Source organism: Streptomyces stelliscabiei (assembly GCF_014873495.1).
Lineage (GTDB): Bacteria > Actinomycetota > Actinomycetes > Streptomycetales > Streptomycetaceae > Streptomyces > Streptomyces bottropensis.
Genome location: NZ_JADBGF010000001.1, coordinates 1,610,004 through 1,840,689 on the forward strand (window position 1 = coordinate 1,610,004; position 230,686 = coordinate 1,840,689).

Consider the following 230,686-nt stretch of genomic DNA (forward strand, 5'->3'; position numbering starts at 1 on the left):
CCGGCCGCCGGGATCCTGCCGGCGGTGTTCCTGTTCACCGAGGACCGGGAGCCGGCCGCTCTGTCGTGGCTGGGCGCGCTGCTGGTCGTGCAGGTGCTGCCGTTGCTCGGGCGGCGGGCGGCACCCTGGCCGGTGCTGGCCGCGTTGCTCGCGGGCAGCTGGCTGTGGCCGTGGGTACCCGCTTCGCACCCGGCGCCGTGGCCCGCCCTGGCCGCGGGGGCCTGCGCCCTGGTCGGCGGGGTGTACGCGGTGGGGGCGTACGGCCGCGATCCGTGGGCGACCTGGGCCTCGGTGCCGCTGGCGGCGCCGGTGCTGGCCGGCGCGGTGTCGGTGACGGCGGCGCGGGACGGCACGATCGCCGGGGAGCCGGCCGGAGCCCTCGCCTTGGGGCTCTCCGTGTTCGCCCTGACGGTGCTGTTGCTGCCCCTGTTCGGCTGCGCCTGGCTGGCGGCCTTTCTCGTCCGGACCCGGCGCGGACGGATCGCCCGCCGTGTGGACGACGAGCTGGGCGCGGTCGTCCACGAGGCGCTCGCCGCGGCACACCGGGAGCGGCTGCGGCTCGCCGCGGGGCTGCGCGCCGCGGTCCTCGACCGGACCGCCGACGTGATCGGCGCCGCCGAGGAGGGCCGCCTCGGCGACGTGGCCCCGGCGGCCCGCGCGTCGCTGGCGGCCATGCGTGAGCTGCTGAACGACCTACGCGAGGACACCCCGGCGAACGCCCCGCCCGCGGCGCTCGCGGACTCCCCGCCCCCGCCCTCTGCCCAGGGCTCGCCCCCGCCCCCCGCCGGCCACCCGACACAGCGCTCCCGCTGAGGTCCCATCCATGGTCCCCGTGGCGCCCCGCGCACGGCCCTCCCGAACACCGCAGGCACGGCCCCGGCCGAAGCCCCACACATAGCCCCCGACGACCACTCGTAGCCCCTGACGACCACTCGCACACGATCCCCGCCGAGGTCTCGATAAGGTGACGCCCCATGACATCGCCCGCCACCCATCCCGCCAGAGTCCTGGTCGTCGACGACCAGGCCGTGGTTCGCGCGGGCTTCGCGGCCATCGTCGACGCGGAGCCGGACTTCGTGGTGGTCGGTGAGGCGGGTGACGGCGCCGAGGCGGTCACGTTGGCCGGGCAACTGGTTCCGGACGTGGTGCTGATGGACATCCGCATGCCCGGCATGGACGGCCTGACGGCGACGAGCCTCCTGACCGGCCCGACGTCGGTGCACGCTCCCCGGGTGCTCGTCCTGACCACGTTCGACCTCGATTCCTACGTGTACGAGGCCCTGCGCGCCGGTGCCTCCGGCTTCCTCCTCAAGGACGCCCGGCCCGACGAACTCCTCACGGCGCTCAGGGTGGTGGTCACCGGGGAGGCCATGCTGGCCCCGGCGATCACCCGCCGTCTCATCGACACGTTCACGGCAGCCGTCCCCGCACCACCGCTCGCCTCCGCGGCGCTTGACGCCCTGACGCCCCGGGAGCGCGAGGTCCTCTCCCTCCTCGCGGCGGGCCTGGCCAACGCCGAGATCGCCGGCCGGCTGGGCGTCGCGACGGGCACCGTGAAGACCCATGTCAACGCCCTGCTGAAGAAGCTGGACCTGCGGGACCGGGTGCAGGCGACGATCTTCGCGTACGACACCGGTCTGGTGCGCCCGAAACCTCCGCTCGGCTGAAGGGCGGCCAACGGGCCGGGAAACGCCGGCCCCCGGCTCACCGCGCCGCCCCTCAGCTGATCCAGGGACGTCGCGGGTCTATCTCAGGGTGCAGAGGCGGTTCCTTCTCCGGAGCGACGCGGCCTTCCCCCTTGAGCGGAGAGGCTGTTCCACAGGATCACGGGGAAGAGGAAGAGCCGTATGGAAGCGATGAAGTCGCCCGACTGGAACGTCGTGGGAATCCTGGGGGCCGCCCGGGGCGCGCAGGGAGGTGCCGGCGGAGCCATCGGCACCGAGCATCTGCTGGCCGGCATCACCACGGCCAGGGGCCCGGCGCGGGAAGCGCTCGTGGAGGAAGGGGCGACCAAGACCGCGCTGCTGTCGGTGTTGCGGGACCGGTCGCACAGGGAGGGCGCGTGGAGCGCCGACGACGCCCCGGAGGCAGGCGTGGCCTCTCGGGACGTCCTGGGGGACGAGGGCGACCGGAGCGCCCGCTGCACCGGCGCCGCGGCAGCGGCGCTGACCGCGGCGATGGGGCACGCGCGGCGCGAGGACGCGGCGAAGTTCGGCGCCGTACATCTGCTGAGGGGCCTCCTGGAGGAGGACAACCGGGCTGTGGAGCTGCTGGACGCGTGCGCCATCGCACCGCAGGCCGTGCGCGCCCGCCTCGACGGTGGCTCCGGGACCCGGGAGGACGGCCTCGGCCCCCTGCTGCACCCCACCCGCGACGTTCTCCTCGGCCGTACCCACTATCGCCGGATGCCCTTCTGGCTGCGCTGGCTGCTCCGACTCGGTGGGGGCAACTGGGCCTCCTCGCCCGCCGGTTGGGTCAGGCTGGAGACCTACGAGCAGGCGCGCCGACTCGGCCACGAGGTGGTCGGCACCGAGCATGTGCTGCTCGCGATCCTGGCCACCCACGAGGTCGCGCTCCGGTATCCGCACCTGTCGAGGGAGAACGCCCCCGACCAGGACACCCGGTACGCGGGCGGCGAGCGACTGGCCCGTCTGGGCGTCGACTACGCCTCGGCTCACGGTGCGCTGACCGCCGGTGGCCGCGTGCGCCTGACGTCCGACGCCCGGCCCGTCGAGCGGTACGTCGGCCCGGCCGGCCTCGCCCCGGCCGGTTCGGCCGATCCTGGCACCGGCCCCCTGGTCGAGGCACTCCTGGGAGAACAGACCCGCGCCCGGCAGCTGGTCGACGCGCTGACCAGCACCTCCGGCCCCGCCGGCACCTCCGGCCCCGCCGGCATCTCCGACACACCCGGCACCTGCGACACTCCCGGCACCTGACGGGGGCGGGAGGGCCGTCAGAACATCCGCCCCGTCAGCACCTCGGCCGCCGCCCGCAGATTCACCCGCCCCCGCCCGTGCGCGGCGACCGCCCCGCCCTCCTCCGGCAACCCCGTCGAGACCACCAGCGCGTCCGCTCGCGCCGCCAGCAGGGCGTCCCTCAGGCGTGCCTGCCAGGGGTGCAGCTCCGCATCGCACACGGCGACGACCAGCGGACGCCCCTCGGCGACCCGCAGCACCTCCCCCACGACGGCCGCGAGATCGTCCGGAGCCCCCGCCACCGCCGTCCCCGTGGCGGTCGGGTCGAGGGTGCGGACCTCGGTCAGGAGGTCCTCGCCACCCCAGTTGAGGGCGGGGTGCGGGGGCGGGAAACAGTCCACGACATGGGCGCCGGGCACCGGCCGCGGCAACGGCCCCCCTCGTCGTACGGCCCGTCGCGCCGCCACGAGCCCGGCGTCCGCGTCCCACGCGGCCACGGCACCCGGCCGGAACGGCAGCGCGTACCGCAGGGCGAGCCGCCGTACCCGCTCCGCCGCCTCGGTGACGCGCTCCTCGGCGAGGTCACCCGTGCACAGGGCGTCGAGCACGGCGTCCCGGCAGGCGAGCGTGACTTCCAGGTCCGGTACGGCGACGATGACCTGGTCCGCTCCCGCGGCGAGTGCGAGGCGGGCCCCGGCGGCCTCGCCGTAGCGGTCGGCGATGGCCCTCATCTCCAGCGCGTCGCTGACGAGGACGCCGTCGAAGCCGAGTTCGCCGCGCAGCAGCTCGGTGAGGATGCGCGGGCTGAGAGTGGCGGGCCGGTCGGGGTCGAGGGCCGGGAAGACGACATGCGCGCTCATCAGCATGGGCACGCCCGCGTCGACGGCCGCCCGGAAGGGTGCGAGGTCGAGCCCGTGGTACGGCCGTGGGTCGACCGCCGACGCGTGGTGGCTGTCGGTGACCGTGCCGCCGTGACCGGGGAAATGCTTGGCGCAGGACGCCACGCCGCGTGCCTCGGTGGCCTCGATCCAGGCGCGCAGATGCCGGGAGACCAGCTCCGGGTCGCCGCCGAAGGCGCGGGTGCGCACGATCGGGTTCTCGGGCCGGCTCTGGACGTCCGCGACGGGGGCGTAGGAGACGGTGATGCCGAGCGAGAGCAGATGCCCGGCCAGTGCGTCGGCGCAGGCGGCGGTCAGCGTCGGGTCGTCGGCGACTCCGAGTGCCCACGAGCCCGGCACCTCGGGGGCGCCCGCGGCCACCAGGTGTCCGATGCCGCCACCCTCGTTGTCGATGGCGATCAGCAGGTCCGGCCGCAAGGTCCGCAGTGTGCCGGTGAGTTCGCGCACCTGGTCGGCGTCGCGGATGTTGCGGGTGAACAGGATGACCCCGCCCAGTCCGCGGTCGATGAGCCGTTTCAGGGTGTCGGGGACGATCGTCGTACCGTCGAAGCCCGCGACGAGGCAGCGGTGGGCTGCCTCGTCGAGGGCCGCGGGGAGAAACGGGCCGAGCGGCCCGGCGGCGGAGTGCGTCACCTCCGGAATCCTCTGGCTGAACCAGCCGAAAGTCAACAGACGAGTGGATGATTGATTCACCATCCCTGGTGTGCCACGGTCGGCGGGCGGGCGGCTGCCGCAGCCTGGGCCGGACCGTTCGCGGCGGGAGCCTGCCGCGAAAGCCGCGCAGACTCGATCGTCGTGCGCAGACTCGGTCGTACTGCGCAGACGCGCGTCCTGCGCAGACTCGATCGCCCCGCGCAGGCTCAATCGTCCCGCGCAGGCTGCCGATGCTCCGCCGCCGCATACCGGGCCGGTGGCGAGGAAGGCCTCCGGCGCCGGGCCCGCACCCAGCCGAGGAGGACCACCGAGCACAGGGCGGCGAACGCGCACCAGGTCGAGATGAACTCCAGTCGCCACAGCGCCCAGCAGACCGAGGCGCCGACGGCGGCCAGGATCCCGAGCGCCGTGAGGCGCCGGTCTCCGGAGAGGAGCAGGGAGCCGACGGTCGCGAGGAGGTAGCCCGTGACGAGGAGCACCGGGTGGGAGAGGGCGACCGTGTAGCCGACGGTGTGGCCGCGGATCTCGGCCGTCACCGGCCCGGTGACGAGGCCTCGGCCCAGCAGCCCGGCGGTCGCGACGCCGACGGCGAGGAGCACGACGAGCCGGGTGCGGACGGACGGCGGGGCCGCGCACAACACACCGGCGGGCACCCAGACGGCCAGCAGCGGCAGTGCGATGACGGCCCAGGCGGCGGTGGCCGCTCCGCTGCCCCCGCCCGAGGACCGGACCACCGCCTCCACGATCTGGTGCGCCCCCAGCAGCAACGGCAGCGCGGCGAGCGGCAGGTCCCGCGCGCTGCGCACCAGCGCCACACAGGCGACCCCGACGGCCGCGACGCCGGCACCCGCCACGAGATCGGCCGTCGCACTCCAGCACATCGCGCCACCATCGGGTCGACTGTCCCTCAGCGCGGCCACGGTACGTCGCCCCCGCCGGAGGTTCGCGGGACGACACGGGCGCCAAGAGGGTCACCGAACCACGGTGCCGAGGGAACGGGCGAAGGGGGAGGCAACATCGATCCGCCCCGCGTCGCCACCTCCACGGACTCCGCAGCGCTTCGCACCCAGGAACCCTGAGGTCTTTTTGAAGGGTTTCCGCAGATTGAATGACGGGTTTCGGCTCCCCAGACTGGCAGGGACACAAGGCTGCGAAAGGAACCTCGATGCGCCCCATCGCCGCGGTGCGACAGGTCTGGCTGACCGAGGCGGACTGCGATCTCGACACGTTCCGCACGCTCGTCGAGCAGAGCACCGATCCCGTCGACCACCCTTCGGCCGAGCGGGTCGAGCACGGTGTGCCGCTCTACGACAGTGACCGGCTCCGCGCCCTGACGGCCACCCCGCAGGGCCTGCGGGACGTGCAGGCCGAGCTGGCCCGGACCCTGATGGACGGCCCCGGAATCGTCGTGTTCAAGGGCGCGTTCACGGACCCGGCCGTCGTGGACCGGGCTTCCGCCGTCTTCCGGGAGCTGATCGAGGAGGAGCGCGCCGCGGGTACCGCCCGGGGCGACCACTTCGCGAAGCCCGGCGCCAACGACCGCGTCTGGAGCGCCCTGGACAAGTTGGCCGTACGCGCGCCGGACGTCTTCGCCGACTACTACGCCAACGACATCCTGGCCCTGGTCGCCGAAGCCTGGCTCGGCCCCGCCTACCAGGTGACCTCGCAGGTCAACGTGGTCAACCCGGGCGGCGCCGCCCAGAGCCCGCACCGCGACTACCACCTGGGGTTCCTCACCCGGCGGCAGGCGGCCGGCTACCCCGCGCACGTCCACCGCCTCTCCCCCGTCCTCACCCTCCAGGGCGCGGTCGCCCACTGCGACATGCCGGTCGAGTCCGGCCCCACGCTCTACCTGCCGCACTCCCAGAAGTACGAGCCGGGCTATCTCGCCTGGCGACTGCCGGAGTTCGTCGAGTACTTCGACATCCACCACATCCAGCTCCCCCTCGACAAGGGCGACGCGGCGTTCTTCAACCCCGCGCTGTTCCACGCCGCCGGGCACAATCGCTCGTCGGACGTCCGGCGCATGGCCAACTTGCTCCAGATCTCGTCCGCCTTCGGCCGCGCCATGGAGACGGTGGACCGGGAGGCGATGGCCGAGGCCCTCTTCCCGGTTCTGGCGCACCGCAGGTCCGAGGGCGCCACCGAGGACTGGCTGCGCCGCGTCGTCGCCGCCACCGCCGAGGGCTACCCCTTCCCCACCGACCTGGACCTCGACCCGCCCGTCGGCGGCCTCGCCCCGGCCTCCCAGGCCGACCTCCTCTGGCAGGCCCTCAGCGAGGACTGGGCTCCGGGCCGACTGCGCCATGAACTGGCGGCGGCCCACCGACGACGCCGAGGTCACTGAAAAAGGGGCGGCAGCGGCAGCGGCAGCGGCAGCGGCAGCGGCAGCGGCAGCGGCAGCTCATGATGGGCATGCGCGGTGCGAATGTGACCGCGAGGGGTTGACGACCGTGCGTGTGACGGCCACCTTCGATAGCGCGTCACTCTGGGAGCGCTCCCACTCCCTCTGCCCCCTACGCACGCCCACGCACCCCCGCCTGTGTCGAAGGGACGACCATGCAGACACCCCGCCCGTTATCCCGGCGGACGTTGATCGCGGCAGGAGCCGCCGGCCTCGTCACCACCGTCGCGCCCGCCGCCCGGGCCGCCGGGACACGGGCGGACGCCCGGTTCCACACGGTCGGCCGGGTCGAACGGACCGCGGACGGGACCGTGGCGTACAGCTGGCCCGGCGTCTCCTTCGAGGGGAGGTTCCACGGGACCGGGGTCGGGGTGGTACTCGACGACGCCGACAACGACTACGACGTCCAGGTCGACGGGGCGACGGCGGCCACCCTCGTCACCCCGGGCCGGACGGTCTCGTGGATCGACGGCCTGGCCGACGGCGGACACCGGGTGCGGGTCGTGAAGCGGACGGAGAGCCCGTGGGCGGTCGGCCGCTTCGGCGGTTTCGTCGCGGCTCCCGGTGGCGCGATTCTCGCGAGACCCCGGGCGCGCGACAGGCAGATCGAATTCATCGGCGACTCCTACACCGCCGGATACGGGAATGTCTCCACCACTCAGGACTGTTCCGGAAACGGCGGGGTCAACCGGAACAGCAACGCGGATCTCGCGTTCGGCGCGTTGACGGCGCGGAAACTGGACGCCGATTTCCAGATCAACGCCTTTTCCGGCCGGGGAATGGTCCGCAACTACAACGGCGGTGAGCCCGGGACCGATTTCCGCACCTACTACGACCGGGCTCTGCTGAACGTCGAGGGTGATGTCTGGCGGAAGCCGGACGGCTGGCGTCCACGGGTCGTCGTGATCGGACTCGGAATCAACGACTTCTCCACGCCCCTCCATGCCGGGGAACGCTGGAGCACGACGGCCGAACTCGTCACCGCCTACGAGAGCGCCTATCACGGCTTTCTCGACAAGCTGCGTGCCCGGTACGGGCGCGGGACTTTCCTCGTGGTGGCCGCCGCCCGCCTCTGGAACACCACCGCGTTCGCGGAGGCCACCCTGCGGATCGTCGAGGAGCGGGTGCGGCGGGGTGACGGCCGGGTCAGCCACTGGTACTACGACGATCCCGGCCTCGATCACCTGGGCTGCGACTGGCATCCCTCGCTGCACGACCACCGGATCATCTCCGGGCTGCTGGACGACCATCTCGCGGGGTTGCCGCTGCGCTGGTGACGAGGCCGCCGACGCTGTCCCGTGCGGGCTCAGGCCGTCAGGGCCCGCCCCGGCCGCAGCGTGTGGAGCAGGCCGGCGTGGTGCAGCGTCGCGACGGGGGCGAGCAGGTCGGGGTGGCGCAGGAGCGCGGCGGCCCGCCGGTCGAGTACGTCGGGGCTGAGGAGGCGTCGGTAGACGGCGGGCGAACCGGCCGAGTGGAGGGGGTCGGCAAGAGCGGCCACGGCGGCACGGGCCAGCTCGGGGTCGGCGAGCAGGCAGGCCGCCCAGCTGGCCACGACCTCGTCCACCCACGTCCGCCAGGCGTACTCCTCGGGTGTCAGGTCCTCGTCGAACCCGGTGATCCAGTCGAGCCGCGCCGTGCCGCCCGGACCGGCCACACCGACGAGCGCGGCGTCCATCGGTGTCGGATAGCGCAGCCGTGCGGCCACGGTGACGGCCTGCCGGGCCTGCGCCTCGCAGAGCGCGCCGTCGAGGGCTCCGCCACTCGCCGGATAGGCGCGCGTCAGCCATTGGGTGGTCGCCGCGATGAGCGGGGAGAGGTCTGCGAGCACTGGGCCATCCGTGGGTACTGGGGAACGCGTGGCACAACGTAGCCGCGCGCCGAACGACCGGAAAGGGCGCGGGCCACGGAGTGGACGTGTCCTGAACCACATCTCCGTGGCGCGCTGACTCACCGGACGTCGATACGACGCATGCGGGGCCGCGAGGAGATCTCGCGGCCGGCACCCACGACGGCGTGCTGTTCACCGATGTCGTGCGTTGTCCGGTCCATGTACGGGCCTCGCCGCCGCGCTGCTGGAACTGGTCACCGTCGAGGAGGGAGGCACGCGGCATCTCGCCGGGCCGGACGCTCTCACCCGCCACGAACTCGGCGTCCTCATCGCCCGCAGGGACGGTCTGGACGCCTCCCGCCTGCCGGCCGGCCGCCGGGGCGGGACCTCCCTGCCCGGACCGCTCGACGTCCGGCTGGACAGCAGGCGGACCCGGCGCCGTCTGCGCACCCGACTGCGCGGCGCCCGGGAGTTCCTCGCACGGCGGCGGGGCTGACGAGCGGCCCTCCCGCCGAGGGCGACCCTCCCTCCGTAGTCGAAGTGGCCTTCCGCGCCCAGCAGAACGGCGGGCCCTTGTCACCCACGGACGAACACCGGCCCCTTGGGACTCATCTCCCGCACACAGAAGGGTGATTGAGGCGGAGCAGCCCTCCTTCGCTGCCATATTCGAAAGCCACTTCGGAGGTGGCTGTGACGCTAGAGGTGACGACATCCCGGGCGAGGCAGTCGGCGCAGCGGGCGGCCGGGCAGGTGCCCGACACGATCGCCGACCGCACGGTCGACCGGACCGCCGACCGCATCGCCGACCTGGAGGGCCGCCGGATCCGGGCGGTCGCACCGGCCGGGCCGAGAAGACGCGGGGAGTACGGCGCCCGGGAACGCATCGATCTGCTGCTGGACACCGACTCGTTCACGGAGACGGGCCAGTTCGTGCGGGCCCGCCCCACCGGGGGCGCGGACAGACGGCCCTACGGCGACGGGGTGGTCACCGGGCACGGCACGATCGACGGCAGGCCCGTCTGCGTCTTCGCCCAGGACGCCACGGTGTTCGGCGGCAGCATGGGCGAGGCCTTCGGCGAGAAGACCATCGCGTTGATGGACCTCGCCCTGAAGACGGGCTGTCCCGTCATCGGACTCAACGACGGCGGCGGCGCCCGTATCCAGGAGGGTGTCACCTCGCTCGCCCTCTACGCCGAGCTGGTGCGCCGCAACGTGCGGGCGTCCGGGGTGATCCCGCAGATCTCGGTCGTCCTCGGCCCCTGCGCCGGCGGGGCCGCGTACTCGCCCGCCATCACCGACTTCACCGTGATGGTGGACGGCGCCTCGCACATGTTCGTCACCGGGCCCGACGTCATCGAGACGGTCACCGGCGAACGCACCAGCGCCGAGGAACTGGGCGGCGCCCGCACCAGCAACGCCGTCAACGGCAACGCCCACTTCCTGGCCGCCGACGAGGTGGACGCCCTCGACACCGTGCGCGACCTGCTGTCGTACCTGCCCGCCAACAACGCCGAGCGGCCCCCGCAGTACACACCGGGGGCCGCGCCCGCCGGTCTCGGACTGGACGCGGTGGTGCCGGACCGGCTCGCGCAGGCCTACGACATGCGGGACGTCCTGCGCGCGGTCGTGGACGACGGCGAACTCCTGGAGATCCAGGAGCTGTTCGCGCCGAACATCATCTGTGCGCTGGCCCTCGTCGAGGGCGCCGCGGTCGGTGTCGTCGCCAACCAGCCCCTCCACGCGGCGGGAGTCCTCGACATCGACGCCTCCGAGAAGGCCGCACGGTTCGTACGGTTCTGTGACGCGTTCGGCATCCCGCTGCTCACCTTCGCCGACGTCCCCGGCTATCTCTCCGGCGTCCGCCAGGAACAGGCCGGCATCATCCGGCGCGGCGCGAAGCTCCTGTACGCGTACGCCGAGGCGACCGTCCCCAAGGTCACGGTGGTGGTGCGCAAGGCGTACGGCGGCGGCTACGCGGTGATGGGCTCCAAGCACCTGGGCGCCGACATCAACCTCGCCTGGCCCACCGCCCGGATCGCCGTCATGGGCGCCGAGGGCGCGGTGGGGGTCCTGCACCGCCGCGAACTCGCCGCCGCGGCCGACCCCGAGGCCCTGCGCGCCCGCCTCGTCACCGCGTACGAGGAGACCTACGGGACGCCCTACCTCGCCGCCGAGCGCGGTTACGTCGACGCGGTCATCGCCCCGCGCGACACCCGCGCCCACGTCTGCCGCGCCCTGCGCGCCCTGCGGGGCAAGCGCGCCCCCATGCCGGAGCGCCGGCACGGCAACATCCCGCTCTAGAGCACCCCTGCTGCGTGCGCGCCGAGCCCTCCGGGCCCTGTCACCGCTGCCCGCGAGGCGCCCCCGCACCCCCCACCCCACCCCGAGCCGTCCCCCGCGAACGACCGCAAGCCGTCCCCGCGACGTCAGGAGCCATGCCCGATGGACAGCCGCCGCCCCCCGCTCGCGCCCGTGTTCCGCAGTCTGCCGGAGTATGTGCGGCACTGGGCCGAGACCACCCCCGACCGCCGGGCGTTCACCTTCGTCGACCATCCGGCGCCGCACTCGCGGGGCGTCCACCGCACCCTGACCTGGCGCAGGCTGGACCTGCGGATGCGCGCCGTGGCCGCCCGGCTCGCGGCGGAGGCCGAACCCGGCGCGCGGGTCGCGGTGCTGTGCCCGCAGGGGACGGAGTACGTCACCGCCTTCCTCGGGGCGCTCGCCGCCGGTCTGGTCGCCGTACCGCTGTATCCGCCCGGTCTGCCCGGGCAGGGCGACCGGCTGTCGGCGGTCCTGACGGACGCCTCCCCGGCGGTCGTCGTCACGACGGGCCACGCCCTCGCCGAGGTGCGCGAGGCGTGCGCGGGCCGGGACGTGAAGGTCGTCGCCGTGGACCACGTGCCCGACGCCGCCGCCGACGACCCGCGTCCGGCCGAGCCCGACGCCGACGCCCTCGCCTACCTCCAGTACACCTCGGGTTCGACCCGCACCCCGGCGGGCGTGGAGATCACCCATGGCAACGTCGTCGCCAACGCCCGCCAGGCGCTGGCCGCCTACGGTGCCGACGCGCATCCGGTGAGCTTCGTGGGCTGGCTGCCGCTCTACCACGACATGGGGCTGGTGCTGAGTGTCGCGGCGCCGGTGGTGCGGGGGCTGCTGTCGGTGCTCATGGATCCCGTGGCCTTCCTGCACGAGCCCGTGCGCTGGCTGCGGCTGCTGGCCGCGCACCCGCGGGCGCTCAGCGCGGCGCCCAACTTCGCCTTCGACTACTGCGCCTCGGCCGTCACCGAGCCGCAGAAGGCCGGGCTGCGGCTGGACGGGGTCTTCGCGCTGATCAACGGCAGCGAGCCGGTGCGCCCCGGCACCGCCGACCGTTTCCACGCCGCGTTCGCCGCGCAGGGGCTCGCCGAGGGGACGCACTGTCCGTCGTACGGGCTGGCCGAGGCGACCGTCTTCGTCAGCGCCGCTCGCCCCGGGCAGCCGCTGCGCGCGTTCGCGCTCGACCGTGACGCCCTGGCCACCGGGAAGGCGCTGCCCGCGCGGCCCGACGACCCGAGGGCCGTGCTGCTGGCCGGCTGCGGCGCTCCGGCGGGCCAGCGGGTGCGGATCACGGACCCGGTGTCGCGGGCCGCGCTCGCGGAGGGCGAGGTCGGCGAGATCTGGGTGCAGGGGCCCAACGTGGGGCGGGGGTACCGCAACCAGGACCGGCAGACGCGGCTGGTCTTCGGCGCCGTACCGGCCGAGGGCACGGCGGCGCCGGGCGGGTGGCTGCGGACGGGTGACCTGGGGACGGTTCTGGACGGGCAGTTGCTCGTCACCGGGAGGCTGAAGGACCTCATCGTCGTCGACGGGCGCAACCACTACCCGCAGGACGTGGAGGCCACGGCCCAGGAGACGCATCCGGCCGTACGGCGGGACCGGCTCGCCGCGTTCGGTGTGCCGGGCGGCTCCGGGGAGCGGGTGGTCGTGGTCGCGGAGCACGCGCGCGGTGTGCCGCTCGCCGACATCGACGTACCGGACCTCGTACGGACGGTGCGGGCCGCCGTGTCCGCCCGGCACGGGCTGCGGCTGTCCGACGTCGTCCTCGTCCCGCCGGGCACGGTGCCCCGGACGTCCAGCGGGAAGGTCTCGCGGGCGCTGACCCGTGAACGCTATCTGGCGGGGGCCTATGCGGCGGGGGGCGCGCGGTGAGGGTCGTCAGGGACGACGAGGGCGGCCCGCGCGGGCGGGTTCCGGTCGGTGCGCGGGGCGCGCTGCGGCGGCTGATCGCCGAGCGGGTGGCCTTCTGGAGCGGTACGGCCGCCGAGGACGTGCCGATGGACCTGCCCCTCGCGGAGCTCGGGATGTCCTCGCGGGACGCGGTCGTGCTGGCCGGCGAGCTGTCCCGGGCGACGGGTCTGGAGCTGCCGGCGACGCTGCTGTGGGAGGCGACCACCGGGGACGCGCTGGTGGCGCGGCTGTGCGCCCCGGCGGCGGAGAGCGCGCCCGTGGCGGCCCCGCCGCCGGGGGCGCCCCCGGCGCCCGGTGAGCCGGTGGCGGTCGTCGGGGTCGGCTGCCGGCTGCCCGGGGGCGTGCGCGGACCGGCGGAGTACTGGCGGTCGCTGCTCGACGGCGTCGACGCGATCCGGCGGGTTCCGGAGGACCGCTGGCGTGACTTCACGCCGTACCCGCCGGCCGACGCGCTCCCGTACGGCGGCTATCTGGACGACATCGCCGGGTTCGACGCGGACTTCTTCCGCATCACCCCGCGCGAGGCGGCGGTGATGGACCCGCAGCAGCGGATCCTCCTGGAGGTCGTCCACGAGACCCTCGACCATGCCGCCGTCCCGGCCGCGTCCCTCGCGGGCAGCGCCACCGGTGTCTTCGTCGGGATCTCCGCGTCCGAGTACGGACAGCTCACCGGCGCCGACCCGGCCGCCGTCGACCCCTGGGCGCCGGCCGGCGGGGCACTGAGCGTGACGGCGGGCCGGCTGGCGTACGTCCTGGACACGCGCGGGCCGAGCATGGCCGTCGACACCGCGTGTTCGTCGTCGCTGGTGGCCGTGCACCACGCGTGCGTCAGCCTGCGCACGGGCGAGAGCGATCTCGCGATCGCCGCCGGGGTGAATCTGCTGCTCTCCCCGACCGTCACGGTCGCGTTCCGGCGGGCGGGCGCCCTCGCGCCCGACGGGCGGTGCAAGCCGTTCTCGGCGGTCGCCGACGGCATCGGCCGGGGCGAGGGGTGCGCGGCCGTGCTGTTGAAACGGCTGTCCGACGCCGAACGGGACGGCGACCGGATCCTCGCCGTCGTCCGTGCCACCGCCGTCAACTCCGACGGCCGCTCGGGCGGTCTCCTGGCCCCCAACCCGGCCGCCCAGCGGGCTCTGCTGGGCACCGCCTACGCGCGGGCCGGCCTGTCCCCCGCGCGCATCGACCACGTCGAGGCGCACGGCACCGGCACCCCGCTCGGCGACCCGATCGAGGCGGGCGCCCTCGGTGCCGTCCTCGGCCCCGGCCGCGACCCCGACCAGCCCCTGCTCCTGGGCTCGGTCAAGGGCAACCTGGGGCACCTGGAGTCCGCGGCGGGCATCGCCGGTCTGGTGAAGACGGTGCTCGCGCTCCACCACGACCTGATTCCGCCCTCGCTGCACTGCGCCGGGGGCAGCGCCCTGGAGGACGACGTACGGCTGCGGGTGGTGACGGAGGCCGAGCCGTGGCCCCGATACGGGGGCACGGCCACGGCCGGGGTCTCCGGGTTCGGGTTCGGCGGCACCAACGCCCACGCGGTGCTGGAGGAGTGGTCGCCCGGCGCCGTCCTCCCGCCCCCCGCCGAGGAGCCCGCCGCCCGGCTGCACGTCCTCTCCGACATCGACGTCGCGCGCGTCCGGGACACCGCCGCCCGGCTGGCGGAGTGGCTCGGCACGCCCGAGGGGAGCACCGCCCGTCCGGCCGACGTGGCGCGCACGCTCGCCGGACGTGCGGGACGGGGGCGGGTACGGGCCGCGATCGTGGCCGGCGGCCCGGCCGAACTGGCGGAGGGTCTGGGTGCGTTGGCCGGGGGCCGGGCGCACGAGCGGGTGGTGGTGGGCGACGGGGACCGCGTCGGCCCCGGCCCGGTGTGGGTGTTCTCCGGGTACGGCAGCCAGTGGCCCGGGATGGGACGCCGACTGCTCGCCGAGGAACCGGCCTTCGCCGCGGCCGTGGAGAAGCTCGACGCGCACCTGGCCCCCGAGTGCGGGCTCTCCCTCTACGACCACCTGGCCACCGGCGACGGCCTGGACCGGCTGGAGGTGGCTCAACCCGTCCTCTTCGGGCTGCAGTTGGCGCTGGCGGAGCTGTGGCGGGCGCACGGGGTCGAGCCCGTCGCCGTCATCGGGCACTCCCTGGGCGAGGTGGCCGCCGCGGTCTGCGCGGGCGCGCTGGAGGTGGCGGACGCGGCCCGTGTGGTCGCCGTACGGGCCCGGCTGCTCGGCGGGCTGCGGGGCGGGGCCATGGCGGTGGTGGACCTCGCCGACGACGAACTCGACGTCCTGGCACGGGACTTCCCGGGCGTCCATGTCGCCGTGCACTCCTCGCCCGGCCAGAAGGTGGTCACCGGGGAGGAGGAGCCGGTGGCCCGGCTGGTGCGCCGGCTGGAGGCGCAGGGGCGGGCCGCGCGGGCGATGCGGGTGGCCGGGGCGGGTCATTCGCCGCAGGTGGAGCCGCTGCTGGCGCAGTTGACGGCGGAGCTGGCGGACATCCGGGGCGGGCGCCCGCGCGTCCCCGTCTACTCCACCGTGCTCGACGACCCGCGCGGCGACTGCTTGTTCGACGCGGTGCACTGGGCCGCCAATCTGCGCAGACCCGTGCGCCTGGACCGGGCGGTCGCCGCTGCCGCCGCCGACGGTCACACCGCGTTCGTCGAAGTCTCCCCCCACCCGGTCCTGACCCGGGCGATCACGGACACCGCCCCCGGAGTCCTGGCCCTCGGCACCCTCCAGCGCGACGCCGACACCGCCGCCGGGTTCCTCACCCGGGTGGGCACCCTGCAGACCGCCGGGCTGCGGCTTCCCCCGCCTGCGGGCCGCGTCATCGACCTGCCCGGGCCCCGGTGGCGGCACACGCGGCACTGGTGGACGGACGGGAGGGCGGGCCTCGCTGCGCCGCCCTCCCCCGCGCGGGCGGACGGCGGCGGTGCGTACGGCGGGGTCCACGTGACGGCGGAGACCCGCGTGGTGCCCGTACGGCCGGGAGCGGACCCCATAGCGGTGGGCAGGGACGAGGGCACCGGGCCGGAGGGGAGCGGCCTGACGGAAACGTGGCACGCGGCGGACCCCGCCTCGGTGGCCGCCCGCCTCTGCCACCACATCGCCACCGTCACCGGGCACCCCCCGACCCGCATCACCCCGGCCACCGCGCTCGCCGACCTGGGCCTGGACTCCCTGATGGCCGTCCGCGTCCGCACCGCCCTGGAACGCGAGTTCGGCGTCGAACTCCCCCTGCGCGACCTGCTGAGCGCCACCACGGTCGAGGCCATGGCGAACCGGGTCCAGCGGGCGCTGCCGGGCGGGGCGACCCCGGCCACGGGAGACGGCCGACGGTCGGCACCGGCGAAGACGAGCGGCGGACACGCTCCGGCGCGAGCGGCGCAGGACCTGGACGAGGCCTCCCTGCCCGACGCCTCCTCGGCGCTCCGCGAGACCGCACGGGCGCGGGCCGACGGGTCGGCAGCGGAGGACTCCCCGCCGCGGACCCGCGACACCTCCGACGCCCTCCCCCGGCGCCTGCCCGGCCGACGCTCCGGCTCCCACCCGCTGCTCCACCCCCTCCACACCTCGGGCCCGTACCCCCCGCTCTTCCTCGTCCACGCGGCGGGCGGCACCACCGACGTGTACCGCCCGCTCGTGGAACGGCTCGGCGGGGAGCGGCCGGTGTACGGGCTGGAGCGGACCGGCGAGGTCCGTACGGTCGTCGAGAAGGCGAGCCGGTACGCCGAGGCGGTGGCCGCCGCGCACCCCGACGGGCCCTGTCTGCTGGGCGGTTGGTCGTTCGGCGGCTTCGTCGCCCAGGAGGCGGCACGGCAGCTGACGGCCGCCGGACGGGACGTGCGGCTGGTCGTACTCCTCGACTCCGTACGGCCGCTGCCCCGTCCCGAGGGCGGCGAGGCCGAGCGGATCCGCGCGCACTTCACCGGCTTTGCCCGTCACGTCGCCGACGCGTACGGAGTCGAACTGGACCTGCCGTACGACGAGTTAGCGGCGACGGTGGACGACCGTGAGCGCGTCGAGAGGGTGCTGCGGGCGCTGCGGGAGGCGGCCGACGTGCCACGGGCCGCCCTCGACCACCAGCGGGACTCCTATCTGGACCTGCGGATCGGCGAGGCGCACCGGCCGGGCCGGTACGACGGGCGGGTCCTGCTGTACCGGGCCACCGAGCCCGCCCCGCACACCGTGCGCGACCCCGCGTACGAGCGGGACGACGAGGCGCTCGGGTGGGACGAGGTGTGCCCGCGCCTGACCGTCGTCCGGGTCACGGGTCACCATCTCTCGCTGCTGGACCCGCCGAACGTCGACGAGATCGCCGCCCATCTGCGGTGGCGGCTCGCCGGGGAGACCCGCTGAACACGATCCGAGGAGAGCCGCCATGTCCGACCGCACGCACCACACCACCCGCACCGCCGACCGGCACGACGGCGTCACCGGATCGTCCCGGCGCTCCGTCACCAGAGCGGCGGCCGCCACCGCGCTGGCCGCCCTCGTCGGGTCGGCCGGCGCGACGACCGCCGCCGCGGCCGACCGCCGGACCGCCGCCCCCGGCGCCCGGTCCGTCACCCGCCTCGGCCCCCGTACCCTCGACCTCTCCCTCCCCTCCGCCGCGCTGGGCGGCAACGCCCCGGTCCGGCTGATCCTCCCCTCCTCCTTCGACGCACGGCCCGCCCGGACCTATCCCGTGCTGTATCTCCTCCACGGCGCCCACGACGACTACACGTCATGGACCCGGGAGACGGACGTCGAGGCGTTCACGGCGGGCCGGGAGCTGATCGTGGCGATGCCGGACGCGGGGCCGACCGGCATCCCCACCGCCTGGCGCGAGGGCCCCGACTACGAGACGTTCCAGGTCTCCGAGGTCCCGGCGCTGCTCGCCCGCGACTACCGGGCGTCCGGCGTCCGGGTGGTCGCGGGGGTCTCCACCGGCGGCTACGGCGCGATGGCGCACGCGGCACGTCATCCGGGGACGTTCAGGGCGGCGGCCTCGTACAGCGGCATCCTCGACACCACGGCACCCGGGGTGCCGAGCCTGATGGACGCCATCGTGAGCCGCGAGAACCTGGACCCCCGGTCCCTGTGGGGCCATCCGGTCCTGAACCTGCTCACCTGGCGGGACTTCAACCCCCGCTCCCGGGCGGCGGGGCTGCGCGGCACCGCCCTGTACGTGTCGAGCGGCAGCGGAGTGGTCGGCGGCCTCGGCGACTGGCTCCCGGAGGCGCTGGAGAGTCTGCTCTGGCCGTCCGCGCACGCCTTCACGGACGCGCTCGCGGTGCTCCGGGTGCCGGTGACCACCCATTTCTACGCGGGCGGAGGCCATGGCTGGGCCTACTGGAAGCGGGAGTTCGCCGCGTCGTGGCCGATGCTCGCCGGTGCGCTGGGGGTGCCGGCGTGAGGCCGGTGGCGTCGGGGAACGGAACGGAGCGCGGGGGGCGTACGTCCTACTCGGGACTTGCCCCTCGCCCCACGGGCACCGGCCCGCGGGTGAGCCGCTTCCGGGTGAAAGGAGGGTCCGCCGTGGCTGCCCCCACCCCGCCGTACGGCGTACCGAACGGTCCCGGCGCCCCCCTTGTGCCGCCCGAACTGGTCCAACTGCTGCGTGACGAGCTGGAGACCGTCGCCGACCATGTGGAGGAGGAGGTGCGCAGACAGGTCCCGGAGTACGCCTCCCGGTCGGCCGACGGGGCCAGCCGCGCACTCCTCAGATCGGGGGTCGTCCAGGCGCTCACCCTGTTCGTCGACCACATCGCCGATCCGCGCGGCCGGGGAGACTCGATCACCGCGATCTATCACGAGTTGGGGCGCGGCGAGGCGCTGGAGGGCCACAGCCTCGAAACACTGCAGTCCGCGCTGCGGGTCGGGGGGCTGCACGCCTGGCGGCTGCTGGGCCGCACGACGGAGGAACTCGGCCTGGACTCCTCGGTCATGGCCAGGCTGGGTGAGCTGGCGTTCCGGACGGTGCACGAGGTGGCCGAGGCCGCGGCGGCGGGGTACGCGGAGGGACAGCTGCGCAGCACGGACGAGCTGGAACGGCGCCGGGGGCGGCTGCTCGCCCTGTTGCTGGGCGACAGGCCGGTGTTGCCGGAGGCGGTGCGCGACCTGGCGCACGGCGCCCGGTGGTCCGTGCCGACGCACGTCGCGGTCGTCGTCCTCGCGGCCTCGCCCGACCGGCGGGAGGAGCGGCCGTTGGCCGCCGCCGGGGCGCTGGTGGACATGGAGTCCCGGCCACCACGGATGCTCGTGCCCGACCCGGACGGCTCGGGCGGCTTCGGCGGCCGGGCGTTCACGCTCGCGCTGCGGGGACGGCCGGCGGCGATCGGGCCTTCGGTTCCTCTCACGGAGGCCGCCAGATCCCTGCGCTGGGCCACCCGTGCGCTCGGGTTGATGGGGCGCGGCATCCTGCCCCGGCAGGGCGTGGTGCGCTGCGCGGACCATCTGTCGACCCTGCTGCTGCACAGCGACGAACCGATGCTCGCCCAGCTCCGGTCACAGGTACTGGCCCCGCTGGACACGGTCGCGGAGGGGCCGCGCGGCCGGCTCGCCGAGACCCTGCTGGCGTGGCTGCTCGGCGGCAGCAACGTGCCCGATGTCGCGGCCCGCCTCCACATCCACCCGCAGACCGTCCGCTACCGCCTGCGGCAGCTGGAGAAGCTCTTCGGCGACGCCCTGCACGACCCCGGCACCCGGCTGGACCTCATCCTCGCCCTGCGCGCGGAGGCATCGCGGGACGACGACACGTCCACCGCATAGGAATGCGGACGGACTCACCTCGGCACAAAAACGAAGGTGAATTCTGAATTCCCGGCCATAACACAATGCCTGACCGAGCGAATACCTTCGGGACGTCCTTTTCCACAGGCGCAGCTCGCGCCCGACCCGCAAAGGATCCCCATGCGTATCCGCTTGTGCCTCGCCGCGCTCTCGCTGGCCGGCGGGGCCGGACTGGTCACCGTCTCGGCACCCACGGCCATGGCCGCGGCCTGCACGGACATCGACGTCGTGTCCGCCCGCGGCACCTTCGAGCCGGGCACGCTCGGCTTCATCGTCGGCGACCCCGTGTATTCCGCACTGCAGCAAAAACTCAACGGGAAATCCCTGTCCAGCTACAAGGTGAACTATCCCGCCGACCTTTCGCCCACCTCGGCCGCACAGGGAAACGCGGACCTGGTGAACCATGTCCGGAGCCAGGCCGCCTCCTGTCCGAACCAGCGTTTCGTTCTGGTCGGCTATTCGCAGGGCGCGAACGTCGTCGACAACTCCATCGGCATCAGCAGCGCCGGCGCGGTGGTCGGCAGTCCCATCGTGGCCACCATCCCCGCCGCGCTGGAACCCCGGGTCTCCTCGGTGCTGCTGTTCGGCAACCCGATCCGGGCCATCGGCAAGAGCGTCACCGGCGTCTACCAGAGCCGCACCCTCGACTTCTGCGCGACCGGTGACCCGGTGTGCCAGAGCGGCGGCGGCGACGTGGGCGCCCACCTCGGCTACCGCGCGAACGCCGACGCGGCGGCGGCCTTCGCCGCGACCAAGGCCTGACCGGTCCGGTCCCCCGCGACAGGGCGAAGGGCCCGGGAGGAGATCCTCCCGGGCCCTTCCTCCATGGGGGCGCCGGCTATGCGGGGTCCCGCGCGAACTCCGTCAGGCTCGTGGAGACGGGCTCGGGACGGCCGTTGTTCTGGGCGGGCGCGGCGGTCAGTACGTCCAGGTGCTGGTAGCCGTCGGCGACGACGGGGTGCAGGTCGGCCGGGACGCGGCCCGCCAGCAGTCCGTCGCCCGCGAGCACGGTGAGCGTCGGGTCGGCGGTGAGTCCGTCCGGGTGGACGACGAGCCGCTTCACCTGGGGTGAGCCGGCCAGTTGGAGGTCGGTGACCAGCTTGGTCGGGAAGTACTGCTCGGTGAAGTCCAGGGGCTGTTGGGCCATGCTGCGGGCCAGTTCCTGGATGTCGGTGACCTCCTTGCCGGCGTCGGTGAACGCGGTCCCGTCGGCGGAGCGGTACCCGGGATCGTCGGCGTCGCCGACGCGGTCGTAGTTCCGCCAGGTGTAGAGCGGGCCGCCCGGCCGGTCGGGGATCGCTTTGTACTCGGTGCCGAACAGCGCCGGCCGCGCGTCGCTCCCGTTGGCGGCCGGGAAGTTCTTGTCGACGACCGGCCCGCCGTCGAAGAAGCCGACGCTGCTCTGCAGGAAGGCCAGCGGGACGGAGTGATCGTCCATCAGGGCGCCGAGGATCGCCTCGTTGCTGAGCCGGAAGTCCTTCACCGTCGGTGACCCGGTGAGGAAGGTGGCGGTGTCCTTGGAGAACAGGAAGCGGTTGGTGACCTCGATGTTGGTGTTCGGGGGCAGATAGCGCGGCAGGTCGGTCTCGCCGCCCGGGTTCCGCAGGGCTCCCACCCCGGCGATGGCGAGGAGCGTCATCGTCTCCGGGTTGAGGAGCACCGGCGCCGACAACGAGCGCGGCAGCAGTCCGCTGTCGAGCCCGGCCTGCACGACGCCGTACCCGAGGCCCACGTCGGGCAGGTTGGTGTCGTCGGGGATGCTGCCGCTGAGGTCGGCGAGCGAGGTGGAGACGGTGGTGTCGAGGGCGAACCAGCCGGCGCACTGGCGGTGTCCGGCGTCCGCCGTGGTGGCCGGGTCGCCGTCGAAGTCGGCGGTCGCGAAGTACCCGGTGACGACACCGCCCAGGGAGTGCCCGCCGCACAGCACCTTCTCCTCGCGCACGCGCTGGTCGGGCAGTTCGGCGGTGAGGAGGTCGTACTGGTCGCGTACGGTCCGCTCGATGCCGAGCTTCGCCATCCAGCCCAGGTCGGCGTTGCCGACGTACCCGTCGAAGGTGCGGCCCGCGACCCGCTTGTCGCGGTAGTAGTAGTCGACGGCCGTGTGCTGGTCCCCGGAGGCGATTCCGGTGCGGTCCTCCAGGCAGTTGGAGCGCCGGTCCAGGGCCCAGAACTCGATGTGCCGGCCCTGCGCGGCGGCGCGGGCCACGGTGTTGCGGGCGACACTGTCGAACGCTCCGGCGCCTTCGAGGATGCCCGGCTGGGCGAGGAGGATCCGGTCGGCGTCGGCCGAGGCGGCCGGTCCGCCGGCGGAGCGGTAGCGCAGGTACGACAGCCAGTCGCACGCCGCCGGGCGCGCCCCGAAGGAGGCCGGCAGCGGCGCCCGTACCCGCACCATGGTCTCGCTCACTCCGGTGACCGGGCTCGTGGAGGCCACGGCCGTCTCGGTCCGCGCCTGCGCGCCCCGGGCGTCCGGGGCGGCTCCGGTGAGCGCCCCGACGGTCAGCAGCACCGCCGGTACGACGCCCCGCAACGCTCTGAGGGTTGTTCCTCTCCTGCGACTCGTGTTCATGCTGGGACGGTAGGACCGCCGCGACGGCCCCACCTCCCCTTGCTCACAACAACGCAGCCACCGTCGCGACCTTTGTCATCGGGCACCAACTGCCGCCGCCGTGAACGGAGTCACAGCCCGTCGCTCACCATCGCGGCGACGATCCGGACGTGCCGGTCGGCCGCGGTTGCGGAGTACTCGTTGTCGTAGTTGAGACCGTAGGGCCAGAAGTGGCCGCCCCCGGTGGAGATCTTCGCGCTCGACCCGTCGTACTGCCTCACCAGCGCCGTGGCCCGCGCGCCGGTCCAGGTGCCACTGCCGCCCAGCCGGGACCAGCCCGCGCTGGTGCCCACGCCTATGGTGTGCGCGATCTCGTGCAGGGCGGTCCGCTCGTTCATGTAGCTGCGGTTGCTGCCGAAGCGGATGGTCCCGTTGAGGTTTCCGTCGGCGGTGGCCACGCCGGGCTCGTAGCGGACGGTGATGTTCTTGCCGAGATCGCTGAGGTTGTTGTAGCGGGCGACCGCGGCGTTCATGGCCGACGTGATGAGGTTGTACGCCGACTGCTGGTCCTGTGTCGGGTTGGCCGCCCGGACGAGGGTCCAGCTGACGGTGGCCGCCGCGGCCTGAGTCCGGGGCACGGGCGCGGCCTGGGGCGCCGCCTGCGCGACACCGGGTCCGGCGAGCAGCACGGCCGCCAGCGCGGCCACGACCACCTTCTTGCGCGGTGAGTTCATCGGGGTCTCTCCTGTGCTTCGTGGGGGGAGTTGCTCAGGCACCGAGCTTTCCGGTGCCTGCCCCGGCCCTGACGAGGGCCGGGACGTCTGCGGCGGGGTCCAGGGTGTAGGCGTAGTAGGTGCGCGGCTCGCTCACCGTGCCGTTGGTCTCGCAGGTGCCGGAGCCGGTGAACGCGTTGTTGCGCTGGACCAGCCGGCCCGGCCCGGAGGCGTCGTAGCCACTGGCGGAGTAGCAGGGGTGGAGGACGCCCTCGAAGTGGTTGCCCTCGACGACGACACCGGCGTTCATGGTCGAGGCGACGCCGTAGACGGCGTTGCCCTTGTAGTAGTTGTTGTAGACGTGCACCGGTTCGCCGAAGCGGACGCGGGGGTGCCGTTGCCGTGAGCCGTCGAAGAAGTTGTGGTGGATCGAGACCTTCAGCTTCCCGGCGTCCTGGCCGCCGTTACCGTCGGAGTGCCCGAGCAGCATGCTCTTGTCGGTCTTGTTGAACCAGTTCCAGGACACGGTGACGTACTGGGCGCCGCGCACGACGTCGACGGCACCGTCGAGGGGGGCCACGAACTCGTTGTGGTCGATCCAGATGTGGTGGGAGTCCTGGCCGACGTTGATCGCGTCGTCCTCGGCGTCGGTGAATCTGATGTTGCGCACGATGACGTTGTACGAGCGGTGGAAGTCCAGCCCGCCCCCGTCGACGACGGCCGAGGAACCGACGCCGATGACGGTCTTGTTCGGCCGGACGCCCTGCTTGCCGGTGATGTCGACGGTGCCCTGCACGCGGATGACGAGCGGGCCCACCGTGTCGATGTACCGCAGGAACTGCTCGGTGGTGGTGGCGGTCACGGTGGGGCCGCCGGCCCCTCCGGTGGTGCCGTTCTGCCCGAGCGCGTCGACGGCGGCGAATCCGGTCGGGGATGTCTCCGCCACGGGTGCCGCCGCGCGGGCGACGGGGTCCGCCTCGACGGGTGCGGTGGCGGTCGCTGTCGCTGTCGCTGTCGCGGCGAGCAGCAGGGCGAGCGTGAGCGCGGGAACGGTACGTGACGACCTCATACGGTTCCTCCCGGGACGAGTGGGGACGTTCCTGGGCCGTGCGATCGGTCGTGCCAAATCCATGAACAACAAGGGCTAGAAAGCGCTTTCAGTTTCCTGAATGCTAAGCACGTGTTTTGACCATGTCAACGAAACGGCGTTCGCCTCGTGTTGTGGAAGGGAGTGTCGTGACCCCACGACATCGCATCGTCAGGGCATTGGCGCCCATGTTCCCCCTGGTACTCGGCGCCGGTCTGATGACGGCCCCGCCGGCGACCGCGGACACGACGGCCACGGCGGCCTCGGCGCCGAACTCCGTCACCGTACGGATCGACCCGTCGTACCAGCAGCCGGAGTTCGAGGGATGGGGCACCAGCCTCGTCTGGTTCGCCAACGCCACGGGCGGCTATCCGGAGCCCATCCGAAGACGGCTCGTCGACATGCTGTTCGGTGAGGACGGGCTCCGCCTCAACATCGCGCGCTACAACATCGGCGGCGGCAACGCCCCCGACGTCCGCAAGGACTACATGAAGGCCGGCGCGACGATGGACGGCTTCTGGAAGGCACCGGCGGGCACCACCCGGCAGGACATGGAGTGGTGGGACCCGGACGACCCCGACCACTGGGACTGGAACGCCGACCCGGGCCAGCGCTGGTGGGTGGACCAGGTCAAGGACAAGATCACCAAGTGGGAGGCGTTCAGCAACTCGCCGCCGTGGTTCCAGACCGTCAACGGTTATGTCTCCGGCGGCTTCGACGCGAACACCGACCAGATCCGCGCGGACCGCGTCGACGAGTTCGCCGCCTATCTGGTGCGGGTCACCGAGGAGATGGAGAAGCGGCACGGCATCGACTTCGACACCATCGCCCCGCTGAACGAGCCCAACACCAACTACTGGGGCACCCAGATCGGCGCCGACGGTCAGCCCACCGGCGGCCGTCAGGAAGGCGCGCACGCCGGCCCCGCCCTCCAGCAGAAGGTGCTCCTCGCCCTCGCCAAGGCGCTGCGCGGAGCGAAGACCGACGCCGCGATCTCGGCGATGGACGAGACCAACCCGACGATCTTCACGCAGAACTGGAACGCCTACGACGCCTCCGCCCGGGCGGCCGTCCCCCAGCTCAACGTGCACACCTACGGCACCGGCATGCGCACCAGTGCGCGTGACATCGCCAAGGGCGCGGACAAGAAGCTCTGGATGAGCGAGGTCGAGGGCACCTGGGGCACCGGCAGCGACTTCACGACCATGGAACCGGGCCTCGGTATGGCCACCCGTATGGTCGACGACATGCGTGAACTGGAGCCGTCCGCCTGGGTGTTCTGGCAGCCGATCGAGGACTCGATCCCGCAGGCCGCGGCCGGCAAGAACTGGGGCAGCATCCACGTCCCGTTCAACTGCACGGCCACGGACACCCTGGAGACCTGCCCGATCCGGGCCAACTCCAAGTTCGACACCATCCGGAACTTCACCCATCACATCCGGCCCGGCGACCACTTCGTGAAGGTCGACGACCCCTCCAGCGTCGCCGCCGTCCGCAAGTCCGGCCGGTCGGCCACCGTCGTCCACGTCAACGGCGGTACGACCGCCCGTTCCGTCACCCTGGACCTGTCGCGCTTCCGCAAGATCGACGCGGGCGCCACCGTCACCCCCGTGGTGACCAGCGCGGGCGGGGCCCTGGTCAAGGGCACCCCGGTCCCGGTGACCGATCGCTCGGCCACCCTCGACGTCCCCGCCAAGTCCGTCACCACGTTCCTGGTCGAGGGCGTCCGCGGTGCGGACAAGGACGCCGCCCTCGTCCAGCCCGGTCACGTCTACCGCCTCCAGGGCACGCAGAGCGGCAAGGCGTTCACCCCCTCGCAGGACGGCACCGGTGTCGTCCTGCGCACCACCGACGCCGCGAGCGCCCGGCAGCTGTGGTCGGTGGAGCAGCTGACCTCCGGCACCGGCAACCGTGAGCGCTACGCCCTGACCAACGCGGAGACCGGCAGGCGGCTCGCCGTGCGCGACAACCAGGCCGTCCTCGAAGAGGCCACCGCGGGCGAGGTGCCCGCCGCCGCGCAGTGGCTCATGTCCACCACCGGCGACGGCAGTTGGACGGTGGTGAACGCCGCCACCGGCCGTCTCCTCGACGTCACCGGGCAGTCGTCGGCGGACGGCGCCAAGGTGTCGACGTACACCCCGACGTCGGCGGACAACCAGCGCTGGGCCGTGAGCGACGAGACCGTGCTGAGCACCGAGCGGGCGGAGGCGTTCACCGTCCCGGGTCTGCGGCCGAAGCTGCCGGAGACGGTGACCCCGGTGCTCCGCGACGGCGCCCGGGGCTCCGTGCCCGTGGTGTGGGAGCTGCCGGCGGACCGCAAGTGGCGCAAGTCCGGGACCGTACGCGTCAAGGGCGAGGCCACCGACGTCCTCGGCCGGAAGATCCCCGCGGAGGCCCTCGTCACCGTCGACACGATCGCCTCGACCGTCCCCGGTCGCGCCAAGACGTATGCGGGGGGCGAGCCGGACCTTCCGAAAACGGTGGTCGGCGTCGGCCGGGACGGCGGCCGGACCGCCCTTCCGGTGACCTGGGACCGGGTTCCCGACGGGGCGTTCGACAAGAAGGGCGTCGTGACCCTGACCGGCAGCGCGGAGGTCGTCGACGGTTCCACGGTCGACGCGAGCGTACGCGTCCAGGTCACCGAGGCCGCGGTGACCAACATCGCGCCCGACGCGGGCGTGTCCGTCGCCGCCACCTACACCGAGAGCGGCTACTCCGCCGAGCGGCTGCGCAACGGCAACACCGCCGAGAAGGCCTGGTCCAACTGGAGGTCGGGCACCAAGAACCCGTCCGACACCATCACCTTCGGCCTGCCGAAGGCCCGCGACCTGAGCCGCGTCGTCGCCCACTTCCACCGGGACGGCACCAACGTCTCCTTCCCGCAGAGCCTGAAGGTGCAGGTCAGGGCGGCGGCGGACGGCCTCTGGACCGACGCGGGCGGACCCGTCACGGTCGGCACCGAAGGCACTCCGGTGATCGATGTCCCCCTCGACGCGGGCCCGGTGACCGGGGTGCGCGTGGTCATGACCGCGCGGCAGGGCGGCTACATCACCATGGGCGAGGTCGAGGTGTACGCCAAGGCCCCCGGCGCCTCCTCGGACGCCGCCGCCTCCTCCGTCGAGGTCGACGGGAAGCCGGTCGCCTCCTTCGACCCCGGCACCACCGACTACCGGGTCGTCACCGACGACCCTGCCCGGGCGGAGGTCACGGCGACGGCGCGCGACCCGTACGCGACCGTCACCGTGGACAGGACCGACGGATCCGGTGAGGCCTCGGCCGTCGTCACCGTGCGCGGTGAGGACGGTTCCGAGACCCGGAAGTACCGGATCGAGCTGGTACGCGGCTGAGGTGAACCGGCCGGGGGCCACGAGCGGGCCCCCGCCGGTTCACCGCGTCACGGCCCGGTCAACTCTTCGCGCAGGCCGCCCCGTTGAGCGTGAAGGCCGTCGGCGCGGTGTTCGTGGCGCCCTTGCCGCCGATGAACCCGAGCGTCACCGAGCCCGCGGCCGGGATGGTGGAGGTGTAGGAAGCGGGCTTCACGCTCACCGATCCACCGCTCTGCGTGGGAGTCCCGCCCCACATGTTGCCGATGGTCTGGCCGTCGGCGAAGGCGAAGGCGAGGGTCCAGCCGCTGACGGCGGTGGTGCCGGTGTTGCGGATGACGATCTCGCCCTGGAAGCCGCCGGGCCACTCGTTGGTGGCCCGGTACGTCACCGCGCAGTTCCCGGCGGGGGTGCCACCGCCCTCGTCCGTCGTGATGTTCACCGTGGCCGAACGGTTCGACCGGTTCCCGGCGGCGTCACGGGCGTAGACGGCGAAGGTGTACGCCGTGCCGGCCGTGAGACCGGTCAGGGTCGCCGAGTGGGTGGTGGAGGCGGCGAGCCTGGTCTCGGTGGAGCCGCTCACCCTGACGATGTCGTAGCCGGTGACGCCGACGTTGTCCGTCGCGGCGGTCCAGGACAGGGTGGCGGAGGTCGCGGTCACCGCGGAGGCGGTCGGTGTGCCGGGGGTGGTCGGCGCCTGGGTGTCGCCCGGGGTGCCGCCGAAGACCGTGGCCTCCTTCGCCGTCCGCGCGATGCCGTTCGCGCCGTTGAAGATGCGCTCGCCCCAGGCGCTGAGCCGGGTGGGGTCGAAGCCGATCGACAGGTCGAGGACCGGGTCGGTGTTGCCGCTCCAGGACCAGGCCAGGTAACCGAGGTCCAGCCGCTCGGCGGCGGCCATCATGGTGTCCTCGTCCGGGTCGCCCCACTGGTCGGCGGGCCCGCCGAACTCGCCGATGAGGAGGGGCAGTCCGGCGTCCACGAAGGCGTTCAGGTAGTCCGTGATCTCGGCGGCGGTGTCGAAGACGCTGTACATGTGGATCGAGAAGATGAGATCGCCGGTGGTGTCGGCGTCGTACACGGACCGGGCGTTGGCGCGCATGACGCCCTGCCAGTCCTGGCCCCAGTTGGGCGCGTCGACCATGATCGTGTGCTCGAAGCCCGCGGCTCGCAGCTTCTGCACGGCGGCCTTGGTGGGGGCGGTCCAGCCCGCGGGGTCGGTGTTGCCCCAGGGCTCGTTGCCGATGTTGACGATGACGTAGTTCTCCTCGCCGGCGAGGACGTCCTTGAGGCTGATCCAGTAGTCGGCCGCGTGGTCGAGCGTCCCGGCCGCGGCCTCCTCGCCGTATCCGGTGGTGTCGTGCACCTCCAGGACGCAGATGAGCCGGTTGGCCTTGCACTGGGCGACGACGTTCGCCACGTCGGCGGGGCTGTTCTTCGTCCACCGGTGCCCGTCGGAGAGGACGACACGGACGGTGTTGGCGCCGAGCGCCTTGATGTCGGCCAGCGACCGCGTCTCGCCCGGGTACCAGGTGTGGGCGTGGTTGACGCCGCGCATCACGAAGTCGTTGCCGTTGCCCTCCACGAGCCGGCCGTCGCTGATGTGCAGGCCGGTGGCCCGGGCGTCGGACGCCGACTGGGCCAGGGCGACGGCCGGGGCGAGGACGCCGAGGAGCGCGAGTCCGATCAGGCCGGCGAGTCCTGCCAGCAGGGTGGTCAGGGGGTTTCTTCGCTGCGTGCTTCGTCCTGTTCTCATTGCGACTCCAAGTGGGGGTGGGCGCCGAGAAGCTCAGGCATCAGTAGAGGTGTGGGGGGTGGGCAGTGTGGGAGCGCTCCCATAGACCCATCAAGCCGCGTACACGTCAACCCTGCGCGCACGTTCGGGGCGCTCGGCTCTGTCGGGCCGTCTCGGCCCGTTCGGCCCGTTCGGCCCGTTCGGCTGGCTCGGCCCGCGGCGCACTCAGCGCCGAAGACCGGCCCGGACCGCCACGGCGACCACCGCGTCCCGTTCCGCTCCGGTGAGCCGGCCCTCGGAGACCCACGCGTCGGCGAGGGCCCGTACGGCCCCCACGAGCGTTCGGCGGGTGGGGGGTTGGGACATGCTTCACGACTGCGATCATCGGTCGTTCGGTGGGGGGTGTGGAGCAGTGGGGGTCGCCGGGTGACCGCCCGGTCGGGGCGGGGCGGGGGCCAACCAGTGGTCAGGAGGGCCCGTCGAGACGACCGTGGGGGCGAGACGGTACACAGCCCCCGTCACGGCTCGCCCCGCCTGGGTCCCGGTGTCGTCCTCGCGGGCCGCGCACGCCCACCTCCCCGACCAGGCCGCGCTCGCCGACGCCGGGCTCGGCCTGGTCGGGGAGCCGCGGTTCGGCGCCTGGTCGGAGGGGTGGGGACGGGCCGCCACCGCCATGCTGCTCGACCGCCACCCCGAACTCGACGCCGTCCTGTGCGGCAGCGACCAGATCGCCCGGGGCGTCATGGAGGTCCTGCGCGAGCGCGGCCACCGCGTGCCCGACGACATCGCCGTCATGGGCTTCGACAACCGACAGATCATGACCGCCGGTTCCCGACCTCCGCCGACCAGCGTCGACATGAACCTGGAACAGGTCGGCCGAGCAGCCGCCCACGCCCTGTTCGCCGCGATCGCCGGGACCTCGCGCACCGGCATCGACACCCTCCCCTGCAAGGTGGTGATCAGGGGTTCGACAGCACCGCTGTCCTGAGGAGCCACCGCGCATGCCGTACGACACCCGCCCCGCACCACGTCCGTAGGACCCGCCCTCGCCGCGGCGGCCTGCACCCGCAGCGGCTCCCGGACGCGCCGCCCACACAAGCCACCCACCCCCGCCCGCCCGGCCACCCATCCGGCCGGCCACACCCTCGCCACCGCCTAACCCGCCTCCTCCAGATACCCCCGCGCCAACTCCCCCGCCCGTCCGAACCAGTCCGTGAGCAGGGCCAGTTCGTCGGCTGAGTACCGCGCGAACAACTCGGCGAGGCGGGCGTAGAACGGGCCGTAGACGGCCACCACCCGCTCGGCGGCGTCGGGGACCGCGACCACGCGGACCCGGCGGCGGTCGGCCGGGTCCGGCCGTCGGGTCACGAAGCCGCCGCGTTCCAGACGGTTGAGGATGCCGGTCACCGCGCCCGTGGTGACGTGTGCGCGAGCGGCCAGATCACCGGCGGTGACCGGTGCCTCCCCGGCCTCCAAGACGTACGCGAAACAGACGAGGTCCGTGACGCTCAGCCCGAGGTTCCGCGCGAACTCCTGCTGGCCGACGATCATCGTCGCGATCAGGCCGTCCATCGCGCTGATGGCTTCCGGGACGGTGGGGCGGCGTTCGGACTCCATTGAAGTTGCCTCCGAGGCAAGCTACATTCCTTACTTACTAAGACATCATAGTCGGCGCCGTGGGCGTGGCCGCGGCATGCCGTGACACGGAACGGCGCGCGCGAGGGGAGCAGTCACGTGAGTCTTCACGACGAGGGCCACACCGTCGCCGGCTGGACCGGCACCGCCATCGGCACCACAGGGTCGGCGCTTCTCGGCCTGGGGGTCTGCGGCTGGACCCCGGGGTTCGCCCTGGGCGCCACCGTCTCGGTCCTGGCCCTCCTGGTCACCTGGGGCCTGCACCTCGCCGGCTGGGGCAAGCCGCCCGGCCCCCGCCCCCGCGACCAGTGGGCCCTCGGGGTCCGCGACCGCTCCGCGCGCGGCGGCCACGGGGACTGCCTCGGCTGCCGCCTGGCCGGACGCCGCCGCACCCCGGCCCCGCTCCCGGTCGTACCCGGACCCGCCACCGGCCCGGAAGGCGCCGAGGTCGCCGCGCCCGCCACGCCAGCGGCCGCCGACTCCCCCGCCTGACCCGACCGCCGGACCCATCGCAGTAGACGCCTACCGGAATGGTGGGCCCAGGTTCACGCACCCCGACCCTGGTGTGCGCCACGCACGACGACTCGGCCCGAGGACGACCTGGTCCAGCTGATGCGCCAGCAGCACGCGGCGGCGGTCCTCCTCGTCGGCGGGGCCCGGCAGGGCGAGGCGTACCGGCGCAGGATGGCCGGTTACGCGACGGCCCTGGACGCGGTGGGCTCCCGGCTGGTCCTGGTGGGCCGCCCGCCGCTGCCCGGCGATCTGCCGGTGACGGTGGTGCAGTACGACAACCGGGGTGGCGCCTTCCAGGCCGCCGACCATCTGCTGACCGCCGGACACCGGTCCACGCTGTCGGCGACCGCGCCGCCCCACAGCGCGAACACCACCAGGGGAAGCAGGCCGGCGAGGCTCGCGTAGCCGACCCAGGCGGGTCCTCTTCCTGGGCGGGTACCCCGGACTCAGCACCGCCGACCAGCGCCGGGACGGATTCCTGCACGCTCTGCGCGCACACGGGGTGGCGCACACTGAGGAGTTGGAGCTGCCGGGCCCGTACACCCGCGTCTCGGGCTGTCAGCGCACCCGGGAGGCGCTGGCGGCCGGCCTGGACTTCACCGCGGTCTTCGCGGGCACCGACATGGTGGCGACGGGGGCGCTGGCCGCGCTGCGCGAGGCCGGTCTCGACGTCCCGGGCGACATCTCCCTGATCGGCTTCGACGACGTCCCGTTCGCCGCCGGCCTCTCCCCCGCGCTGACCACGGTGCGGGTGCCGTACGAGGATCTGGGGCGCGCGGCGGTCCGGTTGGCGCTGGAGCGCGAGGAGCGCCTCGGGGGCGACGACCACGTGGTGCGGGGCACGCAGTTGGTGATCCGGCAGTCGGTCCGCACGCCTTCCTGAGACCTGCGAGCAACCTCCTTTTCTTCACGGGAACTTGACGAAGTGTTCTCCCGCATTAGGGCAATGACCGGCATCAGGTCAAGCGTCCCGGACTATTGACTCGGATCACCTCAGTGGCGATTCTCGTCACATCGCTTGTGCCAGCCATGACAATCGGACTAAGGCGTCGTGGGTGTTCACCGCGTCCCGGAACGGTCTGGCCGATCGACCGTGCATCCCCCTGACCGAGGACGTGAGTGATGACCAGGACTCCACGCGCCCGTAGCCGACGCAGACCCCTCATGGTGCTGGCGCTGTTCCTCACCGCGATGGGCATGCTGCTCAGCCCGTCGCCGAGTTCGGCCGCCACCGGCGAATGGTGGCTGCCCACCTCACGGCCGTCGCCCGACTCCCAGATCAACGTGACGGGTGAGCCGTTCAAGGGGACCGACGCGGCGGGCGACGTGCGCGGCTTCGTCGACGCCCACAACCACCTGTTCTCCAACGAGGCGTTCGGCGGCCGTCTCATCTGCGGCAAGGTGTTCTCGCAGTCCGGCATCGCCGACGCGCTGAAGGACTGTCCGGAGCACTACCCGGACGGCAACCTCGCGCTGTTCGACTACATCACCCACGGCGGCGACGGCAAGCACGACCCGGTCGGCTACCCGACGTTCAAGGACTGGCCGGCGTACGACTCGATGACGCACCAGGCCAACTACTACGCCTGGATCGAGCGCGCCTGGCGCGGCGGTCAGCGGGTGCTGGTCAACGACCTGGTCACCAACGGGATGATCTGCTCGATCTACCCGTTCAAGGACCGCGGTTGCGACGAGATGACCTCGATCCGGCTGCAGGCGAAGCTGACGTACGACCTCCAGGACTACATCGACGCGCAGTACGGCGGCGCCGGCAAGGGCTGGTTCCGGATCGTCACCGACAGCGCGCAGGCCCGTGAGGTCATCAAGCAGGGCAAGCTCGCCGTCGTCCTCGGTGTGGAGACCTCCGAGCCGTTCGGCTGCAAGCAGATCCTCGACATCGCCCAGTGCAGCAAGGCGGACATCGACAAGGGCCTCGACGAGCTGTACGGCCTCGGTGTGCGCAGCATGTTCCTGTGCCACAAGTTCGACAACGCGCTGTGCGGTGTCCGCTTCGACGAGCACGGTCTCGGTACGGCGATCAACGTCGGCCAGTTCCTGTCGACCGGCACCTTCTGGCAGACGGAGAAGTGCAAGGGCCCCCAGAAGGACAACCCGATCGGTGACGCGGCGACGAAGGCCGAGGAGGACCTGCCGGAGGGCACCGAGGTCCCGGAGTACGACGACAACGCGCAGTGCAACGTGCGCGGGCTGACCGATCTCGGTGAGTACGCCGTGCAGGGCATGATGAAGCGCAAGATGATGCTCGAGATCGACCACATGAGCGTCAAGGCCACCGGCCAGGTGCTGGACATGTTCGAGGCCGCGTCCTACCCGGGCGTGCTGTCCTCGCACAGCTGGATGGACCTGAACTGGACCGAGCGGGTCTACTCCCTCGGCGGTTTCGTCGCCCAGTACATGCACGGCTCCGAGGAGTTCGCCAAGGAGGCCGCGCGCACGGACGCGCTGCGGACCAAGTACGACGTGGGCTACGGCTACGGCACCGACTTCAACGGCATCGGCGACCACCCCGCCCCGCGCGGCGCGAACACCTCCAACCCGGTGAAGTACCCCTTCAAGAGCGTCGACGGCGGCTCCACGATCGACAAGCAGACCACCGGACAGCGCACCTTCGACTACAACACCGACGGCGCCGCCCACGTCGGCATGATCCCGGACTGGATCGAGGACATCCGGCAGGTCGGCGGTCAGGGCGCCGTGGACGACCTCTTCAAGGGCGCCGAGTCCTACCTCGGCACCTGGGGCTCCTCCGAGGGTCACCAGGCGGGCGTCAACCTGGCCAAGGGGAAGACGGCGACGGCCAGTGCGTCCGAGTCGAACCCGGTCACCAGCTACCAGCCCGGCCGGGCCGTGGACGGTGACGGCGGCACCCGCTGGGCGAGCGACTGGAGCGACTCCCAGTGGTGGAAGGTGGACCTCGGCGCCTCGCACACGATCCGCAAGGTCACCCTGGACTGGGAGCGGGCCTACGGCAAGGCGTACCAGATCGACGTCTCAACCGACGGCTCGACCTGGAAGACGGTCTGGTCCACCACTTCGGGTGACGGCGGCCTCGACACGGCCAAGTTCTCCGCGGTGACGGCCAGATATGTTCGGATGCTGGGGACCGACCGCGGTACGGACTGGGGTTACTCCCTCTACGAGGTCGGCGTCTACAGCAGCTGACCGCATCCGACGGGGGAAGGGAACCACATGGCACGCCTGCCGTCGGCCGAGCGACGCAGACAGCTCACCGAGGCCGCGATCCGCGCGATGACCCGGGACGGCGTCCCCAGGACGACGACCCGGTCCATCGCGGCCGAGGCGGGCGTGTCGCTGAGCGTCTTCCACTACTGCTTCGAGTCGAAGCAGGAACTGCTGGAGTCCGTCATCACCACCATCACCGGGCACTACGTGGCCCTGGTGCGGGAGGCGATCCGGCCGAGGGAGACGCTCAGGGAGACCGTCCGGGCCGGTTTCCAGGCGTACTGGGACCACGTGTCCGCCCACCCGGGCGAGCACATGCTCACCTACGAGCTGACCCAGTACGCCCTGCGGGAGCCCGGATTCGAGCATCTGGCGCGGCGGCAGTACGAGATGTACCGCGTCACCTACGCCGATCTGATCGAGCAGCTGCGCGGGACGATGGGGTTCGAACTGACGGTGCCCGTCCCGGTCCTGGCGCGCTACCTGGCCGCCATGACGGACGGCCTCACCCTCAACTTCCTCGTCCTCGGCGACGACGCCGCCTGGGCGGACATCCTCGACACCATCACCGACCATGTGGCCGGCCTGGTCCGCGAGGAGGTCCGCCCGTAGTCCCTCAGCGGGCCGACGCGGCGATCAGCTGGTCCAGGAGGGCGATCAGGACGTCCCGGCAGGAGGCGCGCTCGCGGGCGTCGAAGAGCAGGACGGGGGTGTTCTCCGGCAGCGCCAGGGACTCGCGGATCACCTCGGGTTCGTAGGGGTGCTCGCCGTGGAACCCGTTGACGCCGATGACGAACGGGATCTTGCGGCGTTCGAAGAAGTCGATGGCGGCGAAGCTGGACTCGGGCCGGCGCACGTCGACGAGGACGACGGCACCGAGGGCTCCGATGGACAGGTCGTTCCACATGAACCAGAACCGCTGCTGTCCGGGCGTGCCGAACAGATAGAGCACGAGGTCCTGGCCGATGCTGATCCGGCCGAAGTCGAGGGCCACCGTGGTGGCGTTCTTCTCGGGGATGCCGTCGAGGTCGTCGACGCCGAGACCGGCCGTGGTGAGGGGTTCCTCCGTGCGCAGCGGGACGATCTCGCTGACCGACCCGACCATGGTCGTCTTTCCGACGCCGAAGCCGCCGGCGATGAGGATCTTCACCGTGTCGGGAGCCGCGATCACCTGGGGGTCAGAGCCGGCCAAGACCGTCCCTCACTTTCTTCAGCAGGTCCAGGTCGGGGGCGCGGGAGATCAGCCGTGGCTGGCGGACGCTGATCCGGCCCGCCTCCAGCAGGTCGCAGAGCATGATGGCGACCACGCTCACCGGGAGGTCGAGCTCGCTGGCCAGCTCCGCCACCACCATCGGCCTCGCGCACAGTCTGAGGATGCGGGCGTGTTCCGGCTGGGGCCGGGTGCCGCCGGCCGGCTGCGGGTCCACGGCCGTGACCGTGGTGATGAGGGTGAAGTCGCCACGGGCGGGCCGGGTCCGGCCGCCCGTCAGGGTGAACGGGCGAACCAGCCGGCCCGCCGCGTCGCCTCCGTTCACCTCACTCGCCGCTGTCGGCCGCGACGACACCCGCGCGTGGGGCCGCGCTGAGGTGCTCGCCGATCTTCTTCACCAGCATGTTCATCTGGTACGCCACCACGCCGACGTCGGCGCCCTGCCGGGTCAGCACGGCGAGGTTGGCGCCGGGTCCGGCGTTGGTGAGGATGAGGAAGGCGTTGCCCATCTCGATGAGCAACTGGCGCACGGGACCGCCGCGGAAGTCCATGCTGACGCCCTTGCTGAGGCTCATCAGGCCGGACGCCGTCGCCGCCAGCCGCTCGGCGTCGTCGCGCAGGAACGCGGTGGACTTGCTGACGACCAGTCCGTCCTCGGAGAGCACGACGGCGTGGTCGACCTCGGCGACCCGGTCCACCAGTCCGGTGAGCAGCTGGTCGAGCTGGCTGTGCGTGGCGGGGATGGGGCGTGTCATCTGTGTGTCCTTCAAAGAGCGGTCTGCGTGGGGAGTCGATGGGCCGTCAGGTGCCGGAGGCGGGGACGCGGTCCCCCGGTTCTTCGGATGCGGATCCCTCCCCCGGGGCGTACTCGGATTCCGCGTCGTCGTCACGTGCCTGGAGGGTGCCGCGCTGGAAACCGGCGAGCGAGGAGGCCGCGCGCTCGGCCGTGAAGTCGTCGGCGTCGCCCTCGGGGCAGGGTCCGGCCTCCTCCTTCAGCTCGGCGGCCAGGCTGGTCTGCGGGATCCGGCGGGGCAGCGGCATCGGGCCGCCCTTCTTCCCGGCCGGGGACCTGCTCCCGGCGGCCGTCCGTGTCCCGTTCGCGGCCCTGACGGCGTCGGCGATCCGCCCGCCGGCGCTCTTGGCCGCGTCGGCGCCGTCAGGGGCGTCGGCACTCTTGGCCGGGTCGGCGCCGTCGGGGGCGTCGGCGCTCTCGGGGGCGTGGGCGGTCCGCTCCCGCGGCGCGCCGTCCGCCTCCTGTTCCCCGGGTCCGGGCTCGGGGCGGGCGCCCGACGAGGTCGCGGCGACCCGGGCGGCCACCAGCGAGGTACGGGCGGGCGGTTCGTCGGCCTCGGGGCCGTCCTCGTCGGGGGTGGGGGCCTCGCGGACCACGGTCTCGTCCGGGATCAGCACGATCGCGGTGGTGCCGCCGTACGGCGAGGCCCGCAGGGTGACGGTGATGCCGTGGCGGGTGGCCAGCCGGGCGATGACGAACATGCCGAGCCGGAGGTCGTCGGCGAGCGCGACCACGTCGAACTGCGGAGGCACCGCCAGTTGGGCGTTGAACGCGGCGTAGTCCTCCTCGGACATGCCCAGCCCCCGGTCCTCGACCTCCAGGGCGAGCCCCTTGGCGACGGTCGCGGCGCGGACGCTGACCGGACTCGGGGCGGGCGAGTAGGAGGTCGCGTTGTCGATGAGTTCGGCGAGGAGGTGGATGACGTCGGCCACGGCGGGCGGGGCGATCCACACGTCGTCGTCGGCGTGCACCTCCACCCGCTGGTACTGGGCGACCTCGCCGACGGCGCTGCGCAGGATGTCGATCAGCGCGACCGGTTCGGTCCAGCTGCGGCCGGGGCGCTCACCGCTGATGATGACCAGGTTCTCTTCGTAGCGGCGCAACTGGCTGGCCGTGGAGTCCAGTTCGTAGAGGCCCTTGAGGATCTCGGGGTCCTGGTGCTGGCGTTCCAGCTTGTCGAGCTTGGTGAGCTGGAGGTTGACCAGGTTCTGGCTCTGCCGGGCGATGCCGAGGATGACGCGCTGGAAGCCGCGCCGGGTGTCGGCGAGTTCCACGGCGGTGTGGACGGCGGTGCGCTGGGCGGCGTTGAACGCCTTGGCGACCTGGCCGAGTTCGTCGGTGCCGTAGTCCAGCGGGGCCGAGGCGGCGTCCGCGTCGACCTTCTCGCCACGGTCCAGGCGGGCGACGATGTCGGGCAGCCGCTCCTCGGCGAGGCTGAGGGTGGCCGTGCGCAGCCCCGTGAGCCTGCGGGACAGCGAACGGGTGATGCGCCAGGACATCACGATGCACAGCAGCAGCGCGGCGAGACCGCCGGCGCTCAGCGAGCCGGCCGTGATCAGCAGACCGCGCGCCTCCTCGCCACTGCGCTCCAGCAGTCCCTGGGTCTGCGCGCGGATCAACGTCTCGTACTGGGCGGAGAGCTTCGTCATCGCGGCGTCCCAGCGCGCCTGCGCCCGCGGCAGTTCGGTCCGGCGGGACTCCCCGTTTCCGGTGGTGCGGGCCGACAGGACCTCGTCCTCCACGGACAGCAGCGCCTGCCAGTCCCTGCCCTGGACGATCCGCTCGACCTCGGTCTTCACCTCGCCCTCCAACGAGGGAACGAGCTGGTTGTCCACGAGCCAGCGGCGGGCGTTGACCACCTGGGCGAAATTGTTCCGGGTCGGCTCGTCGAGGCGGCCCGAGGGCCAGTTGAGGGTGAGGAACGCGTCCTCCTGCGAGACCAGCTCCGCGGCCTGTGCGATGGTGACGAGGGGACCGGCCTGCGAGGTGAGGTCGCCGTCGTCGACCTGGGTCAGCTGCTGGAAGGCGTGGATCTGGCCGTCGATGATCGAGCTGTAGTGCTCCAGGACCTGCTCGGGCGTGATGTCGGTGGGGTTGTCCACCTGGTCCCGGTAGTACTCCAGGCTGTTGGAGGCTCCCATGACCGAGTACAGCTGGTCGCCGATGCGGTCGGGGGCGCGCTCGATCTCGCTCGCGCGGCGGTCCAGCTTGGCGACCGCCCGGTCGGTCTGGTGGCGCTGCTTGTCCAGGGCCTTCGTCGAGCTGCCGGGGGCCGCCATGTAGGCGGCGGACAGGGCTCGCTCGCGCTGCAGGGCGAGGGTCGCCTCGGTTCCCATGGCGCCGGTGGACTTGCTCAGGCCGGTCTGCGTCCGCAGCTGCAGTCCCTCGGAGAACATCTGGGTCGTCGTCACACCCCAGCTCACCGCCAGCGTGACGCTGGGGATCAGGGCCAGGGTGATCAGCGAGAGACGTATGGAGCCGAGACGGCGCCGGGCGCCGGTCCGTGGGGGCATCGTCGTCCTTGGGCGGTTGGCGGGGAGCGGAAGGAAGCGGGGGACGGGGTGACGGGCGTCCGGAAAAGGCGGGTGGACACCTGTCAGTAGGGCGCACAGGGGATGCGCAGGATGTTATCCGTACAAGTGAGCGCAGGGTGCAGGGGCGGTCGGAAGTTTGGCGTCGCCGTTACACGACCGTTCCGCTTGCTTGGGTTCCGTGGCACCGTCGCGTCCGAACGGAGGGTTCCGTCTGCCCCCGTGCCGCGGCTGGGCGGCTGCGGCCGACCGGGGGTTCACGGGGTCCCGGACCGGTCACGTCAACGGGTCCCGTTCTCCGCGAACTCGGCGACTCCCGCGATGTTCTTCCTGGTCACGAACGCGGGGCCGGTGAGCACGGGTGCGACACCGCCACCGCTGACGTTGCCGTTGGTCCGGTACAGCCACAGCCCGTCGACGGCGAGGTAGCCCTGCAGGTAGGGCTGTTGGTCCACCGCGAACTGGACGTCCCCGTCCCGCACCGCCTCGACCAGATCCTTGTTGAGGTCGAACGTGGCGACCTTGGACTTGCTGCCGGCGTCGCGAACCGAGTCCACGGCGGCGAGCGCGAACTGCGCCCCGAGCGTGACGACCTCGTCGACGGAGGGGTCCTGGCGGAGCTTCGCGGCGATCGAGTCGGTCACGGCGTCGATGTCGGTGCCGTCCACGTACAGGTTCTCGGTCTGGCCGCCGAAGGTCTTCCGTACGCCGGCGCAGCGGGCCTCCAGGGCGACGTTGCCACGCTCGTGGATGACGCACAGGGCCCGTTTGGCCGCGCGGGCGTCGAGTTCGTTGCCGAGCGCCCGGCCGGCCACGCTCTCGTCCTGGCCGTAGAAGGCCAGCAGACCCTGCGCCTGCCAGGCGCCGATGCCGGAGTTGAGACCCACCACCGGTATGCCGGCCGCGCGGGCCTCGGCGACCGCGCCGCGCACCGCCTGCGGCTTGGCCAGGGTCACCGCGATGCCGTCGACCTTGTCGGCGATCGCGTCCCGCACCAGTTTCGCCTGTCCGGCGGGGTCGGGGTCGCTGACGAAGGTCAGGTCGATGCCGTCCTTCGCCGCCGCGACCTGCGCTCCCTTGCGGACCAGGTCCCAGAAGGCGTCCCCCTCGGCGCTGTGCGTGATCAGCGCGACCTTCATCCCACCCGCGCCACCCGACGCGTCCGTGTCCGAATCGGCCCCCGAGCCGCCGAACACCGAGCAGCCGGCGACGGTCAGGCAGAGGGCGGCGGCGAGCGCCGTGGCGCGGAAGGCGGTGAAGACCCTGTGGGACGCGGGCGATGGGTTCATGGGGGCGCGGCACCTCGCTGTGCGACCGGACGGGAGGTCGGGGGGAGCGACATCACCGTCATCACCGCGATGACGTGCGGCGACTGGCTGACTTTCGCTGGGCGGAGCCAATCGCGTGTGACGCCCGGTAGTCAAGTGAACAACGTAATCGATGTGTTGCTGTGACGACCCGATCCTGACCTGCGCGCACGTGTCAACGACCGTCCCGGGTCCGGGCCCGCGGACCTGGACCGTTCCAGTGCGCGCGCCGAAGTCGATTCCCGGCCATCCCCGGCCTCTCCCGAAGTGCCGGTGTTCCGGCCGAAATTCGCCCCGGCAGGCGGCAACCTCTGCGCATCCGGCGGCGACTGCTCGGCTGACGACCCTCCCCCGCACGGAACGGAAGCGACGCGTGAGCGAGAACCACGGCAAGGCCCGCCACCGCAGAAGGAAGACCGCCGTCGTGGCCGGTGTCCCCCTGACCCTGGCCGCCGCCGGGACCATGGCCTACGGCACGGTCTTCGGCGTGTTCGGCGCGGACGCCCAGCCCCGGGCCGCGGCGGCCGCCCCCACCTGGGCCACCGCGAGCGCCGACGGGTTCGCCTCGGTGAACGCGCTGGGCCAGAACGGCACCTACGGCGGCCGGGACGGCCGAACGGTCACCGTGAAGACCCTGGCCGATCTGGAGAAGTACGCCACCGCCGCCGAGCCGTACGTCATCGTCGTGGCGGCGACCATCGACATGAACCCGGTCGGCAAGGAGATCAGGGTCGCCTCGGACAAGACGATCGTCGGCTCCGGCACCTCCGGCCACATCGTGGGCGGCGGCTTCTTCCTCGGCCAGGGCGTCCACAACGTCGTCATCCGCAACCTGACGATCCGCGACTCCTACCAGGGCACCTGGAACGACAAGGACCACGACTTCGACGCGATCCAGATGGACGGCGCCCACCACGTCTGGATCGACCACAACGACCTGCGGCACATGGCGGACGGCCTCATCGACAGCCGCAAGGACACCACCTACGTCACGGTGTCCTGGAACAAGCTCAGCCAGAACAACAAGACCTTCGGCATCGGCTGGACCACCAACACCACCGCCGACCTGACGATCCACCACAACTGGTTCCGCGACACCGAACAGCGCAACCCCTCCACCGACAACGTGGCCCACGCGCATCTCTACAACAACTTCCTGGAGGACGTCTCCGGCACGGACATCGCCTCCTCATACGGCAACTACGCGCGCGGCAACACGAAGATGGTCCTGGAGAACAGCTACTTCCAGGGCATGCGGAACCCGGTCACCAAGGACGCGACGGCCGCCCTGGTCCAGCGGGGCAACGTCTTCTCCGGCACCTCCGGCCGCAACGAGAGCGGCGGCACGGCCTTCGACCCGAAGACGTACTACGGCTACACCCTCGACAAGGCGGCCGACGTACCGGCGCTGCTCAAGTCCGGTGCGGGTCCGCGGAGTTCGATCGGTACGACGGCGACCACCAAGGCAGCCGCCGCCACCACGCTCACCGTCGCCAAGGACGGCAGCGGCCAGTTCACCAGCGTGCAGAAGGCCGTCGACGCGGTACCCGCGAACAACCCCTCGCGAGTGGTGATCTCGGTCAAGCCGGGCACCTACCGGGAACTCGTCAAGGTCCCGTCCAACAAGCCGCACGTCACCATCCAGGGCTCCGGCGGCAGCCGCAAGGACACCACGATCGTCTACAACAACGCGTCCGGCACGCCCAAGCCGGGCGGCGGCACCTACGGGACCGGCGGCAGCGCCACCGTCGCCGTCGAGGCGGACGACTTCCAGGCCCGCAACCTGACCATCTCCAACGACTTCGACGAGGCCGCCAACCAGTCCCTCGACGGCCACCAGGCGGTCGCCCTGCGCACCGCGGCCGACAAGGTCCTCCTCGACGGCGTCATCGTCTCCGGCGACCAGGACACCCTGCTGCTGGACACGGCCTCGAAGGACAAGCTCGGCCGGGTCTACGTCACGAACTCCTACGTCATCGGCAACGTCGACTTCATCTTCGGCCGGGCCACGGCCGTCGTCGACAGGTCGGTCATCACCCTGAAGAAGCGCTGGAACGGCACCTCCGCCGGCTACGTCACCGCCCCGAGCACGGCCGCGAACCGCAAGGGCTTCCTGATCACCGACTCCACCGTCAACGGTGACGTGTCCGACCGCAGCTTCCACCTCGGCCGCCCCTGGCACGCGGGGGGCGACGCCTCCCTCGACCCGCAGACGACGGTCCGCAACACCAGCCTCAGCGCCGCGATCAGGACCGCGCCGTGGACCGACATGAGCGGCTTCTCCTGGAAGGACGACCGGTTCGCCGAGTACAAGAACACCGGTCCGGGAGCGGGCGGCGCGAGCACCGACCGTCCGCACCTGACCGACGCCCAGGCCGCCGGCCAGGAGGTCGCGGACTGGCTGGCCGGCTGGACGCCGAGCGCCTGAGGACGCCGGGTAGGGCGGGTACGGCCTGTACGGGCGGGTGGTGCGGGTACGGCGGACGACGCACCGCTCCGGGTTTCTGTTATCTCCCCGGGGCCGGTGCGTCTCCTGTGCGTGGCTCCCCGCGCGGGGCCGGCGCGAGCGCGAGCCGCCACCCCCGTACCCGAGACCCGAGGACCCCCACCGTGACAGCACAGATCAGCCGCCGGAGCATGCTGAAGATCGCCGGAACCGCCGCGGGCGCGGCCGGGCTCGGCGCCGGCACGGGCGCGGTGGCGACACCGGCCGCGGCGGCGGGCGGCGCGTACGCGCACCCCGGTCTGCTCCACACCGCGGCGGACCTGGCCCGGATGGCGGCGAAGGTGAAGGCGGGCGCCGCGCCCTACACCGCGGGCTTCGCCAGGCTGACCGCCAACGCCCATGCCCAGAGTTCCTGGACCGCCCGCCCGGCCGCCACCGTCTACCGGGGCGGCGGTACCCCGCAGAACTACGCGGCGCTCTACAAGGACGTGCACGCCGCCTACCAGAACGCCCTGCGCTGGCACGTCACCGGCGACAGCGCCCACGCCGACACCGCCGTGCGCATCCTCAACGCCTGGTCCGCGACACTGACCGCCGTGCGGGGCAGCGCCGACCGGTTCCTGGCGGCGGGCCTGTACGGCTACCAGTTCGCCAACGCCGCAGAGCTGGTCCGTGACCACCCGGACCTCGACCTGGACCGCTTCACCGTCATGCTGACCGAGGTCTTCGCCACGCTCAGCGACGACTTCCTGGTCCACCACAACGGCGCCGTCGTCACCAACTACTGGCCCAACTGGGACCTCGCCAACATGGCGTGCGTCCTCGCCACCGGCATCTTCTGCGACGACCGCGCCCGGGTCGCCCGCGCCGTCGACTACTTCAAGAACGGCGACGGCCTCGGCGCCGTCGGGAAGGCCATCCCGGTCGTCCACGACGACGGCCTCGGCGAATGGCTGGAGGCCGGCCGCGACCAGGGGCACGCCCTGCTCGGCGTCGGCCTGATGGGCACCCTCTGCGAGATGGCCTGGAACCAGGGCATCGACCTGTACGGCCACGACGACGACCGCTTCCTCAAGGGCGCCCAGTACGTGGCCAGGTGGAGCTTGGGCGGCGAGGTCGCCTACACCGCGAACACCCGCGCGAAAGGCGCGGTCGACGGCTGGTCCGGCCGGGAGACCGCGTCCGCCGCGGCCGGCGTCGACCCGAACATGAGGCGCCCCATCTGGGCCATGATCGCCCACCACTACACCGGGCGGCGGGGCCTCGACGCCTCCTACCTCACCCGCGCCGCGGCGAAGGCGGCCCCCGAGGGAGGCGGCGGCGACTACGGCCCCGACAGCGGCGGGTACGACCAGCTGGGCTTCGGCACCCTGGCGTTCACCCGGAACGCGGAACAGGCCGCCTCCCCCTCCGCCGGCGCCTCGTCCTCCTCCCCGTCCCCTTCCGGCGGCGCCTCGACCGGCGCCCGGGGTGGCCAGGGTGAGGATCTGGCCGCGACCGGCATCTCCGACGTGCCGGCCTGGACCGCCGCGGGGGGACTCGCGGCCCTCGCGGGCGGCCTGCTCCTGCTGCGCCGCCGCGACCGCGCCCGAGGCCGGTCGGAATCCTGACCGCGCAACGTCCTCGCAACCTGCCGGGGCGTTCACTGCCGCCATGGATGTCGTCCCGCGCGTAGAGCTGACCCCCGCGGCCGCCGATCTCGTACGGCGGCTGCGGGCGGCCCACGGCCCGTTGATGTTCCACCAGTCGGGCGGCTGCTGCGACGGCAGCGCCCCCATGTGCTACCCGGACGGCGAGTTCCGCACGGGGAACTCGGACGTCCTCCTCGCGGAACTCACCGTCGAGGGAGTCGAGGAGACGGTCGGGTTCTGGATGTCCCGCAGCCAGTACGAGGCGTGGCGCCACACCCGGCTGATCGTCGACGTCGTACCGGGCCGGGGCAGCGGTTTCTCCCTGGAGGCACCCGAAGGGGTGCGATTTCTCATCCGTTCCCGCGTCGTCGGAGCCGAGCCGCCGCCCGGCCGGTAGTCGTCTGGTGCACTTCCCCTGAGTCCTGGGACGGTTGACGAGACATCAGGGGGCGCCGTGACGCGTCGTGCTGGACGGTTCCGACGGGTACTGACGGTTCTCTCGGCGTGGAGTGTGCTGGCCGGCGCGGCCCTCGTGGGCGCGGCTCCGGCCGCCGGCGCGCCCAGGGCCGTCGCCGTCGCGCCGGGCGTCGGGTACAGCCACTTCGACATCCGGGGGGCGGCGGGCGTGGCGCACGCCCATGTGCTGAGTGTCGACCTGCGCAACCGGCAGGTGGGCGTCGGACTGCTGTACCCGGGGAAGGTGGCCGAGCGGGCGACCGTGTCCCGGCTGGCCACCGCGGCGGGTGCCGTGGCCGGGGTCAACGGCGACTTCTTCAACATCACCGAGACCCAGCACCCGGGTGTGGCTGCCACCGGGGCACCGGTCGGCCCGGCGATCGCCGCCGGTCACGCGCTCAAGGCCGCCGTACCGACGGGCCAGCGCTTCGGTCCGTCCCTGCCGCCCGGGACGAGCACCAGGGACGTACTCGGCGTCACGACCGACGGCACGGCGCGCCTCGACAGCATCGCCCTCGACGGGACCGTCACCACCGCCGACGGCGACTTTCCGCTCCGGGGCCTCAACCAGTACGCCCTGCCGGTGGGTTCCGTCGGAGCGTTCACCTCGGACTGGGGCAGCGTCTCCCGGCTGCGGGCCGTCTGCGGCACGGACACCGACCGGGCGGCGCCGTGCAGCACCGACACCCACGAGGTGCTGGTCGAGGACGGCCGTGTGGTCGGCTCGGCCGGCACGCCCGGCAGCGGGGCCATCGCGGCCGGTACGACCGTCCTGGTCGGGCGTGAGGCGGGCGCCCAGCGGCTGCGCAAGCTCGTGCCCGGCGACGCGGTGGAGGTAGCGCACCTCCTCGTCGCCTCGACCGGGGCCCCGTACGCCTTCGCGCTCGGCGGCTACCCGGTCCTGCGGGGCGGTGGCCCGCTCCCCGGCCTCGACGACACGACCTCGGCGGTACGCACCGCCGCGGGGGTCTCCGACGGCGGCCACCGTCTCCTGCTCCTCGCCCTGGACGGCGCGACCGCCCACCGCACGGGGCTGACCATCGCCGAAGTCGCCGCCACCATGCGGGGGTTGGGCTCCACCGACGCGTTCAGCCTGGACGGCGGCGGTTCCTCCACGCTGGTCGCCCGCGCACCCGGCACGACCACCGTCACGGTCCGCAACCACCCCACGGACGGCACGGAACGCGCCGTCCCGAACGGCATCGGCGTCTTCACGAAACCCTGACGCCGCTTCTCGGGCGCTGCCCGTGCTTCTCAGGGGCGCGGGGAACTGCGCGAGAAGCCCCACCGGACCCGCACCCGCCCACGAGCCCCGCACCCCCCTAGCTGTCAGGCGCCCCCGCCCCCACCCCCGTTCACGGCTCCACGCTGCTCACGATCTCCGCCGTGGCCGTCAACCCGTTGTGAATCGTCGGCCCCAGACTCGTACCGGCCATCGAGAACCCCAACAGCACACACACCACCGCGTGCGACACCTTCAACGCACCGTTGCGCAGAAAGGCCACCGTCAGGATCACGAGCAGCACGACCACAGAGAGGGAAATGGTCATCGTCAACCTCCTTCGCCACGTCCACTTCGCGGCATTCGGCCGTAAGTGTGGCGTAAAGGAGTATTCGTCCGTGCGGCTGACGTGTCCGCCGAACGAGTGGTCTACACCGACCCGCGAGCGTCCAGAAACGCCGCGAGCCCCGCGAGGTCATCGGTGTTGAGGTGGTCGACATCCGCCGCGACCAGCTCGCCCCACACCGCGTCCCGGGCCGGCCCCGCCAGATCGGGCGTCGCCCAGAACCGCACCCGCTGTCCCCGCCCGTGGGCCGTCGAGACGATCCGGCGCAGCTTCGCGCGCTCGGCATCGGGGAACGGACCGACGCCCTGCCAGGTGAAGTTGAGGGTCCAGTTGTCGGAGATCAGCGGGACGAACGTGGCGGGCGCGGGCGCGGCGGCGTCGAGATCGGTGAGCCGTCCGTCGTAGAAGGCACGCCGCACGGGCTGGGCCTCCATGGGCGGCCGGGCGGCCCGGTCCCCGGAGACCACGGCCGTCACCGCGCCCGGGTGCACCCGACCGTGCGCGTACGTGGTGAACAGGTGCCGGTGCCGCCGCAGTCGCCGGTCGAGTGCGAGGTACGTGGACGAGCCCTCGGTCTTGATGTCGATGAGCAGCTGCAGCGGCCTGCGGTGCCCCCGGTACACCGAACCGCCGTGGGCGCGGACCCGGGCGGCGAGCGGGTCGAGGTAGAGGGATTCGAGGGTGCGGGCGGGGTCGAGGCCGGCCGGGTCGTGGGCGACGAGGAGTTGGCCGTCGACGAGGAAGACGTCGGCCTCGACGCTGCCGAAGCGGTGGTCGAGGGCGTCGAGGAGGGGGCGCGGGTGCTCGTAGTCGTTGTGCGCGTGGGCCCGCCACAACGGGCGCGGGCCGTGACCGCGTTCGCCGGCCAGGGCGCTCGTGGCGGGCAGGGCGACCGTGCCCGCGAGGGCGGCGCCGAGGGTGGTGAGGGCTCTGCGGCGGGTGGTGAGGGCCATGTTCTGCCTCCCGGGTGGGGCCGGTTGCGGACCCTGCGAGTATGCGAGCCGGAAGGGGCGGACGAGCAGTGCTGTGCGGGGAGTTGGCCGGACCGCCGTCGTTCGTTCATCCGCGCCACCGCGCGCACAGCGGAAAGCCCGCCCCTGGTGGGACGGGCTTTCCAGACTTTCGCGGACCGTGCGTCAGGGGGCCTGGAGGTCGACCAGTCCGGCCAGCGCGGACCGGTGGGCGCCCGCGGTGCCGTACGCGATCGAGTCGGCCTTCGCCCGCTTCAGATACAGGTGGACCGGGTGCTCCCAGGTCATGCCGATCCCGCCGTGCAACTGCAGCGCCTCCTCGGCCGCGTGGACGGCCACGGGCGCGGCGAAGGCCTGGGCGACGGCCACCGCCAGGTCGGCGTCGTCGCTGCCGGTGGCGAGCTGGTCGGCCGCGTTCCGGGCGGCCGCCCGCAGGTTGACGACCTCCAGCCAGAGCTGCGCGAGGCGGTGCTTGAGCGCCTGGAAGCCGCCGACGGGCCGGTTGAACTGCTTGCGTTCCTTGAGGTAGCGGACCGTCTCGGTCAGCGTCCACTCGGCGAGGCCGAGTTGCTCGGAGGCCAGCAGCCCGGCGCCGGCGCGCAGGGCGCGGCGGACGGCGGGCTCGGCGTCGCCGAGGAGCCGGCCCGGGGCGCCGTCGAGCGTCACCGTGGCCAGCGGTCGGGTCAGGTCCAGGGACACCTGCGGGGTGACGGTCACGGCGGAGGCGTCCACCGCGTACAGGCCGCCGTCGTCGGCGGGCACCAGCAGCACGTCGGCGACGGCCGCGTCGGCGATGCCGGTCAACTCCCCGTGCAGGGCGCCGCCCTCGTACCCTACGACCTTGTAGGCGCTGCCCGCGGGCACGCTCAGCGAGACCGCCAGGGCGCCGATGGCCGTCGCGGAGGCCAGCTGGGAGAGGAGGTCGTCGGCGCCGCACTCCAGCAGGGCCTCGGTGGCGACGACCGCGCTGGTCAGATAGGGCACCGGCGCGACCGCACGTCCCAGCTCCTCCAGCACGACCGCCGCTTCGCGATGTGTGGCACCCTGACCGTCCAGCTCCTCCGGCACGAGCAGCCCCGCGAGGCCCATGGTCCCCGCGAGCGCCTTCCATGCGGCGATGTCGTGCGGCGCGTCCGACTCGGCGCGTGCGATCACGCTCGCCGCGTCGCAGTGGTCGGCCAGCAGGTCGCGGACGGCCGCGCGGAGGGCTTCCTCCTCCTCCGAGTACAGGAGATCGGTCATCGGGCGAGGTCCTTCCAGGCGACGTCCTTGTCGGTGCGCGGTTCGGTGGGCAGGCCCAGGACGCGCTCGGCGACGATGTTCAGCAGGACCTCGGTGGTCCCGCCCTCGATGCTGTTGCCCTTGGAGCGGAGGTAGCGGTAGCCGGCGTCGCGGCCGACGAAGTCGACCAGCTCGGGGCGCCGCATGGTCCAGTCGTCGTACAACAGCCCTTCCTCGCCCCGGAGTTCCACCTCCAGGCCGCTGATCTCCTGGTTGAGGCGGGCGAAGGCGAGTTTCATGCCGGCGCCCTCGGGGCCGGGCTGTCCGGCGACGAGCTGCTGGCGCAGCCGCTCGGCGGTGAGCCGGGCGGCCTCGGCCTCGACCCAGAGCTTCAACAGCCGTTGGTGGAGATCGTGGGTGCGCAGTTCGGGACGTTCGCGCCAGGTCCTGGCGACCGGCCCGATCATGCCGCCTTCACGGGGCAGCCGCATGCCGCCGATGGCGACGCGCTCGTTGTTGAGCGTGGTCTGCGCGACCTTCCAGCCGTCGCCGACGTCTCCGAGGCGACGGGAGTCCGGGATGCGGACGCCGGTGATGAACACCTCGTTGAACTCGGCCTCGCCGGTCACCTGGCGCAACGGCCGGACCTCGATGCCGGGGTCGGTCATGTCGCAGAGGAAGTAGGTGATGCCCCGGTGCTTGGGCACGTCCGGGTCGGTGCGGGCGATGAGGATGGCCCAGCGGGCGACGTGCGCGCTGGACGTCCAGACCTTCTGCCCGTCGACGACCCAGTCGCCGTCGCCCTCCCGGACGGCTCGGGTGCCGAGCGCGGCGAGGTCGGAGCCCGCGCCGGGCTCGCTGAACAGCTGGCACCAGACCTCCTCACCCGTCCACAGCGGGCGCAGGAACGTCCGCTTCTGCTCCTCGGTGCCGTAGGCGAGGATCGTGGGCGCGGCCATGCCGAGGCCGATGCCGATACGGCGCGGGTCGTTGTCGGGGGCGCCCTCTGCCTCCAGGTCCGCGTCCACCACGGCCTGCAGGGAGCGCGGGGCGCCGAGTCCGCCGAGTCCCTCGGGGTAGTGCACCCAGGCGAGTCCGGCGTCGAAGCGGGCGCGCAGGAAGTCCAGGCGGTCCGTCGTGGCGGGCGGATACGCGGCCAGCAACTCGGCCGTGCGGCGCCTGAGGTCGGCTGCGTCGGTCATGCGGCGGCTCCGTTCTCCAGCGCGGGTACGACGACGACCCGGCCCGTGGTGACGCCGTCCGCGACGCGCTGCACGGCGGCCGCGGCCCCGTCCAGCGGCGCGCGCTCGCTCACCAGCGGCTTGACGACGCCCCGGGCGGCCAGTTCGGTGAGCTGCTCGTGGCAGTGCTGGACCAACTTGGGGTTCTTGGTGTTGTACAGGCCCCAGTGCAGGCCGAGGATCGAGTAGTTCTTGACGAGGGCGTGGTTGAGGCCGGGGCTGGGAATCGTCCCGCCGGCGAAGCCGACGACCACGATGCGTCCCTCGAAGGCGACGACCTTGGTCGACTGCGTGTAGGCCTCGCCGCCCACGGGGTCGTAGATCACGTCCGCGCCCCGGCCCGAGGTGGCTTCCTTCACGGCGGCGACGACGTCCTCGCTCCGCCGGTCGATCACCACGTCACAGCCCAGCTCCCGGGCCACCACGGCCTTGTCGGCGCCGCCGACGACGCCGATGACCGTGGCCCCGGCCGCCTTGCCGAGCTGCACGGCCGCGCTGCCGACCCCTCCCGCGGCAGCGTGGACGAGCAGGGTCTCCCCCGCTTCGAGGCGGGCCCGGCGGTGCAGTGCGAACCAGGCCGTCTGGTAGCCGATGTGCAGGGCCGCCGCCTCGGCGTCGTCCAGCGCCTCGGGGGCGGGCAGCAGCGCGGTGGCGTCGGCGACCGCGTACTCGGCGAAACCGCCGTACGGCAGGACCGGGTTGGCGATGACCCGGCGGCCGTCCTCGGTCTCCCCGCAGATCTCCACGCCGGGCGTGAACGGCAGCGGCGGCCTGACCTGGTAGTGCCCGCGGCACATCAGGGCATCGGGGAAGTTGATGTTCGCGGCGCGCACCTTCAGCAGGACCTGGCCGTCACCGGGCGTGGGCCGCTCCACGTCCTGGAGCCGCATCACCTCGCCCGGCTCGCCGTTCTCGTGCACTTGCCATGCCTGCATGCGATGCCTCCACGGACTGCCTCGGACGTCTTCGTCGGACCGGGGTCGACTGTCGCATGCATACTAAGCGGTCGCTTGCCCTCCGGGGAACCGTCGAGGAGCAGTAGCGTGCGTCACGCACGCGTGGGCCGCGCCCGTACGTGCATCCGCTCCCCCTGGGGCCCGAAGAGGCTGAGGAACTCCACCGGTCCCTCCCCCGTCGAACCGAACCAGTGCGGGACCCGGGTGTCGAACTCCGCGGCCTCCCCCGCGACCATCACCACATCATGCTCGCCGAGCACGACCCGCAGTTTCCCGGACATCACATACAGCCACTCGTACCCCTCGTGCGTGCGGGGCTCCGGCTCCTGCTTCGACTGGGGCACGAGCACCTTGAAGGCCTGGAGGCCGCCCGGCTGCCGGGTCAGCGGCCAGTACGTCCGCCCGTGCCGCTGGATCGGCTTCGACCGCACCCGGGGGTCCCCGACCGGCGGCTCCCCGATCAGCTCGTCCAGCGGCACCTGGTGGGCCCGCGCGATCGGCAGCAACAGCTCCAGGCTGGGTTTGCGCAGCCCCGACTCCAGCCGCGACAGCGTGCTCACCGAGATGCCGGTGGCCTCCGACAGCCCGGCCAGCGTCGCCTCCCGCTCCTTCCGGATCCGCCGCAGCCGGGGCCCGACCCCGGCCAGGACCTCGTCCGTGCCGCTCGCGTCCACACTCGTGTCACTCATCCCGCTATTGCAGTTTCGGCAAAGCCGTTTGTCAATGCGCCGCTGTACGGGCGACCGTCGTGGTGGAGGTGGTCACCATGACCGAGCAGTACGAAGTGATCGTCATCGGCGGCGGCGCGGCGGGGCTCTCCGCCGCGATGGTCCTCGGCCGGGCCCGGCGCCACACGCTGGTCGTCGACGCGGGCGAGCCCCGCAACGCGCCCGCCGCCCACATGCAGGGCTTTCTGTCGCGGGACGGGATGCCGCCAGCAGAATTCCTGGCCGTCGGCCGGGAGGAGATCGCCCGCTACGGCGTCGAGCTGGTCCGGGGCCGGGCGGTGGACGTGACCCGCGACGACGACGGCGGGAGTTTCACCGTGACCCTCGCCGACGGCCGTGCCGTGCGCGCCCGGCGCCTGGTCGTCGCCACCGGCCTCAAGGACGAACTCCCGGCCGTCCCCGGCGTCGCCGAACGCTTCGGCCGGGACGTCCTGCACTGCCCCTACTGCCACGGCTGGGAGGTCCGCGACCAGCCCTTCGCCGTCCTCGCCACGACCCCGATGAGCGTTCACCAGGCCCTGATGGTCTCCCAGTGGTCCAAGGACGTGACCCTGTTCCTGCACGAGGTCGCCGAGGGCGATCTCTCCGACGACGACCTGCGCCGTCTCGCGGCGGCCGGGGTGTCGGTGGTCCCCGGAGTGGTCGCGGACCTGGTGGTGGAGGACGACCGCCTCACGGGCGTCAGGCTCGCCGACGGCTCGACCCACGCCCGCTCGGTGCTCTTCACCGCGCCCCGGCCTCTCCCGCGGACCGGCCTGCTGGAGAAACTGGGCGCCGACCTGGACGAGACCCCCTTCGGCGCCTATCCGGTCGTCGACCCGACGGGCCGGACCACGGTCCCGGGTGTCTGGGCCGTCGGCAACGCGATGGGCTTCTCCGAACAGGTCGTCAACGCGGCCTCCTCGGGCTACCGAGCAGGCGCGACGATCAACGGAGACCTCCTGATGGCGGACCTGGACGCGGCGACGCGGAACTAGGCACCCACCCACCCGACGTGATCGGCGCGAAGGGCCGCCGGAAAGGGCGCGGGGGAGCCGCGCGAGAAGCCCCACTCACCCGCACCCGCCACCGCACCCGCGCCCCCTCCCCCGTAGGCGCCCGGCGGAACTCCGTAGGACCATGGCCCCATGCTCTTCGCCCGGCTCGCCCGCGTGTCGCAAGAGATCGCCGCCACCTCGGCCCGGTCCCGCAAGACGGCCCTGCTCGCCGACCTCTTCCGGGACTCCGAGGAGGCGGACGTACCGATCGTCATCCCCTACCTCGCGGGCCGCCTGCCCCAGGGCCGCCTGGGCATCGGCTGGAAGGTCCTCGACCAGCAGATCCTCCCGGCCGCCACCCCCACCCTCACGGTCCGGGAGGTCGACGCCCGGCTGACGGTGATCGGCGCGGTCACCGGGCCCGGTTCGCAGACCGAACGCAGGCGCCTGGTCGGCGAGTTGCTGACGGCGGCCACCGAGGACGAGCAGCGCTACCTGTTCGGCCTGCTCACCGGCGAGGTCCGCCAGGGCGCCCTGGACGCACTGGCCGTGGAGGGCCTGGCCGGGGCCACCGGCGCGCCCGCGGGCGACGTACGGCGGGCGGTGATGCTGGCGGGTTCGCTGCAGAGAGTGGCCCAGGCCCTGCTCGCGGAAGGCCCGTCGGCCCTCGCGGGGTTCCGGCTCACCGTCGGCCGGCCCGTCCTGCCGATGCTCGCGCACAGCGCGTCCTCCGTCGCGGAGGCCGTGGCGAAACTGAGCGTGTGCGCGGTCGAGGAGAAGCTGGACGGCATCCGCGTCCAGGTCCACCGCGACGGCGAAGACGTACGTCTGTACACCCGCACCCTGGACGACATCACCGACCGACTGCCCGAACTCACTGCCGCGGCACTGGAGTTGCGGGGCGAACGGTTCATCCTGGACGGAGAGGTGATCGCGTTCGACGAGACCGGCCGCCCCCGCTCCTTCCAGGAGACCGCCGGGCGCGTCGGCTCCCGGCTGGACGTGACGACGGCCGCCGAACAGATCCCCGTCTCGCCGGTCTTCTTCGACGCGCTCTCCGTGGACGGCCAGGACCTCCTCGACCTCCCCTTCACCGACCGTCACGCCCTACTCGCCCGCCTCGTCCCCGAGCCCATGCGGGTCCGCCGCACCCTCGTGGCCGGCCCGGACGACCTGCCCGAGGCGGAACGCTTCCTCGCCGACACCCTGGAACGCGGCCACGAGGGTGTCGTCCTCAAGGCCCTCGACGCCCCCTACAGCGCGGGCCGGCGCGGCGCGTCCTGGCTGAAGGTCAAGCCGGTGCACACCCTCGATCTGGTGGTCCTGGCCGCCGAGTGGGGCCACGGCCGCCGCACGGGCAGGCTCTCCAACCTGCACCTCGGCGCCCGCACCGCCGACGGCTCCTTCGCCATGCTCGGCAAGACCTTCAAGGGCATGACCGACGCGCTGCTGGCCTGGCAGACCGAGCGGCTGACGGAGCTGGCCGTGGAGGAGCACCGCTGGGGCGTGACCGTGCGGCCCGAACTCGTCGTCGAGATCGCCTACGACGGGCTGCAGCGCTCCACCCGCTACCCGGCCGGTGTCACCCTCCGCTTCGCCCGCGTGATCCGCTATCGCGACGACAAGACCCCCGCGGAAGCCGATACGGTCGAGACCCTGCTCGCCGCACACCCCGAGGTGACGCGTTGACCACGTTCAAGCGCAGCGCCGGACTGCTGCTGCACCGCCGCACCGAGCACGGCGTCGAGGTCCTGCTCGGCCACATGGGCGGCCCGTACTTCGCGCACAAGGACGCGGGCGCCTGGAGCGTCCCCAAGGGCGAGTACGAGCCGGACGAGCCCGCCTGGGACGCGGCCCGCCGGGAGTTCCAGGAGGAGCTGGGGCTGGCGCCGCCCGAGGGGGAGGCCGTACCGCTGGGCGAGGTCCAGCAGAAGAACGGCAAGATCGTCACGGTCTGGGCGATCGAGGCGGACCTCGACCCCGCGACCGTCGTACCGGGCACCTTCCGCATGGAGTGGCCGCCGAGGTCGGGGCGGATCCAGGAGTTCCCGGAGCTGGACCGCGTGGAGTGGCTCACCGTCGAACGGGCCCGGGCCGTGCTCGTCCCGGCGCAGGCGGAGTTTCTCGACCGTCTCACGGAGCACTCGGACTGAGTCCGCGTTGCGGCGTGCGCCGCCGCGCGGGAAGGTCGAAGGACAGCCCACGCAGGAGGCCAGCCATGCCCATCGCCACGGTCAACCCGGCGAACGGCGAGACGCTCAAGACCTACGACGCCCTGGGCGAGGAGGAGGTCGAACACCGCCTCGCCACCGCCGACGCCACGTTCCGCACGTACCGGACGACGTCCTTCGCGGAACGCGCCCGGCTGATGCGCCGGGCCGCAGACCTCCTCGACGAGGACACCGAGGACGTCGCACGGGTGATGACGACCGAGATGGGCAAGCCCATCAAGCAGGCCCGCGCCGAGGCCGCCAAGTGCGCCAAGGCGATGCGCTGGTACGCCGACCACGCCGAGGTGCTGCTCACCGACGTGGAGCCCTCCGCCGCCGACGTGAAGGACTCGGGCGCCTCCCGGGTCCTGGTCCGCTACCGGCCGCTCGGCCCGGTGCTCGCCGTGATGCCGTGGAACTTCCCGCTCTGGCAGGTGATCCGCTTCGCCGCGCCCGCCCTGATGGCCGGCAACGTGGGCCTGCTCAAGCACGCCTCCAACGTCCCGCAGACCGCGCTCTACCTGGAGGACCTCTTCCGGCGGGCGGGTTTCCCCGAGGGCTGCTTCCAGACGCTGCTCGTCGGCTCGGGCGCCGTCGAGGACATCCTGCGCGACCCGCGCGTGAGGGCCGCGACCCTCACCGGCAGCGAGCCCGCCGGCCGGGCCGTCGCCTCGGTCGCCGGGGACGAGGTCAAGAAGACGGTCCTGGAACTGGGCGGCAGCGACCCGTACGTGGTGATGCCGTCCGCCGACATCGAGAAGGCGGCGAAGACCGCCGTGACGGCCCGGGTGCAGAACACCGGCCAGTCGTGCATCGCCGCCAAGCGGTTCATCGTGCACGCCGACGTGTACGACGCCTTCACCGAGCGGTTCGTCGAGGCCATGCGGGCACTGAAGGTGGGCGACCCGCTGGACGAGGACACCGACGTCGGCCCGCTCTCCGGCGAGCGGGGCCGCGAGGACCTGGAGGCGCTGGTCGACGAGGCCGTGGAGAGCGGCGCCACCGTGCTGTGCGGCGCCGAACGCCCCGACGGGCCCGGCTGGTTCTACCCGCCGACCGTCCTCGCCGACATCACCCCCGAGATGCGCGTCCACCAGGAGGAGACGTTCGGCCCGGTGGCCACCCTGTACCGCGTCGCCGACCTCGACGAAGCGATCGCGATCGCCAACGACACGCCCTTCGGGCTCAGCTCCAACGTGTGGACCGAGGACGCCGCCGACGTCGAACGGTTCGTCCGGGACCTGGACGCGGGCGCGGTCTACGTCAACGGCATGACCGCCTCCCACCCGGCGTTCCCGTTCGGCGGAGTCAAGCGGTCCGGTTACGGGCGTGAGCTGTCCGGACACGGAATCCGGGAGTTCTGCAACATCACCACCGTGTGGCACGGGGCGTGAGCGTTCCGCGGTTACCATCCCCGTTGTGAACCGCGAAGTGACTCTGCCTCTGATCGTCGACGACCGCGGGAACCTGCAGGTGTCTGCGGCCGATGTGAGCAAGCTGCTGCGGACGGTGGGCGGCCGGTGGCTGCACCTGGTGGAGGCGGGTGCGGAACTCGACGAGGACACGGTGGCGGCGCTGACGATCGAACTGGCGAAGCTGGCGGACCGCATCGACGTGGCGTGCATCGCGCACAGCAGCGGGGGCGCCTCCGGCTAGAAGGTCGATGAAGATCTTGGTGAGGGGCTGTCCGGCCGTCAGGCCGGACAGCCCCTCGGTCATGCGCCGGCCGGTGCGATGTGCCAGGTGCCACTGGTGTGGGTGAGCCCGAGGTTGATCAGTCGGCGGAGGTTGAGGGCGGCGGCTCGGGTGTGGAGCCAGGTGTCGTTCTTGATGGTGCCGCGGTAGCGCAGGCGCCGGTTGCCGTGGTGGACGAGCCAGGCGACGGCCCGTTCGACCGGGGGGCGCCAGCGGCGGTAGTCGGCCTGCCAGCCGGGGTCGGTGGCGGCCTGGTGGCGGGCTGCTGTCTGGAGGTCGTGGTGCGGTCGGATGGTCAGAATGCGTCCGGCCTTGGCTTTGGTGCACCGCTCGCGCAGGTGGCATCCGGTGCATAAGTCCCCGAAAGAGGCTTTGCGTTGGTGGTGCTGCCCGCCGGGGTCGGACAGGGCCACGGCGTGTCCGGCCGGGCAGGTCACGATGGCGGCGGTGGTGTCGATGGCGAACTCGTCGAGGGTGAAGCCGCCGGAGACGGCGGGCCGCAGCGGGGCGGGTTTGAGGAACAGCCGGTGCCCGGCCTCATCGAGGGTGTGGCGGGCGTCGCCTGCGGAGTAGGCGGTGTCGCCGAAGACGTCCAGCGGGTCGTCCTCGTCGGCGAGCAGTTCCAGGCCGACCGCGGCCTCGTGGTGCTCGGGCCCGGCGCCGGGGCGCAGGGCGACGGCGGTGTATAAGCCGGTCTCGGGCTCGATGGCCAGGTGGGCCTTGAAGCCGTCCTGCTGGTGACTGCGGGTCTTGTGCACGTGCCGGGCTTCGGGATCGACGGTGGAGACCATCCGGCTGGGGGCGGTGCCCCGGGTGATGCGCCAGCGTCCGTCGCGGCCGTCGGAGTCCTCGGCGGGCTCGACGTCCTGACCGGCGACCAGGGCCAGGATGCCCACCGCGTTCGCGGCCTTCTCGCCGAGTTGCCGGTCGGGCAGATGACCCAGCAGCCGCAGCGCATCGGTGACCAGTGCGTCGACCAGCTCGGCGCGGGCCTGCCCGTCGTTCCAGGCGATCTTCGGTTTGCCCGGGTCGGTGTAGTCGTGCGCGCCGCACTGGGCAGCGGCGACCATGTCGGCGCCGGGAACCTCGCGGATCACCGCGCGGACGGCGGCGATGATCTGGGTGACGGTGTCCTGGGTGGCGACCGCGTCGTCCAGCACGGTGGAGTCCAGCGCCCGGCGGTGCTTGCCCTTCAGCACTCCGGTGGCCTTCACGACCTCGCGCACGGCCTCGAAGATGCGGTTCGGGCGGGCGGAACGGGCCAGCCGGCGGCGGAAGTAGGCCAGCAGCGACGGATCGAACGCCATGTCGTGAAGACCCAGCCCGCATCCTGCCTTCCACCGCAGATCGCACCGCAGTTCCTGGACCGTCTCGAAGTCCGACAGCCCGTGCAGGGCCTGCAAGGTGATCGCGGCGGCCAGGATCTGCGGCGGCATGCTCGGCCGCCCGTTCGCCGACGGATACATGTCCGCGAACATCTCAGCCGGAAACAGCTCGCCACGATGCCCGGCCAGGAACGCGAACACACTCCCGGCCGGGATCAGATCCCGGCACGTCTCCCACACGTCCGGCCCCACGGTCTCGCCGACCCACTCACCCATCGCCACATGACGAGTCTGGTCCTGCCGCTGACGCGGCAGGACCAGAACCCCAAGATCTTCATCGACCTTCTAGGGGCCGGTTCGCCCACGCGCCGTAGCCCTCACGCCGGTACGCGCCTGCGGGTACGTCGTGGCTCGTCGCGCAATAGCCGCCCCAGGAGGCGAAGTTGACGCTCAGGGCGAGCACCACGTCAACCGGCGCCGCATCCAGGGCGAGCCGGGCGACGTACGACGGGTGGGCCCGGCAGCCGGGCAGCGGCTCGTACGCCGCGCTCCGATCCGCGTCCACCCCGCACGCCTCGGCGTACACCCCGAGCGCCTGCGCCGCCACCGCCTCCCCCTCCGCGAGCATCGCGAAGAAGGGGGCGCTGTCGGGCTCCTCGGCGGCCGACCGCTCGGCCAGGTGGCGGAAGGAGAGCAGGTCGGCGGCGACGACGAGCCGCTGTTCCCGCGCGAGCACGGCGAGGATGCCGACCTCGGCGGCACCGGCGTCGATCAGGGGCAGCAGGGGGTTGTGCCCGGATCGGGCGCGAGCCTCGCGGTGATCGCTTCCAGCAATTCTCCGGCCGTACGCGTCCTCGACCACTCCCGTCGGGTTCACCCGTCGTCACCGGTGACGACCGCCCCCTCAACGGGCGCGGGGAACTGCGCGAGCAACCACGACGTTCCCGCAGCCCGACCGACACGCGCACCCCTTCGGCACTACCGGATCGGCATCCCCGACAAGGTCCGGGCGATCACCAGCCGCTGCACCTCACTCGTGCCCTCGAAGATGGTGTAGATGGCCGCGTCCCGGTGCATCCGCTCGACCGGGTACTCACGGGTGTACCCGTTGCCGCCCAGGATCTGGATCGCCTGCGCCGTCACCTTCTTCGCCGTCTCGCTCGCGAACAGCTTCGACTGCGACCCCTCGGCCGCCGTGAACGGCCTGCCGTTGATCGCCATCCAGGACGCCCGCCACACCAGCAGCCGCGCCGCGTCCACGGACGTCCGCATGTCCGCGAGCTGGAAGGCCACGCCCTGGTTGTCGATGATGGGCCGGCCGAACTGCTCACGGGTCTTGGCGTAGTCGAGGGCGACCTCGTACGCGGCACGGGCGGTGCCCACCGCCATCGCGCCCACCGCCGGGCGGGACGCCTCGAACGTGGCCATCGCCGCGTTCTTCAGCCGCTCACCGCCGGCCTTCGCCCGCTCGCGGGCCCGCGCCAGGCGCTCGTCGAGCTTCTCCTTGCCGCCGAGGAGGCAGGAACCGGGGACGCGCACGTCCTCCAGGACGACCTCGGCGGTGTGGGAGGCGCGGATGCCGTGCTTCTTGAACTTCTGGCCCTGCGACAGACCGGGCGTGTTCGGCGGGACGATGAAGGAGGCGTGCCCCTTGGAACCGAGGTCGGCGTCGACCACGGCGACGACGACGTGGACGTTGGCGATGCCGCCGTTGGTCGCCCAGGTCTTGGTGCCGTTGAGGACCCACTCGTCTTTGGCCTCGTCGTACACGGCGCGGGTGCGCATGGACGCCACGTCGGAACCGGCGTCGGGCTCGGAGGAGCAGAACGCGGCGACCTTGACATCGTTGGCGTCCCCGTACATCTGGGGGATCCAGGTGCCGATCTGCTCCTCGGTGCCGTTGGCGAGGACGCCCACCGCGGCGAGGCCGGTGCCGACGATGGACAGGGCGATGCCCGCGTCACCCCAGAACAGCTCCTCCATGGCCATGGGGATGCCGAGGCCGGTGGGGTCGAAGTACTGCTGGGCGTAGAAGTCGAGGGAGTAGATGCCGACCTTGGCGGCCTCCTGGATCACCGGCCAGGGGGTCTCCTCGCGCTCGTCCCACTCGGCGGCCGCGGGGCGGATCACATCGGCGGCGAACCCGTGGAGCCAGTCGCGGACCTCTCGCTGTTCCTCGTTGAGTTCCATGGTGAACTCGGCCATGACGCGCCTCCAGCACTGCACTAAGATGTTACCTGCGGTAACTGGAGTCTGTTACCGGTCGGTAGGAAAAGTCAACTCCCGCGGCGGGGTCGGTAGCCCGTTCGATCGGCTCGTGCCAATCAGTGTTAGTTTGCGCAGGGCGTCACCGTCATCAGTATGTGGGGGAGAGACTCATGGACACCACGCAGCGGACCGACCAGGAGCGGTCCGCCGACCGTCGTCGGCGCGAGCTGCTGGAGGCCGCGGACAGGGTGGTGCTGCGCGACGGCCCCGGAGCGTCGATGAACGCCATCGCCGCCGAGGCCGGGATCACCAAGCCGATCCTCTACCGCCACTTCGGCGACAAGAGCGGACTTTACGCCGCTCTCGCCCAGCGCCACACCGACGCCCTCCTCGACGCCCTGCGGGCCGCGTTGGACGCCCCGGCCGAGCGCCGTGAACGCGTCGAGGCGACCCTCGACACCTATCTGGCGGCCATCGAGGCCCGTCCCCAGGTGTACCGCTTCCTCATGCACCCCGCCGAGGCCGGCCATCCGGGCGAGCAGGGCTTCGACGTCGGCAAGCACTCCGCGCCCCTCCTGCGCCGCATGGGCGAGGAACTCGGCAAGGTCATAGAGGACCGCCTCGATCTCGGCCCCGACAGCCACCGGCTGGCCCGCGTCTGGGGTCACGGCATCGTCGGCATGATGCACGCGGCGGGAGACTGGTGGCTCGGCGAACGCCCCTGCACCCGCGCCGAGTTGGTCAGCTGCCTGGCCGACCTGCTGTGGGGCCGCCTGGCGGCCGCGGGCGACAAGGTCGGCGGCCCGGGTTTCTAGAGGGTTCCTTGCCGACGGGGCCGGGGATCAGCGCCCCTGAAAGGGGCGCGGGGCTGTATCGATATGCGGCTCCGCCGCGTGGGCGCGAGAAGCCCCGCCGCACCCGCACCCGCACCCGCACCCGCACCCGCACCCGCCGACGAACTCACACCCCCCACGACGCTTTCGCGACCTTCCTCATCACCCGAGAACGCCGCCACCCCGACAGCCGGTCCACATACACCCGGCCCTCCAGGTGATCGCACTCGTGCTGGAGGCACCGCGCGAAGAACCCGCTCCCCCACACCCGCACCCGGTCCCCGTCCACCGTGAACCCCTCCACGGCGGCCTCGTCGTACCGCTCCACACCTGCCTCCAGGCCGGGCAGGGACAGACAGCCCTCGGGCCCTCGCAGTACGATCCCCTCGGTCGAGACGAGCCGGGGATTCACGACATGACCCAGATGCCGTACGTCCTCGTCGTCCGGACAGTCGTATACGAACACCCGCAGCGACCGGCCCACCTGGTTCGCGGCAAGACCCACGCCCCGCGCGTCGTACATCGTCGCGAACATATCCTCCACAAGGCGCGCCAGTTCGGGCCCGAACTCCGTCACCTCTTCACAGGGCACCTGCAGTACGGGGTCCCCGAGCAGTGTCATGGGGAGAACGCGCCCTCGGGCGCCGGGAATCGAGCCGCTTCGCATGGTCGCAAGGGTACGTTCGGACCGATATCGCCGGTCCGGACGCTGGGACGGCCCGGTCGAGATTCGGGCGCGTGAGTGGATCTCGATAGGCTTCGGTCCACACGTGGCCGGGACAGGGCGCGGCGCTGTACGCAAGGAGGATCGAGAACTGATGGCAGGCAACTCGGACCCGCTCACGCCGCGGGCCAAGCTGGCCGTGACGGCGGGCAAGGCGGTCGCGGCGGCATCTCGTGCCGCGGGACGCGGTAGCGGATCTGTGATCGGCGGCCGGGTGGCACTGAAACTCGACCCCGACCTCCTCGCCCGGCTCGCGCAGAGCCTGGACGTCGTCCTGGTCTCGGCCACCAACGGCAAGACCACCACGACCCGGCTGATCGCCGAGGCGCTGCGGGCCGCGGGCCCGGTCGTCTCGAACGCGCTCGGCGCCAACATGCCCGCGGGCATCACCTCGGCCCTCGCCGGGAACTCGGACGCGAAGTTCGCGGTCATCGAGGTCGACGAGAAGTATCTGGCCGGTGTGGCGCGGGACACCGACCCCAAGTGCATCGCGCTGCTCAACCTCTCCCGCGACCAGCTGGACCGTGCCGCCGAGACTCGCATGATGGCGGAGGCGTGGCGGGAGGGCCTGGCCGGCACCAAGGCCGTGGTCGTGGCCAACTGCGACGACCCGCTGATCGTGTGGGCGGCCTCGTCGTCCCCGAACGTGATCTGGGTCGCGGTCGGCCAGATGTGGAAGGACGACGCCTGGTCCTGCCCGTCCTGCGGCGGTGTGATGCAGCGGCCCGGCGACGACTGGTTCTGCGGCGAGTGCGGTTTCCGCCGCCCGACGCCGAGCTGGGCGCTCTCCGGCGACCACGTGCTGGACCCGCACGGCTCGGCCTGGCCGATCCACCTGCAGCTCCCGGGCCGCGCCAACAAGGCCAACGCCGCCTCCTCGGCCGCCACGGCCGCCGTCTTCGGTGTGCCCCCGCAGGTCGCCCTGGAACGCATGTACCAGGTCCAGGCGGTCGCCGGACGGTACGACGTGGTGCAGTTCATGCAGCGCGACCTGCGGCTGCTGCTCGCCAAGAACCCGGCGGGCTGGCTGGAGACGTTCTCGCTGATCGACCCGCCGCCGTCGCCGGTGATCCTCTCGGTGAACGCGCGCGGCGCCGACGGCACCGACACCTCCTGGCTGTGGGACGTCGACTACACCCGGCTGACCGGCCACCCGATCTTCGTGCTGGGCGACCGCAAGCTCGACCTCGCGGTACGCCTGGAGGTGGCGAACCAGCACTTCCAGGTCTGCGACACCCTCGACCAGGCGGTGCAGATGTGCCCGCCGGGCCGGATCGAGGTCATCGCCAACTACACCGCGTTCCAGGACCTGCGCCGCCGCGTGGGCAACTGAGCACGCTACGACGAACGACGCCAACGACTCCGAGGGGCACCGACTTACATGAGCGACAACAGTCTGCGGGTCGTCTGGGTCTACCCGGACCTGCTCAGCACCTACGGCGACCAGGGCAACGTCCTCGTCGTCGAGCGCCGGGCGCGGCAGCGCGGCCTGGACGTGGCCCGGCTGGACGTGCGCAGCGACCAGCCGATCCCGACCTCCGGCGACATCTACCTGATCGGCGGCGGCGAGGACCGTCCGCAGCGGCTCGCCGCCGAGCGGCTGCGCCGGGACCGGCATCTGTACCAGGCGATCAACAACGGCGCGATCGTCTTCGCGGTCTGCGCGGGCTACCAGATCCTCGGCCACGAGTTCGTCAACGACCTCGGTCAGCGCGAGCCGGGCCTCGGTCTGCTCGACGTGACCACGACCCGCGGCGAGGGCGAGCGGTGCGTCGGCGACGTCCTCGCGGACATCGACCCGCGCCTCGGCCTGCCCCAGCTCACCGGGTTCGAGAACCACCAGGGCGTCACGCACCTCGGTCCCACCGCCCGCCCGTTCGCGAACGTGCGGCTCGGCAAGGGCAACGGCACGGGCGACGGCACGGAGGGCGCGTACAACGACACCGTCTTCGGCACGTACATGCACGGGCCGGTGCTGGCGCGGAACCCGCAGATCGCGGACCTGCTGCTGAAGCTGGCACTGGACGTGAACGCGCTGCCGCCGACCGACGACCGCTGGTTCGAGGCGCTGCGCGACGAGCGCATCTCCTCCGCCCAGCAGCAGCCCGCCTAGCAGGTCACGGCAGGACGCCGAGGCTCCTCAGAAACGGTTCCTCAGTGCCCGCACGAAAGCCCGTCCGATAGCGCCCCCGCTCATGTGTGAAAGCCCGTCTGACCAGGGCTCCGCTCACCTGTGCGGGGGCGTCCAGCAGGCGGACGCCCGCTACGGCCGGGCCCCCCGCCGCCGGTAGGGTGGCGGGGATTCCAGCCGGACAGCGTGGTCCGGTACCCGGCCCACGTCGAGAAGGTATTCGGGCTATGCGCATTGGTGTCCTCACGTCCGGCGGCGACTGTCCCGGACTGAACGCCGTCATCCGGTCCGTCGTGCACCGCGCCGTCGTCGACCACGGCGACGAGGTCATCGGCTTCCGGGACGGCTGGAAAGGCCTGCTGGAGTGCGACTACCTCAAGCTCGACCTGGACGCGGTGGCCGGCATCCTGGCCCGCGGCGGCACGATCCTCGGTTCCTCCCGGGTCCAGCCCTCACATCTGCGCGACGGTGTGGCGCGGGCCAGGAGCCATGTCGAGGAGCTGGGGCTCGACGCGATCATCCCCATCGGCGGTGAGGGCACGCTCAAGGCGGCCCGGCTGATGTCGGACAGCGGTCTGCCCGTCGTGGGCGTGCCGAAGACCATCGACAACGACATCGCGGTCACGGACGTCACCTTCGGCTTCGACACGGCCGTCGGTGTGGCCACGGAGGCCCTGGACCGGCTGAAGACGACCGCCGAGTCCCACCAGCGGGTCCTGGTCGTGGAGGTCATGGGCCGCCACACCGGCTGGATCGCGCTCCACTCCGGCATGGCGGCCGGCGCGCACGCCATCGTCGTACCGGAACGGCCCTTCGACATCGAGGAGCTGACCGCGAAGGTCGCCCAGCGGTTCTCGGCGGGCAAGCGGTTCGCGATCGTCGTCGCCGCGGAGGGCGCGAAGCCCAGGGCCGGGTCGATGGACTTCGACGAGGGCGGCAAGGACATCTACGGTCACGAGCGCTTCGCGGGGATCGCGCGGCAGCTCTCGGTCGAGCTGGAGCAGCGCCTCGGCAAGGAGGCACGGCCGGTGATCCTCGGGCATGTGCAGCGGGGCGGGACGCCGACCGCGTACGACCGGGTGCTCGCCACGCGGTTCGGGTGGCACGCGGTGGAGGCCGTGCACCGGGGAGAGTTCGGGAACATGACCGCGCTGCGGGGCACCGACATCGTGATGGTGCCGCTCGCCGAGGCCGTGGAGACGCTGAAGACGGTGCCCGAGGAGCGGTACGACGAGGCGGAGTGCGTGCTCTAGCGTGCCGCCGAGGACGCAGGAGTGAGGTACGCCCCCGGTCGTGATCGCGACCGGGGGCGGTTCTAGTGTGGGGGCGGACAGACAGCACAACCCCCCACGAAGCAGGAGCCGGCGGATGGACCACAGCGGGCACGGTACGGGGCTTTCGCCCTTCACCCTGGGGCGGGGGCTCGCGTGGTCGGCCGACCCGTTCTTCCTCGTCGCCTGCCTGGTGGGGCTGGCCCTGTACGGCTGGGGCGTCGTGCGGCTCGTGCGGCGCGGGGACAAGTGGCCGGTGGGGCGGACCGTCGCCTACGTCGCGGGTGTGCTGCTGGTGATGCTGGTGACGTGCACCGGACTCAACGACTACGGCATGGTCATGTTCAGCGTGCACATGGTCCAGCACATGGTCATCAGCATGGTGGCGCCGATCATGCTGCTGCTCGGGGCGCCGGTCACGCTGGCGCTGCGGGCGCTGCCGGTGGCGGGGAGGGGCCGCAAGGGGCTCCGCGAGCTGCTGCTGATGTTCCTGCACAGCTGGTACATGAAGATCGTCACGCACCCGGCGTTCACGATCCCGATGTTCATCGCGAGCCTGTACGGGCTGTACTTCACCCCGATCTTCGATTTCCTGATGGGATCGACCCTCGGGCACATCGTGATGATGACCCACTTCCTGATGGTGGGCCTGTTCTTCTTCTGGCCGATCATGGGCGTGGACCCCGGCCCGCACCGCCCCGGCTATCTGATGCGGATGCTGGAGCTGTTCGCAGGCATGCCGTTCCACGCGTTCTTCGGCATCGCGCTGATGATGGCGTCCACACCGATGGTGAAGACGTACGAGAACCCGCCCGCCTCCCTCGGCATCGACGCCCTCGCCGACCAGAACGCGGCCGGCGGGATCGCCTGGGCGTTCAGCGAGATCCCCTCGGTTCTGGTACTGCTCGCACTGCTCTTCCAGTGGTACGGCTCCGAGCAGCGGCAGGCCCGGCGCATGGACCGCGCGGCCGACCGGGACGGCGACAAGGAACTCGAGGCGTACAACGCCTATCTCGCCTCACTCGACGCACGCGGTCGCTGAGCCGCAATCCTCCGCCGGACCCCATTCTTTTGTTCGACCCCGAGACCGCACTTCTCCCCAATTCCCCTTGACCAGAAGGCTTTTCCTTTCAGTAGCATGATGTCTGAGCCCCGCTTCCGTTCCGCGGGGTGACAGGGGAAACCGCCGGGGGGAGCGGTCATGACAATCAACGCATGCTTGCCGACGCGCACACCTTTACACTTACGAACACGCTTACGAATTACGGGGAAATCGACTGCCCGGCGGATCGCCGTCCTTCTCGTCGGCGCGATGATCCTCAGCGGTTGCGGCGACTCGGCCCCGTCCCTGCTCGCGGTGAAGGCGGTGGCCGCGGGGGTCGCCTCCCTCGCCCCCTTCTTCGACGAGGGCGAACGGCTGGGCCGGGACGAACCCCGGCTGACGTCCCTGGAGCCGCACAGCGGTCTGCAGCAGGGCAACGCACCCGGCCTGTACGGGGGCACGCAGAAGCCCAAGGTCTGCGACGTGCGCAAGCTGGAGGATTTCCTCACCGCACCGGAGAACAGGAAAAAGGCTCAGGAATGGGCCCGTGTCACCGGTGTCGATGTCGATGGCATCGGACGTTATCTCGACGAACTCACCCCTGTTCTCCTGCGCCACGACACCCTCGTGAAGAACCACGACTACAAGAAGGGCAAAGCTGTTCCCTTCGACGCGTTGCTGGAAGCCGGTATCGCGGTTCTGGTCGACGATCAGGGTGTGCCCGCCGTGAAGTGCAGTTGCGGAAATCCTCTCCGCGCGTTCGACGCGGACCCCGCACGCATCGAGGTGAAGTTCCCGGGCGACAGGAAGTGGAAGGGCTACGACAAGTCCGGGATGGTCGTCGTGGAACCCGCCCCCGGGCAGCTCAAGGAGATCAAGCTCGTCGACGTCGAGGACCCGGGCCGGGGCATCAGCCGTGAGGTCGGCACCACGGGCGAGTCCGACACGACGTTCGACACACGGGCCCGGCAGGCCGTGCCGAAGGTGCGGGGGATGACCTTCGACGAGGCGAGCGCGGCCATGGCGGACAAGGGGCTGGCGGTGACGGTCGCCGGGGAGACGCTGCCGCCGGGCGACACGCCGGTGACGGGGTCCAGCCCCGGACCGGGCACCGAGCTGGAGTTCGGCACCGCGGTGGCCCTGCGGGTGGACCGGCCGGGCGGAACGGCCGACGGGAACACCGGGGACTCTGAACCCGCGTCGGGGTCGGGGTCGGAAGCAGGCTCCGGGGCCGGGGCGGGGCCCTCGGACTCGGGCTCAGGCACGGGCACGGGCACGGGTGCCGTGAGGCCCGGGCCGACCGGGCCCTCGGAGACGGGCGATTCGTCGGCCGGCGGATCTCCGTCGGAGAGCGGGTCGAGGCCGACGGACGGGAACACGACGCCGTCGGGCGGGGAGTCCTCCTCGTCGGGCGGTGGGTCGTCGGGCGGTGGGTCGGCCGGCACCGGGTCGGCGGACGGCGGGTCGTCACCCCCCGAGTCGGTCGCTCCCCCGTCGGCGGGCGGCACCACGCTGGTGCCGTCGCCGTCCGCGTCCTCCGAGAGGGCCGTGCCGGAACCCGATCCCCCGCCGAGTCCGTCCGCTCCCTCCTCGGCGCCCGAGTCGTCCACGTCGAGCAGAACGCCGCCCCCTCCCGAGCCCGAGCCGGATCCCGATCCGGTCCCTCCGGAGGACAGTGCCCCGCCCACCGACGGGTCCACGACGAGCGATCCGGAACCGCTCGGTGGTGCCCCGGACCCGGCGGGCGGGCCGGACGACCCGGGGGGTCCGGACCTCCCCGTCGACGACCCCGCCCAGCTGCCCGTACGGATCTGAACCTCGGGAGTGACCGATGCACTCAGAAGCACCGGAGTCGGGGGTCGGCCGGATCATCGCCGACCGCTATCACCTGCTGAACCGGCTGGGCAGCGGCGGCATGGGCCATGTCTGGCTGGCGCACGACCGCCGGCTGGACTGCGAGGTGGCGCTCAAGGAGATCGTGTTCCGCAGTCCGGGCGAGGCCGAGCGGGAGCGCACGGCCCGGGTGGCCCGCGCCCGCGCCGAGGCCCGGCACGCCGCCGGGCTGCGCGCCCACCCGAACGTGGTCACCGTGCACGACGTCCTGGAACACGACGCACTGCCGTGGATCGTCATGGAGTACGTGCCGGGCGCCCTCGATCTGAAGGCGCTCGTCGACCTTCGCGGCGCCCTCGCTCCCGCCGAGTGCGCCCGGATCGGGCTGGCCGTGCTGGACGCGCTGACCGCCGGGCACGACCGCGGCATCATGCACCGGGACGTCAAGCCGGCCAACATCCTGCTCGCCCCGGACCGCGCCGGATCGCCGTACGCCCGCGTCCTCCTCACCGACTACGGCATCTCCGTCCAGCCCGACACCCAGGAGACCCGGCACACGCGGTCGCACGTCCTGGTCGGGACCGCCGCCTACCTCGCGCCCGAGCGGGCGCAGGGCGGGCCGCCGACCGCCGCGTCCGACCTGTTCTCACTGGGCTGCACGCTCTACCACGCCGTCGAGGGGTACGGGCCGTTCGACCGCGACTCCGAGATCGCGGCGCTGACCGCGATCGTCCTCGACGACCCGCGTCCCATGATGCGGGCCGGTGCGCTGGAGGCGGTGCTGGCGGCCATGCTCGCCAAGGATCCCGTGCGCCGGATCACGGCGACCGAGACCGAGGCGGCGCTCTCCGTGATCGTCACGCCCCAGGACCACACCCACCCCGCGCCCGACCTCGGCTCACGACCGCAGTGGGCGAACGAGCCCTCGTACACCGCCGAGCCGGAGGTTCCCGTCCTCCCCCGGGGCGCGCACGAGACGCCGTGGAACACGTCGTCGGGGGTGCCCGGCAGGCCGGACGTCTGGTCCCCGGCGGAGCACCGGTCCGCCGGGGACCAGGGCCTCGGTCCTCGACGGCCCGGCGGCGCCGGCGGGCGCTCCCGGCGGCACGGTGGCCGGGCCCTCCTCGCGGGCGTGGCCACCGCCCTCGGGCTGGCGCTGGTGGCCGGCGGGGTCTGGTCCGCCGTGCGGAACCTGAGGGACCTCCCGGGTGGACTGGGCGGCAGCGGTGACACCCTGAGCGCGGAACTGCCCTACGGGCCGGCCGTGGGGCTGGTGGAGCCGTTGCAGGACGGCGACTGCGTGGACGTCACCTGGGCCGGCACGCCCTTCTCGGACGCCGCCCGGCTGCGGCTCGTGCCTGCCTGCACGGGGCGCACGATGGACGGCCAGGTGATGGCCTCCTACGAGGCCTCCTCCGCCGAGGACGCCAGGACGGGTGGCGCCGACCGGTGCGATCAGCTCACGGTGGAGGCGCGCGAGAAGCTCGTGGGCGTCCGGACCTACGCCGTCCTGCCGACCGCCGACGGGTTCGACGCCGCCCGGCATCGGGTCGCCTGTCTGCTGGTGGGCGAGCGCAGGCCGGTCTACGGACCGCTCGGCGCGTACCGGACGGTGGGAGAGACGGTCATCGCCGACGTGGCCACCCTGCAGAAGCAGGACTGTCTCGACCCGATCTCCGACAACACGATCCGGCTGGTCTCCTGCCAGGACAGCCATGGGCAGAAGGTCCTCGGCTTCCACGAGATGGGTGCCGGGATCACGTACGACAAGGCGCAGGACACAGCGCTCGCGGCCTGCGTGAAGAACCTGCCGCCGCGGCAGTACGGCCATGAGCCCGGCGTGACCGCTTCCGGCTTCTGGATCAGCGAGGACGGTTGGAAAAAGGGCGCGCATTTCGTCGTCTGCACTGTCATTTCCGGTAGTGGGGGCACCATGGAGGGAGAAGAAGCCTGAGGAAGGGTGTTGCGATGCCCGGTTCTACGAAGGCCATGGGGGTGCTCACCGTCGGTGGGCTGGTCGCGGTGACGGCCTACTCGGTGGCGCTCGGCAGTAATGGCTGGCTGTGGTTCGGATGGGTCTTCCTGGGCCTGCTGACGCTGGGGATGGTGGCGTCGCGCACCTGAGGCTCACGCGCCGTGAGCCTCAGGCCCGGGGAATTCCCCCGTCCGGGTGTACGCCCGGCTGGTATTTGGGCAGCCGGGCGGTGATCTTCATGCCCGCGCCGACCGCGGTCTCGATGACGAGGCCGTGGTCGTCGCCGTAGACCTGGCGCAACCGCTCGTCGACGTTGCTGAGGCCGATGCCGCCCGAGGGGCTGGTGTCGCCGGCCAGGATGCGGCGGAGCACCTCCGGTTCCATGCCGACGCCGTCGTCCTCGATGACGACGAGCGCCTCCGCTCCCGCGTCCTGGGCGGTGATGCTGATGTGGCTCTTGCCCGCGGCCGGCACCGTCCTGCCCTCCAGTCCGTGCTTCACCGCGTTCTCCACGAGGGGCTGGAGGCAGAGGAAGGGCAGGGTGACCGGGAGCACCTCGGGGGCTATCTGGAGCGTGACCGAGAGCCGGTCGCCGAAGCGGGCCCGGACCAGCGCCAGGTAGTGGTCGATGGCGTGGAGTTCGTCGGCGAGGGTGGTGAAGTCGCCGTGTCTGCGGAACGAGTAGCGGGTGAAGTCGGCGAATTCCAGCAGGAGTTCACGGGCGCGCTCGGGGTCGGTGCGGACGAACGAGGCGATCACCGCGAGCGAGTTGAAGATGAAGTGCGGGGAGATCTGGGCGCGCAACGCCTTGATCTCGGCCTCTATCAGGCGGGTGCGGGACTGGTCGAGGTCGGCCAGTTCGAGTTGGACGGAGACCCAGCGGGCCACCTCGCCCGCCGCCCGGACGAGGACGGCGGACTCGCGGGGCGCGCAGGCGACGAGTGCCCCGTGGACGCGGTCGTCGACCGTCAGGGGGGCGACGACGGCCCAGCGCACCGGGCAGTCGAGGATGTCGCAGGTCAGCGGGAAGGCCTCGCCGCGGCCGGTCTCCAGGGGACCCGCCAGCCTGCCCATGATCTCGGCGCGATGGTGTTCGGCCACGCCCTCCCAGGCGAGGACCGACTCGTGGTCGGTGAGGCACAGCGCGTCCGTGCCGAGCAGGGTGCGCAACCGCTTCGCGGATCTTCGGGCGGTCTCCTCGGTGAGGCCGGCTCGCAGCGGGGGCGCGGCGAGGGTGGCGGTGTGCAGGGTCTGGAAGGTGGCGTGCTCGACGGGCGTGCCGAGTCCGCCGAGGCTGCTGCGCGGGCGGGCCGTACGGCGGCCGAGCCAGAACCCGGCCGCGAGCACCGGGAGCAGGGCCACGCAGAACCCCGCGAGGAACCCGGTCACTTCAGCGCTCATCGCTCACCTCCTGCAACTGGTACACCGCTCACCGCTCGTGGGTTCCCTTCCGCCGGTCCTCGTGCCGGCCCCGCCGGCCCTGTCAGACCCGCCGGCCCTGTCAGCCCGGTCCTCAGCGGCGCCACAGTTCGATCTCCTTGGTCGCCGCCCGGGTCCGGCCGCCGACGAGTTCCTCCGGGAGGTGGAAGCGCGCCAGGATCGCCGGTGTCTCGGCCGGGATCCTGCCGGGGGTGGCCAGGGACACCAGGACCATCGTGAGGAAGCCGAGCGGGACGGACCAGAGGGCGGGCCAGGCCAGCAGGGCGTGGAGGGTGCCGGTGCCGGGGTACCCCGCCATGGTCGCGGCGACGGCGAGGAGCGCCGCGCCGCCGCCGACGAGCATGCCCGCGGCGGCCCCCGGCGGGGTCAGGCGCCGCCACCAGATGCCGAGCACGAGCAGCGGGCAGAAGGAGGAGGCGGACACGGCGAAGGCGAGGCCGACCGCGTCGGCGACGGGCAGCCCGCCGACCAGGCCGCTCGCCGCGAGCGGCACGGCCATGGCGAGGAGTGTGCCGAGCCGGAAGTGCTGGACTCCGCGTGCGGGCAGGACGTCCTGGGTGAGCACTCCGGCGACCGCCATGGTCAGGCCCGAGGCGGTGGACAGGAACGCGGCGAAGGCGCCGCCCGCGACCAGCGCGCCCAGGAGGTCGCCGCCGAGGCCGCCGATCATGCGGTCCGGCAGGAGCAGGACGGCCGCGTCGGCGTCTCCGGTGAGGGTGAGGTCGGGGGCGTAGAGGCGGCCGAGGGCGCCGTAGAGCGGCGGCAGGAGGTAGAAGAAGCCGATCATGGCGAGGACGACGACCGTGGTACGTCGGGCGGCGACGCCGTGCGGGCTGGTGTAGAAGCGGACGACGACGTGGGGCAGGCCCATGGTGCCGAGGAAGGTGGCGAGGATCAGCCCGTAGGTGGCGTACAGGGGGCGTTCCTCGCGACCGGCGGCCAGGGAGGTGGACATGCCGCCGTTGGTGCCGCGGTCGGCGACGGGGACGGTGTCACCCTTGGTGAAGGTCAGCCGGGTGCCCCGGTCGATGCGGTGGGTGCCGGCGGACAGGTCCACACGCCGGTCGTCGTAGCGGCGGCCGTCGATCGTGCCGGAGACGGTGAGGGTGAGCGGGCCGGTGAGCTTCAGGTCGAGTGTCTCGTCGACGCGGACGACGCGCTGTTCGCGGAACTCGGCGGGCTCGTCGAAGGCATGGCGCGGGGCGCCGTCGCCCTGCCAGGCGAGCACGAGGAAGATTGCGGGGACGAGCAGGGCGGTGAGTTTGAGCCAGTACTGGAAGGCCTGGACGAAGGTGATGCTGCGCATGCCGCCGGCGGCGACCGTGGCGGAGACGACGACGGCGACGATGACACCGCCGAGCCACTCCGGCGCGTCGGTGAGCACGTTCAACGTCAGCCCGGCACCCTGCAGTTGGGGCAGCAGGTAGAGCCAGCCGACGCCGACGACGAAAGCCCCCGCCAGCCGGCGCACCGTCTTGGAGGCGAGCCGGGCCTCGGCGAAGTCCGGCAGGGTGTAGGCGCCGGAGCGGCGCAGCGGGGCGGCGACGAACAGCAGCAGGACGAGATAGCCGGCGGTGTAGCCGACCGGGTACCAGAGCATGTCGGGGCCCTGGACGAGGACGAGGCCGGCGATGCCGAGGAAGGAGGCGGCGGAGAGGTATTCGCCGCTGATCGCGGCCGCGTTGAGGCGGGGGCCGACGGTGCGGGAGGCGACGTAGAAGTCGGAGGTGGTGCGGGAGATGCGCAGGCCGAAGGCGCCGACGAAGACGGTCGCCACGACGACGAGGGCGACCGCGGGGACGGCGTAGTTCTCGTTCATGCCTTGCTTCCGGTCTCCTCGTTCACGGGTTCACTGCTTGCGTCGCCTCGGGGTCCTCCGGGGGCCTCGGCAGGCCTCGGTGTGGTCCTCAGCGGTCCTCGACGAGCCGGGCGAGGTCCTGTTCGTTGCGTTCGGCGCGGCGTACGTGCCAGAGGGCGAGGAGGACCAGGGGCGGATAGACACCGAAGCCGAGGAGGGCCCATTCCAGTCCCGCGCCGTCCGGCATCGCGGCGAAGACCAGGGGCAGCGGGGCGACCAGCAGGACGAGGACCGCGAACACGGCGAGGGCGGCGCGGAGTTGGCTGCGCATGAGGGAGCGGACGTAGGTGTGGCCGAGGGTGGTCTGTTCGTCGATCTCGGTGCGGGGGCGATGGTGGCCCGAGCCGCGGCGGGTGCGGCGGGGCACTCCGGTGACGACGACACGGCGTTCGGCGGGGTTCTCGTGGGGCATGGCGCTCCTCAGCCCGTGGTCCGGCGCATCAGCAGATCGCGCAGCTCGCGTGCGTGGCGGCGGCTGACCTGGAGTTCCACCGGGCCGACGAGGACGCTCACCGTGCCCGCGTCCAGGCGGAGTTCGCCGACGTGCCGCAGGGCGACGAGGTGGCGGCGGTGGATGCGGACGAACCCGCGTGCGCGCCAGCGCTCTTCGAGGGTGGAGAGGGGGATGCGGACGAGGTGGCTGCCCTGGGGGGTGTGCAGTCGGGCGTAGTCGCCCTGGGCCTCGACGTGGGTGATGTCGGCGACCGCGACGAAGCGGGTGACACCGCCGAGCTCGACGGGTATCTCGTCGGGGTCGGGTTCGTGGACCGGGATCGGCGGGGACGTGGCCGTCGCCGTGTCGCGGAGCTGAGCGGCCCGGCGTATCGCCTCGGCGAGGCGTTCCCGGCGGACGGGCTTGAGGACGTAGTCGACGGCCTTGAGGTCGAAGGCCTGGACGGCGAAACCCTCGTGCGCGGTGACGAAGACGACGAGCGGGGGCCGGGCGAAGCCGGTGAGGAGACGGGCGAGGTCGAGGCCGTCGAGTCCGGCCATGTGGATGTCGAGGAAGACGACGTCGATCGCCTCCGGGCCCTGGGGCCCGGACTCCAGGGCGCGGTTGATCCTCCGCAGCGCCTCGGTGGCGTCGCTGGCTCCCTCGGCGCTGCCGATCCGCGGATCCGCGTTCAGCAGGTACAGCAGCTCCTCCAGGGAGGGTTTCTCGTCATCGACGGCGAGCGCGCGCAGCATGAACGTGGAGTGTAGGAGTAATTCGTACGCCTGCACACGGGCGCGCGCCGGAGCCCTTCACACCGGGGGCCGTGAGCCCCCTCGCTGGATACAGTGCCCGCATGAGCAGCAACTCCGCGGCGTTCGACGAACTCGACCGCAAGATCATCACGGCGTTGATGGCGAACGCGAGGACCAGCTTCGCCGAGATCGGCTCGGCCATCGGTCTTTCGGCCACCGCGGTGAAGCGCCGGGTGGACCGGCTGCGCGAGACCGGGGTGATCACCGGGTTCACGGCGACCGTGCAGCCCGCGGCGCTCGGCTGGCGCACGGAGGCGTACGTGGAGGTGTACTGCGAGGGCGCGGCGCCGCCCCGGCGGCTCGCGGAGGTCGTGCGCAACCATCCGGAGATCACCGCGGCGATGACGGTGACCGGGGGCGCGGACGCGCTGCTGCACGTGCGGGCCGTCGACGTGGAGCACTTCGAGGAGGTGCTGGAGCGGATCCGGACCGAGCCGTTCATCCGGAAGACGATCAGTTACATGGTGCTGTCGCACCTGCTGCCGGAGGCTCCGGAGGCCGGAGCCACCCAGGACGCAGCGAACGTGCGCTGAGCCGATTCAACACGCAGCATTACTGCGCGAACACGCAACGTTTGTTCCTTGTCGTGCGTGTGTCCCGATTCCTACCGTGGTGTCATCCCAGCAGACACCGCAGGAAGCGGAGAAACCCTCTGTGCCCGACAGCCGTGTGCCGCGCCTTCGGCGCTTTCTCGTCTGTGAACCCAGACACTTCGCCGTGCAGTACTCGATCAACCCCTGGATGCATCCGGACACCCCCGTGGACGTCGACCTCGCCCGGGACCAGTGGCGGGAGCTGATCCACGCCTACCGGACCCTCGGCCACACCGTGGACACCGTGGAGCCGGTGGCCGCGCTGCCCGACATGGTGTTCGCGGCGAACTGCGCGCTCGTCCTCGGCGGCCGGGTCCTCGGCTCGCTGTTCCACGCGCCCGAGCGGCGCCCGGAGTCCACCGCGTACGACGCCTGGTTCCAGAGCGCCGGGTACGACGTGCTGCGCTCGGAGTCGGTGTGCGAGGGGGAGGGCGACCTGGTGCCGACCGGCCGCTACCTGCTCGCCGGGACCGGCTTCCGCACCACCCGTGAGGCGCATCGCCAGGCGCAGGAGTTCTTCGGCGTCCCCGTGATCAGCCTTCAGCTGGTGGACCCGCGTTTCTACCATCTGGACACCGCGCTGTTCGTCCTGGAGGACGGCAGCGACGGCTCGGCGGGGAACATCGCGTACTACCCGGAGGCCTTCTCCCACGGCAGCCGGGCGGTCCTCGCCCGGCTCTACCCGGACGCGGTGATCGCGACCCGCCAGGACGCCATGGCCTTCGGCCTGAACTCGGTGTCGGACGGCCGCCACGTGTTCATCTCGCCCCGGGCCAAGGAACTCGCCGACCAGCTCACCCGGCTGGGCTACGTGCCCGTCCCCGTCGACCTGTCGGAGTTCCAGAAGGCGGGCGGCGGCATCAAGTGCGTCACTCAGGAGATCCGCCCGTGACCGAGGACACCCGCCGCCCGGTTCGTACGACCCGCCCCCTGACCGATGGAGGTCCGCTCATGACCGCCCCCGCCCCCACGCGTTCGTCGGCCGACCTCATCCGCGCCGAGGAGCCCGTCCTCGCGCACAACTACCACCCGCTGCCCGTGGTCGTGGCCCGTGCCGAGGGCACCTGGGTGGAGGACGTCGAGGGCCGCCGCTATCTGGACATGCTCGCCGGGTACTCCGCCCTCAACTTCGGTCACCGCCATCCGGCACTGATCGACGCGGCACACCGCCAGCTGGACACGCTCACCCTCACCTCGCGGGCCTTCCACAACGACCGGCTCGCCGAGTTCGCCGAGTCCCTGGCCGCGCTGACCGGCCTGGACATGGTGCTGCCGATGAACACGGGCGCCGAGGCCGTGGAGAGCGCGATCAAGGTGGCCCGCAAATGGGCCTACGAGGTGAAGGGCGTCCCCGCCGACCGGGCCACGATCGTCGTCGCCGCCGACAACTTCCACGGCCGTACGACGACCATCGTCAGCTTCTCCACGGACCCGGTGGCCCGCGACGGCTTCGGGCCTTTCACGCCCGGCTTCCGCGTGGTCCCGTACAACGACCTCGCCGCGCTGGAGGCGGCGATCGACGAGACGACGGCCGCGGTGCTGATCGAGCCGATCCAGGGCGAGGCGGGCGTACTCATCCCCGACGACGGTTATCTGCGCGGCGTCCGCGAGCTGACCCGGCGCACCGGCTGTCTCTTCGTCGCGGACGAGATCCAGTCGGGTCTCGGCCGCACCGGCCGCACGCTCGCCGTCGAGCACGAGGACGTCCTGCCCGACGCCGTACTGCTCGGCAAGGCGCTCGGCGGCGGCATCGTGCCGGTGTCGGCGGTGGTGGCCCGCCGGGAGGTGCTGTCGGTCCTGCGCCCCGGCGAGCACGGCTCGACCTTCGGCGGCAACCCCCTCGCGGCGGCGGTCGGTTCGGCGGTCGTCGAGCTGCTGCGCACCGGGGAGTTCCAGCGCAGGGCCGCCGAACTGGGCGGGGTCCTGCGGGAGGGGCTCACGGAGCTGGTCGGCCGGGGCGTGGTCGGCTTCCGGGCGCGCGGGCTGTGGGCGGGCGTCGACATCGACCCCGCGCTCGGCACGGGCCGCGACATCAGCCATCGCCTCATGGCGGCGGGCATCCTCGTCAAGGACACCCACGGCTCGACCATCCGCCTGGCTCCGCCCCTGACGATCACGGCCGCGGAACTCCGTTCCGCGTTGGGGACGTTGGGGGAGGTTCTGAAGGAGGGCGCCTGAAGGACGGCGGGCGCGTGGGCGAACGTCGACAGACGACCGGCGCCCCCGCCGCGCAGGCGCACCGGGCCGGCCCGGCCCGGCACCCGCCCCGCAGGACCACCGGCCCGGCACCCGCCCCCGTCAGGACGCGGCGGTGCGGTGGGGTCGCAGCAGGAACAGGGCGATGTCGTCGGTGTGCCGACCCGTGGGGCGGGTGTGGTGGACCAGGCTGTCGAGGAGCTGGGGAAGCGGGAGGTCGCCGGCCTGGCCCAGGTGGTGGGCGAGGTCGGCGATGGTGTTTCCGAGGTCGATGCCGGGGTTCTCCACGAGACCGTCCGTGTACAGGGCGAGCAGTGTCTCCGGGGCCAGCGACAGCGTGGTGAGCGGGTAGACGGGGCTGCCGACGCCGATGCCGAGCGGAGGGCCGGGGCGGATGTCCACGGGATGGCTGCGCCTGTCGGGGTGCCGCACCAGCGGGGGCGGGTGCCCGGCACTGGCGAGCGTGGCCTGCCGGCGGCCGAGGTCGAGGTGGGCGTAGAGGCAGGAGACGAAGCGGCTGGCGTTCAGGTCGGCGAGGTCGCGGTCGGTGCGGGCGAGGACCTGGTCGGGGGTGGCCCCGGCCGTGGCGTGGGCGTGGACGGCCATCCGGACCTGGCCCATGAGGGCGGCCGCCGTGATGTCGTGGCCCTGCACGTCCCCGATGACCGCGGCGGCGGTGGTGTCGGTGAGGCGGATGAGGTCGTAGAAGTCACCGCCGATGTCCATGCCGAGGCTGGCGGGCAGGTAACGGGCGGCGACGTCGAGTCCGGTCACGGTGGGCAGGGCGTGGGGCAGCAGGGTCTGCTGGAGGGCGTGCGCGAGGTTGTGCTTGGCGTCGTAGAGGCGCGCGCGGTCCAGGGCCTGGGCGATGAGCCCGGCGAGGGGCGTGAGGATCGAGCGCTCGCCTGCGGGGAAGGGGTGCGGCTCGTTGTAGGCGAGGAGGAGGCAGCCGATGGGGTGCCCGGAGCTGAGCAGCGGCAGGAAGGCCCACGCGTGTTTGTCGGTGATCTGCGGGGCTCTCGGGTAGAAGCGGGACAGTTCGCCGCGGTCGGCGAAGAACGAGGAGGCGCCGGTGGTCAGGGCGCGGCCGGCGGGGGTCAGATCGGCGTCCGTGGGCAGGCCGTCGAACTGCTCGATGACGGCGGGGTCGTAGCCGCGGTGTCCGATGATCTGGATGCGGCCGGCGTCGGCGGTGGACATGATCATGCCGTGGGCGCCGAACGCGGGCAGGATCCGCTCGGCGACCAGGTCGACGACGTCCTGCACGCCGAGGGTCTCGGTCAGCGCGGCGGCCAGGGCCATCAGCAGATGGATGCGGCTCTGCGACGGGGCCCCGGTCAGCGTGGGCTGCGCGCCGGCCGGCCGGGAGGAGAGGTCGTCGGTGTTCGCGGGCCGCGCTGCCACGGCCCTGGACGAGACGCCGGGGGTGATGAGGACGCTGGTGCCGCCGTCGTCCGTGTGCAGGCGGAGGTCGAGCCGGTGGTCCGGTGGGCGCACGACGGTCAGGGCGACCGCCTCGCGGCTGCTCATGGCGGTGCGGTACGCGTCCATGTACGCGATGTTGTCGAGCCAGGTCAGTGACTGCCACGGCTGGGTCCCCAGCAGTTGTTCCGCCGGTCTGCCCAGCAGGCCGGCGGCCGCCGCGTTGACATAGGTGACGCACCCTCCCTGGTCGACGGCGAGGGTGCCGAGCGGCAGACGTTCCACCATCTCGGCCGCCGCGCGCCCGGACTGCGGGACGGGAGCGGCGCGGTGGGGAGGGACGAAGCGGGGCCGGTCCGGGATGACCGGCGGGACGGCGGCCGCGTCCAGGACGCGCGCGATACGGCGGGCGCTGAAGGCGATGTGCCCGCGTTCACGGCGGCTGAGCCGGGGGGAGCGTCCGGGTGCCCACATCAGCAGCAGCGCGCCCCGGCAGTGCCGGACCTCGCTGAGCGGGTGGACCGCGAACGCGAGCTGATAGGGGATGCCCGCGGCGACGCGCGGGTAGCAGCGGGCCAGCTCCTCCAGGGAACTCACCCAGACGAGCCGCTCGTTGCGGACCGCGTCCTGGCTCGGGCCGTGCACGGAGTAAGGGGCCCGCCACCACGGTGCGAAGGCGTCGACCGGCACTCCGCACAGCGCGATCAGGCCCAGCGTGGCCTCCTCCGGATCCAGCAGGTAGACACCCCCGGATCTGGCGCCGGTGCGGCGCACCGCCGCCGCCAGGCTCTCGCCCAGCGGATCGGCCGCACCCGGACTCCCACCGGACCCGGTCATGCGGCGCAACACCTGACGCCCATATCCAGACGCTAAGCCCGCACCCCGACGACGGCATGTGGATCAGGGCGCCCGAGGCCCTCACGGACCGCCGGGTGGCGCCACGCACGGGGGCGCGGTAGGGGGCACCGGACAGGCGCCTGGAGGAAGCTCTGCTCGGTGTGGACTCCGAGGGCGGGTTCGGCGTGGCCGGGCGCGTGCTTCGGCCAGAAGTCCGCATCCGGCGACGTAGGCCGGTCCGGGTGCTCCCGGTGACATGGCAGGGCGGGCTACGATCAATCGTCGACACGCAGGACGGGGCTCACCAGCGCTCACGCGCCTGACGCAACGTCAGCAATGTCAGCGAGGAGTCAGCGTGAGCGCGATCGGACCCGGCCGAGGAAGGCCACACCCGCAGAGCGGTCGTGAGCGCGCGTGACTGCCGTGACCTGGCGGAACACGTCCATAGGGTCGATCGGGTAGCGCGAGGGAGACGCCGTGTTCTATTACCTGCTCAAATACGTGCTTCTGGGTCCGCTGCTGCGACTGGTCTTCCGGCCTCGCATCGAGGGACTCGAACACGTACCGTCGTCGGGCGCGGCCATCGTCGCGGGCAATCACCTGTCCTTCTCGGACCACTTCCTGATGCCCGCGATCCTCAAGCGCCGGATCACGTTCCTGGCGAAGGCGGAGTACTTCACCGGACCGGGTCTCAAGGGGCGGCTGACGGCGTTCTTCTTCCGCAGCGCCGGGCAGATCCCGGTCGACCGCTCCGGCAAGGAGGCCGGTCAGGCCGCCATCCGCGAGGGGCTCGGGGTGCTGAGCAAGGACGAACTGCTCGGCATCTATCCGGAGGGCACCCGCTCGCACGACGGCCGCCTCTACAAGGGCAAGGTCGGCGTGGCGGTCATGGCGCTCAGGGCCAAGGTGCCCGTCATCCCCTGCGCCATGATCGGCACCTTCGAGGCGCAGCCCCCGGGCAAGGTCATCCCCAACGTCCACCCCGTCGTCATCCGCTTCGGCAAGCCGCTCGACTTCTCCCGCTACGAGGGCATGGAGAGCGAGAAGGCCGTCCTGCGCGCGATCACCGACGAGATCATGTACGCGATCCTCTCGCTCTCCGACCAGGAGTACGTCGACCAGTACGCGGCCGTGGTCAAGGCGGAGGAGGCTGCCGCGGCGAAGGAGCGCAAGTTCCCGCGCATGCCGTTGAGTTGAACGACTGCCCGCCGGTACGTCGAGGCGCTCTGCCGGTAGCAGAGCAGCCGGGCGGACCGGGGGCGGGCGTCGTACGGTCGGGCCATGACACGACGTGCTGTGGTGATCGGGGCGACGGGACAGATCGGGCGCGTGGCCGTGGGCGCGCTGGCACGGGACGGCTGGGCGGTGACGGCCCTCTCGCGGGGCGGCGGCCGGGACGAGGGATGGCCCGAGCAGGTGCGGGCGGTGTCGGCCGATCGCGAGGACGACGCGGCGCTGACGGCCGCGATCGGCGACGGCTGTGACGTGCTGGTCGACGTCGTCGCCTACGGTCCCGCACACGCCCGGCAGTTGCTCGCGCGGGCCGGCCGGGCCGGGTCGGCGGTCGTCGTGTCCAGTGTCTCGGTGTACGAGGACGACAAGGGCCGTGGCTTCGACATCCAGGCGGAGCCGGACGGCTTCCCCGAGTACCCGGTGCCCCTCCCCGAGAGTCAGCGCACGGTCCGGCCGGGCGACACCTCGTGCAGCACCCGCAAGGCGGGCCTGGAGCGCGAACTCCTGGCCGTGGGCGACCGGTTGCCCACGACCCTGCTGCGCGCGGGCGCCGTCCACGGGCCCGCACTGCCGCACACCGCGCGAGCTGTACTTCGTGAAGCGCAACCTGGACCGACGGCCCCGCCGGATCCTCGCGTACGGCGGCGCGAGCCGTTTCCATCCGGTGAGCGTCCACACCATCGCCGAGCTGATCCGGCTGGCGGCCGCGCGGCCCGGCACCCGGGTACTGAACGCCGCCGACCCCGAGGCGCCGACCGTCGGGGAGATCGCCGCCGCGATCGACGCGGTCATGGGGGTCGACGCGGAGAACGTGCTGGTCGACGGCCCCGCCCCGGCTCCCACCGTGGGCGACACGCCCTGGTCCGTACCCGTGCCCGTGGTGTGCGACATGTCGGCCGCCGAGCGTGAGTTGGGGTACCGCCCCGTGGTCCGGTACGCGCAGACGCTGCCGGAGACGGTCTCCTGGATCGAGGGCCGGCCGGCCGCCGCTCGGGACTGGCGGGAGGCGTATCCCAGGATGGCCGAGCTGTACGGGGACCTCTTCGACTACGCGGCGGAGGACGCCTGGCTGGCGGGGCGCCCGGTGTGACCGGGTGAACCCACGCGGAAGGGGGTGACCGGGAATCCCGGTCACCCCCTTCCGTCCGTCAGGCGACTACGGCCGGCCTACGGAGCGGGCGTGGCGTGCGGCGCGCACTTCACGTCGGCCCCACCCACCTCGCCGGTGAGCAGGTAGGAGTCCACGCGCTCGTTGACACACGGGTTGACCAGGCCGGTGACTCCGTGGGAGCCCGCGTTCTGCTCCGTGATCAGACGGGAGCCCCTGAACCGCTTGTGCAGTTCCACGGCACCCTCGTACGGCGTGGCCGCGTCACGCTCGGACTGGACGATCAGGACGGGCGGGAGGCCCTCCTTCGTCTTCACGTTCAGCGGGGTGTACTGCTTGGACTGCCAGGTGGCGCACGGCAGGTTCATCCAGGCGTTGGCCCACGTCATGAACGGGTGGCTCTTGTGCAGCCGGGTGTTGTCACGGTCCCACTTGCGCCAGCTGGTGGGCCACTTGGCGTCGGTGCACTCGACCGCCGTGTACACGGCGTTGCCGTTCTCCGAGGCCGCGTTGCCCGCGGTGTCGGTGAGGTCCGGGGCGGCCGCGTCGACCAGCGCCTGGGTGTCACCGGCGGCGTACTTGCTCCAGACCCGGGCGGTGGGCGCCCACGAGGAGTCGTAGTACGGGGCGCTCTGGAAGAAGGAGATCAGCTCGGCCGGGCCGACGAGCCCGCCGAGGGGCTTCTTCTTCGCGGCGGCGCGCAGCTCCAGCCACTTGGCCTGCACCTTGGCCTGGGTGTCCCCGAGGTGGTATGTCGCGTCGTTCTGCGCGACCCACTTCGTCCAGTCCTGCCACCGGCCCTCGAAGGCGACGTCCTGGTCCAGGTTGGCCTCGTACCAGACCTTCTCGCGGGAGGGGTTCACCACGCTGTCGACGACCATGCGGCGCACGTGGTCCGGAAAGAGGGTGCCGTAGACGGCGCCGATGTAGGTGCCGTAGGAGACACCGAGGAAGTTGAGCTTCTTCTCCCCCAGGGCGGCCCGGATGACGTCCAGGTCGCGCGCGGTGTTCGGCGTCGTCATCTGCGGCAGCATCTCGCCGCTGCGCTTCTTGCAGCCCGCCGCGTAGTCGGCCGCGAGCTTGCGCTGCTTCAGCTTGTCGGCCTCGGAGTCCGGGACCGGGTCCATCTTGGGCGCCTTCACGAACTCCTGCGGGTCGACACAGGAGATGGGCGCCGACTTGCCGACACCACGCGGGTCGAAGCCCACGAAGTCGTACGCCTTGGACGTCTTGGCCCACAGCGGGGCCTTGGTGGTGACCCGGCGCGGGAAGCGCAGGCCCGAGCCACCGGGGCCGCCCGGGTTGTAGACGAGCGCGCCCTGCCGCTCCTCCTTCGTACCGGTGCTGCCGGCACGGTCCACGGCCAGCTCGATCTGCTTGCCGTTCGGCTTGGCGTAGTCCAGGGGCACGGAGACCCAGCCGCACTTGATCGGCTTCTCCAGGCCCCAGCTCTCGGGGCAGTCCTGCCAGTCGATGCCCTTCTTCGCCGCCTTCGCGGCGGCGAGGGCGACGCCCTTGGCCTCAAGGTTCTGCGCTCGCGCGCTGTCCGCGGCGCTGGCCACGGGGGCGGCGACGGTGCCCGCTATCAGCGTCACCGTGACGAGCAGTCCGGCGGTGCCGAACGCTGCCGCCCGTCTGGTCGGCCTCATACCTCTCAAGAGGGAACTCCCCGTACATCGTTGCGAAGATGCGAATGGTCACGGGGATCCTCGTACCTGTCAGGTACCTGAGAACAGAGGAGCGGACAGTTCTTTACTAATCCGATAACCGGTGCGGAAAGTCCCGTTCAGCGGAGGCCGGGCCTCGCTGTTCCTCAGCCGTCCAGCTCGGCAAGCGCGTCGTCGAGCACTCTCCGCAGCCGCAGCGCGTCGGGCGCGAGGGCGCTGACGAGCACGGCGGGCCCGGCGAGCGGAGTGAGCGCGGCGGTGTCCCCCAGCACCCTCGGCCCGGGCGCCCGCTCGGCGAACTCCGGCCGTACGACGACCAGTTGCCCGAGCGCCCGGTAGCCGCCGAGCACGGCCGGCCCGTCCCAGCCACCGGGAGCCCCTGGCCCGCACCCCACCTGCTGATCGAGCAACGGGCGCCCGCCCGACCACACACCGAGCCGGCTGGTGAGTCGCCCGGACTCCTCTCCGGCCCGGCCGAGCACCTGCTCCTCCCGGAACACAAGCCGCGCACCGGCGGCGAGTTCCACCCGCGTCGACACACACAGCTCGCTGCCCTTCGCCGAGATCAACTGCTCGGGCAGCCAGCGCAGTTCGCCTCCGTCGGCGACCTCGATCCGTACGGCGTAGTGGGCCTCGCCCTTGGCCTGCCCCGGCAGGGCGATCGTCGCGGCGGCCGAGCCGACACACAGCCGGGCCCCTGCGCCGACCTCCGCCTCCACGGCGAACCGGTCGCCCCCGAGCGGACCGCTCATGGCCCCGACCAGCATGACCCGCGCCTCGTCGCCGCTCCCCCGGGTACGGCGCAACGCCAGCGGCCCGTCGCTCTCCAGGACGGGCAGGGCCGTGCCGCCCCGCCCGTCGGCGCGGGCCGCGATCCGGGCGGTGGCCCTGACGCCGGTGGTCCCGCCGTCCCTGTCCGCGGCGGCGTCCCGGACCGCCGTCATGCCGTCCACGCCGCGAGCTTCTCGCGCACCCAGGCGGCGACGTCCGCCACGCCGGACTCGGTGCGCAACGACTGGAACACCACCGGCAGTTCCGCCCGCTGCGCCTTCGCGTCCGCCGCCATCCGGGCGAGGTCGGAACCGACGTAGGGCGCGAGGTCGGTCTTGTTGACGACGAGCAGGTCGGCGGTGGTGACGCCGGGACCGCCCTTGCGCGGGATGTCGTCCCCGCCGGCCACGTCGATGACGAAGATCTGCGCGTCGACGAGACCCTTGGAGAAGGTGGCGGTGAGGTTGTCGCCCCCGGACTCGACGAGAATGAGGTCCAGCGGCCCGACCTCGTCCTCCAGGTCCTCCACCGCCTCCAGGTTCGCGGAGATGTCGTCCCTGATCGCGGTGTGCGGGCACGCCCCCGTCTCCACGGCGGTGATCCGCTCGGGCGGCAGCACGGCCTCGCGCAGCAGGAACTCGGCGTCCTCGCGTGTGTAGATGTCGTTCGTCACGACCGCGAGCGACAACTCGTCCCGCAGCGCCCGGCAGAGCGCGGCGACCGTGGCCGTCTTCCCGGACCCGACGGGCCCACCGAGCCCGATCCGCAGGGCCCGCCGAGTCCCGTCGGCCCGCTGCGCGTCCGCACCGACGGCCGCCGGACCGTCGTGGGAGTGGGTGTGATCGAGATGCATGAGTGACTCCTTGGGTGAACGTGGCTGTGGTTGTGGTTGTGCCTGCGGTGGCTGTGCCCGTGGATCGCGGGAGGGGGAGGGTCGGACGGCCGCAGGGCGGGTGCGGGCGCGGGTGGTGAGTGCCGGCCGCGCAGTTCCCCGCGCCCCCCCAAAAAACAGGCCCCTGCGGGCCTGAAATGCAGTGGGCGAAGCCCCTGCTTCTCAGGGGCGTGGGGAACTGCGCGAGAAGCCCCACCGGGCCGGCGGATGGAGGTCGAAGGGGCGCAGCCCCTGGGATGGGACGGGTAGGGGCGGCGGGGCGAGGAAACTCAGGACGCGAACAACCGCACGGCCCACCCCGCATGCACCTCCGCCCCGATCTCCAACAGCGGCGCGGAAGCCGCGGGCAGACTGCCCACCCCCTCCCCTCGAACCCCCCGAGCCGCATCGACCGCCGCCCCCACCACCACATCCATCTCGGGAGCCAACCGCGCCAACACCCCCGTCGCATCGAACGGATCAAGACTCAACAGCCGCACGGTCGCACTCGCCGCCCCACTCACACTCTCGTACGCCGAGCAGTACGCCGCGTCGTCCGCCCCCAGCCCGGCCGCCCGCGCCACCACCCCCAACACCACCGGCTGATGCGCCCCCTTGGGGAACTCCCGTGCCAGCGCGTCCAGTTCGGCCGACGGCCACGTCGCCCGGGCCGCCCGCATCAACTGCCGCCCCAGCTTCCGCGAAACGCCCCGCAGGGCGACCGACGGCGTCCGGGCATCGGCGGCGGCATCGAGGGCGGTCGGATCCGTGCCGAGCGCGGCGGCCGCGGCCAGCGCCGCCGCCACCAGCCCGGCCGTGTGCAGCCGCCCCCGGCAGAACGCCTCCAGCTCCTGTGCCCCGGTGATCAGCCCGGCCTTGACGGCCGCCTCGGCCCCGCCGGAGTGCGCGTGCCCTCCGGCGGGGAACCGGCCGTCGGCCAGGACGAGAAGCGCGGCCCTAGACAACGCGGCCCCCGCCCCTTCGGCCTCGCGGCCCGCACATCCGGTGTCGCATCCCGCGCATCCCGTACACCACCCCGGCCATCAGAAGAGGAAGTACCGCTGCGCCATGGGCAGTTCGGCGGCCGGCGTGGCCTCCACCAGCTCCCCGTCGATGTGCACGGCGAAGCTGTCGGGGTCGACACGCACCTCGGGCCGCGCGTCGTTCTCGCGCATGTCGGCCTTGGTGACCCCCCGGGTCGACTCGATGGCCACGAACCGCTTTCCCAGCGACAGCCGCTCCGGCAGCCCGTCCTCGATGGCGAGCGGTGCCACGAAGTTGAACGAGTTCGAGGCGGGCGCCCGCCCGATGGCGCCGAACATCGGACGCGGCAGGATCGGCTGCGGCGTCGGGATGGAGGCGTTCGCGTCGCCCATCTGCGCGTACGCGATCTGCCCGCCCTTGATCACGAGCTGGGGCTTGACGCCGAAGAACGCGGGCTCCCAGACGACGAGGTCGGCGAGCTTGCCCGTCTCGACGGAGCCGATCTCACGGGCCAGTCCCTGCGCGAGGGCGGGGTTGATCGTGTACTTGGCGACATATCGACGTACCCGGTGGTTGTCCGCGCGGCCGTCACCGGGCAGCGCGCCCCGCCGCCGTTTCATCACATGGGCGGTCTGCCAGGTGCGCAGGATGACCTCGCCCACCCGCCCCATGGCCTGCGCGTCCGAGGAGATGATCGAGATCGCGCCCAGGTCGTGCAGGATGTCCTCGGCGCCGATGGTGGACGGCCGGATGCGGGACTCGGCGAACGCGAGGTCCTCGGGCACGGCCGCGTTCAGGTGGTGGCAGACCATCAGCATGTCGAGGTGTTCCTCGGCGGTGTTGACGGTGTAGGGCCGGGTCGGGTTGGTGGAACTGGGCAGGACGTGCGGCTCGGACACCACGGTCATGATGTCGGGCGCGTGCCCGCCGCCGGCACCCTCGGTGTGGTACGCGTGGATGCCGCGCCCGGCGATCGCGGCGAGCGTGTCACCGACGAACCCGGCCTCGTTGAGCGTGTCCGTGTGGATGGCGACCTGGATGCCCGTCCGTTCGGCGACGGTCAGCGAGGCGTCGATGACGGCCGGGGTCGAGCCCCAGTCCTCGTGCAGCTTGAGGCCGAGGGCGCCGCCGCGGATCTGGGACAGCATCGCCTCGTGGGAGACCGTGTTGCCCTTGCCGAGGAAGCCGATGTTGAGCGGGTACCGCTCCATCGCCTCCAGCATCCGGGCGAGGTGCCAGGGGCCGGGCGTGACGGTCGTCGCCTTCGAGCCCTCCGCCGGTCCCGTGCCGCCGCCGACCAGGGTGGTGACGCCGGACGACAGCGCCTCGTCGGCGATCTGCGGACAGATGAAGTGGACGTGGGCGTCGATGGCGCCGGCGGTGACGATCCGCCCGTTGCCCGCGATGATCTCCGTCTCGGGACCGATGACCAGGTCCGGGTGGACGCCGTCCATGGTGTCGGGGTTACCGGCCTTGCCGATGCCGGTGATGCGGCCGTCGCGGATGCCTATGTCGGCCTTGACGACGCCCCAGTGGTCGATGATCACGGCGCCCGTGACGACCGTGTCCGGGGTGCCTTCTGCGCGCGTAGCACGCGCCTGGCCCATCGATTCACGGATGACCTTGCCACCACCGAACACCGCCTCGTCACCGGCGAGTCCGGGCCCGCCGGAACGGTCCTCCTCGATCTCGACGAGCAGATCGGTGTCGGCGAGCCGGATGCGGTCACCGGTCGTGGGGCCGAACAGGTCGGCGTACGCGCCACGCGAGATCTCAGGCATCGAGGGCACCTCCGGTCTCCCCGCGCAGTCCGGGTACGACCCGGGCGCCGGCGAGGGGTACGAGTTCCACCTCGGCGGGGATGCCGGGCTCGAAGCGCACGGCGGTGCCGGCGGCGACGTTCAGCCGCTTCCCGCGCGCGGCCGCGCGGTCGAACTCCAGGCCCGGGTTGGCCTCGGCGAAGTGGTAGTGGGAACCGACCTGGACGGGCCGGTCGGCGGCGTTCAGGACGGTGAGGCGGGTGACCTCACGGCCCTCGTTGTAGACGATCGGGTCAGCGGCGAAGAGGATCTCTCCGGGAATCATCGAGGCCCCCTCAGACGATCGGGTCGTGGACGGTGACGAGCTTGGTGCCGTCCGGGAACGTGGCCTCGACCTGGACGTCGTGGATCATCTCGGCGATGCCCTCCATGACGTCGTCCCGGGTGAGCAACTGCCGCCCGGACGTCATGAGTTCGGCCACGGTGCGGCCGTCCCGCGCGCCTTCGAGGAGGTGCGCGGTGATGAGCGCCACGGCCTCGGGGTGGTTCAGCTTCAGCCCGCGGGCCCGGCGCTTCTCCGCGACGTCGGCCGCCACATGGATCAGCAGCCTCTCCTGCTCGTGCGGGGTCAGTTGCACGGCGTCCACCTCACATCCTCGCTCCGGACCGTGCGGGGTCCGGTTGCCTCGCCACCGGGCAAATTCGCTGGTGGCGTGGCCGCAGGCTAATTGGGTGGCGTTTCGGCGACGTTAACCGGCCCGTGGTCCCCGCACGCGTCGCCCCGCCGTGCGCCGGCCGTCCCGCCACCCCTCGCACACGCCCCGCCGCCCCCCACGCACCTCCCGCTCAACCGCCGCCGCCCTTGTCGTCCTTGTACTCCATGCTCGTCAAGGCCTTCACACCCAGTTCCAGCACCTGGATCGGCACGTCGCCGAACAGCGCGTACTGGGCCGCGAATCCCTGGGCGAGCGCGACCATCGTGCGCGCCACGCTGAGGGCGGGGATGTCGGCCCGCATCATCCCGGCGTCCTGGTACCCCTCGACGACCTTGACCCATGGCTTGCGGACCTGGGCGAACCCCTCGGCGAGGATGGCGTGCAGTTCGGGATTGCGCAGCGTCTCGGCCCACACCTGGACCATCAGCCTCGGGTACAGGGACTCCCCCGTCTCCCCCAGTGACGGCCGGCCGAGCAGCATCCGGCGCAGCACCGCGCCGATCAGGATGTCCGGCGGTGGGGGCGGGCTCTGCCGCACGGCCTCCTCGAACGCGGCGCGGATCTCGTCGAGCACGGCGCCGACGATCGCGGCGATCAACTCCTCCTTGCCGCTGAAGTACCGGTAGACCGCCCCGGCGGAGAGGTCGGCCTCCTTGAGCACGTCCTGCATCGATGTGGCGTGGAAGCCGTTGCGGGCGAAGCAGCGGGCGGCGGCGTCGAGGATCTGGCGGCGGCGGGCGTCGAGACGCTCCTGGGATACGCGGGGCATGCCGCCAAACGTAAAACGAACGTTCCTTCTTGACAAGGCGCGACGCCGGCAGGAGGGTGAAATCAAGAAAAACGAACGCTCCTTCTCTTTAGCGGCCCACCAAGGAGACTCATGTCCGCCCCGTCCGCAGCACCCACCGCGGCCCAGGCCACCGGCACAGGCGCCGGCACCACCACCACCGCCGCCGACACGCCGGCCCCGGCCCACTCGGTACCCCCGAACCGCCGCGCGGTCGCCGTCGTCATCCTGATCCCGATCATCGCGACGCTCGCGCTCTGGGCCTTCGCCTGGCCCAACGCCCGGACCGCGCCCCGCGACCTGCCGCTCGGCGTGGCCGGACCGGCCACCGCCGTCGCCCAGGTAGAACGGCAACTGGAGCATCGTGAGGGCGCGTTCGAGATCCACCGCTACGCCGACGAGGCGGCCGCGCGGGACGCGATCGAGGACCGGACCGTATACGGCGCGGTGGTCGTCACCCAGGCCGGACCGAAGCTGCTCACCGCCTCGGCCGCGAGCCCGATGGTGGCTCAGCTGCTGCAGCAGGCCGTGACCCGGCAGGCTGCCGCGGAGGGGGTCCGGGTCGCGACCACCGATGTGGTGGCCACCTCGCCGAACGACCCGCGGGGCTCGGCCTTCGGCGCGAGCGTGCTGCCGCTCGCCCTGGCCGGTACCGCCTCCGGCGTCCTGGTCACCCTGCTCGGGCTGCGTCGGGGGCGAGCGGCCGGTGCGCTCGTCGGGGCCGCCGCGCTGGTCGGCCTCGCCGCCACCGCGATCACGGACAGCTGGCTCGGCGTGCTCGGCGGGCACTGGTGGGCCGAGGCCGGCGTGCTGAGCCTGACGACCCTGGCCGTCGGCGGCACCGTCGCCGGCTTCGCCTCCCTGCTCGGCAAGCCCGGCATGGGGCTGGGCGCCCTGCTGATCGTCTTCATCGGCAACCCCTTCGCGGGCGCCTCCACCGCACCCCAGCTGCTCCCCGAGCCGGCGGGTGACCTCGGCCGACTGCTCCCGCCGGGTGCGGGTGCGTCACTGCTGCGCTCGGTGTCCTTCTTCGACGGCGCCGCCGCCCTCACCCCGGCCCTCGTCCTGACCGCGTGGGCGACCTTCGGCCTGGCGGCGGTCCTCCTGGGCCACCTCCTCAAGCGCCGCCCGAAGCCCGCCGAACGGACCACCACCGAGCCGACCCCGGCCCTGTCCCCGGCACACTGACCCACCCGAGGCCACCCCGCCCACCACCGAGTCCGGCCGTGCGCCCCCGCTGTAGCGGACGGGGGCGCACGGCCTTCGGACTGCCGGGGCGCGCAACCGTCACGGAAGCTGACGGCTGACGGCTGACGGCTGACGGCTGACGGCACAGCCAGCCTCGACAACACAGATGGCCGCCGGAACCAGCACCCGCCGACGCAAACCCGGGGAACCGTCAGGCGGACCGGCCATCAGCCGCTCGCTGCGCGGGCCTCCAGCCCGACGAGCCCGCCGCCGGCGGCAGAGGCACCGAGCAGTCATCAGGGTGAACGGAACCGCCGTGAACCCGAGCGCGCCCCACACGCGCCCGCTAGGAAGCCCCCGTGCCCCGATGCTCCGCCGCGATGCCGAACCTCTGCTGGTCCCTCGCCGCCGGGGTGACCTCGCGGACTCGGGAGACGGCGCTGATCACCGGCTCGTCCGTGGGCTCCTGGAGGGCTTCGAGCTGCTCCAGGTCGGCGGCGGAGACCAGGGCGACGAGGGGCTTGCCGTGTCGCGTCACGACGACGCGCTCGCCGCCGTAGACCACGCGGTTGATCAGTTCGGCGAGCTCAGCCCTGGCTTGCGTCACCGGAATCTCGTAGGCCATGGAGTCCAGCTTAGACCGGGCGCCGCGCACCGCCCTGAGCGGAAGATCCCATTCTGGCCCACGGCGATCGCCCCGTTCGTACGATCGGGCTCGGCCTCCCGCAGGAGGCGTCCATGACAACCGAACACAGGGGGAACGATGTCCGGCTTTTCCAGGCGGTCACTGCTCGGGTACTCGGGATCGGCGGCAGCGGGGGCGGTACTCACGTCGAACGGCACCGCCGAGGCGGCGACGGCGGTGAGCACGGAGACCTCGGAGGGCGTGCGCACCGAGACCGGGGCGGCAGGGGCTGCCGACTTCCCCGAGGGCACCAGATTCAGCGGCACGGTCCGCATGCCCGGCACCGAGATGACGGAACTGACGGTCACCTTCAGCGTCGCCACGACGGAGGCCCCGGCCGCCCAGCGGATCAGCGCGCTCGAAGTCGCGGAGGCCCTGAACGAACTCGCCGCCGCCCGCGGCTGGCCGCCGGTCACCTTCTACGGGACCCCGGCCCCCGCACCGCTCAACTGATCTCCAGAATCCGATTCCACCAGATACCCCACCAGATATCCCAACCGACATCCCACCCGGAGATTCCGACCAGAAGTCCCCACCGAGGTCCCCACCGAAGAGTCCACGAGAGATCCCCGCGGAGCCCGCTCCGCGGGGATCCGTTCGCTTTCAGCCGATCCCCCTCCTCCAGAGTCCGTACGTCCTGTACATTTTTTACGGAAGTCGATCAGAGGAGGCGCACCCATGCCCGAGAACCCACCGTCGGCCCGTCATGTACTGCCCGAGTTCACCGAGCGCACCAGCACGGGTCACCGGACGATGGATCCGTACTCGAAGCTGCTGGAGGAACGGATCGTGTTCCTCGGGACGCGGATCGACGACACGTCGGCGAACGACGTGATGGCGCAGTTCATGCACCTGGAGTACCAGGCACCGGACCGGGACATCGCGCTGTACATCAATTCGCCCGGCGGCTCCTTCAGCGCGATGACGGCGCTCTACGACACGATCCGGTTCGTCACCTGTGACGTGGCGACGGTCTGCCTGGGGCAGGCGGGGTCGGCCGCCGCGGTGCTGCTGGCGGCGGGCACACCGGGCAAGCGCTCGATGCTGCCGGGGGCGCGCGTGCTGATCCACCAGCCAGGCCTGGCCGACCCGATCGAGGGGCAGGCGAGCGATCTGGCGCTGCAGGCCGAGGAGTTGACGCGCAACCGCCGGAACCTGGAGGAGATGCTCGTCCGGCACACGGGGCAGAGCCCGGAGCGGATCAGTGCCGACATCGAGCGGGACAAGTTCCTCGACGCCGAGGCGGCGGTGGCGTACGGCCTGGCCGACCGGGTGATCCGGAGCCGCAAGACCTCACCCCCACCCCCCTCACCCCCACCTCCCTCGTCCACGCCCCCCTCGCCCCCGCTCCCCGGCGCGAGGTGAGGCACGGATGCTCCCGCCCGAACTCCCGCCGCTGCCCGCGCTCACCCGCGCCGAGGCGGAGCTGATCGACCGTTACCTGGACGTGGTGGACCTGCTCGGCCGGATCAACCCGGCCCGCCCGGGCGACACGTACCGCGGGCTGCGTGCGGCGCAGGCGCTCGTCGCGAAGGCGACCGCCCTGCGCGACGCGCTCGAACTGATGCACAACCGCGGGGAGAACGAGGTGCACGCCCCGACGCTCGCGCGGGCCCTGCGCATCCTGGACGGCGAGCGGCGCGCCGCCCGGGTGGCACTGCCACCGGAGGCGGAGGACTCCCCCGCCTGAAGCACTCGCACCACCCGCCTGAACCGATCGCGCATCGGGCGCCGTACTACTGACGGGGCGTCCGGTCCCGGCGCGACGCCCTCCGGTCGGCCTACCGCGATCGACCCATCGGCCCATACGTCGTGAGGACCCGTGAAGTTGCGCAAGATGCCTGGTACATGGGCGGAGCACTGCACTCCGGCGCTGGTGCGGACCTCCTCGACCACTGGGACACAACGAGGGAAAACACCCTGTCCACCCGAACGGGCGAGTGGTGAGTAAGACCACAAATCCACGGTTCCGTTGGGATTTTCGCACTTGAGTACGCCAAGATCCCTTCCTGACGACAAGCCCCCGCCGCAGCGGCGGGGCGATCCGGGTGGACGCCGAGTCCTGCCGCCGCCCGGTTACCGGTCGACAGAAGTGCATCGGCAGGAGTGGAGGACCCAAGCACGACGGGTCGCCGGAACGGTCACGCCATGACCGCGCCGAGCAGCCCTTGGGGTGAAGCCGCGTCAGCGGCCGGGCAACTTCGCCAGCCCGAATCCGACAGGTCATCCTTCACAGGCGGCTGACGAAGGGTTGCGCATGACTGCGCTGAATCGTGTCCCGTCGCTGTTGACCCGGGCCGGTACGGCCTCGGCTCTGACCATCGCCGCCGTCGGCGGCAGCATCGTGGTCCCGGGCGTCGCATCCGGCGCCGAGGCCGCCACGGTGGCGTCGAAGGCACTCAAGGTCGCGGCTTCCAAGAAGGGCTCCCCTTACAAGTACGGCGCCGTGGGTCCGGGCAGGTTCGACTGCTCGGGTCTGACGCTCTACTCGTTCAAGAAGGCGGGCAAGAAGCTGCCCCGTACTGCCCAGCAGCAGTACAACAAGACGAAGCACATCTCCGTGAGCAGCCGCAAGCTCGGAGACCTCGTCTTCTTCCACTCGGGCTCGAACGTCTACCACGTCGGTATCTATGCGGGGAAGGGAAAGATCTGGCACTCGCCGAAGACGGGTGACGTCGTCCGGCTGCAGAAGCTCTGGACGAAGAGCGTCTGGTACGGCCGGGTCCGCTGACCCACCGCTGGGGGGCGGTGGAACTGTCCGCCGCCCCCGCTGGCGTAAGTCGTACACATGTGGTTACCCGTGCGGCCATGGCCGAGCAACCCACCCGCCCGGCACGTAACGAGACGCCCCTCGAACGCGCCGATCGCAATTTCTCCGAGCTGCTCCAGGAGCTGCGGGTCACCCAGACCGGGGTGCAGATCCTCTTCGCGTTCCTGCTGACGCTGGCCTTCACCCCGCGCTTTTCGGACCTGGACACCTTCCAGCGTGTCACCTACGTGACCACCCTGTTGCTGGCTGTCCTCGCGGCGACGCTCTTCACCGCGCCGGCCGCCCTGCACCGCTCGCTCTTCCAGCAGAACGCCAAGCCCGCCATCGTCCGGGTCTCGTCCCGGTTGGCCACCGCGGGCCTGATCGTGCTGATGCCGGCCTTCACCGGTTCCGTCCTGCTCGTCGTGGACGTGACGCTCAGCCGGACGGCCGGTATCGCCGCGGGGAGCGGCACGCTCCTGGCGTGCCTGCTCCTGTGGGGCCTGCTCCCGAAACTCGTGGGACGCGCCTCGGGCCGCGACACCACACCGCCGTCGCCACTCCCGCCGCCGGCGCCCCTGCCGCCCCCGTCGCCACCGGTCGAGGACGACAGCCCCGTCAGGTCTCCGGCGGACCACCTGCGGTGACCGGCTGGACGGGGACCGTCCACGGAAGTTCGATCGCCACCGTCTTGCCGCCCTCCCGCGTGGGTCTGACGCTCAGCCTGCCGCCGTATTCCGCGGTCAGCCAGCGGATGATGACCATGCCCCGGCCGTTGTCCTGCTGGACGGCGGCCGGCAGGCGTTTGGGAAAGCGTGGATGACTGTCGGTGACGCCGATGCGCAACTGCTCGTCCCGGTCGAGCGCGATGTCCACCGTGAAGGTGGGCGACTGGCCCAGTGTGTGCTGGACGGCGTTGGTGGCGAGTTCGGACACGATCAGGCGCACAGTGTCCGCGATGCCCGAGTCGCCCGGCAGGCCCCATTCGGCGAGCACGGTGGCGACGTAGTTCCGGGCTGCGGACACCGAGGCGGGATCGCTCGGCAGAGTGACGGATGCTTCCAGGTGATCTGCCATGGCGAGGCGTCCCTTTCCCACGGGACCGGTGTCCGACAGGGAGCGGATGGTTCGACTACGGTCCCGGACTGGTGCTTCGCGCCAGACTGCCACTACCTGGGCCGTCACGGGTGGCGATCCACCAAGATGTGCATATATCTGTCGCTCGAAGCGGTGAACTATCCGACGGCCGAACGTATTTGGGTGGGGTCTTCGTCCATCCTCTGTCGTCACCCCGACATCCAGTGTCGTCGCCGCGATCGAGAGCGCCGGGCGGAAGGAGAATCCCATGCAGTACGGTCCGGCGGTGCGCCGCCGCAAGCTCGGTGCCGAGTTGCGTGTCCTGCGCACCCGTTCCGCGCTCACGAGCATCGAGGCGGCCCATCGCGTCGGCTGGCACCAGTCCAAGGTCAGCCGGATCGAGACGGGCGCCAGTGGAGTGAAGCCCGCGGACGTCCGCAAGCTCCTGGACGCGTACGGGATCGACGACACCGAGTTACGGGAGCTGCTCCTGGCGCTCGCGGGCTCCGAGGACGGCGGTGGGCGGCACAACTGGTGGCACGCGTACCGGGGCGTGCTGCCGCCGACGTACCGGGACTTCATCAGCCTGGAGTCGCAGGCCGGGGGGATGCGGACGCTGGAGACCTCGGTCGTGCCGGGTCTGCTGCAGATCCCCGAGTACGCGCGGGCGGTGACGCGGGCCGCGGTGGAGGGGCTGGATGACGACAAACTCGACGCGCTCGTGGAAGTGCGGCTCGCGCGGCAGGAGGTGCTGCGCGGGAACCCGCCGATGGAGCTGAGCGCAGTGCTCGACGAGGGCGTTCTCCGGCGTGTGGTGGGCGGTCCCGAGATCATGTCCCGGCAGCTGGTCCGACTGGTCGAGGCGGCGCGGCTTCCCCAAGTGCGACTGCAGGTGCTCCCGTTCACTGCCGGGGCGCATATCGGCGTCACCGGCCCTTTCGTAATTTTCTCATTTAGGAGCACATCCGATCTGGACGTGGTTGTTCTCGACCACTTGACGAGTAGCCTCTATCTCGAACGGAAAGAAGACCTCAAGGCGTATGTCGAGGCCTTCAACGCCCTTCAGATCCACGCCCTTTCGCCCGAGGACTCGTTGGATTACATCGCCGGGCTAGCCGCCGGCGCGTAAGGAGGCACCATGTCCGCACCGCCTCGGAACGTACCCACCAGTACCGAACTGCCCGATGTGCGATGGCTGCGCAGCAGCCGCAGTACCGGGATGAACAACTGTGTGGAGACGGCCCGTCCGGGATCCGGCCGCTGGGCCGGGCTGGTGGCCGTACGCGACTCGAAGAACACGGCGGGGCCCGCCCTGCTGTTCGACCCCGACGCCTGGGAGGGATTCATCACCACGCTGCGGTGACCCCCACCGACAGCGTTCGTCCTTCCGCTTGCGGCGAGGCCCGGCCGGGACGCCGACTCACGGTCGCGTATCGCCGATGATCCCCACGGCTCGGTCGATCTGCCCCTGCGTGAGATCCGCACGGGCGGTCAGCCGCAGCCGCGAGACGCCGTCGGGCACGGACGGCGGGCGGAAACAGCCGACGGCGAGACCCGCCGCCCGGCAGTCCGCCGCCCACCGCAGCGCCTGATCCGGCGACGGCGCGCGTACGGACACCACGGCGGCGTCGGGCCGCACCGCTTCATGGCCCGACGCCGTCAGCCGTGCGTGCAGCTCCCCGGCCACCTCACGGGCCCGCGCGGCCCGCTCGGGCTCCCGGCGCAGCAGCCGGAGCGCGGCGAGCGCCGCGCCGGTCGCGGCGGGGGCGAGACCCGTGTCGAAGATGAACGTACGGGCCGCGTTGACCAGGTGGTCGATGACGGGTGCCGGACCGAGGACGGCACCGCCCTGGCTGCCGAGCGACTTCGAGAGCGTGAGCGTCACGACGACGTCGGGGGCGCCCGCGAGCCCCGCCGCGTGCGGCGCCCCCCGGCCCCCGTCACCGAGGACGCCGAGGCCGTGCGCGTCGTCGACGACGAGTCCGGCGCCGTACTCCCGGCAGGCGGCGGCCAGTCCGGCCAGCGGGGCGGCGTCGCCGTCCACGGAGAAGACCGTGTCGGAGACGGCGACGGCGGTGCCCCGGGCGGCCGTGCCGAGCGCCTTGCGGACGGCGTCGGGGTCGGCGTGGGCGACGACCTGGGTGCTGCCGCGGGCGAGCCGGCAGCCGTCGATGAGGGAGGCGTGGTTGCCCGCGTCCGAGACGATCAGGGAGCCGTGCGGGGCGAGCGCGGTGACGGCGGCGAGGTTGGCGGCGTAGCCGGAGGAGAAGACGAGCGCGGCCTCGAAGCCGCAGAAGTCGGCCAGTTCCCGTTCCAGTTCGCCGTGGAGTTCGGTGGTGCCGGTGACCAGCCGGGAACCGGTCGCGCCGCCGCCCCAGCGGCGCGCGGCCCCGGCGGCGCCCTCGATGACCTCGGGGTGCCGGGCGAGGCCGAGGTAGTCGTTGCTCGCGAGGTCGAGGAGGGGTGAGTCGGCCGGACGGGGGCGCAGGGTGCGTACGAGCCCGGCCCGGCGGCGTGCCGACGCCTGCTCGTCGATCCAGCCGAACGCCATGGGTCCTCCGGGGGTGGTGTGGGCGGCCCGCGGCGCCGTGGCCGTCATGGACGGGCACGGCGGGGGCTTTTGTAGGCAGTGCACAGACACTAGTGGCAGGGCCGGGCGCCCACGATGTGGCAATACCCACACGTCGATCCCACTCTGTTGTCCGAACTCTCCTTGGCCGAGAGCGGTCCCGTAGGACAGGATCGGCTCTCATGGACCTGCTGAACACGCTGGTGGACAAGGGGCTCCGGCGCGAGCCGCCGAGCCGTGCCGAGGCGCTCGCCGTTCTGGGCACCTCCGACGACGAGCTGTTGGACGTGGTGGCCGCGGCCGGGAAGGTGCGCCGGCACTGGTTCGGGCGCCGGGTGAAACTGAACTATCTGGTCAACCTCAAGTCCGGCCTCTGCCCCGAGGACTGCTCCTACTGCTCGCAGCGGCTCGGCTCCACGGCCGGCATCCTCAAGTACAGCTGGCTCAAGCCCGACGAGGCCTCCAAGGCCGCGGCGGCCGGGCTCGCCGGCGGCGCGAAGCGGGTCTGTCTGGTGGCGTCCGGGCGCGGCCCGACCGACCGGGACGTGGACCGGGTCTCCGACACCATCAAGACGATCAAGGACCAGAACGAGGGCGTCGAGGTGTGCGCCTGTCTCGGTCTGCTCTCCGACGGCCAGGCCGAACGCCTGCGCGAGGCCGGCGCGGACGCCTACAACCACAACCTGAACACGTCCGAGGCGACGTACGGCGAGATCACGACGACGCACACGTACGCCGACCGGGTGGACACCGTACGGAAGGCGCACGCGGCGGGGCTGTCGGCCTGTTCGGGCCTGATCGCGGGCATGGGCGAGAGCGACGAGGACCTGGTCGACGTCGTCTTCTCGCTCCGTGAGCTGGACCCGGACTCGGTGCCGGTGAACTTCCTGATCCCGTTCGAGGGCACCCCGCTCGCCAAGGAGTGGAACCTCACGCCGCAGCGCTGTCTGCGCATCCTGGCGATGGTGCGGTTCGTCTGCCCGGACAGCGAGGTGCGGATCGCGGGCGGGCGCGAGGTCCACCTGCGCACGATGCAGCCGCTCGCCCTGCACCTGGCCAACTCGATCTTCCTGGGCGACTACCTCACCAGCGAGGGCCAGGCCGGCAAGGCCGACCTGGAGATGATCGCGGACGCCGGCTTCGAGGTGGAGGGCACCGACCAGGTCACGCTGCCGGAGCACCGGGCGGCCGTCACCGCCGGTGGGCCCTGCGGGTCCGGGGAGAGCGCCGGGTGCGGGTCGCACGAGGGGGGCGGGTGCGGGTCGCACGAGAGCCCCGGCGCGGGCTGTGGGTCGCACGCGCAGGGCGGTCCCTGCGGGTCCGTCGCCGACGAGGCCCCGGCCACCGAGGCGCGTCCGGACCTGGTCGCGGTGCGCCGCCGGGGAGCCGGAACCGATCTCGCGCCCAATGCCTGAGCCGTCCGGCCTGGGCGTGCCGGAGCTGCTGGCCCTCGACCGGCGGCATGTGTGGCACCCGTACGGGCCCATGCCGGGCCGGCAGGAACCGCTCGTCGTGGAGTCGGCGAGCGGGGTCCGGCTGAAGCTCGCGGACGGCTCGGGCGAGCTGGTCGACGGCATGTCGTCCTGGTGGTCGGCCATCCACGGCTACAACCACCCGGTGCTCAACGAGGCGGCGCGCGAGCAGCTCGGCCGGATGAGTCACGTCATGTTCGGCGGGCTCACCCATGAGCCGGCCGTGCGACTGGCGAAGCACCTGGTCGACATGTCGCCCGAGGGTCTGGAACATGTGTTCCTGGCCGACTCGGGGTCGGTCTCCGTCGAGGTCGCGGTCAAGATGTGCCTGCAGTACTGGCGCTCGCTCGGCCGCCCCGGCAAGCGGCGCCTGCTGACCTGGCGCGGCGGCTACCACGGGGACACCTGGCAGCCGATGTCCGTGTGCGACCCCGAGGGCGGGATGCACGAGCTGTGGCAGGGCGTCCTGCCCCACCAGGTGTTCGTGGACGCGCCGCCGGCCGAGTACGACGAGGCGTACGCGCAAGCGCTGCGCGCGGCGGTCGAGCGGCACGCCGACGAACTGGCCGCCGTGATCGTGGAGCCCGTGGTGCAGGGGGCGGGCGGGATGCGCTTCCACTCCCCCGCGTATCTGCGGGTGCTGCGCGAGGCGTGCGACGCGCACGACGTACTGCTGGTGTTCGACGAGATCGCGACCGGGTTCGGCCGTACGGGTGCGTTGTTCGCGGCGGACCACGCGGCGGTGACACCGGATGTGATGTGCGTCGGCAAGGCGCTGACCGGCGGTTATCTGACCCTGGCGGCAGCCCTGTGCACCGCCGGGGTGGCCGACGGGATCTCGCGGGGCGAGGTGCCGGTGCTCGCTCACGGCCCTACCTTCATGGGCAACCCGCTGGCGGCGGCCGTCGCCTGTGCCTCGATCGAGCTGCTGCTCGGCCAGGACTGGCTCACAGAGGTCAAGCGGATCGAGACGGGGCTGCTGGACGGGCTGGCGCCGGTGCGCGAGGTGCCCGGGGTGAAGGACGTCCGTGTCCTCGGCGCGATCGGGGTCGTCCAGCTCGACCACCCGGTCGACATGGCGGCCGCCACGGCGGCGGCGGTGGGCGAGGGCGTGTGGCTGCGGCCGTTCCGGGACCTCGTCTACACGATGCCGCCCTACGTCACGGGCGACGAGGACGTGGCGCGGATCGCGCGCGCGGTGTGCGCGGCGGCGACGGCGGGATGACGGGATGACGGGATGACGGGATGACGGACAGAGGATGACGGAAGTGATGACATGACGGTCCTGGTGATCACGGGGACGGGTACGGAGGTCGGCAAGACCGTCACCACGGCGGCCGTCGCGGCGGTGGCCGTGGCGGCCGGCCGGTCCGTGGCCGTCCTCAAGCCCGCGCAGACCGGCGTACGGCCGGACGAGCGCGGGGACGCGGACGAGGTGGCCCGGCTCGCGGGCGCCGTGACCGTCCGCGAACTCGCCCGCTATCCGGAGCCGTTGGCCCCGGGGACCGCCGCCCGGCGTGCCGGTCTCCCTCCGGTGCACCCCGAGGACGTCGCCGAGGCGGCGGCCAAGCTGGCGGTCGACCACGACCTGGTGCTGGTCGAGGGCGCGGGCGGCCTCCTCGTGCGCTTCGACGAGGCGGGCGGCACCCTGGCGGACTCGGCCCGGCTGCTCGGCGCGCCGGTGCTGCTGGTCGCCTCGGCGGGTCTCGGAACGCTCAACACGACCGAGCTGACGGCCCGCGAACTCGCCGTGCGGGAGGTGGAGCTGGCGGGTGTCGTCATCGGCAGCTGGCCCTCGGCGCCCGATCTGGCCTGCCGCTGCAACCTGGCGGATCTGCCGGTGGTGGCGGGGGTGCCGTTGCTGGGTGCGGTGCCGTCCGGGGTAGGGGCGTGGGAGCCGGTCGACTTCCGAGCGGGGGCCGGGGGCTGGCTGGCGCCGGCGCTCGGTGGGGTGTGGGACGCCGCTTCCTTCCGAGCCGCCGAAGCCGCGCCCTAGGGGACCTGTGACGGGTGGGCCCCGGGTTCGTCGTGGCTGGTCGCGCGGGTCCCCGCGCCCCTGACGGGGCGCGGGCCGGCCTCACGTCCCCGTCTCCCCCAGCAGCCGCACCAATTCGATCCTCGACCGGATCCCCAACCGTGAGAACACCCCCCGCAGATGGTGGTCGATCGTGCGCGGGCTCAGCAGCAGCCGCGCGGCGATCTCCCGGTTCGTGGCGCCCTCCGCCGCCATACGGGCGATCATCAACTGCTGGGCGGTGAGGCGGGACGCCAGAGCCTCCGCGGCCGGCGCGGCGGAGGCGCGTTCCCCGAGGGCCCGGAGTTCCGCGCGGGCCTGGGCCGCGCAGTGCGGGGAGCCGAAGTGCTCGAAGGCCTCCAGGGCGCTGTGCAGCCGGTCGCGTGCCTCGGTGCGGTTGCGCAGCCGACGCAGGGCACTGCCGAACAGCAGTTCCGTGCGGGCGCGTTCGACGTCACGGGTGCCGGAGGCGTGCAGGTCGAGCGCCGCGCGGTAGTGCTCGACGGCCTCCTCCCCGGTGGCGAGCAGCGCACGGCAGCGGGCGCTGAGGGCGAGGTCGTCGGCGCTGCGGACGGTACGGGCCCAGCGGTCGTAGTCGGCGTGCGCGGCCCGGGCCACCCGGGTGTCGCCGGTGCGGACGGCGGCCTCGACGTAGTGCGGTGTGGCGAGGTGCCGCACGGCCCGGTGCCCGTGCCCGGGGCCGAAGCCGGCGAGTGCGCGCAGCCGGGCCGCCGAGGCGGCGTACCGGCCGGTGCTCAGGTCGAGGAAGGCGAGGGCGAACATGGCGAGGGCGGCGGGCAGTCCGAGTCCGCGCTCCAGGGCGTACGCGCGGGCGGACTCGGCGCGCTCCCGGCACACCTGTTCGTCGCCGGTGACGGCCGCGAACATCGCGAGGGCGGCCTGGAGATGGCAGGCGCCGTTGTCCTGCCCGGTGGCGTACGCCTGGCGCAGGGCGTCCACGGTGGCGGCCTCGGCGGCCCTCGGGCGTCCGGTCCAGAACTCCGCGTAGGCCCGGAACTCCATGGCCTGCGGCACAGTCACCGTCTCGCCCCTGGCGCGGGCGGAGGAGGCGGCGCGGGCGGTGGCGGTGAACGCGCGGGTGTGGTCGCCGAGGAGGAGGGCGGCGATCCCGGAGTGGATGAGCTGGGTGGGGTCGCCACCGGGTCCGCAGCGCCCGGCGGCTGCTTCGAGCACGTCCCGGGCGTCGTCGTAGCGGCCTTCGAACGCGGCGGCGAGCGCGCCGAGCGTGCTGGGCGGCGCGATGCCGAGCGCGTCGGCGACGGCGGCGGCCTCCCGGCAGCGGCGCAGGTCCCCGGTGTAGATGGCGGCCTCGGTGGCTCGTGCCAGGAGATGGGCGGCTCTGTCCGGGGTGCGCTCGCCGACGTGCCGGACGGCGGCGGTGAGCAGGGCGTCGAAGGCCTCGGCGGCGTTTCCGGCGCGCAGGGCGAGCAGTCCCGCGAGGGCGTCGTCGTCGGTGGCGGCGACGAGACGGCGGGCGCGGTCGCCGTCGCCCGACTGCCAGGCCTCGGCGGCGGCCTGGGCGAGCAGGGGCATGCGTTCGGCGGGTTCGGGGGTGAGCCCGGCGGCGCGTTCGGCGAGGGCGGAGGCGAGCGCGGGATCGCCGATGGCACGTGCCACCCGTGCCGACAGGCGCAGTTCGGCGGCGAGGCGGCGGCTGGGGCCGAGGGCGGCGGCGGCCCGGTGCCAGCTGCGGCCGGGCCGCTCGCCCTCGCCGCTGAGGACCGCGGCGAGGAGGCGGTGCGCCTCGCGCCGGTCGGCCATGGACGCCGACTCGTACACGGCGACGCGGGTCCAGGCGTCCGGGAAGACGATGCCCTGGGTCGTGGTGTGCGCGAGCCCGGCCGCCTCCGCCGTGTCGAGGGGGCGGGTGTCGAGCCGGGCGGCCGTGACGGCGCGCGCGTAGGCGTGCGTGCGGACCGGGTACTGGTCGGCGGCGGCGAGGAGCAGCAGGAAGCGGGTGTCGTCGGGCAGGGCGCGTACGTCCCGCCGGTGGCCGCGCAGCAGGGCGGGGGCCAGCGCCAGGGGCTCGGCGGGGAGCGGGTCGAGGCCCGTGCGCTGGCGCGGGGTCAGGGCGGCGGCGAGTTCCGCGGCGGCGCGCGGATCGCCGTGGGCGACGTGCAGCAGGCGTACGCGCACGCCTTCGGACAGCGTGGGCGCTGCGGCCGACGCTGTGTCCGGGCTCGGCCACGCGTGCGTGGGGGGCGGTGGCGAGCGATGCGGAAGTTGTGGGGGGTTCACCGGGGTCACCACGCTCATCACGTTACTTGCGAGTTAACCGACCAGTAAAGACCGGCGATTTCGCCGATGCGGCGCGCGTAGACCCCCCTGACACTCCAGACGAACCCCACCCGTTTCAGGAGGCACCATGCAGCGCCGCATGCGCCGTATCGCCACGGCCCTCGCGACCGTGACCACCACGCTCCTTCTGTCGCTCTCCTTCTCCGCGACCTCCGCTCAGGCCGCGACCCGCAACCCCGTGGTCTTCGTGCACGGTCTGAGCAGTTCGTCCAGCAGCTGGGACGACTGGATCGCGTACTTCAAGGCCGACGGCTACACGTCCGCGGAGCTGTACTCCTGGTCGTACGACTGGGGCCAGTCCAATGTCACGACGGCCGCGCAGCTCAAGACCAAGATCGAGAGCGTGCGGGCCGCGACAGGCGCCGCGAAGGTCGACGTGGTCGTCCACTCGATGGGCGCGCTCAGCTCCCGGTACTACCTCAAGAACCTCGGCGGGACGGCGTACGTGGACGACTTCGTCTCCGCGGCCGGTGTGAACCACGGGACGACCGTGGCCGGTTGGTGCCGGTGGCTCTACACGTCCTGCGGCGAGATGTACACCGGCAGCTCGTTCCTGACCTCGCTGAACTCCGGTGACGAGACGCCGGGCAGTGTGTCGTACGCCAGCTACTGGTCGAACTGCGACGACGCGCTCACCCCGGACACCTCCGCGATCCTCAGCGGCGCGACCAACGTCGAGGTCGGCTGTGTCTCGCACAACGACATGAACAACGACAAGGGCATCTACGACCAGGTCCGCGCCTTCATCGCCTGATCGTCCCGGCGGTCGGCACCTCGTACACCCGTGCCCGTCGCGTGGCCTCCTCCCCAGGGACACGCGGCGGGCGAGGCGTTTGTGCCCCCGCTCGCCCCCGCGGACCGTCCCCCCGTCCCGGCCGCGACGGGTGAGCCGGTGCTTCCCGGGGGACAATCGCGGTATCTGCCGTCCTCTTCGGGAGGTCCTCATGGCCCGCGCCCGCGCCACGACGGACGCCGTGCACCACCCCCTCTTCGCCCGGTTCTACGCCCGACTGAGCGTGTCGGCGGAGCCGAGGATCGGTCCCCTGCGCGAGGAGTTGCTGGCGGGGCTGTCGGGGCGGGTCATCGAGATCGGCGCCGGGAACGGTCTGAACTTCGCGCACTACCCGGACGCGGTCTCGGAGGTGGTGGCGATCGAACCGGAGCACTCCCTGCGGCGGTTGGCCCTGGAGTCCGCCCTGCGCGCCGAGGTGCCGGTGGACGTGGTGCCGGGCGCGGCGGAGGCGCTGCCGGTCAAGAGCGAGGCGTTCGACGCGGCCGTGGTGTCCCTGGTGCTGTGCAGCGTGCGGGACGTGCGGCGCTCGCTGAACGAGGTGCGACGGGTGCTGCGCCCCGGCGGTGAGCTGCGGTTCTTCGAGCACGGCCGGGGCGGCGGGCGGGCGATGCGGACGGCTCAGCGGGCGTTGGACGGCACGGTGTGGCCGTTGCTGTTCGGCGGCTGCCACGTCTCCCGCGACCCGGTCGCCGTGATCCGGGCCGCCGGGTTCGAGGTCGGGGCGGTCCGGGAGGTCCTGGTGCCCGAGCAGGGGCCGCGGCTGCCGAGTTCCTACTGCGTGCTGGGCAGGGCCCGGCGGCCCGGCGTCACAGACTCCACTGACGCAGCTCCTGCGTGATGTCCTGCACGGTGGCCTCGCCGCTCTTGACCAGCCGGGCCAGTTCGCGCACCTGCTCGGCGGAGGTGACGACCTTGACGCCGCTGGCCACGAGGTAGCCGTAGGCGACGGCGGAGGCGAACAGGGCGTTGGAGCGCTCCAACGCCGGGACGTGCATGAGGACTTGGAGGAGAGCGGCGGCCCGGGCGTGCGGGGTGTCGTAGACGGGGACGTCGAAGATCTCGGCCTCGTGCCGGGCGACGGCCGCGACCAGGGCGCCCCAGTCGGAGACCTGCGGATCTCCGGGCGTCTTCCGTTCGGCGACCATGAGGAGCCAGGACAGGTCGATTCTGAGCTGACTCAAGGGATCAGTGACGTCCCTCGCGCCGGCCCTCGGAATCGGCGCCGAACTCCTCGGCGAAGACCGCCTCGTACTGCTTCATGAAGTCGGCCGCGGACTCGACGAAGGTGTGACCCGCCTCGCCGGTGTCCTGCCGGACCAGCTCCTCGATGTACCGGTTCACACTCATCCCGCGCTCCAGGGCTCGTTCACGGGCGGCCCGGGCCGTGTCCTCGTCCACTCGGACGTTCAGCTGGGTCTTGGCCATGACTCGACGCTAGCGCCGGAGTGCTAGCAGTGGCAAGGGCGCCGTCGCCTCCGCCACCCTCAAGGGCCCGTTTTGCGTGCCCCTTACACAGAGATCGGGAACGCGACCTGCGACGGAGACCGCCTCGACCTTCGGGGGGATTCCTGCTGTGCCGCGCATCACACTAGGCTCGGCCGGGAGCGCCCGGAATTCGAACCGGTTCGAGCCTGGAGGCCGTTTTGTCCACTGCTGCCGCTGAGCACCCCCTCGGCCGCGCGGAAGCCGACGCCGTCGCCGCCCGCGCCCGGGGCCTGACGAAGGCATACGGCTCGGGAGAGACCAAGGTCCTCGCCCTCGACTCGGTCGACGTGGACATCGCGCGCGGCCGCTTCACGGCCGTCATGGGCCCCTCGGGCTCGGGAAAGTCCACCCTGATGCACTGCCTGGCGGGGCTCGACACCGTCTCGGCCGGACAGGTGTGGCTCGGGGACACTGAGATCACCGGGCTCAGGGAACGCGATCTGACGCGGCTGCGCCGGGACCGGATCGGCTTCATGTTCCAGTCCTTCAACCTGATCCCGACGCTGAACGCGGCCGAGAACATCACCCTGCCGATGGACATCGCGGGCAAGAAGCCCGACGAGAAGTGGCTGGACCAGGTCATCGACACGCTCGGGCTCCGCGACCGGCTCAAGCACCGTCCCTCGCAGCTCTCCGGCGGGCAGCAGCAGCGTGTGGCCTGCGCCCGCGCACTCGCCTCCCGGCCCGAGCTGATCTTCGCCGACGAGCCGACCGGCAACCTCGACTCCCGTGCCGGGCTCGAAGTGCTCGGCTTCCTGCGCGAGGCGGTCGACCAGCTGGGCCAGACGGTCGTCATGGTCACCCACGACCCCGGCGCCGCCGCCCACTCCGACCTGGTGCTCTACCTCGCGGACGGGCGGATCGTGGACCGCATGGAACGCCCCACGGCCGAAGCGGTCCTGGAACGCATGCGTCTCTTCTCCGGGAAGAACCCCCAGGCCCCGGACGCCGACACACCTCTGACCTCTCCTGACGGGGAGGGCGCCCCCGGCAGCGGGTCCGCGGGCGGGCCCGGCGGCCGGTCCGACGGCCCCGGCAGGGACTGAGACCGTGCTGAGGGCGACCCTGCGGAGCTTCCTCGCGCACAAGGGGCGGCTGCTGCTCTCGGCGCTGGCGGTCGTGCTGTCCGTGGCGTTCGTCGCGGGCAGCCTGATCTTCTCGGACACGGTCACCCGCACCTTCGACCGGCTCTTCGCCTCCACCTCGGCCGATGTGACCGTGGGCCCGAAGGACGACGAACTGACGGGTCAGCTGCCCACCGGGGCCGTCGAGACCGTGCCCGCCTCGCTCGCGCGGCGGGTCGCGGGAATCGACGGCGTGGCGGACGCCCGTGTCGACGCGTCCGTCGACAACGTCACGGTCGTCGACAGCGACAACGAGTCGGTGGGACCGACCACGGGCGCCCCCACCGTCGCCAGGAACTGGCACCCCACCGACCGCAGCCCGGTGAAGCTGACCAACGGGCACGCGCCGCGAGGCGCCGGCCAGGCCCTGCTCGACGCGGACACCGCCGAGGGCAAGGACGTGGAGATCGGCGACACCCTGACGGTGCTCGCCGGGCCGGGCTCCTTCCGGGTGCGTGTCGTCGGCATCGCCACCTTCACCACCACCAACCCCGGCGCCGCGCTCGTCTACCTCGACACCCGGACGGCACAGACCGCGCTGCTGGGCGACCCCGGCGCGGCCACCGGCATCTCCGTGACCGCCGAGCCCGGCGTGAGCGACGAACTGCTCAAGCGGCGGATCGCCGACGAGCTGGGGCCGACGGCGTACGAGTACCGGACCGCCGCCGAGCGCGCCGAGTCGGCGGCCGCCTCGCTCGGCGGCTTCCTCGACGTGATCAAGTACGTGATGCTCGGCTTCGCCGGGATCGCGACACTCGTCGGCGTCTTCCTCATCGTCAACACCTTCTCCATGCTCATCGCCCAACGCACCCGCGAACTGGGCCTGTTGCGCGCGCTGGGCGCCGACCGGCGCCAGGTGCGGCGCTCGGTGCTCATCGAGGCGGCGCTCCTCGGGCTCGTCGGGTCGACCCTGGGCCTCGCCGCCGGCATCGGGCTGGCCTTCGGGCTGATCGAGCTGATGGGCGCCTTCGGGATGAACCTGAGCTCGGCCGAGATGGTGATCGGCGTCGGAACGCCGATCGCGGCGTACGCCGTCGGGCTCGGCGTCACCTTCGTCGCCGCCTATCTCCCGGCGCGGCGTGCCTCGGCCGTGTCGCCGATGGCGGCCCTGTCCGACGCCGAGATCGCCGGTGTAGGGCGGCCGCTGAGGATGCGCGCGGTGGCCGGCGGGATCGTCGGAGCGGCCGGTGCCGCCGCGCTCGCGGGGTGCGCGGTGTCGTCCGACACGGGTTCCGCCGCCTCCCTGCTCGGTCTGGGCGTGGTCCTCACGCTGGTCGCGACCGTCATCGCCGGACCGCTGCTCGTACGGCCCGTGATCCGGGTCCTCGGTGGCGCCTTCCCCGCGCTGTTCGGCTCCGTCGGCCGGATGAGCCAGCGCAACGCCCTGCGCAATCCGCGCCGGACCGGGGCCACGGCCTCCGCGCTGATGGTCGGAATCGCGCTGGTCGCCGGCATGTCGGTGGCGAGCGCCTCGATGACCAGGTCCTTCGACGACGAGATCGACAACACCCTCGGCGCCGACTTCGTCATCCAGAACCAGAACTTCATGCCGTTCCCGCAGGAGGTCACCGACAAGGTCCGCGCCACCGACGGCGTCGGCCTCGTCGTACGCCAGCGGTTCACGCCGGTCGCGGTACGGCTGCCCGACGGCGCGCGCGTCGAGACGACCGCCGCGGCATACGACGCGCAACTGGACGAGATCGCGAACGTCACCTACGCCGAGGGCGACAGCGGCGCCGCGCTGGCCGACGGCGCCATCGCCATGGACGCGGAGTTCGCGCGGGACCACGACGTGACGGTGGGCAGCACGATCCCCGTCCGGTTCCCGGCCGGGAAGAACGCCGAGCTGAAGGTGGCCGCGCTCACCGACCAGGACACCGCCGACGGCTTCGGGGTGCAGGGCGGGCTGTACTTCGGGATGGCCACCATCGAGACGTACGTGCCCGAGGGACAGGACTCCGCGCTGTACGTGAACGCCGGGTCCGGCACCGGCGCCGACGAGCTGCGCGCGAACCTGGACCGCACGCTGGACGCCTACCCGCAGGTGCAGGTCCGCGACCAGGCCGACTACAAGGAGCTGATCCGCGGCCAGATCGCCGTGCTGCTGTATCTCGTCTACGCGCTGCTCGGCCTGGCGATCGTCATCGCGGTGCTCGGGGTGGTCAACACCCTCGCCCTGTCGGTGGTCGAACGCACCCGGGAGATCGGACTGCTGCGCGCGATCGGGCTGGGCCGGCGGCAGCTGCGGCGGATGATCCGGCTGGAGTCGGTGGTGATCGCCGTGTTCGGGGCGGTCCTCGGGCTCGCCCTGGGTCTGATCTGGGGTGTCTGCGTGCAGCAGGTGCTGGCGCTGCAGGGCATGAAGGCGCTGGCGATCCCGTGGGGCACGGTCGTCGCCGTGGTGATCGGCTCGGCGGTGGTGGGCGTCGTGGCGGCCCTGCTGCCCGCGCTGCGCGCCTCCCGGATGAACGTCCTGGCGGCGATCGCGCACGAGTGAGCGTGCGCGCACGTGTGCTGGCGGCATGCCCACACCGGTGATGTACTCACCGGCATGTCTGCCTCAAGTCCCTGATGTGTGAGGAGAGTTCATGCCGCGCCCGTTCCGCTTCGGAGTCAACTTACTCAGCCCCACGTCGGCTGCGGAGTGGCGCGCGAAGTGCCGCCGCGCCGAGCAGCTCGGTTACGACGTGATCCTGGTCCCGGACCATCTGGGCATGCCGGCCCCGTTCCCGTCCCTGGTCGCGGCGGCCGAGGCGACCGTACGGCCACGGCTCGGCACGTTCGTGCTGAACGCGGGCTTCTGGAACCCGGCTCTGCTGGCGCGTGAGGTCGCCACCACGGACGCGCTGACCGGCGGGCGTCTGGAGCTGGGGCTCGGCACCGGGTACGTACCGGCCGAGCACGAGAAGGCGGGCCTGCCCTGGGGGTCGGCGGGCGAGCGGGTCGACCATCTGCTGCGCACGATCCGGGAGTTGGACCGGCTTCTCGGCTCCGAGGAGCACGAGCCGCGTCCGGTGCAGCGGCCCCGGGTGCCGCTGCTCGTCGGCGCCAACGGTGACCGCGTGCTGCGGATCACCGCCGAGCACGCGGACATCGCGGCGTTCACGGGCGCCCGGACGGTGGAGAACGGCAAACTGGAACCGCTGACCGCCGAGGAACTCGACGAGCGGGTCGGCCGGTACCAGGAGTTCGCCGCCGGGCGGAAAGAACCCGCCGAGCTGAACCTGCTGATCCAGATCGTCGAACTCACCGAGGACCGCGCCGCCGCCGTGCAGCCGTGGCTCAGCCACCTCCCGAACCTGAGCGAGGACCAGGCCCTCCGCCTCCCGCTGGTCCTCGTGGGAACCCTGGCCGAGATCGTCGACCAGGTGCTGGCCCAGCGGGAGCGCTACGGCTTCTCGTACCTGACCGTCCTGGAGCCGAACATGGAGTCCTTCGCGAAGGTCGTCGAGGCGCTGCACGGCCGGTGAGGGGCGGGCGGACGGGGGCGGGGCGGATCCGGGAACTCCGGCTCGGCGGGGCGGATCCGGGAGCTCCGGCTCGGCGGGGCGGATCCGGGAGCTCCGGCTCGGCGGGGCGGGATGCGCGGCGGAGCCGGAGCGGAGGCGATGCGGAGCCGGAGCGGAGGCGATGCGGGGCGCGCCGGCCCGCGGCCCTGTCCGGATTCTGGAATTCCCGGCCCCCCGTCGACCCCCGTGATGGGATCGCGTCATGACCGACCTGCGCATACGGGCCGCGACGCCCGACGACCTCGACGCCGTCCTCGCCTTCTGGAAGGTGGCCGCCGAGGGCACGAGCATCAGTGACGACCGCGGAGGGGTCGAGCGGCTGGTGGACCGGGACCCCGAGGCGCTGATCCTGGCCGAGCTGGACGGGGATCTCGTGGGCACGGTCGTCGCCGGGTTCGACGGCTGGCGGTGCCATCTGTACCGGCTCGCGGTGCACCCGGAGCGACGGCGCAAGGGCATCGGCTCGGCCCTGCTCGCCGCGGCCGAGGAGCGGTTCGTCCGGCTCGGCGGGCGGCGCGGCGACGCGATGGTGCTCGTCCGCAACGAGTCGGCCCAGCATGCGTGGCGGGCCGCCGGGTACGCGCCCGAGGAGAAATGGCGGCGGTGGGTGAAGCCGCTCGGGTGCTGATGCCGGGCGTGCACCGAGGCGGCGGGAGGCACTTTGCCGATCCTTTACCATGAGTGGACCAGTCAACCTCTACGGAAAGGTTGTGAGCGTCCGCCCATGGGCGAGCCTCCCAGTACGCGGCCGGGTGCCTCCCGTACCCGAGCCGGTGCACGACACCGCGCGATCCTCCCGCACCTGCCCGATCATGGGACGGAGGTGACCCGATGACCGAAGTGCTCCTCCTTCTGGTGGCGGTGCTGCTCTCGCTGATCTGTGGTGCCTTCGTCGCCGCCGAGTTCTCGCTGACCACGGTCGACCGCGGCCGGCTGGAGCGGGCCGTGGAGCGCGGCGAGCGGGGCGCCGCCGGCGCCCTCAAGGCCGTACGGAACCTGACGTTCCAGCTCTCCGGCGCGCAGCTCGGCATCACCGTCACCAACCTGGTGGTCGGCATGCTCGCCGAGCCGTCCATCGCCAAGCTGATCGCGGGGCCGCTGGAGGCGGCCGGGGTTCCCGCGTCCGCGTCGAGTTCGGTGGCGCTGGTGATCGGTACGGCCCTGTCGACCGTCGTGCTGATGGTCGTCGGCGAGCTGGTGCCCAAGAACTGGGCGATCTCCGCGCCGCTGCCGGTGGCGAAGAAGGTGGCGAACCCGCAGCGCTGGTTCAGCGCCGCGTTCGGCCCGTTCATCACCCACCTCAACAACACCGCCAACCGTCTCGTACGCCTCTTCGGCATCGAGCCCGCCGAGGAGCTGGCCTCCGCGCGCGGCCCCCAGGAGCTGGCGGCCCTCGCCCGGCACTCGGCCAAGGAGGGCGCCCTGGAGGCGGACACCGCCGAGCTGTTCGTACGGACGCTGAACCTCGCCGATCTCACCGCGGAGAACGTGATGACCCCGCGCGTCCAGGTGATCGCCCTGGACGCGCAGGCGACCTGCGAGGACGTGGCGAACGCGACCCGGGCCACCGGCCTGTCCCGCTTCCCCGTCTACCGCGGCAGCCTCGACTCGGTCGTCGGCACCGTGCACATCAAGGACGTGCTCGCCGTGCCCGCCGAGCGCCGGCTGCGCACCTCCGTCGCGGAGCTGCTGCGCGAGCCGCTGCTCGTCCCCGAGTCCCTCACCGTGGACCGGGTGCTGGACCGGCTCTCGGGCAAGCGCACGATGGCCGTCGTCATCGACGAGTACGGCGGCACCGCCGGCGTGGTGACCCTGGAGGACATCGTCGAGGAGGTCGTCGGCGAGGTGCGGGACGAGCACGACCCGCACGAGACCCCCGATCTGGCCCCCGTCGGCACCGACGAGCACGGCCGCGAGCTGTACTCGGCCGACGGCTCGGCCCGTACCGACCAGCTGGCCCGGGTGGGCCTGCGCGCGCCGGACGGGCCGTACGAGACGCTCGCGGGCCTCGTCGCCACCGAGCTGGGCCGTATCCCGGCCGTCGGCGACACCGTCGAGGTCGTCGGCTGGCGGCTCGACGTGGTGGACGCCGCCGGGCGCCGGGCCGCGCGGGTGCTGCTGCACGCGCCGGTCCCGTCCGCCGAGGAACATGAGGAGGAGACACGATGACCGCCGTCCAGCTGCTGATCGGTTTCGCGACGCTGGTCGTCAACGCCTTCTTCGTGGGCGCCGAGTTCGCCCTGATCTCGGTGCGCCGCAGCCAGATCGAGCCGTACGCCGAACAGGGCGACCGGCGGGCGCACAGCGTGCTGTGGGGTCTGCAGCACGTGTCGGCGCTGATGGCGGCCGCGCAGCTCGGCATCACGCTGTGCACCCTGGTGCTCGGTGTGGTCGCGGAGCCCGCGATCGCGCACCTGCTGGAGCCGCTGTTCCACGCGGTGGGCGTGCCGGAGGGCGCGGGCCACGTGGTCTCCTTCGTGATCGCCCTGACGGTCGCCACGTATCTGCACATGCTGCTCGGCGAGATGGTCCCGAAGAACATCGCCCTGGCCGAGCCGGTGCGCAGCGCCCTGCTGCTCGGCCCGCCGCTCGTGACGCTGTCGCGGGCGCTGCGCCCGGTGATCTTCACGGTGAACGCCTTCGCGAACACCCTGCTCAAGCTCATGCGGGTCGAGACGAAGGACGAGGTGGCGGCGACCTTCTCGGACACCGAACTCGCCCGCCTGGTCCGGGACTCCAGCGAGGCGGGGCTGATCGACGACCGCGCGCAGGAGCGGCTGCGGGACGCGCTGGAACTGGGTCGGCGCCCGGTGCGCGACGTCGTGCTCCCGCTGGAGCGGGTCGTGTACGCGGGCATGGGGGTCACCCCGGAGGAGCTGGAGCGGCTGTCGGCCGAGTCCGGGTTCTCCCGCTTCCCGGTGGTCGACGAGGGGCGCCGGATCGTGGGCTATCTCCATGTGAAGGACGCGCTCGACGCGACCCCGCGCGACGTGCCGTTCTCCGTCCGGGACATGCGGTCCATCGCCCGGGTCCGGGAGACGACACCGCTGGACGACGTGCTCACGGCGATGCGCCGCAGCCGGACGCATCTGGCGGCCGTCCTCGGCGCGGACGGGCGGCTCGCGGGCATCGTGACCATGGAGGACGTGCTGCGGGAACTGTTCGGGCAGCCGGCCGTGTGAGGTTCGTCGGCGAAGGGCAGCCGACCGACCGTAGGGTATGTGAACGCGTTACCATCGTTGGCGCCATGCAGACGAACCCCACGTACTCCAGCCTTGTCACGGTCGGCGACTCCTTCACCGAGGGGATGTCCGACCTCCTTCCCGACGGTTCGTACCGGGGCTGGGCGGACCTCCTCGCCGGCCGTATGGCCGCGCGGACGCCCGGCTTCCGGTACGCCAACCTCGCGGTGCGCGGAAAGCTGATCGGCCAGATCGTCGCCGAGCAGGTGGACGTCGCCGCCGCGATGGAGGCGGACGTGATCACGCTGGTCGGTGGCCTCAACGACACACTCCGGCCCAAGTGCGACATGGGCCGGGTGCGGGGCCTGCTGGAGGAGGCCGTGGAGCGCCTGGCCCCCTCCTGCAAACAGCTCGTCCTGATGCGCAGCCCGGGCCGCCAGGGCCCCGTCCAGCAGCGGTTCCGGCCGCGCATGGAGGAACTGTTCGCCTGCGTCGACGAGCTGGCCGCCCGGCACGGTGCCCTCGTCGTGGACCTGTACGGCGCCTCGTCGCTCAGCGACCCGCGCATGTGGGACGTGGACCGGCTGCACCTGACCCCCGAAGGGCACCGCCGGGTCGCCGAGGCGGTCTGGCAGACGCTCGGCTACGAGGCCGAGGACCCGGAGTGGCGGACGCCGATGCCCCTGACGCCGCCGCCCGGCTGGGCCGCCCGCCAGGTGGCCCACGCCCGGTTCACCCGGCAGTACCTACTGCCGTGGATCGCCCGCCGCCTCACGGGCCGCTCCTCGGGGGACGGCCGGTCAGGCGCCCATTTCAGCGCCGAGCTGCGCCAGGCGTTCTGGGTGACCCCCGCGGACCACGCGGACCCCGGCCCGGTGACGGACTGGCGCCGGGTGGGGCCCTGAACCGGAGCCTTCCGGCACCTCGCCCGGGGTTGTTGTTGCGGGACGTCAGGGGTGAGCTGAAACTTGTCGCGGAGGAAAAGCCGCAGGCACGCGCGCCCTCATACCGGCGCCGGCTTTCGTCCTGACGCGCGAGGGCGTCTCCTCGACCAGGTGCACCCGCTTCGGGCCACCCTCCGGGCCGACGTCGCCGGGAGCGTGGCCGATCCGGCGAAGCCGCCCGCAGTCCTGATCACCGCGGCGAAGAGGCGTCCCTCCCTCGGGAGGCACTCATGAACGAACGCGATGTCCCGATCCGATGGCTGAGGTCACGGCGGCCGGAGGCCCGAGGCGCGTCTCGGCGAGGAGGCCGTCGACGCGGCCGGGACGGCGCGGCATCCCGTGCGAGTCGGGTCTCCACCGGCGCGGTGAACTGATCGAGACCGCGTCCGGTGCACTGCGTCGGCGCTCTCCTCAGGTGCGGCCACACACCTCCGACCGGGACGAACTCGCGGGCGTACGGCGGCAGTCGGCGGAAGGTCGGTGACGTGCGGACGTCGATCGGCTCCTGCGCGGTGTGACCCCGGGACGGAATTGCACGTCTTACGTTCGAGACCGCGTCCCCACGGCCCGATGAAAGGTTCTTCGATGGACAGTCAGATCGTGAAGGTGAAGATTCACCCCGCCATCGGTGTCGCCCGGGTCGGCAACAGTCTCGAAGCACCCCTCATCGGCCCGGAATCACCCGACCAGGAGCCAGCGGACCCCGGCTCCTACAAGGACGGTTCCGGGGCGCTCCGGAGGCAGGCCGCACGATTCCGTGTGTACGGCTACAACGCCGCGGGGGAGGTCGTGAGGGAACTGAAGCCGGGCGACGAGGGTGTCTCCGAGATCCAGTGGACCGTTCATCTGGCCAACAAGAAGGCCGCCTGGTACCAGTTCCATCTGGCGCTGGACATCCCCGAGGGCAAGACGCTCGCGGCGGAGCAATACGCTCTGCGCAACGCCGACGTCGTGGGCGCCGAGCGGAAGAAGCTGGTCAACGACCCCGGAAGCCGCACCGTCCGCGGCTCCAAGACCGAGACGCAGAAGTTCGACACCGGCAAGATCATGGGCAAGGCGGTGTACCTCGGCGAGATCTCCACGCGTGCCGACGGCCGCCTGGTGGTGCTCGGTGGCCGGGGAAACTCCGCCTCCTACAAGAACCAGCCGATCACCGGGGTCGCCAACAACAACACCTGGTACGACGACGTGTCCGACGGCCCGGTGACGGCGAAGGTCCGTATCGACGGCAAGGATCTGACCGCCGCCCCGGCCTGGGTCGTGGTGGGGCCTCCGCACTACGCCCCCGGCGTGAGGTCCATACGCACCCTCCACGACCTGCTCTTCGACGTCTTCGTCCAGGCCGGTTCGCTGACCCGCCCGCAGCAGATCTCGTTCACCGATCACATCGAGCCGATACTCCGCCGGTTCTGCGATCTGCAATGGGTCAACCAGGGCTTCGCGGCACAGTTCGGCTGGAACGGCCCCCACTTCTTCCTCTCGCCCGCCGTGCGGAAGAGGCTCGCCGATCCGTCCGACCGGAACCGGGAACTGCGCCGCCAGACGTACGCCGCTCTGCGCGACTACGACCGGGACGGAAAGTCCCCGCTGCCGTGGCCGTGGCTCTACGGCGACGCCATGGCCAGCAAGCCCAAGTCCGTGCGCCAGCACCTGGCGCTGACCCCGACCCAGGACTGGATGCTGCAGCGCTGGGCGGACGGGGCGTTCCGGGCCGGACCCGTGCGGCAGCCGCGCCCCACGGTCGACGACGCCCCTGTCGCCGAGCAGCCGGGGCTGCTGGACCGGGCGGCCCTGGAGAACTGTGCCGCCGACGCGTTCCACCCGGGGATCGAGGTCACCTGGCCGATCCGGCACGCGACCATGTTCAGTGCGCCCTTCCGCATCAAGCACCGCGCCGCCGGCACCGCCGAACCCGATTACGGGCCCACCCTCACCCCGCAGGAGGCGCTCGCCGCCACCGGCCCCCTGAACGCGCAGGGCCCCGGAGACCTCACCCGCTGGATGGCCGCCCCCTGGCAGGCGGACACCGCGAGCTGCCGCTCCGGCTACGAGGTGCTGGCCAATCTGGGGCCCCGGTACAGCCCTTACCTGCCGACCTTCTGGCCCGCCCAGGCACCCAACCACGTCCTCAAGCTGGAGGACTTCGAGAAGGTCAACACGCCGTCGACCGGAAGCGACGACAGCGCCCGGGAAGAGGCGTTCGAGCGACGGGCGACCTGGCTGCGCGGCCTCAGCGGCACCATGAACCAGCAGCGCACCCAGATGATCAAGGACTGGGCCAGACTCGGCATCGTCGAGGTGCGCGACTACACCGTGGGCGACGGGAAGTTCCCGGCACGGATCCTGGTGGAGTCGCGCCCGGGAGAACCGCTCGATCAGGCACCGGACACGGCGAACCTCGTCAACCTGCACGTGCCCGAGGCGGGTCCGCACGTGTTGTCCGCGGCGGCGGGGATCCGGCCCGGGGGCGGGCCCGCCCCCGAAGCCGTCGAGACCGAGTCCGCGGCACGGGCGATCGGCGAGGCCGCCAGGGCGACCGGCTACCGCGAGGAGGAGATCACCGCCGGATATCTCGAGATACTCGACCCCTTCCGCGACGCGCGGTGAGCACCGCACTCGCTCCCGGCACGGACACCTACGACGTCGTGGTGGCGGGCGGCGGCCCGGCCGGCTGCGCCGCCGCGCTCGTGCTCGCCCGTGCCGGCCGTACGGTTCTGCTGGCGGACGCAGGCACCGGGCCGCCCAAGGTCGGCGAGACGCTCGTACCCGCCGGGCGGGTTCTGCTCGGCGACCTCGGCGTCGCCGACCGCGTTCTCGGCTCCGGACATCTGCCCTGCTACGGCAGCCTTTCGGCATGGGGTTCGGCCGACCTGCACGCCGTGGACTTCATCAACGACCCGCACGGCCATGGCTGGCACCTCGACCGGCGGTTGTTCGACCGGCGCCTGCGCGACGCCGCGCGCGCGGCGGGGGCCGAGGTCACCGAGGGCTCGGCCGTACGCGCACCAGCGCGGACGCCGGACGGCGGCTGGACCCTGGTCCTGCGCGGCGGCACCGGCCCTGCCGGTACCCGGTCCGGTGGGGAGCGTACGGTGCGCTGCCGCTGGGTGATCGACGCCACCGGCCGCGCCGCCGCGATCGCCGTCCGGTGCGGGGCCCGGCGGCGGGTCGGGGACCGGCTCACCGCTCTGTACGTGCCTCTGGAGGCGGACCCGCTGGACACCGACCGCCGTTCGCTCGTCGAGTCCGACGAGGACGGCTGGTGGTACACCGCCCCGCAGCCCTCCGGCGGGCGCCTGGTCGCGTACTTCACCGACGCCGATCTGCCCGCCGCCTCCCCCACCGCGCACCACTTCCACCGACGGATGTCGGCCACCCGGCACGTGTCCCGGTGGGTCCACCGGGACGGACCCCCGCCCACGTCACCCGCGGCGCCCCGTCGGGCCGCCGCGCACACAGCACACCTCGACACGGTGTACGGAGACGGCTGGACCGCCGCCGGGGACGCGGCGGTCGCCTTCGACCCGCTCTCCTCCCAGGGCGTGCTGACCGCTCTCTACACCGGGCTGGGCGCGGGCCTGGCCGTCGGCGCCCGCCTGGGTCGCGCCGCCCAGGGCGCGGACTCGGCCCTCGCCGCATACGCGGAGCAGGTCGCGGCCGCACGGAGCGCGTATCTGCGCGGCCACCGTGTCATCCACGCCCAGGAGGCCCGCTGGATCGACCGCTCCTTCTGGGCGCGGCGCCTGGCCGACCTCCCCGGCCCGTCCCGCCGACCGCGGGAAGGGCCCAGCACGTCATGACCACGGAACGGCCCCGAGCCGTCACCGAGAGGGGCTGGACCGTGCCGCAGTGAGGGCACTCCGCTGGACCGCGCCTTCCGGCCGACGCCGACCGAGCGCGGCGGCCCGGGCGTCGTCGGGGTGCGCTCGGACACCGCGGTCCGCCCAGGACGGCGGCCCGCACCGTCCCTGTCCGGCCGGGTACCGGCCGCAGCCGGTCTGCGCCACCGGGACGCGCCCGGCTCGGTCCGTGATCCGGTGCCGGCCGGCACCGGCACCGGCGCGCCGCACCAGGGTGACCTGGCGTCCCGGCTCGAAGGAGCCGCTGCGCTCGCGGTTCACCGCGCGGGCATCCGCCCGGCCCGGCGACCGAGTGGCCCGCCGACCACTGCAGGCCGGCCGGGCGGCCCGAGTTTGCTGCCGCACGAGGGCCCGCTAGCGTAGGGAGCCGCCGTACCGGGAGACGCGTGTGACCACGACCGTGATCAACCTCAAGGGCCGTATCCGCGACTTCGGCCCCCGGCTGGAATTCGCCCCCAGCGACGTGGTGTACATCGGCCGCCGCTGGACCATGGGCCACTGGGACCTGCCGCGGCATCCGCTGTTCAACCCGTTCCAGTACGACACCGCGAAGAAGAAGCGCGACGGGACGCGGGCCGAGGTGATGGCCAAGTACCGGGAGTACCTGACGTCCGACCCCGAGCTGATGGCCCTCGTACCGGAGCTGCGCGGCAAGACACTGGCGTGCTGGTGCGCCCCGGAGCCGTGCCACGGAGACGTCCTGGCGGAGCTGGCGGACCGGCGCTGAGGAGGCGGAGGCCGCGCCGGACGGGACGGACGCCGCCCTCTGCGCCTTGGACGCCGACGGGTGCCGGGCGGCGCCCCGCCGCGCCTCCTGACCGCCGCGACCGGGCTTCGTAGGTTCCTCCGAAGGGACCCTGGGCGCCCACCTGCACGAATCGCCAGTAGAATCCGTACACGTGACTTCCGCGCCAGCCAAGCCCCGCATCCCCAACGTCCTCGCCGGACGCTACGCCTCCGCCGAGCTCGCCACGCTCTGGTCGCCCGAGCAGAAGGTGAGGCTGGAGCGGCAGCTCTGGCTGGCCGTGCTGCGGGCGCAGAAGGACCTCGGTATCGAGGTGCCGGACGCGGCCCTCGCCGACTACGAGCGGGTCCTCGACACCGTCGACCTGGCCTCCGTCGCCGAGCGCGAGAAGGTCACCCGGCACGACGTGAAAGCGCGGATCGAGGAGTTCAACGATCTCGCCGGGCACGAGCACGTGCACAAGGGCATGACCTCCCGCGACCTCACCGAGAACGTCGAGCAGCTGCAGATCCGACTCTCCCTGGAGCTGGTGCGCGACCGTACGGTGGCCGTGCTGGCCCGGCTCGGCAAGCTGGCCGGTGAGTACGGCGAGCTGGTCATGGCCGGCCGCTCGCACAACGTGGCCGCGCAGGCCACCACCCTCGGCAAGCGGTTCGCGACCGCGGCCGACGAACTGCTCGTGGCGTACGGCCGGGTCGAGGAGCTGCTCGGCCGCTACCCGCTGCGCGGCATCAAGGGCCCGGTGGGCACGGCCCAGGACATGCTGGACCTGCTGGGCGGCGACGCGGCCAAGCTGGCGGAGCTGGAGGACCGCATCGCCGGGCACCTCGGCTTCGCACAGGCGTTCACCTCGGTCGGCCAGGTCTACCCGCGCTCGCTGGACTACGACGTGGTGACCGCGCTGGTGCAGGTGGCGGCGGCGCCGTCCTCGCTGGCGAAGACGATCCGGCTGATGGCCGGGCACGAGCTGGTGACCGAGGGCTTCAAGCCCGGCCAGGTCGGCTCCTCCGCCATGCCGCACAAGATGAACACGCGCTCCTGCGAGCGCGTCAACGGCCTCATGGTCATCCTGCGCGGCTACGCCTCGATGACCGGCGAGCTGGCGGGCGACCAGTGGAACGAGGGCGACGTGTCCTGCTCGGTGGTCCGCCGGGTCGCGCTGCCGGACGCCTTCTTCGCGCTGGACGGCCTGCTGGAGACGTTCCTGACCGTCCTCGACGAGTTCGGCGCCTTCCCGGCCGTGGTCGCCCGTGAGCTGGACCGCTACCTGCCCTTCCTCGCCACGACCAAGGTCCTGATGGGCGCGGTGCGCGCGGGCGTCGGCCGCGAGGTGGCGCACGAGGCCATCAAGGAGAACGCCGTCGCCTCCGCGCTCGCCATGCGCGAGCAGGGCGCCGAGCGCAACGAACTCCTCGACAAGCTCGCCGCCGACGACCGCATCCCGCTGGACCGTGCCCAGCTGGACGCGCTCATGGCCGACAAGCTCTCCTTCACGGGCGCCGCCGCCGACCAGGTCGCCGTCGTCGTCGGCCGTATCGAGGAGATCGTGAAGCAGCGTCCGGAGGCCGCCGGTTACACGCCGGGGGCGATCCTCTGACCCGCTACACCCAGGCCGAACTGGAGGCCGCCCGCGACCGGCTGGTGCCGGATGTCACCGCGGACGGCCTCCGGGTCCTTTTCTGCGGTATCAACCCGGGGCTGATGACGGCCGCCTCGGGCCATCACTTCGCCCGCCCCGGCAACCGTTTCTGGCCCGTACTGCACCTGTCCGGCTTCACGCCCCGCCTCCTGAAGCCGTCCGAGCAGGGCGAACTGCCGTCGTACGGGCTGGGCATCACCAACGTCGTCGCGCGGGCGACGGCACGCGCCGACGAGCTGACGGCGCAGGAGTACGTCGAGGGCGGGCGCCTGCTGACCGCCAAGGTGGAACGGCTCCGGCCGCGCTGGCTCGCGGTGGTCGGGGTGACCGCCTACCGGGCCGCCTTCGCCGACCGCAAGGCCGCCGTCGGCCCGCAGGAGCGGACGATCGGGACCTCGCGCGTGTGGGTGCTGCCCAACCCCAGCGGGCTGAACGCGCATTGGACGGCGGCGACGATGGCGGAAGAATTCGGACGACTGCGGGCGGCGGCGGAGGGCTGACCGCCGAGCCCGGCGGGGCGCTCGACGGGTCACGGCGGGTCGATCTCCGTTATCAGCGCGACGAGTTGGAACGGCAGCTCCTTGTCCCACTGGGAGACGCCGAGGGCGACCCAGCGGCCGTGACCGTCCGCCTGCCAGAGGTGCACATCCGGGACGTGGGAGCTGAGGGTCGCCCAGGGTTCGGGTATCTCCTCGCCCCCCATGGACCGGTCGAGGACACTCCACAGGCTGAACACGGACGGGGCACCCCATCGCTCGGCGAGCCGCTCCGACAGGGCGTCCCGGTCCGCCTCGTACTGCTCCTCCGTCTCCTCCCGCCGCATGCCGTCGTCCTCCCAGAAGTCGGCGCTCGTCGCTAACTCGGCGACGTGGTAGCCCGGTCCGGCCTCGCCGACGTCCGACCGGCCGCGCTCCGCCGGGAAGGCCTCGGAGCACAGCCGGTCGATGACGGCGAGGTGCTGGGTGATGCTCATGAGGTCCAGTAAAGCGGGCGCCACTGACAATTGGCGTGGTGTCAGGCGGCGGTGCAGGGGGCACGCCCGTCCGTCCGTCGCCGGGAGCCCCGCCCGGTACGCGGCCGCGCCGTCGGGAGGGGTGGGGACGCCCGGCCGCGCGGCCGGGAGCCGGTGCACATGCCCGGCCGGTTCGGCGGCCAGGCGCGGGGGCCGGGATTCCGCAGGTCGGGGGCATCAGACACTCGCCCGGGGTCGCCGCGGCGAGTACCATCCGGCAAACACGCGCGCGAGCTGGGAGGACGGACGTTGGGGCGACTGACCGGCGGGGATCCGTCTCTGCTCCGCAGGATCAACTCGGCCGTGGTGCTGCACGCGCTGCGGGCCACGGACCACGCGACACTCACCGAGATCACCCGGGTCACCGGCCTGTCCCGGCCCACGGTCGAGGGCGTCGTCGAGGGGCTGGTCGAGGCCGGGCTGGTGGTCGAGCAGGCCGCCGAGGAGGGCGCCGCCCGGCGGCAGGGGCGGCCGGCGCGGCACTACCGGTTCCGGGCGGAGGCGGGCCATCTGCTGGGTCTGGACGTGGGCTCGCACCACGTGACCGCCCTGCTCGCGGACCTCGACGGCAGGGTGCTGGGCTCCCTGTCCAGGGAGATCTCCGAGGCGGCGTCGGCGGACGACCGGCTGGAGCGGCTGCGCTCCACCGTGGCCGAGCTGCTGCGCAGGTCCGGTGTCTCGCGGGCCTCGCTGCGGGCGGTCGGTGTCGGCAGCCCGGGGGTCATCGAGGCCGACGGCGCCGTTCGCCTGTGCGCGGCCCTGCCGGAGTGGACGGGCCTGAACCTGGGCGAGCGGCTGAGCCGCTCCTTCAAGTGCTCGGTCCTGGTCGAGAACGACGCCAACGCGGCGGCGGTCGCCGAGCACTGGAAGGGCGCGGCCGCCGAGTCCGACGACGTGGTGTTCGTGCTGGCGGGGCTGAGCCCGGGCGCCGGTTCGCTGATCGGCGGGCGGCTGCACCGGGGCTACGGCGGCGCGGCCGGCGAGATCGGCGCGCTGCACCTGCTGGGCCGCGAGGCCACCCCGGAGGCGCTGCTGTCGACCACGGGCGAGCCTCTGCATCCGCTCGACGAGCAGGCGGTCGCCGAGGTCTTCAAACACGCGCGCGAGGGCGACGAGCGGGCCCGCGAGGCCGTCGACCGCTTCATACAGCGGCTCGTGCACGACGTGACGGCCCTCGTCCTCGCCCTCGACCCCGAACTCGTCGTCGTCGGCGGCTGGGCGACCGGTATCGACGACGTCCTCGACCCCCTCCGCGACGAACTGGCCCGCTACTGCCTGCGCCCGCCCCGCGTCGCCCTCTCCCGGCTGGGCGAGACGGCCGTCGCCATGGGCGCGCTGCGTCTCGCCCTGGACCATGTCGAGGAACAGCTGTTCGCGGTGGAGGGCACGGTGACGGCGCGGCGCTGAGCCGGTGCGGCGCCGGGCCGGCTCAAGCACGGGCACCCGGTCCGTAGGTCACGGGCGAGCCGGTCCTCGGACACGAGAACGCCGCGCCCCGGAGACCGGAACGCGGCGGGTGCGGCAGGTGCGGCCGGAAGGGGCCGCCGGCGTCGTCAGGACGCGCGACGCTCCGGGCCGTGGTGGATCTCGACGCCGCCGGAGTCGCCGAAGGTCAGTCGGCACGTGTCGGCACGGTAGGTGGCCAGGGACACCGCCGCCGTGCGCCCCTCGGCGTAGAAGCGGGTGGTGACGACGAGGACGGGCGCGCCGGGCAGCCGGTCGAGTTCCTTGGCGTCCTCCGCGCGGGCGGACCCCAGCTCCACCGAGCGGTCCTGCCCCTCCAGCTCCAGGCGCTGCAGCTCACGCAGCACCGCACGCGCGCGTGCGGCACCCGAGGGTGCGTCTATGGCGGAGAGGGCGGGCACCGAGTGCGCCGGGATGTACAGCAGCTCGGCGGCGACGGGCTGGCCGTGCGACATGCGGGAGCGGCGCACGACGTGCACCTGCTCGCCGTGCCCGCTCTCCAGGATGTCGGCGACCGTGGCGGGCGGCGCGGCGGACACACAGTCCACGGCCTGCCAGGCGTCGTCGGCCGTGCCCGGCCACGCGTGCTGTTCGGTGCCGACCGCCACGCCCACGCGCGGAGGCGCCACGGTGGTGCCGACGCCGCGACGGCGCTGCAGCCGGCCCTCCAGTTCGAGCTGCTCCAGCGCCTGGCGGAGCGTGGCCCGGGCGACCCCGAAGCGGGCCGCGAGATCACGTTCGTTGGGCAGGATCTCTCCCACCGAGAACTCGGAGTCCAATGCCTCACTGAGCACGGTCTTCAGATGCCAGTACTTCGGTTCCGGCACCGTTTCGAGCTGCTGGGTCCCCACCCTGTCCTCCGCTGCTTCGCCGTGGCCGGCGGTGTTTTTGGCGCCCTTGTTTATTAAAGGTTGTTGCACTTTCTTGCGACCATAGGCCTGCCCCCACCCTTGGTCAAGACCAATCCTCGAACGCCCGGGCATCCGGTGGGCCGGACGCCCGGCAGCGTTCATCGAGGCTTCACGACAGTGCGGCGAACCGGGGCGGAAGCGGGCGGGAAACGGACACGAACGGACTGTCCTGCGCCGCCCCGCGCGCTACTGCTCCACCGTCCCGCGCACTACTGTTCCTCCGTCCCGCGCACTACTGTTCCTCCGTCATCTCCGGCAGGCAGAGCAGTTTCTCGGGGTTCCGCAGAATGTAGACGCACTGGATACGCCCGTCGGCGACATCGAGCTGGAACACGTTGTCGACCTTGCCGCCGGACAGGAAGACCACCGCGAGGCCGCCGTTGACCTCCACGAAGCGGAACGAGGCGTCCACCAGGCCCTTTCCGGCCACGCCGTGGACGAACCGCCCCACCTTGTCGGCGGTTTCGAGGACACGCACCGGGGCCTTGCCCAGACCGCCGCCGTCGCCCACCAGACGTACGTCCGGGGCCAGCAGCGCCATCAGTCGGTCCAGGTCACCGCCGGCCGCGGCGGCGAGGAACCGTTCGGTCAGCTCACGGCGTTCGACCGGATCCACCTCGTAGCGCGGGCGCCGCTCGTCGACGTGCCTGCGGGCGCGCCCGGCGAGCTGGCGCACGGCGGGCTCGCCACGGTCGATCATGGCGGCGATCTCGGCGTAGGGGTAGCCGAAGGCCTCCCGCAGCACGAACACCGCCCGTTCGAGGGGCGAGAGGGACTCCATGACGACGAGGACGGCGAGCGAGACGGTGTCGGCGAGGACGGCCCGCTCGGCGGTGTCCGGCACAGTGGCCCCGTAGTCGGTGACGTACGGCTCGGGCAGCCACGGACCGGGGTACGTCTCGTCACGCGACTGCACCTGGCGCAGCCGGTCGATGGCGAGCCGGGTGGTGACGCGGACCAGGTAGCCGCGCGGTTCGCGCACCTCGGACCGGTCGGCGCCGGACCAGCGCAGCCAGGCCTCCTGGACCACGTCCTCCGCGTCGGCGACCCGGCCGAGCATGCGGTAGGCGACTCCCATGAGGACGGAGCGGTGCTCTTCGAAGACGTCGGTCGCGATATCGGTCGTCACCGTCCCATCCCATCCCGGGTGACGCGGGCCTGTCCAGGCGATTCCGCGCCCGCTCGCGGGCTTGTTACCCACAGGGACTACCCGCCGGTAGCAGTTGCTGACAAGCTGTCTATGAACGCCGTACGTCAGCGCGCCCACTCCCAGACGAGGAGCTGCTCCATGTCCGCCGCCACGGTCTCCTTCCAGGTCCCCTCCCCGCTCGGCCCGCGGCCCGTGACCGTCTCCTACACACGCGAGGGCACCGGCGAGCCCCTGCTCCTGCTGCACGGCATCGGCCACCACCGGCAGGCCTGGGACCCGGTGACACACATCCTGGCGGCCGAACGCGAGGTCATCACCGTGGACCTCCCCGGGTTCGGCGAGTCCCCCGCGCTGCCGGACGGCCTCACCTACGACCTGCCCACGACGACGGCCGTGTTCGGCGCCTTCTGCGAGGCCCTGGAGCTCGACCGCCCCCACGTGGCGGGCAACTCCCTCGGCGGTCTGCTGGCCCTGGAACTGGGCCGCGAGAAGCTCGTACGGTCCGTCACCGCCCTGTCCCCGGCCGGGTTCTGGAACGAGGCCGAGCGGCGCTACGCGTTCGGCATCCTGCTCACCATGCGGCACATAGCACGGCGGCTGCCCCTGCCGCTGGTCGAACGCCTGTCCCGTTCGACGGCCGGCCGCACCGCCCTGACGAGCACCATCTACGCCCGTCCGGGCCGCCGTTCACCCGAGGCGGTGGTCGCCGAGACCCTCGCGCTGGCCGGGGCCACCGGGTTCGACGACACCCTGCGGGCCGGCGGCAGCGTCCTGTTCACCGACGACATCCCGGGTCTCCCGATCACCGTGGCCTGGGGCAGCCGGGACTGGCTGCTCGTCCCCCGGCAGGGTGTGCGCGCCAAGCGGGTCATCCCCGGCGCCCGGCTGGTGCGGCTGCCCGGCTGCGGCCACTGCCCCATGAACGACGACCCCGCCCTGGTCGCACGCGTCATCCTCGACGGCAGCCGCTGACCGGCGGGGGGCCGCCGTCCGCGAACCCAGGACGACCCCGGCGCCGACCAGCACGCTGCCCACGGCCTGTGCGGCGCCGTAGGATCCCGTGCCGACGAGAGGCGCCGTACAGGCGGCGGCCACCGGGATGAGGCCGGAGAAGAGGGTGGCGCGCTCGGCGCCGATGCGCTGCATGCCCATGTACCAGCACACGAATCCGACGACCGTGACGACCACCGCCTGCCACAGCAGCGCGGCGGTCTCCGTGCCGCCGGGGCGGCGCAGCCACGCGCCGCCGTCGACGACCAGTCCGACGACCGCCGACTCGATCGCGGCGACCGCGCAGACAGTGGCCGACAGGAGCCTCGGGCCGAGCGGTCGCAGCACCGGCACGGCCAGCACCGCGAAGCCGACCTCGCCGGCCAGCGCGCACACCGAGAAGGCGATGCCCGCGCCGTCGGCACGACCCCATCCCTGGACGGTGAAGGCCCCGGCCGCGACCAGCGACGCCCCGTAGAGGACCAGCCGTCGCGGACGCCGGCCCTCCGTCATCGGCACGAGGACGGCCACGGCCACCGGGGCGCAGCCCACGAGGACCCCGGGCACCGCCGGTTCCGCCGTCCGCTCGGCGGCGAGCACGGCGATGTTGAAGCCGACCATGCCGACCGCCGCGAGCAGCCCCAGCCGCGCCCACTGGCGTGCGGTGAGACGGCGCAGGGGTGCCGCACCGCCCCGGCCGAGGAGCGGGAGCAGCAGGAGGCAGGCGAGGCCGTAGCGGAGGAACTGGCCGCCCGCGTAGGGGTAGTCGCCCAGGACGCTGTTGGCGGTGAACGAGCCGCCGACGAGGACGCAGGCGAGCGCGGCGAGGAGGGATCCCCGGAGGGCGGTGGCGTTCGTGGCTGCGGCGTTCCCTCGTGCGGTGTCCTCGGATACGGCGTTCCCCGGTGCGGTGTTCTCGGTCGTGGCTCTCATGGACGCGACGCTAGGGACGCGGGCGGTCCGGATTAAGGTCCACTTCCATGACGTCTTCGGGGACCAATTCCTGGTCCGGCGCCTGGGAGTTGCTGCTGCCGGTCACCGACGTGCCCGCACGCGCGCGTGGGCGTACGTTGCAGGCCGCGCTGCGGGAGGCCATCCGCTCGGGGCGGCTCTCGCGGGGGACACGGCTGCCGTCGAGCCGGGAACTGGCGGCCGACCTCGGGGTGTCGCGGGGGCTGGTGACAGAGGCGTACGAGCAACTGGTCGCGGAAGGGTATCTGCGCAGCGTCCGGGGTGCCGGGACCTGGGTGGGCGCCGCCGTGCGGGCCGCCCTGCCACGCGCGCGTGACCTTGCACCGGGCTCCCCCCGTGCCCGCGTCGACTTCGTGCCCGGGACGCCGGACCTGTCGCTGTTCCCACGCGCCGCATGGGCGGCGTCCCAGCGCGCGGTGCTCGCGGAGCTGCCGCACCGGTCACTGGGCTATCCGGACCCGCGTGGCCTGCCCCGGCTGCGTACCGCGCTCGCCGAGCTGCTCGGCCGGCGCCGGGGCGTGGTCGCCGACCCGGAGCGGATCGTCGTCGTCTCCGGGGTGGCCCAGGCCACGACCCTGCTCGGATTCGTGCTCCACGCGCGCGGGATGCGTGGCGTCGGCGTGGAGGACCCGGGCAGCCCCGAGCACGGAACGCTGTACGCCTCCGCCGGGCTGGACACCGTGCCGCTGCCGCTGGACTCGGAGGGACTGGCCGTCGGGCCGCTGCGGGGGTCGGGGGTGCGGGCCGTGGTGACGACACCGGCGCATCAGTTCCCGTCGGGGATCGCGTACTCCGCACGGCGGCGGACCGAACTGCTCGACTGGGCGCGAGCGGTGGACGGGCTGATCGTCGAGGACGACTACGACGGGGATTTCCGCTACGACCGCGCGCCCGTGGGCGCCCTGCAGGGACTCGACCCCGAGCGGGTCGCGTACACCGGGTCCGTCAGCAAGTCCCTCGCGCCCGGGTTGCGGCTCGGCTGGCTGCTCGTGCCGGCGTCGCTGGCGGCGGAGGTCGTCGAGCGCAAGCGGACCATGGATCTGGGCCATCCCGCCCTCGATCAGGCGGCGTTCGCGCGATTCGTGGAGCGGGGCGACTACGACCGGCAGTTGCGGCGGTGTCAGCGGGTCTATCGGGAGCGGCGGGATGCGCTGGTGTCGGCGCTCGCCGAGTACTTTCCCGGGTCGGAGGTGTCCGGGATCGCGGCGGGTCTGCATGTCATCGTCGCGCTGCCGGATCGGTACGGGCCGCTCGACCGCTTCCTGGAGAAGGCCGCGGTGGGTGGGGTCGGGGTGCGGGGGACGGCGTCGTACGGGCGGGGGCCGGAGGTAGGGGTGCCGGAGGTGGGGGTGCGGTTGGTCGTGGGGTACGCACATCTGTCTCCGGCGCGGATTCGGGAGGGGGTGGGGGTGCTGGCGTCGGTGGTCGGGTGATCCACGGGTTGTCTCGCCCCCGCCCGCCCGCACCCATCGACGCCACCCGGGTCCCCAACTCTCTGGGAGTGTCGCCGCTTCCCCCGGCGCCCGGCCAGTTGTTCACTTGTCGTTTGCGTGTGCGCTGCGGCGTACCCGTAGTTGTGACTGTGCACATTGGCCGGATCCGTCACTGGAGGCGCATTCATGTCACATCGTCCGCCGAGTCCCCTGCCCGGTCGCCGCAGCGTGCTGCGCGGCTCGCTCGCCGCGTCGGCCGCGCTGGCGCTGCCCGGTTCCGTCGCGCTCGGTTCGGTGCCGGCGCTGGCCCTGTCGGGGCGGCCGAAGGCCGGCTGGGGTGTGCAGGCCGGCGACGTGACCGCGCACTCCGGTCTGGTCTGGGTGCGGTCGGACCGGCCGGCCCGGATGATCGTCGAGACGTCCGCCACCGAGTCGTTCCGCAACCCGCGCAGATGGCACGGCCCGCTGCTCGGCGCAGGCACGGACTTCACGGGGACGACGCGGCTGCGCGGCCTGCCCTCGGGCGAGCAGATCCACTACCGGGTGCTGCTCGCCGACCCGGACGACCCGCGCCGCACCGGTGAGCCGGTCACCGGCACCTTCCGTACGACGTCGTCGAAGAGGCGCTCCGGGGCGCGGTTCGTGTGGTCGGGCGACCTGGCCGGGCAGGGCTGGGGCATCAACCCCGACCGCGGCGGCTACCGCATCTTCGACGCGATGGGCGCGCTGGACCCGGACTTCTTCCTGTGCAGCGGTGACACGATCTACGCCGACGGCCCGATCGCGGCGACGGCCGCGCTGCCCGACGGTAGTACCTGGCGGAACGTCACCACCGAGGAGAAGTCCAAGGTCGCGGAGACGCTCGCTGAGTTCCGGGGCAACTTCCGCTACAACCTGTTGGACGAGAACCTGAAGCGGTTCAACGCGCAGGTCCCCTCGATCGTGCAGTGGGACGACCACGAGGTCACCAACAACTGGTACCCGGGCGAGATCCTCACCGACACCCGGTACACCGAGAAGAGCGTGGACGTGCTCGCTGCCCGGGCGCGGCGGGCCTTCAGCGAGTACTTCCCGATCTCCACGCTGCGGCCGGGCGCCCGGGAGGGCCGCGTGCACCGCGTGCTGCGCCACGGACCCCTGCTGGACGTGTTCGTGCTGGACATGCGGACGTACCGCAACGCCAACTCGCCCGACACACAGACCACCGACCCGGTGGGGATCCTGGGCGCCGAGCAGTTGGATTGGCTCAAGCGTGAGCTGTCGCGGTCGCGAGCGGTGTGGAAGGTGATCGCCTCCGACATGCCGCTCGGTCTGGTGGTGCCGGACACGGGCGACGGCAAACCGAACATCGAGGCCGTCGCCCAGGGCGACCCGGGCGCGCCGCTCGGGCGGGAGCTGCAGATCGCCGAACTCCTGCGCTTCGTCAAGCACCGCAGGATCACGGGGACCGTGTGGCTGACGGCCGATGTGCACTACACCTCGGCGCAGCACTACCAGCCGTCGCGGGCCGCCTTCACCGACTTCGAGCCGTTCTGGGAGTTCGTCTCCGGCCCGCTCAACGCCGGCGCCTTCCCGGCGAACACGCTGGACAACACCTTCGGGCCCGAACGGGTGTTCATGAAGGCGCCGACTACGGCGAACGTCTCACCGGCGGGCGGCTACCAGTTCTTCGGCGAGGTCGACATCGACGGCCACAGCGGGGAGCTGACGGTACGGCTGCGGGAGCAGGACGGGACCGTGCTGTACACGAAGGTGCTCCAGCCGGGTCTCGTCGGTCAGTGACCCGGGTGCCGTAGATCTGCCGCAGGTCTGGCGCACGTGCTCGCAGGGCTGCCACAGGTGCCCGCAGGGCTGCCGCAGGGCTCCGCGTCCCAGCCGCGTTTCAGCAGCTCAGGGGCCGCCGTCAGTGGTCGCGCCTACGGTCTTCCCGTGACGCGATCGCTCCAGGCCGTGGCCTGCACCCGACCCTCCGTGCTGGAGTCCGTGGCGGGCGGACTCCGGCTCGGGCTGGAGACCTCGCGGGGCGCCACCCCTACGGGGGTCCGGGACCATCCGCGGTTCTTCAGCGGCTTCCTGACCTCCCCTCAGGTGGCCGCGGCGGGGCTGGCACACGGGGAGCCGCCCCATCTCGCGGAGGCGGCGGACCGCCGGGGCTCGTCCCGATGGGTGACCCGGGCCAGGCGACTGCGGGCGGCGCCGGAGGAGCCCCCGGCAGCCTGACCGTCGGCCTGTGACCGCTACGGTCACCATGGGCATCGGTTCCGACAGCACCAGTCATCCAAAATGCAACAAAAGGTGCGGAACGATGCTTTTACCGGTCAGTCACAAAGCGTTCGTGATCACGCAACACGGTTCGTTCACAGTGGCCCCATGACTTCTGACATGTCTGATGTGACGCGGGCGCTCGACGGCCGCACGACGCACCGCCGGCTGCGCTCCGCCACGGCCGGGTTCCGCAGCTGGTGGGATCGGCGCCACGGTCACGCGCCGCCGACGAGCGATACCGACGCCCGGCCGCCGCTCAGCGAGGGGCAGCAGGCCGGGCCGTCCGAGGTGGCCGTGCCCGTGGGCACGGGTGCGACCTTGATGTGGCGGATGCGGACGACGGTGAAGGACGCGCCGGGTTCGCTGGCCGTGCTGTGCACGGCGCTGGCGGAGCACCGGGTCGACATCCTGAGCCTGCAGACGCACCCGCTGGCCGAGGGCACGGTGGACGAGTTCCTGCTCCGCGCGCCCGAGGAACTGTCGGCCACCGAGATCGGCCGAGCCGTGTCGGCGGCGGGCGGCACGGGCACCTGGATCGAGCGCGGTGACGCCCACGACCTGGTGGACGCGCCGACCCGCATCCTCGGCCTGGCCACCCGCACGGCGCTGGACGCGGCGGAACTCCCGCTCGCGCTGCGGCAGTTGCTGGGTCGCTGCACCATCCGCTCGCTGCCTGCCACCGCGCCCGGATCGGGCCGGGCCCAGGAGAGCGCTCCGGTCGAGGGGGTCCTGGAGGAGACGGTGATGCGGCTGCGGGCGCCCGAGGGCGGGACGATCACGGTGGAGCGGCCGTACCTGCCGTTCACGCCGACGGAGTTCGCGCGGGCGCGGGCCCTGGTGGAACTGGACGCGCGGCTGGGGCCGCGGATCCCGCGCCACCGGGACGTGCTGACGCTGCCCGAGGGCAACGACATCATGGTGCGACGCGCCGACGTCGGGGATCTGCGGGCGGCGAAGGCCATGCACGAGCGGTGCTCTCCGCGCACACTGAGCATGCGGTACCACGGGCCCGTGGGCGACGCCGACCGCTATCTCCGGCACCTGCTCAGCCCCCGCTTCGGACGGACGCTCGCCGCGCAGACGGCGTCCGGGCGGCTCGTCGGACTCGGGCACCTCCTCTGGGACGGCGACGAGACGGAGATCGCGCTGCTCGTCGAGGACGACTGGCAGCGGCGCGGGATCGGCGGCGAACTGCTGCGCAGGCTGGTGGACATGGCGGCGGACACGGGCTGCGCGAACGTGTACGTGGTGACGCAGTCGTCCAACACGGGGATGGTCGCGGCGATGCGGGGGCTCGGGCTGCCGATCGACTACCAGATCGAGGAGGGGACACTGGTGATCACCGCACGGCTGGACGAGGCAGCGGCCGCCGCGCGGTCCCCCGAACGGTCGGGCGAGAGGGCCGAGTAGCCGGACGGGACACGCCACCCCTGTCGGGCGGAAGCTCGGGTCGGTGCCGGGCGCGCGGGCGGGTGGGTGCCGGGCGCGGGTGGTGCCAGGTGCGGGTGGTGCCAGGTGCGGGTGCGAGTCGGTGCCGGATCCGCGTGCGGCTCGTTGCCGGGCCCGGGCGCGGGTGTCGCCCGGTTCCCGTGCCCGGGCACGGGCGTCGCCCGCTTTCGCGGAACGCGACGCGGCGGGCGCGGGAGGGAAGCCGGGCGGCGAAGCCCCGTGCCCCCGGCGCACGCCCCGGGAGGCCCAGGCATGGGACCACCGCTCCGCACGACGCCCCGGGTGACGCGCACGAGAAGCCGAGGTGACGTGGCCCAGCGCCCCGTGCCTCAGACCCGCCCCGCGGACAGCGCAGCCCCCTCCTCCGCGACCCGCACCCCCATCGCCCCGGCGGCGGCCCCGCCCAGCGCCCCGTCCAGGTCCGCCCAGAGGTCTTCCACGTCCTCCAGGCCCACCGACATCCGCAGCAGCCGGTCGCTCACCCCGGCACCCCGGCGGTCGGTCTCCTCCACGATGCGGTGGCTGATCGAGGCCGGGTGCTGGATCAGGGAGTCCACGCTGCCGAGGCTCACCGCCGGGGTGATCAGCCGGACGGCGGCGATGACCTCGTGGGGGTCGCCGTGGACCTCGAAGGCGATCATGGCGCCGCCGATGCGCGGGTAGTGGACCCGGGCGACACGCGGGTCGGCGGCGAGGCGGCGGACGAGTTCCGCGGCGGTCGCGGAGGCCGCGCGGACGCGTACGGGAAGGGTGGACAGGCCGCGCAGGAGGAGATAGCCGGCGAGCGGGTGGAGCACACCCCCGGTGGCGAAGCGGATCTGACGCAGTCGCCCGGCGAACTCCTCGTCGCAGGCCACGACGCCGGCCATGACGTCACCGTGCCCACCGAGGTACTTGGTGGCGCTGTGCAGGACCAGCCGGGCGCCCTGCTCGACGGGACGCTGCAGGACGGGTGTGGCGAAGGTGTTGTCCGCGAGCAGCGGGACCGAGCCGCAGGCGTGGGCGAGGGCCCGCAGGTCGAGTTCGGCGAGGGTGGGGTTGGCCGGGGTCTCGACCAGCACCAGTCCGGTGTCGGGCCGCAGCGCGTCCGCGACGCCGGCCGGGTCGACCCAGGTGACCTCGGTGCCGAGCAGCCCGGCGGTCAGGAGGTGGTCGCTGCAGCCGTACAGGGGGCGTACGGCGACGACGTGGCGCAGGCCCATCGAGGCGCGGACGAGGAGTACGGCGCTCAGCGCGGCCATGCCGCTGGCGAACGCGACCGCGCTCTCGGTGCCTTCGAGGCGGGCGAGGGCGGTCTCGAAGCGGGCGACGGTCGGGTTGCCGAGCCGTCCGTAGACCGGCGGGCCCTCCGGCTCGGCGCCGTCCGTGGCGAAGGCGTCGATGCGGGCGGCCTCGCCCCGGCTGTCGTACGAGGGGTAGGTGGTCGACAGGTCGATCGGCGGGGCGTGCAGGCCCAGGCGCGCGAGGTCGTCGCGGCCCGCGTGCACGGCCTCGGTGGCCAGTGCTCTCGGCGTGGTGCGTGCGTGGTCGTCCGCGTGCGTGCTCGCTGAGTTCATGACAGGAGGGTGAACATCGGACGGGTCAGGGGGGCCAGTGACCGTGTTACGTTCGGGCAATGGCCGAATCCGTCGTACTCGATCCGGTGGATCTCCACCTCCTGCGGCTCCTGCAGAACGACGCCCGGACGACGTACCGGGATCTCGCCGCACAGGTCGGGGTCGCGCCGTCGACCTGTCTGGACCGGGTGACGCGGCTGCGCCGCGCGGGCGTGATCCTCGGTCATCAGCTGCGGCTGGATCCGGCCAAGCTGGGGCGCGGTCTGGAGGCGCTGTTGTCGGTGCAGGTCAGGCCGCATCGACGGGAGCTGGTGGGGCCGTTCGTGGAGCGGATCAGGGCACTGCCGGAGTCGCGGACCGTGTACCACCTCACCGGGCCGGACGACTATCTCGTGCATGTGGCGGTCGCGGACATGGCGGATCTGCAACGGCTGGTACTGGACGGGTTCACGTCGCGGCGCGAGGTGGCGCGGGTGGAGACCCGGTTGATCTTCCAGCAGTGGGAGTGCGGACCCCTGTTGCCGCCGGACGGGGAACGAATCCGGCCGACGTAGGGCGCACGTGCCCGTCGAGCGGCTGACGCCACCCCCGTCGGCGTACCAAGATTGTCCGCATGTCTGACATCAAGAGCCCGCTGCCCCGTGAGGTCGCCGACGCGTACGTCGACGACCTCGTCGCCCTCGATCCCGTGACCGGTACCTACCTGGGTGTGAAGGAGAGTTCCAGCAGGCTGCCGGACACCTCGCCGGCGGGCCAGGAGGCTCGTGCGGAGCTGATCCGGGCGACGCTCGCGCGGCTCGACGAGGCCGAGCGGCAGCCGGGCGCGGACAGTGACGTCGAGCGCCGGTGCGCACGCCTGCTGCGCGAGCGGCTGACGGCGGAGCTGGCGGTGCACGAGGCCGACGAGGGGCTGCGCGCGGTCGGCAACATGGTCACGCCGCCGCACGAGGTGCGGGAGGTCTTCACCATCACCCCGGCGGAGACCGAGGAGGACTGGGCCGCGATCGCCGAACGCCTGCGCGCGGTGCCGACGGCGTACGCCGGTTACCGCGAGTCCCTCGCGCTCGGCCTGGAGCGGAAGCTGTACGCGGGCCCGCGCCCGACCGCGACCTTCGTCGGCCAGCTCACCGAGTGGGCGGACACGGACGGTTCGGGACGCGGCTGGTTCGAGGACTTCGCCGCCGCCGGCCCCGACGCGCTGCGCGCCGAACTGGACGAGGCCGCCCGCGCCGCGACCCGGGCCGTGGTCGAGCTGCGTGACTGGATGCGCGATGTGTACGCGCCGGAAGTCGCGGACGCGCCCAACACGGTCGGCCGGGAGCGCTACGGCAGGCTGGTGCGCTTCTTCACGGGCTCGGACCTGGACCTCGACGAGGCGTACGCGTACGGCTGGGCCGAGTTCCACCGGCTGCTCGGCGAGATGCGGCAGGAGGCCGCGAAGATCCTGCCCGGCGCCGGTACACCATGGGTGGCGCTCGCGCACCTGGACGAGCACGGCCGGCACATCGAGGGCGTCGACGAGGTCCGCGCCTGGCTGCAGTCCCTGATGGACGAGGCGATCGAGGCGCTGGACGGCACGCACTTCGACCTCGCCGAGCCGGTCCGCAGGGTCGAGTCGTGCATCGCCCCGCCCGGCGGCGCGGCGGCCCCCTACTACTCGGCACCGACCGAGGACTTCTCCCGTCCGGGCCGCACCTGGCTGCCGACGATGGGCGCGACCCGCTTCCCGGTGTACGACCTGGTCTCGACCTGGTACCACGAGGGCGTCCCCGGCCACCACCTCCAGCTGGCGCAGTGGGTGTACGTCAAGGACGACCTGTCCCGCTACCAGGCGACGATCGGCGGGGTGAGCGCCAACGCGGAGGGCTGGGCGCTGTACGCGGAGCGGCTGATGGACGAGCTGGGCTTCCTCAAGGACGCGGAGGAGCGCCTCGGTTACCTGGACGCGCAGATGATGCGCGCCGCCCGGGTCATCGTCGACATCGGCATGCATCTGGAGCTGGAGATCCCGGCGGACTCCCCCTTCCACCCGGGCGAGCGCTGGACCGTCGAACTGGCCCAGGAGTTCTTCGGCGCCCACAGCAGCCGCCCGGCGGACTTCGTGGAGAGCGAGCTGACCCGCTACCTGACGATGCCGGGCCAGGCGATCGGGTACAAGCTCGGCGAACGCGCCTGGCTGCTCGGCCGGGAGAACGCCAGGCGCCGTCACGGCGACGCCTTCGACGCCAAGGCCTGGCACATGGCCGCGCTGTCCCAGGGATCCCTGGGCCTGGACGACCTGGTGGACGAGCTGTCCCGGCTGTGATCCCGGCCGGCCGGGCCCCCGCCGTGCGCGGCCGGGCCCGGCCGCCGTTCGGGTCCGCCGATGCCCGGCAAGAAACCGCTCGGCAGTACCCGTTCAGCCCGTCAGAGGTCTCACCTGGACCAGACCCAGCCAGGTCTCACGGCCCGTCGCGACACGGGCCGCGCGCACCCCGTACCGGCCGGGGGCCAGCTCCACCCGTACGTGGTCCGTCTCCCGGAGGGCGTCCCCCGGCCGGGCGGCGTCGAACAGGACGACCGGACCCGGCACCCGCCACCGCGCCTCCGGCGCCCAGGCGGCCGCTTCGAGCGCCGCCGGGACGTCCGCGAGGAGTGCGGACCCGGAAGCGGCGGCGTACCGGCGTACGAAGGTGCCGTGCTCGGGCAGATACGTGGTGGCGGCGCTTCCCTGGCCCAGGACCAGGGCGCGGGTGTCGCCGACCGGCAGCAGGCCGACGGGTCCGTCGATGTCACAGGCCCGGTCGTGGTCGGACGACGTCTCGTCGCCGTCGGCGCCCGCCCAGAACGGCAGCACCGCTTCCGGCAGCGCTATGAGCGGTCCGCCGCTCGACTCCACCCACCGCACCGCATCGGGAACCACCGCCGTATCCGCGTATCGAGCCATGCCCAGAAGCTACACGGCGCCCGCGATCGTGAACTCTTCACCCCGGACAGCTTGTTGACGTTCTGTCAGCAACCGCAGTCGGCGGAGTCCACCGGCGCGGTCAGCGGGTCGGCCGCACGCCGCGCCGCACCCTCCCAGGTCTCGTACGCGAAGCCCTCGCGCGCCCAGTACTCGAAGCCGCCGAGCATCTCCTTGACCTGGTAGCCGAGTTCCGCGAGGGCGAGGGCGGCACGGGTCGCGCCGTTGCAGCCGGGGCCCCAGCAGTAGGTGACGACCGGCACGGACCTGTCGAGGAGCTGCCCGGCCTGTTCCTGGACGAGCGCGGTGGGCAGGTGGACGGCGCCCGGGATGTGGCCCTGGTCCCAGGACTCGGTGGAGCGGGAGTCCACCAGCACGAAGCCGGGGTCGCCGTCGGCGGCGAGGGCGGCGGCCACGTCCGACACGTCGGCGTGGAAGACGAGACTCGCCCTGAAGTACGCGGCGGCCTCGGCGGGGGCCGCCGGAGCGACCCGCAGGACGGGGTTGACGGCGGACGTGACGACGCTCATGAGCTGGCCTCTCCCTCACGGAACCCCTGGCGGCTCCGATTCCCTGACCAGGAATCTACGACCGGCGGACCGCTCCCAGAAGGGGCGTTCCACGGCTGGAACCTTGATCGGCCGGGGATTCGCCTGCTATTCATCGGACATGGCCACGCAATCCCCGTACGAGCCCGACGCCACCGACTGGCGCATTCTCGACCTCCTCCAGCGCGAGGGCCGGACCGGCTTCGCCGAACTGGCCCGCGCCGTGTCGATGTCGGCGAGCGCCGTGACCGAGCGGGTGCGGCGACTGGAGGAGGCCGGTGTGATCCAGGGGTACGCCGCCGTCGTGGATCCGGAGCGGCTGGGGCTGCCGATCCTGGCGTTCGTCCGCCTGCGCTACCCCCACGGGAACTACAAGCCGTTCCACGAACTGGTGGCCGTCACGCCCGAGATCCTGGAGGCGCATCACGTCACGGGCGACGACTGCTTCGTGATCAAGGTCGCCGCCCGTTCGATGCGCCATCTGGAGGAGGTGTCGGGCCGGATCGGCGCGCTGGGATCGGTCACGACGAGCGTCGTCTACTCCTCACCCCTCCCCCGACGGCCCCTGGGTCACTGACCTCGCTGCCGCACGACCGAGCCCGTGCGCTCCTTCACGACCTCCAGTTGCGCGTGGACGCGCCGCCGCAGATCCGCCACGTGGCTGACGATCCCGACGCTTCGGTCGCGTTCGCGCAGCGCGTCGAGGACGTCGAGCACCTCGTCGAGGGTCTGGTCGTCGAGGCTGCCGAACCCCTCGTCGATGAAGAGGGTGTCGAGGCGCACCCCGCCCGCCTCGTCGGTGACCACGTCGGCCAGGCCGAGGGCGAGCGCGAGGGAGGCGAAGAACGTCTCGCCCCCGGAGAGCGTGGCCGTGTCCCGCTCCCGCCCGGTCCAGGCGTCGACGACGTGCAGGCCGAGGCCGCTGCGCCCCCGCCCGGCCCGGTCGTCGGAGTGGACGAGGGTGTAGCGGCCCGAGGACATGCGCTGGAGCCGTACCGTCGCGGCGGCGGCGACCTGCTCCAGACGGGCGGCGAGGACGTACGCCTCCAGACGCATCTTGCGCTCGTTGTCGGCCGAGGTGCCGGCCGCGAGCCCGGCCATCCGGGCGACGCGCTCGTACTCCTCGCGCAGCGGTGCCAGCCGGCGCACGGAGGCGGTGGCCCTCGCGGAGAGCCGGTCCAGTTCGGCGCGGCGCCGCTCGGCGGCGTCCCACGCGGAGACGGTGTCCTGGAGCCGCCGGGCGGCGGCCGTGGCGTCCCGCTCGGCGAAGGCCAGGTCGGCGGGCGGCTGTTGGGCCGCCGCCGCGGTCTCGGCCTCGGCGAGCACGGCCCGTACGGCGGCCTCCTCCGACTGCCGGGCGTCGAGGCGGTGTTGCAGGTCCCGGTGGGCGGCGTCGTCGAGGACGGCGGCGGCAGCGGCCTGCGGCGTGTCGAACCCGGCGCGGAACGCCGCGTCGGCGAGGCGGGCGTCGGCGTCCTTGAGGCGCTGCGCGGTGTCGTCGGCCGTCCGCACGGCCTCGGCGGCCTCGGTGAGCAGCGCGGCCAGCAGCTCCCACTGCGCGGCCCGCGCGGCCACGCTCTCGGCATCACCCCGGGCCTGGGCCAACTCCTCTTCCAGGGCGGTGCGTTCCCGCTCCAGCGCGTCCCGCCGGGTGTTGCGGGACGCGGCCCGCACGGCCGCCTCGCGCTGGGCGGCGATCCGCCGGTCACGCTCCCGTTCGGCGTGCAGCAGGGCCTCCCGCGCGGGATGCAGTCCGGAGGCGCCGGCCCGCGCCCGCGCATATTCCTCGGCCAACTCCTCGACCAAGGAGGTGAGTTGATCCGTAGGAGCATCACCGGCCTCGGCGCTCGCCGCCGCGTACGCCTGCCGTACGACTCCCAGCCGACGCTCCGCCTCGGCCCGCTCCTCGTCGGCTCGCTGGGCCGCGGCGAGCGCCCGTTCCTCCGTCTCACGGTCCACGTGCCCGGCGACCTTCCGGGCCGGCTCGGGGTGTTCCGTCCCACCGCAGACGGCGCACGGCTGTCCCTCGACGAGCGCGGCGGCCAGCTCCGCCGCGATGCCGGACAGCCGCTGTTCCTTGAGGTCGAGCCAGTGGGCACGGGCCTCCACCGCCCGCTCGGCAAGCCGGAGCACACGCGCCTGCGCGTCCTGCGTGTCACGGCCGAGCTGGTCGCGCTGCCGGGCGGCCGCGAGCCGCTTCTCCGCGGGGTCTCGGCGCTCGACGAGCTGTTCGGCGCGGGTGGCGGCCTCCTGGGCGGACTCGATGCGGCCGCGCAGCTCCGCGCGGGTCGTCTCCCATTCGGCGAGCCAGCCCTCGGCGTCCTGGAGGACCTCCTCGTCGGCCCGTTCCTCGCTGTCCGACTCGGCCCGCTCGGTGAGCAGCACGGCGAGCCGCCGCTCCGCACGACGGGCCGACTCCAGCCCGCCCAGCTCCTCCGCGGCCTTGCGGGCGGCGGAGGCGAGTCCGGCGGCGCCCTCGTCGGCGTACGTCCCCGACAGTCGCGCCCGCACGGCCTCCTCGTCCGCTCTCGCCCGTCGGTGCGCGGCCTCGGCCTCGTCCCGCAGCTCCAGCGCGGGCACCACGGCCTCAGCCTTGCGGCCCCGCTCCATGCGCGCCCGGTCCTCGCGGTGGGCGTCGGCCCGCTCCTCCAGCCGCGCGGCCCGCTCCCGCGCTTGCGCGAACCGGCTCTGCAGCCGCGCCAGTTCGCGTACGTCGTCCAGGGCGTGGTCGGCGGCGGCGCGCGCGGACTCGGCCGCCGCCCGCGCGCAGTGGGCGATCGTGAGCCGTTCGCGGGCGGTGCTGCGGGCGACGGCGGCCCAGCCCAGCACGGCGTCGGCCAGGCCCGGGTCACCGGGCGCCAGGTCGGGCAGCTCCGGGGCGTCGCCCGCCGCCTGCTGCATCCGGTGGGCGTCGGCGAGCAGTTCCGCGTCGCCCTCGCGCACCTGGGCCTCGGTCACCCGGCGCCGGTCGGCGAGCCGTTTCTCGACGGCGGCGAAGTGGTGGGTGTCGAAGAGGCGGCCGAGCAGCCTGCCCCGCGCCTCGGCGTCGGCGCGCAGAAAACGCGCGAAGTCGCCCTGCGGCAACAGCACCACCTGGCAGAACTGCTCCCGGCTCATCCCCAGGACCTGGGTGATCTCCTCGCCGATCTCCTGGTGGGAGCGGCTGAGGTCCTTCCAGGAGGCCGCCGCCGTGTCGTACTCGCGCAGCCAGCTCTGTGCCTTGTCGACCGTGGTGCCGGCGCCACGTTTCTTGGATCGCTCCCACGGCGGCTGCCGGGTGATCTCCAGCCGGCGCCCGGCGACGGTCAGTTCGAGGCGGACCTCGGTGCGCGTCGCGGGTGCCGCGTGGTCGCTGCGCAGGGTCATGCCCTGGCCGCTCTGCCGGGCGCCCGGCACCGCGCCGTAGAGCGCGTAGCAGACGGCGTCCAGGACCGAGGTCTTGCCGGCGCCGGTCGGGCCGTGCAGCAGGAAGAGCCCGGCCGCCGAGAGGTCGTCGAAGTCGACGGACTGGGCGCCGCCGAAGGGGCCGAAGGCGGTGATGTCGAGCCGGTGGAGCCTCATCGGTCACCCGCCGTGCCGGTCCGGCCGGGCAGTCGGCCCGCGGGGGTGGTGGCCCGGCGGCCTGTCGTCGTCGGCCGTACTCCGCCGCGCACCCGGTGCCGGCGGGTGGCCGGACCGTGGTTCGTCGGGCCTCTCATCGGGCGACCTCCCGGACCGTGTCGTCGGCCCGCACGGCGTCGAACGCGTCCCTGAGCACGGTCCGTTCGTGTGCGTCGGGGCCGGTGCCGCGGACATGGGCGACGAAGTCCTCGGCGACCTGCTGGTCGTCGCGGCCGGCGAGACGCCGTGCGTAGGAGAGGTCCGGGTCGCCGGGGGCGCGCTCGGGATCGAAGGCGAGGCTGAGCGTGTGCGGGAAGCGAACGGTCAGCCGGGCCATGGGCTCGGCGGGCCGGACCGGGTCGGTGAGCGTGGCCTCGACCCATGCCTCCTCGTGCCGGGTCAGCTCCGGTGCGGCGAGCAGGTCGTCGAGCCGGCCCCGGATCCGGGCGAGCGGGCGGGGCACGGGGCAGTCGATCCGCTCGGCGTCCACCGAGCCGTCGGCGCCGAGGTCCACCAGCCACATGCTCTTGCGGTGGTCGGCCTCGGAGAAGGAGTACGGCAGCGGGGAACCGGAGTAGCGGACGCGGTCGGTGAGGGTCTGGCTGCCGTGCAGGTGACCCAGCGCCACGTAGTCGACGCCGTCGAAGACTCCGGCCGGCACCGAGGAGACCCCGCCGACGGAGATGTCCCGCTCGCTGTCGCTGGGCGCGCCGCCGGTGACGAAGGCATGGGCCAGCACGACGGAGCGGGTGCCCGGCGCACGCGTGGCCAGGTCGGCCCGGACCCGGTCCATGGCGGCGGCGAGCACCGCCTCGTGGCTCGCTCTGTCCACCCCGAACTCGTCCTTCACCAGGGCGGGTTCGAGATACGGCAGCCCGTAGAAGGCGACCTCGCCATGGGCGTCGGACAGCATCACGGGGGTCCCCGCCGCCGAGGCCGCCGTCCGCAGATGGATGCCCGCCCGGCCGATGAGGCCCGCGCCGACGCCGAGCCGACGCGCCGAGTCGTGGTTCCCGGAGATCATCACCGTGGGCACGCCCAGCTCGGCCAGGCGGTGCAGGGCGTCGTCGAACAGCTCGACCGCCGCCAGCGCGGGCACCGCCCGGTCGTACACGTCCCCCGCCACCACCACCGCGTCCACCTCGCGCTCGCGCGCGGTCGTGACCAGATGACCGATGAACTCGGCCTGCGCGCCGAGCATGTTCACCCGGTGGAACGCCCGACCGAGATGCCAGTCGGAAGTGTGCAGCAGCCTCATGATCCCCGAACCTAACAGGCGGGTCGGACATCACGGGCGGCTACCGGCGAACCGACCCGCCCACACCCGCGCTCCCCGCGCGTGCCCCCTCCGTCACAGCAGTCGCCCGCCCTCACGCGTCCCCGTAGGCCTCGCCCCCGAGTTCGAACGCGGCGGTGCCCGCGGTGGTGTCGGCGAGCCAGGCGCGGAAGGCGTCGACCTCGGCGTCGGGCAGGCCGATCTCCATGGTGACGGCCTCCGCGTAACGCACGTCACGGACCTCGCGCCCGCTGGAGCGCAGGTCGTTCTGCAGTTTGCCGGCCCGCTGGTGGTCGACCGTCACCGTGGCCAGCCGGAAGCGCCGGCGCGTGATGCCCCCGAGCGCGTCCAGGGCCTCGCCCACCGCGCCGCCGTACGCCCTGATGAGTCCGCCGGCGCCCAGCTTGACCCCGCCGTAGTACCGGGTAACGACGGCGACGACGTACCGCATGTCCCGGCGCAGCAGCATCTGCAGCATGGGGACGCCGGCGGTGCCGCCCGGTTCCCCGTCGTCGCTCGCGCGCTGGACGGCCGCGTCGGCGCCGATGACGTACGCGTAACAGTTGTGGGTGGCGTCGGCGTGCTTCCTGCGGACGGCCGCGACGAAGTCCTGGGCCTCCTGTTCGGTGGCCGCCGGGGCGAGCGCGCACAGGAACCGGGATCGGTTGACCTCGGTCTCGTGCACGCCGGCGCGGGCGACGGTGCGGTACTCGTCCTGCATCCGGCCAGCCTATGCGCAGGCCGGCGCACACCCGCGCGGGGCGTCGACCGGGGCCGGATCCCTGGCCGGGGGCCGTTCAGGACCCCTTCGTCCCCCTGGCCACGATCATGTCCGTCAGCAGTGCCGTGCCCGGGGCGAGCGCGGCCCACGTCGCGCCGTGCCAGGAGAGGAAGGCGATCGCCGAGGTGGGGAACTTGACCCGCATGTCGTCCAGCGCGGTGTCGAGGGCGTCGCCGGCCAGGTCCAGCACCAGTTCCTCCAGCCCCGGGTTGTGACCGACGAGGAGCAGCGTCCGTACGTGGCCGGGAGTCTCGCGCACCACGTCGAGCAGCTCCGCTACGTCGGCCGCGTACACCCGACCGTCGTACCGGACGGGCGGCGGCGTCCCCCACTGCGCGGAGGCCAGCTCCCAGGTCAGCCGCGCCCGTACGGCCGTGGAGCACACGGCGAGGTCGGGCAGGCAGTCCGCGTCGGCGAGGGCCCGGCCCGCGGCGGGGGCGTCGCGGTGGCCGCGTGGTGCGAGGGGCCGCTCGTGGTCGCGGACGCCCACGGGCCAGGCGGACTTGGCGTGGCGCAGGACGACGAGTCTGCGCAGCGGGCCCGCGCCGGCGCGCGCCGTCATGGCGTCGCCCCGATCTCCCGGGTCAGCTCCAGACCGAGCAGCCGGTCCGCGTAGGCGTACGTCTCGAACCGCGCGCCGTCCGGAATGTCCCGAGCCCCCTCGACGCCGCGCAGCACGTCGAGCATCGCGCGTACGTCGAGATCGTCCTCCCAGGCGTCCCTCAGGGCCTGACGTACGGGCTCGGGGACCGGTTTCGACGGCTGTGTCGCCCAGGCCGCCACCGACTTGCGCCAGTGGTCGAGCGTGTCGGCGGCCTCGGTGAGGGTGGTGGCGTCGAGGGTGACCGGGGTGCGGCGGGGGTGGCTGAGGAGAGCGAGCCGCAGGGCGGTACCCGCCACGGCCGTCTCGCCCGCCCCCGTCAGGGCGCCGACCTCGACCTCGATGCCGGTGGCGGTGGCGGTGGCGGTGGCGGTGGCGGTGGCGGTGGCGGCCGTCTCCCCCGAGCCGGTCACGTGCAGTAGCTGCCGCCCGCCCCGCGTCCCGGAGGGTTCGCTTGGCCGGATGCCCAGGTCGTCGGCGCGCTGCCGCAGTGCGGCAGGCGGGTCGGCGACGAAGAGGACGGCGCTCCCGCCGAGTTCGAGAGCGCGGGCGAGGACGTCGGCGACCAGCAGGACGCGCAGGGCCGAGGGGTCGTCCCCCGGCACATGGGCATGGACCCGGGTGAGCGCCCTGCGGATCTCGGCGGGCTCGCCGGTCCGGGCGTCAGTGATACGCAGCACGGGGTGAGCGTAGGCGCGGGAACGGCCGAACGCAGTGCGGACGACGGCATTCCGGACAGCGAGCCGGACATCAGCCGACCGCCGGGCCGGTCACGGAGCCGGTCACCGACCCGGCCACCGAGCCGGCCACCGAAGGAACGGAGGCCCGGGAATCGCCGAGCGCCGCCCGCTGTTGCCCCAGGGCATACGGCCCGAACAGAGGAGACGGCATGTACGGCGACCCCGCCACGATCCGCAAGGTGCTGACGGAACTCGGCGACACCTGGGCCGTCGTGGGCCTGTCCAACAACCGCAACCGCGCGGCGTACGGCGTCGCGGAGGTCCTCCAGCGCTACGGCAAGCGGGTCGTCCCCGTGCACCCCCAGGCCGAGACGGTCCACGGCGAGCAGGGCTACGCCTCGCTCTCCGACATCCCCTTCCCGGTCGACGTCGTCGACGTCTTCGTCAACAGCGACCTCGCGGGCCCCGTCGCCGACGAGGCCGCCCGGATCGGGGCCAAGGCGGTCTGGTTCCAACTGGGCGTGCTCGACGAGGACGCCTACCACCGAACCCGCGAGGCAGGCCTGGACATGATCATGGACCGCTGCCCGGCGATAGAGATCCCCCGCCTGCCCGCCACCTCCTGAACCGGTCGGCGAGACGCACGACCACACCGGCCGCCCACGGCCTCAGGGCACGGTCCAAGAACCCTCGTCCAGGCTTCACGCGCCTCAGCGCTGACGCGGCGCAGGGCGACGGCGGCACCCAGCCCGGCGTCGGCACAGGGTGGCGTCGGCGCAGGCCCGGGGACTGACGCGAGGCCAGGGGCTGACGCGGGGCCGGGGGCTTACGCAGGGCCGCGGGCTCACGCGAGGCCAGGGGCTTACGCAGGGCCGCGGGCTCACGCGAGGCCAGGGGCTTACGCAGGGCCGCGGGCTCACGCGAGGCCAGGGGCTTACGCAGGGCCGCGGGCTCACGCGAGGCCAGGGGCTTACGCAGGGCCGCGGGCTCACGCGACGGTTCGCGGGCGCGTGGCCGTTCTTTTCAGGGGCGCGGGGAACTGCGCGACCAGCCCCCACCCACCCGCAGCCGACGAACGCGCCCGCGAGCGGGGGCGAAGGGGCGGCAGCCCCTGGGGACGGGGCGGGTAGGGGCGGCGGGGGCGAAAGAGGCCCTGGCACCCGGGACGTCACTCATGCGCGACCACCACCACGGGCACCCCCGCATGGTGAAGCACCGCATGCACGACCGGCCCCACATGCACCCCCACGGGCGAATGCCGCACCCGCCGCCCGACCACCAGAAGAGACGCGTCCCGAGAAGCCTCCAGCAGATGCTCCGCCGCCTTCCCCCGCCGCGACTCCTCCACCACCACGACCCCGGGAAACTCCCGCCGCCACGGCACCAGCACCTCACGCAACGTACCGGCCTCCACCTCCCCCACATCGGCATCGAGATCGGCCTCCAGACCGGGCCGCTCCCGCAGCCCGGAGTGCGGCGGCGGACGCCAGTCATGGAGAATCCGCAACGGCGCCCCCCGCGCCTCGGCCGCCTCGAACGCGAACCGGATCAAGGTGTGATCGGGCTGCACGGTGTCGAGACCGAGCACGACGGGCCGGAACGGGGTCACGGCGGACGACACCCCGGCCGCGCCCGGCGCATGCTCGTCCGCGGCCCTCTCCCCCGCCCGCACGAGCACCACCGGCCGCTCGGTATGCGCGACGACATGCAGCCCCACGGACCCGAGCAGGAACCCGGCGAGACCGCTCAGCCCACGGGAACCCAGCACCAGCAGGTCCCCACCGTGCGCGACCCGCACCAGCTCCTCGCTCGCCCGCCCCGTCAACTGCTCGACGCTGACGTCGACCTCGGAGTGCCGCTGCCGTATCCCGTCGGCGGCCTCCCGCAGCAGCTTCCCGACCCCGGTCTCCGCCGCGGAGCCCGGCCCCGCCCGCCCGTCCCGCCCGTCCTGGCCCTCGGGTGCCGTCTCCGTGTCCAGCACCGGCGGCCGCCCCATCGGCTCGGGCACCGGCTCCCAGACGTTGACCAGCCGCAACGGCAACGCACGGAGCCGCGCCTCCCGGGCCGCCCACTCGGCGGCGGCCAGGCTCTCGCGCGAACCGTCGATACCCACGGTGACGGTGCGGAACATGGGCGCACCTCCTGAGGTCGAGGTCTGTTTCCAGCATCGCCGCATGGCGGCGGATCCGCAGGGGCGAGAATCGGTCCATGCTGAGCATCGGTTCCGTGGTGATGGGCGCGTCCGACGTACGGCGGGCCACAGCGTTCTGGACGCAGGCCCTCGGCTACGTCCCCCGTGAGGAGCCGGAGGACGACTGGGTCGTGCTGGTGCATCCGCAGGGCACCGGCCCCCAGCTCTCCCTGGGCCTCAGCGAGACCCCGGTGCAGGAGCGCCCCCGGGTGCACCTGGACCTCTACGCGGGCGACGCGGAGGCACAGGCGGCGGAGGTCGAACGGCTGCTGGGCCTGGGAGCACACCGCGTCCGGTGGGACGCCTACCCGGAGGGTGCCGACTTCGTCGTACTCGCCGACCCGGAGGGCAACCGCTTCTGCGTGATCGACACCGGCGGGGCGTAGGACCGGGGCAGGGCCGAACCGCCCCCGCTCGCGTCACACCGGGATCAGCCGCGTCACCAGCTCCCCCAGCCGCCGCGCGTTCCGGCAGGCGTGCATGTCGACGATCTCGGCGTAGACAAGGGCGGCGGAGTCGCCCGTGCCCCACTGTTCGGGCGACTCGGGGTTCAGCCAGTGGACGCGGCGGGCGCGGGCCGCGATCCGGCGCAGTGCCTCCGCGTGGGGGTCGAACCCGTTGGTGCGGGCGTCCCCGAGCACGATCACCGACGTACGCGGTCCGACCGCGTCGAGGTGGCGCTCGGCGAACTCCCCGAGCGCGGCACCGTAGTCGCTGCTGCCGTGCCACCCGGAGACCGTGGCCTCGCCGACGATCCGGCGGCCGAGTTCGGCGGGATCGGCCTCGCCGTTGGTGACGAGGCGGGTGACCTCGTCGACGCGGTTGACGAACGCGTACACCCGCACCTTGCTGAACTGGTCCCGCATCGCCTGCACCAGCAGCATCGTGAAGTTCGCGAACCCGGCGACCGACCCGGACACGTCACAGAGCAGCACGATCTCCGGGCGTGCGGGCCGATGGCGCCGGTAGGCGGGCCGTAGCGGCACACCGCCGGTGGACAGCGAGCGCCGGAGCGTGCGCCGGATGTCGATCTGGCCGCGCGCCGCCCTGCGCCGCCGGGCAGCCAGCCGGGTCGCGAGCTTGCGGGCCAACGGCTGGACCGTGCGCCGCAGTTCGACGAGTTGTTCGCGGCTCGCGACGAGGAAGTCGACCTGGTCGGCGCTGGGTGCGATGCCCCGCTGGGCGATCATCTCCGCGCCCCGGCGCTCGGCGACCCGCCGTCGCGCCTCCGTTCGTACCCGGTTCCGGAAGTCCTCGATACGGCGCCGGATCTCGTCGGCGTCCAGCCGATCGGTGAACCCGCCCGCACCGAGACCGGACCCACCACCGGTCCCAAAACCCAAGTCCGAGCCCGAGGCCGTCCCCGTCCCAGCACCCGCACCCGCACCCGCACCCGAACCCGAACCGAACGTGAGCCCGCCACCGAATCCCATACGGAACCCGCCCCCGGCCCCGCCCCCACCCCCCGCACCGGAGAACCCGACGCCCTCGCCCTCCGCCCCACCGGCCCGCGAACCCGCCAGGATCCGTGCCAGCAGCGTCTGCGGGCGGAGACGGTCCAGCGTCTGGTGGGCGGACCAACCGTCCGCACCCGGGGAACCGTAACGGCCGAGCAACTCCACGGCCTCGGCCGCGAGCCGGTTGAGCATCGCGGTGTCGTTCGCGGCCAACGCCTCGGCCAGCCGGTCGCGCAACTCGTCCCGGTCCCCGGCGGACGCACTCCGCGCGCCCGCCAACTCCCCCACCCCGAGCGGGAAGTACAGCTCGAAGGCCGTGTCGAACACGCCACGCTGCCGGTCGGCGCGCAGCAGCGCCGCCGCCAGCCCCTCCCGGATCCGCTCCCGGTCGGTGAGGCCCAGCACCTCCAGGACGGCGGCCGCGTCCACGGTCTCGCCGGGCCCGATCCGTATCCCGTGGCCGCGCAACGCCCGCACGAACGCGGTCAGCCGGTCGGGGAGTGTGGATCCCGGCGACGTACCGTTCGCGCCGCGGGCCCCGGCGCTCATACCAGCGTCAGCTTCCGCGCGGCCTTCTCGATGTCGTCCTGGTGCTTGAGGATCACTCCCAGGCTGTCCCGGACGACGTTCTCGTCCAGGGTGTCCGCGCCGAGGGCCAGCAGGGTGCGGGCCCAGTCGATGGTCTCGGCCACGGAGGGGGCCTTGCGCAGCTCCATCTCGCGCAGCGCGCCGACCACCCGGACCAGGGAGTCGGCGAGGGTGTCGTCCAGGCCCGGAACCCTGAGCGTGACGATCCGCCGTTCCAACTCGGCGTCGGGGAAGCCGAGATGGAGGAAGAGGCAGCGGCGGCGCAGGGCCTCGGAGAGTTCCCGGGTGGCGTTGGAGGTGAGGACCGTGAAGGGTCGCTGGGTGGCGGTGATCGTGCCCAGTTCCGGGACGGTGACCTGGAAGTCGCTGAGCACCTCCAGGAGCAGCCCCTCGACCTCGACGTCCGCCTTGTCGGTCTCGTCGATGAGGAGGACCGTCGGCTCGTCGCCCCGGATCGCGGTCAGCAGGGGGCGGGTGAGCAGGAACTCGTCGCTGAAGATGTCGGAACGGGTGTCGTCCCAGGCCTCGTCGCGTCCGGCGGTGATGCGCAGCAGCTGCTTGGCGTGGTTCCACTCGTACAGGGCGCGGGACTCGTCGATGCCCTCGTAGCACTGGAGCCGGACGAGCCGGGCGGCACCGACCCGGGCGACGGCCTTGGCCAGCTCGGTCTTGCCGACCCCCGCCGGCCCTTCCACCAGCAGCGGCTTGCCGAGCCGGTCGGCCAGGAAGACCGTGGTGGCGACGGCCGTCGAGGCCAGGTACCCCACCTCGGCCAGGCGCGCGGCGACGTCGTCCACGGAGGCGAAGAAGCCGGTGCCGGGGGCGTCCGAGCGGTCCTTCTCGCCGGAGGCGTCAGAGCGGTCCTTCTCGCCCACCGCGCCCCCGTCGATCACGCCCCCGTCGATCACGCCCGCGCCGATCACGCCCGCGCCGTTGTCGCCCGCGCCGGTCTCGGCGATCTCGTGGGTCATGTGGCCGCTCCCCTCACCCGGCGTACGAGGCCGCTCCCCGACACCGCCTCCAAGTTACCAAGCGGTCGCTTTGAATGTCCGGCTCGAATGTCCCGGCCCGAATGTCCCGGCCCATCGCCCGTCGGCACGCGGCTGCTACGCGGTCACGACGAGCCGCTCCACCAGGTCCGCCCATCCCAGCTCCAGCCGGTCGAGGGACATCCCCCGCCGCTGCACCAGATGATCGACGAGGCCGATGTCCAGACAGCCCAGCAGGGTCTGTGCCAGCAGCTCGATGTCACCCGTCGCCCGCGCGCGGCGCAGCAGCATGCACAGGTGGCCCAGGCGGAGCTGGTTGGCCGGGCTGGTGTGACGGCGGGAGACGTCCGCACCGGCGGCGAGGTAGAGGTCGCGATGGGCGTACTCGTGCCGGATGACGGCGACGCCGAAGGCCCGGAGCCGGTCCAGGGCGGGCGCGTCGGGACCGAGGGGTGGCGGGCCGGTCAGGAACGCGGCCTGCAGCTCCCGCTCATGGTGGTCGAGAAGCGCGAGCATGAGCCCGATCCGGTCCCCGAACCGCCGGAAGACGGTGCCCTTGCCCACCTCGGCGGCGGTCGCCACGGCTTCCATGGTCAGATTGGCGGCACCGCAGTCCGCCGCCAGCCGGGCGGCGACCTCCAGCAGCCGGGTGCGGTTGCGGGCCGCGTCCGCGCGCAGGCGGGGCTGGTCGGGGGCGGCAGGGGTGAGGTTCAGCAGTCCGTCGAGGGGGTCGGGATCCTGAGGCGCCGGGAAGGGCGGCAGCGACTCTTTCATGAAAAGAGCGTAACGCTCACCACAGAAAAGTGGACCCCGGTCCGGATAGCTGCTACAAATTTCAACGGACCCCGGTCCGTTTAACTTCGCCACGCGCTTATCCCTGCTAGGAGTCAGCTCATGTCCGTACGCATCCTCGCGCTCGTCGGCAGCCTTCGCGCCGGTTCACACAACCGCCAGCTCGCCGAGGCCGCCGTGAAGCACGCCCCGGAGGGCGTCACGATCGAGCTGTACGAGGGCCTGGCCGACGTCCCGTTCTACAACGAGGACATCGACAACGAGGCCGCCCTTCCGGCCACCGCCGCCCGTCTGCGCGAGGCCGCCAACCAGGTCGACGGCTTCCTGCTCTTCTCCCCCGAGTACAACGGCACCATCCCGGCCGTCCTGAAGAACGCCATCGACTGGCTGTCCCGCCCCTACGGCGCCGGCTCCTTCACCGGCAAGCCGGTCGCCGTGGTCGGCACCGCGTACGGCCAGTTCGGCGGCGTGTGGGCGCAGGACGAGACCCGCAAGGCCGCCGGCATCGCCGGCGCCACGGTCCTGGAGGACGCCAAGCTGTCCATCCCCGGTTCGGTCGTCCGCTTCGCCGAGACCCACCCGGCGGACGACGCCGAGGTCGTCACCGGCCTGACCGAGGTCCTGCAGCAGCTCGGCGCCCAGGCCGGCTCCGCCGCCGCCTGATCACCGCCGCGCCGTACGACGCCGGGTTCCGGGCCAGACGCCCGGGGCCCGGCGTCGGCGTTCCGGCACCCCGGCACCCCTGCCTCTGCTGGAGGGTCTGGGGGTCAGGCGACCCCCAGACCCTCCAGCACGACCGCGTTCGGCAGCTCCGCGAACGCCTTCCCCGGCACCAGCAGCTTGCCGCGCCGCCGCCCGCTGCCGACCAGGACGTACGGCAGGTCGACCACGGCGGAGTCCACCAGGACGGGCCACGACGCGGGAAGCCCGACGGGGGTGATGCCGCCGTACTCCATCCCGGTCTCGCCGGTGGCGGTGTCCATCGACGCGAACGAGGCCTTGCGGGCGCCGAGTCGGCGGCGGACCACGCCGTTGACGTCGACCCGGGTGGTGGAGAGCACGACACACGCGGCCAGACTCGACCCGCCACCGCGCCTGCCCGCGACGACCACGCAGTTCGCGGACTTTTCGAGCAGGTCCTGACCGTAGTGCTGGACGAACACGGCGGTGTCGGCCCACTCCGGGTCCGTCTCGACGTACAGGATCCGGTCGGCGGGCACACTGCCGGGCCAGGCGCGGACGGCGTCGGCGACCGGGCCGACGAGGTCGTCGAGGCAGTCGGGGGCGGGCGTGGCGTGGTCGAAGTTCCCGATGGGTGCGCGCATGGGCGGCACGGTAACAAAGGCCGGTCGGCGGCCGGGACGGCCCTCAGGGCACGGCCGGCACCGACACCGTCAGCACCATGTGCGTCGGCACGTCCCCCCGATTCGCGTACTCGTGCGCCGCGTTGGCCTCGAAGGTGACGCTCGCACCGGCCGGCACGCGATACTCCGTGCCCCCGACGGTGAGGGTCAGCTCCCCCTGCGTGACATGCGCGATCTCGACCGTGCCCACGGGGTGCGGGTCCGAGCGGCTGCCCTCCCCCGGCATCAGCAGCCAGTCCCACATCTCCAGCGGGCCGGGCGCCTCCGCTCCGGCCAGCAGCTTGCTGTGGCTGCCCGCCTCGGTGTGCCAGAGCCGGACCACCTGCTCGGCCGGGACGATCCGGACCTTGGGCCCCCGCTCGTAGTCGAGCAGCGTGGTGATGCTGACGCCGAGCGCGTCCCCGATCTTGACGACGGTGCCGATGCTGGGGTTGGTGCGGGCCTGCTCGATCTGGATGAGCATGCCGCGGCTGACTCCGGCGCGGGTCGCGAGGGCGTCCAGGGTGAAACCCCGCTCGGTGCGCCAGCGCTTGACGTTGCGCGCCAGGGACTGGGTCAGCAGGTCGAGATCCGACACATTCCGTCCAATGTTCTCGATACGGGGGTTCACCGCGGCGAACCCCCGTGTGGTGCACCGGACACGCACCGAACTGTACTGCGGGGGCCGGGCCCCCGAGCCGCTAGGCGGACTCCTCCGCCCCCTCCGCGTCCCACTCGGCCAGCGCCAGCAACTGCTCCGGCGTGACCCCGTCGGGGATCGGCACCGGCGCGGGCGTCCGGATCGGCGGCTGCCAGCCCTCCACGGGGTCCCAGCGCCGCACGACCCGCGCGGGCGCCCCCGCCACCACCGAGTGGTCCGGCACCACGCCCCGCACCACGGCTCCCGCGGCGACCACCACGTTCCGTCCGATACGCGCGCCGGGCAGGATCACCGCACCCGTACCGATCCAGCAGCCCGGCCCGATCGAGACGGGGTCCATCCGCGGCCACTGCTTGCCGATCGGCTCGTGCGGGTCGTCGTAGGAGTGGTTCGTGGACGTCACGTACACGTACGGGCCGAAGTAGCAGTCGCTGCCGATGGTGACGGTGGTGTCGGCGATGACATGGCTGCCCCGGCCGAGGACGACACCGTCACCGATGCGCAGGATCGGCTCCGCGCCGAGGTCCAGGTCGGGCATAAGACCGGCGGTCAGGGTGACCTGCTCGCCGATGATGCAGTGGGAGCCCAGATGGATCCACGGCTCACCGAAGACCGTGCCGAGCGGGAAGGCCAGCCTGGTACCTGTTCCCATCGCGCCGAAGCGCAGGCTCCCGGGCCGGTCGGCCGTCACCGACCCCGTGCGCTGCAGCCACGCCCAGCCCGCGTGGACGACGCGCTGCACGAGGCGGCCCCGCCAGGACGAGAACGTGTTCTTGCTTTTCGGCACCCGCTCACGGTACTCACCGCGCGGCACACGCAGGACGCCGTACGGCTGTGATCTTCACCCCACGGGATGCGGGCACCATGGCTTACGGTGCGGGTGAGGACTGATCCTCGACCACCACCAGGAGGCGGCGATGAACCGGCAGCGGGCCCTGATCACGACGTTCGGCGGCAACAAGCCGGATGTGGAGGAGGCCGCGTTCGTCTCCCCCACGTCGGTGGTGATCGGCGACGTGACGCTGCGGCCCGGGGCGAGCGTCTGGTACGGGGCCGTCCTGCGGGCCGAGTTCGAGCCGATCGTCATCGGCGCGGACGCCAACGTCCAGGACAACTGCACGCTGCACGTCGACCCCGGGTTCCCGGTCTCGATCGGTGCGCGGGTCTCCATCGGGCACAACGCGGTGGTGCACGGGGCGACCGTCGAGGACGACTGTCTGATCGGGATGGGCGCGACGGTGCTGAACGGCGCGGTGATCGGGGCGGGATCGCTGGTGGCCGCGCAGGCGCTGGTCCCGCAGGGCATGCGCGTGCCGCCGGGCTCGCTGGTCGCGGGGGTACCCGCGAAGGTGAAGCGGCCGCTCACCGACGAGGAGCGGGAGTTGGTGACCTTGAACGGCACGCACTACACGGAGCTGGCCGCGGCGCACCGGAAGGCGCAGGAGGAGTACGGCGCGTAGACCGCGCGCGGGGCCGGTACGACCGGCCCCCTCTTCCTCAGGAGTCGGCGGCGGGGACCAGTTCCGCCTCGGTGCTCTCCGCCGCCTCCGCCGCCTTCTTCGCCTTGCGCTTGATCACCAGCATCGACGTGACGCCGATGAGGACGGCCAGGACCAGGCCCAGCCAGGAGAAGCGCTTGAGCCAGGCCTCGGCGACGACACCGACGTAGTAGATGACGGCCGTGGTGCCGCCGGCCCAGAGGATGCCGCCGAGGACGTTGGCGACGAGGAAGCGCCAGTAGGGCATCTGGAGGACGCCGGCGAGGGGGCCGGCGAAGATACGCAGCAGGGCGATGAAGCGGCCGAAGAAGACGGCCCACATGCCCCACCGGTCGAACGAGCGCTCGGCGACGGCGATGTTGCTCTCGCTGAAGTGTTTGGGGAACCGCCGGTTGAGCTTGGCCAGCAGCGGGCGGCCGCCCTTGCGCCCGATCGCGTAGCCGATGGAGTCGCCGATGATCGCGCCGGCGGTGGCGCAGGCGCCCAGGACGAACGGGTCGATCTCACCGTGCTGGGAGGCCAGCAGCGCGGAGGAGACCAGGATGATCTCGCCCGGCAGCGGGATGCCCAGGCTCTCCAGGCCGATGACCAGCCCCACCAGCAGGTAGATGGCGAGCGGGGGCACTGTTTCGAGCCACTCCTGGACGTGCAAGACCGGTTCCTCCCGTGTAGCGGTTCAAAGGCCCCCGGCGAGCGCTCACGACGGGGCGCACGCCGGGGAAGCCTACCCGCTTACTCGGACGGCGACGGAGCCCTCCAGGTTGTCCCACGGACCGCTCCGATGCTCGGCGCGCACGGTCGCGCTCAGCGCGTCGCCGCCCCGCGGGAGGGCGGAGAGGGCCGTGGCATCGGGTGCGGGCGCCCGGCGCCGGGCCGGGGCCGGGCGGAGGGTTCAGGGGGAGCAGGCGGGGGTCAGGCGTTGGGGCGCAGGGTCCAGACGACGGTCATCTCGCCCGTGACGGCGCCGTCGGCCCGCCGGATGGCGACGGCGACGGGGAACTCGGGGCGCTGTCCGGCGTCGAGTTCGGCGACGACCTCGGCGGCGGGGCGGCCCAGGGTGGCGGTGGCCGTGACGGGGCCCATCGCGAGCTTCCGGTACGCGATCTCCGCGCTGACCGCGAGCGGCACGGCGCGGGAGAGCTGGTCCCCGAACGCGGCGAGCACGATCGCCCCGCTCGCCGACTCGCCCAGCGTGAACATCGCGCCGGCGTGCGGCCCGCCGACGTGGTTGTGGAACTCGCCCTGGTCCGGCAGTGACACCACGGCCTTCTCCGGCGTGGTCTCCAGGAACTCCAGCTTCAGCGTCCTGGCCATCGGCACCGTGGCGGCGAGCATCTCGCCGATCGACATCTGGTCTGCGCTCATGCCGCGATGTTACCCACGAGTAGCGGCGTCTGACCAGGGGTCGTCGCGCGATCGTCGTAGCGCCGTCGTCCGACGGGAACCGTGCGGCCGGCCGGGGCGGAGGAGGCCGGCCGGCGCGGGACGGACGGCAGGCCGAGGACGTTCGCGTTCAAGAACGAGGAAGTCGCCCCGGCGGCCCGTCCGTTCGCCCGGCCCCCGGTGACGCCCGAGGAGTTCCCCGCACGCGGCGGTGCGGAGGAACCGCGCGCCGACGGGCGTTTTGAAGCCGTTCGTCCCGTGTGCAAAGCTGCTTCGTGGACTCCCGTGGCACCCCGCCCCCCGACGCATCTATGGTTACGAGCCATGTGGCCAGGACAGCAGCAGCCGCCCGGGGGCGAGCACCAACCGCAGCAGCCGAACCCGTACCAGCAGCCGGGGTACGACCAGTCGGGACCGCCGGGACAGTCGGGATACCAACAGCCGGGGTACCAGCAACCCAACCCCTATCAGCAGCCCGGATACCAGTCGACGGGCCAGCAGCCCCAGTACGGGCAGCAGCCCCAGTGGGGCGCGCAGGGACACGCGGGTCCGCCGGTGCCGCCGGGCGGAGGCGGCGGCAACCGGACGAAGCTCATCGCGATCGTCGCGGCCACGGCCGTCGTCGTGGCGGCCGGCGTGACGGGCTTCCTGGTCCTCGGAGGCGATGGCGACAAGGACAAGTCGAAGACGCAGTCCGCCCCTTCGGTCTCCCCCTCGCCGACCCCGACCGAGAGCACCGAGGACAACCCGCGCGGCGAGGACGCCGGAGCGAAGCCGACCATCGCGGGCTGGAAGGTCGTCGTCAACCCCAAGTGGGGTACGGCCTTCGACGTGCCGCCCGAGTGGGCCGTCCAGTCGGCCGACACCTTCATCGGCTTCGAGGACGACAAGAAGGGCGACGGGTCGGTCCTCATCGGCATGTCGGCACCCGCCATCCTCAAGGAGAAGTGGTGCACGTCCGACGACGACAAGGACGGCAACGAGGAGACCAGTTCGCTGGCCGCCGCGGGTACCAAGGGCCAGCAGGGCGCCAAGGGCACCGAGGACGTCGCCCGCAACGACGCGGCGTGGTGGGTCTTCGGCGGTTACACCGACCAGAAGGACGGCGCCAAGAAGAAGATGACCATCGGCAAGGCCAAGCCGTACACCACGGCGTCGGGCGTCGAGGGCAGTGTCGCGACGACGTACTCCAAGGGCGTCGCCAAGAAGGGCAAGTGCGACACCGACGGCAAGGCGACCACGTTCGCCTTCAAGAACTCGGCCGGTGACTACGTCTCCTGGACCTTCCACGGAGCCAAGGACGTCGACGACGAGGTCCCGGACGCGACGGTGCAGAAGATCCTCAGCACGGTACGGCTGTACGGCGAACCGACGGGCGGCTGAGCCGGTACCGGACACCGGTACCGGCGTCGGAGCCATCCGCTCCGGGCCCGGACCGGCCCAGTTCCCGTGGCCCGATCGGGCCCCCTCCCGTGCGGAAACGGTTTGGCAGACGGGGGTGGGGCGGCGATAGTCGGCGGGTGACGACTCCCGCCGCCTCCCGCCGCCCCGCCTGGGCGGGTCGCAACTACACCCTGCTGACGACGGCCGCGGTCGTCACCAACCTCGGCAGCAACGGCGCCCTGGTCGCGGCCGCGTTCGCGGTGCTGGACGCGGGCGGCGACGGCGGTGACGTCGGTCTGGTCGCGGCGGCGCGGACCCTGCCGCTGGTGCTCTTCCTGCTGATCGGCGGCGCGGTCGCGGACCGGCTGCCCCGCCACCGGGTGATGGTCGCGGCGAACACCCTCAACTGTCTCTCCCAGGCCGTCTTCGCCGTGCTCGTGCTCACCGGCGGGGCCCACCTCTGGCAGATGATGCTGCTCTCCGCACTCGGCGGCACCGGCCAGGCGTTCTTCGGCCCGGCGGCCGAGGGCATGCTGCTGTCCTCGGTCACCGCCGAGCAGGCGGGCCGGGCCTTCGCGCTGTTCCGCTTCGCCTCGCAGGGCGCGACCATGACGGGCGCGGCCGTCGGCGGCGCCCTGGTCGCGGTGATCGGCCCCGGCTGGGTGCTCGCGGTCGACGCCGTCGCCTTCGCCTGCGCCGGCGCCCTGCGCGCCTTCCTCGACGTGAGCCACATACCGGAGCGCGAGCCGGGGCACGGCATGCTCGCCGATCTCCGGGACGGCTGGCGGGAGTTCACCGGCCGCACCTGGCTGTGGGCGATCGTCGTCCAGTTCTCCCTGGTGAACGCGGTCATGGTCGCCGCCGACGCGGTCTACGGCCCCCAGGTCGCCGACGACAGCCTCGGCGGCCCCGGCCCCTGGGGCCTGGCGCTGGCCCTGTTCGGTGCGGGCAACGCCGCGGGAGCACTGCTGATGACCCGCTGGAAACCGCGCCGCCTCCTCTTCGTGGGCGTCCTGTGCGTCTTCCCGTTCGCCCTGCCGAGCGCCGCGCTCGCCGTGCCGACCCCGATCGCCGTGCTGTGCCTGGCCATGTTCGTCAGCGGTCTGTCGATCGAGGTGTTCGGCGTCTCCTGGATGACCGCGCTGCACCAGGAGATCCCCGAGGACAAGCTGTCCCGTGTCTCGGCGTACGACTGGTTCGGCTCGGTGGCGATGGTGCCGCTCGCCGCCGCGCTGGCGGGCCCGGCGGAGAGCGCCTTCGGCCGCACGGCGGCCCTGTGGGGCTGCGCGGCGCTGTGTGTGGCGGCCACGGCGGCGGTCCTGTGCGTCCGGGACGTACGGAACCTGACCAGGCGCACCGTGCCGGTGTCCCTGGCCAAGCCCGACGCCGCGCCCCACGCCGGCCCCGGCGCCCGCCCTGCTGCCGGAACCGGCTCCACGCCCGGCTCAGCCGATACCGAAGGCCCCGTCGGGCGGCTCCGGTGACGGTACGGCGTCCTCCTCGCGCACGGGTGCGGCGCCCTCGATGAAGCGGCGCAGCGCCGGGCCGTGTTCGACCCGGGCCGGGAAGACGTCGGCGGCGGTTCGCCGGGCCAGGACGGTGATGTCGGGCGGCTGATGGGCCGCGACCAGCACGGCGTTGCCGAAGCGCCTGCCGCGCAGCACTCCCGGCTCGGCGATCAGCACCAGCTCCTCGAACACCGTGGCCAGCGTGGCCAGTTGGGACCGCAGGAACGCGAAGGGCGCGGCGTCGGCCAGGTTCGCGAGATAGACACCGTCCACGCGCAGCACCCGCTCCAGCGCCCGCGCGTACCGCACGGTCGTCAGATGCGCCGGGACGCGTGAGCCCCGGAACACGTCCCCCACGATCACGTCGGCGGAGTCCGCGGGGGCCGCTTCGAGCCATTCCCCGGCGTCCGCGCCGCGCAGCGCGATCCCCGCGTCGTCGGGCAGCGGCAGCTGTTCGACGACGAGGTCCAGCAGCCTCCGGTCGTACTCGACGACCTCCTGGCGCGACCCGGGCCGGGTCGCGGCCACGTACCGGGGCAGGGTGAGCGCGCCCCCGCCGAGATGCAGCACGTCGAGCGCCCGTCCCGGTTCCGCCACCGTGTCCAGCACATGCCCGAGCCGCCGCGTGTACTCGAACTCCAGATGCGTCGGCTCGTCCAGGTCCACGTACGACTGCGGCGCCCCGTCCACGGTCAACAGCCAGGCCCGCTCCCGGTCGACGTCGGGCATGAGCTTGGCGGTCCCCTGGTCGATGGGACGGGAGACGGGTATGGCTTCGTTCACGCGCCCCATTGTGCCGGGCCTCTTCGCGCCGGGCCCCCGTCGGCCCAGGGACCGTCGAGGCGCCCCCGGTACGGGTGCGAGGACCGCACGACCGGCCTCGACCGGCCTACGGCCCCGCACCCCGCGACGCCTATAGAACGGCCGACACGGTTCCCGCTCCCACCGTCCGGCCACCCTCACGGATCGCGAACCCGAGCCCCGGCTCCAACGGAACCTCCCGGCCCAGCTCCACACTCATCGTGACCCGGTCCCCGGGCCGCGCGACGGCGATCTCGCCGAGGTCCACATCCCCGACGACGTCCGCCGTACGGATGTAGAACTGCGGCCGGTACCCGGTGGACACCGGGGTCGAGCGCCCGCCCTCACGCGCCGAGAGCACATACACCTGCGCGGTGAAGTGCCGCCTGGGTACGACGCTGCCGGGCGCGGCCACCACGTGCCCGCGCCGGACGGCGTCCCGTCCCACCCCGCGCAGTAGCAGCGCCACGTTGTCCCCTGCCTGCGCCTCCGACATCGGCTTGCCGAAGGTCTCCAGCCCGGTGACGACCGTCTCCACCTCGGCACCGAGCACCTCGACCCGGTCGCCCACGTGGATGGTGCCCCGTTCGACGGCGCCCGTGACGACGGTCCCCCGGCCCGTGATCGTGAGCACGTTCTCCACGGACAGCAGGAACGGCGCGTCCAGATACCGCTCGGGCATCGGGACGTACGTGTCCACCGCGTCCAGCAGCGCGTCGATGGACGCCGTCCACCGCGGGTCCCCTTCGAGCGCCTTGAGCCCGGACACCCGTACGACCGGTACGGAGTCGCCGCCGTACCCGTGCGCGGTGAGCAGCTCGCGGACCTCCAGTTCGACGAGGTCGATCAGCTCCTCGTCGCCGGCGTCGGCCTTGTTCAGCGCGACGACGACATGGTTCACCCCCACCTGCCGGGCCAGCAGCACGTGCTCGGCGGTCTGCGGCATGATCCCGTCGAGCGCGGAGACGACGAGGATCGCCCCGTCGAGCTGCGCGGCCCCGGTGACCATGTTCTTGACGTAGTCGGCGTGGCCGGGCATGTCGACGTGCGCGTAGTGCCGGGTGTCGGTCTCGTACTCGACGTGCGCGATGTTGATGGTGATGCCGCGCGCCGCCTCCTCCGGGGCGCGGTCGATGCGGTCGAACGGCACGAAGGTGCCGGCCCCGCGCTCGGCGAGGACCTTGGTGATGGCGGCGGTCAGAGTGGTCTTGCCGTGGTCGACATGACCCATGGTGCCGATGTTGAGGTGTGGTTTCGTGCGGACGTAAGCGGTCTTGGACATGGCGGTACCTCGAAGTCTCTTCAGCGGTACTGAGTGAGGTCCCGGCGCGACTGGGGGCGCTGCCGGGACGGGGACCCCGAGGTCTTGCCGACCCTCCCCCTGCGGGGTCCGCCGGAATGTCCGGGAAGAGTCAGCTTCGGGCGCCGTCTGCGGCGGCCACGACGATCAGAAGGGCAGCCTTCGGGGCATCCGCGCCTGTGGCGGATGCGGCGAGAGCGAAGGCGTGCCGGAACATGACGTCGATCATCGTCGACAAGTCGGCTGCCGTCGAATGGTTTTCGGTACGGACGGGTTCCGGGGGACGGCCGAAGAGAGATGCTTCACAAGGGGGTGCCGGGAGTGAACGGCGCCCGGGCCGGAACCGTGTTCGGGAAGGCGCAGGCAGCACGGTGCGCGGTGCCCGCGGGACACCCGGGCGCGCCGTGGCCGACGAGCCCGTTGTTCCGCTCCCTGTGACCCCCGTGAGACGTTCCGTACGGCATACACGTACATGGGTCGGTTACCGTCGACGAATGCTCGATGCCACCACCCGCTCTGGGGGCACCGCCACGGTTCTTCCCCGGACCGCCGCAACGGAGCTCGCCGTCGCCGCACCCGTCGTCCCACCCGTCGCCGTTCCGACCGTGCCCCCCGGCCGGGCCGCCCGCTGGGGCAGAGTGCTGCTCGCGCCGTGGGCGCGGTTCTCGTTCCTCGTGCTGCTGCTCCTGGGCGCCGTGTCGACCGTCCTGTGGTTCGAGCCGCAGCGGCTGCTGGCCGACGGCTGGCCGCCCCAGCTGAGCGGCGCCGCGGCGGTCGTGATGTTCGCGGTGGCGTACGGGCTGTGCACGGTCGCGTTCGTGCCCCGGCCGATCCTCAACATCGCGGCGGGCGCGCTCTTCGGTTCCCAGCTGGGTCTGGCCTCGGCGCTCGCGGGCACGGTCCTCGGGGCCGGTATCGCCTTCGGTCTGGGCCGCATGCTCGGGCAGGACGCCCTGCGTCCCCTGCTGCGCCACCGCTGGCTGAAGTCGGCGGACGGCCAGCTCAGCCGCCACGGCTTCCGCTCGATGCTGGCGGCCCGGCTGTTCCCGGGAGTGCCCTTCTGGGCGGCGAACTACTGCGCGTCCGTCTCCCGTATGGGTTGTCTCCCCTTCCTGCTCGCCACGGCCCTCGGCTCGATCCCGAACACCGCCGCGTACGCGGTCGCCGGCGCCCGGGCCTCGTCCCCGACCTCCCCCGCCTTCCTGATCGCCATGGCCTGCATCGCGGTGCCGGCCCTGGTCGGCGCCGCTCTGGCCTGGCGCAAACGCCACCACCTGCGCGCCCGCTGACCTCGTGGGCGCGGCCCGCACGGCCGCGGTCCCATCCCGGCAGCGCGCGGCCTGCCCCGGCCCTCGCGCGACCGGCGCCAGCGGCTCAGACGGCCTCGAGGACCATCGCGTTGGCCAGCCCGCCGGCCTCGCACATCGTCTGCAGCCCGTAGCGGGCGCCGCGTTCCCGCATGGCGTGCACCAGCGTCGTCGTCAGGCGTGTGCCGCTGGCCCCGAGCGGATGGCCGAGGGCGATGGCGCCCCCGTGGACGTTGACCTTCGCCAGGTCGGCTCCCGTCTCCTGCTGCCAGGCGAGGACCACGCTGGAGAACGCCTCGTTCACCTCGAAGAGGTCGATGTCGTCGAGCTGCAGCCCGGCCCGCCGGAGCACCTTCTCCGTGGCCGGGACGACCCCCGTGAGCATCAGCAGCGGATCCGAGCCGGTGACGGCGAAGCTGTGCAGCCGGGCGAGCGGGCGCAGGCCGAGCCGGGCCGCCGTCTCCCCGGACGTGATGAGGACGGCCGAGGCACCGTCGTTGACGGGGCTCGCGTTCCCCGCGGTGACGTTCCACTCGATCTGCGGGAACCGCTCGGCGAACCCGGGGTCGTGATACGCGGGCCGCAGCCCGGCGAGGATCTCGGGAGTGGTGCCGGGCCGTACGCACTCGTCACGCGTCAGCCCCTCCAGCGGTGCGACCTCGGCGTCGAAGAGGCCACCGTCCCAGGCCGCGGCGGCCTTGCGGTGGGACGACACCGCGAAGGCGTCCAGCCGGTCCCGGCCGAGCGACCACTTCGCGGCGATCAGCTCGGCGCTGATGCCCTGCGGGACGAGCCCCTCGGGGAAGCGCGCGGCGACACCGGGGCCGAACGGGTCCTTGCCGGGCGGCACGTTGGACCACATCGGCACCCGGCTCATCGACTCCACCCCGCAGGCGACGACCATGTCGTACGCCCCCGCCATCACGCCCTGGGCCGCGAAGTGCACGGCCTGCTGGGAGGAGCCGCACTGCCGGTCGACCGTGGTCGCGGGCACCGTGTCCGGGAAGCCCGCCGAGAGGACGGCGTAGCGGGTGGTGTTCATGGCCTGCTCGCCGACCTGGTCGACGGTGCCGCCGATGACATCGTCGACGAGCGCGGGGTCGACGCCCGCCCGGTCGACGAGGGTGCGCAGGGTGTGGGCGAGGAGTTCCACGGGGTGGACGTGGGCGAGGGCGCCGGTCGGCCTGCCCTTGCCGATCGGGGTGCGTACGGCTTCGACGACGACTGCGTCACGCATGGGCGGGCCTCCACGACTGCCGGGGGACTCCCAGTGAGTAGGGAATTCAAACTCACGATAGTCCAGTGCGTTGGAAAAGCAAACCCTCCCCTAGAATGAGCGCATGGCCGCCTCCGCAGATCCGCGCCCCTGTTCCATCGCCGACGCCCTGGCGCTCGTCGGTGAGAAGTACTCGCTGCTGGTCCTGCGCGAGGTCTGCCTGGGCAACAGCCGCTTCGACCAGCTGGTCCGCAACATCGGGGCACCGCGTGACGTACTGGCGACCCGCCTCAGGCGCCTCGTGGACGCGGGGATCCTGCACAAGCACGCCTACAGCCAGCGCCCGCAGCGCTTCGAGTACCGGCCCACGCAGGCGGGTCGCGAACTGGAGCCGGTCCTGATGACGCTCATGGCGTGGGGCGACCGCCATCTCCGGAAGGACGACGACCGCCCCATGGTGGTCGAGCACATCTGCGGCAACGAACTGGTGGCGACGGTCACCTGCACGGCCTGCGGCGGCGCGGTCCGTCACGAGGACCTCAAGGCCCATCCGCAGACCCCGGGCTGGTCGGTGACAGGCCCGACTACCCCCGCACCATAGGGGCGCGGGGAACTGCGCGGGCAACCCCACACCACCGGCAGCCGCTCGACCACAGCACTCCCCGGGGCTCCGAGGCGCCCGGAACCCCCTGCTCAGTCCCCCTTGTAGACGTCCAAGCGCCCGCACATCCCGAACTTCCCGGACTCGGAGGGCTTCTCGGCCCACACCCCGGCATCGGCCAGATGGGACACGTCCCCCCGCTCCAGCCGGTCCAACTGCTCCCCCGTCGCGGCGGCGGCGGCCCGCGCCCCCCGCTCCCAGCGCGCCCGCCACTCGGCGAGCCGGGGGCGGACCAGCGCGGCGGCGGCCCGGTGGAACGCGGCGAGCGGTTCGGGGCCGGACGCGTCGCGCAACGCCCGGTAGCCCTCCAGGGCGAGGTCGCGCCGGGCCCGGGCGGCCCGCTCCTGCTCCTCCTTCGGCGCCTCCACCGGGATGCGAGTGGCGGCGGCGTACGTGTCCGGGTCGGTCAGGTACTCCGGGGGGAGGGTGAGGACGGCGTCACCCGCCTCCGGCAGCCCGCTGTTCTGCATGAGGACGGTGATCCGCAGATCGTCCTCGTTGACCAGCCGGTGGATGGTGCCGGGCGTGAACCGGGCGACCGTCCCCGGCGCGAGCGGCGTGACCTCGTACCCGGAGACCGTCAGCGTCTGCACCGCCCCCCGCCCGCCGGTGACGACGTACGCCTCCGAACAGGTCAGGTGCATATGGGGAGTTCCGCCGCAGACCCCGTCGGCCGCGGGCCAGTCGTAGACGGCCAGGTGCGAGACGGCGACCCCGCCGGGCAGTCCCTCCCATCCGCTCACCACGGGTGCGCCTCCAGGTACTTGGCGATCTCCTCCCGTTCCCAGGCCCCGTCCGCCACGACGACCCGGTAGCGACGGGTGAGCGTGTCACCGGGAGCCAGCGCCAGCTCGTCGTAGAAGGCCCAGGAGGGGGCGACGGCGGCGAAGGGCTCGTTGCGGACGAACCAGTGCGCCGGGTGGGCGCCCCCGGCTCCCGTGTGGTCGTTCTCGGGCGCGTGCGCGAAGACGAGCGTGGCGTGGCCGTCGGCGCCGTCGTGCTCACCCGAGTAGGCCAGCCAGGCGGCCTGCTCCCCCATCAGTTCGGGTCCCGCGGAGTCGGGCCCGATGATCCGCCCGTCCCGGAAGGCACGCGGGCCGCGCCAGAACAGACCCGTGTAGCCGGCCATCTCGCGCCCGGCGGTCGTGGGGCTGCCGAACAGCAGCGGCTCGTCACGGCGGTTGGTGATCGCGCTCGTCCAGGTCAGCGCCCAGGAACCCGACTCGGTGTCCACGTCGTGGATCTCGATCCGGCGCTCCTCGTCGGCCCACAGCTCACCCGTGTACGGGTGCCAGGTCAGACGCTCGGCGACCACGACCCGCTCGCCGTCCGACTCGACGACGTCGAAGCCGGCGTGCGCCATCGAACCGACCCGCTCCGGGAGCGGCAGATACCCCTCGCCGTGCACGTACGAGTTGCCGCCCCACAGGTTCTGGCCCGACAGGTGCGAGGCCGTCAGCTGCAGCCCCTTGTGCCAGCGGTGGTCGTTGGGCCGGAAGTCGGTGACGACGTCCCCGGCCAGCGTCCGGACCGGGTGCAGATACGGCTTCGGCGCCTCCCAGGCCGCCTCCGGCCGGTAGACGTAGCTCAACAGCTCCACACCGGTGGTGGGTTCGGTGACCGTGATCCGGTCCCCGTGGGCGTGGACGACCCGCAGCCCGTCGTGGAAGGTCATGCCGTGCTCTCCTCGGTCGCGTCGGCGGACACCTGGACGGTTCCGGGCGCCCACCCGGGGGCGCCGCCGTGCATGGCGGTGTAGTACGGATCGCCGGGCCCGATCTCGCCGCGCCGCACGGTCACGTCGGTGAACGCCGACTTGTACAGGGCGGCGATCAGCTCCAGGCTCGTACGCCCGTCGGCGCCGCTGCTGCGCGGCCGCTCGCCGGCCCGCATGCTCGCCACGAGTTCGCGCAGCTGCGCCAGGTGCGAGCTGGGCACGTCCTCGCCGAAGTCCCGCCAGGCCGCCGCGTCGGCCTCCGGGGTGCCCGGGGCGGGGGTGACGGACCAGTCGGCGTTGGAGTGGCCGTACAGATGGGTCAGTTCGACGGTGGCGCGCTCGCAGTCGATGCGGATGCGGCTGACCTCGTCGGGGCTGAGGACGCTGTTGACGACGGTGGCCAGGGCGCCGCTCTCGAAGCGCACGAGGGCCGTGGAGACGTCCTCGGTCTCCACGTCGTGGACCAGCCGGCCGGCCATCGCCCGGACCTCGCTCCACGGGCCGAGCAGATCGAGCAGCAGGTCCATCTGGTGGATGCCGTGCCCCATCGCGGGCCCGCCGCCCTCCGTCGCCCAACGACCGCGCCAGGGCACGGCGTAGTAGGCGGTGTCCCGGTGCCAGGTGGTCTGGCAGTGCGCGACGAGTGGGCGCCCGAGGCTCCGCTCGGCGATCAGCTGCCGTACGTGCCGCGCACCGGAGCCGAAGCGGTGCTGGAAGACGATCGAGGCGTACGGCCCCCCGCCGTCCGCCCCCTCCTGCGCCTCGACGGCGTCGAAGTCGGCCAGCGTCGGCACCGGCGGCTTCTCGCACCACACCCAGGCGCCGGCCCGCAGCGCGGCGATCGTCTGGTCCCGGTGCAGGGTCGGCGGGGTGCAGACGCTGACCAGGTCGGGGCTCTGCTCCGCCAGCATGCGGTCCAGATCGGTGTAGCCGTGCGGGATGCCGTGCTCCGCGCAGAACTTCGCCACCGCGTCGGCATCGATGTCGACCGCCGCCACGACCTCGGTCTCGCCCTCCTCGGCGAGCCGCGCGAGCGCGGGCAGGTGGGAACCGCCGCCGATGGCGCCGATGCCGATGATCGCCGCACGGACACGCCGGCCGGCGAGCGGGGCCTGCGGTCGGTTCGGCCGGTGGTCCGCAGCCGGGCTCGGGTCGTTGCTGGGTGTGGACATGGACGTGATCAGCACTCCATCGAACGAGACATCGGACGTCGGCCAACGCCTGGTGGCGGGGGCTCCGGCGGTGCGGCGGCCCTCACGACGGCAAGCGCTTTCCCTCGCCAGCAAAGTATGTGCGGACATAGTGACTGGTCAACACCACGGATCCGGCCGTTCCACGCCTCGGGACGCCGACACTCCACCCGTGCCGCGCACGCCCTCCGCCCGCCCGCCGGGCGGCCCTGCGAAACCCCTGTGACGGGCCCGTCCCCATGGGGCGCTAGGCTGCCCCCAGCACCTGTGATCACCCGCCCCGCGGCGCGGCACGTCTTCCGTCGGCCCTCCACGATCAGCGCTTGGACCACGTAACTTCATGTCTTGGTTTGAATCCCTCATCCTCGGACTCGTCCAGGGGCTGACCGAATTCCTCCCCGTCTCCTCCAGCGCGCACCTGCGCCTGACGGCGGCTTTCTCCGGCTGGGAGGACCCGGGCGCGGCCTTCACCGCGATCACCCAGATCGGCACCGAGGCCGCCGTGCTGATCTACTTCCGCAAGGACATCGCCAACATCATCTCGGCGTGGTCGCGCTCGCTGTTCAACAAGGAGATGCGCCGCGACCACGACGCCCAGATGGGCTGGCTGGTGATCGTCGGCTCCATCCCGATCGGTCTCCTCGGCGTGACCCTCAAGGACCAGATCGAGGGCCCCTTCCGTGATCTGCGCCTCACGGCGACCATGCTCATCGTCATGGGTATCGTCCTGGGCGTCGCGGACCGCCTGGCCGCCCGTGACGAGACGGGCGGCAAGCACCGCGCCGCCCGGGAGCGCAAGAGCCTCGAACAGCTCAGCGTCAAGGACGGCCTGATCTTCGGCCTCTGCCAGGCCATGGCCCTCATCCCCGGCGTCTCCCGCTCCGGCGCCACCATCAGCGGTGGCCTCCTCATGGGCTACAAGCGCGAGGCCGCGGCCCGCTACTCCTTCCTGCTCGCCATCCCGGCCGTGATCGCCTCGGGCGGCTACGAGCTGAAGGACGCGATGGAGGGCGGGCACGTCTCCTGGGGACCGACGATCTTCGCCACGGTCATCGCCTTCTTCGTGGGTTACGCGGTCATCGCGTGGTTCATGAAGTTCATCTCGCACAAGAGCTTCATGCCGTTCGTCTGGTACCGCATCGCCCTCGGTGTGGTGGTGATTGTGCTGGTCAGCATGGGTGTGCTGAGCCCGCACGCGGGCGAATCCGGCGGCTGAAACCGGGCCGCACAGGTAGCGCTGTCTAGCATTTCCTAGCGCCTGATTGCAGCATCACGCCATGATCATCTCCCACTTGTCTCCCACTCGTCTCCCACCTGGGAGGCGGGACGCACGGCCAAGTAGGGGATGACGCGGAAGGGCCCGCACGATGGTGCGGGCCCTTCCGCACAGAGGGTGGAACGCGTCATCTGAGGTTCATGTCCGGCCTAGGCCGCGACCCTCTCCACGAGGAAACGCAGCCGCTCGTCCACCGTGTCCCAGGCAGCACCCGGTGAGGTCGTCCAGCGCGGCGGCGGCCGTGAGGGTGAGCCGGCCGAGGCGCGCTTCCATGTCCTCCCACGTGTGCGTCACCTCGACTGCCTCACCAGGCGGACCCGTGCCCCGTACACCGTTATGGCGGCTCTGTTCCGTAGTCGGTGGTGACGGTTGGTGACGGGCGTCGTTGATGTTGTATGCGAGATGTCAACTCCCTCGTGGCAACGGTGTTCTCAGGGCTCTCAGCGCTGGTCATCGAGGATGTGGCGGACGACGGCGAGATGATCCGGGTCTTGGCCCGAACCCGGGATGTTCCCTTTCCCTGCTCGATGTGCGGGGTCCCGACGGGGAAGGTGCACGGATACCACGTCCGGACCGTTGCGGATGTGCCGGTCGATGGCCGCCGGGTCGTGGTCAACGTCCGGGTACGACGTCTGGTCTGCCCGGTCCTGGGCTGTCGGCGGCAGACCTTCCGCGAGCAAGTCCCTGGGCTGATCGAGCGCCTTCAGCGCCGCACCACGCGTCTGACCAGCCAGGTCTCGGGGGTGGTCAAAGAGTTATGCGGCCGGGCGGCTGCCCGGCTCACCCGGTTACTGGCCGTGCCCGTATCGTTCGCCACCGCCCTGCGGGTGCTGCGGGCAATACCCCCGCCGACGCTGCGGATCCCGAGGGTGATCGGGGTCGATGACTTCGCCCTGCGCCGCCGGCACCGCTACGCCACGCTCATCATCGATGCCGAGACCGGGGAACGCGTCGACGTCCTGCCCGACCGGGAAGCCGCCACATTGGAGGCTTGGCTGCACGGGCAGAAAGGGATCGAAGTCGTGTGCCGGGACGGCTCGGCCACCTACGCCGAGGCGATCCGCCGGGCCTTGCCCGACGCGGTGCAGGTCAGCGACCGCTGGCATCTGTGGCGGAACCTGTGCGACAAAGTTCTGGCCGAGGTCCGCGCCCACGCCCCCTGCTGGGCCACCGTCAACCCGCCCCGGCCCGGCGGCGTCCGCGAGCAGACCACCCGCGAGCGCTGGCATAAAGTCCACGCCCTCCTTGACTCCGGCGTGGGCCTGCTCGACTGCTCCCGCAGACTGAACCTCGCCCTGAATACCGTCAAGCGCTACGCCCGCATCCCTGAACCGCCCGCGGATCGCATCGCCCCCCGCTACCGGCCCACCCTTGTCGACCCCTACCGCGACCACCTGCGCCGACGCCGTGCCGAGGAACCCGCCGTCCCGGTCACCCATCTCCTCGAAGAGATCCGGAAGTTGGGCTATACCGGCAGTGCCAACCTGCTGGTCCGCTACCTCAATCAGGGCCGCGCTGAAGGCGACCGCCCCGTGACAACCCCCCGCCGCGTCGCCCGGCTCCTGCTCACCCACCCCGAGCACCTGTGGACCAAGGACACCGACCTGCTCGGCCTCCTCACCGCGGCGTGCCCGGAGATGACCGAACTCGCCCGACTCACCGGCGAGTTCGCCGCGTTCCTTACCCCGGCCCATGGCAACAACGACAAGCTCTCCCGGTGGATCGCGACAGTCCGCACCGCTGGCCTGCCCCACCTGCTCAGCTTCTGTAACGGCCTCGAACTCGACCGCGCCGCCGTGAACGCCGGCCTCACCCTGCCCCACCACAACGGCCGGACCGAGGGCGTCAATACCCGAACCAAGAAGATCATGCGGCAGATGCACGGCCGAGCAGGATTCGACCTCCTCCGTCACCGCATCCTCCTGCAATGAGGAGAACGCACCGTCACCACCGACTACGGAACAGAGCCCGATTGCTGACACGTCCTCAGGCCGATAAACAGGGGCAGCCACGCGCCGTGGACCATTACTGGGCATTCCGGGTCAGCGGGTGCGGGCCACCAGTGGCGGTGCTGGTGGAGAAGGCGTCAACACTGAAGGGGCGGCAGCGCCAGGCCACCCAGGCTTCCGGGGCTCGTCCAGCGAGCGGTGCAGCAGGCGCCCAGCGTTGTGGACCAGGTACGCGACGACGCCAGCAGCGTCACATTGCTGTGTTCAGGGGACCGCGTCCGGCACCTGAACAGCGGTGGCGGTGAGTGCCGCCGTAGCGCCCGCCCCAGAATGACATCGACCGTTTCGCCGATGTCACCGGCGATCACCAGTGGATCCACCTCGACCCGAACAAGGCCGCGAAGGGCCCGTACGGAACGACGGTCGCCCACGGCTATCTGGTCCCGTCCCTCGTCCCCATGCTCCTGTCGGAAGCCGCGCGGACCGAGGGGCTGACCGCCGCCATCAACTACGGCAGCAACAAGGTCCGTTGCCCGGCCCTCACACCCGTGAACTCCCAGGTGAGGGGCATGGTGGAGCTGACGGAACTGCGGCGCGGACCGCAGGGAGCCCAGGCCGTCCTCCGCGTCACCGTCGAGCGGCGGGGCGGCGACAAGCCTGTGTGCGTCGCCGAAGTCGTTGCAGTGCTCTTCGAGTGAACCCACAGAGGAGAAAGCTGACATGAGAACCCCTCCCTCATAGCGGAGGGAGGCATCACCCCGTCGGCGACCTCCTCCCCACGGAGACCAGCCGCGGCATCTTCCCCTTCGGCGGCGTCACCACCCCACCGTTCGACCCGGTCTGCCTCCGGCCAACCAAGGCAGCGCCCTCCTCGACAAGCGGCGGCTGGGCGAACTGGCCGTCCAGCGAGTCGGCCAACTCCTCGCAGGCGAACTGCCACCCCCTATCGTCCCGATACCAAACTTGGATGTCCGCGGCACGCCGTGACTCACCCTTTACCTCGATCCGGCAGCGAGGTTCGGGCGCTGAGCGACTCGGCGGTTCGCTCGCAATGTCCCCTGCAGTCGGGGGTGGGCCGTCGCGTGACGCTGCGGCTGCGCCGGGCTCCACGGGCCCGGGGTGGTGCGGGTCTCCCCCGTTCTGGTCTTCGTCGGGACAGGACCGACGGTCGGGTGACGGCGGGAAGTTCAGAGAGTCGCCGCCCGCAGGTGGTGAACGCGTTGGCCCAGGGCCAGGTGGCCTCGATGCGGAGCAGGCGGCGGGCGTGCTTCGCGATGCGGGCCCGCAGGCGGCAGAGGCGAAAGCGCCTGGTGCCGGGCTCGGCATCGACCAGATCGGCGTGGTCGCGCACCGCCAGGAGCCTCACCCAGGCGTCGCGGTCGGCGGTCAGGTTGGCGGAGAGCATCCAGCCGCAGTTCCCATCCCAGGACTCGGGTGGGAGGTCAATCAGGCCCATCACCTTGTTCGTGGGGCACCCGGTCCTCAGTTCGCTTCGCTGTAGTCGTCACCGCGGATGATGCCCCAAGGCAAGCCCCCACCTTGGGCCAACCGGCCCTTGGCTCGCATCTTACTTACCTGTAAGTTAGAAGCATGGTTACCACCGTGGCCGAAGTGGCCGCATCAGACATCAAGGCCCTTGAGGCGTTCTGCGATCGATGGGAGAGGGCTTGGAACGAGCACGATGGCGATGCCGCGGCGGCGTTGTGCGCCGAAGACCTGGTGTACGACGAGCCGGCGCTCGGTGAGACGGCACACGGCCCCGACAGCCTCCGCGCCTTCGTGACGCAGATGGCACAGGCCTTTCCCGACTACTCGTTCACGCGTATGGGGTTGTACGGGGAGGTGACGCGGCGGGCCGTGCTGGTGGCGTGGCGCTTCTCGGGGACCCTCGCCGGCACGGGGCAGCGCGTGGAGTTCCACGGTGACGACCGTCTGGAGCTGGGAGAGGACGGGCTGATCCACGCCTACCGGTGCCTGTACGACCACCGCTTCGTGCTGAGTCAGATCGGCCGCGCGAAGGCCGAGAAGTGACCGAGCCCGGCCGCACCCGTAAGCCGGCGTCGGTGCGGCGGGCTGAGATCATGGAGGCGGCCGACGCTGAGTTCGCCCGGAAAGGACTGTCGGGGGCGGGCATCGAGGCGATCGCCGCACGGGTCGGCATCTCCCATCCCCGCATCGTGCAGATGTTCGGCTCGAAGCGTGATCTGTTCCTTCAGGTCGTACACGCGGCCTACGACGGGATCGAGGCCACCTTCGAGAGCGCCGAACCGACGCTGAGCGCGCTCGGTGACGCCTACCGGCATCTCCTGCAGAGCCGACCCACTGTCGGCCTCGTCCTGTTGCAGGCTTATGCCGCGTCAGGCGACGCGGTGGTCCAGGAGTCGGTACGGCGGCGCCAGCTCGACCTCCAGCAGACCATCACCCGTCTGACGGGCGCCGACCCGATGCAGGTGCGCTCCTTCTTGGCCACCGGTCTCGTCCTGACGGTCTCCACCGTGCTGGACCTGCCTGAACGGCGCACCGACACGGAGTGGGGCGCCTGGATCATCGGCCGCACGGACCCACCCACCGACGAGCCATGAGGCGCAAGCGGCGACAGAACTGATGCGCCCTGAGGGGCACCCGCAGCGCCGCGACACCGCGCGATCGACGAGCCGTCACCCTAGGTCGCCGCAGCTGTCGCCGCATCTCCACCCGCCGGCTCGTCCTGGCGGTGGCTCTTTCGGCGCTGCTCGGCAGCGGAGCGTTCGTGGGCACGATGCCCCGACGGGGCGCCCACCTTCCCGAAAAGGATGCACCATGACAGAACACCTTGAAATCCCATCGGCTTCAGGCACCTTCGACGCGATCGCAGCAGGACCCGCCGACGGGCGCCCCGTCCTGCTCCTGCACGGCTTTCCCCGGACCGCCGTCCTCTGGGAAGAACAAGTGGCCGCGCTGGGTGACCAGGGCTTCCGCGCGGTCGCGCCCGACACCCGCGGCTATTCGCCAGGTGTGCGCCCGATGCGTGCCGACGCGTACGGGGTGAGCGAACTGGTCGGGGACGTTCTGGCGGTGGCCGACGCACTCGCCTGGAACCGCTTCGACCTCGTCGGACACGACTGGGGCGGCGCCATCGCCTGGTGGACCGCGGCCCGGCACGCCGAGCGACTGCGCACGCTCACCACCGTGTCGACGCCGCATCCCAACGCGCTGGGCGAGGCACATCGCACCGACGACGACCAACGCCGTCGCTCCCAGTACCAGCAGGACTGGCGCAGCCCCGACACAGAGGCCCGCTTCCTCGCGGACGACGCCGCGCTCCTGCGTTCCCTCTACCAGGGCAAGGTTGCCGACCATCACGTCGACTCATACGTACAGCGTCTGTCCGAACCCGGTGCGCTGAGCGCGGCCCTCAACTACTACCGCGCCGACCGGCCTGACGCCGCGGTCGGGAAGATCCAGGTACCCACGCTCTACGTCTGGGGCACCGAGGACGTCGCGCTCGGGTCCACCGCAGCTCATGCCACAGAAAAATGGGTGAGCGGCCCCTACTCGTTCCACGCACTGCAAGGCATCAGTCACTGGGTCCCCGATGAGGCTCCCGAGGTCCTCACCAGCCTGATCATCGACCACCTGAACGAGCATGCACCGGCGCTCTGACGCAGTAGTCAGTACCAGTGCTTGCCCAGCGAGCGGGGAGTGCCCGGCATGGGCCTGCCGCCAGGGGCGGGACCGACGTCGGGGCCCTGGCCGTCGAGCATGCAGGAAACGGAATCTTGCGATATGACCTCACTCACCCTCGTCCAGCTCACTGAACGGCTCCGCAAGGACCTCGGTCGCCCCGAGCGTGACCTGCTGGCGCCGGGCAGCGCCTGGAACCTGTCCCAGACACTGCAGCACTGTGCCCAGACCGTCCGCTACTCCGTCTCCGGTTATCCCAAGCTCAAGCCCGCCCTGTTCCGGGCGACGGCAGGCGCTCTGGCCAAGTGGGTCTTCCTGCGCCGCGGAGCGATGAAGCACCCGCTCGGCGCGGAGATCGACGGAGCGCCGCCGCTGGACCCGGGCCTGCCGGTGAGCGAGGCCGCGGCCGGCTTCACGGACGCGGTGGCCCTGTTCACCGGCCACACCGGAGAACACGCCCCCCACCCCGCCTACGGACGCTGCACACACGACGAGTTCGCGCGGCTGCATACCATGCACCTCGCCGAACACCTCCCGGGACTGGCCCATGCCTGACACTGCTCCCGCCGGTGCTCGTTCATCGTGACGCAGGACGTGCGCGACGCCGTTCTGCGGCCGGGCGAATTCACCCTCCGCACGAAGCTGACAGTTCCCATCGAACGGGCCATGGCTCGCCCTGCCGTGATCATGGCCCCGACGGCAGTCGCACGAAGCTGACGCCGTGGGCGACTCGGCGTGACACGCGGCGGCGGACTGAACGGCACATCGAAGCTCCGGTCGGGCAGAACGACCTGACAGGTCACTCTGCCCACCGGAGCTTCGTCGCGTACGTCGTGTGCCACCTGGCATCGTCACGCCGCCGAGACCCGCCCACCTACGGGATCGTGGCGGTGGTCATACGGCCACCCGAGAACTGTGGCATCGCCCGCCCTACCCCTGTAGCGCCTGTGCCGCGTGCGGACCGGGCGGCTGTCGAGGGGCGGGGTTCTCAGCCGAGTGTCCAGTTGACGCTGTCGGTATAGGTGGAGCCGTTGATGGTCGCGGTGACCGTCACGGTGTTCTGGCCGGGCCTCAAGGTGATGCTGGGCCATCTGAAGATGTGGTCGCTGCTGCTCCGGGTTCCCAGGGAGGTGCCGTTGAGGGTGGCGGTGACCTGGCCCGCGTTGGAGTAGACCTTGAGTTCGGTGGTGGGCTCGGTGCGCTGGGTCCACCGACGGCTGGTGATGTAGAGGGTGGGAGTGGTAGCCCAGTTGGACTTGTACCAATAGAAGGCGTCCTTGCGGATCTGCCGGTCGCGGGTGACCAGGCCCTTGTCGTTGATGCCGGGCTGGCCCCCCTCGCTGCGGCCGTCGGAGGGGAAGTCGAACATGGCCCAGACGAACGTGCCCCAGATGAAGGGACGGGCGGCGAGCTGCTTCCAGGCCGCTTCGTGGAACAGCGACTGGTACTCCTCGGGGTGCCAGGATCCGCCCGGAGCCGGCTTGGGCGGGTTGAGGGCGTGCTGGGTGGTGCTGGCGCCGACGCCGTACTCCGACATGGCGATCCTGCGGGACGGGGAGGTGGCGTGCAGGTTGTCGGCCCACGCGCCGAGGTCGCCGTCCTTGGAGCCGTAGTACCAGCCGTAGTACTTGTTGAAGCCCGTGGTCTGGGTGTGCAGTCCCGCCTGCGCGTTGTCGGGGTCCTCGCCGCGGACCGCGTAGGTGGAGAGCCTGTCCGGGTCCTCGGCCTCGACGATGTCGGCCAGTGACGCGAGCAGCGTGTTCGTGGCGGTGCCGTTGTAGTCGATCTGCTCGTTGCCGATGCCCCAGAAGGCGATCGAGGGGTGGTTGTAGTTCTGCCGGATCAGTTCCCGCAGCTGGTTCTGGGTGCTGGTGGTGAAGGCGGCCGAGTCGGTGACGAGGTCGACCAGGGGAATCTCCGCCCACACGATCATTCCGCGTTCGTCAGCGAGGTTGTAGTCCTTCTGGTCGTGCTGGTAGTGCGCCATCCGGACGGCGTTGGCGCCGATCTCGCTGATGAGGTCGAAGTCCTGGGTGTGATCGGCGTCGGATATCGCCCAGCCCTGGCCGGCCCGGTCCTGGTGCAGGTTGACGCCATGCAGGTGGAGGTGGCTGCCGTTGAGGCGGAACCCGGTGTTGGCGTCGACGGCGATGGAGCGAAGACCCAGGCGTTCGGTCACCACATCCGTGATCTGGTCCCCGCCCCCGGTGACGTCATGGATCTCGACGCCGGCGTTGTGGAGGTAGGGATCCGCCAGGCCGTTCCACAGGTGCGGGCTGCTGATGTGGAGAGTCTGCTGGACCTCCGTGCCGGTGGCCGCGAGGACGGTCTGCGCGGTGCTGCTCGTCTCCGCGACGACGGTCCCGCTCTTGTCCGCGATGACGCTGCGCACGACCACCGATCTGGTGGTGGTGCTGTCGTTCCACAGCTTCGTCGTGACGGTCACCGTGGCCGAGGCCGCGCTCACGTTGGTCTGCCGGAGGTAGACGCCGGGGCCCGCGTAGTCCGTCATCCGGACGTGGAGGTCGTCGACGGCCCACAGGCTCACGTTGCGGTAGATGCCGCCCTGGAAGGTGTAGTCCGCGCTCAACGGGGCGATGCCGGTGTCGCGGGCGTTGGTCACCTTCACCGCGATGACGTTGTCCCCGCCCGGGACGAGCGCGGCCGTGGCGTCGAAACGGAAGCGGGAGTACCCGCCCTTGTGCTGCCCGAGGTACGTGCCGTTGACCCAGACGTCGGCGATCTGGTTGACCCCGGCGAACTGCAGGTACAGCCTCTTTCCGGCGAGTTCGGCCGGCACGGTGTAGCGGCGGCGGTACCAGCCCACTCCGCGGTAGTAGTCGTTGCCGCCGTCGGCACCGCCGACGGCGTTCCACGTGTGGGGGGTGACGACGGACGTCCATCCGGAGTCGTCGAAACCGGGCGCTTGCGCACCAGTGGCGTCCGCTCTGATGAATCGCCACCCGTTGTTGAGGTGGATCCACACCCGCGGATCCGGCGCCGTGTACGTCACAGCGGCGGACGCGGCACCGGCATGCGGGATCCCGGCCAGCGTGGCCAGTACTCCCGCTGCCGTCCCGCCGAGTACCTGTCGGCGACTGGGCAAACCTGTCATGTCAGAACTCACTTTCCGTGGAGTCGAGAAGGAAATCGACCTGGCGCGGCATTACGCCGACGACCGTGGCGGGCCGGGCAGCACCCGGATCGGGCTGACGGCCTGCTTCAGACAACCGGGAGGAGTGCCCCGGCCCGCCTCGCGTCCAGTCGGCGCTTCTCCCGGGCAGCGGCGCCGTAGTGGCACGAGGTGTGATTCTCGGAGATGCGGGGCCGCGCCGGCCGGCGCGGCCGTTGGTCATGTGGAAGCCGGGCGAGGTCGCACCTGGAGAGAGGGCCCCGGCACGTCGGCACAGTCGAGCGGAATGCCTCCCGATGACCCCATGGCCGAACCTCGCCAAGCCCGAGGAAGGACCGACACACGGAGCAACCCCCTATACCTGGGCTCACCACTCGGCTTCCGCCATCGGCTCTCGGACGACTGCGACGCGCTCATGGAGTCGGGAACCCGGTAGAGACAACGCTCGTGGCCGACCCTGCGCGCAGGGCACAGCCCGCAAGGCTGGGTGGGGTTGATCACGACCAGGCCACCGGGCTTGAGGCCGGCGACGGCCGGGCCGACCTCGGTGACCGTGCCCACGCCCTCGCGGCCGAGGATCAGGCCCTTCTGTCCGATGGCGTACTTGCCCTTCCGTTTGGTCATCAGACGGTGTGCGAACCCATGGATGCATCCTTGAAGACCGCACCGCTGTTTCGGCCCGTCGCTGACGAAGTGTGTGCCGGGAAACGGTCCTGACGAGGGCGGTGGGCTTCGCCGGGTCGCCTGGCCGGCCGCCATCGCCCCTCGACAGCGGCCCGGGGCTCGCCGAGCTCGGCACAGGCTCGCGCGTAGGCCTCGGCCCGGCCGATCTCGGAGAGGGGGATGCGGCAGGCGCCCGGCTCGAGCGGCATGCTCTCGTCGAGGGCAGTCCGCGGTCCGGGACCATCGTTCGGGGAACCGCCAGCCACCCCCGCCGCCGGGCCGTGCAGCGCCCGGTCGGCCCGCCGGCCCACGGTGGGCAGCAGCGTCGCCGACGGGCTCTGTTGCTCAGGCGCCCGGTGTGATGCGCAGCCTGATGGTGCGGGCTTCGGGGCGCAGCACGAACTCCGGCCACACGTCCGGCCCGCAGGACCGGGAGCCGAGTCCGTGCTGGACGGCGTCGATGATCAGGTGACTCGCGGTCGACTCCGGGAGCTCGAAGGGATGTGCGGCGCTGGCGATCTGCTGGGGGGTGTGGCGCCCGAGGGTGAAGCCGGGGCGCCGACCGCGGGCGTCGGGGAGTGCCACGAGCCGCAGTACCTCGGTGCCGCCGCTGGTCAGCGTGAGGCGCCGCAGCTGGGAGCGGTGGCCGGTCTCCTGGGGGCGCGCGTAGGCGACCGCGAGGTCCCCGATCGGGTAGGAGAAGCGGCCGGTGCGGGCCGCGCGGAGACTGTCGGGGTAGGACTCCAGCGGGCCCAGGCCGAACCAGTCCGCGCCGTCGACGGGTGCCGTCCCGTCGGGCAGTTCGAAGCGCACCCCGATCCGCGGCCACACCGACCGCCAGCCGCGCGACGGCTCGATCTCCACGCGCAGTTCGAGTTCGCCGTCCTCGATCGACCAGAGGGACTCCACGGTCACCGAGAGGGCGGAGCCCGCGGCGGAGACCCGGTCCACGGTGCGCAGGGCGTCCGCGGCCTGCTCGACGTCGAGGCGCCGCGTGGTCAGCCGGTCCAGGCCGTCGCGGCGCCAGGTGTCGGCGCTCGACACCCCGAGGACGCTGTTGTCGCTTCCCTCCAGCCGGTCGGCCCGGCTCTCGTCGTTGTCGGTGGGCGCGCGGAACAGTTCCAGGCGAGGGCCGGCCACGGGGCGCCCGGCGAGGCGGGTGAGGGAGCCGCCGGTGAACTCGGCGATGCCGAGCGTGAGCGTTCCCTCGCCGGGCCGCCAGTCGCGCCGGGGCCGGGCGACGGGCACCGGCCGCCGTACCGAGCGGTCGAGTTGGGCGGTGGCGATCTCATGCCCCTGCGGCGCCCAGGCGGTCGCCGTCGCCAGCACCGCCTCGACCGTCAGCCAGGTCTCGCCGTCCGGGGCCACCGCGACCGGCGGCAACGGCACCCGCCCCGACTCGCCCGCCGCGAGGACCGGGGCATCCCACTCCCCCAAGTCCACGAGGTTCCCGTCGTGCTCGACGCGCCAGCGAAAGCGCAGGTCGGACGTGTCGGCCGAGTGCCGCAGGTTGGTGATCACGAGCTTGTCGCCGTCGAAGGCGAAGCGGATCGGCGTCACGACCGCCTTGAACTCGTACAGGCTCGGCGTCGGCACGTCGTCGCTGAGCAGCATCCCGTCCATCACGAAGTTGCCGTCGTGCACGACCTCCCCGAAGTCGCCGCCGTAGGCGTGGTACGGCGTCCCGTCCGGGGCCGTGGCCAGGATGCCGTGGTCGCGCCACTCCCAGACGAAACCGCCGTGCACCCGCGGGAACCGGTGGACCAGTTCCTCGTACTGGTCGAGGGCACCCGGCCCGTTGCCCATCGAGTGGGCGTACTCGCACAGCAGGAACGGCTTGGTGCGCTGCCGGGCGCCCTGCGCGGGGGTGCAGCCGAGCAGCGGCGCGACGGAACCGTCCGTGCCGATCTGCTCGATCTCCGGGACCGTCGGATACATGCGGGAGTAGACGTCGGTGTACTCGCCGGTGTAATCGCCTTCGTAGTGCACGGGACGCTCGGGGTCGCGGGCGTGGACCCAGGCCGACATCGCGGCGAGGTTGGCGCCGGTTCCGGCCTCGTTGCCGAGTGACCAGATCACGATGGCGGGGTGGTTCTTGTCCCGCTCGACGGTGCGCTGGACACGGTCCAGATAGGCGGCGCGCCAGGCCGGGTCGTCGCTCGGGTTGTCGGCCCAGTCGACGTTCTCGAAGCCGTGGGTCTCCAGATCGCTTTCGAGGACGACCCAGAAGCCGAGTTCGTCGGCGAGGTCGAGCAGCCGGGGATGCGGGGGGTAGTGACTGGTGCGGATGGCGTTGACGTTGAACCGCTTCATGCGGGCCAGGTCCGCGCGGGCGTGCTCCTCGTCGAAGACCCGGCCGCGCTCGGGGTGGGCCTCGTGCCGGTTCATCCCGTGGAAGACGACACGGCGGCCGTTGACCAGGAGCCGGTCGCCGTGGATCTCGACCGTGCGGAAGCCGACCCGCAGGGCGATGCTCTCCGCGGCCGAGGACACGGTGGCGTCGTACAGGCGGGGCCGCTCGGCCGACCACGGCTGGACGCCCGCGATGTCGAGGGGCGCCACGTCGGCCGGGGTGGCCCAGACCCGCTCGACGCCGAGTTCGGGGATGCGCAGGGTGACGGGGAACGCGGCGGCGTCGGCGGTGACCTCCGGGTCGATACGGCCGTTTCCGTGGTCGTAGCCGGTGCGCAGCCAGACGTCCTCGACGCCCCCGGCCGGGCGGGCGAGCAGGGTGACGTCCCGGAAGATGCCCGGCAGCCACCACTGGTCCTGGTCTTCCAGGTAGCTGGCGGCCGACCACTGGTGCACCCGTACGGCGACGACGTTGCCGCCCGGTCGCACCGCGGACGTCACGTCGAACTCGTGGGCCAGCCTGCTGCCACTGGCGCTGCCGATCTCGACGCCGTTCACCCACACCCGGAACAGCGACTCCACCCCGTCGAACCGCAGCAGGACCCGCTCGGCGTCCGACCAGTCCTCGGGGACGTCGAAACGGCGGCGGTAGTCGCCGGTGGAGTTCTCGTCGGGGACGTGCGGCGGGTCGATCGGGAAGGGGTACTGGACGTTCGTGTAGATCGGCCGGCCGTAGGCGCCGTCGCCCTCCAGCACCCAGTGCGCCGGCACCGGGATGCTGTCCCAGCCCCGGTCGTCGAAGTCCTCGGAGGCGAAGTCCTCGGCGACGGCCGCCGTGGGCGACAGACGGAACTGCCAGGAGCCGTTGAGCGACTGGGAGGGAGCGTCGGAATGCAGCCAGGAGCGGGCCGGGCGCAGGGCGCCCCGCCACGGTGCGGTGTCCGACACATACGTGGGGAGCTGGGAAGGCAAGGGGCTCACAACCTTGTTGGGGCGTTCGGTGCTCACAGGTGCTGCTCCGGGGAAGTGCGGGGAACGAGTGGGGGGTTCAGGTTCAGCCCTTGTTGGCGCCCAGCGTGAGGCCGCTGACGAACTGCCGCTGGAGCACGAAGTACACGATCAGGGTCGGGATCGCGGTGAGCAGGGCTCCGGCTGCGACCAGGTTGGGGTCGGTGAAGTACTGGCCGGAGAGGTTGTTCAGCGCCGAGGTGATCGGCATGTTCTCGCCGGTGGAGATCAGCACGATCGCCCAGAAGAAATCGTTGTAGATCCAGATGGACAGCAACGTCGCCAGGGCGGCCATGGCGGGCTTGCACAGGGGCAGCACGATCTGCCAGTACAGGCGCCAGACGGAGGCGCCGTCGACCAGGGCGGCCTCGGTCAGCTCGTGCGGCAGGGAGCGCATGTAGTTGGCCAGCACGAAGGCGCAGAAGCCGGACTGGAACGCCACGTGGATCAGTACCAGGCCCAGCGCGGAGTCGTAGAGCTTGCCGCTCATGGTGATGCCGGGCAGGTCGATGAGCAGATACAGGCGGTACAGCGGGGTGATGATGACCTGCTGGGGCAGCAGGTTGCCGGCCGTGAACACCAGCAGCAGGAACAGATTGACCCGGAAGTCGAAGCGGCTGACGTAGAAGGCGACCATCGACGACAGGAACAGCGTCAGCAGCACCGCGGGGATCGCCACCAGCAATGTGTTGCCGAAGTAGTGCAGCATGTCTGACTGCTGGAAGGCGTTGGTGAAGTTGTCGAGGCTCAGTTCGTCGGGCCAGGAGACGTAGCCCTTGGTGCTGGTCTCGGCGTACGGGCGCATCGCCGCGTACATCGCCCACAGCAGGGGTGCGAGCCAGGCCAGCGCGGCACCGGCGAGGAAGACGTGCAGCAGGATCCGGGCAGGGCGGACGGGGGTGCGCTGCTTGGCCAGCGCGCCAGAGTTCAAAGGGGTGGCGCGAAGCGCCTCGTTCAGGGTGGTGGTGGGCGACGGGTGGGAGCTCATGCGCGCCGCTCCTTCCGGAAGGTCGCGATCAGATACGGGATGATCACGGCAAGCGAGATCACCAGCAGGACCACGGCGATCGCGGAGCCGTATCCGATGCGGCTGGACTCACCGATGATGTTGTTGGTGACCAGGATCGACAGCAACTCGGTGCCCTCGGCGCCCTTGTTGAAGACGAAGACGAGGTCGAAGGCGCGCAGCGCCTCGATGATCGTCACGACCAGGACGACGGTGTTGGTGGGGCGCAGGGTGGGGAAGATGACGTTCTTGAACGTCTGCCACTCGTTGGCGCCGTCCAGCGAGGACGCCTCCCGAAGCGCCGGGTCGACACCCTTCAGGCCGGCCAGGTAGAGAATCATCATGTAGCCGGTGTGGCGCCAGGAGGCGGCGATGAGGACGGACCACAGGTTGAGGTCCGGGTCGCCGATCCAGTCGATGTAGTGGCCGGGCTCGTTGGCGCCGATGATGCTGTTGATCAGGCCGGTGTCGGGGTTGTAGACGAGCTGCCATACGAACCCGATGACCGCCATCGACAGCACGACGGGCAGGAAGAACGCGGTCTGGTACACCTTGCTGAACCGGATCTTCTTGTCGAGCTGCACGGCCAGGAACAGGCCGAGCGGCGTCGGGATCAGGATGAGCACGACGAACCAGACGATGTTGTGCTCGACGGCGGGCCAGAACTGCGGGTTGCTGGTGAACAGCTCACGGAAGTTGTCCAGGCCGACCCATGTGATGGAGTCGAAGCCGATGCCGTCCCAGGTGGTGAAGGCCAGCGCGATCGAGGCGAGAGCTGTGAGCCAGACGAGCATGACGTGCAGGATCGTCGGCACCCCGGCCATCAGGCCGAGGGTGAGGCGGTCCCGTCGGGTGAGCAGCCGTCGGTGGCCCAAGGGGGCGCGCAGCCGCTTGGTCTGATTCTTGGTCACATTCTTCGGGTTGCCCGGGGGCGGCACTGCGGCCGCCCCCGAGGTGCTGGTGGTTCCGGTCCCGGTACCGGTGTTCGTGGTGGCGGTCATGCGGACGCGAAGATCGTCTTCTTCTGGCGCTCGATCGACGCCAGCAGGCTGTCGACGCCCTTGGGGTCGCGGACGAACTTCTGCAGGGCGGGCTGCATCACCGTGGAGGTGAAGTCCGGGCGGCTGTCGCGGTCCATGAACTGGGTGAGGTGCTTGGCGCCGGCGATCGTCTCGTACGCCTTCTTCTGGAGCGGGGTGTACGAGGAGGTGTCGGCCTTGTTGGAAGCCGCGACCAGGCTCGGGTCGGACTTCAGGTAGATCTGCTCTGCCTCCGGGGTGCCCAGGAACTCCAGGAGCTTCAGCGCGCCGTCCTTGTTCTTCGGAGCCTTGGAGAGCATGAAGCCGTCGGTGGGCGCCTCGACGGTGTCCTGTCCGTGCGCGGAGTCGATCTCCGGGAAGGGGAAGAAGTCAAGGTCGTCCAGGTCGGCCTTGTTCGTGAACTGCTGCGCCACGAAGCTGCCGAACAGGTACATGCCCGCCTTCTTCGAGATCAGCGTCTGGGCCGCGTCCTGCCAGGTGCGGCCGACCGCGCCCTCCTGGTGGTAGGGGAGGATCTCGGCCCAGTGGTCGAAGGCGGTGCGGACCTTGGCATCCGTCCAGGACGCCTTGCCGGCCATCAGCTCGACGTGGAAGTCGTAGCCGTTGGTACGGAAGTTGATCTGGTCGAAGGTGCCGAGCGCGGGCCAGGCGTCCTTGTCGCCGAAGGCGAACGGAACCAGGCCGTCCTTCTTCATCTGCTTGCACAGGGCGACGAGCTGGTCCCAGGTGGTGGGGACCTCGTAGCCGTACTTCTCGAAGACGCTCTTGCGGTAGAAGACGCCCCAGAGGGACGTGGAGATGGGCACGAAGTAGTACTTGCCGTCCGCGCCCTTGCTGAGCGCCTTCATCGCCTCGGGGAAGTTTCCGCCGATCTTCTGCCACACGTCGTCGATCGGGGAGGCGAGGCCCTTGGCGGCGAAGAACTGCATGCGGTAGCCGGCGAACCAGTTGAACACGTCGTCCGGGGTGCCCTGGAGGTAGGTGTTGATCTGCTCCTGGAACGTGTTGTGGTCCTTGGTGTTCACGTCGACCGTGATCCCGGACTGCTTCGTGAACGCCGCGTAGATCTCGGCGAACGCCTTCTTCGGCACCGCGTCCGACGCGTTCGACCCGAGGCTGACGGTCTTGGGGTCGGATGCCGTGCCGCTGCCGCTGCCGCTGCCGCCGCAGGCGCTGAGCAGCGGTATGCCGGCGCCGAGGACGGCTGCGCCACCGATACCGCGCAGGACGGTGCGTCGGCTGGCAGAAGGCATGGGCCGACCGAGGGAGGAAGAGTGCATTTCGGCTCCTGACAGGGCGGCCGTGCTCAGGCGGCACGTCGGCCCGCGGGGTGTGACGGGGAAGCGGTCGTCTACGCGACCAAGACTCAACACGATCGAACAAATTCGACCGGCGGTTGGGAGGAAGAGTGAACGCTCCGAGGAGTCGCTGTCAAGCCCCTTCGACCTGACCTCAGAGCTGACCGTACCTGTCGGCAGGACGGCCGGCCTACCGCCGGAGGGGAGCGACACCCCCGTTCCGCGAGCCGGCGCGAGAGCCAACTTGTATCCCTTGACCAGCAGATATGTCCACCACGGGGGCTCTCCGCACGGCGACTGCGACTCCCTTCGCCGACCGGCCGCCCTCCGACGAACCCGCATCCGCCCCTCGGAATCGATACCGCCGGAACCCTTGACGTACCGCTGTCGGCTACGTAGACATGACCACGCGGTCAGACCGCGTGGTCATACAGTTGACCGCCTTCGATGCAGACGTACGGCCGTCGGGAGACTTCATGGCAGCAGTGGTGGGACGGAGCGAGGGCTCCGCTGTGCCGCGCAGCGCGGACGTGGCCCGCCTGGCCGGGGTGTCACGCAAGACGGTGTCCCGGGTCCTCAACAACGAGCCGTACGTCTCCGAGGACGCCCGCACCAAGGTCCTCGCGGCCGCCGAGGAACTCGGCTACCGGCTGAACCAGGCGGCCAGGACACTGGTCTCCGGGCGTACCGGCTCCATCGGTGTGGTCGCCCTGGGCACCGCCGGCTACGGGACCGCTTCACTGCTCGTGCACATCGAGCGGGCCGTGCGCGACGCGGGCTACGCGCTCCGCGTGGTCAACACGCCCGACGGCGACCCGACGGGCATCGCGGGTGCCGTGGCGTCGCTGCTCGAACAAGGGGTGGACGGCGTCATCGTCTCCGAACCCATCGTGGAAGGAGACATCAGCGTCCGCGTCGGCGTCCCCGTCCTCTTCCTGGGAGCACCGCCCGCCTTCACCGCCACCCGCACCGTGACCATGGGTGTGGGCGCACAGGAACTGGCGCGGGCGGCCACCGAGCATCTGCTGGACCTGGGACACACGACCGTTCATCATCTCGCCGGTCCGCGGCGCTGGTACGCCACCAAGGACCGCATCGAAGGATGGCGTGCGGCGCTCGCGGCACGGGGCGCGCACGAGCCGCCACTGCTCAACGGTGACTGGTCGGCTGCCTCCGGCCATGCCGTGGGCCGGGCGCTGGCGTCGGACAGGTCCGTGACCGCTGTCTTCGCGGCGGGCGACGAGATGGCCATCGGGCTCATCCACGCCCTGCGGGAAGCCGGGCGCCGCGTACCCGAGGACATCAGCGTCGTCGGCTTCGACGGCAACCCGGTCTTCGCCTACGTCTCTCCTCCCCTGACCACCGTGCGCCAGCCCTTCGAGGCCGCGGCCAGAGAGGGCATCCGCCTTCTCGTGCACGCGATCGAGAAGCCCGACACCGACCTGCCGCAGGCGAGCGACCCACCGGTCGAACTCGTCGTCCGCGGCTCGACCGCGCCTCCGCCGTCGCACCCCGACAAGACGGACCGGCCCACCACCTGAGAGCACCCCGGCTTCGGAGAACACACCGCGCCCCGGGCACAGCTCCGCCACTCGCACCAGCCGTCTCACTCGCGAGGCGGATCGGTCCGACTCCTATGCCGCACGACACCGCGGTTCCTCGTACGCGGTGGACGTGCACTCCGGGCTCGCCGCTTCCCACCCGGTTTCGTCCCGGGCGGCACGCACCGGACCCTCCTGTCCCTCCCCTGCCCTGAGAGCCGCACATGTCCCCTGCACTGTTGAGCGCCAGACCCGGCGCCGCTCAGCATTCCCGCCCCACCACCCTGCTGTTGCTCATCCTGGCGCTGATCGTCGCCGCGGCGACGATTGTGCTGCCTGCCTCGGGGCGGGCTCAGGCCCTCTCCCGTCCCTCGCAGACCATGTACACCCCGCCCGCGGGTGCGCCCTCGCCCGGTTCGCTGTACCCGCGGGTGCTGCGTCTGCAGCACAACGGATCGGCCAACGGCACCCTGCTCGCCACGTTCGAGCAGTACACCAACGGTACGCCCGTCTTCCCGATCTACCGCTCCACCGACAACGGCGACTCCTGGAGCAAGCTCTCCGACGTAGCCGACACCGAGAACGGCTGGGGCATGCGCTGGCAGCCCGAGCTCTTCGAACTGCCCACGGCCATAGGCGACTTCCCGGCCGGGACCATCCTGGCCGCAGGTGACTCGGTGCCCTCCGACCGGTCGGCCACCAAGATCGACATGTACGCCAGCACCGACCGCGGTCAGACCTGGGACTTCGTCAGCAACATCGCCACAGGCGGCTCGGCGTTCGACACGAACGGCCAGACTCCCGTGTGGGAGCCGTTCTTCCTCGTCTCCGACGGCAAGCTGATCGTCTACTACTCCGACCAGCGCGACCCCGACCACGGCCAGAAGATCGTCCACCAGGTCTCCACCGACGTCCGCAACTGGGGCCCCGTCGTCGACGACGTGGCAATGCCCACCGCCGGCGACCGGCCGGGCATGCCCACCGTCGCGAAGCTGCCGAACGGCAAGTACGTCATGTCTTACGAGTACGGCGGCGCTCCCGAGGGCAACTTCTCCGTCTACTACAAGATCTCCTCCGACCCGGAGGCGTTCGGCTCGGTCACCGGCATCCCGCTGCGGACGACGGGCGGCGTGGTGCCGCAGAGCGCTCCCTACATGACCTGGCTGCCCACCGGCGGCCCCAACGGCACACTCGTCGTCAGCGCCAACAGCGCCGAGGACCTGTTCATCAACACGCAGAACGGCGCCGCGAACACCTGGACGCGCATCAGCGCCAATGTGATCGGCGGCTACAGCCGCGGCATGACGGCCCTCGCCGACGGGCACAGCCTGCTGATCCTCAGCGCCGGACGGGGAGGCAGCGGCCTCTCCAACCCGGTCACCTACAGCACGATCGACCTGGGCGGCGGCGTCTCCGACGGTGCCACCTACACCATGACCAACGCGAACAGCGCCCTGAACCTCACGATCGTCGGCGGCTCCACCACCAACGGCACCACCGCCACCCAGCAGAACCCCACCACCTCCACCAACCAGCAGTGGCGCTTCGAGCAGCAGTCCTCGGGCTACTTCAAGATCTTCAACGTCGCCAGTGGCAAGGTCCTCGGCGTCCAGAGCCAGTCCACCGCCAACGGCGCCACAGTCCTGCAGTGGGATGACAACGGCACGCCCGACCACGAATGGGCCATCGCGCCCCACCCGGCCGGCGGGTACAGCATCACCAACCGCAGCAGTGGCAAGCTCCTCGAAATACCCAGCGCCTCCACCACCGTCGGCACCGCCGCCGTCCAGTGGAGCGGCACCAGCTGCGGCTGCCAGCGCTGGAACCTCACCCAGACCGCCCTGCCGCCCCTGGGCACCGGCCAGTACGTCCTGGTGAACAAGAACAGCGGCAAGTACCTCGACATCCCGAACGGCTCCACCACCGCCGGCACCGCCGCCAACCAGTGGCAGAACACGAACTGCACCTGCCAGCTCTTCACCTTCCAGTCCGCCGGCAGCGGCGCCTGGAACATCAAGAACACCAAGAGCAACCTCAACCTCGACATCCAAGGCTCCTCCAGCGCCGCGGGCGCTGCCATCGTCCAGAACACCGCCTCCAGCGCCGACTCCCAGAAGTGGACCCTCACCGACGGGGGCGGCGGCTACTACAAACTCCGGAACGTGAACAGCACCCTCGTCGCCGGCGTCACCCAGTCCTCCACCGCCGACGGGGCAGCCGTCATCCAGTGGGGCAGCGCCAGCCTCGACGACCAGCTCTGGAAGATCGTCCGGATCAACTGACCGTCCCACCGTGCCATGACCAGGCGCGGGGACCGCCGGCGAAGCGGTTCCCGCGCCTGACGTCCGCCTCGGCCGACCAGCCGAGGCGCAGCCGACCGCTCCTCTCTACAGTGACCGATGTGAACCTCCTGCCTGCGACGGACGACCCGACCACGACGCGGACCCGCCGACAGGGCTGCCTGCGTGCGACGGGCGTCATCACACTGGTCCTGCTGGCCGCCGCGGACGTGCTCATCGCCGTCACCAACGGCAAGACCCTCTGGCCTGTGCTCCTGCTGCTGTCGCTCGGCCTCGCGGCCGTCCTGTGGCCCTCCGCCCGGCAACCCGCGTGGCTCACTCCCCAACTGCGGGCCGCCCTACCAGCAGGCGCTTCCCTGGCCTTGACCGCCGTGGCCACGACGACCGAGCGAATTCGTATGTTCGGCCCTGGGGAAGTGGCGGTCCTGCTCTGCCTGCTGCTGCTCGCCGTCCGTACCTGCCCACCACGATGGGCAGGCCCCTGTGCCCTGCTCGTCGGCGGGGCGGCCATCGCTGCACCGCTGCGCTTCTACGCAACCGGCACCCAGGACGACGCCCTGATCCTGGGGCTCACACTGGTAGTAGCGCTGATGACCGGCATCACCATCGGCCTCGGCGGCTACCTGCGCTCCCTGGACCACAGGCGCGGCGTCGCGGTCGCCGAGACCCGTCGCTCCGAACGCCTCGCCATGGCAGCCGACCTGCACGACTTCGTCGCCCACCACGTCACCGGCATCCTCATCCAGACACAGATGGCCCGCATGATGGTCAGCAGCGAACCAGATCGCCTGGACCCGGTCCTGGCGGGAATCGAGCACGCCGCGACCGAGGCGCTCGACTCCATGCGGTTGACCGTCGGAATCCTGCGCGAAGGCCCGGAGCAAACGGCCCGGCTGGAGCCGGGCGAGAACCACCTGGTGGGCGACCTGGCAGCCCTCACGGAACTCGTCGACCGATTCGGCGGCCCGACCGGCCCGAAGGCCGAACTGCACCGCTCCGCCTCCATGCCCCCGAATCTGCCCCACGAGGTACAGGCCGCCGCCTACCGCGTCGTCCAGGAAGCCCTCACGAACGTACGGCGCCACGCCGCCGACGCCACCGAAGTCACCGTCGCCCTCGCTCACGCCGACGACACCCTGCACGTGACGGTGCGCGACAACGGCCGCGCAGGCGCCCCGCTGCCCTACGCCGCCCGCGGCGGAGGCTTCGGCATCGTCGGCCTCACCGAACGCGTCACCGCACTCGGCGGCACACTGCACACCGGCCCACGCGAGGACCACGGCTGGGAGGTCATAGCACTCCTCCCCACCATGCGACGAGCGGGCCCTGGCAGGGCCGGGCATCGCTAAGGGCGCCGCCAACTCCCGCAGTCCACCCGCCCCCCGGCACCGGACTGAGGTCTGCCCGCCGGGGCGAGCAGGTGCTGCGTCCAGTTGCTGGAGCCGGTGAACGGGCGCAGGCACTTCCTACCGGGTCCCTTGTCCAGCCGTCGCCCAGTCCTCCAACAGGCGCACTGTGCGTCCGACATGTTCCTCGTGCAGGTAGTGCCCGGTGTCAGGCCAGTGTTCGACGCGGGAGCCGGGGACATGCAGGGTGCCGCGTTCCCAGGTGGCCGCTTGCGCCGAGGTCCATACGGTGAGCGCGGGCTGGCTGCGCCGGCGCAGATACGCCTCGCTGTGCGGGCGGACGCCGACCGCGCCGGAGTCGGTGTACATGCCCGCGTACGCCTGGGCGATGACGTGATCCGGGGTGCCGAGCATGGTGCGGACATGTGCCGTACGCAGTCCGGCCGGAGCGCCTGCCGGGAAGGCGCCGGCGATGAACTCGGCCGCGGCACGCGCCCCGCGTTCCCGGTACTCCGCGAGCCGGGCGGGAATCCCCTCCACTTCCGCCCCGTGCGCGCCGTGAGCCGGATCAAGGGCGATGACCGAGCGGACGAGCTCCTGATGCCGGACCGCGAGCAGGTTGACGACCTGGCCGCCCATGGAGTGGCCCACGGCGATCGCCGGCCCGGTGCCAAGGTGCCGGAGCAGCGCGGCGAGGTCGTCGGCCATCTCCGTCGGCGTGTTGCCCTCGTCGGGGACGTCCGACCGGCCGTGCCCGCGCAGGTCGGGGACGATCACGCGGAACCGGTCGGCCAGCGCCTCGGCGTGCGCGGACCACTCCCGGCCGTCCCCGCCCCAGCCGTGCACCAGAAGCAGCGGCACCGCCTCGTCGGACCCGAGATCGGTGCGGAAGAGGTGGACGCGTCTCAGGTCGTCGATCGTCATGCGGGGCCGTCCGGAAAGGTCCGGTACGTGGCGTGGGCGAAGTCCGCGTGGACACCGGCGCCGTCGAGGTCCTGCACCCACAGGCCCCACATGGCGCCGGTGAAGCCGAGAACGCGCAACTGGCCGTCGTGGAACTCGTCGGCGTGCTCGTCGGACAGGACGGTGGCGTCGAGCTCGATCGGCAGCGTCTGGACTCCCCCGCCGGTGTCGTACGAGAAGCGCAGGGCCGGAACGTCGAGTTCCGCGTGCAGGACGACCGGGCGTCCGGGCTTCAGCGGTACGGTCGGCTCATGTGCGACGAGACGGCCGGCTTCGCAGCTCAGTGCCCGCAGGACCGGGGAGCCGTCGTCCTCGGCGGTGACGTACAGGTAGTGCCAGTTGCGGGTGTTGTAGTAGGCCGTCAGACCGGCCAGATGGTCGGGGGTGCGGGGCGAGAAGGTCAGGCTGGTCTCGAAGGAGCAGCGCGGGGCGGTCACCCGCCGGGCCACCAGACTGGGCGTGCGGCGGCCCACCGGCGACTGACCGCCCCGGATGCGCAGCCGCCCCGGTGCCGGCTCGATCCAGTCGTCGCCGGCCGGGCGGCGCAGGGTGGACCAGTCGGGGCCGAGAACCGGAGCGTCGAAGCAGTCGTGCGCCGGTGGTTCGGCGACGGGCGCCGGTGGCAGCGCGGGTGCCGGCACCGCTACGGCGGGTACGGCGCCGGGGATGCGGGGCCAGCCGTCGTCGGTCCAGGTCACCGGTTGCAATGCGGTCTCCCGGCCGAGCACGCACCGGCCCCGCTCCGTGTGAGGGCGGGCGGCGATGTGAGCGGCGTACCACTGGCCCGTCGCCGTCTCGACGAGGGAGCAGTGCCCGGCCTTCTGCAACTCCAGGGACGGGTCGTGCCGGGACGTGAGCAGGGGGCCGGCCGGATCGGCCTCGTACGGGCCGAGCAGGTCGCGGGAGCGGGCCACGGCCGCGCCGTGTTCGTATCCGGTGCCGCCCTCCGCGTGCACCAGGTAGTACCAGCCGTCGCGCCGGTAGAGATGCGGGCCCTCGGCGACACCGACGGAGGTTCCGGTGGTGAGGGTGCGGGGTTCGCCGAGCAGGGCCCGGGTCTTGCGGTCGTACTCCTGGATCTCGATCCCGGCGAATCCCTCGCGGTCCGGACGCCAGTCGAACCGCATGTTCAGCAGCCAGCTGCGGCCGTCACCGTCCTCGTCATGGAACAAGGAGACGTCGAAGCCGCGGCCGTGCAGCGGAACCGGGTCGGACCACGGTCCTTCGATCGAGGGGGCCGTGGTGACGTAGTTGGGAAGGTCCTTCCATCCCTCGGCGTAGGTGTCGACGACGGTGAAGACGAGGTGGAACAGGCCGTCCGCGTACGACAGTCCGGGCGCCCAGATGCCGCCGGAGTCGGGGACGCCGGTGAGGTCGAGCAGGCGCGTGCTGTCCAGAACCCCGCCCAGGGACCGCCAGTCGACCAGGTCCCTGGAGTGGTGGATCCGGACGCCCGGGTACCACTCGAAGGTGGAGGTGGCGATGTAGAAGTCGTCGCCGACGCGGAGGATCACGGGGTCGGGTTCGAAGCCGCGCAGGACGGGGTTGTGGATCACGAAAGCTCCGCTCAGAGGGTGAACAGCAGGGTGCCGAAGCCCACGTGGTCACATTGGAACGCCGCGCCCTCCGGGCTGATGTTCCCGATGGCCGCGTACGTCCAGGGGGCGGGCAGGCTGCGGCGTTTGACGTAGTGGTTGAAGGCCATCTCGTAGATCGGGCGCAGATTCCCGCGCTCGACGGTGGAGATGGAGTTGAACGTGAGCCGGCAGGAGCCCCAGACGGTGTACGGCACGTCGTTGCCGGTGTTGTACTTCGCCGTGTACTCGAAGCCGGCCAGCAGCCGGTTGGCGGAGGCGGAGTACAGGTCCTGGCCCTGGACCCAGGCGATCTCGCAGGCCTCGGCCATGCTGCCCAGGATGAGCTGGGTGTGGGCCTGGTCGCGTCCGCTGTCCACGCACTGGCCGGAGTCCCTGATCACCCGGCTGATCTTGCAGCAGTCGTGCAGGTGGAAGGCGTCGACGGCGGCGTTGTAGAGGGAGGTGTCGTTGCAGAACACCCCGAACGCCATCATCGCCTTGATGCAGTTGGTGCCCCAGCCCGCGTCGCCGAACGTCCTCACCAGGGGCACGAAGACGTTCCTGAAGAGGTTCTCGGTCTGGGTGATCTCGGCCGCGGACCAGCTGCCCGAGGGGGCGGTGTACCGCATCAGCTCGGCTGCCGCCGCGAGTTTGAAGCCGTAGATGGAGGCCGCGAGCTGGGCGTCCTTGCCGGTGATCGAGGTGAGGGTGGAGGACCATGCCTTGATGATCTGCAGTGCCTTGGTGGCGTGGGCGGTGGTGCCCGTCAGGTTCCACATCAGGGCGTTCTGGTAGGCCGCGTTGCAGTCGTTCCAGAACTCCCAGTTGCCGATCTCGGTGGTGCCCCGGTCGATGGTCGTGCGCGGGCCCAGCATGGCGTAGGTCGACTGCGAGTACGCGTTCGCCCTGAACACGTTCCAGCCGCTGAGCCAGGGCTCGGTGGCGGCCGCGATCCGCGTCTTCATCCGCTGGATGTCGGAGAGTTTGTGCAGCACCCCGGGGTGGATGAAGGAGGTCAGGGCGTCCGCGGTCGGGGCCGCGGCGATCCCGGTGGCGGCCGCCGTGGTGCCGACGGCGGTGATCTGCAGGAAACGGCGGCGGCTCGGGGACGCGGGCGTGGCGGGCTGTGACTCGGACATGCGTCTTCCTCTTTCACTCGACGTTGAGTGTCAGGGGGTGGCAGATGAGGGGGAACCGGGCGTCGGCCCGGCTCCCCCGGTGCGGTCAGCCGGCCGCGCGCCGGCCCCGGTACAGCACGAGCGTGCTGCGCGGGCCGACCTTGGGACGCTGTCCGGCGCCGATGACGCGGCCGGTGGCAAGGTCGCGGGCCGGACCGAAGTCCTGACGGGCGGGCAGGGTGTACGTCCGTTCGGTGCTGGTGTTCATGGCGATCAGGTAGTCGCCGTACTCGCACAGATAGAACGGGGCGCGTCCGACGAGCATGGTCTCCACGCCCTCGAAGTCGACGCCCATGGCCGGGTCCGGGACGTCGGCCGGGACCGGAGCGAGCGGGTACACGTCACCCTTGAGTGCCTGGTGGAGGGTGTCGCCGGGGGGCGGGAAGCCGCCGGGCGGGATGTGTCCGGCCCCGGGATCGTTGATCGCGTAGTCCCACAGGATCCAGTCGTGGACCGTGTACGTGTCGTCGGTGGCGCCCGCCGAACGCTGGCGGATCGTCGCGGAGCGCTGGTCGGTGGGTGTGAGGTGGTGGATGCGGGCGTAGTCGTTGACGCCCTGCCGGGCGCGCCAGTACAGGGAGGCGAAGAGGAGTTCCTCGCCGTTCTTCACGGCCAGGACGCCGTTCTCCTCGTCGGTGAAGACGAAGTCGGGCCGGTCCCAGGCGGTGGGGATGCGCCCCGGGCGGGCCGGGAGGGCCTGGAAGGCGTCCCAGTCGCGGGAGACCAGGCGCAGCGCGGCGAGGCCGACGCGGGTCCAGGTGTGGTGGACGAGCAGATCGAGCTGCCGGTAGAACTGCCCGTCGTCGACCATCTCCTGGGTCCAGCCGACGATGTCCGGGTCCTTGAACACCACCGCCGACATCAGCGGGTGCGAGTCCCAGGCCGTGCGGGAGGCGTAGGCGACCTCACCGGGGTAGACCTCGTTGCGCCAGCCGACGACGGTCTCGATGCGGGAGACGCGGGCGCCCGTCTCGTCGACGTCGACCACCCGGAACCGCCCCCGGGCCTTGATGATCTTCACCATCTGCTCGCGCAGCTCCGGCGCCTCCTGGGCCCGGTATCCGCGCGTGACCGACTCGTACATCATGACCAGCCAGTCGTGGACCTCGCCGTAGCTGCCCACGTACCCCAGTTCGCGGGTCAGGCCGGCCCGGCTGACCTGGTGGTAGCTCTCACCCAGCGGCTTGGTGGGGTTGCCGTCCTTGTCCTCCTTGCCGAGGTAGGGCTTCATGCCGAGCGACTGGTACAGGTAGTCGCGGGCCTTGTCCTCCGGCAGTGCGAGGTCAGGGGCGAGCAGGCCGAGGCCGCGGTTGGCCTGGTAGAGGCCGATGGCGCAGATCTGCGACTGGTTGGTGTAGTGCGGGAAGTGCTGACGCCAGTAGTCCCGGCTCGACTTCAGCATGTCGGTGTAGGCGGCGCGCCGCACCGGCTGCTCGTGGGTTCCGGTGGCCTCGGGCGCGACAACGGCCAGGTCGTCGAACCAGGCGGTGCCCGGTCCGCTCAGCCGCAGATGGAACTCCACCTGGGTGGCGCCGGAAGGGGTTTCCAGGTCTATGGAGACCTGCTCCCACCCATGGGTTCCGGTGGCGGCGTACTGCCGGTGGTCGCCGCCGACGAGTTTGCCGCTCGCGTCGAAGAACAGCGGGTCGATGTGGGCGCCCGTGCCGGTGACGCCGTCGGTCCTGACCCAGGCGCCGTAGGTGTACTTCCCCTTGCCGACCTGGAGCTTCGCCGTGTTGTACGCCGTGACGAAGCCGTTCGCCGCGGTGGCGGCCAGCCTCAGCGACGCGGAACCGGACCGGTTGACGGACGCGTCCCGAGCCCAGGAGGCGTCGGCGGTCTTCCCCCAGCCCGGCACCTCCCAGCCCGACGGGGTGCCGGTGCCCTGCTCGAAGCCGGGGTTGCGCAGCTCGGTGGGCCCCACCATGTCCACGGAGTCGAACCAGGCCGTGCCGGGGCCGGACAGTCGCAGGTGCATCTCCACCTGGGTGGCGCCGTCGGGTGTGTCCAGGTCTATGGAGACGTATTCCCAGCCATGGGTGCCGGTGGTGGCGAACTGGCGGTGGTCGCTGCCGACCAGCTTGCCGCCCGCGTCGAAGAACAGCGGGTCGATGTGGGCGCCCGTGCCCGTGACGCCGTCGGTCCTGATCCAGGCGCCGTAGGTGTACTTCCCCTTGCCCACGCGGGTCTTGGGCGAGTTGTACACGGTGATGAATCCGTTCGCCGCGCTCGCCGTCACCTTGAGCGAGGCGGAGCCCGACCGGTTGACGGTGGTGTCCCGGGACCAGGAGGCGTCGGCGGTCTTCCCCCAGCCAGGTACCTCCCATCCCATGGGAGTGTCGCCGCCCTCTTCGAAACCGGGGTTGGAGATCTCGTACGGCGAACCGGTCACCTTCTCGTCCAGGCGGTCGCCCAGGTGCTCCCAGAGCAGCGCCAGCACCAGCCCGACCCGGCCGAAGCCCTGCCACTGCTGGTCGGAGCCGGTCATCACGGTCGCGTCGTTCTTCCACGCCATGTACCGGCCGTCGAGCGCGCGCAGGACGCGGTCCAGCGCCGCCGGGTCGTGGTACGCGGGGCTGCCGGACCAGAGGTAGCCCTCGGCGAGCGACTGGAAGGCGAAGGCGTCCATGCCGGCGGGGTTGGCCCCGGTCAGGTAGTGCTTCTGGTCCTTGGCGACCCGTTGACGCACCGCCTCCAGGATCTCGGGGCCCTCGACGGTACGAGCCTTCGGCAGCGGCGCGGGGCCCTGCACCTCACCCTTGGGCGGGACGAAGTACGGCTCGGTGTGGGTGTAGAGGCGGTAGATGCCCCGCGACGGCGTGGTCATCTTGTAGTACAGCTGGTCGACGTTCTGGCCGTAGGACCAGATGCGGCCCATCGAGCGGATCTCCAGCTTCACCTTCTTCCTGCCCCGGGTGAGCCGCTCCGGAAGCGGCAGGGTGTGGAAGAAGAACCGGCCCGGGGTGCGCGGCGCGGTGTCCAGGATGTCGAGGCTGTCGACGGCTCCCTCGTCCTGGTAGCCGACCTGCTTGCCGTCGCAGAACAGCTGCAGCCGCCACATGTTCGTGCCGGAGCCCGCCTGCTGCGAGGTGGTGTCGTAGTCGTCGCCCCACAGGCGAACGGTGACGTAGGTGGTGTCGGTCGGGCTGACGACTACGTCGAACTCGAGCGTGCCGCCCCAGTACGTGGCCGGCTCGGTGGGGTTGAGGACACGGGCCTTCTGGCCGAGGCCTCCGGTGACCGTGTCGGAGAGCGTGGCAGTGAGACCGTGCGCCGACTCGGAGCTCCCGTTGCCGAAGACGACGATGTCCAGGGGCTTGCAGACGGCCGGCTCGAAGGCGGCGTCCGCGGCCGGGGCCGCGGCGGCGGACGGGGAGTTCAGCAGGCCGAGGCCGGCCGCGGCGACGCCGGTGGTGCCGGCGTACTTGAGGACATCACGTCTTCTGGGTGCGTTGGGCACGGCTGATCCTTTACTTGAGGCTGCCCATGAGGATTCCGCTGCGCCAGTACTTCTGGAGCGCGAACATGAAGACCGCGAGCGGAACGATGGACAACAGGGACCCGGTGAGGACGAGGGTGTTCATGTCGCGGGCGGTCTGCGCCTGCTGGAGCCAGGAGTACAGCCCGAGGCTCACAGGGAACGTGCGCTCACCGGTGAGCATGAACAGGGGCAGGAAGAAGTTGTTCCAGATGTTGATGAATTCGAGCATGAAGATGGTGATGCCGCCGGTCCGCATCAGCCGCAGCGCGACCGACCAGAAGATCCGCAGCTCCCCGGCGCCGTCGAGACGGGCCGCTTCCATCAGTTCGGTGGGGACGGAGCTGTCCGCGTACACCTTGCCCAGGTAGACCCCGAACGGATTGATGAAGTACGGGATGAGTACCGACCAGATGGTGTTGGTCAGGCCGATCTGGGCGAAGACGAGGTACAGCGGGAAGGCCAGCAGGGTGCTCGGCAGCAGCGAGGCACCGACGATGACCGCGAAGAACGCGCCCCGGCCCCGGAAGTCGAACTTCGACAGCCCGTACCCGGCGGCGAGCGAGACCAGGGTGGAACCGGCCGCGCCGAGTGTGGAGTAGAGGATCGAGTTGCCGATCCAGCGGTTGAACACCCCGTCGTGGTAGGTCCAGATCTCCTGGACGTTGTCCGCCAGGTGGTTGGAGGAGAACCACAGTCCGAAGGTGGAGTACAGGTCCGTCTGGTTCTTGGTCGCGGAGACGATCAGGAACCACGTCGGGGCGAGTGAGTAGATCAGGAAGAGGACCAGCAGGCCGGTGGTGAGCGCCACCGCGCGGCGGGTGGGGCGCACGCCGCCCCCGGATACGGCAGCGCTCATGACATCTTCCTGTTCGTGGCCCGGTAGAAGACGAAGGCGAGGATGCCGGTGACCACGGCCAGGACCAGCGACTCGGCGGCGGCGTACTGGTAGTCACCGGTCTTGAACGCCTTGTCGTAGATCTCCATCATCGGAGTGAAGTCGGTGTTGATCGACTCCGGCGCGATCTGCCGCAGCAGCAGTGGTTCGGCGAACAGCTGCAGCCTCCCGATGAGGGAGAACATGCCGGTCAGCACCAGGATGCCGGTGATGTTGGGAATCTTGACCGACCAGGCGATCCGCCACTCCCTGGCCCCGTCCAGTCGGGCCGCCTCGTACAGCTCGCGGGGCAGCGCCTGTAGCGAGGCGGAGATCAGGATCATGTTGAAGCCGATCCCCTGCCAGGTCAGCAGATTGCCCAGGGAGAGGTAGGTGTTGAGGCCGCCGAAGAAGGTGATGTCCGTGCCGGCGCCGTGCGCGAGGTCGAGCAGCGGAGAGCCCGTCGGGCTGTAGAGGAACAGCCAGATCACGGTGGACACCACGGCGGGCACCACGTACGGGATGAGCAGCGCCGCGCGGAAGAACCGCACCGCACGGGCGGCCACCCCGTCCAGGAGCAGGGCGAGCAGCAGCGACAGGCCCAGCATCACCGTGATCTGAGCCGCTCCGAACAGCAGCGTGCGCAGCATGCTCGACCAGAAGGCGCCGTCGCCGAGGATGGAGGCGAAGTTGGAGAAGCCGGTGAAGACGACCCGGGTCGGGCCGAAGCCCAGCCCGCTGCTCTTCTTCTCCCTCAGGCTCTGGCTGAAGGCATAGCCGATCGGCACGACGTACGTGGCCAGGAAGCCGAGCAGGAAGGGCAGTGCGAACAGCAGTCCCTTGTGGGCTCCCCGGCTCCCGGCCCGGCGGGGGGAGGGCCGCCGGGCCGGGGAGTCGGTGGCGACCTTGGGGGGTCGCGTCAGGGTGGACACGGGTGTCTCCAGAGGTGGGTCCTACAGAGGCGGGGCCTACAGGGGAGGTCAGCTGCCGGCGACGGCCTTGATGCCCTTGCGGTTGAGGTCGTCCACGGTCCACTTCTGCAGCGAGGTCAGCATGTCCTTGACCGTCAGCTGCTTCTTCATGACCTTGCCCCACTGCTTCTGCATCTCGGAGTACATCGCCGCGTAGTTCGGCCCGTACTGCCACTGCTCGCCGACCCGCGAGGCCGCCGTGGTAATCACCTGCGCGCTGTCCGACTTCCCGTTGAACATCCCGGTCGGGATGATCTTGTCGACGTACGGCGAGACGTCCTTGACGGCGGGGAACAGGCCCGACTTGGAGTCCGGGTCGGTGAGCGCCGTCAGTGACTCCTTGCTGCTGCTCAGCCAGGCGGCGAACTCGGCGGCGCGGTCGGGGTACCTACAGCCCTTGAGGACGCCGGTGGTGTCGAAGTTACTGGAGGTCTGCGGCTTGGCGGTGTCGAAGGCCGGCGAGTCGGCGAGCTGCCACTTGCCCTTGGACTTGGGGAAGTTCGTGTCGTAGATCGGCAGCTGCCAGGTCGAGCTGGTCATCGCGATGGTCTTGCCGAGGTCCCAGGTCTTGAAGACACCCGGGTCGGCGTACGACGCGTTGGAGGCGAGGTCGTTGTCGACGAGCTGCTGGACGATGTCACCGGCCTTGAGCGCCTCGGGAGAGGCGAAGTCGATGACCCAGTGGTCGCCGTCCACCTTGTACCACTGCGCGCCGGCCTCCCAGGACAGGTCGACGAGCGAGCTCGGGTCCTCGCCCGCCATGTTGTAGATCTTGACGTCCTTGTCCTTCTCCTGGACCTTCTTGCCCGCGGCGATCAGGTCGTCCCAGGTCTTCGGGGCCTCGATCCCGTACTTCTGGAACAGGTCCGCGCGGTAGGCGGTGAACAGCGGCGCCGACCCCATCGGAATGCCGAAGGTGGTGCCTCCGGGGCTGACCGCGTTCCACGCGGCGACCGTGTACGCGTCCTTGTGCTTGGCCGCGACCTCGCTGATGTCGGTCAGCAGTCCGTCGGCGGCGAAGCTCGCCAGGTTCATCCCGTCCATCTTGGACAGACAGGGCGCGGTGCCCGCGTTCACCGCGGCCCGCAGCTTCTGGTAAGCGGTGTCACCCGCAGCGTTGACGAACTTGATCTGCGTCTCGGGGTGCTTCTTGTTCCACACCTCGGCCTGCGCCTCGATGCCGTCCGTCCAGCTCCAGAACTCCAGCGTGACGTTGCCCTTCGTGGCCGCCGAGGCGTCGGTGCCGGAGTCGTCAGAGCAGGCGGTCAGCAGCAGCGAGAGAGAAGCGGCGGCGGCCACCGAGACAAGGACCCTGGGGCGCATACCGGACTTGGACATCGGTCCTCCACGAAAGGAATGGGACGGCGCCTGCACGTGGGGGAACGGCGCGGTCAGGGCGACGCGAGGGGAGAGAAACGGGTACTGCGCGGCGAGGCAGTAATCGTTTGTTGTCGTGGACGGTACGACCGAGGGAGCCAGATCCACAAGAGGTGGCGCCGGATTGTTTCGCTCGACTTTCCAGAACGTTACCTGTCGATGCGCCTGACCATGGACGTTCGCGCCATCGCGGGGCAGGTGGGTGGACTCTCTGTGACGTACCTGTGTCGCAGAGCTGGTCATTGACCGGGTTCTCTGGGGCTTCTAGCGTGGAATACGTTTACTGTGACGCTCAGGCTTGTCGCCGGCCGATCCCGGCGCCCCTCCCCAGGAGCAGCATGCATACGTCAGTGCCGCCGTTCGCCCTCTTCGCCATGAATCCGGTACATCTGCCCGAACTCTTCCCGCCTCCGCTGCTGACCCGCCTCCAGCAACTGGCGCGGGTCGACCTCACGCTCGTCGCCCAGGACTTCTCCGATCCCGCCGTGGCCGAGGCCCTGGGCCGCGCCGAGGTACTGGTCACCGGCTGGGGCTGCCCGCACCTCGGCGCGGAGGTACTGGCGGCGGCGCCGCGACTGCGCGCCGTCATGCACGCCGGCGGCAGCGTCCGCCACCTCGTGGGTGAGCCGTTCTGGGAGCGCGGTCTCACCCTCTCCAGCGCGGTGCGGGCCAACGCCCTGCCCGTGGCCGAGTACACGCTCGCCGCGATCCTGCTGGCCGGCAAGGACGCCTTCGGGCTGCGCGAACGCTTCCGGGCCGAGCACGTCTACCCCGCTGCGACGGAGTACGTGACGGTCGGCAACCTCGGCCGCCGGGTCGGTCTGATCGGCGCCTCCCGGGTGGGCCGCCGGGTCCTGGAACTGCTGCGGCCCTTCGAGCTGTCGGTGAGCCTCCACGACCCCTACGTCGACGCCGCCCAGGCCGCGGAACTGGGCGCGGTCCCGCTGGGCCTCGACGAGTTGCTGCGCACCAGTGACATCGTCAGCGTGCACGCCCCCGACACCCCGCAGACCCATCACATGCTCAACCGCGAGCGGCTGGCGCTCATCCCCGACGGCGGCGTCCTCATCAACACCTCACGGGGCGCCCTCGTCGACCACACCGCGCTCACCGAGGAACTGGTGAACGGCCGGCTCAGCGCGATCCTGGACGTCACCGACCCCGAGCCGCTGCCCGCGGACTCCCCGCTCTACCGCCTTCCGAACGTGTTCCTCACGCCGCACATCGCCGGCTCCCTCGGCAACGAACTGGCCCGCCTCGGCGGCACGGTGGTGACGGAACTGGAACGCCTGACGACGGGGCTGCCGCCTGCCCACCCGGTCCACCGGGCCGAACTGGCGATCAGCGCCTGAGGACTTCGACGCCCACCCGCCGGCCGAGGACGCCGCCCGCCCGCCCGGGCTCCCGCAACGCCGATCCCGTCGCACCCCACCCCACCCCAGCCCGTCCCTCTTCCCTCGGAGACACCCTTGAACACCATTCAGGCCGGACCGGTCCACCCCTCCCCACGTGCCGTCTCACCCCTGCGTCCCGCCTCCGCGGCCCGCATCGAGGGCGGCTTCTGGGCCGAACGTCGCCGGGTCAACGCCCGGATCTCCCTCGCCGAGGGCCCGGGGCGGCTGGAGCAGGCCGGCAACCTGGCCAACTTCCGTGCCGCCGCGGCCCCGCGCACCGACGGCGCGGACACCCCGTCCGGCACCGGCTTCTCCGGCGACTTCCAGTTCCAGGACTCCGACGTCTACAAGTGGCTGGAAGCCGCCTGCTGGCAGCTCGCGGACACTCCCGACGAGACACTCGCCACCGAGGTCGAAGCCATCGTCGAGCTGATCGCCGCCGCCCAGCGCGAGGACGGCTACCTCCAGACGTACTACCAGCTCGGCGGCGGCATTCCCTGGACCGAGCCGGGCTGGGGACACGAGCTGTACTGCGCGGGACATCTGATCCAGGCCGCCGTGGCGCACCACCGGGCCACCGGTTCCGACCGGCTGCTCGCCGTGGCCCGCCGGCTCGCGGACCACATCGACTCCGTCTTCGGCCCTGGCAAGCAGGTGGACACCGTCTGTGGCCATCCCGAGGTGGAGACCGCCCTCGTCGAACTCCACCGGACGACCGACGAGAAGCGGTACCTGGACCTCGCCCGCTACTTCCTGGAACGCCGCGGTCACGGCACCCTCTCCTCCGGCGCCGACCGGGGCCACGACCGCGACCCGGGGCCCGAGTACTGGCAGGACCACACGCCGGTCCGCGCGGCGGACGAGGTCACCGGCCACGCCGTACGCCAGCTCTACCTCCTCGCCGGAGCCGCCGACCTGGCCGCGGAGACCGGCGACACGGAACTCCGCACGGCGCTGGAGCGGCTGTGGCGGGACATGGTCACGACCAAGACCTACCTCACCGGCGCCGTCGGCTCCCGGCACGACTGGGAGGCCTTCGGCGACGCCCACGAACTGCCGGCCGACCGCGCCTACGCCGAGACCTGCGCCGCCATCGCCTCCGTCCACTTCTCCTGGCGCATGGCCCTGCTCACCGGCGAGGCCCGCTACTCCGACCTCGTCGAGCGCACCCTGTTCAACGGCTTCCTGGCCGGCGCCGGTCTCGACGGCCGCACCTGGCTGTACGTCAACCCGCTTCATCGGCGGGCCCGTTCACACGAACGCCCCGGCGACCAGACCGCCCACCGCACCCCCTGGTTCCGCTGCGCGTGCTGCCCGCCCAACGTCATGCGCCTGCTCGCCGGGCTCCCGCACTACCTGGCCACAGCCGACGACAGCGGTCTGCAACTGCACCAGTACGCCACGGGCGTCTACGGCGGCGACGGCCTCACCGTACGGGTGACGACGGAGTATCCGTGGGAGGGCACGGTGACCGTCACCGTGGACGAGGCTCCCACCGCCCTGCCGCGCACGCTCTCCCTACGCCTGCCGGCGTGGTGCGCCGACCACACCCTGACCGTGAACGGCACCACCGTCGAAGACGGGGCCGACTCCGGCTGGCTGCGCATCACCCGCGCGTTCACCCCCGGCGACACCGTCCGCCTCGACCTCGCGATGCCGGCCCGGCTCACCGTCCCTTCCTCACGCGTCGACGCCGTCCGGGGCTGCGCCGCCGTCGAACGCGGTCCGCTGGTCTACTGCCTGGAGCAGACCGACCAACCGGGGCGCCTGGACCCGGACACGATCGCTGTGCCGCCGGACACGCCACTGACCGTGCGCAGCCGCCCCGAACTGCTCGGCGGGGTGCGAACGGTGAGCGTCGCGGGGAACCGGCTCCGCGCCGACGATACGTCCGGCGACTGGCCCTACCTGCCGTACACGTCGGCGACTTCCGGCGAACCCCACGAGAGCGTCGAGCTGACGGCGGTGCCGTACTACGCCTGGGCCAACCGCGAGCCGGGCGCCATGCGGGTCTGGCTGCCGCTGGCCGCCCGCGGGTAGACGTCGGCGCGGTCAACATGCCCGCAGTAATCGTTTACCAAGATTCGGGAACCGGTCGCACCCTTCTGTGTCCGCGAGGATGCTCAGTGCAGTAACGTCAAGGTGTGACAGCGAACGGAAACGGTTCTCCCCCAACGCCCGCCTCCCAGGCTTCTAGGCGTCGGCGCAAGAACCAGGCAGGTGAAGAGCGCCCCAGCACGATTCGCGATGTCGCCGAACGGGCGGGGGTGTCGGTAGCAACCGTTTCCAGGGCCCTGGCCGGCAACTATCCCGTGTCGGCCGCCACCCGGGAGCGCATCATGGCTGCCGTGGAGTCGCTGCACTACGTGGTGAACGTCCACGCCAAAGCCCTCTCCGGTCGGGTGGCCGGTCCCGTCGCACTGGTCCTGCGGGACATCACCGGGCCGTCGCTGGCCCATGTCGCCGCCGGGGTCGAGCAGGAGGCGGCCCTGCGGGGCCGGCTGAGCCTGGTCTGCGCCACTCACGGAGACACTGCCCGCGAGGACGACCTGGTGCAGTTGATGCGCGAGCAGCACGCGGCCGCGGTGGTCCTCGTCGGCGGGGCAGTGCAGGACGAGGTCTACTTCCAGCGCATGACCGAGTACGCGCGCGCCCTGGACGCCGCCGGGTCACGTCTGGTCCTGGTCGGCCGCCCGCCCCTGCCCGGGCATCACCCAGTCACCGTCGTGGACTACGACAACCGCGGAGGCGCCTTCCAGGCCGCAGACCATCTGTTCGTCCAAGGCCACCGGCGCGTCCTCTTCCTGGGCGGCGACCCACAACTCAGTACGGGGGCGCAACGGAGGGAGGGCTACCTCCACGCCCTGCGCGCGCACGGCGTGGAGTACGCGGAAGAACTGGACGTCCCCGGTCCGTACACCCGCGTCTCCGGCTACCAGCGCACGAGGGACGCGCTGAAGGCGGGGGTCGATTTCACGGGCGTCCTCGCGGGGACGGACATGGTGGCCCTCGGTGCGTTGGCCGCGCTCCGCGACGCCGGCCTGAACGTCCCCCGGGACATCTCCCTGGTGGGCTTCGACGACGTCCCCTTCGCCTCGGACCTGACCCCGTCGCTCACGTCGGTCCGGGTGCCGTACGAGGATCTCGGCAGAACAGCGGTCCGGCTCGCCCTGGAGCACAGCGAACGCATCAGCGGCGACGACCATGTCGTCCTCAGTACGCAACTGGTGATCCGTCAGTCCGTACGCCGCCCCCGTCCGTAAGGCCGTTGAGACTCCTCGTCCGTTCGGTCGGGAACCCTGGACGGCGGGAACAACTCCGCAGATCCCGCCCTGGGTCACTCCGCCCCCGCCAGGGCAATATCACCCAGTCCCGCAGTCCTCTTGGCAACCTCCCACTTCGTTCATACCGACTTCCACTCCAGAAAGAGGCCCGCAGCGGTGTACTCCCGCAGCCCGGACCACCACCCATCCACAATAGCGAGGGCAACGACCAACGCAGCACTTCGTGCGCAAGTCGCAGCCGGGGCGAGTGCAAACCCTCCGTCAACGCATTGGGTGCCCGTGTCTCCAGCCTGCCGGTGGCCCTTCGTCCTCTCACCCGGCGGAGGAGTTGGACAGCACGCGACGCAGACGCCCGGCGCACCCTGTCGTGAGCGCGCCGGGCGTCTATCCCCCGTTTGACCGTAGACGAGAAACTACTTGACGTCAGGCGACCGTCACGTCCACGGGATCCGATTCGGTCGATCCCCTCGCGTTGGTAAGGACGACCTTCAGGCTGTGCTTGCCCTTCGGAACCCCGGACAGAGCTACCTGAGGCGACTGTGCGTTCGGCGAATCGGCGGCCAGCTGGCCCTCACCGACGACTGCCCCGTCGAGGTAGAAGGTGTACGAGGTGGCGTTGGTGCCCCACCACAGGTTCGCGGTGGCGGTGAAGGTGCCGTCCTTGTCCCAGTTGTCGTGGCTGACCACGGGCTTGCCCGGGGCGGCATCCGTGACCGTGACAGTCGTGGTGTTCGTGGACGTGGTGCCCTTCGAGTTGATCAGTTCGGCCCGGTACGCGTAGGTGCCGTTGGGCCTGTCCTTGAATTCGGTCACGACTGACTGCGAGGTGCCGCTGACTGTCGTGGGCACCCGCGCGGCGACGAGCTTGTCGTTCTCGTAAAGACGGAAGAAGCTGCCTGGCGTGCCGTGCCAAAGGTTCATCTTCACGCTGTAGTTGCCGTCATGGAGGCCGTGGGTCCACCCGCTGGTGTTCGACAGGGTGCCGGCGCCAGCAGCCGAGGAAGCGGAGACGAAGTTCCGCAGAGCGTCGCGCGTGGCGTAGTACGCGGGCTTGGGGTTGTACTCCTCGTCGAACATGAGGGGCTTCGCGCCCGGCAGCCACGTGTAGGCGTGCTTGTCGGTGAAGCCCCAGAAGCTGATGTCCCGGATTCCGGCCGCCAGCGCCTCGGCCATGACGTCCCCGTAGATCTGCGTCTGCTGATCCACGTCGTAGGTGTGCACGTCGAGTTCGGTGATCGCGACTTCGAGTCCGAGCTTCTGGTAGGACTTCGTCATCTCTGTGATGACTCCGGGCTCGGGACCCGCCTGTGTCTCGTGCATCTCGAAGCCCACCCCGTCGATGGGCACACCGTCGGCGACCATGCCGGCCACTAGGTCGTAGAGCTCCTGGCGCTTCGCCGGGTAGAACTCCACCAACGCCTCGTTGATGAACAGCTTCGCCTCGGGGTCAGCGGCGTGCGCGATCCGGAACGCTTCCGCGATGTAGTCCTCGCCGAGCACCTCGTAGAAGTGGTTCGGCGCGAGGCCGGTGCCGCCGAAGGTGGAGAACGGCTCGGTCATCACGTCCCACCGGTCCATCTTTCCGGCGTAGCGGTCCATGATCGTGTTGAAGTGAGTCTTCATGACCGCGCGCAACTCGTCCGGGTCGGTGACGTCGGTCACGTATTCCGGGTTGCAGCACTGGGAGATGAGCCCGTGTCCCTTGACTACCATGTCGTTGTCTTCAACGAAGTCGACGAGCCGGTCGAGGCCCCCGAACTCGAAGTCGCCCTCCGTGGGCTGGACGAATTTCCACTTCAGCTCGTTCTCGGGAGACAAGCTGTTGAACTGTTCCGCCAGCACCTCGCCGAACTTCGGTTCGTCGAGATAGGTGGGGTTGGTCGCCCCCGAGCCGATGAGGATTCCCTCCTTCGCTGCCAGTTCGCGGAGGGTCGCGTCTGAATCAGCTGAGGCGCCGGTGGTGGGGAGGGCCACGGTCAAGAGCCCTATGGTGACAGTTGCGAGCGCCGCGCCGATGCGGTGCATTCTCATTGAATGGTGTCTCGCTTTCCTGTTGAAGGATGGTCCGAGGGCACGCTGCGGTATCCGGACGACGTGGACCGTACGCTGTCTCCCGGCGGCCCACGAACGCGGCTCGGCCCGAGACCGCCTCTGCGGGTGTGCAGAATGCGGAAATTGAGGGTGGTCGCTCAGCGGCCGGCGAGGGCCGGGACGACCTTCGTGGCACACAATTCCGCGAACCAGTGCGCGCTCAGTTTCGGAATGCGCTCGTGGGTGTCGTAGTCGACCCGGATGATGCCGAACCGCGGGCCGTATCCCATGACCCATTCGAAGTTGTCGAGCAGCGACCACACGAGGTACCCGACAACGCGGGCGCCCCTCTCGCGAGCACGATGAGCCGCCGTGACGTGATCGATGAGGAACTGTGTTCGGTCGCGGTCGACGACCACGCGCCGGCCACCCGAGTCGTCGACCACGTCCTCGAAGGCCGCGCCGTTCTCCATCACCATGATCGGCAGTTCGGGGAACTCCTTGGAAAGGGCGACCAGATGATCCTCGAGGCCTCGTGGTTCGATCCCCCAGTCCATCACCGTTCGCGCCAGCTCGTCGCGGCGGACGAACTCGATGCGCTCCGAGCCCGGGAAGGGCGTGCCGCCGGAGCTTTCGGCGCTGGGGTCGAAGTCCTGATTCAGACGTACGTGCATGACCTCGTAGTAGTTGACGCCGAGCAGGTCGATGGGCTGGTGGCAGATCTCCAAGTCGCCCGGCAGAACGAAGCTCCAGTCGGTGAAAGCCCGGGTGTCTTGCAGCAGATCGGCCGGATAGTTCCCGCGGAGCATGGGCCCTGTGAACACGCGGTTGGCCACAGCGTCGAACCGACGCGCGGCTTCGGCGTCCTCGGGGGTCTCGGCTTCGATGCGGAAGATGTTGAGCACCACGGAAATCTGTGCTTCGGCATTGGTCACGGTGCGCCGCAGTGCTGCCACCGCGAGTCCGTGGGAAAGGTTGAGGTGGTGCGCAGCCTTGAGCGCATCTGCATGGCTCTTACCGCCAGGCGCGAACACGCCATTGCCGTACCCGGCGAAGGAGTTGTTCCACGGCTCGTTGTGGGTTGACCAGACGGCGACCCGGTCCCCGAGGGCCGCCCCCACGATCTCCGCGTACTTCTCGAAGGCGAATGCGGTTTCCCGCCCTCGCCAGCCGCCGTAGCGATCCTCCAATGCCTGCGGGAGGTCCCAGTGGTTGAGCGTCACGATCGGCTTGATGCCGCGTGCGAGCAGTCCGTCGACGAGGCGCGAGTAGAACTCCAGACCCTCCGGATTCGCTTCGCCCTCGCCCGTGGGCATCACGCGCGGCCAGGAGATGGAGAACCGGTAGGCGTCGAGGTGGAGCGAGGCCATCAGGTCGAGATCGACCTCGACGCGGTGATAGTGGTCCGCGGCGACGTCCCCGGTCGCCCCCTCAGCAGTCTTCCCCGGGGCGTGGCTGAACGTGTCCCAGATGGACGAGCCTCGACCGCCCTCCCTCGCGCCACCCTCGATCTGGTACGCGGCGGTCGCGGCGCCGAGGATGAAGTCGGGCGGGAACGCCAAGTGCCCGCGGTCGATGGAGTCGCGATACATGGATCAGCCTCTCTGGTGACGTGGCGCCAAAACCTATCACCTGAACTGTTATCGGCACAGGGTTGCGTCAAGGCGAACTGCGACTTCACATTCGCGATGACTTCCGCTGCCGAACATCCACGTTGACCTGAGGGGAAGACGGCGATCGACTCACGATGGGCGTGCTTCTGCAGGGATCGACCAATCGGCGCACTTCGGACCAAGCCGTTTCGCCGTCACGGCAGTTGCGGGTGCGTACGGCAACGACGGCAGCCGACGAGGCGCTTGCCAACGCTGACCAGCGCAGGGCTGCCTGAACGCCACAGGTCCTGACCGACCATGGCCGGTGTCGGTGCGGTCCCTGGGCTGGTGCCGTCAGGCAGAGCGCCCCAGGTCGGGCGTAAGGTGGCCGTCGGGTTGCGGCTGGACGGCTCCGGCAGCCGGCGCTTGGAGGGTCTCGGTGGTGCGTCGCGGGTGACGAGCGCGGATGTCGCGCGGGAGTCAGGCGTGTCGCGGTCAACGGTGAGCTTCGTACTCAACTACGTGCCGAAACAGACCATCCCGGAAGCGACGCGACAGAAGGTTCTGGCGGCTGCCGAGCGGTTGGGTTACACCCCGAACGGGCCCACGCAGGCACTGTCGCGAGGACGCGGCAGCACTGTGCTGCTGCGCCTGCCGGACTTTCCGCCCAGCTCGATCGTCGCCGAGCTCGATCGGGGATTGGCCTCGCAAGGATTGATGCTGGTGACCCATACGGCCAGCCCGGGCCGCCAGCCGGCTCTATCGCTGGCCGCCCCGGTCGCGGTACCGGGACTGACCCCCTTCGACGCAAGGCAAGTCGTCGCATTTCAGGCACGCGGCGCCCGGGTGGTACTGCCAGGACCCGACGACCCGCCGCCTCCCCGTGACGACGCGGGCCGCGTCGTCGGCGCGGCCCAGGCGACCCACTTGGCCTGGCGCGGCACCGTCCGCATCGGCTACGTCCACCCCGCCGATCCCCGGCTCGGACCGATGTCCGACCGGCGCCACGCGGGCGCCGACGAAACAGCGCGCCGGCTCGGCCTGCCTATGGTGCCCTCGCGTCGCATGCCCGACGACGGGGACTTCACGCCGATACTGCGCAGTTGGCCGGCACAAGCGCCCGTCACCGCGATCGCCGCGTTCAACGACGACGTCGCCCTGGCGATCTTGAACGCCGCGTGGGTTCTGGGCGTGGAAGTTCCCTCCGAGCCGGCCGTGATCGGCGCGGACGACATCGCGGCCGCCCGGTACGCCTGCCCACCGCTGACTACGATCCGCGGCTCCAACAAGCCCTTTGGGGCCATGCTGGCCGGGTGGGTTCTGCAGCGGCTCGACGCCGGCGGAGTCGCGCCCCCCAGCTCGGACGAACCTCCGGTGTGGACACCGGACATCGTGGCCCGAGCGTCCGCCTGACCGGTTCTCCAATGTCGGAGTCTGCAGCCAAGGAGCCCTCACGGGTGCGGCCACCGTGGCCGTCATACCCGGCGCCACAGAGCCGAAGGTCAAGGCAGTTGTGCTCTTCGGCAACCCCATCCGCGGGTTCCCGACCTACCGTCAGGTGACCGGCACCTACCAGGCACGCACGCTCGACGACTGCGCGACCGGCGACCCGATCTGTGGCGGCGGGACGGACTCCGCCGCCCACGGCGCCTACTCCCAACCGCAACACAACGACTCCGCCGCGGAGTTCATTGCGGCACGCATGTGACGCAACATCCACAGTCCGACAACGGATGCGAGTCATGAGCACCGCTGAGACCGCCGCCTGACGGCCGCTTGCGCCTCCGGCTTCGCGCGCGAGCGGAGCCGGAGGTCTTCATCAACCCGGCGGACCGTGAACGACGCTCAGTCGGAGTCGTCGTCGCGGCGGTTGGAGTCGTCCGAAGCCGCCTGCTGCACCCAGTGCGCCCGAGCAGCAGCCACGAGCCGCCAGAAGGCGTCGATGGCCTCGACGACATCCAGGTCGTCCCGGTATCGCCGCTGGATCTGGAGCCCGTCCTGCAGGGCGGTCCCCAGCGTGGCGATCATCTCCGGGCTGATCCCCATCGGGGCACCTTCGGGCGCCTCAGGGCCGGGGTCGAGCGTGAGTGTCTGGGCTGCCTGGTAGTGCTCGACGAAGTACGGGTGCGCCGGATGATCGCGATCAATCGCCTCGGCCGAGAGGATGATGTACAGGGACGTCAGTCCCTCGTGCTCCGCGGAGTGACGCGCGACCTCGCGGGACCGCGTAGCGACATCGGTGGCGTGCTGCTCCGACAGGTAGTCGGCAACGGACGAATCGCGCAAGTTGAGCACTTCGACCAGGAGTTCTTCCTTGTCGGCGAAGTGGTGGAGAAGCCCTGTCTGTGTCAGGCGCATCCGCCTGGCGAGCTCACGCATCGACGAGTGTGCGTATCCGGATTCAGCAAAGAGCTCGGCTGCAGCGGCGACGATCTCCCGGCGGCGCTGGAGCCCCTTGCGATAGGGCCCCCGAGGCCCGGTGCTTTCCGCCATGCCTTCAACATACAGCGACGCGGCGGCCCGTTTGACCTGGGTGTGGGCGTGACGATGAAAACTCCACGAAAACTTGTCAGGTGAACTGTGTTACGTGATACTGACGGCCACCGCCACTCCGAGACGACATCTCAGCCGGGGACGCAGCGGCATACACGACGTTCGGGTGACGGGGTTCGCGCACGTCTCAGGAGCGTGGTGCGGCCGGGGGGGGGCGGCTCCTTGCCGCCGCAACATCGCGGCACACCGCCTGGAAATAAGGAGTACAGATGCGATCCATTCGAAGGTCCCTCGCTGTGCTTGCAGCGGTCGCATTGACCGCCGTCACCGCCGGGTGCGGATCCAGCGACGAGGGCGATGCCGGCGGCAAGATCACCCTCAACGTCTCGACGTTCAGCGAGTGGGGTTACAGCGGCCTGCTGAAGGAGTACCAGAAGCTCCACCCCGACATCACGATCAAGCACAACCGCTTCGCCACGAGTGATGAGGCCAAGGAGCAGTTCCAGACCGCGCTCGGCGCGGGCTCGGGTCTCGCCGATGTCATCGGTGTCGACAACAGCTGGATGCCGCAGATCCTCAAGTACCCGGACAACTTCGTGGATCTCTCCTCACCGAAGGTCGAGGGCCGCTGGCTGGACTGGACAACGAAGATCGCCACCACGGACGACGGCAAGCTGCTCGGATACGCGACGGACCTGGGACCGCAGACGATCGCCTACCGCGCCGACCTGTTCAAGGAGGCCGGTCTGCCGAACGACCGCGAGGAGGTCGCCAAGCTCTTCGGTGGCGACAACGCGACATGGGACGACTTCTTCGCCGTCGGCGAGAAGTTCAAGGCCGCCAAGACAGGTCCGGCGTTCTACGATGCGTCGGCCTCGGTGGCGACCGGCTGGACCGACCAGTACGAGGTGCTCTGGGAGGACCCCAAGAACGGCGAGATCATCGCCGGCGAGAACAAGGACCTCCGGAACATCTACGACACCGTGATGTCGCATGAGGGCCTGTCCGCAGACCTCGCGCGGTTCAGTGAGGACTGGGTCAGCGCATTCCAGAAGGACAAGTTCGCGGTGATGCTCGCGCCTTCGTGGATGCTCGGCGTCATCAAGGGCAATTCGGCCGGGGTCAAGGGCTGGGATATCGCCGACGTCTTCCCCAACGGCGGTGTCAACAGCGGCGGTTCGTACCTCAGCGTGCCGAAGCAGTCCAAGCACCCCGAGGAGGCGCAGGCGCTGGCGGAGTGGCTCACCGCCCCGGAGCAGCAGATGAAGGCGTTCAAGGCGTCGGGCAACTTCCCCAGCCAGGTCGAGGCCCAGAAGAGCCCTGAGATGCAGAAGGTGACCGAACCCTTCTTCAACGATGCGCCCGTAGGAAAGGTCCTCGCCGAGCGCGCGTCGAACATCAGCGTGGTCCCGTACAAGGGTGACAACTACTTCGCGATCACAGCGGCATTCAACGACGCGGTCAACCGTGTCTCGGTCGACAAGACCCACTCCGCCAAGGAGTCATGGGACATGTTCGTCGAGGGACTGGACTCGCTGAAGTGATCGGTTCGTCCGCGCGCTCGGGGGCGCCCTCCGCGGACGGCGCCCCCGATTCACCATCGGAGGAAGAGCGCATGGTCCGTCCGGCAGGGAGCGCGTCACCCCGTGGTGATGCCTCACCTCCACACACGCCCTCGCCCTGGCATCAGCGTCTGGGCCGCTGGGACATGAAGGCGTCGCCGTACGCCTATATCTCCCCGTTCTTCATCCTGTTCGGGATCGTCGGCCTGTTCCCGCTGCTGTACACCGCCTACGTCTCGCTGCACGACTGGGACCTCATCGGTGGGCAGAGCGAATTCGTCGGGCTCGACAACTTCACCTTTATCCTCGACCAGCCGGTCTTCTGGGATGCGATGGGCAACACCGTCAGCATCTTCCTGCTCTCGACGGTCCCCCAGATTCTGATCGCCCTCGTACTTGCCAGCCTCCTGCACGCGAACATTCGTGCGCGCACCTTCTGGCGGATGGGGGTACTGCTGCCGTACGTGATCGCTCCGGTCGCCGTGACGCTGATCTTCTCGCGCATGTTCGCGGACCAGTCCGGTCTGGTGAACGCGCTTCTCGAGCAGCTGGGCATGGATCCGATCGGATGGCACCGGGACAGCCTTCCGGCGCACATCGTCATCGCAAACATGGTCAACTTCCGGTGGACCGGCTTCAACACCCTCGTGCTGCTTGCGGCGATGCAGGCGATCTCCCGTGACCTGTACGAGGCGGCGATCCTCGACGGCGCGGGGCGGATTCGACAGTTCTTCTCCGTCACGGTGCCGTCCGTGCGTCCGACGCTCATCTTCGTCGTGATCACGTCCACGATCGGCGGGCTGCAGATCTTTGACGAGCCGCGTCTGTACGACACGCAAGGGCTCGGCGGCAGTTCAGGGCAGTGGAAGACGATCACTCTGTACCTGTACGAACTCGGCTGGAACCAGCAGCGACTGGGCCGTGCAGCGGCCGTCGCGTGGCTGCTCTTCCTGCTGATCATCGCATTCGCTCTGGTCAGCAACTGGCTGTCGCGCCGCATCGCTTCCGGAGACGACGCCACGGCCGGCTCCCGGCAGACGCGCCGTGCCGCCCGACGCAGCGCACCGAGCGCAGCAGCTCGTACGCCCGACTCCTCCGCACCGTCCGGTGCCACGCCCGGGAGCAGCACGTGACCCCTCCTTCCATCCCGTACATCGAGCAGACGTCCGGTCGTGGAGCCGCCCGTGCGGCGCGCCGTCGGCGTGGACGGAACGACGGCGCTGTGCGCCGACCGGGAAAGACGACCTACGTCATCCTCACTCTGGTCGCGCTCATTTCGATCTTCCCGCTCTACTACGCGCTCCTGCTCGCGTCCTCGACGTCGGCAGAGGTCGCGCAGAACCCGATCCCCTCGCCGATCCCGGGCGGGCAGCTGGCCGACAATCTCACGCGGGTCTTCGAGTCGGACATCGACCTGCCGCGCGCGGTCTGGAACTCGGTCTTCGTCTCGGTGACAACGGCCCTCGCCGTCGTGTTGGTGTCCACGTTGGCCGGCTTCGCCTTCTCGAAGCTCCGGTTCAAGGGACGTGCCGGCCTCCTCACATTCGTGGTGGGCACCATGGCGGTACCCACTCAGCTCGGGGTCGTGCCGTTGTTCATCGTCATGCGCGAGATGGGCCTGACGGGAAGCCTCTGGGCGGTCATCATCCCCGGTATCGCCTCCGCCTTCGGCGTGTTCTGGATGACGCAGTACCTCCAGTCGGCGCTGCCCTATGAGCTCATCGAGGCAGCCCGCATCGACGGGGCATCAACGTTCCGGATCTTCCGCTCCATCGTGCTGCCGGCCGCCAGGCCCGCGGCCGCCATGCTGGGCCTGTTCACCTTCATCGGGGCGTGGACCCAGTACTTCTGGCCGTCGATCGTGCTCGGCACGACCAATCCGACACTCCCCGTCGCGCTGCAACTGCTGCAGGCCGGGTTCTTCAAGGACATCCCCCTCATCATGACCGGCGTTCTCGTGTCCGTGGTGCCGCTTCTCGTGCTGTTCGCCGTACTCGGCAGGCAGTTGGTCGCAGGCGTCATGCAGGGAGCCGTCAAGGGGTGACCCGCCCGCACCGCACTGCCGGACCGGGACATGTGCCGGTGCACTGACACGGTGCACGGCCCCGACCGCCCCGAGGGGGCCTGCACCCAGGCCCCGGGAACGAAATCGAGAGGAACTCCCACCACTCATGCCTGCGACGACTGCATCGGGCAGTACCACCTTCCGCGATCTCAACGGCAACGGGCGCATGGAGCCCTACGAGAACCCGCGGCTCAGCGCCGAGGAACGCACGGAAGATCTGTTGACCCGGCTCTCGCTCGAAGAGAAAGTCGGTCTGCTCTTCCACACAGTCATCGAGATGGGCCCGGGAGGCACCGTCCTCGAAGAGCCCGGTGCGATCAGCAAGTCACCCACCAGCGAGGTGATCCTGGGCAGGGGGATCAGCCACTTCAACACGCACCGAATCGAAGACCCTCGGGCAGCCGCACGGTGGCACAACGCGATCCAGCGGCTCGCAGAGAAGACCCCGCACGGCATCCCGGTCACGATTTCCAGCGACCCTCGACACGGATTCCTGGAGAACATCGGGGCTTCCTTCACTGCAGGTCCGTTCTCGCAGTGGCCCGACGCCCTCGGCCTTGCGGCACTGCGCGACCCGGACACCGTGCGCGAGTTCGCGCGCCGGGTGCGCGAGGAGTACCGCGCCGTCGGCATCCGCATGGCACTGCATCCTCAGGTCGACCTCGCCAGCGAACCCCGCTGGGCACGCCAACTCCAGACGTTCGGCGCCGACACCGATCTCGTGGTCGCCTACACGCGCGCGTACCTCGAAGGTTTCCAGGGCGCGGCGCTCGACTCAACGAGCATCGCCTGCGTCACCAAGCACTTCCCCGGCGGCGGCGCGCAGCTGGACGGCGAGGATGCGCACTTCCCGTACGGTCGCGAGCAGGTCTACCCGGGTGGTGCGTTCGAGGAGCACCTCCGTCCGTTCGTCACCGCCGTCGAGCACGGCACCGCCGCGGTCATGCCCTACTACGGCATGCCGGTCGGTCTTGAGATCGACGGCGAACCGATCGAGGAGGTCGGGTTCGGGTACAACAAGCAGATCCTCACCGGGCTGCTGCGCGAGCGGCTGGGCTTCGACGGGCTGATCGTCACGGACTGGGAGCTGGTGAACGACAACCACGTCGGGGACCAGGTCCTGCCCGCACGCGCGTGGGGGGTTGAAGAGCTCGACGCCCGCGAGCGCATGGTCAAGATCCTCAATGCCGGCGCGGACCAGTTCGGCGGTGAACAGTGCACGGATCTCCTGCTTGAGCTCGTACGGGATGGCGTCGTCCCGGAGAGCAGGATCGACGAGTCGGCGCGCCGCGTCCTGCTGATCAAGTTCCGGCTCGGTCTGTTCGACAACCCTTTCATCGACGAAGATGCCGCCGTGGCCGTTGTGGGCAACGCCGAGACCCGGCGGGTCGCCCTGGAGACACAGTCCCGTTCCGTCACCGTCCTGAAGAACTCCGTGGTCGAAGGAAGGCCAGTGCTTCCGCTCGCCGTGGGCGCGCGCTTGTACGCGGAGGGGATCGATCCGGAGGTCCTCGGCCGGGAGTTCACCCCCGTGACGACGCCGCAGGAGGCAGAACTGGCCATCGTGCGCATCGACGCACCGTTCGAGCCGCGGGACGACCTGTTCCTGGAGTCGTATTTCCACCAGGGGTCTCTTGACCTGCCCCCCGGCCTCGTACACCGACTGCGTAGGATCGCCCACTACGCCCCGCTGATCGTGGATGTCGCCTTGGACCGCCCGGCCATCCTCACGCCGCTCGTCGACGCGCTCGCCGGACTGACCGTCACCTTCGGTGTCTCGGATGACGCTCTGCTCACCGCCCTCACCGGCCGCATCGCTCCGGAGGGCAAACTTCCCGTCGAGCTTCCGCGGTCGATGCAGGCCGTACGAGAGTCCGCGCCGGACGCGCTGGCGGACACCGCCGACCCGCTGTTCCCCCTGGGATCGGGGCTGGAGATCTGATGTCCCGTTCGTGGAACCCGCACTCGCACAGAAGGATCACGTCATGACCGACGCACGTTCCCGCGCCATCGAGTTGCTCGGTCGCATGACCCTGCACGAAAAGGTCGCGCAGCTGACGTCGCTGATCCCGACAATGCTCTTCGACGCCAAAGGCATCCGCCCGGACGTCGCCGCGGCCAAGCTGGCGAATGGCATCGGCTACATCGAACCGCACATGGGGGGCTTTCCGGCGAACGCGGCCGAACTCGCCCGGCTCAACAACGCGGTACAGCGCCACCTGGTCGAGAACACCCGCCTGGGCATTCCCGCGATCATGCACATCGAGGCGCTGAACGGTGTGAACGCCCCCACCTTCACATCCTTCCCCACCGCGATCGCCCTCGCGGCCACCTGGGACACCACCGGGGTGGGCGAGATGGCCGCACTGACCCGTCGGCAGATGCGATCCGTGGGCCTGCACCACGCCCTGTCGCCGCTGCTCGACATCGCCCGCGACGCGCGATGGGGCCGAGTTCACGAGACGTACGGCGAGGATCCATACCTGGTCAGCGCGCTGGGAGTGTCCTTCGTACGCAATCTTCAAGGCGAGTCGCTGCTGGACGGGGTCATCGCCACCGGCAAGCACTTCCTCGGCTACGCAATGAGTGAGGCCGGTCTCAACATGGCGACCGTGCCGATGGGAGCGCGCGAGCTGCGGGAGGTGTACGCGCGCCCCTTCGCCGCCGCCATCCAGCTCGCGGGACTGGGCTCGATCATGAACTCGCTCGCCGACTGGGACGGAGTGCCCGCTGCCGCCGACCCTCGGGTGTTCCGCAAGATGTTGCGCGACCAACTCGGGTTCAACGGCACCGTCGTGTCGGACTGGCTGTCGATCGAGAACCTCGTGACCCATCATCGCGCCGCGCGCGATGCACGCGAAGCGGGCGTGCTCGGCATGCGGGCCGGCATCGACGTGGAAATGCCCGAGCCGTTCGGCTACGGCGACAACCTCGTCGAGGCCGTCCGCGACGGCGAGATTCCCGAAACGACCGTCGACGAGTCGGTCCTCCGCGTACTGACGCACAAGTTCCAACTGGGCCTGTTCGAGAACCCCTACGTGGAAACCGACCCGGTGGAGATCATGTCCGTGGCGCAGGAGGGCCGCGACCTCTCCCTGCGTCTTGCGCGCGAGTCCGTCACGCTCCTCAAGAACGACGACGGGGTGCTCCCACTCAGCGGCGCCCCGCGCATCGCGGTCGTCGGACCTCATGCCGAGGCTGTGGGCACGGCCTTCGCCCCGTACACCTTCCCCTCCTTCATCGAGCTGACCCGAGCACTGCTGAACGGCAAGACGAGTTCCATGGTCGGTGTCGAAAACCTCGACTCCTTCGGCCCCGACGACGCCTACGTGCACGAGGAGATCGGCGACCTGCTCGCCATGAGCGAGGACGAGTTCGCGAGGTCGCGCTACGAAGCGGTCTCCCTGGCGGACGCCCTCCAAGCCGCGCTACCCGACTCCGAAATCCTCGTCGCAACTGGATGCGGAGTCACCGACGGGGCCGAGGGGATCGGCGCGGCAGTCGACGTCGCGCGTGATGCGGATGTCGTGGTCCTGGCACTGGGCGGCGTGGCGCGATGGTTCTTCGGTGAACGGACGGAGGGTGAGGGTGCGGACACCGCCGATGTGACGCTGCCGGATGTACAGCGTCGGCTCGTGCACGAGATCGCCGCGCTCGGCAAGACGACCGTCGGCGTGATCTTCTCGGGCCGCCCTCTCGCCCTTGGTGACGTCGAGCCCGAGCTCGACGCCATCCTGCTCGGGTACTACGGCTCGCAGTTCGGCACACCTGCCGTCGCGGAGATCCTCAGCGGCACGGCCGAGCCGCAGGGCCGCCTGCCGTACACGATCCCCCGCTCCAGCGGTCAGGTCCCCCTCCATGCGGGCCAGCGGTTCGGCAGCGGATACCGCCGTCGGGAAGGCGATCCGCACGGCGGATACGTGGACGAGTCCGCGGCACCGCTCTACCCGTTCGGGCACGGCCTGACGTATACCGAATTCGTCTACTCCGACCTCCAGCTGAGCAGCACGTCGATCGCACCCGACCGCACCGTCGAGGTCACCGCGACCGTCACGAACACGGGCGACCGCCCAGGCGTAGAACTCATGCAGCTCTACGTCGAGGACGATGCGCCCGGCGTGTCGAGGCCGGCGCTCCAGCTCGCGGGGTTCCATCGCCTCGAACTGCAGCCAGGGGATCAGGCGACGGTGAGATTCGCTCTGGAACTCCCGCTGCTGGCCTACCTGTCCCTGGACGACAGATGGGTCGTGGATCCGGGCCCGATGTGGATCTCGGTCGGCTCGTCGTCGAGTGACCTTCGCCTGCGCGGTCGCCTGGACGTCGTCGGTGACACCGTGGACGTCACGCGACGGAGGGTGTACCTGACCCACTCTGCACGGACCGCTCCTACGACGGGAACGTGACACGCGAGACCGCCGCCCCGCCAGCAGCCCGTGGGGAGCGGACCTGACACCGCTCCCCACGGGCCTTCGCCTGGCCAACTATCCGGCATCGCGCCGCACCCCTGGGACGGCGATGGCTGAGAGCGCCGGCAGCGACCTGGCGCCGTCCGCCGCCCTCGCCCGAAGACACCGCTCAACCGGAAGACATCGATGGGAGCCCCTTGCAACACCACGGCATAGACCAGGCCACGGGCCAGCTGATCGTCGGCGGTACGCCGTACCTGATCCGCGGCATCGAGGTCCACAACTCCACCTCGTCCCACGCCGACTACCTGGAACCCGTGTGGAAGCGGTGTGCGGACGCAGCGGTCAACACCGTTCTTGCACCGGTCAGTTGGGAGCTTGTGGAACCGACGGAGGGAGAGTTCGACTTTCACTTGGTCGACGCCATGCTCTCCGGTGCGCGCGACCACGAGCTCAAGCTGGTGCTTCTCTGGTTCGGCAGCTGGAAGAACGCTTCGTCGAGCTACGTGCCGGCCTGGGTCAAGCTCGATCCGGTCCGTTTTCCGCTGCAGGTCGACGAGGCCGGCGATCCGCTGGACAACCTCAGCCCGTTCTCCACGAACAACCGCGACGCCGACGCGGCCGCTTTCGCGGCCTTCATGGAGCACCTCGCACGCGTCGACGGCCGCGAGAAGACCGTGATCATGGTGCAGGTCGAGAACGAGGTCGGGCTGCTCGGGGCACCGCGCTCCTACGGAGCGGACGCGGCAGCCGCATGGGCGGCTCCCGTTCCGGCAGCCCTTGCGGAAGCACTGCGCAACGGAGCCTCCCCGTACGTCCAGGCCCCGGACGAGCCGTCCACCCCGACGTGGGACCTCCTGACGGGCGACTCCGACCGGAAGGCCGAGTTGTTCATGGCCTGGCACTACGCCTGCTACATCGAGCACGTCGCCGCCGCAGGCCTGGCCCGCTACGACATCCCGCTGTTCGCCAACGCCTGGCTGGACTCGAGCGTGCCGAACGGATCGGAGTCCGCGAACATCGCCGTCGCCGGCGGCAGCGCGCCGGGGGTGTTCCCCAGTGGGGGGCCACTACCGCATGTCAGCGCTGCCTGGAAGCTGGCCGCTCCCTCGCTCGCGTTCCTCGCCCCAGACGTGTACTTCGGCGACTTCGACATCCCGTTCAAGCGCTACGCGGACACGAACACCACCTTGTTCGTGCCCGAGATGCGCGCCGACTGCCACGGGGTCTCGCACAGCTTCCTCGCCATCGGACAGTACGGTGCCATCGGGGTCTCGCCGTTCGGCTTCGACTCCCTCGACGATGACCGCACGGTGGAGCTGCGCCGTATCTATGCGCAGCTCGCGGCGCTGGAGAACGACATCCTTGCCGCACAGCCGCGAGGGCGCGTGCGCGGCTTCCGGGTCCCGGCCTCCAAGGAGGAGACGTTCGCCCTCGGCAAGTACGAGTTCGTGATCAGGGCCTATCCGGAACACGGCAACGGCGAGCGGTTCGGCTATGGGCTCCTGCTGCAGTTCGACGACGACGTGTTCATCGCCGTCGGCGACAACTTCACGGTCTGCCCGCGCTCGCCGGACGGCCGGCCGGTGGCCATCTTGCAGGCGGACGAACTCGTGGCAGGCACGGGCCGGCTCCGTCCGCGAAGGCGCCTCAATGGTGACGAGACGTTGTCCGGCACCGGCATCAGGATCGCGGAGCACCCGGCCCCGATGCACGGTTTCATGGCGACCAGCGGGATCCCGTCAGGGGTGGTGAGGTTCTCGCTGTACTTCCCCGGGGCGCCGAGGGGCACCGCCGCCCCGGACTACTGATGGGTGCCGCCGTCAATACGGATCTCCGTGCCGGAGATGAAGGCGCCGTCGTCGGAGATGAGCGTGGCCACGACTGCTGCCACCACCTCCGGCGACCCGTAGCGCTCCCGGACTGCGGGAGTGAGCTTCGCGAAGAGGCTCCAGTCGGTGTCCTCCGGCACCAGTGACGCGAAGTTCTCGGTCATGGCGCTGACGATGCCGCCAGGGCAGATGTTTACCGCGCGCAAGCCCTGCTTGGCGTACTCCTGGGCGATGCTGTGCGTGAAGGACAGGATCCCGCCCTTGCTGGCGGAGTACGCGGCCAGGAACGGATGGGCGAACTGGGCTGACGTGGAGCTGAAGTTGACCACGACGCCGTTACCCGTCTCCAGCAGCGCGGGCAACGCGGCCCGGGTGACCAGGAACGTGCCCGTGAGGTTCACGGCAAGGACGCGGTTCCACAGCTCGAGCGAGCACTGGTGTGTATGCGCTCCGCGCAGCATGCCGGCGATGTTCACGAGCGCGTCGAGCCCGCCGAGGGTGGCAATCGTTTCACCCACGACGTCGACGACCGCGTCCGCGTCCGCCACGTCCAGCGCCGCGGTGACGAGCCGCTCGCCGGTGCCGGCCTTCGCGGCCAGGCCGGCGGTCCCGCTGAGCCCCTCTTCCTCGATGTCCGTCGCGACGACCGCCGCTCCTTCCTCGAGCAGCCTCAACGTCGTCGAGCGTCCGATGCCCGAAGCGGCTCCGGTGACGAACACGCGTCTGCTGCTGAGTCGTTCCATGAGGTTCCTCCAGGTCTCGACGGTGCGCTTGCCCTGGCCGCGAATCGCCGCCCGCTCATTCCGGGATCGGTACCTGGCGGTACGGCGCGATACGGACCGGCCCCATGAGGCCGTATTGCTGCCGGGGCTTCTCGGCCTGACCCGGGAAGCCTTCCGTGACCCGAAGGCGATTGCGCAGCGGTGTCGCCACCCGGACCGTGATGCTGTTGTCTCCTTGCTTCACGTAGCCACTGAGATCGATCCGCCGGCCGACCTGGTCGGACGGTGGCAGCGTCGTGCCGTTGACCGTCACCTCGAAGGTGTCGGTGACCTGTCCGAGGTCGAGGTAGGCCCCGTCCAACCGCACGAGCCGTACCGTGGTGCGATAGGTGCCGACCCCGGAGACGTCCTCAAGGCCGGGGATGGCGGACCAGGGTGCAAGGCGGTTCAGGTGATGCTCGTGCTCGCTGACTTCGAGCTTGCCGTCCGGGCCTCGGTGCCAGTCCTCGACGGAGAGCTCCCACACGTTCAGCTCCTGGGCTGCCCCGGTGGGAGGAACGGTCACCCTCCGTTCGGAGCCGTCGTCAAGCTTCACGGTGTACGAACCAGCCGTTGAGCCCCGCAGGAGCAGACCGCCACCGGGCGCCGTCACGACCTCTCCGCCCGTGGTGGCGACCACATGACGGGCACTGCCCGGTACGAGAACGATGATGGTGGATTCGCCGGGTGCGAGCCGCACCGGGACTGTGATCCGCCCGCGTTCTGTTCGGTACTGGGCGACTGAGGTGACCGTGCCCGTCCAGGCATCCAGTTCGTAGGGGGTGCCTCGGCCCTCCAGGGCGACCTCCTCGGACACGGCTCTTTCCGAGGAGTTGTGCAGGTGATACAGCGCGCCTCGCGACAGTGTGCGACGCAGGGCGAGCACGGCGGGAGCGACGCGCGTGTCCGCTGCGGGACGGATGCCGAGCACCTCGAAGACGGCGGGCAACCCGCTCGGTTCGGCGACGTGGCGTACCGAGGCCTGCTTGAGCAACAGGTCCATCAACTCGGCCAGTGCCGCATCCTGCTGTGCCGCCCGGTGGGCGCCAGGCGTGCGGGTCGGCGGCGCACCGACGATCACTACGGGCAGGCCGCTGCGGGCGTGCGACAGCAGCAGTCGGGCGGTGGCTATGGGCAACGTGGGCTGGCGGTCGAGGATCAGCGCACGATAGGCGGGTCCTTCCGGGGCAAGGCGCCGGTCACGTACGCGGGTTCCGTCGAGTTGTGCCGGGCCGGCGAAGTCGTAAGTGAAGCCGTCCAGCCCGGCCGGGATGCGCATGCCGGTCCCGTAGGCGTGGCGGTAGACGACCAAGTCCACCGAAGGCCTGCCCTGGCGCAGGGCGAACTGCGTGCGCGCAGTCCAGTCGACGATCTTGCCGGTGTCGTTCCACGTGGGCTGGCGCGGCCCCCATGCCTCGGAGAAACCGTTGCCGCCCTGGAGGGTGAACGGTGAGAAGCCGGGCCAGGTGGTTCCCAGGCCCGCCTCGGTGGCGAAGCCGTGATAGACGACCTGGTTGACACCGTGGGCGAAGGCGGCGTTGAAGTGCTTGAGCATCTGCGGCCAGGTCTGCGCGTACGCCTCGCCGTAGATCGCGCAGCCTTCGAGCGAGAAGACGCGCTGCCCGGACAGGTGCACCGCACCGGACGAGAGCCATCGGTATGGCTCGTCGGTGTAGTCGGGCGCCGCGCCGAGCGACTCGGTCTCGTTGATGTCGAGGGCCGCGCCGATCGTGGGAACGTCGGTGGTGGTGCCGTAGGGCTGGGCCCGCAGTCTCAGGCCCATGGCGTGCGCCCAGGACTTCAGTGGCTCGACGTGCTCACTGATGTACAGGTCCGTGAGCGTGTGATAGTAGTCGTCGCGGACGCGGGCGCCACTGTCGTCGGTGAACGCGAAGTCCGGGGTGTCGTCGGGTGTCACGCTCGTGTACTGCCGGTGGATCCGGTCGATGAACAGCACCGGCAGGTTGTCGATCAAGGAGTAGCCGCGCAGCTTCTTGAAGCGCGCCGGAAGTTCCCGGGACCAGTGCTGGGCGGAGTCCAACTCCAGGGAATCTTCGAAGAGATCCCCTCCGTTGTCCTGCAGCAGACTGCGCAGGCGGGGCGTCAGGACGCGCTCGTCCCAGTAGCTGGTTACTGCCCGGGTACCGGCGGCACTGAAGTGGTCGACGACATACGCCGCCTCTGTCGTGGCGGCCTGGCCGACGACGGCGGCCTGGCCGGTGCCGCGCTGCCAGAACGCGAACAGCAGCCACTGCCCATCCGCTGGGGCGGTCCAGGCGAGGGTGCCGTCGCTCACCCGTCCTGTGAGGTCGATCCGGGAAGCCCGCTCGAGCAGTACGGGCTTCGCGTCGGTTGGGCCCGCGCAGCGAAACGCCTGGACCGCTATCAGGGTTTGCTCGGTGACGCCCGCGTGCGGCTGCGGGGCCGCCGGCACGGGCCCGTCGTATGCTTCGCCGCCCGCAAGGACCGCACGCCCGTAGGCGATCTCCTGGGCTGCTTCCGGGCTGTCCGGCGACAGCCCGGGGGCCACCAGCGGCCAGGCCGGGCCCACGGTGAGATCGATGCGCACCCCGTGCCTGTGACCGGCGGCGACCGCCTGCTCCAGGCGCTCGGTGAGCACAGCGCTGCCCCAGCCGTACTGCTGAGCGTCGGCGGTGACGATGCACTGGATCTCGACTGCGCCGAAACCTCGGCCTGCGATCGCCTCGATCTCCGCGTCGATGGTTTCCGCCGCGATCTCTCCGCACGGCCACCAGTAGCGGATCTTCGGCCGGGCATTCGCAGGCGGGTGAGCGAACCGCCGGACGAAGGCGCTGTCCAGCCCGGTCGACGAAGAGGCGGCAGCGCTCTTGGCCCCGGCCCACAAGGTCCCCGTGGGTGCCAGCGTCACCGCGGCCGCGGTCGCACAGAACTGTCTGCGGGAGAAACGGGACACAGCGGCTCCAGATGAAGTGATCCCCGGCAGTCGGGAGTTGGTGTGCCGGGCACCCTTTCATCGCCTGGGCCGTTCGGTGTCGGTCGATCCCGGTGACCGGGAGCGCCTCACGTGGTCCCTCAACCCTCAAGAAGAGGCAGCAGTCCCGCCGTCAGCAAAGTTGCGCCATCCGGCGGGGCGTTCAATCACCCTCGCCGCCGTCGAGCACCTGGTGCAACCAGGCGCGTTCGGCCTGGCTGATGCTGCGGACCATGAGCAGCATGCCGCGGCGGTAGGGATCGGCGGTCTCCTCCGCGGACAGCGGACGATCACCCTCGTAGAAGAAGCTCGCGGAAGTCTCCAGGAACTCCAGCCGGCGCCGCAGCACGGCGTGCTCGCCGGAAGAGCTCCGGTTTGCCGATCGCAAGCTGAAGTGCGACGACTCCGCCCATAGAGTTGCCGACAACGTCGGCCTGCTGCAGTCCGAGCCCGTCGAGCAGCGCTCGCACGGCCCGCGGCGCGGCCAGCATGGGGTGCCTGTCGGTCGGATCGCTGATACCGAAGCCAGGGAACTCCAGGACGAGACAGCGGAATTGCCGCGCAAGCGTCGGCAGGTTGTGCCGGAAGTTGCGCCAGCCGGTGACAACCGGGCCCCGACCCGTGCAGCAGGAGCGGGTCAGAGCGATCCAGAGAAGCGCTTCCTCCCGGGCGTGAACGCCCGGGGTTCCGCGCTAGATCAAGCTGAACTCCCCGGTCGCCGGCAGGGGGACCGGCGACCGGGGTCTGTACAGGGACCAGGAATCTACGCGCAGAGGCGCCGCTCAGGCCGTGCCTACGCGTGCCGTGCGCAGTGCGCTTTCGCCGAACAGGTCCAGAGTGATCCGCTGCGCCATGTCGTACACCAGCGGCGCGATGCGCTCCAGTGGCGACGCGTGCCCGGCGACCAGGGAAATAGCGCCGACCGGACCCTCAGGTCCCCGGATCGCCACGCCGACGCACGCGATCCCCTCGACGCACTCCCCCCGTTCGACGGCGAGCCCTCGGTCACGCCGGATACGGCCGAGTTCACGGTGAAGTGCGGGAAGGCCGTCGACGCTCGCGCCCGTCGCGGCCGGCACCCCGTCGGCGTACAACTCGTCGATCTCTTCCGGCGGCAGCCAGGCGAGCATCGCCTTGCCGAGCGCCGTGCAGTGCGCGGGTGCCCGGCCTCCGACACGGGAGGCGACAGCGGCAGCCCGGCGGCCGCCGACCTTGTCCAGGTACTCGACATACGTCTCGTCGAGGGTGCCCAGATGTACGACGAGGTCAGTCATGACGGCGAGCTCGTGCAGCCACGGCGCGGCGGCCGCGCGCAGATCCGAGTGCCCGCTCTCCCGCGCCCCCCAGGTCCGCACTCGCCGCCCGAGGTGGTAGCCAGAGCGGGTGTGCTCGACCCACTGCAGCCGCACGAGCTGGTCGAGGATGCGGTGCGCGGTCGACCTCGGAAGTCCGGTGCGGCGGGAGACCTCCTCCAACAGCAGCCGGGTCTTCGGTCCCTCGAAGCAGTCCATGATCAACGTCATTCGCTCGACCATCGAGGGCGGTCGCACCGCGACCTCCGGTCGTGACGACAGCGCCAGCGTCATTGTCAGCACCCTTCGGCCACTGGAATTGATTTCAATTCTAGTGACGCCACGGTTACTGCCAAGAGATGTGCATGCCTTTTATCAAGTAATTTTGAGCCCGCTTTCCTCCGCTACAGAATGGAGGAATCGGGCGAAATGGCCCCAACTTGAAGGACAGCTCGGACAGATGACTGTATGCAGCCAAGTAAGGTGTGCGCCCCTCGGGGAGTACCTTGGCAGGGCACTCAGCCCGCGGCGCTCTTCGCCGCGTGCTCCATCGCCAGGTAGCTGAACACCATGGCGGGACCAATCGTGGCTCCTGCCCCGGCGTACTCGTTGCCCATCACCGCGGCCGATGCGTTGCCCGTGGCGTACAGACCAGGGATCACGCTGCCGTCCGGCCGCAGCACGCGGCCCTGAGCGTCCGTCAGTACGCCGCCCTTGGTGCCCAGATCCCCCGCCTCCGATCCGGATCGCGTAGAAGGGTCCGCCGTCAATCGTGTCGAGATTGGGGTTCGGCAGTGAGTGGTCGCCGTAATAGTTGTCGTACGGACTGTCGCCGCGCCCGCAGTCCTCGTCCCTGCCCTTGGCCGCGAAGCCGTTGAAGCGAGCGACCGTGGCCTCCAGGGCGTCCGGCGGGACCGCGATCTTCTCGGCGAGTTCGCGCAGCGTGTCCGCATTCGCCACCAGGCCGCTGCGTAGAACGAGCAGCCACGGCGCGGCGGCCGCGCGCGAGACGACCCGCCAGGCCGCCACGCCCAGCATCCGCCGGGCCTTCCACTCGCGCCGGATCATCATGAGGTTACGCGCTTCGTAGCCCGTGAACCACAGACCGAGCGGCATGGGGACGTCCAGCGCTAGCAACTTCCGCTCCTCGTCCCCCAGTTTGCGGACGTCGATCGGACGCGGCTGGATGGTCCTGCCCGCCGCCCTGCCGCCGGGCAGCTCAGGGTGATAGTCGGAGTAACCGGGACACCAGGAGAACTCCATGTGCCGACTGACGCGATGCAGCATCTCGAGCACCTCGAGCCCGCAGTCGACGTAGGCGTCGATCCGATCGGCCGCGACGCGGTCGCCGACGACAGCCCGCAGATAGTGCCGCACGTCCTCGACATCGTCCGTCTGCCCCTCCTTGCGCGGGGTGGGATTGTTGGGGATCCAGATCCCTCCGCCGGACATCGCGGTCGAGCCGCCGATCCCGGCCGCCTTCTCGACCACGAGCGACGTGAGCCCGAAGGTGTTGGGCCGTGATGGCCCCGACCATTCCGCCGGCCCCGCTGCCGCCGATCAGTACGTCGACCTCGTGGTTCCAAATGGTCCCGTCAGTGCTGGGCACCGCTGCCGACTCTCTGCCACCCGCATGGATGTGCAATGCTTGATAGATGTCCCGTATCTCGGCATACGGGCTGCCGTTCATGGAGTGGTGGGGGAAGGGGAGTCCGCGTGGACCGGGTGCCCGAGGAGCTCGCGCTGGAGAGGGCGACGCTCAGACTCATCAACACGGTCGCCTTCATGTCCGGTACGCGGGCGCACAGCCGCGGGTTGCGAGCGGTGACCGGAACCGAACTGTCGCCCTCCGACCTGCGCTTCATCGAGCTCCTCGGCAGCCGTGGCGCGGTGCCGACCAGCACGGTGGCACGCGAGCTCGGCATCGATCTCGGCCAGACGAGCCGACAGGCGGCCCAGCTCGAGGCTGCCGGACACCTCGTACGCAGCACGGATCCTGCGGATCGCCGCCGGACCCTGTTGGAACTGTCGGAGCCGGCCGCGGCGACGCTCGACCGGTGGCTGCTCGCATGGAGCCGCGACTACCTGGTGGCGGAACCCCGGTGGTCCGCTGACGGCATCGCGGCGCTCGCCGAATGGTTCACGCTCGTGTATGACCGGCTGGTGACGGCGCTGCCCGACAGCCCCCGGTCCGCGGCCGCTGACCGCTGGACGGAGCTTGCGGGTGACGACTACGACGCCGGAACCCGCGCCTTCTTCCGCCCAGTCATCGGAATCGTCACCTGGGTCGGCCAGTCCAGCGGGTTCAACGATCTGCTGGAACTCATCGACGCGCCCGTACGGCAGACCGGGCTGTTCGCCCTCCAAGTGATCCAACGCAGCGGCCCTCTCCCCGTCGCAGAGGTCGCGGCCCGGCTCGCGATCGACCCTTCGCAGGCGAGCAAGCGCCTGCGCCAGCTCACCCAACTGCGGCTGGTGGACCGCGCGGTGGACGGGTTCGACCGCCGCAGCACACTGGTCCGCATCTCGCGCAAGGGGGCGGCGCTGCTCACGCGCGTGCTCGAAGTCCAGCTGACGGTATTCCAGAAGCTGATCGACGACCTCAGCTCCGAGGACCGACAGCGCTGGACGCCCTTGGTCGAGTCGTATGTCACCACGCTGCTCGACGCTCGGGGCTCGACCGGCCCGTCCGGAGGAGATCTGTTCAGCCGGAACTGACCGCATTCGCGGTCACCGCCTTGATGAGCGTCTTCAGCGATACGTCCGGATCCATGAGATCGGAAGCCGCGATCTCCGTTCCGGAGGCCAGCGCCTTCTTCAAGGCCATGAAGTCGGCGGTCGCGTTGACGGCCTCGACAGCCGCCAGTCGCCCGTCCCGGTAGTAGCCGACGAGGCATCTGTCGCGATCGCCGAATTGGCGTGTGACAGCAGTGTCGTCGCTCGCACGCAGTCCGACGATCCGGATGCGCAGGCTGCCCTGATCCGACCAGAACCACGGCACGCACGTGTACGGACGACGCTCGCCGAGGATCGTGGCGGCCGCGGCATCGGGCCGGGCCCTGCGCGGCGAGTTCCACCACGCGCACGCCCGCCAGCGGTCCGCTTCCGGTCGCCATCAGAACCCCTCGGGAGCGGTGCCGACGACGCCCTGCTCCACCAGGCCGGCGTACGCCTCCTCGGTCAGCCCCAGTTCACCGATCAGCACCTCGCGATTGTGTTCGCCCAGGGTCGACGGGCGCCGAGTGAGCCAGGCGGGCCGGCCTCGGTGGCGGAACGGGAGAGTCGGCAACGGAACCGTGCCGGCATAAGGCAGTTCGGCCGTTTCGTACGCGCCTCGTCCTGCGAGGTGAGGGTGCTCGTGCACCCACCGACTGTCGATGGACACGGCGGCGGGGACACCGGCCGCGAGGAGCAGACCGACGACTCATCGGCCTCACGCTCCGCGACCCAGGCGCCGATTCGGGCCTCCACCTCGTCCGCAGCCTGCCGGCCGTCACGGTCGGCTAGGGTTGGATCGGTGCGCCAGTACGTCGCCCGGCTTCCATGCCCGTCTCGACGGCCGCACCTGGCGGGTCGACGGCGCGATGTCGCACGATACGCGCGTGGCGCCGGGCGAGCGCCTGGCGCACCGAAGGGTCGTCCAGGACATACGAGCCATCAGGCGCCTTGGTCTCGGCGGCCCACGCCCGCACACTCGCGAGGATCTACTCGAAGGGCGCCGTGGCCACCACGGCGACGCGTTCGGTGTTGAGCTGACCGGTGATCATGGCCCAGCCGTTGTTCTCCCCACCGATGCAGTTCTCCACCGGCACCCGGACGTTGCGGAGCACTTTCTCCTTAGGGGAACAGGTCTTACTGTGTGGGACACATAACCGCTTCGCTGTTCGCAGGACACCTGCCAACAGCGCAGATGCGGGAGAACTAACGGCTTCATGACAAGCAAATTCCTGATGAGCGGCCGCCTGGAACTCACCGCAGCGGGCGCCCCGGTGACGCCGCTTCATGTCGTTCCGCTCGACGGCATGGACTGGGACGACCCCTTGCTCCCGCCTCGCGTAGCTCCTGCTCCGCTGCTCGTGGGCGTTGCCACCGCGCCGCTCCCACCCGAAGCGGTGCCGGTCGTCGAGCAGCTCACGGTCACCCTCGGCGGCGGACTCGCCCCGTACTGCGCGGGGACTGCTTCGGATGTCGACGCCGTCCGTGCCACGGTCGCCGGCGCTCCGTAGGCTGCGCTGACGCTGGACGAAACGCTCCGAGCGACGCCCAAGGCGACGGTCGCCGAAGGACTGCTCATCGAGTCCCTCTCATACTCGATACTGCTCGGCGCCAGGGAGTTCGCGGCTTGGCGATCGCGCTCCAAGCCGCGCCCCACGGCGGCCTGTGCGGATCCGGTGCTCCTCGACCGGGACGACGGCACGCTACGGATCACTCTCAACAAGCCCAAACGGCATAACGCGTTCGGCCACGCCGTGCGCGACGGGCTGCTCGAAGGGCTGGAGTTAGCGCTCCTCGATCGAAGCGTGGAACACGTTGTGGTGAGTGGCGCAGGCCCGTCGTTCTGCAGCGGTGGCGACCTGGACGAATTCGGCACGGCGCCGGACATGGCGACCGCTCACCTCCTCAGGCTGCACCGCTCCGCCGCGCGTCATGTCGCCGCTCTCGGCGACCGAATCCGCTTCGAGGTGCACGGTGCCCGCGTCGGCGCGGGCGTCGAAGTACCGTCCTTCGCACCCCGCGTGACGGCGGCAGACGACGCGTACTTTCGGTTGCCCGAGCTGGAGATGGGCCTGATCCCGGGAGCCGGGGGCACGGTTGGCGTCACACGCAGGATCGGGCGGTGGCGGACGGCGTATCTCGCGTTGACCGGGCACGCCATCGATGCGACGCCGGCGCTGGACTGGGGACTGGGGGACGCACGTGCCGAGAGAGGGGATCCGCACCGGCGGAGCATGGAGGAACTCCCGTGCCGACACGGTCTTCCGCGACGTCGAGGTCGACGGCCGAAGGGTTGACGTCCACGTACGCGGTGCGACCGTCGTGGCGGTCGGTTATATCACCCCCGTCGCAGGGGCAGAGGTGGTCGAGGGTCATGGCGACGCTCTGCTGCCCGGGCTGCACGACCACCATCTGCATCTCCTCGCGATGGCGGCCGCCGCGTCCTCCGTCGACTGCGGTGTCCACGCGGGCGACCCTGACGGGCTGGCCGCCGCGCTGCGCTCGGCCCCCGGCACCTGGGTGCGCGCCGTCGGCTACCACGAGCGCACAGCGGGCCACCTCGACCGGCAGGGTGCTCGACGCATGGGTGCCCGACCGGCCGTGCGTGTCCAGCACCGCAGCGGGGCCCTGTGGATTCTCAACTCCCCTGCGCTGGCTCTCGTCCACCACATCCTGGACCACTCACCCGAAGTGGAACGCGATGCCGTCGGCCGCCCCACGGGCCGACTGTGACGCTACGACGGCCCTGTTCTCGTATAGCTACGGCGAGGGGGCAAGTAGCTCAGTGTGATTTCAGGGCCTCTGCACGGAAGATTTCAAGTCCAGTGAGACGGTCGTACACCGGAGGGCCGGCGGCTTCTTGCATCCGCTTGGCTGCACTCCGCGCGTGCTTGATCCGGTCCTTCGCTTCAGCCTTGCGACCACCGCGCGCGGCAGAGACAGCAGCGCGCAGTTGCAATGTCCCCCAGGCCCGAACAGCCAGCGGGTCACCGCGGTCGTACTCTCGCTGCACGCTGCGAATCGCCTTGTCGGACAGGGCAACAGAGTCGTCCCAGTCTGCCGTTGCCCACATGTCCCACACGCGCATCCAGTCGGCGACGGCAGGCATCACCGG

General features: G+C 71.5%; 198 protein-coding genes, 6 pseudogenes and 1 riboswitch (2 of these 205 only partly in view). Of the genes and pseudogenes, 108 read left to right on the forward strand and 96 right to left on the reverse strand.

Going from position 1 to position 230,686, the window contains the following annotated elements; translation table 11 throughout:
• The 3 genes from H4687_RS06940 to H4687_RS06950 all read left to right on the forward strand — a co-directional run.
• A protein-coding gene (locus tag H4687_RS06940; protein WP_050398129.1) for a histidine kinase crosses the window boundary here: on the forward strand, positions 1-813 show its 3' portion. The gene continues 1,149 nt to the left of window position 1, outside the view; the window shows 813 of its 1,962 coding nt (coding positions 1,150-1,962); its start codon lies beyond the left edge, outside the window; its stop codon occupies positions 811-813.
• Positions 814-974: 161 nt separating this feature from the next.
• Entirely contained in the window at positions 975-1,667 is a 693-nt protein-coding gene (locus H4687_RS06945; RefSeq protein ID WP_046919987.1) for a response regulator, read from the forward strand.
• A 180-nt stretch (positions 1,668-1,847) separates the two neighbouring features.
• On the forward strand, positions 1,848-2,936 hold the full coding sequence (locus H4687_RS06950; RefSeq protein WP_050398128.1) for a Clp protease N-terminal domain-containing protein: 1,089 nt from the start codon (positions 1,848-1,850) through the stop codon (positions 2,934-2,936).
• Between the two features lie 17 nt (positions 2,937-2,953).
• Here H4687_RS06950 and H4687_RS06955 read toward each other — a convergent pair whose 3' ends face one another.
• Both H4687_RS06955 and H4687_RS06960 read right to left on the reverse strand, forming a co-directional pair.
• Complete coding sequence (locus tag H4687_RS06955; protein ID WP_050398127.1) at positions 2,954-4,447, reverse strand: glycoside hydrolase family 3 protein; 1,494 nt, start codon at positions 4,445-4,447, stop codon at positions 2,954-2,956.
• Between the two features lie 227 nt (positions 4,448-4,674).
• Positions 4,675-5,349: a DUF6629 family protein gene (locus H4687_RS06960; RefSeq protein ID WP_046918334.1), complete on the reverse strand. Its 675-nt coding sequence runs from the start codon at positions 5,347-5,349 to the stop codon at positions 4,675-4,677.
• A 284-nt stretch (positions 5,350-5,633) separates the two neighbouring features.
• Here H4687_RS06960 and H4687_RS06965 point away from each other — a divergent pair, with 284 nt between their 5' ends.
• Both H4687_RS06965 and H4687_RS06970 read left to right on the forward strand, forming a co-directional pair.
• Positions 5,634-6,815 (forward strand): phytanoyl-CoA dioxygenase family protein, encoded by a 1,182-nt coding sequence (locus tag H4687_RS06965; RefSeq protein ID WP_046918335.1) that lies wholly within the window; start codon positions 5,634-5,636, stop codon positions 6,813-6,815.
• 212 nt (positions 6,816-7,027) lie between these two features.
• A complete protein-coding gene (locus H4687_RS06970; RefSeq protein WP_179860188.1) occupies positions 7,028-8,149 on the forward strand; it encodes an SGNH/GDSL hydrolase family protein in 1,122 nt (373 codons plus the stop codon).
• A 29-nt stretch (positions 8,150-8,178) separates the two neighbouring features.
• Here the strand turns inward: H4687_RS06970 and H4687_RS06975 are convergent, their stop codons facing one another.
• Positions 8,179-8,700 carry a hypothetical protein gene (locus H4687_RS06975; protein ID WP_046918337.1) on the reverse strand — a complete coding sequence of 174 codons (522 nt, stop codon included), beginning with the start codon at positions 8,698-8,700 and terminating at the stop codon, positions 8,179-8,181.
• Positions 8,701-8,858: 158 nt separating this feature from the next.
• Here H4687_RS06975 and H4687_RS06980 point away from each other — a divergent pair.
• The 7 genes and pseudogenes from H4687_RS06980 to H4687_RS07010 form a co-directional block, all read left to right on the forward strand.
• Positions 8,859-9,196 (forward strand): annotated as a pseudogene (locus H4687_RS06980) (dTDP-4-dehydrorhamnose reductase); the annotation flags it as partial.
• A 254-nt stretch (positions 9,197-9,450) separates the two neighbouring features.
• The gene (locus tag H4687_RS06985; protein WP_192781806.1) at positions 9,451-11,001 is read left to right on the forward strand and encodes an acyl-CoA carboxylase subunit beta; all 1,551 of its coding nucleotides are present in this window, start codon (positions 9,451-9,453) and stop codon (positions 10,999-11,001) included.
• Positions 11,002-11,142: 141 nt separating this feature from the next.
• Positions 11,143-12,891, forward strand: a complete 1,749-nt coding sequence (locus tag H4687_RS06990; protein ID WP_050398126.1) for a fatty acyl-AMP ligase — start codon at positions 11,143-11,145, stop codon at positions 12,889-12,891.
• On the forward strand, positions 12,888-17,279 hold the full coding sequence (locus H4687_RS06995; protein WP_052768266.1) for a type I polyketide synthase: 4,392 nt from the start codon (positions 12,888-12,890) through the stop codon (positions 17,277-17,279). The genes H4687_RS06990 and H4687_RS06995 overlap by 4 nt, the downstream gene beginning before the upstream one ends.
• 22 nt (positions 17,280-17,301) lie before the next feature.
• Positions 17,302-18,318, forward strand: a complete 1,017-nt coding sequence (locus H4687_RS07000; protein WP_050398124.1) for an alpha/beta hydrolase — start codon at positions 17,302-17,304, stop codon at positions 18,316-18,318.
• 122 nt (positions 18,319-18,440) lie between these two features.
• Positions 18,441-19,673: a PucR family transcriptional regulator gene (locus H4687_RS07005; protein ID WP_179860184.1), complete on the forward strand. Its 1,233-nt coding sequence runs from the start codon at positions 18,441-18,443 to the stop codon at positions 19,671-19,673.
• A 141-nt stretch (positions 19,674-19,814) separates the two neighbouring features.
• On the forward strand, positions 19,815-20,456 hold the full coding sequence (locus H4687_RS07010) for a cutinase family protein (RefSeq protein ID WP_046912694.1): 642 nt from the start codon (positions 19,815-19,817) through the stop codon (positions 20,454-20,456).
• Positions 20,457-20,532: 76 nt separating this feature from the next.
• Here H4687_RS07010 and H4687_RS07015 read toward each other — a convergent pair whose 3' ends face one another.
• The 3 genes from H4687_RS07015 to H4687_RS07025 form a co-directional block, all read right to left on the reverse strand.
• Positions 20,533-22,263: a hypothetical protein gene (locus H4687_RS07015; RefSeq protein WP_046912693.1), complete on the reverse strand. Its 1,731-nt coding sequence runs from the start codon at positions 22,261-22,263 to the stop codon at positions 20,533-20,535.
• A gap of 110 nt (positions 22,264-22,373) precedes the next feature.
• Positions 22,374-22,976 carry a hypothetical protein gene (locus H4687_RS07020; RefSeq protein WP_046912692.1) on the reverse strand — a complete coding sequence of 201 codons (603 nt, stop codon included), beginning with the start codon at positions 22,974-22,976 and terminating at the stop codon, positions 22,374-22,376.
• Positions 22,977-23,010: 34 nt separating this feature from the next.
• Positions 23,011-24,024 (reverse strand): pectate lyase family protein, encoded by a 1,014-nt coding sequence (locus H4687_RS07025; protein WP_046912691.1) that lies wholly within the window; start codon positions 24,022-24,024, stop codon positions 23,011-23,013.
• Between the two features lie 206 nt (positions 24,025-24,230).
• On the opposite strand from H4687_RS07025, the gene H4687_RS07030 reads away from it, so the two are divergent.
• Entirely contained in the window at positions 24,231-27,389 is a 3,159-nt protein-coding gene (locus H4687_RS07030) for a glycoside hydrolase (protein ID WP_046912690.1), read from the forward strand.
• Between the two features lie 58 nt (positions 27,390-27,447).
• Here the strand turns inward: H4687_RS07030 and H4687_RS07035 are convergent, their stop codons facing one another.
• The gene (locus H4687_RS07035) at positions 27,448-29,118 is read right to left on the reverse strand and encodes a cellulase family glycosylhydrolase (RefSeq protein ID WP_046912689.1); all 1,671 of its coding nucleotides are present in this window, start codon (positions 29,116-29,118) and stop codon (positions 27,448-27,450) included.
• A 204-nt stretch (positions 29,119-29,322) separates the two neighbouring features.
• Positions 29,323-29,463, reverse strand: coding sequence for a hypothetical protein (locus H4687_RS07040; protein ID WP_159392180.1), 141 nt, complete (start codon positions 29,461-29,463; stop codon positions 29,323-29,325).
• A gap of 178 nt (positions 29,464-29,641) precedes the next feature.
• On the opposite strand from H4687_RS07040, the gene H4687_RS07045 reads away from it, so the two are divergent.
• Entirely contained in the window at positions 29,642-30,085 is a 444-nt protein-coding gene (locus H4687_RS07045; RefSeq protein ID WP_233443312.1) for a substrate-binding domain-containing protein, read from the forward strand.
• A 167-nt stretch (positions 30,086-30,252) separates the two neighbouring features.
• Here the strand turns inward: H4687_RS07045 and H4687_RS07050 are convergent, their stop codons facing one another.
• Positions 30,253-30,714, reverse strand: coding sequence for a MarR family transcriptional regulator (locus H4687_RS07050; protein WP_046917729.1), 462 nt, complete (start codon positions 30,712-30,714; stop codon positions 30,253-30,255).
• A gap of 117 nt (positions 30,715-30,831) precedes the next feature.
• Between H4687_RS07050 and H4687_RS07055 the strand changes: the two genes are divergently transcribed.
• The 5 genes from H4687_RS07055 (at position 30,832) to H4687_RS07075 (ending at position 35,061) form a co-directional block, all read left to right on the forward strand.
• Positions 30,832-31,224 carry an HGxxPAAW family protein gene (locus H4687_RS07055; protein WP_046917728.1) on the forward strand — a complete coding sequence of 131 codons (393 nt, stop codon included), beginning with the start codon at positions 30,832-30,834 and terminating at the stop codon, positions 31,222-31,224.
• A gap of 120 nt (positions 31,225-31,344) precedes the next feature.
• On the forward strand, positions 31,345-31,650 hold the full coding sequence (locus H4687_RS48430; protein WP_046917727.1) for a type 1 periplasmic-binding domain-containing protein: 306 nt from the start codon (positions 31,345-31,347) through the stop codon (positions 31,648-31,650).
• Between the two features lie 22 nt (positions 31,651-31,672).
• Positions 31,673-32,128 carry a LacI family DNA-binding transcriptional regulator gene (locus H4687_RS48435; RefSeq protein ID WP_078907105.1) on the forward strand — a complete coding sequence of 152 codons (456 nt, stop codon included), beginning with the start codon at positions 31,673-31,675 and terminating at the stop codon, positions 32,126-32,128.
• 281 nt (positions 32,129-32,409) lie between these two features.
• The gene (locus H4687_RS07070; protein WP_046917725.1) at positions 32,410-34,428 is read left to right on the forward strand and encodes a galactose-binding domain-containing protein; all 2,019 of its coding nucleotides are present in this window, start codon (positions 32,410-32,412) and stop codon (positions 34,426-34,428) included.
• A 27-nt stretch (positions 34,429-34,455) separates the two neighbouring features.
• Positions 34,456-35,061, forward strand: a complete 606-nt coding sequence (locus H4687_RS07075) for a TetR/AcrR family transcriptional regulator (RefSeq protein ID WP_046917724.1) — start codon at positions 34,456-34,458, stop codon at positions 35,059-35,061.
• A 4-nt stretch (positions 35,062-35,065) separates the two neighbouring features.
• On the opposite strand, the gene H4687_RS07080 is transcribed toward H4687_RS07075, so the two are convergent.
• The 5 genes from H4687_RS07080 to H4687_RS07100 all read right to left on the reverse strand — a co-directional run bounded on the left by H4687_RS07080 (position 35,066) and on the right by H4687_RS07100 (position 40,272).
• On the reverse strand, positions 35,066-35,641 hold the full coding sequence (locus H4687_RS07080; protein WP_046917723.1) for a GTP-binding protein: 576 nt from the start codon (positions 35,639-35,641) through the stop codon (positions 35,066-35,068).
• Positions 35,628-35,984, reverse strand: a complete 357-nt coding sequence (locus tag H4687_RS07085; protein WP_046917722.1) for a DUF742 domain-containing protein — start codon at positions 35,982-35,984, stop codon at positions 35,628-35,630. Before H4687_RS07085 ends, H4687_RS07080 begins: the two co-directional genes overlap by 14 nt.
• Position 35,985: 1 nt before the next feature.
• Positions 35,986-36,414 (reverse strand): roadblock/LC7 domain-containing protein, encoded by a 429-nt coding sequence (locus H4687_RS07090; RefSeq protein WP_020114533.1) that lies wholly within the window; start codon positions 36,412-36,414, stop codon positions 35,986-35,988.
• A gap of 46 nt (positions 36,415-36,460) precedes the next feature.
• The gene (locus H4687_RS07095) at positions 36,461-38,965 is read right to left on the reverse strand and encodes a sensor histidine kinase (RefSeq protein WP_046917721.1); all 2,505 of its coding nucleotides are present in this window, start codon (positions 38,963-38,965) and stop codon (positions 36,461-36,463) included.
• A 299-nt stretch (positions 38,966-39,264) separates the two neighbouring features.
• Entirely contained in the window at positions 39,265-40,272 is a 1,008-nt protein-coding gene (locus H4687_RS07100) for a substrate-binding domain-containing protein (RefSeq protein WP_046917720.1), read from the reverse strand.
• A gap of 391 nt (positions 40,273-40,663) precedes the next feature.
• On the opposite strand from H4687_RS07100, the gene H4687_RS07105 reads away from it, so the two are divergent.
• The 4 genes from H4687_RS07105 to H4687_RS07120 all read left to right on the forward strand — a co-directional run bounded on the left by H4687_RS07105 (position 40,664) and on the right by H4687_RS07120 (position 46,048).
• Positions 40,664-42,718, forward strand: a complete 2,055-nt coding sequence (locus H4687_RS07105; RefSeq protein ID WP_046917719.1) for a pectinesterase family protein — start codon at positions 40,664-40,666, stop codon at positions 42,716-42,718.
• 209 nt (positions 42,719-42,927) lie between these two features.
• On the forward strand, positions 42,928-44,346 hold the full coding sequence (locus H4687_RS07110) for an alginate lyase family protein (RefSeq protein WP_046917718.1): 1,419 nt from the start codon (positions 42,928-42,930) through the stop codon (positions 44,344-44,346).
• 43 nt (positions 44,347-44,389) lie between these two features.
• Complete coding sequence (locus H4687_RS07115) at positions 44,390-44,764, forward strand: DUF779 domain-containing protein (protein ID WP_005475333.1); 375 nt, start codon at positions 44,390-44,392, stop codon at positions 44,762-44,764.
• Positions 44,765-44,821: 57 nt separating this feature from the next.
• Positions 44,822-46,048 (forward strand): phosphodiester glycosidase family protein, encoded by a 1,227-nt coding sequence (locus H4687_RS07120; protein ID WP_373560652.1) that lies wholly within the window; start codon positions 44,822-44,824, stop codon positions 46,046-46,048.
• A 130-nt stretch (positions 46,049-46,178) separates the two neighbouring features.
• On the opposite strand, the gene H4687_RS07125 is transcribed toward H4687_RS07120, so the two are convergent.
• The 6 genes from H4687_RS07125 to H4687_RS07150 all read right to left on the reverse strand — a co-directional run bounded on the left by H4687_RS07125 (position 46,179) and on the right by H4687_RS07150 (position 51,469).
• On the reverse strand, positions 46,179-46,373 hold the full coding sequence (locus H4687_RS07125) for a hypothetical protein (protein ID WP_097250794.1): 195 nt from the start codon (positions 46,371-46,373) through the stop codon (positions 46,179-46,181).
• Between the two features lie 101 nt (positions 46,374-46,474).
• The gene (locus H4687_RS07130) at positions 46,475-47,344 is read right to left on the reverse strand and encodes a phosphatidylinositol-specific phospholipase C/glycerophosphodiester phosphodiesterase family protein (protein ID WP_050399421.1); all 870 of its coding nucleotides are present in this window, start codon (positions 47,342-47,344) and stop codon (positions 46,475-46,477) included.
• Positions 47,345-47,527: 183 nt separating this feature from the next.
• Positions 47,528-48,604: an acyl-CoA dehydrogenase family protein gene (locus H4687_RS07135; protein ID WP_046919583.1), complete on the reverse strand. Its 1,077-nt coding sequence runs from the start codon at positions 48,602-48,604 to the stop codon at positions 47,528-47,530.
• Entirely contained in the window at positions 48,601-49,785 is a 1,185-nt protein-coding gene (locus H4687_RS07140; RefSeq protein ID WP_046919584.1) for an acyl-CoA dehydrogenase family protein, read from the reverse strand. The genes H4687_RS07135 and H4687_RS07140 overlap by 4 nt, the downstream gene beginning before the upstream one ends.
• Positions 49,782-50,759: an NADPH:quinone oxidoreductase family protein gene (locus tag H4687_RS07145; protein ID WP_046919585.1), complete on the reverse strand. Its 978-nt coding sequence runs from the start codon at positions 50,757-50,759 to the stop codon at positions 49,782-49,784. The genes H4687_RS07140 and H4687_RS07145 overlap by 4 nt, the downstream gene beginning before the upstream one ends.
• Positions 50,760-50,872: 113 nt before the next feature.
• Complete coding sequence (locus tag H4687_RS07150; protein ID WP_046919586.1) at positions 50,873-51,469, reverse strand: helix-turn-helix domain-containing protein; 597 nt, start codon at positions 51,467-51,469, stop codon at positions 50,873-50,875.
• 77 nt (positions 51,470-51,546) lie between these two features.
• On the opposite strand from H4687_RS07150, the gene H4687_RS07155 reads away from it, so the two are divergent.
• From H4687_RS07155 to H4687_RS07175, 5 genes are all read left to right on the forward strand, one after another.
• Positions 51,547-52,485: an NAD(P)/FAD-dependent oxidoreductase gene (locus H4687_RS07155; protein ID WP_046919587.1), complete on the forward strand. Its 939-nt coding sequence runs from the start codon at positions 51,547-51,549 to the stop codon at positions 52,483-52,485.
• Positions 52,486-52,635: 150 nt separating this feature from the next.
• Complete coding sequence (locus tag H4687_RS07160; protein ID WP_046916904.1) at positions 52,636-54,174, forward strand: ATP-dependent DNA ligase; 1,539 nt, start codon at positions 52,636-52,638, stop codon at positions 54,172-54,174.
• The gene (locus H4687_RS07165; RefSeq protein ID WP_046916903.1) at positions 54,171-54,638 is read left to right on the forward strand and encodes an NUDIX domain-containing protein; all 468 of its coding nucleotides are present in this window, start codon (positions 54,171-54,173) and stop codon (positions 54,636-54,638) included. Before H4687_RS07160 ends, H4687_RS07165 begins: the two co-directional genes overlap by 4 nt.
• Positions 54,639-54,703: 65 nt before the next feature.
• Positions 54,704-56,089 carry an NADP-dependent succinic semialdehyde dehydrogenase gene (locus H4687_RS07170; RefSeq protein ID WP_046916902.1) on the forward strand — a complete coding sequence of 462 codons (1,386 nt, stop codon included), beginning with the start codon at positions 54,704-54,706 and terminating at the stop codon, positions 56,087-56,089.
• A 25-nt stretch (positions 56,090-56,114) separates the two neighbouring features.
• Complete coding sequence (locus H4687_RS07175; RefSeq protein WP_046916901.1) at positions 56,115-56,351, forward strand: DUF6213 family protein; 237 nt, start codon at positions 56,115-56,117, stop codon at positions 56,349-56,351.
• A gap of 59 nt (positions 56,352-56,410) precedes the next feature.
• On the opposite strand, the gene H4687_RS07180 is transcribed toward H4687_RS07175, so the two are convergent.
• From H4687_RS07180 to H4687_RS07190, 3 genes are all read right to left on the reverse strand, one after another.
• On the reverse strand, positions 56,411-57,991 hold the full coding sequence (locus H4687_RS07180; protein WP_078907558.1) for an IS1182 family transposase: 1,581 nt from the start codon (positions 57,989-57,991) through the stop codon (positions 56,411-56,413).
• 58 nt (positions 57,992-58,049) lie between these two features.
• Positions 58,050-58,592 carry a hypothetical protein gene (locus H4687_RS07185; RefSeq protein WP_159392205.1) on the reverse strand — a complete coding sequence of 181 codons (543 nt, stop codon included), beginning with the start codon at positions 58,590-58,592 and terminating at the stop codon, positions 58,050-58,052.
• A 101-nt stretch (positions 58,593-58,693) separates the two neighbouring features.
• A complete protein-coding gene (locus tag H4687_RS07190) occupies positions 58,694-59,920 on the reverse strand; it encodes an acyl-CoA dehydrogenase family protein (protein WP_050398751.1) in 1,227 nt (408 codons plus the stop codon).
• 173 nt (positions 59,921-60,093) lie between these two features.
• Between H4687_RS07190 and H4687_RS07195 the strand changes: the two genes are divergently transcribed.
• A complete protein-coding gene (locus tag H4687_RS07195) occupies positions 60,094-60,738 on the forward strand; it encodes a TetR family transcriptional regulator (RefSeq protein WP_050398753.1) in 645 nt (214 codons plus the stop codon).
• Between the two features lie 145 nt (positions 60,739-60,883).
• Here the strand turns inward: H4687_RS07195 and def are convergent, their stop codons facing one another.
• On the reverse strand, positions 60,884-61,423 hold the full coding sequence (gene def, locus H4687_RS07200) for a peptide deformylase (protein WP_179860182.1): 540 nt from the start codon (positions 61,421-61,423) through the stop codon (positions 60,884-60,886).
• A gap of 151 nt (positions 61,424-61,574) precedes the next feature.
• Between def and H4687_RS07205 the strand changes: the two genes are divergently transcribed.
• The 7 genes from H4687_RS07205 (at position 61,575) to H4687_RS07235 (ending at position 69,881) form a co-directional block, all read left to right on the forward strand.
• Positions 61,575-62,813 carry a Mur ligase family protein gene (locus H4687_RS07205; protein ID WP_005475362.1) on the forward strand — a complete coding sequence of 413 codons (1,239 nt, stop codon included), beginning with the start codon at positions 61,575-61,577 and terminating at the stop codon, positions 62,811-62,813.
• A 48-nt stretch (positions 62,814-62,861) separates the two neighbouring features.
• Positions 62,862-63,593: a type 1 glutamine amidotransferase gene (locus H4687_RS07210; RefSeq protein ID WP_046915874.1), complete on the forward strand. Its 732-nt coding sequence runs from the start codon at positions 62,862-62,864 to the stop codon at positions 63,591-63,593.
• Between the two features lie 245 nt (positions 63,594-63,838).
• Positions 63,839-64,864 (forward strand): 6-phosphofructokinase, encoded by a 1,026-nt coding sequence (locus tag H4687_RS07215; protein ID WP_046915873.1) that lies wholly within the window; start codon positions 63,839-63,841, stop codon positions 64,862-64,864.
• 115 nt (positions 64,865-64,979) lie between these two features.
• Entirely contained in the window at positions 64,980-65,924 is a 945-nt protein-coding gene (locus tag H4687_RS07220; protein ID WP_046915872.1) for a cytochrome c oxidase assembly protein, read from the forward strand.
• 270 nt (positions 65,925-66,194) lie between these two features.
• A complete protein-coding gene (locus tag H4687_RS07225; protein ID WP_046915871.1) occupies positions 66,195-67,739 on the forward strand; it encodes a PASTA domain-containing protein in 1,545 nt (514 codons plus the stop codon).
• A gap of 16 nt (positions 67,740-67,755) precedes the next feature.
• Positions 67,756-69,711: a serine/threonine-protein kinase gene (locus tag H4687_RS07230; RefSeq protein WP_046915870.1), complete on the forward strand. Its 1,956-nt coding sequence runs from the start codon at positions 67,756-67,758 to the stop codon at positions 69,709-69,711.
• A gap of 14 nt (positions 69,712-69,725) precedes the next feature.
• Positions 69,726-69,881, forward strand: a complete 156-nt coding sequence (locus tag H4687_RS07235; protein WP_037627356.1) for a hypothetical protein — start codon at positions 69,726-69,728, stop codon at positions 69,879-69,881.
• A gap of 19 nt (positions 69,882-69,900) precedes the next feature.
• On the opposite strand, the gene H4687_RS07240 is transcribed toward H4687_RS07235, so the two are convergent.
• The 4 genes from H4687_RS07240 to H4687_RS07255 form a co-directional block, all read right to left on the reverse strand.
• A complete protein-coding gene (locus tag H4687_RS07240) occupies positions 69,901-71,121 on the reverse strand; it encodes a sensor histidine kinase (RefSeq protein WP_046915877.1) in 1,221 nt (406 codons plus the stop codon).
• Between the two features lie 124 nt (positions 71,122-71,245).
• Positions 71,246-72,991: a sodium/solute symporter gene (locus tag H4687_RS07245; protein WP_046915869.1), complete on the reverse strand. Its 1,746-nt coding sequence runs from the start codon at positions 72,989-72,991 to the stop codon at positions 71,246-71,248.
• Between the two features lie 88 nt (positions 72,992-73,079).
• Positions 73,080-73,442 carry a hypothetical protein gene (locus H4687_RS07250; protein WP_005475372.1) on the reverse strand — a complete coding sequence of 121 codons (363 nt, stop codon included), beginning with the start codon at positions 73,440-73,442 and terminating at the stop codon, positions 73,080-73,082.
• Between the two features lie 8 nt (positions 73,443-73,450).
• Positions 73,451-74,218, reverse strand: coding sequence for a LytR/AlgR family response regulator transcription factor (locus tag H4687_RS07255; RefSeq protein WP_046915868.1), 768 nt, complete (start codon positions 74,216-74,218; stop codon positions 73,451-73,453).
• A 101-nt stretch (positions 74,219-74,319) separates the two neighbouring features.
• Between H4687_RS07255 and H4687_RS07260 the strand changes: the two genes are divergently transcribed.
• From H4687_RS07260 to rocD, 3 genes are all read left to right on the forward strand, one after another.
• Positions 74,320-74,811 carry an Lrp/AsnC family transcriptional regulator gene (locus H4687_RS07260; protein WP_005475376.1) on the forward strand — a complete coding sequence of 164 codons (492 nt, stop codon included), beginning with the start codon at positions 74,320-74,322 and terminating at the stop codon, positions 74,809-74,811.
• 121 nt (positions 74,812-74,932) lie between these two features.
• A complete protein-coding gene (gene ddaH, locus H4687_RS07265; RefSeq protein ID WP_046915867.1) occupies positions 74,933-75,763 on the forward strand; it encodes a dimethylargininase in 831 nt (276 codons plus the stop codon).
• 59 nt (positions 75,764-75,822) lie between these two features.
• Entirely contained in the window at positions 75,823-77,049 is a 1,227-nt protein-coding gene (gene rocD / locus H4687_RS07270) for an ornithine--oxo-acid transaminase (RefSeq protein ID WP_046915876.1), read from the forward strand.
• Positions 77,050-77,169: 120 nt separating this feature from the next.
• Here the strand turns inward: rocD and H4687_RS07275 are convergent, their stop codons facing one another.
• Entirely contained in the window at positions 77,170-79,326 is a 2,157-nt protein-coding gene (locus tag H4687_RS07275; protein ID WP_046915866.1) for a SpoIIE family protein phosphatase, read from the reverse strand.
• Positions 79,327-79,803: 477 nt separating this feature from the next.
• On the opposite strand from H4687_RS07275, the gene H4687_RS07280 reads away from it, so the two are divergent.
• Together H4687_RS07280 and H4687_RS07285 are read left to right on the forward strand one after the other, a co-directional pair.
• Positions 79,804-80,523 (forward strand): lysophospholipid acyltransferase family protein, encoded by a 720-nt coding sequence (locus H4687_RS07280; protein WP_046915865.1) that lies wholly within the window; start codon positions 79,804-79,806, stop codon positions 80,521-80,523.
• 99 nt (positions 80,524-80,622) lie between these two features.
• Positions 80,623-81,649, forward strand: a pseudogene (locus H4687_RS07285) (NAD-dependent epimerase/dehydratase family protein).
• A gap of 77 nt (positions 81,650-81,726) precedes the next feature.
• Here H4687_RS07285 and H4687_RS07290 read toward each other — a convergent pair.
• The 8 genes from H4687_RS07290 to H4687_RS07325 form a co-directional block, all read right to left on the reverse strand.
• Positions 81,727-83,316 carry an alpha/beta hydrolase gene (locus tag H4687_RS07290; RefSeq protein WP_046915864.1) on the reverse strand — a complete coding sequence of 530 codons (1,590 nt, stop codon included), beginning with the start codon at positions 83,314-83,316 and terminating at the stop codon, positions 81,727-81,729.
• A gap of 164 nt (positions 83,317-83,480) precedes the next feature.
• Positions 83,481-84,278 (reverse strand): urease accessory protein UreD, encoded by a 798-nt coding sequence (locus H4687_RS07295; protein ID WP_179860316.1) that lies wholly within the window; start codon positions 84,276-84,278, stop codon positions 83,481-83,483.
• Entirely contained in the window at positions 84,275-84,958 is a 684-nt protein-coding gene (gene ureG / locus H4687_RS07300) for an urease accessory protein UreG (protein WP_046915862.1), read from the reverse strand. Before ureG ends, H4687_RS07295 begins: the two co-directional genes overlap by 4 nt.
• 308 nt (positions 84,959-85,266) lie before the next feature.
• On the reverse strand, positions 85,267-85,941 hold the full coding sequence (locus H4687_RS07305) for an urease accessory protein UreF (protein WP_097250785.1): 675 nt from the start codon (positions 85,939-85,941) through the stop codon (positions 85,267-85,269).
• 78 nt (positions 85,942-86,019) lie between these two features.
• A complete protein-coding gene (locus H4687_RS07310; protein WP_005475405.1) occupies positions 86,020-87,741 on the reverse strand; it encodes an urease subunit alpha in 1,722 nt (573 codons plus the stop codon).
• Positions 87,734-88,045 (reverse strand): urease subunit beta, encoded by a 312-nt coding sequence (locus H4687_RS07315; protein WP_005475407.1) that lies wholly within the window; start codon positions 88,043-88,045, stop codon positions 87,734-87,736. The genes H4687_RS07310 and H4687_RS07315 overlap by 8 nt, the downstream gene beginning before the upstream one ends.
• Before the next feature lie 10 nt (positions 88,046-88,055).
• Positions 88,056-88,358, reverse strand: a complete 303-nt coding sequence (locus tag H4687_RS07320) for an urease subunit gamma (protein ID WP_046920068.1) — start codon at positions 88,356-88,358, stop codon at positions 88,056-88,058.
• Between the two features lie 208 nt (positions 88,359-88,566).
• Positions 88,567-89,205 (reverse strand): TetR/AcrR family transcriptional regulator, encoded by a 639-nt coding sequence (locus H4687_RS07325; RefSeq protein ID WP_046920185.1) that lies wholly within the window; start codon positions 89,203-89,205, stop codon positions 88,567-88,569.
• A gap of 111 nt (positions 89,206-89,316) precedes the next feature.
• Here H4687_RS07325 and H4687_RS07330 point away from each other — a divergent pair, with 111 nt between their 5' ends.
• Positions 89,317-90,411 (forward strand): ABC transporter permease, encoded by a 1,095-nt coding sequence (locus H4687_RS07330; RefSeq protein WP_046920184.1) that lies wholly within the window; start codon positions 89,317-89,319, stop codon positions 90,409-90,411.
• A gap of 346 nt (positions 90,412-90,757) precedes the next feature.
• On the opposite strand, the gene H4687_RS07335 is transcribed toward H4687_RS07330, so the two are convergent.
• Positions 90,758-91,036 carry a type II toxin-antitoxin system Phd/YefM family antitoxin gene (locus tag H4687_RS07335; RefSeq protein ID WP_046919767.1) on the reverse strand — a complete coding sequence of 93 codons (279 nt, stop codon included), beginning with the start codon at positions 91,034-91,036 and terminating at the stop codon, positions 90,758-90,760.
• Positions 91,037-91,174: 138 nt separating this feature from the next.
• On the opposite strand from H4687_RS07335, the gene H4687_RS07340 reads away from it, so the two are divergent.
• The 5 genes from H4687_RS07340 to H4687_RS07360 all read left to right on the forward strand — a co-directional run bounded on the left by H4687_RS07340 (position 91,175) and on the right by H4687_RS07360 (position 94,492).
• The gene (locus H4687_RS07340; protein WP_046919766.1) at positions 91,175-91,549 is read left to right on the forward strand and encodes a hypothetical protein; all 375 of its coding nucleotides are present in this window, start codon (positions 91,175-91,177) and stop codon (positions 91,547-91,549) included.
• Positions 91,550-91,774: 225 nt separating this feature from the next.
• Positions 91,775-92,461 carry an ATP-dependent Clp protease proteolytic subunit gene (locus H4687_RS07345; protein ID WP_050398762.1) on the forward strand — a complete coding sequence of 229 codons (687 nt, stop codon included), beginning with the start codon at positions 91,775-91,777 and terminating at the stop codon, positions 92,459-92,461.
• Positions 92,462-92,468: 7 nt separating this feature from the next.
• Positions 92,469-92,786 carry a hypothetical protein gene (locus tag H4687_RS07350; RefSeq protein WP_046917588.1) on the forward strand — a complete coding sequence of 106 codons (318 nt, stop codon included), beginning with the start codon at positions 92,469-92,471 and terminating at the stop codon, positions 92,784-92,786.
• Between the two features lie 393 nt (positions 92,787-93,179).
• Positions 93,180-93,350, forward strand: a riboswitch (cyclic di-AMP (ydaO/yuaA leader).
• Between the two features lie 3 nt (positions 93,351-93,353).
• Positions 93,354-93,827, forward strand: coding sequence for a C40 family peptidase (locus H4687_RS07355; RefSeq protein ID WP_046917587.1), 474 nt, complete (start codon positions 93,354-93,356; stop codon positions 93,825-93,827).
• A 77-nt stretch (positions 93,828-93,904) separates the two neighbouring features.
• Positions 93,905-94,492, forward strand: a complete 588-nt coding sequence (locus H4687_RS07360) for a DUF6328 family protein (protein ID WP_046917586.1) — start codon at positions 93,905-93,907, stop codon at positions 94,490-94,492.
• On the opposite strand, the gene H4687_RS07365 is transcribed toward H4687_RS07360, so the two are convergent.
• Complete coding sequence (locus H4687_RS07365; protein ID WP_046917585.1) at positions 94,464-94,922, reverse strand: ATP-binding protein; 459 nt, start codon at positions 94,920-94,922, stop codon at positions 94,464-94,466. The genes H4687_RS07360 and H4687_RS07365 overlap by 29 nt on opposite strands.
• 268 nt (positions 94,923-95,190) lie before the next feature.
• On the opposite strand from H4687_RS07365, the gene H4687_RS07370 reads away from it, so the two are divergent.
• On the forward strand, positions 95,191-96,051 hold the full coding sequence (locus tag H4687_RS07370) for a helix-turn-helix domain-containing protein (protein ID WP_046917584.1): 861 nt from the start codon (positions 95,191-95,193) through the stop codon (positions 96,049-96,051).
• Between the two features lie 9 nt (positions 96,052-96,060).
• A complete protein-coding gene (locus tag H4687_RS07375) occupies positions 96,061-96,285 on the forward strand; it encodes a DUF397 domain-containing protein (RefSeq protein WP_046917583.1) in 225 nt (74 codons plus the stop codon).
• A 57-nt stretch (positions 96,286-96,342) separates the two neighbouring features.
• Here the strand turns inward: H4687_RS07375 and H4687_RS07380 are convergent, their stop codons facing one another.
• A complete protein-coding gene (locus tag H4687_RS07380; RefSeq protein ID WP_046917582.1) occupies positions 96,343-97,473 on the reverse strand; it encodes an 8-amino-7-oxononanoate synthase in 1,131 nt (376 codons plus the stop codon).
• Positions 97,474-97,673: 200 nt separating this feature from the next.
• Here H4687_RS07380 and bioB point away from each other — a divergent pair, with 200 nt between their 5' ends.
• Genes bioB through bioD form a run of 3 tightly spaced genes read left to right on the forward strand, consistent with a single transcriptional unit; the run spans position 97,674 to position 100,959 of the window.
• Entirely contained in the window at positions 97,674-98,906 is a 1,233-nt protein-coding gene (bioB, locus tag H4687_RS07385; RefSeq protein ID WP_046917581.1) for a biotin synthase BioB, read from the forward strand.
• Positions 98,899-100,188 (forward strand): adenosylmethionine--8-amino-7-oxononanoate transaminase, encoded by a 1,290-nt coding sequence (locus tag H4687_RS07390; protein ID WP_046917580.1) that lies wholly within the window; start codon positions 98,899-98,901, stop codon positions 100,186-100,188. Before bioB ends, H4687_RS07390 begins: the two co-directional genes overlap by 8 nt.
• Before the next feature lie 51 nt (positions 100,189-100,239).
• Entirely contained in the window at positions 100,240-100,959 is a 720-nt protein-coding gene (gene bioD, locus H4687_RS07395) for a dethiobiotin synthase (protein WP_050398764.1), read from the forward strand.
• A gap of 81 nt (positions 100,960-101,040) precedes the next feature.
• Here bioD and H4687_RS07400 read toward each other — a convergent pair whose 3' ends face one another.
• Positions 101,041-103,254, reverse strand: a complete 2,214-nt coding sequence (locus H4687_RS07400; protein ID WP_225966625.1) for a helix-turn-helix transcriptional regulator — start codon at positions 103,252-103,254, stop codon at positions 101,041-101,043.
• 109 nt (positions 103,255-103,363) lie between these two features.
• On the opposite strand from H4687_RS07400, the gene H4687_RS07405 reads away from it, so the two are divergent.
• Both H4687_RS07405 and H4687_RS07410 read left to right on the forward strand, forming a co-directional pair.
• On the forward strand, positions 103,364-104,050 hold the full coding sequence (locus tag H4687_RS07405; protein WP_046920045.1) for an esterase/lipase family protein: 687 nt from the start codon (positions 103,364-103,366) through the stop codon (positions 104,048-104,050).
• Positions 104,051-104,240: 190 nt separating this feature from the next.
• On the forward strand, positions 104,241-104,927 hold the full coding sequence (locus H4687_RS07410) for a class I SAM-dependent methyltransferase (protein WP_046920046.1): 687 nt from the start codon (positions 104,241-104,243) through the stop codon (positions 104,925-104,927).
• Here H4687_RS07410 and H4687_RS07415 read toward each other — a convergent pair.
• Entirely contained in the window at positions 104,896-105,270 is a 375-nt protein-coding gene (locus H4687_RS07415; protein WP_046920047.1) for a hypothetical protein, read from the reverse strand. The two genes, H4687_RS07410 and H4687_RS07415, sit on opposite strands and share 32 nt — an antisense overlap.
• A 4-nt stretch (positions 105,271-105,274) precedes the next feature.
• Entirely contained in the window at positions 105,275-105,514 is a 240-nt protein-coding gene (locus H4687_RS07420) for a toxin-antitoxin system HicB family antitoxin (RefSeq protein ID WP_046920048.1), read from the reverse strand.
• 218 nt (positions 105,515-105,732) lie between these two features.
• Between H4687_RS07420 and H4687_RS07425 the strand changes: the two genes are divergently transcribed.
• From H4687_RS07425 to mug, 12 genes are all read left to right on the forward strand, one after another.
• Positions 105,733-106,620, forward strand: coding sequence for an ABC transporter ATP-binding protein (locus H4687_RS07425; protein ID WP_046920049.1), 888 nt, complete (start codon positions 105,733-105,735; stop codon positions 106,618-106,620).
• Positions 106,621-106,624: 4 nt separating this feature from the next.
• Positions 106,625-109,195: an FtsX-like permease family protein gene (locus tag H4687_RS07430; RefSeq protein ID WP_046920050.1), complete on the forward strand. Its 2,571-nt coding sequence runs from the start codon at positions 106,625-106,627 to the stop codon at positions 109,193-109,195.
• A 91-nt stretch (positions 109,196-109,286) separates the two neighbouring features.
• A complete protein-coding gene (locus H4687_RS07435) occupies positions 109,287-110,168 on the forward strand; it encodes an LLM class F420-dependent oxidoreductase (RefSeq protein ID WP_046920051.1) in 882 nt (293 codons plus the stop codon).
• A 241-nt stretch (positions 110,169-110,409) separates the two neighbouring features.
• Positions 110,410-110,835, forward strand: coding sequence for a GNAT family N-acetyltransferase (locus H4687_RS07440; protein WP_046914496.1), 426 nt, complete (start codon positions 110,410-110,412; stop codon positions 110,833-110,835).
• Positions 110,836-111,038: 203 nt separating this feature from the next.
• The gene (locus H4687_RS07445) at positions 111,039-112,376 is read left to right on the forward strand and encodes a hemolysin family protein (RefSeq protein ID WP_046914497.1); all 1,338 of its coding nucleotides are present in this window, start codon (positions 111,039-111,041) and stop codon (positions 112,374-112,376) included.
• Complete coding sequence (locus H4687_RS07450) at positions 112,373-113,389, forward strand: hemolysin family protein (RefSeq protein WP_046914498.1); 1,017 nt, start codon at positions 112,373-112,375, stop codon at positions 113,387-113,389. The genes H4687_RS07445 and H4687_RS07450 overlap by 4 nt, the downstream gene beginning before the upstream one ends.
• 65 nt (positions 113,390-113,454) lie before the next feature.
• Positions 113,455-114,294, forward strand: a complete 840-nt coding sequence (locus tag H4687_RS07455) for an SGNH/GDSL hydrolase family protein (protein WP_046914499.1) — start codon at positions 113,455-113,457, stop codon at positions 114,292-114,294.
• A gap of 624 nt (positions 114,295-114,918) precedes the next feature.
• On the forward strand, positions 114,919-116,940 hold the full coding sequence (locus H4687_RS07460; RefSeq protein WP_046914500.1) for a LodA/GoxA family CTQ-dependent oxidase: 2,022 nt from the start codon (positions 114,919-114,921) through the stop codon (positions 116,938-116,940).
• Complete coding sequence (locus H4687_RS07465) at positions 116,937-118,133, forward strand: NAD(P)/FAD-dependent oxidoreductase (RefSeq protein ID WP_046914501.1); 1,197 nt, start codon at positions 116,937-116,939, stop codon at positions 118,131-118,133. Before H4687_RS07460 ends, H4687_RS07465 begins: the two co-directional genes overlap by 4 nt.
• A gap of 448 nt (positions 118,134-118,581) precedes the next feature.
• Positions 118,582-118,920 (forward strand): DUF4326 domain-containing protein, encoded by a 339-nt coding sequence (locus H4687_RS07470; RefSeq protein WP_046914502.1) that lies wholly within the window; start codon positions 118,582-118,584, stop codon positions 118,918-118,920.
• A gap of 172 nt (positions 118,921-119,092) precedes the next feature.
• Positions 119,093-120,535, forward strand: coding sequence for an adenylosuccinate lyase (purB, locus tag H4687_RS07475; RefSeq protein ID WP_046914503.1), 1,443 nt, complete (start codon positions 119,093-119,095; stop codon positions 120,533-120,535).
• A 44-nt stretch (positions 120,536-120,579) separates the two neighbouring features.
• Positions 120,580-121,077: a G/U mismatch-specific DNA glycosylase gene (mug, locus tag H4687_RS07480; protein ID WP_046914504.1), complete on the forward strand. Its 498-nt coding sequence runs from the start codon at positions 120,580-120,582 to the stop codon at positions 121,075-121,077.
• A 29-nt stretch (positions 121,078-121,106) separates the two neighbouring features.
• Here the strand turns inward: mug and H4687_RS07485 are convergent, their stop codons facing one another.
• A complete protein-coding gene (locus H4687_RS07485; RefSeq protein WP_046914505.1) occupies positions 121,107-121,550 on the reverse strand; it encodes a hypothetical protein in 444 nt (147 codons plus the stop codon).
• 288 nt (positions 121,551-121,838) lie between these two features.
• Between H4687_RS07485 and H4687_RS07490 the strand changes: the two genes are divergently transcribed.
• Positions 121,839-122,996, forward strand: a complete 1,158-nt coding sequence (locus H4687_RS07490; protein WP_046914506.1) for an ROK family transcriptional regulator — start codon at positions 121,839-121,841, stop codon at positions 122,994-122,996.
• A 146-nt stretch (positions 122,997-123,142) separates the two neighbouring features.
• Here H4687_RS07490 and H4687_RS07495 read toward each other — a convergent pair whose 3' ends face one another.
• Both H4687_RS07495 and H4687_RS07500 read right to left on the reverse strand, forming a co-directional pair.
• A complete protein-coding gene (locus H4687_RS07495; protein WP_046914507.1) occupies positions 123,143-123,904 on the reverse strand; it encodes a GntR family transcriptional regulator in 762 nt (253 codons plus the stop codon).
• A 292-nt stretch (positions 123,905-124,196) separates the two neighbouring features.
• Entirely contained in the window at positions 124,197-125,093 is an 897-nt protein-coding gene (locus tag H4687_RS07500) for an RNA polymerase sigma-70 factor (protein WP_046914508.1), read from the reverse strand.
• A 159-nt stretch (positions 125,094-125,252) separates the two neighbouring features.
• On the opposite strand from H4687_RS07500, the gene H4687_RS07505 reads away from it, so the two are divergent.
• Entirely contained in the window at positions 125,253-126,086 is an 834-nt protein-coding gene (locus H4687_RS07505; RefSeq protein ID WP_046914509.1) for an alpha/beta fold hydrolase, read from the forward strand.
• 87 nt (positions 126,087-126,173) lie between these two features.
• On the opposite strand, the pseudogene H4687_RS07510 reads toward H4687_RS07505, so the two are convergent.
• Positions 126,174-127,037 (reverse strand): annotated as a pseudogene (locus H4687_RS07510) (DMT family transporter); the annotation flags it as partial.
• 47 nt (positions 127,038-127,084) lie between these two features.
• On the opposite strand from H4687_RS07510, the gene pdxR reads away from it, so the two are divergent.
• From pdxR to H4687_RS07530, 4 genes and pseudogenes are all read left to right on the forward strand, one after another.
• Entirely contained in the window at positions 127,085-128,509 is a 1,425-nt protein-coding gene (gene pdxR / locus H4687_RS07515) for a MocR-like pyridoxine biosynthesis transcription factor PdxR (RefSeq protein ID WP_050398773.1), read from the forward strand.
• A 186-nt stretch (positions 128,510-128,695) separates the two neighbouring features.
• Positions 128,696-130,291, forward strand: a complete 1,596-nt coding sequence (locus H4687_RS07520) for an alkaline phosphatase D family protein (RefSeq protein WP_050398776.1) — start codon at positions 128,696-128,698, stop codon at positions 130,289-130,291.
• Between the two features lie 147 nt (positions 130,292-130,438).
• Positions 130,439-130,615, forward strand: a pseudogene (locus H4687_RS48000) (SWIM zinc finger family protein); the annotation flags it as partial.
• 276 nt (positions 130,616-130,891) lie between these two features.
• On the forward strand, positions 130,892-132,184 hold the full coding sequence (locus H4687_RS07530) for a GNAT family N-acetyltransferase (protein WP_225966626.1): 1,293 nt from the start codon (positions 130,892-130,894) through the stop codon (positions 132,182-132,184).
• A gap of 368 nt (positions 132,185-132,552) precedes the next feature.
• Here the strand turns inward: H4687_RS07530 and H4687_RS07535 are convergent, their stop codons facing one another.
• Positions 132,553-133,779, reverse strand: a complete 1,227-nt coding sequence (locus H4687_RS07535) for a trans-sulfuration enzyme family protein (RefSeq protein WP_050398780.1) — start codon at positions 133,777-133,779, stop codon at positions 132,553-132,555.
• Between the two features lie 59 nt (positions 133,780-133,838).
• Here H4687_RS07535 and H4687_RS07540 point away from each other — a divergent pair, with 59 nt between their 5' ends.
• Both H4687_RS07540 and H4687_RS07545 read left to right on the forward strand, forming a co-directional pair.
• Positions 133,839-134,333 (forward strand): Lrp/AsnC family transcriptional regulator, encoded by a 495-nt coding sequence (locus H4687_RS07540; RefSeq protein WP_046914726.1) that lies wholly within the window; start codon positions 133,839-133,841, stop codon positions 134,331-134,333.
• 59 nt (positions 134,334-134,392) lie between these two features.
• Entirely contained in the window at positions 134,393-136,084 is a 1,692-nt protein-coding gene (locus tag H4687_RS07545; protein WP_046914727.1) for a DUF885 domain-containing protein, read from the forward strand.
• A 93-nt stretch (positions 136,085-136,177) separates the two neighbouring features.
• On the opposite strand, the gene H4687_RS07550 is transcribed toward H4687_RS07545, so the two are convergent.
• Positions 136,178-136,705, reverse strand: a complete 528-nt coding sequence (locus tag H4687_RS07550; protein ID WP_046914728.1) for an Imm21 family immunity protein — start codon at positions 136,703-136,705, stop codon at positions 136,178-136,180.
• Between the two features lie 65 nt (positions 136,706-136,770).
• Positions 136,771-137,253, reverse strand: coding sequence for a rhodanese-like domain-containing protein (locus tag H4687_RS07555; RefSeq protein ID WP_046914729.1), 483 nt, complete (start codon positions 137,251-137,253; stop codon positions 136,771-136,773).
• A gap of 139 nt (positions 137,254-137,392) precedes the next feature.
• Between H4687_RS07555 and H4687_RS07560 the strand changes: the two genes are divergently transcribed.
• On the forward strand, positions 137,393-137,848 hold the full coding sequence (locus tag H4687_RS07560; protein WP_046914730.1) for an Lrp/AsnC family transcriptional regulator: 456 nt from the start codon (positions 137,393-137,395) through the stop codon (positions 137,846-137,848).
• Here the strand turns inward: H4687_RS07560 and H4687_RS07565 are convergent.
• From H4687_RS07565 to H4687_RS07585, 5 genes are all read right to left on the reverse strand, one after another.
• Positions 137,842-140,832, reverse strand: coding sequence for an AAA family ATPase (locus H4687_RS07565; protein WP_046914731.1), 2,991 nt, complete (start codon positions 140,830-140,832; stop codon positions 137,842-137,844). The two genes, H4687_RS07560 and H4687_RS07565, sit on opposite strands and share 7 nt — an antisense overlap.
• A 133-nt stretch (positions 140,833-140,965) precedes the next feature.
• Positions 140,966-142,129 (reverse strand): exonuclease SbcCD subunit D, encoded by a 1,164-nt coding sequence (locus H4687_RS07570; RefSeq protein ID WP_046914732.1) that lies wholly within the window; start codon positions 142,127-142,129, stop codon positions 140,966-140,968.
• Between the two features lie 112 nt (positions 142,130-142,241).
• Positions 142,242-142,868 (reverse strand): YigZ family protein, encoded by a 627-nt coding sequence (locus tag H4687_RS07575; RefSeq protein ID WP_046914733.1) that lies wholly within the window; start codon positions 142,866-142,868, stop codon positions 142,242-142,244.
• Between the two features lie 76 nt (positions 142,869-142,944).
• On the reverse strand, positions 142,945-143,490 hold the full coding sequence (locus H4687_RS07580) for a SixA phosphatase family protein (RefSeq protein ID WP_046914734.1): 546 nt from the start codon (positions 143,488-143,490) through the stop codon (positions 142,945-142,947).
• Complete coding sequence (locus H4687_RS07585) at positions 143,487-144,209, reverse strand: cysteine--tRNA ligase (protein ID WP_192781657.1); 723 nt, start codon at positions 144,207-144,209, stop codon at positions 143,487-143,489. Before H4687_RS07585 ends, H4687_RS07580 begins: the two co-directional genes overlap by 4 nt.
• A 209-nt stretch (positions 144,210-144,418) precedes the next feature.
• Between H4687_RS07585 and H4687_RS07590 the strand changes: the two genes are divergently transcribed.
• A complete protein-coding gene (locus tag H4687_RS07590) occupies positions 144,419-144,835 on the forward strand; it encodes a CoA-binding protein (RefSeq protein WP_046920392.1) in 417 nt (138 codons plus the stop codon).
• 542 nt (positions 144,836-145,377) lie between these two features.
• Here H4687_RS07590 and H4687_RS07595 read toward each other — a convergent pair.
• Positions 145,378-146,340, reverse strand: a complete 963-nt coding sequence (locus tag H4687_RS07595; protein WP_046917438.1) for a universal stress protein — start codon at positions 146,338-146,340, stop codon at positions 145,378-145,380.
• Between the two features lie 77 nt (positions 146,341-146,417).
• Here H4687_RS07595 and H4687_RS07600 point away from each other — a divergent pair, with 77 nt between their 5' ends.
• Positions 146,418-146,786, forward strand: a complete 369-nt coding sequence (locus H4687_RS07600) for a VOC family protein (RefSeq protein ID WP_046917437.1) — start codon at positions 146,418-146,420, stop codon at positions 146,784-146,786.
• Positions 146,787-146,819: 33 nt separating this feature from the next.
• On the opposite strand, the gene H4687_RS07605 is transcribed toward H4687_RS07600, so the two are convergent.
• From H4687_RS07605 to H4687_RS07615, 3 genes are all read right to left on the reverse strand, one after another.
• Entirely contained in the window at positions 146,820-148,406 is a 1,587-nt protein-coding gene (locus H4687_RS07605; protein WP_050398783.1) for a VWA domain-containing protein, read from the reverse strand.
• The gene (locus tag H4687_RS07610; protein ID WP_078907366.1) at positions 148,403-149,416 is read right to left on the reverse strand and encodes an AAA family ATPase; all 1,014 of its coding nucleotides are present in this window, start codon (positions 149,414-149,416) and stop codon (positions 148,403-148,405) included. Before H4687_RS07610 ends, H4687_RS07605 begins: the two co-directional genes overlap by 4 nt.
• A gap of 135 nt (positions 149,417-149,551) precedes the next feature.
• Positions 149,552-150,208, reverse strand: coding sequence for a TetR/AcrR family transcriptional regulator (locus H4687_RS07615; RefSeq protein WP_046915034.1), 657 nt, complete (start codon positions 150,206-150,208; stop codon positions 149,552-149,554).
• 120 nt (positions 150,209-150,328) lie between these two features.
• On the opposite strand from H4687_RS07615, the gene H4687_RS07620 reads away from it, so the two are divergent.
• Positions 150,329-150,889 (forward strand): NAD(P)H-dependent oxidoreductase, encoded by a 561-nt coding sequence (locus H4687_RS07620; protein WP_046915033.1) that lies wholly within the window; start codon positions 150,329-150,331, stop codon positions 150,887-150,889.
• Between the two features lie 104 nt (positions 150,890-150,993).
• Here H4687_RS07620 and H4687_RS07625 read toward each other — a convergent pair whose 3' ends face one another.
• The 3 genes from H4687_RS07625 to H4687_RS07635 form a co-directional block, all read right to left on the reverse strand.
• The gene (locus H4687_RS07625) at positions 150,994-151,551 is read right to left on the reverse strand and encodes a YbaK/EbsC family protein (RefSeq protein WP_005475522.1); all 558 of its coding nucleotides are present in this window, start codon (positions 151,549-151,551) and stop codon (positions 150,994-150,996) included.
• Positions 151,552-151,594: 43 nt separating this feature from the next.
• A complete protein-coding gene (locus H4687_RS07630) occupies positions 151,595-152,167 on the reverse strand; it encodes a helix-turn-helix domain-containing protein (RefSeq protein ID WP_046915032.1) in 573 nt (190 codons plus the stop codon).
• 103 nt (positions 152,168-152,270) lie between these two features.
• The gene (locus tag H4687_RS07635; protein ID WP_233443512.1) at positions 152,271-153,017 is read right to left on the reverse strand and encodes an acyltransferase; all 747 of its coding nucleotides are present in this window, start codon (positions 153,015-153,017) and stop codon (positions 152,271-152,273) included.
• Positions 153,018-153,147: 130 nt separating this feature from the next.
• Between H4687_RS07635 and H4687_RS07640 the strand changes: the two genes are divergently transcribed.
• Positions 153,148-153,690, forward strand: a complete 543-nt coding sequence (locus tag H4687_RS07640) for a gamma carbonic anhydrase family protein (protein WP_046915030.1) — start codon at positions 153,148-153,150, stop codon at positions 153,688-153,690.
• Positions 153,691-153,727: 37 nt separating this feature from the next.
• On the opposite strand, the gene H4687_RS07645 is transcribed toward H4687_RS07640, so the two are convergent.
• Positions 153,728-154,381 (reverse strand): DedA family protein, encoded by a 654-nt coding sequence (locus tag H4687_RS07645; protein ID WP_050398785.1) that lies wholly within the window; start codon positions 154,379-154,381, stop codon positions 153,728-153,730.
• Between the two features lie 260 nt (positions 154,382-154,641).
• The gene (locus H4687_RS07650) at positions 154,642-155,079 is read right to left on the reverse strand and encodes a DUF4442 domain-containing protein (RefSeq protein ID WP_005475531.1); all 438 of its coding nucleotides are present in this window, start codon (positions 155,077-155,079) and stop codon (positions 154,642-154,644) included.
• A 357-nt stretch (positions 155,080-155,436) separates the two neighbouring features.
• Here H4687_RS07650 and H4687_RS07655 point away from each other — a divergent pair, with 357 nt between their 5' ends.
• Together H4687_RS07655 and H4687_RS07660 are read left to right on the forward strand one after the other, a co-directional pair.
• A complete protein-coding gene (locus H4687_RS07655) occupies positions 155,437-156,495 on the forward strand; it encodes a hypothetical protein (RefSeq protein ID WP_046913690.1) in 1,059 nt (352 codons plus the stop codon).
• A gap of 137 nt (positions 156,496-156,632) precedes the next feature.
• Complete coding sequence (locus H4687_RS07660) at positions 156,633-157,979, forward strand: MFS transporter (RefSeq protein ID WP_046913691.1); 1,347 nt, start codon at positions 156,633-156,635, stop codon at positions 157,977-157,979.
• Here the strand turns inward: H4687_RS07660 and H4687_RS07665 are convergent.
• Both H4687_RS07665 and tuf read right to left on the reverse strand, forming a co-directional pair.
• On the reverse strand, positions 157,941-158,786 hold the full coding sequence (locus H4687_RS07665; RefSeq protein WP_078907372.1) for a spermidine synthase: 846 nt from the start codon (positions 158,784-158,786) through the stop codon (positions 157,941-157,943). The two genes, H4687_RS07660 and H4687_RS07665, sit on opposite strands and share 39 nt — an antisense overlap.
• A gap of 130 nt (positions 158,787-158,916) precedes the next feature.
• The gene (tuf, locus tag H4687_RS07670) at positions 158,917-160,086 is read right to left on the reverse strand and encodes an elongation factor Tu (protein WP_046913693.1); all 1,170 of its coding nucleotides are present in this window, start codon (positions 160,084-160,086) and stop codon (positions 158,917-158,919) included.
• A 512-nt stretch (positions 160,087-160,598) separates the two neighbouring features.
• Here tuf and H4687_RS07675 point away from each other — a divergent pair.
• A complete protein-coding gene (locus tag H4687_RS07675) occupies positions 160,599-161,393 on the forward strand; it encodes a TVP38/TMEM64 family protein (protein WP_046913694.1) in 795 nt (264 codons plus the stop codon).
• Positions 161,394-161,478: 85 nt separating this feature from the next.
• Here the strand turns inward: H4687_RS07675 and H4687_RS07680 are convergent, their stop codons facing one another.
• The gene (locus H4687_RS07680; protein WP_046913695.1) at positions 161,479-162,648 is read right to left on the reverse strand and encodes a thiolase family protein; all 1,170 of its coding nucleotides are present in this window, start codon (positions 162,646-162,648) and stop codon (positions 161,479-161,481) included.
• Positions 162,649-162,751: 103 nt separating this feature from the next.
• Here H4687_RS07680 and H4687_RS07685 point away from each other — a divergent pair, with 103 nt between their 5' ends.
• Positions 162,752-163,228: a winged helix-turn-helix transcriptional regulator gene (locus H4687_RS07685; protein WP_046913696.1), complete on the forward strand. Its 477-nt coding sequence runs from the start codon at positions 162,752-162,754 to the stop codon at positions 163,226-163,228.
• Positions 163,229-163,320: 92 nt separating this feature from the next.
• On the opposite strand, the gene H4687_RS07690 is transcribed toward H4687_RS07685, so the two are convergent.
• Genes H4687_RS07690 through H4687_RS07700 form a run of 3 tightly spaced genes read right to left on the reverse strand, consistent with a single transcriptional unit; the run spans position 163,321 to position 166,177 of the window.
• Positions 163,321-164,034 (reverse strand): cupin domain-containing protein, encoded by a 714-nt coding sequence (locus H4687_RS07690; RefSeq protein WP_046913697.1) that lies wholly within the window; start codon positions 164,032-164,034, stop codon positions 163,321-163,323.
• Positions 164,028-164,963: a DUF6807 domain-containing protein gene (locus H4687_RS07695; RefSeq protein ID WP_046913698.1), complete on the reverse strand. Its 936-nt coding sequence runs from the start codon at positions 164,961-164,963 to the stop codon at positions 164,028-164,030. Before H4687_RS07695 ends, H4687_RS07690 begins: the two co-directional genes overlap by 7 nt.
• Positions 164,960-166,177, reverse strand: coding sequence for a Gfo/Idh/MocA family protein (locus H4687_RS07700; RefSeq protein ID WP_192781658.1), 1,218 nt, complete (start codon positions 166,175-166,177; stop codon positions 164,960-164,962). The genes H4687_RS07695 and H4687_RS07700 overlap by 4 nt, the downstream gene beginning before the upstream one ends.
• Positions 166,178-166,535: 358 nt before the next feature.
• On the opposite strand from H4687_RS07700, the gene H4687_RS07705 reads away from it, so the two are divergent.
• From H4687_RS07705 to H4687_RS07735, 7 genes are all read left to right on the forward strand, one after another.
• On the forward strand, positions 166,536-167,411 hold the full coding sequence (locus tag H4687_RS07705) for an undecaprenyl-diphosphate phosphatase (RefSeq protein ID WP_046913700.1): 876 nt from the start codon (positions 166,536-166,538) through the stop codon (positions 167,409-167,411).
• Positions 167,412-167,866: 455 nt separating this feature from the next.
• Entirely contained in the window at positions 167,867-169,402 is a 1,536-nt protein-coding gene (locus H4687_RS07710) for an ISL3 family transposase (RefSeq protein WP_225966627.1), read from the forward strand.
• Between the two features lie 353 nt (positions 169,403-169,755).
• A complete protein-coding gene (locus H4687_RS07715) occupies positions 169,756-170,118 on the forward strand; it encodes a MaoC family dehydratase (RefSeq protein ID WP_075693505.1) in 363 nt (120 codons plus the stop codon).
• An 892-nt stretch (positions 170,119-171,010) separates the two neighbouring features.
• Positions 171,011-171,451 carry an ester cyclase gene (locus H4687_RS07720; RefSeq protein WP_044472782.1) on the forward strand — a complete coding sequence of 147 codons (441 nt, stop codon included), beginning with the start codon at positions 171,011-171,013 and terminating at the stop codon, positions 171,449-171,451.
• The gene (locus tag H4687_RS07725; protein ID WP_231885174.1) at positions 171,448-172,002 is read left to right on the forward strand and encodes a TetR/AcrR family transcriptional regulator; all 555 of its coding nucleotides are present in this window, start codon (positions 171,448-171,450) and stop codon (positions 172,000-172,002) included. The genes H4687_RS07720 and H4687_RS07725 overlap by 4 nt, the downstream gene beginning before the upstream one ends.
• 217 nt (positions 172,003-172,219) lie before the next feature.
• Positions 172,220-173,062, forward strand: a complete 843-nt coding sequence (locus H4687_RS07730) for an alpha/beta fold hydrolase (protein WP_006379149.1) — start codon at positions 172,220-172,222, stop codon at positions 173,060-173,062.
• Positions 173,063-173,185: 123 nt separating this feature from the next.
• Positions 173,186-173,638: a DUF1569 domain-containing protein gene (locus H4687_RS07735; RefSeq protein ID WP_006379044.1), complete on the forward strand. Its 453-nt coding sequence runs from the start codon at positions 173,186-173,188 to the stop codon at positions 173,636-173,638.
• A 433-nt stretch (positions 173,639-174,071) separates the two neighbouring features.
• Here the strand turns inward: H4687_RS07735 and H4687_RS07740 are convergent, their stop codons facing one another.
• The 6 genes from H4687_RS07740 to H4687_RS07765 form a co-directional block, all read right to left on the reverse strand.
• Positions 174,072-176,198, reverse strand: a complete 2,127-nt coding sequence (locus H4687_RS07740) for a glycoside hydrolase family 2 protein (protein WP_173402941.1) — start codon at positions 176,196-176,198, stop codon at positions 174,072-174,074.
• Between the two features lie 237 nt (positions 176,199-176,435).
• Positions 176,436-176,975, reverse strand: coding sequence for an alcohol dehydrogenase catalytic domain-containing protein (locus tag H4687_RS48440; protein WP_078507299.1), 540 nt, complete (start codon positions 176,973-176,975; stop codon positions 176,436-176,438).
• Positions 176,976-177,224: 249 nt separating this feature from the next.
• Positions 177,225-180,203: a glycoside hydrolase family 2 TIM barrel-domain containing protein gene (locus H4687_RS07750; RefSeq protein ID WP_216868753.1), complete on the reverse strand. Its 2,979-nt coding sequence runs from the start codon at positions 180,201-180,203 to the stop codon at positions 177,225-177,227.
• 82 nt (positions 180,204-180,285) lie between these two features.
• Complete coding sequence (locus tag H4687_RS07755; protein ID WP_006379287.1) at positions 180,286-181,227, reverse strand: carbohydrate ABC transporter permease; 942 nt, start codon at positions 181,225-181,227, stop codon at positions 180,286-180,288.
• A complete protein-coding gene (locus H4687_RS07760; RefSeq protein ID WP_006378583.1) occupies positions 181,224-182,246 on the reverse strand; it encodes a carbohydrate ABC transporter permease in 1,023 nt (340 codons plus the stop codon). The genes H4687_RS07755 and H4687_RS07760 overlap by 4 nt, the downstream gene beginning before the upstream one ends.
• Complete coding sequence (locus tag H4687_RS07765) at positions 182,243-183,538, reverse strand: ABC transporter substrate-binding protein (RefSeq protein WP_006378736.1); 1,296 nt, start codon at positions 183,536-183,538, stop codon at positions 182,243-182,245. Before H4687_RS07765 ends, H4687_RS07760 begins: the two co-directional genes overlap by 4 nt.
• A 521-nt stretch (positions 183,539-184,059) precedes the next feature.
• Here H4687_RS07765 and H4687_RS07770 point away from each other — a divergent pair.
• The 3 genes from H4687_RS07770 (at position 184,060) to H4687_RS07780 (ending at position 188,773) form a co-directional block, all read left to right on the forward strand.
• Positions 184,060-185,124 (forward strand): LacI family DNA-binding transcriptional regulator, encoded by a 1,065-nt coding sequence (locus H4687_RS07770; protein WP_173402939.1) that lies wholly within the window; start codon positions 184,060-184,062, stop codon positions 185,122-185,124.
• A 224-nt stretch (positions 185,125-185,348) separates the two neighbouring features.
• The gene (locus H4687_RS07775; protein WP_037727461.1) at positions 185,349-187,406 is read left to right on the forward strand and encodes an RICIN domain-containing protein; all 2,058 of its coding nucleotides are present in this window, start codon (positions 185,349-185,351) and stop codon (positions 187,404-187,406) included.
• Between the two features lie 110 nt (positions 187,407-187,516).
• Entirely contained in the window at positions 187,517-188,773 is a 1,257-nt protein-coding gene (locus H4687_RS07780) for a sensor histidine kinase (protein WP_006378614.1), read from the forward strand.
• A 117-nt stretch (positions 188,774-188,890) separates the two neighbouring features.
• On the opposite strand, the gene H4687_RS07785 is transcribed toward H4687_RS07780, so the two are convergent.
• The 7 genes from H4687_RS07785 to H4687_RS07815 form a co-directional block, all read right to left on the reverse strand.
• On the reverse strand, positions 188,891-189,694 hold the full coding sequence (locus tag H4687_RS07785) for an alpha/beta fold hydrolase (RefSeq protein ID WP_006379216.1): 804 nt from the start codon (positions 189,692-189,694) through the stop codon (positions 188,891-188,893).
• Positions 189,691-191,289 (reverse strand): glycoside hydrolase family 43 protein, encoded by a 1,599-nt coding sequence (locus H4687_RS07790; protein WP_006379147.1) that lies wholly within the window; start codon positions 191,287-191,289, stop codon positions 189,691-189,693. Before H4687_RS07790 ends, H4687_RS07785 begins: the two co-directional genes overlap by 4 nt.
• Positions 191,290-191,300: 11 nt before the next feature.
• Positions 191,301-192,449 carry an alginate lyase family protein gene (locus H4687_RS07795; RefSeq protein ID WP_006378835.1) on the reverse strand — a complete coding sequence of 383 codons (1,149 nt, stop codon included), beginning with the start codon at positions 192,447-192,449 and terminating at the stop codon, positions 191,301-191,303.
• 85 nt (positions 192,450-192,534) lie between these two features.
• Positions 192,535-195,948, reverse strand: a complete 3,414-nt coding sequence (locus H4687_RS07800; RefSeq protein ID WP_006379029.1) for a hypothetical protein — start codon at positions 195,946-195,948, stop codon at positions 192,535-192,537.
• 10 nt (positions 195,949-195,958) lie between these two features.
• A complete protein-coding gene (locus H4687_RS07805; protein ID WP_173402938.1) occupies positions 195,959-196,825 on the reverse strand; it encodes a carbohydrate ABC transporter permease in 867 nt (288 codons plus the stop codon).
• Positions 196,822-197,775, reverse strand: coding sequence for a carbohydrate ABC transporter permease (locus H4687_RS07810; protein WP_006379128.1), 954 nt, complete (start codon positions 197,773-197,775; stop codon positions 196,822-196,824). The genes H4687_RS07805 and H4687_RS07810 overlap by 4 nt, the downstream gene beginning before the upstream one ends.
• A gap of 48 nt (positions 197,776-197,823) precedes the next feature.
• A complete protein-coding gene (locus tag H4687_RS07815) occupies positions 197,824-199,152 on the reverse strand; it encodes an ABC transporter substrate-binding protein (protein ID WP_006378647.1) in 1,329 nt (442 codons plus the stop codon).
• 377 nt (positions 199,153-199,529) lie between these two features.
• On the opposite strand from H4687_RS07815, the gene H4687_RS07820 reads away from it, so the two are divergent.
• From H4687_RS07820 to H4687_RS07830, 3 genes are all read left to right on the forward strand, one after another.
• Entirely contained in the window at positions 199,530-200,543 is a 1,014-nt protein-coding gene (locus H4687_RS07820) for a hydroxyacid dehydrogenase (RefSeq protein WP_173402937.1), read from the forward strand.
• Positions 200,544-200,660: 117 nt separating this feature from the next.
• On the forward strand, positions 200,661-202,625 hold the full coding sequence (locus H4687_RS07825) for a glycoside hydrolase family 127 protein (RefSeq protein WP_013005177.1): 1,965 nt from the start codon (positions 200,661-200,663) through the stop codon (positions 202,623-202,625).
• A gap of 227 nt (positions 202,626-202,852) precedes the next feature.
• Positions 202,853-203,848: a LacI family DNA-binding transcriptional regulator gene (locus tag H4687_RS07830; protein WP_231885171.1), complete on the forward strand. Its 996-nt coding sequence runs from the start codon at positions 202,853-202,855 to the stop codon at positions 203,846-203,848.
• Between the two features lie 444 nt (positions 203,849-204,292).
• Here H4687_RS07830 and H4687_RS07835 read toward each other — a convergent pair whose 3' ends face one another.
• Both H4687_RS07835 and H4687_RS07840 read right to left on the reverse strand, forming a co-directional pair.
• On the reverse strand, positions 204,293-205,843 hold the full coding sequence (locus tag H4687_RS07835) for an endo-1,4-beta-xylanase (protein WP_231885299.1): 1,551 nt from the start codon (positions 205,841-205,843) through the stop codon (positions 204,293-204,295).
• 215 nt (positions 205,844-206,058) lie between these two features.
• Entirely contained in the window at positions 206,059-207,492 is a 1,434-nt protein-coding gene (locus H4687_RS07840) for a GH1 family beta-glucosidase (RefSeq protein ID WP_010354074.1), read from the reverse strand.
• A 318-nt stretch (positions 207,493-207,810) separates the two neighbouring features.
• Between H4687_RS07840 and H4687_RS07845 the strand changes: the two genes are divergently transcribed.
• Together H4687_RS07845 and H4687_RS46265 are read left to right on the forward strand one after the other, a co-directional pair.
• Entirely contained in the window at positions 207,811-208,905 is a 1,095-nt protein-coding gene (locus H4687_RS07845) for a LacI family DNA-binding transcriptional regulator (protein WP_225966629.1), read from the forward strand.
• Positions 208,787-209,200, forward strand: a complete 414-nt coding sequence (locus tag H4687_RS46265) for a cutinase family protein (protein ID WP_223786226.1) — start codon at positions 208,787-208,789, stop codon at positions 209,198-209,200. The genes H4687_RS07845 and H4687_RS46265 overlap by 119 nt, the downstream gene beginning before the upstream one ends.
• A 137-nt stretch (positions 209,201-209,337) precedes the next feature.
• Here the strand turns inward: H4687_RS46265 and H4687_RS07855 are convergent, their stop codons facing one another.
• The gene (locus H4687_RS07855) at positions 209,338-209,985 is read right to left on the reverse strand and encodes a TetR/AcrR family transcriptional regulator (protein ID WP_006379142.1); all 648 of its coding nucleotides are present in this window, start codon (positions 209,983-209,985) and stop codon (positions 209,338-209,340) included.
• A gap of 269 nt (positions 209,986-210,254) precedes the next feature.
• Between H4687_RS07855 and H4687_RS07860 the strand changes: the two genes are divergently transcribed.
• The 6 genes from H4687_RS07860 to H4687_RS07885 all read left to right on the forward strand — a co-directional run bounded on the left by H4687_RS07860 (position 210,255) and on the right by H4687_RS07885 (position 219,829).
• Positions 210,255-211,529: an ABC transporter substrate-binding protein gene (locus H4687_RS07860; RefSeq protein WP_006378806.1), complete on the forward strand. Its 1,275-nt coding sequence runs from the start codon at positions 210,255-210,257 to the stop codon at positions 211,527-211,529.
• 164 nt (positions 211,530-211,693) lie between these two features.
• The gene (locus H4687_RS07865) at positions 211,694-212,680 is read left to right on the forward strand and encodes a carbohydrate ABC transporter permease (protein ID WP_006378862.1); all 987 of its coding nucleotides are present in this window, start codon (positions 211,694-211,696) and stop codon (positions 212,678-212,680) included.
• 89 nt (positions 212,681-212,769) lie between these two features.
• Complete coding sequence (locus tag H4687_RS07870; protein ID WP_006378596.1) at positions 212,770-213,591, forward strand: carbohydrate ABC transporter permease; 822 nt, start codon at positions 212,770-212,772, stop codon at positions 213,589-213,591.
• A gap of 127 nt (positions 213,592-213,718) precedes the next feature.
• Positions 213,719-215,554: a glycoside hydrolase family 3 protein gene (locus tag H4687_RS07875; RefSeq protein ID WP_006378679.1), complete on the forward strand. Its 1,836-nt coding sequence runs from the start codon at positions 213,719-213,721 to the stop codon at positions 215,552-215,554.
• 43 nt (positions 215,555-215,597) lie between these two features.
• Positions 215,598-218,015, forward strand: coding sequence for a glycoside hydrolase family 3 N-terminal domain-containing protein (locus tag H4687_RS07880; RefSeq protein ID WP_223786224.1), 2,418 nt, complete (start codon positions 215,598-215,600; stop codon positions 218,013-218,015).
• Between the two features lie 200 nt (positions 218,016-218,215).
• Entirely contained in the window at positions 218,216-219,829 is a 1,614-nt protein-coding gene (locus H4687_RS07885; protein ID WP_006379260.1) for a GH35 family beta-galactosidase, read from the forward strand.
• Here H4687_RS07885 and H4687_RS07890 read toward each other — a convergent pair.
• The 7 genes and pseudogenes from H4687_RS07890 to H4687_RS46275 all read right to left on the reverse strand — a co-directional run.
• Positions 219,823-220,593 (reverse strand): SDR family NAD(P)-dependent oxidoreductase, encoded by a 771-nt coding sequence (locus H4687_RS07890; protein ID WP_010354077.1) that lies wholly within the window; start codon positions 220,591-220,593, stop codon positions 219,823-219,825. The two genes, H4687_RS07885 and H4687_RS07890, sit on opposite strands and share 7 nt — an antisense overlap.
• Before the next feature lie 55 nt (positions 220,594-220,648).
• Positions 220,649-223,546: a glycosyl hydrolase gene (locus H4687_RS07895; protein WP_006378968.1), complete on the reverse strand. Its 2,898-nt coding sequence runs from the start codon at positions 223,544-223,546 to the stop codon at positions 220,649-220,651.
• Between the two features lie 181 nt (positions 223,547-223,727).
• Positions 223,728-223,913: a hypothetical protein gene (locus H4687_RS07900; protein WP_006378702.1), complete on the reverse strand. Its 186-nt coding sequence runs from the start codon at positions 223,911-223,913 to the stop codon at positions 223,728-223,730.
• The gene (locus H4687_RS07905) at positions 223,855-224,211 is read right to left on the reverse strand and encodes an alpha/beta fold hydrolase (protein ID WP_107307715.1); all 357 of its coding nucleotides are present in this window, start codon (positions 224,209-224,211) and stop codon (positions 223,855-223,857) included. Before H4687_RS07905 ends, H4687_RS07900 begins: the two co-directional genes overlap by 59 nt.
• Before the next feature lie 135 nt (positions 224,212-224,346).
• Entirely contained in the window at positions 224,347-225,150 is an 804-nt protein-coding gene (locus tag H4687_RS07910; protein WP_010354078.1) for an IclR family transcriptional regulator, read from the reverse strand.
• Positions 225,151-225,374: 224 nt separating this feature from the next.
• On the reverse strand, positions 225,375-225,809 hold the full coding sequence (locus H4687_RS46270) for an FAD-binding protein (RefSeq protein WP_306080762.1): 435 nt from the start codon (positions 225,807-225,809) through the stop codon (positions 225,375-225,377).
• 196 nt (positions 225,810-226,005) lie between these two features.
• Positions 226,006-226,308, reverse strand: a pseudogene (locus tag H4687_RS46275) (FAD-binding protein); the annotation flags it as partial.
• Positions 226,309-226,572: 264 nt separating this feature from the next.
• On the opposite strand from H4687_RS46275, the gene H4687_RS07920 reads away from it, so the two are divergent.
• On the forward strand, positions 226,573-227,574 hold the full coding sequence (locus H4687_RS07920) for a MarR family winged helix-turn-helix transcriptional regulator (RefSeq protein ID WP_006378900.1): 1,002 nt from the start codon (positions 226,573-226,575) through the stop codon (positions 227,572-227,574).
• Here the strand turns inward: H4687_RS07920 and H4687_RS07925 are convergent.
• Positions 227,561-227,857 carry an oxidoreductase C-terminal domain-containing protein gene (locus tag H4687_RS07925; RefSeq protein ID WP_006378921.1) on the reverse strand — a complete coding sequence of 99 codons (297 nt, stop codon included), beginning with the start codon at positions 227,855-227,857 and terminating at the stop codon, positions 227,561-227,563. The two genes, H4687_RS07920 and H4687_RS07925, sit on opposite strands and share 14 nt — an antisense overlap.
• Before the next feature lie 703 nt (positions 227,858-228,560).
• Positions 228,561-228,686 carry a hypothetical protein gene (locus tag H4687_RS47450; protein WP_010354081.1) on the reverse strand — a complete coding sequence of 42 codons (126 nt, stop codon included), beginning with the start codon at positions 228,684-228,686 and terminating at the stop codon, positions 228,561-228,563.
• Between the two features lie 102 nt (positions 228,687-228,788).
• Here H4687_RS47450 and H4687_RS46280 point away from each other — a divergent pair, with 102 nt between their 5' ends.
• The 3 genes from H4687_RS46280 to H4687_RS07945 all read left to right on the forward strand — a co-directional run bounded on the left by H4687_RS46280 (position 228,789) and on the right by H4687_RS07945 (position 230,304).
• Entirely contained in the window at positions 228,789-229,082 is a 294-nt protein-coding gene (locus H4687_RS46280) for a hypothetical protein (RefSeq protein WP_037727451.1), read from the forward strand.
• Positions 229,083-229,247: 165 nt separating this feature from the next.
• Positions 229,248-229,868: an enoyl-CoA hydratase/isomerase family protein gene (locus tag H4687_RS46285; RefSeq protein WP_010354083.1), complete on the forward strand. Its 621-nt coding sequence runs from the start codon at positions 229,248-229,250 to the stop codon at positions 229,866-229,868.
• Positions 229,869-229,893: 25 nt separating this feature from the next.
• Positions 229,894-230,304 (forward strand): hydrolase, encoded by a 411-nt coding sequence (locus tag H4687_RS07945; protein WP_223786221.1) that lies wholly within the window; start codon positions 229,894-229,896, stop codon positions 230,302-230,304.
• 97 nt (positions 230,305-230,401) lie between these two features.
• Here the strand turns inward: H4687_RS07945 and H4687_RS07950 are convergent.
• Positions 230,402-230,686, reverse strand: a pseudogene (locus tag H4687_RS07950) (helix-turn-helix domain-containing protein); its annotated part runs 591 nt beyond the window's last position; the annotation flags it as partial.

Excerpts from the sequence above, each read along its gene's own strand:
- H4687_RS06945 (WP_046919987.1), top strand. The coding sequence starts at position 975 with ATGACATCGCCCGCCACCCATCCCGCCAGAGTCCTGGTCGTCGACGAC.
- H4687_RS06950 (WP_050398128.1), top strand. The coding sequence starts at position 1,848 with ATGGAAGCGATGAAGTCGCCCGACTGGAACGTCGTGGGAATCCTGGGG.
- H4687_RS06960 (WP_046918334.1), bottom strand. The coding sequence starts at position 5,349 with ATGTGCTGGAGTGCGACGGCCGATCTCGTGGCGGGTGCCGGCGTCGCG.
- H4687_RS06965 (WP_046918335.1), top strand. The coding sequence starts at position 5,634 with ATGCGCCCCATCGCCGCGGTGCGACAGGTCTGGCTGACCGAGGCGGAC.
- H4687_RS06970 (WP_179860188.1), top strand. The coding sequence starts at position 7,028 with ATGCAGACACCCCGCCCGTTATCCCGGCGGACGTTGATCGCGGCAGGA.
- H4687_RS06990 (WP_050398126.1), top strand. The coding sequence starts at position 11,143 with ATGGACAGCCGCCGCCCCCCGCTCGCGCCCGTGTTCCGCAGTCTGCCG.
- H4687_RS07000 (WP_050398124.1), top strand. The coding sequence starts at position 17,302 with ATGTCCGACCGCACGCACCACACCACCCGCACCGCCGACCGGCACGAC.
- H4687_RS07010 (WP_046912694.1), top strand. The coding sequence starts at position 19,815 with ATGCGTATCCGCTTGTGCCTCGCCGCGCTCTCGCTGGCCGGCGGGGCC.
- H4687_RS07015 (WP_046912693.1), bottom strand. The coding sequence starts at position 22,263 with ATGAACACGAGTCGCAGGAGAGGAACAACCCTCAGAGCGTTGCGGGGC.
- H4687_RS07020 (WP_046912692.1), bottom strand. The coding sequence starts at position 22,976 with ATGAACTCACCGCGCAAGAAGGTGGTCGTGGCCGCGCTGGCGGCCGTG.
- H4687_RS07025 (WP_046912691.1), bottom strand. The coding sequence starts at position 24,024 with ATGAGGTCGTCACGTACCGTTCCCGCGCTCACGCTCGCCCTGCTGCTC.
- H4687_RS07030 (WP_046912690.1), top strand. The coding sequence starts at position 24,231 with ATGTTCCCCCTGGTACTCGGCGCCGGTCTGATGACGGCCCCGCCGGCG.
- H4687_RS07035 (WP_046912689.1), bottom strand. The coding sequence starts at position 29,118 with ATGAGAACAGGACGAAGCACGCAGCGAAGAAACCCCCTGACCACCCTG.
- H4687_RS07040 (WP_159392180.1), bottom strand. The coding sequence starts at position 29,463 with ATGTCCCAACCCCCCACCCGCCGAACGCTCGTGGGGGCCGTACGGGCC.
- H4687_RS07050 (WP_046917729.1), bottom strand. The coding sequence starts at position 30,714 with ATGGAGTCCGAACGCCGCCCCACCGTCCCGGAAGCCATCAGCGCGATG.
- H4687_RS48430 (WP_046917727.1), top strand. The coding sequence starts at position 31,345 with ATGCGCCAGCAGCACGCGGCGGCGGTCCTCCTCGTCGGCGGGGCCCGG.
- H4687_RS07070 (WP_046917725.1), top strand. The coding sequence starts at position 32,410 with ATGGTGCTGGCGCTGTTCCTCACCGCGATGGGCATGCTGCTCAGCCCG.
- H4687_RS07075 (WP_046917724.1), top strand. The coding sequence starts at position 34,456 with ATGGCACGCCTGCCGTCGGCCGAGCGACGCAGACAGCTCACCGAGGCC.
- H4687_RS07090 (WP_020114533.1), bottom strand. The coding sequence starts at position 36,414 with ATGACACGCCCCATCCCCGCCACGCACAGCCAGCTCGACCAGCTGCTC.
- H4687_RS07095 (WP_046917721.1), bottom strand. The coding sequence starts at position 38,965 with ATGCCCCCACGGACCGGCGCCCGGCGCCGTCTCGGCTCCATACGTCTC.
- H4687_RS07100 (WP_046917720.1), bottom strand. The coding sequence starts at position 40,272 with ATGAACCCATCGCCCGCGTCCCACAGGGTCTTCACCGCCTTCCGCGCC.
- H4687_RS07110 (WP_046917718.1), top strand. The coding sequence starts at position 42,928 with ATGCTGAAGATCGCCGGAACCGCCGCGGGCGCGGCCGGGCTCGGCGCC.
- H4687_RS07115 (WP_005475333.1), top strand. The coding sequence starts at position 44,390 with ATGGATGTCGTCCCGCGCGTAGAGCTGACCCCCGCGGCCGCCGATCTC.
- H4687_RS07125 (WP_097250794.1), bottom strand. The coding sequence starts at position 46,373 with ATGACCATTTCCCTCTCTGTGGTCGTGCTGCTCGTGATCCTGACGGTG.
- H4687_RS07130 (WP_050399421.1), bottom strand. The coding sequence starts at position 47,344 with ATGGCCCTCACCACCCGCCGCAGAGCCCTCACCACCCTCGGCGCCGCC.
- H4687_RS07135 (WP_046919583.1), bottom strand. The coding sequence starts at position 48,604 with ATGACCGATCTCCTGTACTCGGAGGAGGAGGAAGCCCTCCGCGCGGCC.
- H4687_RS07140 (WP_046919584.1), bottom strand. The coding sequence starts at position 49,785 with ATGACCGACGCAGCCGACCTCAGGCGCCGCACGGCCGAGTTGCTGGCC.
- H4687_RS07145 (WP_046919585.1), bottom strand. The coding sequence starts at position 50,759 with ATGCAGGCATGGCAAGTGCACGAGAACGGCGAGCCGGGCGAGGTGATG.
- H4687_RS07150 (WP_046919586.1), bottom strand. The coding sequence starts at position 51,469 with ATGAGTGACACGAGTGTGGACGCGAGCGGCACGGACGAGGTCCTGGCC.
- H4687_RS07155 (WP_046919587.1), top strand. The coding sequence starts at position 51,547 with ATGACCGAGCAGTACGAAGTGATCGTCATCGGCGGCGGCGCGGCGGGG.
- H4687_RS07160 (WP_046916904.1), top strand. The coding sequence starts at position 52,636 with ATGCTCTTCGCCCGGCTCGCCCGCGTGTCGCAAGAGATCGCCGCCACC.
- H4687_RS07170 (WP_046916902.1), top strand. The coding sequence starts at position 54,704 with ATGCCCATCGCCACGGTCAACCCGGCGAACGGCGAGACGCTCAAGACC.
- H4687_RS07180 (WP_078907558.1), bottom strand. The coding sequence starts at position 57,991 with ATGGGTGAGTGGGTCGGCGAGACCGTGGGGCCGGACGTGTGGGAGACG.
- H4687_RS07190 (WP_050398751.1), bottom strand. The coding sequence starts at position 59,920 with ATGGCCGAGTTCACCATGGAACTCAACGAGGAACAGCGAGAGGTCCGC.
- H4687_RS07195 (WP_050398753.1), top strand. The coding sequence starts at position 60,094 with ATGGACACCACGCAGCGGACCGACCAGGAGCGGTCCGCCGACCGTCGT.
- def (WP_179860182.1), bottom strand. The coding sequence starts at position 61,423 with ATGCGAAGCGGCTCGATTCCCGGCGCCCGAGGGCGCGTTCTCCCCATG.
- H4687_RS07205 (WP_005475362.1), top strand. The coding sequence starts at position 61,575 with ATGGCAGGCAACTCGGACCCGCTCACGCCGCGGGCCAAGCTGGCCGTG.
- H4687_RS07210 (WP_046915874.1), top strand. The coding sequence starts at position 62,862 with ATGAGCGACAACAGTCTGCGGGTCGTCTGGGTCTACCCGGACCTGCTC.
- H4687_RS07215 (WP_046915873.1), top strand. The coding sequence starts at position 63,839 with ATGCGCATTGGTGTCCTCACGTCCGGCGGCGACTGTCCCGGACTGAAC.
- H4687_RS07220 (WP_046915872.1), top strand. The coding sequence starts at position 64,980 with ATGGACCACAGCGGGCACGGTACGGGGCTTTCGCCCTTCACCCTGGGG.
- H4687_RS07225 (WP_046915871.1), top strand. The coding sequence starts at position 66,195 with ATGATCCTCAGCGGTTGCGGCGACTCGGCCCCGTCCCTGCTCGCGGTG.
- H4687_RS07230 (WP_046915870.1), top strand. The coding sequence starts at position 67,756 with ATGCACTCAGAAGCACCGGAGTCGGGGGTCGGCCGGATCATCGCCGAC.
- H4687_RS07235 (WP_037627356.1), top strand. The coding sequence starts at position 69,726 with ATGCCCGGTTCTACGAAGGCCATGGGGGTGCTCACCGTCGGTGGGCTG.
- H4687_RS07245 (WP_046915869.1), bottom strand. The coding sequence starts at position 72,991 with ATGAACGAGAACTACGCCGTCCCCGCGGTCGCCCTCGTCGTCGTGGCG.
- H4687_RS07250 (WP_005475372.1), bottom strand. The coding sequence starts at position 73,442 with ATGCCCCACGAGAACCCCGCCGAACGCCGTGTCGTCGTCACCGGAGTG.
- H4687_RS07255 (WP_046915868.1), bottom strand. The coding sequence starts at position 74,218 with ATGCTGCGCGCGCTCGCCGTCGATGACGAGAAACCCTCCCTGGAGGAG.
- H4687_RS07260 (WP_005475376.1), top strand. The coding sequence starts at position 74,320 with ATGAGCAGCAACTCCGCGGCGTTCGACGAACTCGACCGCAAGATCATC.
- rocD (WP_046915876.1), top strand. The coding sequence starts at position 75,823 with ATGACCGCCCCCGCCCCCACGCGTTCGTCGGCCGACCTCATCCGCGCC.
- H4687_RS07275 (WP_046915866.1), bottom strand. The coding sequence starts at position 79,326 with ATGACCGGGTCCGGTGGGAGTCCGGGTGCGGCCGATCCGCTGGGCGAG.
- H4687_RS07290 (WP_046915864.1), bottom strand. The coding sequence starts at position 83,316 with ATGAGGCCGACCAGACGGGCGGCAGCGTTCGGCACCGCCGGACTGCTC.
- H4687_RS07295 (WP_179860316.1), bottom strand. The coding sequence starts at position 84,278 with ATGACGGCGGTCCGGGACGCCGCCGCGGACAGGGACGGCGGGACCACC.
- ureG (WP_046915862.1), bottom strand. The coding sequence starts at position 84,958 with ATGCATCTCGATCACACCCACTCCCACGACGGTCCGGCGGCCGTCGGT.
- H4687_RS07310 (WP_005475405.1), bottom strand. The coding sequence starts at position 87,741 with ATGCCTGAGATCTCGCGTGGCGCGTACGCCGACCTGTTCGGCCCCACG.
- H4687_RS07315 (WP_005475407.1), bottom strand. The coding sequence starts at position 88,045 with ATGATTCCCGGAGAGATCCTCTTCGCCGCTGACCCGATCGTCTACAAC.
- H4687_RS07325 (WP_046920185.1), bottom strand. The coding sequence starts at position 89,205 with ATGCCCCGCGTATCCCAGGAGCGTCTCGACGCCCGCCGCCGCCAGATC.
- H4687_RS07330 (WP_046920184.1), top strand. The coding sequence starts at position 89,317 with ATGTCCGCCCCGTCCGCAGCACCCACCGCGGCCCAGGCCACCGGCACA.
- H4687_RS07335 (WP_046919767.1), bottom strand. The coding sequence starts at position 91,036 with ATGGCCTACGAGATTCCGGTGACGCAAGCCAGGGCTGAGCTCGCCGAA.
- H4687_RS07340 (WP_046919766.1), top strand. The coding sequence starts at position 91,175 with ATGTCCGGCTTTTCCAGGCGGTCACTGCTCGGGTACTCGGGATCGGCG.
- H4687_RS07345 (WP_050398762.1), top strand. The coding sequence starts at position 91,775 with ATGCCCGAGAACCCACCGTCGGCCCGTCATGTACTGCCCGAGTTCACC.
- H4687_RS07350 (WP_046917588.1), top strand. The coding sequence starts at position 92,469 with ATGCTCCCGCCCGAACTCCCGCCGCTGCCCGCGCTCACCCGCGCCGAG.
- H4687_RS07355 (WP_046917587.1), top strand. The coding sequence starts at position 93,354 with ATGACTGCGCTGAATCGTGTCCCGTCGCTGTTGACCCGGGCCGGTACG.
- H4687_RS07360 (WP_046917586.1), top strand. The coding sequence starts at position 93,905 with ATGGCCGAGCAACCCACCCGCCCGGCACGTAACGAGACGCCCCTCGAA.
- H4687_RS07365 (WP_046917585.1), bottom strand. The coding sequence starts at position 94,922 with ATGGCAGATCACCTGGAAGCATCCGTCACTCTGCCGAGCGATCCCGCC.
- H4687_RS07370 (WP_046917584.1), top strand. The coding sequence starts at position 95,191 with ATGCAGTACGGTCCGGCGGTGCGCCGCCGCAAGCTCGGTGCCGAGTTG.
- H4687_RS07375 (WP_046917583.1), top strand. The coding sequence starts at position 96,061 with ATGTCCGCACCGCCTCGGAACGTACCCACCAGTACCGAACTGCCCGAT.
- H4687_RS07380 (WP_046917582.1), bottom strand. The coding sequence starts at position 97,473 with ATGGCGTTCGGCTGGATCGACGAGCAGGCGTCGGCACGCCGCCGGGCC.
- bioB (WP_046917581.1), top strand. The coding sequence starts at position 97,674 with ATGGACCTGCTGAACACGCTGGTGGACAAGGGGCTCCGGCGCGAGCCG.
- H4687_RS07390 (WP_046917580.1), top strand. The coding sequence starts at position 98,899 with ATGCCTGAGCCGTCCGGCCTGGGCGTGCCGGAGCTGCTGGCCCTCGAC.
- bioD (WP_050398764.1), top strand. The coding sequence starts at position 100,240 with ATGACGGTCCTGGTGATCACGGGGACGGGTACGGAGGTCGGCAAGACC.
- H4687_RS07400 (WP_225966625.1), bottom strand. The coding sequence starts at position 103,254 with ATGAGCGTGGTGACCCCGGTGAACCCCCCACAACTTCCGCATCGCTCG.
- H4687_RS07405 (WP_046920045.1), top strand. The coding sequence starts at position 103,364 with ATGCAGCGCCGCATGCGCCGTATCGCCACGGCCCTCGCGACCGTGACC.
- H4687_RS07410 (WP_046920046.1), top strand. The coding sequence starts at position 104,241 with ATGGCCCGCGCCCGCGCCACGACGGACGCCGTGCACCACCCCCTCTTC.
- H4687_RS07420 (WP_046920048.1), bottom strand. The coding sequence starts at position 105,514 with ATGGCCAAGACCCAGCTGAACGTCCGAGTGGACGAGGACACGGCCCGG.
- H4687_RS07435 (WP_046920051.1), top strand. The coding sequence starts at position 109,287 with ATGCCGCGCCCGTTCCGCTTCGGAGTCAACTTACTCAGCCCCACGTCG.
- H4687_RS07440 (WP_046914496.1), top strand. The coding sequence starts at position 110,410 with ATGACCGACCTGCGCATACGGGCCGCGACGCCCGACGACCTCGACGCC.
- H4687_RS07445 (WP_046914497.1), top strand. The coding sequence starts at position 111,039 with ATGACCGAAGTGCTCCTCCTTCTGGTGGCGGTGCTGCTCTCGCTGATC.
- H4687_RS07450 (WP_046914498.1), top strand. The coding sequence starts at position 112,373 with ATGACCGCCGTCCAGCTGCTGATCGGTTTCGCGACGCTGGTCGTCAAC.
- H4687_RS07455 (WP_046914499.1), top strand. The coding sequence starts at position 113,455 with ATGCAGACGAACCCCACGTACTCCAGCCTTGTCACGGTCGGCGACTCC.
- H4687_RS07460 (WP_046914500.1), top strand. The coding sequence starts at position 114,919 with ATGGACAGTCAGATCGTGAAGGTGAAGATTCACCCCGCCATCGGTGTC.
- H4687_RS07485 (WP_046914505.1), bottom strand. The coding sequence starts at position 121,550 with ATGAGCATCACCCAGCACCTCGCCGTCATCGACCGGCTGTGCTCCGAG.
- H4687_RS07505 (WP_046914509.1), top strand. The coding sequence starts at position 125,253 with ATGTCCGCCGCCACGGTCTCCTTCCAGGTCCCCTCCCCGCTCGGCCCG.
- pdxR (WP_050398773.1), top strand. The coding sequence starts at position 127,085 with ATGACGTCTTCGGGGACCAATTCCTGGTCCGGCGCCTGGGAGTTGCTG.
- H4687_RS07520 (WP_050398776.1), top strand. The coding sequence starts at position 128,696 with ATGTCACATCGTCCGCCGAGTCCCCTGCCCGGTCGCCGCAGCGTGCTG.
- H4687_RS07530 (WP_225966626.1), top strand. The coding sequence starts at position 130,892 with ATGTCTGATGTGACGCGGGCGCTCGACGGCCGCACGACGCACCGCCGG.
- H4687_RS07535 (WP_050398780.1), bottom strand. The coding sequence starts at position 133,779 with ATGAACTCAGCGAGCACGCACGCGGACGACCACGCACGCACCACGCCG.
- H4687_RS07540 (WP_046914726.1), top strand. The coding sequence starts at position 133,839 with ATGGCCGAATCCGTCGTACTCGATCCGGTGGATCTCCACCTCCTGCGG.
- H4687_RS07545 (WP_046914727.1), top strand. The coding sequence starts at position 134,393 with ATGTCTGACATCAAGAGCCCGCTGCCCCGTGAGGTCGCCGACGCGTAC.
- H4687_RS07550 (WP_046914728.1), bottom strand. The coding sequence starts at position 136,705 with ATGGCTCGATACGCGGATACGGCGGTGGTTCCCGATGCGGTGCGGTGG.
- H4687_RS07555 (WP_046914729.1), bottom strand. The coding sequence starts at position 137,253 with ATGAGCGTCGTCACGTCCGCCGTCAACCCCGTCCTGCGGGTCGCTCCG.
- H4687_RS07560 (WP_046914730.1), top strand. The coding sequence starts at position 137,393 with ATGGCCACGCAATCCCCGTACGAGCCCGACGCCACCGACTGGCGCATT.
- H4687_RS07565 (WP_046914731.1), bottom strand. The coding sequence starts at position 140,832 with ATGAGGCTCCACCGGCTCGACATCACCGCCTTCGGCCCCTTCGGCGGC.
- H4687_RS07570 (WP_046914732.1), bottom strand. The coding sequence starts at position 142,129 with ATGAGGCTGCTGCACACTTCCGACTGGCATCTCGGTCGGGCGTTCCAC.
- H4687_RS07575 (WP_046914733.1), bottom strand. The coding sequence starts at position 142,868 with ATGCAGGACGAGTACCGCACCGTCGCCCGCGCCGGCGTGCACGAGACC.
- H4687_RS07580 (WP_046914734.1), bottom strand. The coding sequence starts at position 143,490 with ATGACGGCGCGCGCCGGCGCGGGCCCGCTGCGCAGACTCGTCGTCCTG.
- H4687_RS07590 (WP_046920392.1), top strand. The coding sequence starts at position 144,419 with ATGTACGGCGACCCCGCCACGATCCGCAAGGTGCTGACGGAACTCGGC.
- H4687_RS07595 (WP_046917438.1), bottom strand. The coding sequence starts at position 146,340 with ATGTTCCGCACCGTCACCGTGGGTATCGACGGTTCGCGCGAGAGCCTG.
- H4687_RS07600 (WP_046917437.1), top strand. The coding sequence starts at position 146,418 with ATGCTGAGCATCGGTTCCGTGGTGATGGGCGCGTCCGACGTACGGCGG.
- H4687_RS07605 (WP_050398783.1), bottom strand. The coding sequence starts at position 148,406 with ATGAGCGCCGGGGCCCGCGGCGCGAACGGTACGTCGCCGGGATCCACA.
- H4687_RS07610 (WP_078907366.1), bottom strand. The coding sequence starts at position 149,416 with ATGACCCACGAGATCGCCGAGACCGGCGCGGGCGACAACGGCGCGGGC.
- H4687_RS07615 (WP_046915034.1), bottom strand. The coding sequence starts at position 150,208 with ATGAAAGAGTCGCTGCCGCCCTTCCCGGCGCCTCAGGATCCCGACCCC.
- H4687_RS07620 (WP_046915033.1), top strand. The coding sequence starts at position 150,329 with ATGTCCGTACGCATCCTCGCGCTCGTCGGCAGCCTTCGCGCCGGTTCA.
- H4687_RS07625 (WP_005475522.1), bottom strand. The coding sequence starts at position 151,551 with ATGCGCGCACCCATCGGGAACTTCGACCACGCCACGCCCGCCCCCGAC.
- H4687_RS07640 (WP_046915030.1), top strand. The coding sequence starts at position 153,148 with ATGAACCGGCAGCGGGCCCTGATCACGACGTTCGGCGGCAACAAGCCG.
- H4687_RS07650 (WP_005475531.1), bottom strand. The coding sequence starts at position 155,079 with ATGTCGATCGGCGAGATGCTCGCCGCCACGGTGCCGATGGCCAGGACG.
- H4687_RS07655 (WP_046913690.1), top strand. The coding sequence starts at position 155,437 with ATGTGGCCAGGACAGCAGCAGCCGCCCGGGGGCGAGCACCAACCGCAG.
- tuf (WP_046913693.1), bottom strand. The coding sequence starts at position 160,086 with ATGTCCAAGACCGCTTACGTCCGCACGAAACCACACCTCAACATCGGC.
- H4687_RS07675 (WP_046913694.1), top strand. The coding sequence starts at position 160,599 with ATGCTCGATGCCACCACCCGCTCTGGGGGCACCGCCACGGTTCTTCCC.
- H4687_RS07680 (WP_046913695.1), bottom strand. The coding sequence starts at position 162,648 with ATGCGTGACGCAGTCGTCGTCGAAGCCGTACGCACCCCGATCGGCAAG.
- H4687_RS07685 (WP_046913696.1), top strand. The coding sequence starts at position 162,752 with ATGGCCGCCTCCGCAGATCCGCGCCCCTGTTCCATCGCCGACGCCCTG.
- H4687_RS07695 (WP_046913698.1), bottom strand. The coding sequence starts at position 164,963 with ATGACCTTCCACGACGGGCTGCGGGTCGTCCACGCCCACGGGGACCGG.
- H4687_RS07700 (WP_192781658.1), bottom strand. The coding sequence starts at position 166,177 with ATGTCCACACCCAGCAACGACCCGAGCCCGGCTGCGGACCACCGGCCG.
- H4687_RS07705 (WP_046913700.1), top strand. The coding sequence starts at position 166,536 with ATGTCTTGGTTTGAATCCCTCATCCTCGGACTCGTCCAGGGGCTGACC.
- H4687_RS07710 (WP_225966627.1), top strand. The coding sequence starts at position 167,867 with ATGCGAGATGTCAACTCCCTCGTGGCAACGGTGTTCTCAGGGCTCTCA.
- H4687_RS07720 (WP_044472782.1), top strand. The coding sequence starts at position 171,011 with ATGGTTACCACCGTGGCCGAAGTGGCCGCATCAGACATCAAGGCCCTT.
- H4687_RS07730 (WP_006379149.1), top strand. The coding sequence starts at position 172,220 with ATGACAGAACACCTTGAAATCCCATCGGCTTCAGGCACCTTCGACGCG.
- H4687_RS07735 (WP_006379044.1), top strand. The coding sequence starts at position 173,186 with ATGACCTCACTCACCCTCGTCCAGCTCACTGAACGGCTCCGCAAGGAC.
- H4687_RS07740 (WP_173402941.1), bottom strand. The coding sequence starts at position 176,198 with ATGACAGGTTTGCCCAGTCGCCGACAGGTACTCGGCGGGACGGCAGCG.
- H4687_RS48440 (WP_078507299.1), bottom strand. The coding sequence starts at position 176,975 with ATGGCGGCCGGCCAGGCGACCCGGCGAAGCCCACCGCCCTCGTCAGGA.
- H4687_RS07755 (WP_006379287.1), bottom strand. The coding sequence starts at position 181,227 with ATGAGCTCCCACCCGTCGCCCACCACCACCCTGAACGAGGCGCTTCGC.
- H4687_RS07760 (WP_006378583.1), bottom strand. The coding sequence starts at position 182,246 with ATGACCGCCACCACGAACACCGGTACCGGGACCGGAACCACCAGCACC.
- H4687_RS07765 (WP_006378736.1), bottom strand. The coding sequence starts at position 183,538 with ATGCCTTCTGCCAGCCGACGCACCGTCCTGCGCGGTATCGGTGGCGCA.
- H4687_RS07770 (WP_173402939.1), top strand. The coding sequence starts at position 184,060 with ATGGCAGCAGTGGTGGGACGGAGCGAGGGCTCCGCTGTGCCGCGCAGC.
- H4687_RS07775 (WP_037727461.1), top strand. The coding sequence starts at position 185,349 with ATGTCCCCTGCACTGTTGAGCGCCAGACCCGGCGCCGCTCAGCATTCC.
- H4687_RS07785 (WP_006379216.1), bottom strand. The coding sequence starts at position 189,694 with ATGACGATCGACGACCTGAGACGCGTCCACCTCTTCCGCACCGATCTC.
- H4687_RS07795 (WP_006378835.1), bottom strand. The coding sequence starts at position 192,449 with ATGTCCGAGTCACAGCCCGCCACGCCCGCGTCCCCGAGCCGCCGCCGT.
- H4687_RS07805 (WP_173402938.1), bottom strand. The coding sequence starts at position 196,825 with ATGAGCGCTGCCGTATCCGGGGGCGGCGTGCGCCCCACCCGCCGCGCG.
- H4687_RS07815 (WP_006378647.1), bottom strand. The coding sequence starts at position 199,152 with ATGTCCAAGTCCGGTATGCGCCCCAGGGTCCTTGTCTCGGTGGCCGCC.
- H4687_RS07820 (WP_173402937.1), top strand. The coding sequence starts at position 199,530 with ATGCATACGTCAGTGCCGCCGTTCGCCCTCTTCGCCATGAATCCGGTA.
- H4687_RS07840 (WP_010354074.1), bottom strand. The coding sequence starts at position 207,492 with ATGTATCGCGACTCCATCGACCGCGGGCACTTGGCGTTCCCGCCCGAC.
- H4687_RS07845 (WP_225966629.1), top strand. The coding sequence starts at position 207,811 with ATGGCCGGTGTCGGTGCGGTCCCTGGGCTGGTGCCGTCAGGCAGAGCG.
- H4687_RS07855 (WP_006379142.1), bottom strand. The coding sequence starts at position 209,985 with ATGGCGGAAAGCACCGGGCCTCGGGGGCCCTATCGCAAGGGGCTCCAG.
- H4687_RS07860 (WP_006378806.1), top strand. The coding sequence starts at position 210,255 with ATGCGATCCATTCGAAGGTCCCTCGCTGTGCTTGCAGCGGTCGCATTG.
- H4687_RS07865 (WP_006378862.1), top strand. The coding sequence starts at position 211,694 with ATGAAGGCGTCGCCGTACGCCTATATCTCCCCGTTCTTCATCCTGTTC.
- H4687_RS07875 (WP_006378679.1), top strand. The coding sequence starts at position 213,719 with ATGCCTGCGACGACTGCATCGGGCAGTACCACCTTCCGCGATCTCAAC.
- H4687_RS07880 (WP_223786224.1), top strand. The coding sequence starts at position 215,598 with ATGACCGACGCACGTTCCCGCGCCATCGAGTTGCTCGGTCGCATGACC.
- H4687_RS07890 (WP_010354077.1), bottom strand. The coding sequence starts at position 220,593 with ATGGAACGACTCAGCAGCAGACGCGTGTTCGTCACCGGAGCCGCTTCG.
- H4687_RS07910 (WP_010354078.1), bottom strand. The coding sequence starts at position 225,150 with ATGACGCTGGCGCTGTCGTCACGACCGGAGGTCGCGGTGCGACCGCCC.
- H4687_RS46270 (WP_306080762.1), bottom strand. The coding sequence starts at position 225,809 with ATGCGGACACGCTGCGCGAACTCGCCGAGAAGATCGCGGTCCCGCCGG.
- H4687_RS46280 (WP_037727451.1), top strand. The coding sequence starts at position 228,789 with ATGACAAGCAAATTCCTGATGAGCGGCCGCCTGGAACTCACCGCAGCG.